Here is a 230,686-nt window from a genome sequence, read left to right as displayed (position 1 = left end):
CCAGCCATCTCCGGCGCCGGAGGTGGTGGCGCCTCGGCGGGCGGCTGCGGACGAGTCGGATCACCGTGGCTATCCGCGTCATCGTGACTATCGGCGTCGCTGTGACTATCAGCATCACTGTGACTATCGGCGTCGTTGTGGATGTCGGCGGAGTCGTCGGTACCGTCGGGCTGTGGTGTGGTGGTCTGCTGCTGGGCCTCCTCGACATCATCGGCGTGCAGTTGCGGGTTCTGTTGCAGAGGCTGTGGTTCGACGGGCTCGGTAGTGGCACTGTTCGATGGCGCCGGGGGGATGACGATGACCGTCTGGACGTGCCTGTTCTGAACGAGTTCCACCAGGTCGTTGCGAGTACGGGTGTATTCCGATATGTCGCCTCTGCCGTTGACGTCGTGAACCAGGACGTTGCCGTCACCTGTGAGCTCGACCCTCGTGGTTTGAGTTTCCTCCTCGACCGTCGTGGCCGGGGTTTCGTCGGTGAACAGTAGCCGGGTTCCGGTGAGAGCTCTGTCGCTGGACAGCCAGTCCGGGAGCTGGCTGGTCTTGAGTCGGGTGAATTCTGGTGTCGGGGAGTAGATCTCGGACGAGTCGTCGCGCTCGGAGCTGGATGAGTTGTGCTCTGGATCATGGTCGGACTGGCCGGATTTCGAGTCGTGCGGGGTATTGGAGTGCGGGATCTGGGGGTTGTTCGAGGCCGGTTCGGGGTTGTGGGCTTGCTGTTGCTCCGAGGGCGTCGGGGTGTTGTTTGTTGGCGTCGGGGCGTTATTCGTCGGCGCCGGGGCGGGTTCTTGATCCGAGTGGTGCTGGCCGTCGGTGTGCTCTGGTGTTGGGTGGAGCGGCTGTTCGATGGTCGTGTTCGCCGGGGGCGGGGTTTGGGCTGGGGGAGGCACGGTCAGGGGTGTGCCGCGGCTGAGTGTGCGAGCGAACTGGGCGCGGGCTGCGGCGGCCTGCTGCAGTCGTGGAGTCAGCTCGCGGATCTTGTCTTTTGCTGACTCGAGCCGTGCTGCGGCGTCGGCTACCTTAGCCGCGGCGGTGTCGGCGGTGATGGGCGCGTCTGTGGCGGGCTCCTGGCCGTGCTTGGCGGTGTCCCCGGTGGTGGGCGTGTCTGTGGCGGGCTCGTGGTCGTGTTCGGTGGTGAGCCGGTCGTGTTCGGCGACGGCCTCGGTGTAGTCCTTGGCGGCCTTGGTGTAGTGGAAGACCGCGATCGGCGTCTCTGGATCATGCGAATCGGTATACAGCTCGTCTGTGGTTGCGGTGTGAAAGCTCGCGCTACCGTTTTTGCTGTTGCGGCCCGCGCGGGCTTGGCGTTGTTCGTCTTCGTCGGGGACGTTGGCCTCGCGGCCCAGTATCGCCGCGTGTAGCCCGCCGATATCGTTGACCTCATCACTGATCGAGATGTCGGCGCCGCGACCGAGCAGCCCGGTAGCGACCGTGATCATGCCCTTCCCGCCGGCTACCTCCTGGACGTGCTGCAAATGTATTTCTGCCAGCGCGTTGGCATCTCCCTGGGTCAGCAGCTCGCCATGTTCGGCGGGTTTGAACCAGTCGGTGTTCTCGGGTCCCTTGACCCAGTCGGAGTTTTCATGCTTGAGGAACCATTTGGCGTTGATACGCTGGTGCGGTATTCCCTGGGCGGTGAGCATGTCACTGAGCTTGGCGACCTGGTCGTTGTAGGGGGCGATCGCCACCACGGGCCTCCCGGCCTCGTGCAATTCGAGGACTTTGTCCAGGGCGTCGGCGAACCGCTCGTCATCGGTGGGCGAGACCCGGTCGGGTTCCACGTGCAGCCGCGATTTCTGGTGGTCCTCGATTTCCATGAGGCCACGCACCGGGAAGTTCGCTTTGATGTCGGCGAGCGCGCCGTTGAGGGTGCCCGACATTCCCGAAACCTGTTTGTAGTTCTCGGCGTTGTAGGTTTTTTCACCGGTGATGCTCTTGGTCTGCTCGGGATCGGTTTCCGCATCTATCTCGGCTATATGGTGTTTGGCCTGCAATGCCTGATGCAAGCCCTCCTGATATTTGCTTTCGGTCGAGAGTTTCGCATCGCGCATCGGCTTGCCATCGATATCGAGCAGGACGATCTTCTTCTTACCCGCCGCGTCGATGTGGACCTCGTAATTCCGCTCGTCGACCTTGGTGTATTCGGCCTCGACCGTGCGGGTGAAGTCCGTGGCCTCCTGGGTGCTGAATTTCTTGCCCCACAGACCTTCAGCCTTGGCGCGCACCGCGTCGGTCACCGTTACCCGGCCGCCGACCTGGCCGGGCCTGCGACCGAAGTCCTGCTCGGTCAACCCGCCGCGTTCCAGCTGCTTTTCCAGGAATGCCCGCATCCCGTGGTACTCGGCCGCTCGCTGCGGGCTCGCCTTCTTGTCGCCGTCCTCGGAGAGGTAGTGCGTGGTCTGTCGGTGGACCAGGACCGCGTCGGCCTCGTCCAGGATGACCGTGTCACCCGGCGGCGGATTGCCTTTGAGGCGGCCGGTCTTGTTCTCGGCATCGGTCAGCAGCAGGATTGTCGGTTTATCCGATTCGGTGAAATTCTTGTCCTCCGGGTTCCACCGGACGGCCCTGAACCCCAGCAGATCCGCCGTGGGCTTGAAGTATCGTTTGAAGTCCTTGTTGGCGAGCGTCTCGGTCGTGGTGACCACCTGGGTGGTCCCGACCCGGGATGACTTCCACAGCGCATGCCCCAGCGACACCAGCGTTTTGCCTTGGGCGGTGCTCATCTTCATCAGCCAGCCGTCGCGGGCGGCCAGCAACCCCCACACCTGATTGAACCGCATCTCCATGCCGGTCCCTCGGTGGATCGCTTCGAGGGTGGCCCGCATGGCCTGCACCTCGTTGCCATCTCGCATCATGCTCGACAGCGTTTCCGGATCGAGCTCCTTCATCTCCCTCTGCGTCGCCAGGTAATACTGCCGGACCAGCCGCGCTGCGTGCTTGTACTGCTCCACGTCCTCAGCGGTGGCGTCATGGGGTGGGGCTTGACGTATCTCGTCGAGCGCCGACAACGCATCCTCGGCCGTTTCCTTGAGCGTGTCCAGGTGTTCGGATACCGCATGGTCGTACGCGGTTTGGGCGGCCGCCACATGGTCGTTGCGGGTGGTTTCGTCGGTGGTGTGGGTGCTCGCCGGGTGGTCGTTGCGGGTGGTTTCGTCGGTGGCGTGAACACTCGCCGCGCGGTCGTTGCGGGTGGTTTCGTCCGTGGCGTGAACACTCGCCGCGCGGTCCTGCCGGGTGGCCTCCTCCAGTGCCTGTTTGGCCTCGGCGACCCGCTGTTTGGATTCGATGATCCGGTTGTTCCGTTTAAAGCGCTCCTGGGCTGCGTGGTGTTCCGCATCGGTGCCCCGCTGTCGCGTCTGTTCGGGGGCTTCCTCGTTTTTAGTGCCGCCGGTCCGAGTTGCGGTGTCCCCGGTGTTTGTGTGTTCGGTTTGGGTGGTCGGGTCTTTGGTGTTTGTGTGCTCGGTTTGGGTGGTCGCGTCCCTGGTGGTGGGGTTCGCCGAGGTGTCCGGGGGGTTGTCGCGTTCGTCGGATCGCGTTGTCTGCGAGGTGGTTTGGTGGGATTCGTCATCCCGTGAATTGGTGGATTCCTCGTTGGAGACCGGTGTGTGTTCGTCGGAGACTGGTGTGCGCTCGTTGGAGACCGGTGTGTGTTCGTCGGAGACTGGCGTGTGTTCGTCGGAGACTGGTGTGTGTTCGTCGGGGACTGGTTTGCCGTTGTAGTCCAGGTGCCGGAAGTCATCGGCGCGTTCGACGCCCGCCAGGCGGGTGTTCAGGACGTCCGTCAGGCGGGTGCGGTCGGGTATGTAGGGGCCGGAGTAGTCGGTGACGGTTTTGAGGACGCCGCGGTGGACCTCGACGGTGCCGGCCGCGTGGAGGCCGAGTTTGTCGAACGCTTGGTGAGTGCGGACCCAGCCGAGGTCGGGGGCGATGTAGTCGTTGCCGTTGCGGTCCGAGAGGAGCAGGTGCGCGCGGGTGCGGGTGGGCCACCGGGTGGCGGGGCTGTCGGGGGTGTGGACGAGTTTGCCGGTGCGCGCGGAGTAGAGCTTGCCGTCGTGGGGCACGACACGGAACTGTTCGGCGAGTTTTGGTGTGAGGTACCAGGGTTCGGGGAATCCGGTGTCGTGTTTCGTGCCGGTGTGGCCCTCGTCGGTGCTGTCGGTTCGGTTGTTGCCGGTGTCGTCGTGGGTGGCATCGGTCCGAGGAGTGTCGGTGTCAGTGTGATCTGTGTTGCTGGCGTCGGTGCGATTGCCGGTGCGGTTGTCGGTGTCGGTGTGGTTGCCGTCGTGCTCGGTGGTGTTGGTGTGGTTGCCGTCGTGCTCGGTGGCCTCGGTGTGGTTGCCGTCGTTGCCGGTGTTTTTGGCCGTGGCGCGGGGGTTGCCACGCAGGGTGAGGGGGGCTTCGTTGTGGACGAGGGTCTCGTTGCGGGCGGGGACGAGGTCCTCGGTGCCGTGGAAGTGGATGTTTCGGTCGGTGGGGTCGCGGGTGAGGAGTTCGGCGATCATGCGGAACAGGTGTCCGATCCCCGGGATTCGGAGCAACAGTTCCTTGGCGACCGAGCCGGGGCCGCGATGGATGGAGCCCCCGCTGTAGGTGGTACGCCCGCCGCCGGTCTTCTTGGTGACCGGTGCGGTGGAATCCGGTGCAGGCGTGCTCTTTTCGGGCGGGTCTTTTCGAGCGGGTGTGTTCGGTTCTGTGGCAGGGTGTTGCGGGTCGCGGGTCTCGGCGGGGTGTTCGGTGCGCGGGGTCGTGGTCGGGACGGTTTTGACATGGCTGATCCCGTGGGCCGCGAGCAGTGCGGTCAGATCGGCGGCCTCGGGCTCGGACCTGCCGAACGATGCCACGGGTTTGTTGTTGTGGTCCAGGACGCGCACGCCGTCGTCGTCGACGTGGGCGATGAGTTTCATGTTGTCGTGGTCGCCGAGCAATGCGGTACCGCGGAACGTGGGCAGATCGTCCGCGAACTCCTGGGAGGTCCGCTCCTGCAGCGGTGTGCCGTCGTCGGCGTGCGGTACCCGCGGGTCCGTCCACTTCAGCCCGGTATTCTCGCCCGCCGGTGAGTGCTCGGACTGCGATGATTCCTCGCCGCCGGTGTGCGGCTGGGCCAAGTCGGTGTGATCCGCCGACTGGCCGATGCGGATCTCGGTGATGCCGCGTTCCTCGATCAGCCTGTCGATACCGCGCTCGCCCAGCTCGACAGGTTTCTCGCTGCCGATACGCCGCACGGTGAGGTTGCCCGAACGGATCTCCGCGGTGAACTCGGCGTGGCTGCGGTCACCGAGCAACGCGACACCGTCGTTGTTTTCGGGGTTTTCGCGCCACAGCTTGAACTCGTAGGGGGGCAGCGACTGCGACCGACGCCCATTGGCCGTGACACGATCCCAGGAAACCTTCTGATCGTCGGACCGCGCGGATCCCGAGAACTTGGACGAGCCCTGATTGTCGGTGCCCGCACGTGGCCCCTTGCCGGTTTCCTCGATGTGGTTGTTTCCCGTCGAGGGCTTGTCCGCGGCTTGCCTCGTCGTCGGCGGCTCGTCCGTGGCTTGCTTGTTCGACCGCAGGGTTTGATCGTTCTGTTCCGGGGCCGCAGTGCGTTTCGTGAGAGAGCTTTGGTCGGGTTGTTCCTCCGACACCGACCGCCGGTTGGCGGGGCCGGGGTCCTGGCTGCGGGCGCTGATCGGCGGCCCGGACTGCCGGTCATCCAGCGCACCGGTGCGGCTCGCGCCCGCGGCGCGCGGCGGTGGGGGACTCGTATCGTTCGGGTCCACACCAGCCCGTTGCGCGGTCTTCGGGAGGTTGGTCTCGGAGGTGATCGGCGGGGAGTCCCCGGTTTTCAGCGAGGACGAGCCACTCCCCACCGAGGGTTCCCGGATCGACGGGTCCTGTGGCACAGGCGAACTCTGCCGTGGTGACACGTTGCTCGAGCCCGCTACCGACGAGGTGGCATTGTCACCCTCACCCGCCTGCGTCCGCGCCTGCCCGCCGGTCTGGACCGTGCTGTTGTCGGCTGGTGGGGTGTTGTTTTCGTTGTGGTTGCCGTTGTTGCTGTTGTTGTCGGCTGGCGGGGTGGTGATTTCGTTGTGGTTGTCCGCGGCGACGTTGCTGCCGTTGTCGCTGGACAGGTTGGCGATCGTGCTGTGGTTGTCCTCGGCGTCGTTGCGGTTGTTGCCCTCACCGGGGATGTTGTTGGTGCGGTTGCCGTTGCCGTTGCCGTTGTTGCTGCTGTTGTCGGCTGCCGGGTTGTTTTCGTTGTGGTTGCCGTTGTCGCTGCCGTTGTCGCTGGCCAGGCTGCTGACCTCGCTGTGGTTGCCCGCGGCGACGTGGTTGCCGTTGTCGCTGGACAGGCTGCTGATCGTGCTGTGGTTGTCCTCGGCGTCGTTGCGGTTGTTGCCCGCACCGGGGATGTTGTTGGCGCCGTTGCCGTTGCGGTTGCCGTTGGTTTCGTTACTGTTCGTGCTGTTGCCAGCGGCGGCTTGGTTACTGTCGTTGCCGGAGATGCGCTTGGTGTCGCCGGGATTGCCTTTGTCGCTGCCGGTTTCGGTGTTGCTTGTGCCCTCGCTGACGGCTCTGCTGCCGTTGCGGTTGTCGTTGTTGTTGCCGGTCGCGTCGTGATCGACACTGCTGGCACGCGTGCTCGGGTTGCCACCGAAACTGTCAAAACCGCTACTGGTATTGCTGCTGCTACCGCTCCGGCTATCACTATCGCTGTGACTGCCCGTCGGCACACCGCCGCGGCCCGGCAACACAGAACTCCCCTCCGGCACCGGCTTGATCGTGACCGGATCGATCTGTGGTACATGCACCCCCGCACCCCCACCACCCGAGGTCATCCGATACCCCCGCACGCCCCCCGACATCGCCCCAGCCACACCACCCAACAACCCCGCGGGATTCAACTCGAACTGCCCGTTATTGAACGGCATCGCGGCCACCGAACCACCCAAAATGCCGCCTATACCACCACCCAAACCCCGCACCACATTCGACGTGATCGCGGCCCCCCGACCCCCCAACGCACCCTCGATCTTGTTCCCCAACGTCTTATCCAACAACTTGCCCAACCCCGAAGCCATCGCATGACCCGCCGCACCCCCACCCGCACCCACCGCCACCGACTGCCCGAACTCACTCCAATCGAACCCATGCCGATGATGCTGCGCGATCTGAATCACCTGAATCAACGCATCGGTCACCCCCTGAATCAACGCACCTACCGCCGCGGCCTTGATCACCTCCATCACTACCTGCCGCACAATCGCGAGCGCCGCCTCGGTCGCCGCGATCTCCGCGGCCTCCACCACCGGGGCTGCGGGACCCGCCATCCACGCGGTGGCCAGGTCATACGCCAACCACGCCAACCCCACCAAAATCTGAATCTTGAACGCCTGGATCTGGTCTCCGACCTTCTCGGCGGAATCCGCCAGCTGGCTCATCGAGGCCGCTACCGCCTGCAACGACTGCTTGCCAGACGGATCAATCAACGACCCCAACGTCGCCACCAACGAATCCCGCCCCGGCCCCGACACATACGCCTTCTCGATCGCCGCCACGATCGACTCGACCTCATCCACGATCTGACCCGACACCGTCGAGGACGCATCCGACCAGAACGTCGACAGCGAGAACATCCCGTTCTCACTACCCTTGGGCCACGGCGCACCCGCCAAATACGACAAGGGCTGCAACGGCCCCGGAAGATCAATATCACCCACGACAGATCACGCCCGGCTCACAACAAAACCCCACACCCGGACCAGACCATGGCGCCGCGGCGGACGGCGAAACCGATGGGCGTCATGGGCACTCCCGGCAGGACTCAATCAGGTGAAGCGATATCGCCAGCACCAGAACAACTTACGATTTGATCCACGGACGCCGATTGTCGCCGCGGAACGTCGATCCCACGGCGCCAGGTTCGCCGGCGAGCCACTCGCCGCCCGCCGACTCCGGGCTCCACTCGCCCATCCGGGTCACGTCGGCGAGCAGTTCGTACACGGTCTCCGGGTCGGCGGCCATCACGTGCCGGACCTCGACTGTCGTCATGAAACCTACCTCGCGCCTCGCCCGGAAGCCCTCGCGCGACCGGAATTCTCTTGCTTCACAGCCATTCTCGCCCGTCCAGCAGCGTTCGACACCGCTCGGTCGGCTGCTGTCCTACGGTACGTAGGTGAGTACGGTGTGCGCTTGAACCACAGCGCCACACGGATAGGACATTCGCGCCGAAGTCGATCGGGCTGTGGCAGTGGGCAACAGTGCCCACACCGCCTGACCCACCGCAGCCTTCGAAGGACGGAGGCCGAGACGGATTCGGTTGGGGTCGTGGATGATTGGTCAAGTCCAGGGCCCTGTCAGTACTTGCCAGGTGAATATCAGCGGGCCCTGCCAGGCTGGTACAGATGACGACAATTTCCCTGGTCACCGGCGGCAGTCGCGGTATCGGACGAGAGGTGTGCCGCCAACTCGCCGCACGCGGTCATACCGTGCTGTTGACCGCCCGCACAGCCGATTCCGCGCGAGCGGCCGCGAAAGCCGTTGGGGCGATTCCGCTGCAGCTCGATGTTACCGACGACGAGAGCGTCGCCGCTGCGGCGCGTACGGTCGAGCGTGACCACGGTCGGCTGGATGTGCTGGTCAACAATGCCGCGATCAGCTACGACACCTGGCAGCGGGCGGCCACCGCCGATCTGGCCGTCGTGCGCGACGCGGCCGAAACCAACCTCTATGGTCCGTGGTCGATGGTGCAGCACTTTCTTCCACTGCTGCGCAAGGGAACTCATGCCCGCATCGTCAACGTATCGAGCGAGGCCGCCTCGCTGACCAGTATGGGCGGCGGTACCCCCGCCTACACCGCCTCGAAGGTGGCGCTCAATGCGCTGACCCGCATGCTCGCCGGCGAGTTGCGCGGTGATCGGATCCTGGTCAATGCGGTGTGCCCGGGATGGGTTGCCACGGACATGGGCGGCCCCGGCGGGCGTCCGGTCACCGAGGGCGCCGCGAGCGTGGTGTGGGCGGCCACTCTCCCCGATTCCGGGCCGACCGGGGGCTTCTTCCGCGACGGCCACCCGCTGCCCTGGTGAACGGGGATCATGCGTTGCGTTGCAGCCGCGCTCCGACGATCATCGCGCCGGTCGCGATGACCACGAGGATGGCGGCGAGCTGGACCGTGGTTGCCATTCCGAACGCGGCTGATGCGGCGCCGAAGGCGAACGGCGCGACCGCCGCACCACCGAACAGGCCGATCTGCACGGTCGCTCCGGCTTGTGCGCCCTGGCCCGGCAGCAGCCGCATGATCGCGGCCAGCAGCAGCCCGGTCCAGCCCCAGCCACCCGCGACGGCGAGCAGGGCACCGATCGTGAACGTGCCGATGGTCGCCATCGAGATCAGAGCCAAGCCGATCGCGCCACTGAACATCATCGCGGCGACGATTGCCGGGTTTCGGCGCGGTGCGCGGTCGGCGAGAACGCCGACCAGCAGGCGGACGACGACCGCGACAACGGCGGCCATCGACTGCATCAAGCCCGCCGTGGCAGTAGACAGACCGGACTGCGTGCCGAGCTGCACGAAGTAGGACGCGGCAATGTTCGAACCGATCGTGGCCAAGCCGGCGGCGATGGTCCACAGCAGCAGAATCGCATTCGTCCGCGCTGACGGAGCGACCGGCTCGGCCTGGGGCGTACCGGGCGAGCTCGTCGTGGTCCGGTCCTGGTTCAGTCCGGCCAGTGAGTCGGGGTCGCCTGGGCTCCTGCCGATGACAACAACCCGGTCGTCGGCGGCTTCGTCCGGGCCTGCCTTCAGCACCGTCCCCCTGGTCAACGTTGCGCGAACACCGGCGCGATCCGATCGATGCGGTTCGTCCATACGCCGCCGGAGTAGTCGGCCGGTAAACGCTGTAGGTCCTGCGGGGAATCGAATCCGCTCGAGAATTCCTCGCTGCCGTCGCCCTTTTCGACCACCACGATCGTGTCGTTGTTCCTCATGCGGTCGAGAAATACCCCGGGCCAGCCCCACCCCCAGCGCGCGAGCCGGTCCGGCAGGAGGAGTTCGATGTGCTTGCAGGAGTCGGGGACGTGCCCGGTCCATCCGACACCCACGTACCACGCCGCGCAGCGCTCGATGATGGACTTCGACATGACGCGTTGGTGTGGAAGTTGTTGGCGCACTGCATCGATAGACCTGTCGCCGCCCTCGACGGTGAGCGCGGATCGACGGGCATCGGGCAACCCTGCCAGGATGTGCGCGAGCAGCGTTCCGTCGGCCGGGTCGTCGCTCTTCATATCGATGAGTAGACGACGTCCGGGGAAGGCGTTCAAGACCTCCTCGAGGCTCGGCATCGGCCCGTATCCCTTGTCCCGGAAGGGAAATGTCCTGCCGCCGTCGGCGGTGTAGCCGTAGCCGATATCGAGAGTGCGGAGCTGATCGAGTGTGTAGTCCTCGGTGTGGCCGGTTCCGTTGGTTCGGCACCGGAGATCGTAGTCGTGGAAGACGACCAGGTGTTTGTCCCTGGTGGGCTGGACATCGAACTCGACTGTCCCGGCGCCGAGCCGGAACGCGGCCGCCATCGATTCGATCGTGTTCTCGAGGTATCGATGCACCGGGGGCAGCATTCGGCTCGCGATGCAGGTCTGATTGGTCAGTCCGACAGGCGAAAAGTCTTGCTGCATCCCACCATTGGCCAGAATGAACGGCTTGTCTGCGGTGTGGTCGGCGAGCGCGTTGGTGTTGTTGGTGTACGCGAAGGCTGCGAGCAGCAGCATGCTCGCAGCACCCAATGCGCCGATCTGCCGGACCCGGAGCCTGTTCTTCCTCTTCGCGATACGCGGCATTGCTACTTCGCGAGATTGGCGCGCAGGGCCTCGCCGAACCAGGTGAACACCGGGCCGAGGTCCTCCAGCGGAGGCCAGCCGCTGATGGTGGCGACCAGCCGCCAGTACCGCGCCACCCGGGAGTCGTTGGCGACCTCGAGCCGCTCGAGGATCCAACTCCTCAGCTCGGTGTTGTCGGCTTTGTCGAAGGTCTCGGCATAATGCGCGGTCAGCGAGTCCACGATGGTGGATCCAGCCTTCGAGTCCGGTGCGGTGCCCTCCGTCAGCGCCTCGCCGACCTCCGCACACACGGCTTCGGTCAGGTCGTGATGCAGGCCCGTGGTGTCGCCGGCGGCGCGCTCCTTCGCCTGATATTCGGCCATCCGTCGCACCGCGGCGCGGAAGTCGTTGTCCTGCACCAGCTCCACGAGTTCCATCCAGGCTTGGACCTGCTCGGGCGTAGGATCATCCGGAAGTTCCGGCATGGTCGTGCGCAGCAGTTCCACGAGGGCGGGGTTGGCGTCGACACCGCCGTACGTGTTGTCGATGAAGTCGTGGATGAAGCGGTCCCGTTCGGACTGCGACAGGTTCACCAGTTTGTGCATCAGATCCATCTCCTGTGGGTTCGATTCCCGCTCGGCCACCGCCCGCAACACCGCCCGCCGCAGGCGCAGCACCCGGATCTGGGCATCGAGCGCCGCCGCGTGCGCCGCGGCAACCTCGGCCAGCGAACTCTCGCGGGCCAGGATGCGGCGGACGGTGGCCAGATCGATGTCCAGCGCACGCAGGGTGCGGACCAGTTCCAGGCGGGCCAGGGCGTCGACGTCGTACAGTCGGTAGCCGCTCGGGCTGTGACAGGTCGGCGGAACGATCCCCTTGTCGGCATAGAAGCGGATCGTCTTGACCGGCAAGCCGGTCCGCTCGGCCAGCGCTCCGATGGTGAGGAGGTTCTCGTCGTCCATACCCATAGCGTGGAGTCTCCCCCTGGTGGAGACTCAAGCCCTAAGCGAGAAGTGACTTTCGCAGGAGCTCCAGGGTGTGGCGGTAGGCGTGCTGGGGCGGGGTGCCGTACCCGGCGACGAGTGCGGGGCGCACGCGGGATTCGTGGGCGAAGATGCCGAGCGGGTAGATGATCAGCCCGTTGTGCTGGGCGGCGTCGAGTGCCGCGCGCTCCCTGGCCAGGGTGCCCAGGTCGATGACGGCGTGCAGACCCGCCGCGATCCCGCTGACGGGAGTGTCGAGGGAGTCGAGCGTCTCCAGGAGTTGGGCGCGGCGCGCTCGATAGTGGTTGCGCGCCTTGCGGCGGTGGCGGTCCAGGGCGCCGGTATCGATGAGGTGGGCCAGGGATAGTTGGTCGATGACGCCGGATTGCCTGTCGGCGAACGACTTCACCTCGGTGAGCCGGTGCCGGAGCCGGCGCGGGACGACCATCCACGCCAGCCGCAGTCCAGGAGCGAGAATCTTGCTGGCCGTGCCGATGTAGACGACATGTTCGGGGGCCAGGCCCTGTAGAGCGCCGATGGGTTCCTGGTCGAACCGCAGATCGCCGTCGTAGTCGTCTTCGACGATGGTCCCGCCGGTGCGTTCGGCCCAGCGAACGGCTGCGAGCCGGCGCTCCGCCGACAGCGCCACTCCGAGGGGGAACTGATGGGCCGGGGTGAGCAAGGCCATCGCGTCGGTATCGCGGAGCCGGGTCGTGTCGGCTCCCTCGGCGTCCACCGGGAGATGGTGGATGTGGTATCCGGCTCGCTCGAACGTCAGTCGATTCGACGGCAGCGTCGGATCTTCGATGGCCACCGAGTCGCCGGTCGAAAGTAGTTGCGCGAGAAGGCTGATCGCCTGCGTGGTGCCGGTGCACACAAGGATGTCGGCGGGGTCGGCGACGACACCGCGGGCGCGGCCGAGATACGACGCGAGCGCGCGCCGCAGTCCGACCGCACCGCGCGGGTCGCCATAGGACAGCGCGGCGTCCGGGACCGTGGACAATGCGGCGGCCGTGGCCCGGCTCCACTCCCGTCGCGGGAACAGCCCGATGTCGGCGCGCCCCGGGGTGAGGTCGTGGTTGGTGGTGGGGGCGTAGTCGAGGTCGCCGGGGTCGGCAGCGCGCGGGGGCAGGGCGCGGACCCAGGTGCGTGCGCCGGCTCGCGCCTCGAGGTAGCCCTCGGCGACCAGCTGCGCGTAGACCTCGGCGACGGTATTGCGCGCGACTCCCAGGTCGGCCGCGAGCACTCGGGAGGAGGGAAGCGCGCTGCCCGGCCGCAACGTTCCACACTGGACAGCATGGCGCAGCGCATGCTCGATACCGCGCCGCACTCCCAGTGCGCGATCCCAGGACAGTAGTAGATCCGATGCAGAACCTGTCCAAGATTCCATGGGCCGATTAGACCATGCTTGTGGTCAGGTTGGCGTGCGACGGTCATGGGTGAGCGCGCTGCGAGCCGCAACCAGCCCAAGATTTATGTCGCCCACTGGCCCATGATTGTGGTCAGGTTCGCCAGTAGATTTCGTTGCGGGGCATTCGTCCGGCGATTGTCGTTGGGCCTGTGCCACAGGGAAATTCGAGACAAGGAGGCCGATAACCGATGGCTGTTCTGTTGATCACCGGGGCATCGGGCACGCTGGGGGCCACCGTTGCGGATCATGCCGTCGCGGCCGGGCACGCGGTGCGGCTGCTGAGCCGCCGGAGCCGTTCGTCGAACGACCCGGCGCGCGAGTGGGCGGTGGGCGATCTGCTCTCCGGTGCGGGGATCGACGCCGCGCTGGACGGAGTGGACGCCGTCGTGCACTGCGCGCACGATCCGGGGAAGCCGCAGGCGACCGTGATCGGCACGCGGAATCTGGTGGACGCCGCGCGCTCCCGCGGCCCGGCGCATCTGGTCTACATTTCGATCGTCGGCATCGATCGCGTGCCGAACGCCTACTACCGGGCGAAGCTGGACTGCGAACGGCTCATCGCCGAGTCGGGCGTGCCGTTCACGATTCTGCGGGCCACCCAATTCCACGAGTTCGTCCTCGAACTGGTGCGCAAGCTCAGCCGGGGACCGCTGGCGATGGTCCCGGCGAAGACGCCGTTCCAGCCGATCGATGTGGCCGAGGTGGCCGGGCGGCTGGTCGACCTCGCCGTTGCCGCTCCCGCGCGACGGGTACCGGATATCGGTGGGCCGCAGGTGCGTTCGGCCGAGGAGTTGATGCGCGCCTACCTGACCGCGGCAGGCAAGCACCGGCCCGTCGTGCCGCTGCCGTTGCCGGGTAAGGCCGCCGCCGCCATGCGCGCGGGCTACCTGACTTTGCCCGAGCGTGCGGTCGGAGGGCGCACCTACGATCAGTTCCTCGCCGAACAGTTCATGTCGGCGAAGGCGTTGCCGCGCAATGGTGTTCGTCGATGATTTCACGTGTGACCGCGTTGCGCGGAGGCCTGGCACTACTCGCGGCGTTCCAGATCGAGCTGGGGGTCTGGTCGGAGTTCTTCCCGCGCAACTTCTTTGACGACTTCCCGCTGCCCGGGCACAGCTGGGTGTCGATGATGCCGCCGTACAACGAGCATCTGATCCGTGACTACGGTGGACTGAATCTCGGTTTCGCGGCGCTGTACGTGGCGTGCGCGCTGTCGATGCATCCCGCGCTGCTGCGGCCGGTCCTCATCGGATTCGAGTTCTTCACAGTGCCGCACTTCATTTTTCACGCGATACACCTCAACGGATTCCCGATGCTCGACGCGGTGGCGCAGACGGTGTCGCTGGCGATCGTGGCACTGCTACCGCTGGCGCTGTTGCCGCTGGTCGGAGGCGAACCGCGGTACGGTGCTATCTGCCCAGCGGGAGCTGTTGCCACTGTTCGAGAATCTGATTGATGGTGTGGTTTTTCCAGGTCATCACGATCACGAACCGGGTGTAGGCGGGATCGGGGAAGAACGTCCACACCGGGGGGTGGGTGGTGTCGCGGTTGTAATCGGTTCCGGCGCAGGTGACTACCTCGGGGTGCTGCGCCTGCCTGGGATGGGCAAGGTTCTGGGGGCGCGGATCGCATTCGTTGAAGAGTTTCGAGACCAGGGCGTCGAGACCGAGGTTGGCGTGTGCCGATCCGGTGCGGTCCATGACGTCGATGTTCAGCGGATCCTCGCCCATCGGGACGTGACAGGAGATGCGGGTGTAGTCGTGATCGGCGGGATCCTCCGTGGAGCCGGGATCATTCGGCGCGCAGGTCGCCCCGTGCCATCCGGTGTTGGCGTTCACACCGCCGATGAGCTCGGGGAAGGCCGCGGCGGCGGGGGAGTGCCGGGCATCCCACGCCGATGCGGTGCCGGGCGAGACCGATACGGACGCATCGGTTTTGCGCGACGAGCCGAACAGGTCGGTCCCCAGGATCAGGTACAGGACTACCGCGAGAATCACCACCGCGGCGCCTGCCACCGGCAGCACCCTGCGCGCCGCAAACCGGCTGCTCGATGAATTGTGCTGGGGTCTTTGGTTTTCCACCGGCGACGACACGGTGGTGAACTCGCTGGCCGGTAGTGCCCGCTTCACCTCGGCGATGAATTCGCCGCAGCTTCCGTAGCGGTCTTCCGGTTCCTTGGCCAGTGCCTTCCGGAAGACCGGATCCAGCGCGGCCAGGCCCGGCATCAGTTCGCCCGGCAACTGTGGCGGGGTATGAACGTGCGCATAGGCCAGGGCGATCGGACCGGTCACCCGGAACGGCGGCTGTCCGGTCAGCAAGACGAACAGGCTGCAGGCCAGGGAGTACTGGTCGGACCGGTGATCGATGGGCCCGCCGGAGACCTGTTCCGGCGAGATATAGGCGACGGTCCCGGTCATCGAGCCGGTTCTGGTCAGACCGGTGGTCACATCGCGCAGGCGGGCTATGCCGAAGTCCGTCAGCAGGGCTCGTTCCGGACGGCCGGACGTGGGGGCGGCGATGAGGAAATTCGAGGGCTTCACATCGCGATGCAGCACCCCGGCCCGATGCGCGTAGTCCAGGGCGTCCGCGATCTGCTCCCCGATCCGCAGCACCCGATCGGGTGTGACGTCGGTGATCGCGCCGGCATCGGTGCCGTGCACGAATTGCATGGCGATCCAATGGATATCGTTGGTCACGCCGCGATCGAAGATGGTCACGATATTCGGATGGTCCAGCTGGGCGGTGAAATCGCCCTCGTGCTCGAACCGCTGCCGAGCCTCGGGATCGGCCTTGGTCGGATCGAGCAGTTTCAGCGCGACGGCCCTGGGCAACCGGGGGTCCTGCGCCAAATAGACGATGCCCCAACCGCCCACGCCCAACTTGCGGTCGATGACGTAGCCGGCGAACGACTCACCGGCGTCGAGCTCGAGCATCGTTACTCTCCCGGGCCCTTCTCCGCATCCCACCTCGACGCATGCGCCGACCATCGAATCGACCATACCGCAGGCCGATCGACAGCGGGTCGCCACCGATCAGTGGCCTCGATGCCACGGTGAACCGACGTGCACACGCGGTCCCACGACTACAGGGCACAGGGCGGATGAACTGGTGTGGTGGCAGTTACAGCACCTATCTGAGCCCCGATCTGTCCGCCCGATCCCTCACGGTTTCCGATTCACCGGGTGCCCGGCCGACCGCGGCGGACGGCATGGTGGGCGTGTTGGTGGGGCCGCCCACCTGCGTCACCTGGTCCTGCGGCGGGGGAGTCGGCGGGAATACCGGCTGCAGGCCCGTCGCCGGGACGCCGGCGGCCGCGCCCGCATCCAGTGCCCGCTCGATCGCCGTGACGAATTCCGTACAGCTGTCGAATCGGTCGTCCGGCTGTTTGGAGAGCGCCCTGGCGAAGACCGGGTCGAGCACACCCAGATCCGCACGGACGTCACTGATCGTCCGGGGTGGTTGCTGCACATGCGCGGCCATCAGGGCAATGGCGTCCTTGATCGCGAATACCCCATGGCCGGTGAACAATTGGAACAGGGTGCAGGCCAACGAGTACTGATCCGAACGATGGCCGATCGGCGCACCGGACACCTGTTCGGGCGAGACGAAGGCCCCGGTGCCGATGACGGCTCCGGTAGCGGTGAGGTGTGCGCTGTCCTGATACAGCCGGGCGACACCGAAATCGGTGAGCGCCACCTGCTCGGGACGGCCGTCCTCGAGCCCGAGCAGAATATTGGATGGCTTGACGTCCCGGTGCAGGATCCCCTCACGGTGCGCGTAGTCGAGGGCGGCGGCGATTCCGGCGCCGATCCACAACGCCCGCTCGGCAACCAGCGGAACGGTGAGCGCGGAGGCGTCGGTACCCGGGACGTACTGCATGGAGATCCACATGATGCCGTCCTCGACACCGCGGTCGTGGATCGTGACGATGTTGGGGTGTTCCAGGCGCGAAGCCAGATCGCCCTCGCGGATGAATCGCTGACGTGCCTCGTCGCCACCGGCGTTGTGGGTCAACAGCTTCAGGGCGACGAATTGAGACGGTCGCGGATCCTTGGCCAGATATACCGTCCCCCAGCCGCCCGCGCCGAGACGGCGTTCGATCGTGTACCCGGCGAATTCCGCATCGGGCTGCAGATCAATCATCCCGCTGTTCCAGACTTTCCGGCCGATCGTGCTTCGACCCTACGGCCGAGGGGTTGCGGCCCCGAGCGCGGCGGGTCGACTCACCTACCCGTAGCTCTACCGTGCCCAGTATTCGGAGGTCGATCTGCGCGTCGCCGCTCAACCGCGCACCTCTTCGCCCACCTGGGTAATCGTACAGCGGGCGTCATAGTGCGGCGCGCGCCGAGCGGAACACCGATCTCGTCGATGGCGGGCACCTCACCGGGGGAGATGTCCGCAGGCCTCGGCGATCCGGCGGGCGGGTATCTCCGCGGCGACCCGGTCCGCGCCCACGATGCCGCCTAGCAGTCCGAGCGAGTGGCTGCGCTCGGCTCAGCGCCAGCACTTCATCCCGCAACCGCACGGCCGCAAGGGAATTCCCCGTAGCGCGGGGGCGCACCGAGACCGACCTCCTGCGGAAGTGAATCTTGTTGAGCAAGTGAACAACCCGGCTGGCCGGGGTCCAGAGTGACTGCGAAGCGGTTGGATCCGGTGTCGGAGGTCAGCTGGTGGCGCAGCGCCGGGACAGCCGAGGGGTGCGCTGCGGCTCGGACAGCGCGGCGAGGTGGCCGAGGCCGAAACCTGACGTCACCGTGAAGTCTGGACTGGTGGCGCCGCTTCGCTAGTTGGCCGGCCGAGCGGCTGATCCCGCTGCCCGCCATCGGGCACCTCTGACTAGGGCGTCTTCTTCAGAAGGATGGTGACACCGACGATGGCGAGCCAGACGGCCGCATAGCCGTTGAACATCGCGACCGCGCCCCAACCGTTGGAGGCGTAGAACTGCGACGAGTTGTAGCCGAAGAACATCGATGGCACACCCGCCAGATGCAGGGCCGCGATGGCGAACGAGGACCAGCCGATCCATCGCGGAAGTGCGCGACTGCGCAGGACCGCGTACCCGAAGGCAAGACCGAAGACCAGCAGCATCAGGTGGCTGATGCTGCCGTAGAGCAGGTAGGTGGGAACGGTCCGGGTCGGGTCGATCCGGGCGGCGGTCCTGATCGCGGTGCCACCCTCGAGGCCCTTGGCGACCATGTCGATGATCGTCCAGGCCACACCGGCGGTGCCGGCGAGCGCACCGAACCACTCGTAGCGAGCGTCCGCCCGCGCGATCAGTGGCCGGACGCCGGTCATGAAGACCAGGAACAGCGTGAGCGCCAGAAAGTTGAACAGCGTGCGGGTGAGGATCAGCCCGGTCGGCATGAGGCTGCCGGTGTCGACGCTGCACCTCGGAGGGTTGCACGACGGTACGACGAAGTAGAGCGGGAGCTCGGCCATCGCGAAGACAGCGCCGAGGACCGCGGCAACCCCGACCCAGCGACGAGCAGAATCCGGAAAACCAATCTGTGTATGCCATGAAGTGTTCATGCCATACACAATAATGGTAACTGTGCATGCCGTCTACTGTTTCGTGCCCGCCTCTGGAAGGATTCCGGCTATGACCCCACCCAAGAGCTCCCGAGGTGTGGCCGCGGACGGCGATGCCGCATCGCAGGTCGAGTCCGCCGACACCGCCCCCGAGGCGCTACCATCAGGCCTGGCCGCAGCGTGGGGTGTCCTCGACACCGGAGGACGGCGCGGCCCCAAGCCGGCGCACACGGTCGAGGAGATCGTGACGGCCGCGATGCAACTGGCCGACGACGAGGGCCTTGCCGCCGCTTCGCTTCCGAGGGTGGCCGGTCGTGTCGGCGTCACCGCCAACGCGCTGTACCGTTACGTCAGTTCGAGAGATGAGCTGATCACGCTCGTGGCCGATCGTGCCTGGGGTGACCCGCCCGCGCTGCCAGACGGCGACTGGCGAGACGGTGCTGCGCTGTGGTCGCGTCAGCTGTTCCAGCGCTTCCTGTCACGCCCATGGCTGCTCGACGCACCGACGACCATCCCGCTGACACCACACAACGCGGCCTGGCTGGATGCCCTCATCACCGTCCTGAAGCCGACCGGCATGGCCGCACAGCAGATGCTGAACTGCGCGTACCTCCTCGACAGCCACGCGCGGTACGGCGCCAACCTGCATCGCAACACCCCGGCCCCGGCTGCGCTGCGGCGCGCGAATCCCGATCAACAGCGGGCGATCCACACGATCAGCGCATTCTTGGACCAGCAGCTGCGCGCCCGCAACCTGAACGCGGTCGCCGAGGTGCTCCGAGACCCGGCATACCTCACCGACGAGCCATCGCTCGACGGTTTCGAATTCGGCCTCGCGAGGATCCTCGACGGCATCGAAGCATACGTGCGGCAGCAGCAACTCACAGCCGGTGGTCGCGGTACCGGCGCAGAGCCGGCACGCTGATCGCCCGATGACAGGCACGAAGGCGGCACTCGAGGCACACCCATGGCGATGCTGAGCCATCCCCTGAGCTGCTCGACATCGTGCGGACGCTACGCCCGCCGCCACCGGCAGGCACCGGTTGGACTCATCGAGAGTTATTCCAGGACAGATTGATTCCGATTATGAGCTGTAAGCCGGCGCCGCCGTCGTGCTCGACTGCCGGAATACTGTCCGCATTCGGAGGTCTCCGGGATGAACAGTCGTGGAAATGTGTTCGCGGGCAGTCTGTCCCGGCATTCTGTACAGTCGCCACCGACGCGCGATCGTGGCCGCTGTCACGATCATCTCGGTCATCGCATAGTGGTCGCCTATGCATTTGCGAATGCCGAGATTAAACGGAATGAACGCACCATCAGCGATGCCGGGGCGGCGTTCGGGCAGCCATCGGTCCGGATCGAATCGCATCGGGTCGTCGAACAGTTTCGGGTCACGATGCATCGTCGTCGGACTGTAGATGATTTCAGCACCAGCCGGTATCACCCAGCCGTCCAGCTGTACCGTGTCGAGAGCACGTCTGCTCAGAAACCAGGTCGGCGTGTGTAACCGCAGCGTCTCCTCGATCACGCGACGACAGTAATCGAGCCGATGGATGGTGTCGGCATCGATGCGATCCGAGGAGAGGTGCTCATCCAGTTCAGCGTGCAAGCGCGCCTCGATGTCGCTGTGGCCCGCAAGTTCGTAGAACAGCCACGACAGTGTGACCGACGCGGTCTCCGTACCGGCCGCGAACAAAGTAGTGACCTCGTCCAGCAACTGTGTGTCGGTCATCGCGGCGCCGGTTTCGGCATCCCGCGCGGCCACCAAGAGCGCCAGCAGTCCGTCCGGTTCGACATCCCCGGCTCGCGCTGCCGTGATGAGCTCGCCGGTCGCGCTCCGTAGCCGGCGGATCGCGCGCTGGTAGTTCAGATTGCCGGGCGTCGGCAGGAATTCCCAGAACTGGTAGGGAACCAATGTCCTGATGATCACCCCGCGCAACACGATAGCCAGAGAACGTTGCAACTCCTCGACGATCGATCGGCTCGACATATCCGGGAACATGGTCGTGGCGATCACGTCGGAACTCAGCCTGTGTAGGTCGTCGGTCAGTGTGATGGTCTCACCGTCGCGCCAACGAGCCGACAGCGATGCTGCGAGGTGGTTCATGGATTCGATGTAGTGCGCGATGTGTTTGCGATTGAACGCGGGCTGCATCAGCCGACGCTGCCGCGCGTGGAAGGAACCTTCGGAGTTGACCAGCCCGTTGCCGAGCAGCGGACGTACCCGCTGAAACAACAGGCCCTTACCGTATTTCGCCGCATCCTCGACCAATGCCTTACGTATCACTGTCGGCGAGTTGAGCAGGTAGAACTGCTTGGGGCCCAGCTGAAGCCGCACGATGTCGCCTTCGTTGCGGACAGATTGCAGGAAGCCCAGCGGATCCCTTCCGAATGCGATGGCATGTCCGGCCAAGGGCAACCGCCGTCCGGCGAAGCGTGGGATCAGGCCCCCAGTCTCAGCGTCGCCTTCGATTGCCACTTCGGTTCCGTCTCTGTCGGCTGATTCGTGTATCGCGGGGTCCGGCGTGACCATTCCTCGAAACCTCCCATCCACAGACGCTGCGCGTCCACATAACGGTTGATGTGGTGCTGTTCCTGCGCTGGAAGGCGGTATCGATCGGCCAGGGTTGGCATGTCCGCCGTCAGTGCGACGAATTGAGCGACCTTTTCCTCGATGAACTTCAGGGCAGCGTCGAGCGCCTCGTCGCGATCGCAGCCATGTTGTCGTTCCAGCACCAGCACCAGGTTGTTGACCTCGCCGGCGTTTTCCTCTTTGGGCAGCGTGACCACATCATTGGTGAGCGCCGGGATCAGCGCGGCCAAGCGACGCAACTGTCGTAGCTGAGGTATATGAAATGCCTTGGGGGTCACGTGAAATCCGCCGAGTCGTTCACACAGGTCGAGATAGTTCTCCAGGCAGACCGTGCCCCGGCGAAGGCACAGGAAGTGGTCGAGCGACGGTATCCGGCCCAGCCCGCGTTCGGTCGCTTCGTGCATGTTGGCGCAGAGATAAAACTCCCAGTTGTGCGCCGCGCGGCGTCGCCAGGATGCCGGCATGTCCGCGCTACACCGCGACCAGATATCGCTGAAGGCGTGCACCAACGGAGGGGCCGATCGTTCGACTGGCCGCTCCGGCCCTGTGAGCACGTCGATCAGCCTGTCGATTACCGCGTTGACGGACTGCAACTCGAGACCGGAGTCGAACCAGTCGTCGAACACCAGGGTCCAGCCGACCACGTCGCATCCGAGCTCCAGATCGGCGCCGCGCGCATAAGGCCACACCAGCGCCGCCAACCGAGGCAGGTCGGTGTTGCGATACTGTGCCAATGCCCTCGTGTCGTCGGTGCAGAGCAGTCGGTGCCGGACCATCCACTCGTTGTGGGATCGCCGAGCACTCTCCAGGTCGGGACTGATATCGACCGGAAAAGGCAGAGAAATGCCGGCCGGCGAATCAACGGCCCCGGGAGTGCTGCCTCCAACTACCGGCTCTGAACTGTCGGGGTGCATCACAGGGACTCCTCTCCGGTGCTGGCAACGAGTGTGTTCGTCCCGGCTGTGCGTGCACACAGACGTCATGCCGTGCAGAACCGCAGCGCTTTCCTATCACCTGTTCCGCGCACGGGAGACTGTGGTTATTGCCACCGCGGGGAACGGAGCGTTGTCGCCTTGCGCCGTGCCGACCCGGCCCCGCCGCTGTCTCGAGCGCGACCCAAGGCCCCGAGCGGAACCAAGCCGCCACGCACCCGATGCGAGCCATGTCCGTACAGGTCAGCCCTTTCACCTGGCACATTGAGCCCCGGTTCGCGACCTGACGTCCCAGCGCTGGCCTGAAATGCATGGCTGTTGTGAAGATGAACACAACTTCTTGTTCTGGCCGCTTGCCGCTTCGGAATGAAAAGCCCTGTTAGACAAGAGGTTATGGTCTGCTCCCGCGGCAGGTTCTGCAGCACTGTGACATTAGACAGACGAGCCGTCGAACTGCGCCATCTGAAAATTGAGCAGCCCTGTGCCCCTTGGACGCTCGGTGCCGCGAACGGCATCATGCTGACACCCGTGACCACCACTCGTTGCCCCATCAGACCTCCACCTATGTGCCACATGAGTTGTCCACCGGCGCATCGGCGAATCGGCCGGCCAGCCAGTCCACTGCGCCGCGCGCGCCGATCCGGTCGGCGGACCCGTGGTTCAGCAGCGGCATCGGCCGCCACGTGACGGGAATGCCGCGGGCACAGTAGTCGTGGTAAAGCTGCTCGGCGCGCGGGACTGGAACGACCTCGTCCAGCGTGCCGATGTAGATCATGATCGGCGCGCGTGGTGTGTTCCGTCCGAGCACATCCTGGTCCAGCCGGGCCCGCCAGAGCGGGGTGTTCAGCAGGTCGCCGACGGTGGTGAAGTCGTCGAGCCGGCGGAACGAGTACTCCAGCTCCAGTTCCAGCAGGCATGAGGAACTCAGTCTGGCGGCCATACTTCTACCCGCGTCGTTGAGGACTCCGTCGAGGTCCAGGTCGGGGTACGCGCTGCCATGCCCGACCAGGACAGCCAGCTCCATGCTGGAGGCCAGCCCGCCGTCCAGTGTCTTGGCCATCTCACCGACATCAGCCATCACCCCACCGCTGCTCGTGCCGCGCACATCCAGCTCGGGGGCGTAGGAGGGCTGGAGCTCGGCCGCCCACGCGCTGGCCTGCCCGCCCTGGGAGTAGCCTGCGATCCCCACCGGCGCGTCCTGCCGCAGCCCGGCGTCGCTGAGCCGCTGCGCGGCCCTGGCGGCGTCCAGCACCGCGTGCGCCTCGGAAGGCCCCACGCCGAGTGTGTGTGGCCCAGGGGTGCCAAGCCGCTCATAGTCGGTCGCCACCACCGCCCACCCCTGGGCTAGCGCCAGCTTGATGAAGTCCAGCTGGTCCTCGGTGCCGGTGCGCATCTTGTATGAGGGCGCGCAGTGCGAGGCGAAGCCGTGCCCACCGAAGGCGAAGGTGACCAGGGGGCGCGGCCCCGCCGTCCACGGGGTGGTGGGAACCAGCACCGTCCCCGACACCGCGACGGGCTGCCCCAGCGCCGAGGTGGAGCGGTACAGCACCTGCCAGGCGTGCGCCGCCAGCGGAGTCAGGAAATCCAGGTCGGTGACCGTCCGCGAACGGATGACCACGCCGGGTGCCGCAGGCAGCTCAGCCGGCGGGGCGTAGAAGGAGTCCTGTTCCGGGGTTGGGATCCCGGCTGGGGCTGCGACGGCCGGCGCGGTGGCCGGTGCCCCAGCGAACACGGCCGCGAGCAGAACGGTTACCACGCGGCGGATTCTGCGTTTGTTGGGCATAGGGGCTTCCTTCAGATCAGCGCACACTCTTGATGGGGACGATCGCCACAGCGCCGAGTACGGCAAGCACGATGGCGGAGGCGTACAGCACTGGGTAGCCGCCGCAGAAGGCAATGGCCAGCGAAGCGGCCAGCGGGGCCAGCACCTGCGCGCCGTTGTTCGCGATGTTGAGCAGACCGAGATCCCGGCCGGAGTCCTCGGCCCTCGGCAGTACCTGGGTCATCAGCGCCTGGTCGACCCCGGCGTAGCCACCGATTCCCACCCCCGCGATGGCCAGCGACACGTACAGCCCGCTGAGGGTCGGCCAAACCAGAGGGATAGCCGCGCTGCCGGCGATAACCAGCGAGGCCACCACGACGAAAACCTTCCGGCGGCCCATCCTGTCGGAGAGGATCCCAACCGGGAGCAGGCCGGCCAGCACCGCGATCGTCACCACCGCCGCCAGCGTGGGCATGGCCGCGTTCGCCTGCGATACGGACAGTCCGATGTAGTCGGTCAGGATATAGCGCAGGTAGGACAGCAGCGCCTGGTAGCCCAGCACGATGAGAAACCGCGCCAGAAACGCCCACGCGAAGTCGGGGTGGTCCGCCACGCGCGGCAGTCTCCATTGCAGCCCCCGGCCTGCCAGCCGCGTGCCAGGCCGCTCACCAGCCAACGCAGCGCACAACGTGCAGCCGACCGCTAGCAATCCACCGAGCGCGAGGTAGCCGGTCGGCAGCCGCTCGCTGAAGGCCGTGGCGACCGCCACGCCAGCAAGCGCGCCGACGAACATCCCGATGGCGCCCAATGCGGAGACCAGGCCCCGCTTCTCGACCGGCGCGCCGTCCGGGACGACCGCGCTCAGCGGCGCGTTCATCGCGCCGACGCAGAGTTGCATCAGGCCCCAGCAGACCGCGATCCACAGCACGGTGGTCGCACTGCCCAGTACGGCCAGGGCTACCAGCCCACCCGCCGCCCCGCCCACCAGCCAAGGCATTCGGCGGCCGAATCGTGTCGCCGTCCGGTCGGACAGTGCGCCGGAGACGGGCTGAGCGATCATGTTGGCCACCGCACCGACGCCGGTCACCAGGCCGAACACAGCGACCTTGTGCTCTCCGGCGAACTCCGCGATCTGGTTGGGCAGCATCACCTGCGTGGCCCCGGTGACGCAGACCGCCAGCACGAGCTGCGCGCCGGAGTACGCGGCCATCAGCCGGCCCAGGCGAGGCATGCTGGACGGCACCGCCGCCGTGTCTTGGGCCACGCGGGTCACCGGACGCCATCCCAGAGCTCACGCTCGGCTCCGGCGAGGTCGTCGACCGGCTCGCTCACTGTGTCGAACCGCATCGTGGCGCGGCGCGATGTGTCGTACTCGGGCCAGCCCGGATTCCCGTGCGTGGCAAAGGAAACCCAGGCCCGGTGCATCGCGGTGGCCAGCTCCCTCGGCGGATCCTCCCCGAGAGTCCGTCGGGCTTCCGGGGCGACCGCGGCGAACACGCCCAGGGCGTCCCGGACGAAGGGAATCTCCAACGCGTGAGTCGCGCCGAAGCCGTCCGGCAGGGCCGGGCTGGCCCAGTCGAACTGGTAGCAGAAACGCCGACCGCGATGTGCTTCGAGTAACCGCAGGGTAGGTATCCGGAAGGCCCAGTCGGTCCAGGCCGCCTGCACCAGTTCGCCGAACCCGGCACCCGGTCGCGACGTGGCGCGGTACACCTCCAGCGCACTGTCGGTGACGCCGAACGCGGTCACCGCCATGGCCGCCCATCGCTCGTCGACGTGGTCGAGCATGCCGAGCGCCCGCAGGAAGTCCGTTGTCTCGTCGCGGTTGGTACCGGTCAGCAGGTCGACTTCGGAGCTACCGCCGGCAGCGACCGAGGGCAGCACCGCCTCCGGCATCGTGTCGCCGTCGATCACCGGCCGGAACGGGCTGACCATGAACGACCGCGCGCCCCAGCAGACCGGGTTGTTGAAGTCCAGCACCAATGGCGTCAACGCGGGGAGAGTCTGGGCCGGGCTCAGGCCGGCGAACCCCTCGCGGGTGGGTGGCACGCCAAGGATCGCCGCCAATCGCTGGGTTACCTCCAGCGCGTCAGCCGGGGCCACTGCCGCCACCGGACAGCCACTCTGGGCGATGGCCCGGCGGAACAGGCCACGGGCGGCGGGCATAGCGAGCAGGGTTTGCACGCTGACCGCCCCAGCGGACTGGCCGAAAACGGTCACGTTGGCAGGATCACCGCCAAAGGCGGCGATGTTGTCCTGCACCCAGCGCAACGCGGCCACTTGGTCCAGCAGACCGAGATTGGCTGGCTCGCCCCGGAAGTAGAGGAAGCCCTCGACATTCAGCCGGTAGTTGACCGACACGTGCACCACACCGCTGCGGGCGAAGGTCGAGCCGTCGTGAGCGAGCGCCGATCCACCACCGGTGAGGTAGCCGCCACCGTGGATCCACACCATGACCGGCAACCCGGAACCACCCACGTCGGGCGTCCAGACCTGCAGGCTGAGGCAGTCCTCGCCTTGGGTATCCGGGTTGAAGTACCGGTGCATCGGGTCGCGCGGGTTCACAGGCTGCGGGCAACCAGGGCCATGCGCAGTGGCGACCCGCACGCCGTGCCATCGCGGCGCCGGCTGCGGCGGGCGGAACCGGAGTTCCCCGAACGGCGCCGCCGCGAACGGGATCCCGCGGAAGACCGCAACCCCGTCCACGACCTCGCCCCGCAGCGCACCAGAGCTGACTCGCGCCTCCATCAGACCTCCCACATTATGGCTAACGAGAATTAACTTCTCGCAGCGGACGGCGTTTGTCAACGTCCAGGCTCCGGTGTTGTCCGACTACAGAGGGGCAGCCAGCAGCCGCTGGCCCAGTTGAATAAGGTCGGCGCCCAGCGATGGACGGGCGCGCAGGTGGCCAACCCGCACCACGCTGTTGACCAGGCCGAACACGCCGTGCACCGCTATCGCCGCTGTTGGGCGGCTGAGTTCTGGCCGCACTGAGACCAGCAGGTGCACCCACTCGGCGACATAGTCGTGCTGCGCCTGGCGGATGACGTGCCGCTGCTCTGCCGGCAGGTGGTCCACTTCGGTAACCAGCACCCCCATCAGGTCGGGGTGCTGGGTGAACAGGTCCACATAGGAGCGCAGCACATTGACCAGCGCCGCCTCTGGCGAACTGGAGTGGGCGACGGCGCGACCCAAGCCGAACTGCAGTACCTCGGCCCCCCGGTTCAGCGCTGCGTAGAGCAGCTCGTGCTTGCTGGCGAAGTGCTTGTACACGCTGGGCCCGGCGATCCCTGCCGCCAGCCCGATATCGTCGACACCGACCTCCAGATACCCGCGCCGGTTGAACAACTCGGTAGCCGCGCTGACCAGGTGCTCCCGGCGCGATGCCCGGGAGACCCGCGCGTCACCGTCGACATCGGCCGACTCCTCGGCAGTGACGGTCGCGGAAAGCACCGCGCGCCCCATCGCGTACAGCAGGTCAGCCATCCGATTGGCCGGCACGGCGACCCGGTGGCTGGCGGGGCTGGCCAGCACCCCCGACACCGACCAGACCAGCAGGTCGGCGGTGGACTGGGCGAGTGTCGGACGCTCGATCCGCAGTATGCCGGTCATCCGGGCATTCAGCCGGCACAGCCGATCGCGGGTCTGAGCCCTAGCCGCCTCGGGCAGATGCCTGGCCTCCCGCTGCCACAACGCGCCGATGTCGCGCCGCTGCGCCACCAACTCCGCCAAGCCTCGCAGCGCGCCGTCGGTGTCCACGTCAGCGGGCACCGCTGCCTCCAACGCCGCGAAGGCGTCCGCGACCACTTGCGCCAGCACATCACGCTTGTCACGGAAATGCCGGTACAGCGCCGGAGCGGAGATTCCCACCGCGCCGGCGACCTGGCTCATGCTGACTTCGTGGAACCCGTTGCGCGCGAACAACTCGGCGGCGGCGGTAACGATCAGCTCCCGCCGGTTGCCTGGCCGTGTCCGCCCGGCTGGCACCGACCACTCCTCTCACCAGGACCGGCGTCCCCGGCCGTCCGGTACCGTTCGCGCAGCTCGCGCTTGAGCACCTTGCCGGCAGCCGACAACGGTAGCTGGTCGACGAACGCGACGCTGCGGGGCACCTTGTAACCAGCGATCCGCCCCCGGCAGAACTCGCTCAGCTCCTGCTCGGCCACCTCTCGCCCGGCGGCGGGCACCACGACCGCATGCACTCGCTCGCCCCAGGTCGGGTCGGGCACCCCGATCACCGCGCAGGCGGCCACAGCAGGGTGCTGGGCGAGCGCATTCTCCACCTCGGCAGAGTACACATTCTCACCGCCACTGATGATCATGTCCTTGATCCGGTCGACGATGAACAGGTAACCGCCCGCGTCCAGGTATCCGCCGTCACCGGTAGTCCACCATGCCTGCAGGACTGGGGTCGTCGTCGCAGCAGACCGCGGTGGCCAACTCGGGACACTGCACGCGCAGCCGCTCGCCCGTCCCACTGAAGGCGGAGTCGACCAGCAGCGCCCGCGTGCCCGACTCGCGTACCGCGCCCGCCAGCTCCGCCTCGCTCCACCGGGTGTTCAGCGGCACGACGACGCCGTCCGCCCAGGGCACCGCGAGCAGGCACTCCAGATACCGGTCGGAATTCGCGGCCAACATCGCCACCCGGCCGCCGGCCGTGATGCCCAGCGAACGCAGCCCGCCGGCCAGCCGCGCGATCCGGGCCGCGGACTCGGCCACCGTCCGAGTCCGCCCGCCGTCGACGGTCAGCACGCGCTGCGGGTTCTGTTGCACCGCCCGGTGCAAGGTCTGCGTAAGGTGCATCGCATAGCTCCCGTCCCCATATTGGCTAACATGGATTCACTTCATGTAAGCGACCCTAGCACGATCCGTTCAGACATGGACCGGCGTCACCACCGCACCGTCCCTGCGCCTGCGATCGTGCCGCCCCGCATAAGGGAGGTCGCCGTTCGGGCTACCCCACGAGCACGTGTTGCGCAGCACCGACAGGGCAAGGTCGGGTCGAGGTTGGTCCTGACCAAGAACACCGCCGTCGCCGGGGTCCACGCGTCCTCGTCGGTCGCGGCAGTGGCGCTACTCGCCTATCGCGCGATCGTCGTGGCGCTCTGCTGCGGTGTCGCCGAGACGCTCGTGCACGTCGTCGTCGGGTGGCATTCGGGAATCGGTGATCCCTGGACGCTGGTTCGCGGGATGGCGGTGCGTGCGGTGATTGGCCTCGCTGCTTGTCGATCCGTTGACGGCGTTGGCCGCCAACGGATTCGGCGAGATCGGCGCCGGAATCACTCCCGCCGCGGCGCTTAAGTTGGCTGTCGGTGGTGGTTTCGGTGGTCGGCGACGCTCGCGGTCGCGACGGTAGGCACCGGATTGCTTGCATGCTGCCCAGGTGAGTGGGGCGAGGCGGCGCGTCGGGGTGCTCATGGGGTGGCCTTCAGGCGGTCACCCGCGAGGATCGCGTCGAGGTAGTCATCGACGGCGTTGCGGTTTCGGGTGAGTACCTCGATGCGGCGGGATATCCGGTTGCTCTCGTGTTTCAGTGTGGCGATCATTTCCGGTGTGGCATCGGAGAAGTGGATGGTGCGAGCCGGTAGCCGTTCTGGCTTCGTCGTGGCACGATCAGGCCTTGCTCCTCGTAATAGCGGAGGAGCCGGGGGGATGTTTGGGTGCGTTGGGACAGTGCTCCGATGCGCATGTGGTCCACCTCACAGTACGTTGCCGCTTGACCTTCACACTGATGTGAGAGTTTCAGGATACGTGCATGGCGAATCGCACATCTCATCCGGATACTTCGAGCATCGTGAAAGATGGTCGGCGACTACCGATTTCGGCGTTGTTGGCATTGACGATCGCCGCATTTCTGACCGTGTTGACCGAGGCTCTGCCGGCGGGTGTGTTGCCGGGAATGAGCGCTGGACTGCACGTGGGCGAGTCGGCGACCGGGCAGTTGGTAACGGTGTACGCGGTGGGCACCGCGGTGTCGGTGATTCCGTTGTCGGTCGTGACGGCGGGCTGGCGGCGTAAGCGTCTGCTGCTTGCCGGAGTCGCTGGTTTCCTGGTGGCGAACACGGTGACCGCAGTGTCGCTGATGTTCGCAGTCACGCTGGTCGCGCGGTTCGTGGCGGGTATCGCCGCGGGCGTCGTGTGGTCGCTGCTGGCCGGATATGCCGTGCGTATGGCGTCGGAGTCGTTGCGGGGCAAGGCGATCGCCATCGTGATGGCAGGAATCCCGCTGGCGTTGTCGTTGGGGATTCCGGCCGGCACCTTCCTGGGGCAGGCGTTGGGTTGGCAGGTGACGTTCGGTGTGATGTCGGCGGTGGCGGTGGTGCTGATCGGCTGGATCGTTGCGGTGGTGCCGGAGTTTCCGGGGCCGGGAAGGGCGGGCCGGATCCCGATCCGGGCCACCGCGAAGGTGCCGGGGGTTGGTGCCGTGCTGTTGGTGACCCTGACGTTCGTGCTGGCGCACAACATTCTCTACACCTATGTGGCGACGTTCCTGCACGAGGTCGGGCTGGGTGGCGAGGTCGGCGCGGTACTGCTGGTTTTCGGTATCGCATCCATGGTGAGCATCTGGTTCACCGGCGCGTACATCGACCGTCGGCTACGCGGATTAACCATCGCCGCAACGATTCTGGTAGCCGTGGCGGCGGCAGGCTTGGCGTTGCTTTCCGGCGACGTTGCGCTGGTGTACCTCGCTGCCGCACTGTGGGGGTTGGGTTGGGGCGGTGTGCCCACGCTGCTGCAAACCGCGGCCGCGGTTGCGGGCGGGGAGGCTGCCGACACCGCGCAGGCCATGCTGGTGACCCTGTGGAACGTGGCGATGGCCGGTGGCGGTGTGGTCGGCGGCGTTCTGCTGGATGCGTTCGGGCCCAGGGTGTTTCCATGGAGTGTGCTGGTGTTGCTCGCACCGACACTGCTGGTGGTCTCGGCGGCCCGCGCCCACGGCTTCGCAACTCGCCCAGCTCCGGATGCGATTGCGACCATTCCCGCTGAATCCATTGCTGCCGAGTAGGGTTCGAGCGTGACGATCACGCTGGGGGTCCTTCTTCCCCGGGTGGATCTTCACTGGACCGACGATCACGATCTTCGCATACCGGAGAGTGCGGGGACAGGCACTGGCCCGGGTCCGCAATCTGCCCGCGGGACTCTTCGATGTCGCCGCGGAGGCGGCCCAGGTCGCGTACGGCGGGGCCCGGACTACCGGTGTAGCGGCCCCGTCGCGTAATACGAGCGACAGACGCCCTGGTCCAGATCGGTGGCGGCTTCCAGGACCGAGGTTCCGTCGGCGGACGGGAGTAGGGGCGAGCTGTAGTTTTTGCAGGGGGCGTCGACGATGTCGGCGATGGGGATCGGCGCGGGGATTTCGTACCAGAGGCCGTTGCCGAGGTTGTTGTTGGCGAGTATGTCGTGGCCCGAGTAGGGGGTTTGCTGTCCGGCGATGTTGGACTGCATTTGGCCCGAGAGGAGGATGGTGCCGTGCGGGGCGGGGGTGGGGCTCCAGACGGGGTAGGGGGTGTGCTGGGTGTAGCCGTTTCCGGCCGCGGTGCGGACCATGGTTCCGAGGAAGCGGGGGTCGCCGTAGTTCCAGCCGTCGGCGGAGCGGCGGAAATAGATGAGGCAGGGGTGGATCATGTCGGTGTTGCAGATCTCGTAGGTCATGAAGTACGAGCCGTCGGGCAGTTGGATGGCGTTGGCCATGCCGGGGCGCACGTCGGGGACGTCGCTGACCACGGTGTCTGCCTTGTCCACCCAGTGTATGGCGTCGGGTGAGCGGACCTGGACGAGTTTCTGGCTGTGCGCGAGGCTGTCGGTTTCATCGGAGTAGTAGGCGACCAGTTCGCCGTCGCCCGCCACCGACAGGCTCGGCTCCCAGGCCGCGGGCAGACGCGGGCCCCAGTCGGCGAGACTGAAGAAGGTGTCGGCGGATTCGATGCTGGAGACGTATTGCCAGTGGAAGCCGTGGTCGGTGCTGGCCCAGAGCCGCTGCTCGACATGCCGGACCACGTTCAGGATGTCGAAATACGTGGTGTCGGCCCACAACAGCGTGCCCTCCGGCAGGGTGCCGACCGCCAGCGGCAGTTCCATCAGGCTGGAGCAGCACAGGCGGCGGGCGGTGACGTCGGTGGTGACCGGGTCGACGATGGTGGCGCGCTGCTGGAAGGTCTTGCCGCCGTCGGTGCTGGCCAGGATGACGCCGGTCTGCTGCAGGGTGTTGACGCTGGCGACGATCGTGCCGTTGGCGTTGCCGCTGTGTCCCAGGCGAATCAGCCGCGGATAGAAGCTGCTTCCCGGATAGAGCAGGCCGCGCGCCGCGTTGCGGCCCGCGACGTGTGGGGCGGCATCGACCGGCGCGGCGAGGGCGCCCATGCCCAGTGCAGTCAGGGCGGTGACCAGCAATACGACCAGACGGCGCACCGAGGAACCTCCAAGCTGATCGGCGGACTATGGCAACCGTTCGACACCCGGAAAATGAACCCTAGCAGCGGATACGGTCTTCCGTCCCTCGAACCGCCCACGCAACAGCCGGCTCTCGGCCGGAACGTGTGCTGGAGAACCAACCGGTCCGGCCGCTGTCAGCCCCGCCCGGTTGATCTTTCGAGCTGGGCCGCGAGCGCGACCGCGGTGGCGGGGTATCGAGCGAGCAGGTCGGTTGCCTCGCGGTTTCCTGTCGGTTCTGGTTCCTGCCAGCCGTCCTGGATGCCGAGCAGTCCGGCGAGGGCGTCGCAGGCGGCGGGGTGGGCGGCCAGGAGCTCGGTGGCCGGGCCGCGCGGTGTCACGACGACCGATGCTGCGGGGGTGGCGGATTCGGCCGACCAGGGTGGGACGAAGGTGTCGATGGCGGGCAGGGCTGCAGGGAAGGTGCGGGCCGCTTCGCGGACCAGGCCGGGGATCAGGTGGACCGTTTGATCTTTGAGGGTGGTGATGAGCTTGGGCAGCCAGGGCAGCAGTACCGCGTCCGGTAGCGTGCCGAAGGCCTTCGACAACAGCTCCACCACAAAGGGTTTCAATGCCGGGGCGGGGTCGATGGCCTGGACGAAACCGCTCACGTAGTGCGGAACCGTCGGCAGCACCAGCGGATTGGCGAGCATGTCGTCGCATCGCTCGCGCAGGTCGGCCATGGTGAGCAGGCCGAGCTGGAATCGTGCCGCCCACAGCAGGGCCACCTTGGCCGGCGCCTCCGGATGTGATTGCAGCACAGCCAATTCCAGCTGGGTGTGATCGCAGCCCAGCGACAGCGCCAGGTTCTCCATCCCGAACAGGAAGCCGAGCATGGCCGCGACCTGCGCCGGTCCGGTCTCCTCGGCGGCGAACGCGGTGGGCAGCAGGGTGCAGTAGTGCGCGTACCCGGCCGTCACGAACCGCTCGCACCACGCCGGCAGGCCGCTTTCGGTGGAGCGGAAGTAGTTGAGCAGCACCCGGATGTGACGCAGCACGACGGGCGCGTCGTCCACCGTTCGTTCGGTGGCGAGGAGTTCGACCGCGCGATGGCCCAGCTCGTCGGCGAGCCGGGCCGATCCCAGATAAACGAGTGCATCCTCGACCGTGGCCAGCGCCACCGCCGCGGTCGCGTCGGGTGCGGCGACCGCGGCCCGCAGGCGCTGCTCCAGCACCTGTTCCACCGACACGCCCTCGTAGCCGAGCTCGACCAGCGAGCGCTGGTATTTCCCGAGCCCGATGTCCCAGCTTTCCTGGATCGAGGTCTCGCCCAGTCCCTGTGAGCCCATGATGGGTCGCAGCGCGTCGTGTGGGAGCAGCCTGCGCAGCAGCCACAGCAGATCCGAGCACGGCCGCAGGTCCGGATTCGTCTTCAGGTCCAGCAGGGCGCGCTGCAGCGTCCGTTTGGACAGATCCAGCCCGAGCGGCGCCAGCCGGTCGAGCACATCGCGCGCCAGCGGCGGCAGCGCCGCGTAGCCGACCTGGCCGATGCGGTCGCCGCCGAGCAGGATTTCGCACAGCCGCCGCACATCGCGCCGGCCCGGCACCGTGTCCTTCTCGATGCAGGTGACGGCCGCGTCCTGGAAATCGTACGGTGTCGGGCGGGCGCGATTGCGCAAGCCAGCCAGCAGGATCGAGGTCTCGAAGATGGCGATGGCGTCGGCCGTACTGGCCAGGTACCCGTTGCGCCGGGCCAGTCGGACGATATCCACCGACCACTCCAGGAGTTCGGCCTCGTCGAGCGGATCCAGCACCGCCGGGCGCGCCAGGAATCCCGAAAGTCGGTCCGTCACTTCGGCTTCCGGCGTGGCGGGAAGCAACGGTTTCTTGACGCGCTTAGTCGGCTTCTGCTGGCCTTCCAACTGGAACGACTGCAATCGGCTGCGCCGCAGGCCCTTCGCCCAGGTGGCCGCCGCGATCGACACCGCACCGCCGGCCAGCCCGAACTGCGCCTCGATTGCGGAATGGCTGGAGGGAATCAGCCCGTAGTGCCACACCGTTGCCGAGCGCGGCGAGATCTCGAACGTTGCGCTGGACGCAAGCCCGAACTGTTCGACCGGGCTGGCCGCGTGGGCCGCGCCGCACACGTACAGTGCCTGGGCGGGGTCGATGTCGTTGGCGGCCAGGTGTTCCCGCATGCGGGTCCACATGTACCGCTCACGGTCCTCGTCCTCGGTGGTACTGCCGCGCCGCAGCCGCCGGAACAGGCTGCCGATCATCACCATGACCTGGCGGTAGGTGTCGTAGTCGGCGTCCACCAGCGGCTGCTCGACGTATTGGTCCCACCATTCCGACCAGTGCCGGACCTTGCCGTGGTGCAGCAGGTGTTCTTCGAGATCTGCGAAATGCGGTCGCAGATCACCGATTTCGACGCCGATCGCGCCGCCGTGCAGGTCCCCGTCCGCTGGCTGCTCGCCCTCGGCGGACGGTTCCACGTGCTCCGGCCGGGGCGCCCACTGGAAGACATGATCGGTGGACCGGTCCACCGGCACCAGCTCGACGCCCGGCGTGTCCAGCGCGTAGGCGATGGCCTGGTATTCGGCCGACGATTCGGTGATCGGGGCGACCACCGACAGCGGCGCCCATTCCGCCGGGAAGCCCTCGGTGTCGGTGGCGAAGGCCTGCAGCGCGATCGGCAGCCGGCAGTTGCGCAGCTCGTCGAGCAGCGGCCGCATGTCCTCACAGAGCTCCAGGTAGATGACGCTCGGCTGCTTGTCGCGCAGCCGCCGCACCATGGCCAGACCGGAGGCGGGGGAGTGGTGGCAGACCGGGAAGATCTCCAGCCGCTGCGACAACGCCCGATCGACATCGTCGACCATGCCCGCCAGGATGTCGCCGGGCGCCCCGGCGAACGCGACGGCCGCGTCCGTGAGCTGATCCCGCAGGGCAGCAAAGGTATTCGGCGCGGGCCGGGCCTGCGAGACGGTCACGAGAGCCTCGCGATCGCGGCCCGGCCGCCCTCCAGGAATTCGCCCCAGGCGGAATCACCCTTCTCGGCCTTGGTGCGCGGCTCGACCACGCCGTGCAGGTACTTGTTCAGAATGGCCAGATCCTCCGGGGTGCGCCGGGCCAGGGACCCGACGAGCGAGCCGGCGAGGGTCTCGGCGCGCAATTCCCGCTCGCCGAAGAACTGGCTGTGCAGGATGGCGTCCTCGAGCACGCCTATCTGCTCGGCGGTGGACAGCGCCGATTCCAGCTTGTCGTCGTCGCTGGTGGCGGCCGACGCGGCGGCGCGCAGGTCGGCGAAGCTCTCCAGCAGGATGTCCAGCAGCGTGGGCGGCAGCTCCAGCTCGATGGAATGGCGGCGCAGCAGTTCCGCGGTGCGGAATCGCACGATCTCCGCCTCGCTCTTCTTGTTGGACACCACCGGGATCCGCACGAAGTTGAAGCGTCGCTTGAGCGCGGAGGACAGGTCGTTCACGCCCCGGTCGCGGCTGTTGGCGGTGGCGATGATGGAGAATCCCGGCTGGGCGAACACCACATTGTCGTCGTCGAGCTCGGGAATGGAAACGTACTTCTCCGAGAGGATGGAGATCAGCGCGTCCTGTACGTCGCTGGTGGAGCGGGTGAGCTCCTCGAAGCGGCCGATCACGCCCTGTTCCATGGCGGTCATGATCGGGGAGGGGATCATCGACTCCCGGGACTGGCCCTTGGCGATGACCATGGAGATGTTCCACGAGTATTTGATGTGATCCTCGGTGGTGCCGGCGGTGCCCTGCACCACCAGCGTGGAATTGCGGCTGATGGCCGCGGACAAGAGCTCGGCCAGCCAGCTCTTGCCGGTGCCCGGATCGCCGATGAGCAGCAGGCCGCGGTCCGAGGCCAGAGTGACGATGCTGCGCTCGACGAAGCTGCGGTCACCGAACCACTTCTGCTCCACCTCGCGGTCCAGGCCGTCCGCGCGTTCGGAGCCGAGTATGAACAGCCGCACCATCTTCGGGCTCAGCCGCCAGGCGAACGGCTTGGGGCCGTCGTCGATGGACTCCAGCCAGTCCAGTTCCTCGGCGTATTTGACCTCGGCGGGGGCGCGCAAGACGTCGTTCATGGTGGCAGGTCTCCTAATCGAGGAAGTTTTTGAGTTCGTGTACGAGCTTCTGGATGCGTCCGGAAATCACCGGGGTGCCAAGGTTTTTGAACCGTTCGCGGAACCACGGGTTGACGCTCTGGTGGCCGGAGCTGTTCACCGAGCCGACCGGGATGAGCTTCACTCCGGAGCGGTGCACCGCCTCCATGGACTCGAAAAGCGGTTGGGAGCGGTCGAACTCGTAGAAGTCCGAGATCCACACCAGCACGGTATTTTTCGGGTCGGTGATCTTGGGCTGGGCCATGGCCATGGCGACCGGGCCGTCGTTGCCGCCGCCGAGATTGGTGCGAAGGAGCACCTCGAACGGGTCGTGCACCCAGGGGGTGAGATCCAGGGCGCGGGTGTCGTAGGCGATGAGATGCACATCCACCTTGGGCAGTCCCGCGAAGATCGATGCCAGGATCGTGCAGTTCACCATGGAGTCGACCATGGAGCCGGACTGGTCCACCACCACGATCATGCGGGCAGGGACGGTGCGCTTGGCGGTCCGGCGGTAGTAGAGCCGGTCGACGTAGAGGCGTCCGTCCTGAGGATTCCAGTTGGGCAGGTTCTTCCAGATCGTCCGGTCCACATCCAGGTTGCGCAGGATGCGCTTGGGTGGGACCGAGCGATCGACGGTGCCGGCGCTGGTCTGCTGCACCTGGGTGCGGAGCACCTCGGCGACCTCGTCGATGTAGCGGCGGATGAGCCGTTTGGCATTGGCCAGGGCCACGCCCGACAGATTGTGCTTGTCCCGCAACAGCTGTTCGATGAGCGACATGCTCGGGGTGAGCTGGGCCGCCAGGTGCGGATCGGCCAGCACCTCGCGCAGCCGCATGCGGGACACCAGTTCGCCTTCCAGGCCGGTGAGCACCCCGTGTACCGCGCCGGCCTGCTCCTCGCCCAGGCAGCGGCGCAGCCAACCGGCATCGGACTGCCAGCCCGCCAGCTGGGTGGCGCTGACCGTGCCGGAGCCGGTGGCGAACACGTTCAGCAGCAGCTTGGAAACCAGTGCGGCAGTGCGGACATCGGCCGCGCCGATGGCCGGCGCCGCAGCGGGTTCGGCCTCGTCGTCGTCGGTGTCCTCGGAGAAGTCGAGGCGCTCGAACTCCGCCTTCATCTCCGGATAGCGTTGCACCACATTGTCGATGGAGATACCGGGATCGAGGACGGCCAGCGGCAGGCCCAGATCGCCGGTAATGCTCGCGCTCGCCTGTTCCAGCGTCGGTTGCTGATCCGGGTTGAAGACACCGGCAAGCAGACGCCAGTACAGGATCTGGCGTCGCGTCTCGTGATTCGTCATTGGCGCAACAGCTTTCCCGCGCGCTCGCGCAACACCGCCACGGCATCGCCCGACTTGGCCTGTGCCTTGGCGACTTTCGGGTCGGTCGGGCCCAATGCCCAATCGCCGTTGTGGAAGGCGGTGAGCGCGCTCTTGACCTTGCGCCGCACCGCCAGCGGTCGTACCGACCAGGCGCCGTCCCAGCGCAGCAGGCCGATCATGGTGCTGGAGGCGCTCACGCCCGCCGGAGTAATCGGACCCGCCGTCGGCAGCGCGGACATGTCCACGCGAATTCGCTGGTCACCCAGCTCCAGTGCACCGTCGCGGAATCGATACTCCTCGAGCAGAACCGGCTCGGCGATGTGCACCGGATCGCGATCCAGCGGTGCGACGGCCGGGGCATGGGCCTGCGGCAGCTGTACCGTGGCGGTGACGAATGGATCGGCGGCCTCCCCGGCCTTGGCCCGATCGTCGTCCCACAGCAGGTCTCCTGCGGCCGTCAGCGGCATGCCGGTCAGCTCCAGCGTGCGGTGCTCGGCCAGGGCGGTGAGCAGTTGCCGATGCGTATTCAGCAGTTGCCAGATCGCCGGTCCCACAATGGTGTCCACCTTCGCCGCCGCCACGGACACCCGCACCCGGCGGGTCGGCACGCCCGCGGTCTCGACCACGCCGTGCAGCTGTGCCTGCACCGCGGTCCCGTGCTCGTGCAGCTCCACGCCCAACGGCAGCAGGCGACCCGAAACCAGCTCGCTCGCAGTGGATTCCGCGCCGCGCCAGGACAGCAGCAGGGCTCGGGCCCACAGATCGGCCCAGCGTCGGGCGGGCACCTGATCCATGGTGGCGATCGGTGCGCAGGCGCCCAGTTCGGCGGTGAAACCGTCCAGCAGCATCGCCAACCGCCGCAACGCGGGCTCGGCGAGCAGCGATTCCACGGTGCGATCCGCGGCCGCTACCAGGTCGTGGTCCACGCCGCGCCATCCGGCGATGGCCAGTTCGCCCAGCCAGCCGCGCGGGCCCGCGGCGAGCGGGTTCGGGGCGGCGGCATCCGGTGTGCTGGTCCACTCGAATCGACTGCGGCCCAACGCCGTATCGGCCTGTTCGGTCAGCGCGTCGTGCACCGCGCCCAGCAGGGCGGCCCGAGCGGCGGCCAGGGCTGCCAGGTCCTCCGTGCCGATCGCGCCCGTGCTCACCTTCGACACCGCCCGCGCCGCCGCCTCGGCCAGCGGCGAGCCCGCGACGGCCCCGGCCAGCGCGGCCAGCGCCGCGCCCTGCGGTTCGGATACCCGGGCGAATCCGTTCACCAGGGCGGTATCGAAGCCGCCCACCACCTCCAGCGCCGCCGCGGTGCCGGTGGGCAGATCCGCCAGCGCGGCCAGTTGTACCGCCTGCATCACCGACCCACCCCCGCCGGAAACCAGTGCAGCTCCGGGATCGGCGTGGCGCCGCCCGGCAGTTCGAGATAGGTCAGATGCCGCAGGAACCGGCTGAACACCGCGGCAGCGGGGGCCGGATCGCGAGTTCCGTTGAGACAGGCGGTAATCGAGCCGCCATCGGGGACCTCGACCCGCAGGAAGCGGGCCACCCGGTCCTGCCCGTATTGCAGCACCGCCTCATCGATGAGGGCATCGATGTGCTTGCAGGCCCACCCCTGATTCAACCCGCCGCACGGGCGATTGTTGTTGGTGCTGCAGCTCAGCCCGTGCGTGCCCGCGGCCACCGACGCGACGTACACGCGCGAGATATCGGAGCCGCTCGAGACCACCCCCTGTAGGCGCCCGTCGGCTAGCTCCACGAACGGCACCTTGTTCAGCTTGCGCGGCGCGACGGCGGGCAACACCCGCACTATGGAGGCGCCTTCCCAGGCCGGTCCATCCGGCGTGGCACTCGGATTCGAGCTCATCGTTCTCCCTCCCGGTCGATCACGATGCGCCCAAGGTATGCGATGCCACCGACAAGTTCCGCCCCGTTTCCGAATCGGCTGGTGCGGAACGTTTTCCCGCAACGCCGAGCCCCGCGTCGCCGATCCGCGTGGCGGCGGATCAGCGCAGTCGATTGTGCTGCTTCCACCAATTCATCAGGCCCGCCGCGTCATTCGGGCCGGCGGCGAAGTAGACCCCGAGAACGTTCTGGGGATTCGAGGTGAATTCGATCGTCGGCACGACCCCGGCGCCGTTGGACAGGATGCATTCGTATCGCCCCGCCGAGTAGGCGTTGTCCGGTGCGCCGTCGGCACAGGCCGTGTGCGCCGAGGACTGCCGGTCGTTGTCGTAGCTCTGCTGTAGTGTCGCGGCGTCGGGGTAGAGAAAGAAGGCCGCCTCCAGGCGGCCCGCGTACGGGTCGCAGTGCAGCGCGGCCACCTCGCTCGGTTCCGGATTCTGGTGGTAGCAGTTCGTTTGGTCGTATCCGGTGGGCAGATGCTGCAGCAGCGCGGCATCCTCCGGTGTGTAGTCCGGGCGCGCGTTGCTCGATGCGGTCGCGGGTCCGTACGGCATGCTTGCCGGTCTGCTCGATCTGGTCCGGCCGGTCGGGAGCGCCACTATCACGATGACGACGACGATGATCGCGATCGCGATCGCGACTGCGAGAACGATCGGTCCCCAGCTTCCGCGCCGCGCCGGGGCTGGGGCCGGTTCCGCTGGCAGCTCCGTGAGTGGATGCGGGACCTGCAGATCACCGAGCAGGGCGTGTAGATCCCCGCGAGTCTTGGCTCGGGTAGCGGCCTCGAGGCGGGAGTGATACTCCGCATTGTCGAGTTCGCCGTCGGCATAGGCATTGTCGAGCGCGGTACCCGCCATCGATCGGTCGAGGTCGCTGGCTCGCAGGGCGGCGCCGTCCTGCGGATGTTCGGAAGACACCGCATCATGGTCGCAGCCGGATCGGCTCGGCGGTAGATGCTTCGGTCGGCAATCGGAGCGGCCCGAAACCGGTTCACGCCGATAGCTGATAGTGCGCCAATCCGCGAATGTCGGAAGGTAGCGGCTCGGATTCTCGCCGATCCCAGCCATGTCGATGGTGTCGCGCGCCGCGGGTGGGAACGCATCGACGCGCGGCGCTGACCGGGCGGCCCACGCCCGCCGCCCGCTTCCGATTCGCGCTACTTTGGCACACGTGCAGCAGATGGAGCGTGGCGGGGTGGAGGGCATATTCGCCCTGTGGTCGGCGCCGCGCGGCACCGAACGGCCCGAGCTGTCCCGGCTGGAACTGCTCGCACTGTGTGCGTCGGTAGCGGAATGGCGCCGGCACAACGGACCGGCGACGTTGTACTGCGACGATCCGTATGTCCAATACCTGGAATGGACCGGGCTGCTCGGCCTGTGGGACAAGGTCGACACCGCGTTGTTCGCCTCGATGCGGTCGCTGGATGTCGACCCGAAGGCATACTTCAGCCTGGCGCGCATTCTCGCCGTCGGCGCCGCCCGGATTCCGTTCGCGTCGATCGACTGCGATTTGATCGTATGGCGCAGCCTGGCAAGGGAATTCGATACCCAGGGCGTGGTGTTCACGCACTGGGAATCGACTTGGCCCACGGTGTGGTATCCGCCGCCGCACGAGTTGCGGGCGCCGGATGGTTACACCCTCGACCCGCGGCGAAACTGGCGGCTCAACGCCGCCAATTCCAGCGTGCTCTATTTCGGGGCCGACGCCGCCCGGGTGCGCGAGGCCTACGTCGAGGAGGCGACGCGGTTCATCGTGGGCAACCCGGGGCGGTCCCATTACGAGGTCGGCCTGGCGCGAGAGCTGTTGTTCGCCGAGCAACGCCTGCTCCCGGTGATCGCCCGTGAGCACGCGCTCACTGCGACGCCGATCATCAACGCCGTCCATTCGCCGCTCGCCGGTGAATTCATCACCAACGACCCACGTTACGGCGTGTGGAACAATCTGCACATCATCAATCAGCCCACCGGGATCACGCACCTGTGGTATCACAAACGCTGGCGCGGCGATCTCCGGCTGCTCGGCGTGGAGCGCATCCTCGCCGCCAGGCTGAAATCCGATCATCCGCACGTCTTCGATATGGCGCAGAAGGCCTGTGCGGTCATGGAGGCCGCCAAAGCGGTCAGGGTCGAGAGGCGGCCGTGGTGGGAAGACGATGCGCCGGAATGACTTTCAGGACAGGTGCTTGCCGGCCTCCTTGCCGACCGATTCCTGATAGATATCGGCATAGGTGCGCTCGTCCTTGACCAGGTCGTCGCAGAAGGCCGCGACGTCGTCGCCGATGAGTTCCATGACGCCCTTGCCGGACGCGACTCCCTCTTCGAAGAAATCGACGAGTCCCGAGAGCAGATCCCCGTCGGTGAGCCCGACCGGGCCGATCTTGAAGAAATACTTCTGAATCTCGTCGTAGACGATCCGGTAATCCGGCGGGAGCGCCTTGACCCGCGCCACGTGCGCGCGCCATTCCCGCTTGCCTTCGATGATCTCGCGAATGCCCACGTTATTCTCCCAGCCTGCTCAGTTTCTTCGCAACGTTCTTGTTCAGCTGATCGCGCCACTTGTCGCGATAGCTCTTGGCGCCCTCCTCGCCGGCGATCGCGGCGCAGAAGCCCTGGATATCGCCGCCCAGTGCGTCCTGGACGCTCTGGCCGTCCGACGCGGTTTCCTCCAGCAGTCCCAGGACGCCGTCGAGGATCGGCATCAGGTTGCGACCGGTGAAATCCGTGTAGGGCGAGAGATGGCCCTTGATTTCCTCCCAGGCGGCTCGATATTCGTCCGGAAGTGCCGCGGCCCGCGCGTCGAAGGCCTTGTATTCCCGGGTGAGGTCGCTGCCTGTGATTGTCTCCCAGAAGTTCATTTCCTACTGTCCTTCAGCTCGTTGATGCGGGACGATACATACAGCCATTTCGCCCAGAACGTCGCGAGCTCTTCACGTCCGGCGTCGTTGAGTGCGTAGAACTTGCGCGGCGGGCCGACCTCGGACGGTCGTTTCTTGACATCGACCAGTCCGTTCTTCTCCAGCCGCAGCAGAATGGTGTAAACGGTCCCCTCGATGACGTCCGCGAAACCGAGTTCGTTCAGCCGTCGCGTGATGGCATAACCGTATGTCTCCTCGGTGTCGATGATCTGGAGAACGCAGCCCTCGAGCGTGCCCTTCAGCATCTCGGTCAAGTTGTCCGTGGCAGACCTCCTTCGATCCTCGGTCCACTATTCGGTGGTACCGACTACCACTAGACTGTATCACATAGTAGGGAAGCGGCGCTCGTGCAAGAAGGGGCCCGTCGGGAGCGGATCAGCGCTGGCGTCCGGCGTCTGCCAGGGCCTGGTACCCCGCGTTGTATCCGGGAATGAAGCTGATGCCGGGGCCGCCGTGGCAGCCCGCGCCGCACAGATAGAGCCCCTCGAGCGGGATGGGAAGGTCGGTGAATCCCCGCGGGCCGGGCCGGTTGATCCCGATCTGGTCGGGATGCAGCAGACCCTGGCAGAAGTCGCCGCCGGGTGCGCCGAACATCCGCTGCATATTCATCGGCGCGAAGGTGGTGTTCCGGATGATCAGTTTCTCGAAATTGGGTGCATAGCGGGTTATTTTCGCGATCACCCGGCGGGCCATCTCGGCTCGGAGCGAGTTGTAGTTCCCGTGCCGGGCCTCCACCGGAAACCAGAGCGCGAAGGCGCTGGCCGCGTGCTTGCCGGGCGGGGCCAGGCTGTCGTCGACGTCGCTGGGTATCTGCAGGGCGATGGACGGTTCCCGGGGCACCTGCCCGTGACGGCACTCCTCCCACTGCTGCTGCAATTGCTCCGTGGTGCTGAACAATGCGATGGATTCCTGCATCCCGGGAGCGTTCAGCAGCTCGTACGGCGCAGCGAATTCCGGGCGGCCGTCGAGGGCGAAATGCATCTGGAGATAGGCGCCGCGATGGTCCACGCGGGAGACCCTTGCGACGAGATCGGCGGGCAGCGCGCTCGGGTCCACCAGCTCGGTCAGGGTGACGTCGGGGGAGAGGTTGGACACGACGATCGGCGCGGAAATCGTTGAGCCGTCCTCGAGTTGGACCCCGGAGATCCGGCCGTTGGCGGTCGTAATCGCGCGCACCCTGGCGTGCAGGCGCAGTTCACCGCCGTGCTCGGTGAACATCCGCCGCAGATGAACGGGAAGGGCCCCCACCCCACCGGCGAACTTCGTCATCATCGGCATGCCGTCGGGTGGCGAGGCCAGACCGTAGGCCAGGCCCGCGGCGCTGCCCGGCGTCGCCGGACCGCGATAGGTCGTGTTCACCGCCAGGTAGGCCAGCATGGCGCGCAGGGACGCGTGCTTGTCCCGATCGGGCAGGTGCCGGTCGACGACGTCGGTGACGGATCCGAACAGCATGTCGGTAATCGCCTGACGCTCTTGCTCATTGGTCGCGCAGGCATACATCTCGTCGTAGGTCTTGGGCGGCTGCCGGACATCGAAGCGGCCCAGCGCCCGGGCCGGGGCCTGCGCCCAGAGGAACATCGCGGCCATGCCCATGACGGCCTCGTTGCCGTGCGCCTCGCCGAGATGAGCCATGAGCCGCACCGGATCTCGGTAGAAGATCAGCGGCGGGCCGCTGTCGGTGATATTGGTCGACATCACTTCGGGTTCGATCGTGGGCAACGTGTCGAGGCCGAGGTCCTCCCGGATGACGCCGGGCGTGGGAAACTGCACCGAACCGGCGATCTCGAAGTGGAAGCCGTCGACGAGCTCGAGCGAGGCGGCCATCCCTCCGGCGTAATGGTTCGCCTCCAGGCATACCGTCCGCAGGCCGCCGCGCTGCAGGATGGCGGCCGCGGTCAATCCGTTGTGTCCGGCTCCGACAACGATCGCGTCGTAGTCACTCATAGCATCACGCCTTGTCGCTGGCGACGTTGATCACGTCATTTGTGACAAGAAGCTACACCCGGTCGGCGCACTCGGGCAGCCCTCGAAATTGGCCACGGCGCATGTGCCTTCAGCGCCGCTGCGACGAGCGGGCGGCGGGCATGTGCTCCCCGCCCGCCGCTTCGGTGTCAGCGCGTGCGCCACGCCGGGGTGCTGGATCCGCGGGGCACCAGCGGTGGGTCCGGCCAGGACGGGGTGAAGTGCGAGAACCGGACGGGTGGGGCGAGCATGTGGACGTCGCCGAGGGGGCTGGGGGCATCGTAGGGTGTGGGTTCCCGGAGGGAGTGCGACTCGTCGGCGCCCGCGGCGGCGGGGTCGACCAGGCCCAGCGTCTGGTACCACATCGCGGTACGCGTCAGGTTGACCGTGACGTGCCAGGACCCGCCCTCGGTGGCGCGCTTGTTCAGTGCGGCGAGTGCGCCGACGGCGCCCATGTAGCCGGTGATGAAGTCGTTGATCATGCCGGTGACGGGGAGCTTCGGGTCCTCGGGTGTGCCCTCGAGGGTCATCAGGCCCGAGGCGGCGGAGCCGTTCATGTCGAAGCCGCCGCGGGTGCGCCAGGGGCCCTCGGAGCCGTAGCAGGTCACCGAGACGACGATGATGCCCGGATGGCGGGCGGCGAGCCGGCCGGGGTCGAGCCCGAGCCGCTCGAGTTTGTCGCCGCGATGGTTGTTGACGACGACGTGGGCATCGGCCAGCAGCCGATCGGCGCGCTCGCGACCGGCGTCGGTGTTCAGATCGAGGTAGGTGCTGCGGGAGCCGACATTGGCCTCGGCGTAGATGAAGTCGTGCTCGTAGTCGTTGGGCCGGGTGGCGCACAGCACGTCGGCGCCGTACTCGGCCAGGGTGCGCCCGACGGTGGGCCCGGCGATGGCGTGCGTGAACGACAGCACCCGGATCTCATCCAAAGGCCTTGTAGCGGAGCCGAAGTCGTGGATGGGCGCATCGCCGATCCGGCGCAGTCCGATTACCGGCTGCCCGGCCAGCAGCGCACCCTGCGGGTGAGCCAGCCACTCCTGCGGGGTGCGGGCGACGCACAGCGGCAGCCCGGCGGCATTCGCGGACTCCTCCAGCTCGAACGCGTCACGGGCGGCGAACGCCGCGGCGACCTTCGCGTAATCCGGTGGGACATCGAGGTATCGACACCACTTCGCGGCCAGATGCGGATAGACGCCCGAGGCCATGACGGTCCGCCCGTCGGCGGTGCGGTAGGGCGCGAGCAGGAAGGGATTGTCGGCGACGAGCGGGAACGGCGGCAGCTCGCCGGCAAGGGTGGGATGCCAGAACGCGTGCGGCGTGATGCCGTGCACGGCCTGGCGCAGGTCCAGGTGCAGATCCTGATCCGGACCACCGCGGCGGCGGTGCAGCGCGACCGCGCCGACGGCGGCGGCCATGATCGGAATGCCGATGCACGCCCCGAGCCGGTGCCGGGCCGCCACGATCGGATCGCGACCGGCGAAACTCACACTGCCCCCGGCGGCTTCGGTCGAGAGCCCGAGATTGGCCACGAGATCGTTCAGTGCCGCACCGTGATCCAGGTCGTCCATGGTGTCGGGGGTGGCGATCTGCTCAGTCATGGTCTGCTCCTTCGTATTCGAGCCATGGGCGTACCGCGAATCCGGCCGCCAGAGCCCGCCGGGTGAGTTGCGGAGTGAGTACGCGCACCCGGGTCGAGGGTGCGGGCGGCGGTGACTCGGAATATCCCCGGTCCGGGGTCCACGCGTAGGCCGTTCCGGCCCAGAGCAATACGGGGCGACCGTCGTAGGCAACAAACGTTCCTGCTGGGAGGCAACCGATTTCGGCATACTCCGGTGCCAGGCGCTCCCGGTGCAGTATCGAGTCGAGCGTGTCCACGGACACGGCCGTATCGAACGTGGCCGCCTTGTACTCGCGCAGCCGCCGATGCTGGCATTCGCCGCACGGACGATGGCCGGCGGCCAGGGCCACAGCCTCGTCGAAGAAGAACAGCTCGGTGTATTTGCGTCCGGGCTCGCGGAATACGCGCGTACGCCCCTTGAAGGCCAGCCTGCAGTAGATCCAGTGCGTGCTCGCCCACTGCCTGTGCCCCGGGGTCCCGGAGATCGGGCCGCCGCGGTTTCCCATCCAGCTCCCGCGATGCGCGTCGGTGACTATCTCCCCGCCGGGAAGCACCCGATTACGGTGCGGCACAACCTATCCCCGCCCACTCGTGCCGCGTCCCGCCCGGCCGGACTCCGGCAACCGCGCACCGAGTGTCGCGGACGGAGAGGCCCTCGTGAGGAATTTCTGGATCCGGCAGCATTTCCTCACCCATGCTGCCAACCGAACCCGCCGAACGCAATGTGTGGTGCTGCCGTGCGCCGGAACTCGATCGGGATATCCGGAACACACGAAAGGTGACGGCGCTGCTCGGGAGAACGGGAATGAATTCAGGCGGATACCGCTCCCTTTCCCATATTCATTATATAGCGCACCCGGGGGCTTGCGGCAAGGGCGGGGTGATGCCGCATACTCGCTGGCCGAGGCCGGAACCAGCGGAAATGGATGTTGAGAAACGACGGTGCGGTCCGTCGATCGCGGGGAACTGTGCAGGGAAAGCGAGGGCGTGTGTCGGATCTGGGGTATGACGACGAATTACGGGACGAGCGCGGCTATGTGGCAGGGCTTTACGCGCGCCTGGACGCCGAGCGGGCGCGGGTGCGGGGGCGGTACCGCGCGGCGCTGGGCGGTACCGGTGGAACGCCCATGGAACGGGATTTCGAGGTGCGTGCGCTAGCCAGGGAGGCGAAACGGCTGGACGTGGCCGACAACGGGCTGTGCTTCGGCCGGTTGGACACCGTGGCCGGTGAGCATGCGTATATCGGCAGGATCGGCCTGCTCGATGAGCAGAACGACTACGAGCCGGTACTGCTGGACTGGCGCGCGCCGGCGTCGCGGCCGTTCTATACCGCGACCGCGGCGACGCCGGAGAACATGCGGCGGCGTCGTCAGTTCCACACCCGCGGCCGCACCGTGGTCGATTTCACCGACGAGGTGTTCGGCCGTCCCGGCGCCGGCGAGCGCGGCGATGCGGCCCTGCTCGCCGCGGTGAACGCGCCGCGCGGCGAGGGCATGCGCGACATCGTGGCGACGATCCAGGCCGAACAGGACGAGATCATCCGGCTCGACCATCCCGGCGTGCTGGTGATCGAGGGCGGCCCCGGCACCGGCAAGACCGTGGTGGCGCTGCACCGCGTCGCCTACCTGCTCTACACCCAGCGCGAGCAGATGGAACGCCACGGCGTGCTGGTGGTCGGCCCCAATCCGGCCTTCCTGCGGCACATCGGGCGCGTGCTGCCGTCGCTGGGCGAGACGAACGTGGTGTTCACCACCACCGGCGGCCTGGTGCCGGGACTGACCGTCACGGCCGAGGACGGCCCGGAGGCCGCGCGCCTGAAGGGCTCGCTGGAGATCCTCGACGTGCTCGCGGCGGCGATCGCCGCCCGGCAGCGGATTCCGGCGACGCCGCTGGTGATCGAGCTCACGGACGTGGCGGTGCGGATCGATGCCGAGACCGCGGAGTGGGCGGTGCAGGAGGCGCGCGAGAGCGGACGGCCGCACAACGAGGCCCGCGTGGTGTTCCGGGAGATCATCGAATGGGTGCTCACCGAGCGCGCGATCGCCCGGATCGGCAAGGGCTGGCTGCACCGCGAAGACAAGCAGGCGTGGGAGGACATGCGGGCCGATCTGGTCGCCGAGCTCGCCGACAACGAACAATTCACCGCGGCCCTCGATGAGCTCTGGCCGATCCTGACGCCCGAACAGCTACTGTCACAGCTGTATTCGTCGCGGGACCGGCTGCGCGCGACGGGCGTCGACGAGGCGCTGTGGCGCGCCGATGGCGAGGCATGGACGGTGTCGGACGTGCCGCTGCTCGACGAACTGGTCGATCTGCTCGGCCGCGACACGGTGGCCGAACGGGCCGCCGAGCAGGCCGTGGAGCGCGAGCGCCGGGCCGAGGCCGAGTATGCCGCGGGTGTGTTCGACACGCTCATCGAGCGCGAGGACCTGAACGACGACATCGGCTTGATCGCCCAGGACATCATCGTCGCCGAGGATCTGGCCGACCGTTTCGCCGAGTACGACACCCGGGAACTCGCCGAACGCGCCGCCGCGGACCGCGAGTGGACCTACCGGCACATCGTGGTCGACGAGGCGCAGGAGCTGTCCGCGATGGACTGGCGGGTGTTGATGCGGCGCTGCCCGGGCAAATCCTTCACGGTCGTGGGCGATCTGGCGCAGCGCCGGTCGGCCGCCGGGGCGATCTCGTGGGGCGCGATGCTCGAGCCGTACGTGCCGGGCCGCTGGGTCTACCGGTCACTGACGGTGAACTATCGCACTCCGGCCGAGATCATGGCCGTTGCCGCCGCGGTGCTCGCGGAGTTCGCACCGGAGGTGCAGGCGCCGGACTCGGTCCGCGCGTGCGGTGTGCGGCCGTGGTCCCGCGGGGTCGACGAGGACGAATTAGCCACCGCGGTAGCGGAATTCGTGCGAGACGAGGACCGCCGCGAGGGCACGAGCGTAGTGATCGGGCCGCCGGATGTGCCGGGAGCGGTGCCCGCGTCGGAGACGAAGGGCCTGGAATACGACGCTGTTCTGATCGTGGACCCCGACCGGATTCTCGCCGACGGCCCGCGCGGCGCGGCGGAGCTCTACGTCGCGCTGACCCGCGCCACGCAGCGCCTGGGCGTGCTGCACCGGGATCCGTTGCCGGGGGCGCTGTCCGGGCTCCTCGAGCTCGAGAGTCCCGCCCGGACCGCGAGCTGACCGTCCGGTGGCCGAGCCGAAACCAGTGCGCCGGTCGGGAACCGGTGGTCCCGGGGCGGGCGGACCGCGGCCGCTGTGACAGGCGGCGGCCGAGCGCTGGCGGCGCGGCTCGAATCTCGCTGGGTGGTGACCGCGCTCATCGCGGTGGTCGCGGCGCCGTGGCTGGCCTGCGGCCGGCTCACGGCGTAATACGAGCGATGACGCACATCGGGACTCCCGCCTGGGTAGTCTCCGCGGCATGACCGAGGTTTCGGGACAGGCGGGCGCCGGCCGGGCCACGGGCCGTGCAGCGGTGCTGGCGTGGGGATTCTGGGATTGGGCCGTCTCCGCGTTCAACGCGGTGATTGTGACCTTCGTATTCTCGGTCTACCTCACCGACAAGGTGGGCAAGGATCTCCCCGGCGGGATTTCGGCGAGCGCGTGGCTGGGGTGGGCGCTAGCGGCGGCCGGACTGGTGATCGCCGTGACCGCGCCGGTGAGCGGGCAGTGGTTCGACGCGAATGCGAAACGCAAACTCTCCCTGGGAATCCTGACCACGATCACGGTTCTGCTGATGGCGGGCATGTACTTCGTGCGCGCGGACTACCACTATCTGTGGCTGGGGCTGCTGTTGCTGGCGGCCGGGGCGACCTTCGCCGAGCTCGCGCACGTGCCGTACAACTCGATGCTGCGGCAGGTCTCGACTCCCGCGACCGTCGGGCGGATCTCCGGATTCGGTTGGTCCATGGGATATTTCGGCGGCATCTTCCTGCTGCTCATCTGCTACTTCGGTTTCATCTCCGGGACGGGGGACACCAGGGGGTTCCTGGGCATCCCGACCGGCGACGGCGAGAACATCCGGTTGGTCGCGGTGCTGGCGGCGGCGTGGTTCGCGGTCTTCGCGGTGCCGCTGTTCCTGTTCGTGCCCGAATTGCCGGGCACCGCGGCGGATTCCGGGGCCGCGGTCGGTTTCCTGCGCTCGTATCGGGTGCTGTGGAGCGACATTCGCGAGCTGTGGCGGGCGGATCGGCGCACCGTGGGCTTCCTGGTGGCCAGCGCCGTCTTCCGCGACGGCCTGGCCGGCGTATTCACCTTCGGGGCGATCCTGGCGGTCCGGGTGTACGGCATCGCCGACGCTGACGTGCTGCTGTTCGGGATCGCCGCGAATGTGGTTGCGGCCCTGGGGGCGGTGGTCGCCGGGCGGTTCGACGATCGCCTCGGCCCGAAGATCGTCATCGTGACCTCCCTGACGGGCATGCTCGCCTGTGGCCTGGTCCTGCTGGTCGTCTCGGGCCCGATCATGTTCTGGATATTCGGCCTGGCTCTGACGGTCTTCGTCGGTCCCGCCCAGGCCTCGGCCCGCTCGTTCCTGGCCCGGGTGGCCCCGCCCGGCCGCGAGGGCCAGCTCTTCGGCCTGTACGCGACCACCGGCCGGGCGGTGTCCTTCCTGGCCCCAGCGCTTTTCGGCTTCTTCGTCTGGGCGCTGCACGCCGAACGCGCCGGAATCCTGGGCCTGCTCCTGGTGCTGGGCGCCGGGCTGCTGCTACTGCTCCCGGTCCGCGGAAACGACCTGCGCGCCGGCTGAATCCAGCCACCGGATGGCCGCGGCTATGGCATGCAGGGCCAGGCCCTGACCCCACGGCTGCGGGCGATCGTCGCGAATCACGCTGTAGCCGAAGGGAACCAGTTGCAGCACGGTGCCCGCACTGACCCGGGTCAGCAGCCCGTCGTCGCCGACATAGGCCAGCGCTCCGCACACCGCGCGCCTGCCCGCCGCGACGATCTCGGGGGGACAGTCGGGGACCACCGCGGCCGCCCGCAGCATCGCCGCGCCGAGCCCGGCCGCGGCGGAGGTCTCGAGGATCCCCGCGTTCTCGGCCTGATCGTCGACCAGCACGCTCCACACTCCGTGCTCGGGCTGCAGTGCGGCCAGCATCGAGAGCTGCCGCAGCAGCGATTCGGTGATGCGCCGCGCCCGGCCGGGATCGACGGGCGGGTCCGCGCACGCGGCGAGCTCGAGATACTCCACCGCGCTCAGCGCGCACCACGCATTGGCGCGTCCCCAGTGGCACGGGATCGTCTCGCCCCGGTGTGAACCGTGCGCGAACAGGCCGGTGGACGGGTCCTGCAGGATCGCCGCATGAGCGATGAGCTGATCGCCGAATTCGTCCAGCGGCGCCGCGTCGTGGCGGTATTCCCCGAGATGCCCGAGAAAGACCCCGGCCATGAATGTGGTGTCCGCCCATACGCCCCCCGGCCAGTGCTCCAGTGCACCGCTGGGATCCCTTGTCGCGTCCGGTGATTCGCGTAGCCATCGGCCCAGCCGCTCGGCGGTCTCCGCGAACTCGGGATATTCGGTGGCGGCCAGCAGCGCCGCGATACCGGGGGCCAGATTGTTGACGTGGGTAATGCTGATCCCTGCCCGGCTCTGCTCCCGCAGCCAGGCCACCACCTCGCCGGGGACCGGCAGACCGCAGGCCTGCGCGAGGCGGATCATGCCGAGCAGGCACACGCCCTCACCCCAGAACCACGACGGCAGACCGGATTTCCAGGTGGCCCGCACCACCCGTTCGCCGAGTTCGACCAGGCGATCCCGGATCAGGTTCGGGAGCGGGGGCAGGGGCGGCGCGGCGTCGCGGGCCGAGGTCAGATCATCGGACGACATCGCGGCCTCCCGCGCACCGGCCGGGCCTGCCCGCGGGTGTTCATCGCCGGGGCCGTCGGACGGGGAGAACCGCGCTGGCGGGTTCGATGCGCCGCCCCTCGGCCAGGTCCAGCACGAGGCGATGGCCGTCCCACACGGCCTCGAGCCGGTCGTCCCCGAACCCGACGTGCACGGCGGGGTTGTCCAGGTGCGGCGGGTCTGCGACGAAATCCGTTGCGGCCGAGCCATTCACCGTGAAGGCCCCCGGCCAGTGCAGCGCCAGCTCCCGGCCGTCCCCGGCCCGCCAGCGGACGAACCCGTCGCCGAACTCCGGATCGCCCAGGGCGGCAACGAAATCGGCGAAGCATCCGGACACGGCCGCCCGCCCCACCGTGGCGACGTAGCCGAGGCCGTCACCGCGCGGCAGCCAGCTCTGGTAGGCCTCGTCGCCGGTGGTGTGCGGCCGGAAACCACCGGCCGCCGCGACCGCCACGTAACCGGCGCCGAGGCGGCCGGCCAGCCAGGGGCCGTGCACGGTCCACTCGTCCAGGTGCGGAGTGGGGAACCACAGGTGGGTCGAGCCGAACGGGTCGTCGCCAGGAATGCGATGCAGCGCCAGCACGGTATCGCGGTGCTGGTGCGCTCGCGGCAGAATGCGTTGTCCCGCCCAGGCATTGGGGCGCGCCGAGGAGGAGGTGCTCGCGGCCGCGGGATGGGTGGCGAACACCTGCACCTCCGGCCCGAGCGTGGCGCCCCAGATATGTTCCTGCAGGCCGGGCAGCCCGGAGCGATAGTCCTGCACGCTGGACAGCATCGCGTCGGGGGTCCGCCAGACCCGCAGGTCCGAGCCGTAGGGCCGGGAGAGCAGGTCGTGGTACTGCCGATAGTCGCCGCGGTACACCTGGCGGCCGTCCCACTCCTGCGGCTGCGCGGTGGCGATGGCCCGGATCAGTTCGGGCATGTGATAGCGCCGGGCGGTGGCCAGCGCCGTGGCGGGCAGGACCGCCGCGTTCAGCGCCCCCGTGCCCCACAGCGTCCACATGATCGGCGCGGTCTCCTCGAATCGCGATGAGCGCAGCGTGGGCACATACGAACGTCCGTGCGCCGCACCGTGAATCCCGTGCCAGGAATTGCACGCCAGGGTGAGCAGCGCCTTGTCCAGCAGGGCCTCCGCCAACCGGCGCAGTCGGTCGTCGGCGGCGAACTCGACCCACGAGACCAGCGCCAGCGAGTCGATCGCGAGGTAGGCGTTGGAGTCGAACTCGCTGAATCCGCCGGACATCTTGCGGCGCATCCACTCCACGGCCAGCTGCCGGCCGTGCTCGGCGTGGTCGCTTCCCATTCGGCCGGTATTGGTGAACATCTCGTCGGGAAACAGCTCGCCCGCCAGGGTTTCGGCGGTGTGCCAGACGAACTGGTGATTCTCGGTGAAGTAGCACATGGCGTCCAGGCCGGGCTGGTCGATCCAGTACTTGAACCCGAGTAGCGAGCGGCGCACCCGGTCGCGCTGGTCCGGGGTCCAGGCCTCTTCGTCGAGGCGCTTCCACAGGTGGATCAGGCCGACGGCCTCGAAATCGGCACAGTCGGACCGGGAATCGATCATCCACAGCGGCGGGGCGAGATCGTCATCGGACAGTTTGGTGTGCGGGTCCAGGACATGCCGGGCCAGTGCCCTGGCCACTCCGGGGACTCCGGCCGCGACATGCCGCATCAGCTCCGCGCGCCACCGCTGGGGATCGCCCTCGGGTCCGGCGCGGTAGCTCTCCGGGACCCGGGCCGCACGCAGCTGCCGCGTCACCGGCGCGGCCGGATCCGGGATGCGTACGGTCAGGGTCGTTTCGCCGGTCGAGAGCATGGAGGCGGTCGCGTCCGCCGCGGTGGTCGCGGACGCCGGATCGTCGAGATCGGCTGCGGTGCTATCGGATACCGCGCTGTTGTCGAATCCCGGCGCCGCTACGCCGATCGTCCTGGCATACGAATCGACTGCCGCGCTGAAGCTTTGATCGGGAGCAGTGCCGTCGAGACCGGGCGTCGCCTGTTCGACGAGCGACGCCGCTCGGTCGTCGAGCGCCACGATCGCGGACCCATCGGTGAGCACTACCTCCCGCACGGCGCCGTCGGCCGTGGCCACCTCGTACCGCGCGCCGACCGGCCCGGTCAGGCGGACGGTGCCGTCGATGCTCGCCCACGGGTCGATGCCGACCGCTTCGAGCAGGGATTCCGCTGCGGCCGAACGATATTCGTCGGCCTCGGGAGAGGGGATGACAACCCGGACCGGCAGGCCCCGCACCCGCAGGCTCGCCACGTGACGGCATTCCCGGAACGCAACCTGCCAGGTGACCAGATGGATCGCTGTCGTGCCCGAGCGCAGCCGGACCCGCACCCGATCGCGATGCGGCTCCATGTAGGTGAAATCCTCACTCTGCCAGAGCAGTTCACCGTCAACGAACAGCGCCGCCGGTCCGGTACAGCCGACCTCGAGGATGCGGTACTCGGCCTGATCGACCTCGAGCACGGTAGCGGCGATCGCCTGACGGTACTGCGGGGTGAAACAGAACTCGCTCCAGTCGAGCAGTCCGTCGGCGCCGACGTGGCGGCGCTCCCACCGCGATGTGCGACGGGCACGCTCCACGTACCACGAAAAGTCCTCGCCCTCCCGGATTTCCGGCAGCTGCTGGCCCAGGTCGAGCGGGCGAATCTGATAGAGGCGGCCCTTGAGCGGGCCGACATCGGGGCCGTTGGTCAGCACCCACCGGCCGTACTCACCCCACGGGCTACCGTCGGCCTCGAGCACCATGTCCAGATCCTCACAGGGCGTCGACCAGGCCGGTGCGGTGAGCCAGTCGCGGATGTAGCCGCGCGCATCGAGGGTGTGCACGGTGCGCTCGCCGATGGGGTTGTGCGGCAGCAAGGGGTTGTTCACTTGGCGGCTCCTTGCACCAGCCCGGAAATGATCTGTCTCTGCAGAATAAGGAAGATCACGATCACCGGCACGATGGACACTACCGATACCGCGAGAATCTGGTTGAACGGTATCGCCTGCTGCCCAGCGAAGCGCGCGATCGCCACCGGCAGCGTCTGTTTCGATTCGTCCTGGGCCACGATCAGCGGCCACAGGAAGTCGTTCCAGCGCCAGATGACCGAGAAGATCGCCAGCACGGCCAGCGCCGGGCGGCACAGCGGCAGCACGATGCGCCAGAAGATCACGAATTCCCCGGCGCCGTCGATCCGGGCGGCCTCGAGCGTCTCGTCCGGCAGCGACAGCATGTACTGCCGCAGCAGGAACACCCCCGTGGGGGTGGCCGCGGGCGGAATGATCAGGCCCAGTAGCGAATTGGCCATCCCGAGCGACGAGACCACCTGGTAGACCGGCAGCAGGATCACCTGCAGCGGAATCATGATGGTGGACAGCGTGATCAGAAACAGCAGGTTCCGGCCCCGGAAGTTGTACTTGGCCAGGGCATACGCCGCCATCGAGTTGATCAGCAGCGTCAGGGCCGTCGCCGCGGCCGTGACGAGCACGCTGTTGAGCAGGTAGCGCGGAAAGTCGAAGGCCGCCAACCCGGTCCGGTAGTTGTCGAAATCCAGGTGGTGCGGGTACAGCGTGGGTGGTTGCGCGGCGAGTTCGGCCGGTGTCTTCAACGAGGACAGCCCGGCCCAGATCAGCGGGGCCACCACGACGATCGCGCCCACGATCAGCACGGTAGCGCGCACGACCGTGGCCGTCGAGGGCGGGCGCCCGCCGGTGGAGGTCCAGGTGTTGTTCACACCGCCTCCCGGCGCCGGCCGACGACGTAGTTCAGGAAGGTGACGGCGAAGACGACCAGGAACAGGATCACCGCCGCCGCGCTGGCCACGCCGTAACTGATCGGCGAGGTGAACCCGTTGGTGTAGATGTACTGCACCAGGAGCGTCGTCGCACCGACCGGCCCGCCGCCGGTAAGCGTGAAGATGAAGTCGAACGCCTGGAATCCCGCTATCGTCGCCAGCGTGATCACCATCGTCGTGGTGGGCCGCAACAGCGGTAAGGTGATGTGCCGCACCGTATTCCATACCCCTGCGCCGTCGATGGTGGCGGCCTCGTAGATCTGCGCGTCGATCGCCTGCAGGCCGGACAGCGTGATCATGGTGTAGAACCCCAGATGAATCCAGACCCCGACCAGGATCACCGAGATCAGCGCCAGGCGCGGAGTCACGAGCCAGGCGGGATGTCCCAGGCCCACCGCGCCGATCACCTCGTTGACCAGCCCGGTCCGGCGGTCCAGCGCGGCGTTCCAGATCAGGCCGACGACCACCGGCGAGACGACGAAGGGCAGGAAGTACGCCGCACTGAGCGCGCCCCGGCCCCGGCGCTGGCGGTTGAGCATGAGCGCCAGCGCGGTCGAGGCCACGGCGCTCACCACCACGAATCCGGCGACGAATTCCGCGGTCTGCCGTGCCACCGCCCAGAATTCGTTGCTGCTGAGGATCCTTCGGTAGTTGCCGGTTCCGACCGGGTGAAAGGTCAGCCCGTTGTTGCTGTCGTAGAGGCTGAGATTGAATCCGTTCAGCGCCGGCCAGATCGTGAACAGGCCGAAGATCGCCATGTTCGGCAGCACAAACAGGTACGGAACGAGCTTGCGCCGGAAGCGAATCCGGCGTCTCGGTCTCCGGGTGAGCGGCCGATCGCTCATTTGCTCGCCTTGATGATCTGCGTGACCTGATCGCGCAGATTGCGCACGCAGTCCGGCACCCCCTCCTGGCCCGCGACGGCCTTGTCGAACTCCTTGACCAGGGCGTTGGCCGCGCCGGTGTAGGCGGGGCTGGCGACCGCGGTGAAATCGGGCGCGGGGGTCGAATTGATTTGGGAGATGAAGATATTCATGTCCGCGGCGTGCGAGGGATAGGGGATGCCCGAGGCGACCAGATCCTTGCGGGTGGGCAGCCAGTACGAATCGATATCGGTCTGGCGCTGGTTCTCCGTGCGGTTCATCCACTGCACGAACGCCGCGCCGAGGGTCGGCTCCTTGCTGTGCGAGAAGGCGACCATCATCTTCATTCCCGGGAAGCCGCCGCATTCGGTCGCGCACGGATCCGGAACCGCCCGCCAGGAGAACGGCGCGGACTTGGTGAACGCGCCGACCTGCCAGGGCCCGGACAGGTATACCGGCGCCTGCTGGGCCAGGAAGGGGTCGTTGCCGCCCTTGTAGTTGGTCCCCGCGCCGAGCCAGAAGTCCTTGGAGATCTTGTCGCTTTGCAGCAGACCGTTGAACATGCCCAGGGCCTGTTCGGTTTTCACCTGGTCCAGGCCCACCTGACCGTCCGGTCCGATGAGATTGGTGCCGTATTCGCTCAGGACCGTGCTGAGCCGGTTGCCCGAGACGTCCATGGTGAGCGCGTTGGGCATGTGGTTGGCCTGCGCCACCTTGGTGGCGTCGTCGACGAACTGCTGCCACGTCCACTTGGCGGACGCATCGGGCAGGGGCACACCGGCCTTGGCGAAGGCGTCGGCGTTGACGAAGGGGCCGTTGATGGTCTGATCGCTGGGCACCGCGTACATGTGACCGGCCGCGTCCTCGGCGGTGCCCACCGCGCCCGCGGTGAACTCACCGGGATACGACTTGCCGAAATAGTCGGTGAAATCCAGTAATTCGCCCGCGTACGGATGCCAGTCCTGGACCCGGGCCACCTCCGGCTCGGTGTGCGAGGCGATGCGCGCCTGCAGCGCGGTGTTCAGCTGGGCGAACGGCACCGTCTGCAGATCCACGGTGGCACCGGTGGCCTGCTCGAAGCGGGTGATGGCGGCCTTGGTGGCGTCGAGGTCGGGCCCGTCGGTGAAGTACAGGTAGGTCATGTGTTTGCCCTTGAAGGAGCTGAAATTTACCGTGACCGGCCCCGTCGGGGTGCTGCTGGACTGCTGGACGCCCGGTGCGCAGGCGGTGGCCACAGCCAGCGCCACCCCCGCGACCATCGAGCCGACTACTGCGCTGATTCGCATTCGAATCACTCCTGCTCGTGCGCTCGGTCACATCTTGCCGCTGTCTTGCCTCGTACGGCATACTCCACCGGCATCCTGTGTGAAGGAAAGCATTTCCCGTCCAGCGGAAAAAGCTGCCGGTCGAGGATGTGAATCGAGGTGACGGTGCCGTCGCGTCGATGCCGGGAACGGATCGGTATGCCCACTCCGATTGATAGGCAACAGATATGACAGACGTTCGATACGCCACGAGTCCGGACGAGATGGCGACGCTGTCGCCGGAGGAGCTGCGCGGGCGCTTCCTCGTCGCCGACCTGTTCGCCGCGGGAGAGCTGCGTTTCGCGTTCTCGCAACAGGATCGCTTGCTGATCGGCGGCGCCGTGCCTGCCGGTGGCACCCTCGAGCTGACCGCCCCGGATGAGGTGCGCGCCGAAAACCTGTGCGATCGCCGCGAACTCGGCATCGTCTGCCTCGAGGGGCAGGGTACGGTGCGGGCGGACGGCACCGAGCATGCGGTGCGGGCCGAGGACATCGTCTACGTCGGGCAGGGCACGAAAGCCGTGGCGGTATCCGGCGATGCGGTGTTCTATATCGTCTCGGCCCCGGCGCACAGGTCCTATCCCACCACGCTGATACCCCGCTCCGAGGCCGAAACGGTGAGCATCGGCGAGGCGGACAAGGCCAGCGCGCGCACCCTGCGGAAATACGTGCACGACAAGGGCGTTCAGTCCTGCGAGCTGGCGCTGGGCATCACGACGCTGGAGCCGGGCAGCGTCTGGAACACGATGCCGTGTCACACCCACGACCGGCGGACCGAGATCTACCTGTACTTCGGCCTCGACGCGGGCGAGCGGGTGGTGCACCTGTGCGGGCAGCCCGCGCGCACCCGCAGCATGATTGTCGCCGACCGCAGACGGTGATCAGCCCGCCATGGTCGATCCACACCGGCGCCGGCACCGCCCCGTATCGCTTTGTATGGTCCACGGCGGGAGAGAATCTCGCCTACACCGATATGGATATGGTTGCCACCGAGGCCCTCTCATGAGTTTCCGGCTGGACGGTCTGCGGGCGCTGGTGACCGGTGCCCGGACCGGCATCGGGCGGGCGGCGGCGTTGGCGCTGGCCGATGCGGGTGCCGACGTTGTGCTCTGGGGGCGTGAAGAGGCAGGGCTCGAACCCGTCGCCGCGGAGGTCCGCGCGTTGGGGCGGGAGGCCGATACCGTGGGAGTGGACCTCGCCGATCTCGCGGCGGTGGAGGCCACCGCGACCGAACTCGCCGCCGGCCACCGCATCGACCTGCTGATCAACAACGCCGGAATCATCGGACGCGGTGCCGCGCAGGGCATTTCGCTGGCCGAGTGGCAGCGGGTGCTCGCGGTGGATCTGGACGCGGCATTCCTGCTGGCGCGGTGCCTCGGGGCGCCGATGCTCGAACGCGGCGCGGGGCGGATCGTGAACATCGCCTCGCTGCTGTCGTTCCAGGGCGGCATCAACGTCGCCTCCTACACCGCGGGCAAGCATGCGATCGCGGGCCTGACCAAGGCGCTGGCCACCGAGTGGGCCGGGCGCGGGGTCGGGGTCAACGCGATTGCGCCGGGCTACATCGCGACCGCGAATACCCTTCCGCTGCGCGAGGATCCGATTCGGAACCGGGCGATCGTGGACCGCATTCCGGCGGGCCGCTGGGGCGAGCCGGACGACCTGGCCGGGGCCGTGGTGTTCCTGTGCTCCCCGGCGGCGGCCTATGTGCACGGACATGTGCTGGTGGTGGACGGGGGGTGGCTGGCGCGGTGAACGAGGCGGCGAAATCCCCGGCGCCGAGCGCGGTGGCCAAGGTGGTCATGGTGCTCGAGGCGCTGCTGAGCTACCACGGGGTGAGCGAGCGCAGCGAGCGACCGATAGACAGCCGAGCCCTCGCTCGCGCCGGAGCGAAGCGGAGGATAGACACAGCCGAGCCCTCGCTCGCGCCGGAGCGAAGCGGAGGCGTGAGCGAGATCAGCCGCAGCACCGGGCTTCCCACCTCGACCGTGCACCGGATCCTGCGGGAGCTGTCCGGATTGGGCTGGGTACGAGTCGATTCCGAGCATCGCTATCTGCCGGGCGTGCGGCTGTTGTCGCTGGCGGGGCAGACCGCGGGCGTCACCCACATCGTGCGCCCGATCCTGCAGGGGCTGTGCTCGTCCACCGGGCATACGGTGCACTTCGCCCTGCTGTCCGGCGAAGAGGCCGTGTACGTCGACAAGCTCGAGGGCGATCGCGCCTACGGCATGCGCTCGCGCGTCGGGTTGTCGATTCCGTTGCACTGCACCGCGATCGGCAAGGCCATCCTGGCCTGTCTACCCCGCGCGGAGCTGCGCGAGCTGCTGACGCGGATGCCGTTGCCCGCCATGACCGCCCGCACGATCACCGACCCCGATCTGCTGATCGCCCACTTGGACAACGTGGCTCGCCGTGGATACTCGGTCGACGACGAGGAGAACGAGGAGCACACCCGCTGCCTGGGCGTCGCGGTCCTGGATCCGCACGGCCGCCCGATCGGAGGCATCAGCGTCTCGGCGCTGACCTTCGACCTCGACCGGGTCAAGGTCCGGGCCTGTGCGCCGCTGCTGATCGCCGCGGCGCGGGAGGCCTCACAGGCCCTGGGACTGCCGGGGGCGGCCCCGCGTCCACCGGACGGGCGCTCCGGCTGACCTCGTTCTCAGCGTGCTCACAGCCGGCGGATCCTATCGTCACGCGCTGTGACGGACACGACGAAATCGCAGGTACGCACGACCCGGCACATGCTGAGCAAGGTGCCCGAGGTCACGATGTGGTTCTGGATCATCAAGATCCTGTGCACCACGGTGGGCGAGAGCTTCGCCGACTGGATCAACAACTCGCTCGGTGTCGGGCTGGTGCCGACGGCGCTGATCTTCACGGTCGTGCTCGCCGCGGTGCTGGGCTGGCAACTGCGGCTGGATCGGTATGTGCCGCTGGCCTATTGGCTCAGCGTCGTGGTCCTCAGCGTCACCGGCACGCTGTACACCGACATCCTCACCGATCAGCTGAATGTTCCGCTCGCACTGAGCACGTCGGTGTTCGCCGTGGTCCTCGCGGTCGTCTTCGGGATCTGGTTCGCCCGGGAGCGGACGCTGTCGATCCACAGCATCGTCACGCTGCCGCGCGAGCTGTTCTACTGGCTGGCGGTGCTGGTCACCTTCGCCCTCGGTACCGCCGTCGGCGACTGGACGCTCGCCGCGACCGGATGGGGTCCGGGCACCTCGGTGCTGCTGCCCGCCGGACTGATCGTCGCCATCGTCCTCGGGTGGCGCCTGGGCGCTAACGCGGTGCTCTCGTTCTGGCTCGCCTACATCCTGACCCGGCCGCTGGGCGCGAACCTCGGCGACTGGCTGGCCTCGCCCACCGCCGACCACGGTCTCGGCCTGGGTACCGCGCTCACCAGCGTGATCTTCCTGGTGGCGATCCTGGCGACGGTCGGGTACCTCACCCGCACGCGTGGGGATGTGATCGCCGATCGGCCCACGCCCGTGCCCGCGAATCCCGGTCAGGAGCGAGCTGGCGAGCGACCCATGGGCACAGTGCGCACTGCGCCCGGCGGAGCGAAGCGGAGGAGGGAGCGAGCTGGCGAGCGACCCATGGGCACAGTGCGCACCGCGCCCGACGGAGCGAAGCGGAGGAGGGAGCGAATCATGCTGGGGTACTACGCGATTGTCGCGATCCTCGTCGCAGTCCTGCTGGGCTGGGCGGCGGGACAACCGCATGCCACCCCGTCCACCGACGAGGAAGCCGCCCCGGCATCCGCCCCACAGACCCCGGGGCAGGCGATCGCGCACTTCCCGCCCGCCGAGGTCGCGAACTTCCGGACCATCACCCGGGACACGCTGGTCCTGGTGCAGACCGGGAAGCAGCCCGAGGCGAAGGCCCGCATCAAGGACCTGGAAACGGCCTGGGACAAGGACCAGGACACCCTCCAGTCGCTCGATCAGTCCGGCTGGACCGTTGTGGACGGCCGGATCGACAGCGTCCTGAAGGCGATTCGCTCCAGCCATCCCGACTCGGCGACCGAGACCGGGGCGCTCGACGCGCTGCTCGGCACGCTGGGGTGAGGTCGCGAATTACCCTGTTGTGCAGGCTATTCCGGCGGACCCGGTAGCGGCCAGGCCAGGGCGTCCAGCGCTATCAGCCGGGCCAGCAGGGTACGGCGGGGGACCGGGAGCCCGCAGAGGTGGTCGAGGGTGGGAACCACGACATAGCAGGCCTGCGAACGGAACAGCTCGCACAGCAGCTCCTCGAAGGCGCCACCGTCGCCGGACTCCCGGAACACCGCCGCGAGCTCGAAGCCGGCCTCCCGGGCGTACCGGCACAGGTGCCGTTCGCACTGCTCGATGCCGCCGCTGACCATGGCGGTACGGATCAATGCGTACATCAGTGGACGCATGGCACACCTTCATTCGGATATGGACAAGATCGTGCGCACATTCAGCGGCGGGATCCTGACCTCTGCGGTGATGCCGGTCGCCGGGCGATCGGCGTCGGTGGGCCGCAGGCGCACGGTGATGCCGTGCCGTTCGGCGAGCCGACCGACCACATAAAGGCCCATGCGCCTGGCCGTTTCGGCCTCGATCTCCGGCGGCGAGGCCAGCCGGTCGTTGAGCAGCTCGAGATCCGCGGCGATGATTCCGCTTCCGTGGTCGACGATTTCGACGATGGCGCCGCCGTCGCGCCCGCGTTCGCAGTGCACGTCGACCTCGGTGAGCGGGGGCGAGGATCGCAGCGCGTTGTCCAGCAGCTCGGCCAGCAGATGCACGACATCGATGGCGGCCGCGCCGGTGATCGCGATCTCCGGCGCGGCCGCCACCTGCACCCGCCGGTAGTCCTCGACCTCGGAGGCCGCCGCACGCACCACGTCCTGGATCGGCATGGCGTCCGATCGAATACGCGCCACCTGCGTCCCGGCCAGGACCAACAGGTTGTCCCCGTTGCGGCGCATCCGGGTGGCGAGATGATCGAGCTCGAACAGGCGCGTGAGCCGGTGCGGGTCCTCCTCGTTGCGCTCGAGGGCCTCGATCAGCCGAAGTTGGCATTCCAATAGCGAATTGGTGCGCCGGGCCAGCGCGTCGAACAGGTCGTTGACCAGCAGGCGCAGCTGGCGCTGGCGGCTGGCCAGATTCAGCGCCTGATCGTGGATGTCGTCGACCGCGCGCGCGACCGCTCCGATCTCTTCGTCCGAATCCACCGGCACGGCGGTGATTTCGAGAATCGCGTCGGGGTCCCCGGTATTGATGAGCTCCACCTCGGCGGGCAGATCCACCTCGGCCAGGCGGCGGGCGCTGTCGTGCAGGCGATGCAGGGGCCGCAGCAGCGCCTGCGCCACCACCGCCGCGATCGTCAGCCCGAGCACCAGGGTGAGCATCAGCAGCACCGAATCGCGGACCGCGGCGTACCGGGCCTGTGACACCAATCCGTCGACGGTGGCGGCGATGTCGTGCGCCTGATCGGCCACCAGCGCCTCGTAGGTGCTCAGATCGTGGACCAGGGCGTCGCCGTAGCCGACCGCGCGCACCGCGGCCGGGCCCGCGGGTATCGCGACGCGGACCTTCGCGATGAGCGGATTCTCGGCCGCGAGCGCCGCCTGCAGGTGCGAAATGCGCGGGTCACCGGGGATCTCGGTGCGCAGGCGATCCAGCAGCACCGACTCCGCGCCGATCGCCGCGGTCAGCTGGGTGCCGGGGTCGGCCGGGTTGACGATGATCTTGACCAGGCCGACGGCGATCTGGAAGATCTGCCGCTGCGCCGCCCAGATGTCCAGAAGCCGCCGCTCCCCATCGCCGACGGCCACCGAATTCATCGGCCGCAGTACGGATTCCACGACGGTGTCGGCGGTGCCGGTGATGGTGTGCTGGATCGCCGTGAGGTCGTCGATGGAGACCTGCGAGCCGAGATTCAGATCGCGCAGGTGGGTGGCGGCATCGGACATCGCGTTCTCCGCCTGTGCTGCCGCCGGCGGCAGGCCGGGCCGGGTGCGCACGGCATCCAGCCGGGTGATCGCGTCGACCAGCGGCACGCGATCCGAGACGACGAGCGTTCCGGCCGCCTGGCGGCCCGCGACGACGGTGGCGGAAGCCTCCACCGCCACCACCACATCGACGTTGTCGACATACGCGGCCGCGGCGGACTCGTCGACGGCATCGCCGATCTCGCCGACCAGGCGCACCGAACCCAGGATGACGGCGACGATCAGTGGAAACACCACGACCACAGCCACTTTCGTACGCACCCTCCAGCGTTGGAGGGAGAGGGGCGCGGGCATGATCAGCTGTGCTCCCGTGTCCCGCCGGGGGCGCCGTTCCGGGCCGCTACCGCGCTGGAATCCGGCGACGCCAGGTACTCGACATGCAGGGTGCCCGCGGCGTACCACTGCCGCAGCGAGGCCTTGTCGTACTTGCCCACCGAGGTCTTCGGGATCTCGGCCAGCAGCGACCAGCGTTCGGGCAGTTTCCATTTCGGCACCCGGGTGGCGAGGAAGGCCGCGATGTCGGCGAGCGAGTGCCGCCCGTCGCCGCGCACCACGACGCAGGCCATCGGCCGCTCGCCCCACCGGTGATCCGGCACGCCGATCACGGCCGCCTCGGGGACCGCGGGGTGGGCCATCAGTTCGTTCTCGAGACCCACCGAGGAGATCCATTCGCCGCCGGACTTGATGACATCCTTGGCGCGATCGGTGATGGTCAGGTAGCCCCGCGGTGTGATCACGCCGATGTCGGCGGTGCGCAGCCAGCCGTCCTGGAACGCGTCCGCGCCGACCTCGCCGTGGTACTCGCCGGTGACCCACGGGCCACGCACCTGCAGCTCGCCCTCGCTGATTCCGTTGTGCGGCAGCACGGTTCCATCGGCGCCCACCAGGCGGGCCTCGACCTGGGCCGGAAATCTGCCCTGCGAGAGCCGATCCGGATCCGTGGCGTCGGTGACGCGGGCGACCGCGCCCAGCGGCGAGGTCTCGGTCATGCCCCAGGCGTGGATCAGTGCGATGTTGTGCCGCTTGCGATATGCCGCGATCAGCGACGGCGGGCAGGCGGACCCGCCGACCAGCGCCTCCCGCATGGTCGAGATGTCGATGCCGGGATGCTCGTCGAGGTGGTCCAGCAGCGACTGCCAGATGGTCGGCACGCCCGCACCCTTGGTCGGCAGGGCCGTGTCGATGAACGCGGCCAGCGGTGCGGCGGCCAGGAATCGGTCCGGCATCGCGAGCGAGGCGCCGGTCAGGAAGGCTGCGTACGGCAGGCCCCAGGCCAGCACGTGGAACTGCGGCACCACGGCCAGGATGCGGTCGCCCTGGCCGAGCCCGAGCGCATTGGGCAGTGCGACGGCCATGGCGTGCAGGTATATCGAGCGGTGGCTGTAGACCACACCCTTCGGGTCGCCGGTGGTACCCGAGGTGTAGCACAGCGCCGCGGCGGTGGACTCGTTGAGATCCGGCCACGGGAATTGATCCGGCTGCGCCGCAAGCAGATTCGCGTAGTCGTACACCAGCAGGCCGGAACCGGACAGCACCGTCGCATCCGCCGGGCCGTTCACGATGACGCACTCGAGGTGGAGCATGCGCGGAGCCAGCTCCGCGAAGCGCGCCAGCAGCGAGCCGTCGACGAGGGCGACCCGATCCTGCGCGTGGTTGGCGGTGAAGACGATCTGCTCCTCGCTCAGCCGGATGTTCAAGGGGTGCAGTACCGCTCCCATCGAGGGGATCGCGAAGTACGCCTCGGTGTGCTCCTGGTTGTTCCACATGAAGGTGGCGACACGGTCGCCCCGGCCGATGCCGAGATCCCGCAGCGCCCAGGCCAGACGCGCTGCGTTGGTGCCGATTTCGTGATAGGTCCCGGTCCGTGCCCCCTCGGGCGTAGCGGTCAGGAGCAGGCGGTCGCCGTGAAAGGTGGTGGCGTACTTTAGCAACCGCCCTATCTGGAGTTGTACGGGCTGCATTGTGCTGCGCATGGCTGTCATTCGCATCCGATCGCGGTGGCTGGGGTGCCGCACCGGACTGGGAGAGGCGACGTCGTTGTCGCGGCGATGCGACAGCGTTGTCGCTGCGGTGCGGCGGATTTCAGTGTGCGGGGCGCGGATACGGTCGAGTAGCTACCGATGGGGGTCTCCGGATGGAGATGGTGGTTGCCATCGTGGCGCGGGAGGATGAAAATCGTATTTCGACGTTTCGGCCTTCGGGGCCGTTTGCGCGCGGTCGGAGGTGAGTTCAGTGCGTGGCGACCGTGTGCCCGAGCCGCTCGTGACATTCGATGAGGTGTATGCCGATGCGCTGACGCCGCTGGATCGCGCCATGGCCGTGCGCCGCATGGTGTGCACGGTTCCCGAGGCGGCCGGTGTCGACATGGCGTGGGCCGGCGAGCCGGAGGGACCGGACCGCATCGTGCTGCACGATCCGGTCAACAGCGTCAGCAACGTCATCGACGGGCTGATCGTGCCCTCGGGCGTCGGCGTGGGTGGGCGGGTGCTGTACACGCGCCGCCCGCACTGGGCGGGCGACTACCTCGGACGGCCCGAGATCAGCGGCATGTTCACCCTCCAGGCACAGGCCGAGCAGGTGCGCGCGATGGTCGCGGTCCCGATCATGTATCAGGACCGGCTGCTCGGAGTTCTGTACGGCGCCAACCGATACGAGACCGAATTCGGCGATCGCACCATCGCCGCGCTCGAACAGATCGCGCAGCGGACCGCGACCGCGCAGGTCGTGGCCGAGCGGGCGCGCCACGCGGCCGAGGTCGCGATGCACGAGGAGCGCCGGCGGGTGGCCCTCGAACTGCACGACAGCGTGGGCGCGATGCTGTTCACCCTCGGCGCGGGCATCCGCAGGCTGGGGGCCGAGCCGGATCTGGGGCCCGATATCCGGCGGCGGCTCGCCGATATGGAACGGCAGGCGGCCGAAGCGACTGCGGCGCTGCGTGGTTCGCTGCGGGCGCTGAACGCGCCCCCGGAACAGGTGGCCCTGGGCGTGGCGCTGCGCGAGCACTGCACCGCGTTCGCCCGGCGCACCGGCATCGACGCGCGGATGCTCACGCTCACAGAGCTGCCGGTGCTCTCGCCCGCGGCGATCGAGGCGCTGGCCGACACCACGCGCGAGGCGCTGCTCAATGTCGAAAAGCACGCGCACGCACGGTCGGTGGTGATCAGTGTGTTCGCGGCCGGCAGCGGGGTCACGGTCGCGATCTCCGACGACGGGCAGGGCCCGCCCGCCGAACTGGGTGAGCACGACGGCATGGGGCTGGAATCGCTCGGCGACCGCCTGGGCCGAATCGGCGGTCATCTCACCATACTTCGCAACGACGACGGTGGATTCACGCTGCAGGCATGGGTTCTCGCGACGAGCAGGTGAATTACGGCATGAACGAAGAGCAAGTGCGGATACTGGTCGCCGACGACCATCCGGTGGTGACGGACGGTGTCACCCTGGCCGTCCAGGCGACCGCCTGGATGCGGGTGGTGGGAAACGCCCGCACGGGACGCGAAACCATCCAAGCCGCAACGGAATTGCTGCCCGACGTGGTGCTGCTGGACCTGCGGCTGCCGGATATGCTTGCCCCGGAGGTGGTTCGCGCGCTCCTGCGGCTGCCCCACCCGGCCAAGATCATCCTGTTCACCGCGTATCCGGACCACGCGGCAGTCTCCGCCACCCTTGCCGCCGGTGCGCACGGCGCCCTGATCAAGGATGTAGACCGCGCCGATCTGGTCGACGCCATCGGGCGGGTGGTCGCGGGCGAGCGCGTCGTGCACGAGGATCTGGGTACCGACACCCGGATGCTGGTGGATCGCAAGTTGCGCGAACACGGCCTGACGCGAAGGGAATACGAGATTCTGCGCCGGGTCGCGATGGGCGAGACCAATCCGGAGATCGCCGCGGTGCTCGGGCTGACCCGCAACACGGTCAAGACGTATCTGCAACGGGCGCTGGAGAAGCTGGGGGCGCACAATCGGGTCGAGGCCCTCTCACGCGCCAACCAGCTCGGCATCCTGTAGTCAGCGGCGGTGGCGGCTGAGCTGCACGAGTCGGCTGCGGGCCCACATCGGGTAGGCGAACCAGCAGATGACGAACCAGGCGAAGGCCACGACCCCGACGGCCACCGCGAGCCGGACGCTGCACACCACGAACAGCGCGAACAGCAGGCTGGCCACGATCGAGCACATCAGCATCGCCATCCCGGCCAGCACGCAACGGCTCGCGGCGATCGTCGGATTGACCGGCTGATGACGGAATGTCAACTGGCGGTACAGGATCGGCGCGACCAGTAGAGCGATGGAGGTGACGCTGAGCACCAGCATGATCACGTACATCGAGCGCTGTGCCGTGCCGAGCGCTCCGAAGCGACTGGTGAAGCCCAGGCCCAGCTGGAATGCCACCACCGCCTGGCCGACGCCCTGCGCGACCCGGATCTCCTGCAGTATCTCGGAATACGAGCGTTCGGAGTAGTCGGATATCGTTGCGGCGGAATCGATATCGATGATGGAAGCCGATCCCGAGTGCGACGGTTCGGCATGGGGATGCCCTCGCCGCGACGACGTTCCGACCCGTCGCGGTGACCATTGCCTGCTGCTGTACTCGGCGACCATTGTTTCAGTGCCCCTTCGTTTTTCTGGTACTGGAAGGTATGCGGTTCATGAACGGTACGTGACGAGGCCGCACCTATTGTTCACTTACGGTCCACTGTTTCGTCGAGTTCATTGGGCGCGTGCACATCTCGGTCATGCGGGCTGCGCCGCCCGGCGTACATCGGGCAGCAATCGGCGCGCGGTGATCGCCAGGTAGAACGAGAGCTGATCGCGGTGGTCGGAGAACGAGCGACCGGTGAGAGTTTCTATGCGCCGCAGGCGATTCAGGATCGTGTTCCGGTGGCAGAACAGGCGCCTCCCCGCCGCGCGCGCGGAACATCCGGCGTCGTACCACGCGGTCAGGGTGTCCAGCAGCAGCTCTCGTTCGGGGCCGGGCAGGCTCAGCACCTCGTGCAGGGTCCGCGTGACCAGCCTGCCGGCAAGCTCGGGCTTGACCACCACCAGCGCCTCGAGCAGTCGATCGTCGATCCAGGCGACGTCGCGCGGCGCGTCCGGGCAGGTGAGCAGTGCGGTCTCGGCGAAGCGGCAGGCCTGCGAAACCGCGCCGAGCGTCTCGATCGTCCCCGACACTCCGACCCGCCCGCTGGTCGCGGTGCGCAGGATCTCGAGGAAGCCGGGCAGCGTCGAATGTCCCAGTGCCACAATGCCTATCTCGCGATCGCCGCGGGTGCGCCAGGCGGCGGCGTAGCCGTAGACGGAGCAGACGTCCCGCATCCCGCCGAGTGCGTGTGCGGCGCTCAGGTCGAGCAGGCACACCGCGACGACGTAGGGTCCGCCGGTGGGCAACCCCAGCAGTCGGGCCACCTCGGACTCCATCGGCAGCTCCGCGCGGTCGTCCAGCAGGGCGTCCATCACCGCCTGCTGCCGACGTGAATCACGTTGCTGCAGTTCTATTTCGGCCTGGCGATAGCCCTCGACGACGGCCTCGGAATAGCGATCGACCACCTCCATTACGGTGGTTGCCACGTCCAGGAACGCACCGAGATCGGCCGGGCGTCCGCGCGCCAGTGCGAGCATGCGGTCCATCAGGGTCTGTCCGCCGAGCCGGTAGGCATGCAGCACCACCTCGAGCGGCACGGCCTGATGCGCGCGCCGCCGGCCGGTCGAATGCGGTATCGACAGGCCGCCGTCCGCGGCGACGTGGGTACCGGCCAGCGCGGCCAGCATGCCGCCGACGTTGGCCGTCACCGTCTCCCGAAGGTCTTGTGCCAGCACGACTCCGTGCTGCGCGTAGGAGTCCTCCTGGCCGGTGATCGATCGGATGATGTGGGCGGCGACGGCGGGTAGATCGGCGTCGAGTTCCAGGGCTAGCGCGGTGAGCACCGTCGTGGAATCGGCCGACATTTGGGGCAGAGGCGACCAGAGCATCAATTCACGGTAGGGCGCGAATCACGGGTTCGGGTCACCCATTCGGTGACGCGGACGATCAGCCCAGGGCCGCGACCGCCGCCGGGATGGGGGTGTTGCCGGAAATGAGCTCGAAGGTCTGCCCGATTGTTGCGGGTGCGTCGAGCACCGCGAGGAGCACGGCCGCGACATCGGCGCGGGGGATCGCGCCGCGACCGGTCGACTCGGCGATGCGGACCGAGCCGTTGCCGGGATCGTCGGTGAGCACGCCCGGGCGCACGATCGTCCAGTCCAGGTCGGGGCGGGCGCGCACCGCAACGTCCGCGGCGGCCTTGGCGCGCAGGTACGCGGCGAAGACCGGGTCCTGACCGGGCTGTTCGGGGGACGGCGGATTGGCCGCACCCATGGCGGAGATCATCACGTAGCGGCGTACCTCCGCGGCCCGGGCCGCATCGGCGAGCAGAATTGCCGCGTCGCGGTCGACGGTCTCCTTGCGAGCCGCGCCGCTGCCCGGTCCGGCGCCCGCCGCGAACACCACCGCGTCGGCGCCCCGCAGCTGCTCCGCGACCGCCTCGGCGGACGCCGACTCCAGGTCGATCACCAGCGCTTGCGCGCCGACGGCCGTCAGATCCTCCGCCTGGGCGGGATTGCGGATGAGCCCGGCCGCGGAATCACCCCGTGCGGCCAGGAGGTGTTCCAGGATGAGCGCGATCTTGCCGTGCCCGCCCGCGATGACAACACGCATGAAATGTCTCCTTCGGTGGTAGCGATCAGGATGCGAAAATCTGGGAATCGTCCGCGAAAGCCTTGAACTCCAGCGCATTTCCCGCCGGATCGAGCAGGAACATGGTCCACTGCTCCCCGGCCTGCCCCTCGAACCGCACATAGGGCTCGATCACGAATCGCACACCCGCGCCGTGCATCCGGGCGGCGAGATCGTGAAACTCCGGGATCGTCAGGATGAGCCCGAAATGGGGCACCGGGACGTCGTGCCCGTCGACCGGATTCTCGATCCGCTCCGGCCGGGCGGGCGCGAGGTGGGTGACGAACTGATGGCCGTGCAGATTCCAGTCCACCCACGTCTGCGCGCTGCGCCCCTGTGTCAATCCGAGCACCTCACCGTAGAAGTGGCGCGCGGCATCCAGGTCGTCGACCGGCATGGCCAGGTGGAAACGGGGGATCGAGGAGTCGAGAACGGTCATTGTCGTGCCTTCCTTGCTGTGCTCCATCCGAGATGTCCTAATGTTAACATTAGGACAAGATGAGGGAAGGAGCGGCATGAGCCCGGGAACAGCGGAGTCGCGGGGCGCGGTTGCTCCGGCGCGTCGCCGAGGCCTGGCCGACGAGGTGGCCGATCGACTCCGGGACGCGATCTTCGACGGCGGGTATGCACCCGGCGCGCAGCTGCGGGAGGTCGATCTGTCGGCCGCTCTGGGCGTGAGCCGCGGTCCGGTCCGAGAGGCGCTGCTGCGCCTGGAGCACGAGGGCCTGGTCCGTAGCGAATGGCATCGCGGCGCCACCGTGACCACCCTGACCCCCGCGGACATCGCCGAACTGCACAGCCTGCGCGGTGCGCTGGAACAGCTTGCGGTACACCAGGTATGCGCGAACGCCACCGACGGCGATCTCGCGGTGGTCGTGCGTGCGGCCGAGCGCATGGCGGGCGTGCACGACGAGCACACCATGGTTCGCCGCGATATCGCCTTCCACGACGCGGTCTACGCCGCCGCCCGGCACGGGCGACTCGCCCAGGCGTGGCAGGCGATTCGATCCCAGGTGCACCTGTTCCTGCTGACCAGGATCGGTGCCGCCGAGGACGCGTACCTCACACATATGCCCGCGGAGCACCGCGAGCTCGCCGCGGCCCTGCGCGAGCGCGACGCCACGGTGGCGGCCGAGCTCTTCGCCGCCCACCGCCGCCATGCTTTCGACGTACTCACCGGCGGCGGAACGTAACTCGTGCCCCGAGTGCTCAGGACCCGGCCAGGACGCCGATGCCCGGAATGGAGTCCAGGAGCTGGCGCGTGTAGGAATCGGCAGGCGTGCTGAGGATTTCCCCGGCCGGTCCCTGTTCGACCACGCGGCCGCCGCGCATCACCACGACGTCGTGGGCCAGGGCGCGCACGACGGACAGGTCGTGGGAGATGAACAGGTAGCTGACGCCGAGGCGGTCCTGCAGATCGGACAGCAGCGTCAGGATCTGCTTCTGGACCAGGACATCCAGGGCGGAGACGGCCTCGTCGCAGACCACGAGGCGGGGATTCACGGCCAGGGCGCGGGCGATGGCCACGCGTTGGCGCTGACCGCCGGACAGTTCGTTCGGGTAGCGCTGCGCGAGTGTGGTCGCGAGGCCGACCTGATCGAGGAGCTCGTTCACCCGTCCGCGGCGCGCTGTCCGGTCGCCCGCGCCGAAGGCGCGCAACGGTTCCGCGATCAGGCGCTCGACGGTCCACATGGGGTCCAGCGACGAGTACGGGTCCTGGAATACCGGCTGCATGGCGCGTCGCGCCGCCCACAACTGTGCCCCGCGCAGCCCGCCCGTCTCGGCGCCATCGAGGCGGACAGTGCCGGACGTCGCGGCTACCAGGCCCAGCACGATTCGCGCCGTCGTGGTCTTCCCCGAACCCGATTCCCCGACGATCGCGGTGGTGCGGCCGCGGGCGATCGTGAACGAGACGTCGTCGACCGCACGCAGCAGCCCGCCGCGGCCCCGGATCCGGTACTCCTTGGTGAGATGCGAGGCCTCCAGGACCGGAAGTTCCGCGGTGGGTTCGGCTTCGGTGGCATCGGTCTCGGAAACCACCGGTGTGGAATGCGATTCGGGAGCCTTGGCCTGCGGCGCGACGAGTGCCGGAGCGGCGGACACCAGACGGCGCGTGTACTCCTGTTGCGGATCGGTCAGCACCTCGCGCGCCGGACCGGACTCGACGATCCTGCCCTCGGACATGACCACCACCCGGTCCGCCCGCTCGGCCGCCAGCCCGAGGTCGTGGGTCACCAGCAGCAGTGCGGTATCCAGTTCCCCGGTGAGCCTTTCCAGATGATCGAGGATCTGCCGCTGCACGGTCACATCCAGTGCGGAGGTGGGCTCGTCGGCGATGAGCAGCCCAGGGCGGCAGGCCAGGCCGATCGCGATCAGGACGCGCTGGCGCATGCCGCCGGACAACTCGTGGGGATACTGGCGCGCCCGCCGCTCGGGTTCGGGGAGACCGGCCTCACCGAGCAGCTCGATCGCCCGCCGGTCCGCGGCCCGGCCCCCGTACATGCGGTGCGCCACCAGGGTTTCAGATACCTGGCGGCCCACCCGTGACACCGGGTTCAGGTTGGTCATCGGGTCCTGCGGCACCAACCCGATCTCCCGGCCGCGCAGGCGGCGCAGCCGCTTCTCGTCGGCCCGCGCGAGATCCTCACCGCGCCACCGGATGCTGCCGCCGGTCACCCGCGCCGCACCGGGGAGCAGTCCGATGATCGCGTGCGCGAGAGTCGATTTCCCGGCCCCGGACGCGCCGACCACCGCGACTCGCTCGCCCGGAGCAACAGTGAGCTCCGCGACATCCACCGTCGTCGCGCCGCCGTAGGACACCCGAAGATCGCGGATCTCCAGCAGCGGCTCGGACTTGTCGCTCATCGTGCCCCTCAGCGGCTCGTCTTCGGGTCGATCGCATCGCGCAGCGCATCGCCGAAGAGGTTGAATCCCAAGCAGATCAGTAGCAGCGCGACGCCCGGAAACACGCCCGGCCACGGCGTGCGCATCAGGTACTGCTGTGCATCGGACAGCATGATGCCCAGGCTGGGCGCGGGCGGTTTGATGCCCAGTCCCAGGAACGACAGCAGCGCCTCGCCCAGCACCGCCGTCGGCATGATCACGGTGGCCTGCACGATGATCGGCCCGAGCGCGTTGGGCAGGATGTGTTCCCCGAGGATGCGCAGCGGACCGACGTGCATGGTGCGGGCGGCGAGGACGAAATCGGTTTCCCGCAGCCGCAATGTTTCCGCGCGCACGACCCGCATCATCAACGGCACCTGCGCGATGCCCAGCGCGATCGCGGCCTGGGTCAGGCCCGCGCCGTAGATCACGGTCAGCCCCACCGCGATCATCACGAACGGAAAGGCCAGCAGCACATCGACCAGCCGCGACAGCACCGCGTCCAGCCACCGCCAGTAGCCGGCCAGCAGGCCCAGCGGAACGCCGATGACCACCGCGCACAGCACCGACAGCGCGCCCACCTCGAGCGAGGCCCGGGTGCCGTAGAGCAGGCGCGAGAGGATGTCGCGCCCCAGATCGTCGGTGCCCAGGGCATATCCGACGGTGCCCGGCTTCTGGAAGGGAATCGGGAAGTGCACCTCGGCGGGCGGGTAGGGCGCGAGCAGCGGCGCGAAAACACCGGTGACGATGACGATCAGCAGCAGTGCCGCACCGACCATACCCAGCGGATTTCCGCGCACATGGCGCAGCGCGCTACCTCGGCCGCCGGATGAAATGGGTACTGCGACGGTGACTTCGGTGACAGTCTCGCCGCCCCCCTGCGCGTCGGAAACCTCCTCGGCCGCCGTGCCGGACGCGGCACCCGCGTCCTCGCGCTGTGCGTTCGGTGCAGTGCTCATTGCGCCCTCCCGGACACGCGCACCCGCGGATCGATCATCGTGTAGAGCACGTCGACCAGCAGATTTATCAGGATGTAGGACGCGGCGATCACCAGCACGACCGCCTGGATTACCGGATAGTCGCGGCTGAACACCGAATCCAGGGTCAGCTTCCCCAGGCCTGGCAGGCTGAAGATGCGCTCGGTGACCACCACGCCCGCGATGAGGAAACCGAGCTGCATGCCGACGACGGTGGTCACCACGATCAGGCTGTTGCGCAGGCCGTACCGGACGATCACCGCGCCGCGACCGAGCCCCTTCGCCCGCGCGGTGCGCACGAAGTCCGTGGTGAGCGTCTCCACCATGGCCGAGCGCGTCTGCCGCTGGATCACCGCCGCATGCGTGACGCCCAGGATCACCGCGGGCAGGGTCAGGAAGTAGACCCCGCGCAGCGGATGCGCGAGCGGGGATACGTACCCCGAGGCGGGGAACAGATGCAGTCTGACCGAGAGGTACAGCACCGCAAGGATTCCCAGCCAGAAGGTCGGCACCGACAATCCGACCAGCGAGAAGCTGCCCGCGATCCACTCCGGCCAGCGGCCCCGGTACACCGCGGCGACCACGCCCCCGGCGATTCCGATCAGCACCGCCACCAGCAGCGCGTACACCGCCAGCTGCAGCGTGACCGGAAGGGTCGTGCCGATCATGTCGCGCACCGGGATTCCCGTGCGGATGGACCGGCCGAGGTCACCGGTGAGCGCGTGTCCGACGAAGTCGAGGTACTGCACCGGCAACGACTTGTCCAGGCCCAGCTGAGCCCGCACCGCGGCGATCGCCGCCGGATCCGCCTGCTCCCCGGCCATGACGGTGGCGGGGTCGCCGGGCAGCGCGCGCACCGCGAGGAAGACCACGATCGAGACCAGCACGAGGGTCAGTGCGGACTGCCAGAGACGATGAAATACATACCGCAGCAATGGTGTTCAGCTCTTCCCGTCGGAGACGAACGCGGCCTTGCCGAGCCGGACGGTGCCGTCGGCGTACACCTCGATGCCGGTGACGCGGACCGAGTGCACGGTCAGATTCCGCAGACGATACGTGTAGATGTAGGGGTTTTCGCGCGCGACGAGGCGAACGGCCTGCTCGTACAGCGCCCCGCGGCGCGCCACGCTCGTGGTGTGCGCGGCCCAGGCGAGCACGTCGTCGAGATCCGGCGAGCTGAATCCGCTGTAGTTGCCGGTCGATCCGGTCATCAGGAACCGGGAGATGTTGCCGTCCGGGTCGAGCCGGCCCGACCAGCCCAGCAGCAGCGTCTCGTAGGTGCCGCGCTTCTGCGCGTCCAGCAGCGCCGAGTACGGGGTGGGCACGATCCGCAGATCGAAGCCGCCCTGGGCGAGGCTGGCCCGTAACGCCTGGGCGTACTGCAACTGATCCTGAACGTTCATCACCTGCATGGTGATCGGATAGGGGATCTGCACACCGGCCTGGGCCAGGAGGCGTTTCGATTGTTCCGGATCGAACAGCGGGCACGCCGTCGCCGCCTGGGTCGCGTAGGAGGTGCGCGGCGCGATCGGCGTGCAGGCCGGCTCGTACCAGCCCTTGAAAACCTTGTCCACCAGCGCCTGCCGATCGACACTCAGCGACAGCGCAAGGCGGACACGGGCATCGCGGGCCAGCGGGGTATTGATCTGCTCGACCGGCGTTCCGGCGCCGTGCACATCGCCGATATTGATGTAGAACCCCTGGAAACCGAACGAACCCGACCGCAGCAGGTGCAGCGACGGGTCGGCCGCCAGCGCGTCGACGTCCTGCGGCGACATGGTGTCGGCGACCTGGATGGTGCCCGATCGCAGTGCGGCCGCGCGCTCGCCGGCCTGGGTCATGATGCGGTAGACGATCCGGTCCAGGTGCACGTTCTTCGCGTCGTAGTACAGCGGATCGCGCGCGACCGTGATCGACGAGCCCGCCGCCCGGTTGACGAACGCGAACGGGCCGACGCACACGGGATGATCGCCGAAGTCCTTGCCCTCCTTGGCGAGTGCGGTCGGCGACATGATCATCCCGGCCCGGTCGGCGAGGGCCGCGGTGATCGGCGCGAACGGCGTGCCGAACCGGATAACCACCTGGGAGTCGCCGTCGGCGGTGATGCCGGTGATCGGGCCCATCTCCCCGGTGCGCTGCGACCCCGGCATCGTGAGGTGCCGCTCCAGGCTGGTCACGACCGCGGCCGCGTCGAACGGCGTGCCGTCCGCGAAGCGGATGCCCGTGCGCACCGGGATGGTGACCGTCAGTCCGTCGGGGGAGAAGCGCGGCAGGTCCGTCGCCAGCTGCGGCACCAGATTGCCCGAAGAGTCGTTGTCGTAGAGCTTTTCGCAGATCGTGCTCATGACATAGCGGGTGTAGAGCGAGCTGGAGGTGGTCGGGTCGAGCCGGTCCGGATCGTTGGATAGGCCCATCACCAACTCGCCGCCCTGGTGCACGGTCTGCGAGCCCACCGGCGTGCCGTAGTCGTCGATGTGCACGACGGGCGCGGCCACGGGCCGCACGGGTGCGCAGGATGCCAGGGCACAGGCGATCAGGCCCAGCACGAACGTCCGGAAGAGTCTGTCACGCATGGGCACTCAGGCCCTCCGGTTCGTGCGGAAGGCGGCCCGGCCCAGCCGCACGACGCCGTCCGGGAACACCTGGATGCCCGTCACCTGCCTGGACTGCACCGTCAGCAGGCGTTCGCGGTAGGTGTAGACGTACGGGTTGTCCTGCTGCAACGCTTGCACGGCCTGCCCGTAGAGGTCGGCGCGGGTGGCGGTGTCGGTGCTCTGCGAGGCCCGCGCCAGCAGATCGTCGACCGCAGGGGAGCTGTAACCCGTGTAGTTGGAACTCGCCCCGGTCCGGTTGAACAGCGTGATGTTCGCGTCCGGGTCGATCCGTCCGGACCAGCCGATCAGCAGAGCCTGGAAGGTGCCGCGCTTCTGCACGTTCAGCAGGGTGGAGTATTCGGTCGGCTCGATGGCCAGCTGGAAGCCGCCCGCGGCGACATTGGCCTGCAACGCCTGCGCGTAGCGGAGCTGGTCCTGAGTGTCCGTCACCTGCAGGGTGATCCGGTACGGGATCTTCACTCCGGCGGCGGCGAGCAATTGCCGCGAGCGCTGGGGATCATAGGTGGGGCAGGTGATTCCGGCGGGCGTGGCGAACGCGGTCTGCGGCACGATCGGTGAGCACGCGGGTTCGAACCAGTTGTCGAATACCGTATTCACCAGGGTGTTTCGATCGATGCTCAGCGACAGTGCCTCGCGTACACGGGGATCCTTCGCGAGCGGGGTGTCGAGCTGTTCGGTGGGCTTGCCGACGCCGTGCACGTTGGCGATATTGACGAACAGTCCCCGGAAGTTCAGCCCGCGCGTCTGCAGCAGGTGCAGCGACGGATCCTTGGCCAGCGCGTCGACGTCCTGTGGCGAGATCGTGTCGGCGACCTGGATGTCGCCCGAACGCAGGTTGGCCGCGCGAATATTGGCGTCGGGCATGATCCGGTAGGTGATGGTGTCCAGGTGCACGTCCTGGGCGTCGTAGTACAGCGGGTCCCGTGCGACGACGATCTCGGTCTGCGGCACCCGCTTGACGAACTTGAACGCCCCCACGCACACCGGATGATCCGCGAAGTGCGTGTCCTCCTTGTCCAGGGCGGCCGGTGACATGATCATCCCGGCCCGGTCGGCCAGGGCGGCGGCGAACGGCGAGAACGGCTCGGTGAAGTGCACGACAACCGTTGCCGCGCCGTCGGTATCGATCGATGCGATGGGCCCCATCTCGCTCTTGCGCTGCGAGGTCTTCAGGGTCAGGTGCCGCAGCAGGCTGGTCCGGACCGCGTCGGCGTCGAACGGCGTGCCGTCGGCGAAGCGGATGCCGGTGCGCACCGGAATGGTGACCGTCAGCCCGTCGGGTGAGAAGCTCGGCAGCGCGGTTGCCAACTGCGGCACCAGATTTCCCGCGGCGTCGTTGTCGTAGAGCTTCTCGCAGATCGAGTTCATGACGTAGCGGGTGTAGAGCGAGCTGGAGGTGGTCGGGTCGAGCCGGTCGGGCTCGTTCGACAGCCCCATCACCAGATCGCCACCGGCGCGCACCGACTGCGCGCCCACCTGGGCCCCGAAATCGTCCGCGTGCGTTGCGGTTCGCGCCGGATACTGCAGCGGCGCGCAGGCGGCCAAAGCCACCGCGACGACGCCGAGGCACAGCATCCGCCGCCACGATCGTCGGGGGCCGGCCGGGCCGCCGGAGGTCTTCGCGTCACAGTGCGCGGACAAGATCCCTGATCCTCTCGATCGCGGAAATGGACAGGTCGGGGGATTTGTGTACGGTGACGAAGCCGGCGGCGGCGAGGTCGCTCACGATCACCTTGGCGACACCGACCGGAACACGCAGCGCGGCACCGATTTCCGCGATGGAACATCGGCGCTGGCACAGCCGCACGACGGCGAGCTGTTCGAGCTGCAGCGGGGCGGACAGCGCCGAGCGGGGCGCGTGCACCAGCGTCTCGATGCGCAGCCCGTCGATGACCGGCGTGGTGCGCCCCCCGGTGACGACGAAGGCGCGCAGGAATTCCTCATCGCCCTCGTCGTCGTGCTCGTCCGGGGAGTCGTGCGGCGGCGTCGAGTGGGGTAGCGGGGGATCGAGGTCTCTCATCTCGGATTCCCCTGAGCGACAGGCTCGCTCGCCGTGCCGGACGCGGATTCCGCGGTGGCGCCGTTGGACACCCAATCGGTGGCCGAATACGGCACCAGCCCGTCGTTGGCGACCTTGGCCTGCACGAGGGCGGGCTGCTGACCGTTTCCGGCGGCGAGCAGATTCTGGGGCAACCTCAGCCGCGCGACGACGCCGCCGTCCGGCGAGGAGGTCAGCTCCACCTCGATGCCGAGCCGCCGGCCGAGCCGGCCGACCACGTAGTGCCCGAGGTAGCGGGTCGGCGCGACGATGAAGTCCTGTTCGCCGCGCAGCTTCGCATTCGCCTGGGCCAGTTGCGCTTCGGGCATGCCGACGCCGTGATCGACCACGGCCAGGACGTATCCGTGCGCCACCAGGCGGCCGTAGACCTCGACGTCCATGTCGGGCGGGGAGAAGGCGATCCCGTTCTCGATCAGCTCAGCGAGTATGTGCGCGAGCTCGCTGGCCACCGCACCGCTGACGAGTACGTCGTCGACCCGGCGCAGCACCACCCGCCGGTAGTCGTCCACCTCCGACATGCCCGCGCGGATGACGGTGGTCAGCGGCAGCGGATTCGACAACCGGCGCGGGCTGCCCTCACCGACGAGGATGAGCAGGCTCTCGGCGTTGCGGCGCATACGGGTCGCCAGATGGTCGAGCTGGAACAGGTTGGAGAGGCCCTTCGGGTCGAGTTCCTGACGCTCGAGCTGGCTGAGCAGCCCGAGCTGGCGGCGCACCAGGTTCTGATTGCGCCGGGCCAGGTTGGACATCGACTCGGTGGTGTTGCGCCGCAGCAGCGCCTGCTGCGAGGCGAGTTCGAAGGCGGTGCTCTGGACGCGGTCCAATGCGCCCGCGACGGCGGCGATCTCGGTGCTGGTCCCGTCCGGGATGCGCACCGGTCCCGGTGCGTCGGGCTGGTGGTCCTCCTCGGCCCGCGACCAGGCGTCGATGGCCTCGGGCAGGCGTCGCGACGCCACGTCGTCGGCCTCGCCGGCCAGCTTCGCCAGCGGCCGGACGATCGCGCGCTGGGACAGCACCACCAGCACGACCATGGCGATGATCGCGAGCAGCGCGGCGACCAGGAACACCGTCAGCTTGGTCAGGGCCGAGGCACGCAGCTCGTCGGCGCGGGCCTGCACCTCGCCGCCCACCGACTGTTGCGCGGCGCGCTGTTCGTCGATGACCTTGCTGATGCGCATCCACCAGGTCGCCGGGTCCACCGGGCGGACCAGGAGCCCGTCGCCCGATGCGAGGGCGACGCTCTCGGCCTGCTCCACCGCAGCCTCGTCTCCGCCCTGCATCACCGCGTCCAGATCGCCCTGCCAGGCGGGTGTCGAGTAGCTCGAGAATGCTTGCAGTGCAGCCTGTTTGGTGGCACGGATCTCCGTGAACTGGCCGTACTCGCCGCCGGAGAAGCGGCCGACGGTGAAGACGCCGTTGAGGAATCCGCGCTCGGCGTCGAACTGCGACTTGGCCGCGCCCAGCGAGTAGAACGCCTGCAGTCCGCGCTGGATCTGCTGGTCCTGGGCCAGGTCCAGGCCGAGGGTCGGGCGATCGAGCGCATCGACCGCGTCGGTGTAGAACTGGGACGCGACCGGCCTGCTCATCCGGTGCGTGTCGATTTGGGTCCGAGTGTCCGCGAGCTGATCCAGACGGCTCAGTGCGGCGCGCACCTGGTCGGCGCCGGGCACATTCGAGTCCGCGGCCGCCCGGACGGCGCCGAGCGTCGCATCGACCGCGTGGCGCTGGGTGAGCAGCTGCTGCTTCAGCTGATCGTCACCGCCGAGCAGGCCGTTGCTGAGGCCGGATTCCCGCTGCACCTGGTCGGTCAGGTCCTGCACGTGCTGGGCGAGCGATACGGCCTGCCTGGTGTTCTCGGACTCGCGGAAGTTCGTGATCTCGTTGAGGGTGGTGATCGTCAGCAGGGCGATCGTGAGGATCAGGGCGACAGCCAGGATCCGGGTGAGCTGACCGCCGATCGTGCGCGGCCGCAGCACCATGCCCATCCTGCTCGGTGCGGCGGGTGCGGCGGGGCCCGATCCGGACTGCGAATCCGTATCGTGCCCGGGCGTATCCCGTCGTAGAGGTAGGCGCAACTGCTACTCCTTGCGAAACCCGTGACCGTTCGATGTGGAGTCCACGAGAGCCCGTGAGGAAAATCTCACATGTGCCGCCGGGTCGCAACTCGAGAGCCGGTTTATGCCAATGGGTTCGGGGGTACAGTCGTTGCCCGCCTCGATGCTCGGCGGTTGCCGGACGAGTTTGTACGCGCGGATTCGGCCGGTGCGCTAGGCGCGCAGGGCGACCCTGGCTCCCGCGGCCTCGAGCCGGATCTTGGCGGCGTCGGCGGCATCGCGGTCCAGACGCTCCAGGATCGGGGTGGGCGCGGACTCGACGAGGTCCTTCGCCTCCTTCAGGCCCAGTCCGGTGACGACCTCCCGGACCGCCTTGATCACCTGAATCTTCTTGTCCCCGAACGATTCCAGGATCACATCGAACTCGGTCGGCTCCTCCGGTGCGTCCAAGGGGACGGCGGTCTGGGGCCCTTGCACGAGGGCGACGGGGGCTGCGGCGGTGACGCCGAATTCCTTCTCGAACGCGCTCACGAACTCCGAAAGTTCCAGCAGCGTCATACCTTTGAAAACATCGAGCAATTCGTCGATGGTCATTTTCGCCATGATGTACCCCTTGAAACGCCCCGGGCGATACATCCATGATAGGTAGCCGGAACGGCTGCGGGGAAGGCGTTTTCGAGATCAGCGCGCGGCGGCGCGCCGGGCGGCGGTGTTCACCCGGCCCAGCACGGTGTGCAGCTGCTCGAGATCCTCGAGGGTGACCCCGAGCCGTTCGACGACCGCCGGAGGAATCTGCTCGGCCCGCGCGCGCAGGGCCCGGCCGGCGGCGGTGAGATCGATGACAAGCGCGCGCTCGTTGCGCGCGTCGCGGCGGCGGGTGATGTAGCCGGCGGATTCGAGCCGCTTGAGCAGTGGCGACAGGGTCGGCGAATCGAGCTGCACCAGTTCGCCGATGTCCTTGACCGAGAGCGGCGCCTCGGCCCACAGCGCCAGCATCACCAGATACTGCGGGTGGGTCAGGCCCATCGGCTCGAGCAGCGGACGATAGACACTCAGCACCGCACGGTTCGCCAGCGCCAGCGCGAAGCAGACCTGCCGGTCCAGGCGCAGCGGATCGTCGATGTCGGACGTCATGGGCCGCCTCTCCGGAGTCACGCAGTGTGCGAACAGTTCGCGCGCTAATCGTAGGAGCGCGGTCAGTGTCGTGCAACCAAGCTCACAGTTCGCCACCGACGTATCCACTGTATCCGATGCCCGAAAGCTGGCATTCTTGTGTTAATAGTTAGTGCACGAACTACGGTGCTCGAAGGAGAGACGATGAGCGCGGAGACACCGAGCCCGATGCAGCGGCTGCGCTATATCTACGGCGCGACGCTGCCGTCGTCGATGAACCAGTGGGTGCTCGAGGACCTGACCGGGCGCGGTGCCGCCCGGCGCTACCTGTTGCGGATCCTGGTGCCGCTGCTGGTGGTGCTGAGCCTGTTCCTGCTGGTGCCGGGTCCGTTGTGGATGGGTGCGGCGATGGCGGCGCTGATCTTCCTGCCGCTGGCGTTCTTCTCGATCGCGCTGACCTACGTCTACCGCCGCTATCGCCTGGCCCGGCAGGGCCTGGACCCGGCGCTGGTCGATGCGACCCGCCGCGATCGCGCCGCATCCGAGCGAGAGGCCTACGAGCGCAGTCACGGCCGTGGCTGAGAACCGCACTGGGTCCGCCCTCCTCGCGGGCACTCAGGTGAGAGGATCGCAGTTATGGGTGAGCGAACGATCGATACGGACGGAGATCTGCGGTTCGTCTCGACTACCGAACAACTCGATGCGCTGCCGCTGATGTCGGTGATCATGGCCGCCAAACCCTCTCGCGCGGTCTACCAGAAATGGCTCGCCCAGCGTGGCGGCCCGCCGACCTGGGTGCGCACGATGAGCAGTGATCGCTACACCTCCGAGGAGCTCAGCGTGGGTCCCTTCCCGCTGTCGGCGCCGCGGCAGTTCCGGTTCGTCGTGCTGTACGACCCGGCGGTCGACGGCCACCCCAACGACTGGGAATGGGTGCGCGAATAACCGAGTGCCGCAGTGGCAGTCGGCGCGAAGACCCTGGAACGGTGGGCTGTACCGGCACAGTGACAGGTGTTAAGTTCCTCGCTGCCGGGTGAGCAGCCGTGCTCGCCCCGGCGGGTGCAGGAGGGGCAGTGCGTAGAGCGTCGATGCTGGTGATCGTGTGTGTGGCGATGGTGGCCGGATGGTCCGGAGGTCCGGCGGCGGCCGCGTCGCCGGTCGATGAATATGTCGCCCTGGGCGATTCGTGGGCCGCCGATGCGACGTTGAGCCAGGTGAGCGGCGAGTACGTCCCGCGCGGCTGCGTGCAGAGCGCCCACGACTATGCCAAACAGGTGGCGGCCGCGCTGCGGGTGGCGACCTTCCGGGACGCCACCTGTGGCGGCGCGGAAACCCGCGACATGACCGGCACTCAGGACGCCCCGCTCGGTGGAGCAAACCCTCCGCAGTTCGATCGGCTGACTCCCGCAACCGATCTGGTGACGCTCGAGATCGGCGGCAACGATGCGGGATTGGCCGCCGCCGTACAGGACTGCCTGACACCGAATCCGGCGGTCTCACCGTGCCAGGCCCAGTGGGTGCCCGGCGGGGTCGACCGGATGTCGGCCCGGATCGCCGCGGCAGCGCCCAGGGTGCGCGCGACGATCGCGGGCATCCGGGCGCGATCGCCGCACGCGCGGATCCTGTTGGTGGACTATCTCGAGGGCATCGACGTCACCGGCGGTTGCTTCCCGATCATTCCGATCTCGCCCGTCGATGCCGCCTGGCTCGGCCGCAAGCTGATCGAGCTGGATGCGATGCTGGCCGGGGTCGCGGCCGACACGGGCGTGCAGTTCGTGAACACCTACCGCGACAGCGTCGGCCACGATGCCTGCCGGCTGCCGGGCGTCCGCTGGGTCGAGGGGCTGATCCCGTTCTCGGTTAGTCCGCTCGGCCCGGCGGTGCCGTTCCATCCCAATCAGCTCGGCGCCGACCAGCAGGCGCGCAGCGTGCTGGCCGCGCTGGGCCGGTAGCGGACCCGGCCGCGCCGAGCCGTGGCGGGCGGCACCGTCACGGACGGAATGCGCGGGCCGTGCCGGGACGTTCCACTCAGGAGCAGACCCGATCCCGAAAGGTAGCCTCGCATGCCCCTGGCCCTGTCCATCCTCGATCTCGCCTCGATCGCACCGGGTCAGACGGCGCGTGACAGCCTCGCCAACAGTGTCGATCTGGCCCGGGCGGCCGAGCGCAGCGGGTATCGGCGGGTCTGGTACGCCGAGCACCACAACATGGGCACGATCGCCTCCAGCGCGACCAGTGTGCTCATCGGGTATGTCGCCGCGCACACCGACAGCATCCGGCTCGGTTCGGGCGGGATCATGCTGCCCAACCATTCACCGCTGGTGATCGCCGAGCAGTTCGGCACCCTCGAGACGCTGTTCCCCGACCGGATCGACCTGGGCCTGGGCCGGGCGCCGGGCAGCGACCAGAAGACCATGCTGGCGCTGCGACGTGACCACGCCTCCGCGGACTCGTTCCCGCAGGATGTGCTCGAGCTGCAGGGATATCTGTCGGGGAACTCACGGATCCCGGGCGTGCGGGCGGTTCCGCGGGCGGAAGGCGTTGTGCCGCTGTACATCCTGGGGTCCTCGCTGTTCGGCGCCCAGCTGGCCGCCCAGCTCGGCCTGCCGTATGCGTTCGCCTCCCATTTCGCGCCGGAGCTGTTGCATCGGGCGATCGAGGCGTACCGCGAGAGCTTCCGGCCCTCGGAGCAGCTGGACGAGCCGTATGTGATGGCCGCGGTCAACGTCTTCGCGGCCGACACCTACGAGGGGGCCGCGCAGCAGCGGGCGGTCGCCTACCGCAACCGGGCCCGGGCCTTCATCCGGCGCGGCGCCGCCGACGTCGAGTTCAGCGACGAGGAGATCGACGCGTTCCTGGTCTCGCCCCAGGGGGCGCACCTGGCCTCCATGACCAAGTACACGGCCGTCGGTCTCGGCGAGGACGTGCGTGAGTACCTGACCGATTTCGCCGGCGCGATCGGCGCGGACGAGCTGATCCTGGCCCACCACGCCGTCGAGATCTCCGAGCGCATCCGATCGGTGGAGCTCACCGGCGCGGCCGTGGCCGCCGCGGCCGCGCGGTAGTCAGCTCACGTACGACAGCACCGTCATCATGCCGGCCTCGCCGTGATATGCGTTGTGGCAGTGCAGCATCCACTGCCCGGGATTGACGGTGTCGAGGTCCGCGACAACGGTCCGCATGGGCCCGACGACGGCGGTGTCCTTGCGCGGTCCGGTGCCGCCCGGTAGCGCCAGCGCAAAGGTGTGGCCGTGCAGGTGCATCGGATGGAACATCATCGAGGAGTTCACGAAGCGCAGCCGGATGCGTTGTCCCGCGGTCACATCCACCGGGACGTGGTGGTCGTAGGTCTTGCCGTTGATCGTCCAGATGTACTTCGTCTTGTCCGAACCCAGTGTCAGGTCGAGGGTTTCGGCGGGCTTGCGCTCGGGGAGCCGGACCGAATCCGCGGCGGTGAGCCGGTCCGCGGTCAGCGGGGCGACGGCGAGCTCGTGCGGTCGCACATCGGCCGGGGGCGGTGTGCCGCCGCCGGTGCGGATGAGCGCGAAGCCCTGCCCGGACTTGCCCTCCGCGGCGGCGACGAGGGGGAAGACGCCGTCGCCGAGTTCCACTATCGCGTCGTAACGTTCGCCCATGCCGATCAGCACGCTGTCGGTGTCGACGGGCACGACCGGGAAGCCGTCGGTGTGGGTGACGCGCATCCGATGGCCGCCGACCGCGACGCGGAAGGCGGTATCGGCGCCCGCGTTGATGATTCGCAGCCGGATGCGCTGGCCCGCACGCGCGGCGATGGTCTGTGGATCGGCGCCGATCCGGCCGTTGATCAGGTAGTACGGGTAGTCCTTGACGTCCCCGGCGTCGGAGCCGAGCGGGGCGTTCGGATCCGCGGGCATCGACATCGCGCCGGTGCCCATCCTCATGCCGCCCATCGATCCGCCGGACATGTCCATTCCTGCCATGCCTTTGGCTCGCAGCGCGCTCAGCTCCCGGTCGGGATCGCGGCCGTTGATGCCGTCGAGCCAATCATCGAGTACCACAACGGCTTCCAGGTCGTAGTCCGAGCCGTCCGCGGGATCCTCGACGATCAGCGGCGCGTAGAGCCCGCGATCGAGCTGGACGCCGACGTGGGAGTGGAACCAGTAGGTGCCCGCGTCCGGCACGGTGAATTCGTAGTCGAAGCGGCCGCCGGGAGCGATCGCGGGCCCGGTGAGGTCGGGGACGCCGTCCATATCGTTGCGCAGCGCGATGCCGTGCCAGTGTGCGGTCGTGGGCGCGGGCAGGGCGTTGGTGACCCGGGCGCGCAGCACCTCGCCGCGGCGCACGCGAATCTCCCGTCCGGGCAGTTGCCCGTCGAAAACCCAGGTGGCGGCCTGGACGCCGCCGAGGTCGACGGTCGCGGGCTCGGCCCGCAACGCGACCTCACGCACGGCCGCGCCGGGCGCTCGGCGGGCCCGCTCGGCCGCGGCGACCGCGGGCGAATCGGGTAGCACGGGACTACGCCCGGACGATCCGGTCGAGCACGCGGCGAGGGTGAGCGCCGCACCGGCGCCGAGGCCGAGGAATCCGCGGCGGGACAGCGGGAAATGATCCACCATGGTGGCCAGCCTAGTCGCGATCCGCCCGGATTCACGTAATTACCCCCGTGGGGTATCACACATTTTCGGTGCCGTGAGCAGCAGTTTGCCGATCGACCGCCAGTTGATAGCGCGCGATGAGGGTGCGAAGCGCCGCCACGAGCTCGGGTGAATCCTCGACCTCGAAATCGGCGTCGAGCAGGCCGAGATAGAGGGCGAGCATCTGGGCGTGGTCCGAACCGGGTTCGAACGCACAGCGGTCCGGGCCGAGGTCCTGCACCTCCATGGGGATCGGCAGGCGGCCGCGGACGTACTCGGCGGGTGCGTGCACGATGATCCGGGCTCGATAGCGCCAGGTGGCCTGGCCGATGGCCTGGCGCAGCCGCGTGGTGATCTCCCGGTCTGGCGGTAACTTCCGAGGTGTGAACCGCGGACCGGTGGGCGTGCGTGGCTGGATCCGGTCGACCCGGAAGGTACGCCAGTCGCCGCGGTCGGTGTCCCAGGCGAACAGATACCAGCGTTGCCGATCGTTGACGAGGCGATACGGCTCGACGATGCGCCGGCTCTCGGATCCGGAGTGGGCCTGGTAGTCGAAGCGCAGTGTCTCGCGGTCGCGGCAGGCCGCGGCGATGGCCGTGAGCGTGTTCGGGTCCGCGAGCGGGCCGCGCACGGGCATCGCCAGCACGTGCGAGCGGAATCCGTTGACGCGGTGGCGAAGTCGCGAGGGCAAAATCTGTTCCAGTTTGGTCAGCGCCCGGACCGAGGCCTCCTCGATGCCCGCGATCGATGTCGTTGCGGCGGTGCGCAATCCGACCGCCACCGCGACCGCCTCCGCATCGTCCAGCAGTAGCGGCGGCAGCGCGCTGCCCACGCCGAGCCGGTAGCCGCCGTCGACGCCGGGACGGGCGTCGACCGGATACCCGAGCTCGCGCAGCCGGTCGATGTCGTTGCGGATGGTGCGGGTAGTGACCTCGAGCCGGTCCGCCAGCTCGCGGCCGGTCCAGTAGGGCCGTGCCTGCAGCAGGGACAGCAGGCGCAGGAGTCGAGCGGAGGTTTCCAGCATTTCTCGAGATTATCTCCGATTGCGGAAAGAACCTTTCCGCAATTGCCTCTAACTTGCTGGAATCAGCGAAAAATCAGCTGGCCGATACCGATCCAGGGCAAAGGACCACCCCATGAACGACCAGATCCGCCCCTTCCGCATCGACATCCCGCAGTCCGAGTTGAACTCCCTGCACGACCGCCTCGACGGTGCGCGCTGGCCCGCGCCCCTGCCGGGCATCGGCGCGGAGCGGGGAATGCCGATCGATGATCTGAAAGACCTGGCGCAGTACTGGCGTTCGGAGTTCGATTGGCGCGCCCGTGAGGCCGAGCTCAACGAGTTTCCGCAGTTCCTCACCGAGATCGACGGCCAGCAGCTCCATTTCCTGCACGTGCGCTCGACGCATCAGGATGCGAAGCCGCTGCTGATCACGCACGGATACCCGAGTTCGGTCGCGGAGTTCCTGCATCTGATCGAGCCGCTGGTGAACCCGGCGCAGGGCCAGGCCTTCCATGTGGTGGCCCCGTCGCTGCCGGGCTACGGATTCTCCACCCCGCTCGCGTCCACCGGGTGGGCGATGGGCCGCACCGCGCGGGCCTGGATGGAGCTGATGCGCCGCCTGGGATACAAGCGCTACGGCGTGCACGGCGGCGATGTCGGGGCGGGCGTGTCCGGCATGGTCGCGAGTTTCGACCCCGACCATGTGATGGGCATCCACACCGTCACCGACCCGCTGACCGCGGCGAATGTCGCGACCTTCCTGCCGGGCATGGTCGATCGGCTCGACCCGGAGGATCCGGTGGACAAGCTGATCCTGACCCGGATGAACGAGTTCACCACCGCCGGTTCGGGGTACCTCGCCATCCAGAACAGCCGTCCGCAGACCATCGGCTACGGCCTGGTGGATTCGCCACTGCTGCAACTGGTCTGGATCGCGGAGAAGTTCGAGGCGTGGACCGATCTGCCCATCGACCGCGACCAGCTGCTGGCCACGGTGAGCCTGTACTGGTTCACCGGCGCGGGAGCCAGTGCCGCGCACACCCTCTACGATCAGGCGCACTCTTCGGAGTGGGGGGCGCCTGGGCCGGTGCCGCAGGGTTTCGCGGTCTTCGGCGCGGATGAGACGGCACGCCGCGTCGTTCCGGCGGCACCGGATGCCCATTGGAGCGAATTCGAACGCGGCCTGCACTTTCCGGCCATGGAGGCGCCCGAGGTGCTGGCCGGGGACCTGCGGGAATTCTTCGGGCCGCTGAAATAATTCACGGCGGGACCTCGCGGCGGCGTGACCCGGAACGGGCCACGCCGCCGCGGTAATCGCACGCCTCGGCATACACCCGAACGGTCCGGATCGCATCCCACCGTTGGGGATTCGTGAACGGTGCATGACCTGGAAAAGTCGATACTGTGCGCTCGCCGATGGATTCGATACCGTCCGGTGCCCGTCACACACTTCGATGCATCGATTGGAAAACTCACATGAACACCGCAAATCTCCCGAGCATCCTCAGCACGGTTCTCAGCGCCGGCAGCAGTGTCCTGAGCCTCGGGAGCAGCCTGCTGGCCCTGTAGCCGCGGCGGCGAGTGGGCGGGCAGTTGCGAGCCCGCCCGCTCGCCGTCCGAGATCGACGCACACGCAGGTGTGAACCCTCGCTGAACGGGTAATTCCGCGAAAGCGCCCCCTCCGGCCGCACGCACGGGTCAAGATCGACGCGGCGCGTACCGGCCGGACCGGGTGAACGATTCGGGGACGACGGTGGCGCGCGCAAGTGGGCGACCGGCCGGTCAGGAGGTTTCGATGCGACGGCGCATGTCGAGAGCCGATGTGTGGCACCACATCATGTGCGGGCTCATCGCCCTGGGCGGATCCCTCGGCGCGGCCGAGGTCTACGGCGAATATATGCGCGAGCGTCGGCAGCCCGAGCAGGAGCCGGTGGCGGAGTTCTGGGACTGGTCGATTCCCGACCGGTGGTACGACCAGGCCACGGGCCGCGGCCGCGCCTGACCCGACGCGATCGGGGTGGCGCCGCGCCGCTCGCCGGCGCGATGTTGCATGCTGGTGCGGTGCGGGTGCTGGTGGTCGAGGACGAGCCGCGGTTGGCGCAGACCCTACGGCGGGGTCTCGAGCTGGAGGGATTCCTGGTGCAGCTCGCCGGGACCGGCACCGACGGCCTGTGGTGGGCGCTCGAGCACGACTTCGATGTGATCGTGCTGGACATCATGCTGCCGGGCCTGTCCGGCTACGAGGTGCTGCGCAGGCTGCGCGAACGCGACGTGCAGACCCCGGTGCTGATGCTCACCGCCAAGGACGGCGACTACGACCAGGTCGACGCCCTGGACATGGGCGCGGACGACTACCTGACCAAACCGTTCTCCTTCGTGGTGCTGATCGCCCGCCTGCGCGCGCTGCTGCGCCGGCGCGCCCCGCAGCAGCCCACGCGCCTGCGGGCGGGGGATCTGGTGCTGGATCCCCCGCGGCGCGCCGTGCACCGCGGCGACGTGGCCCTGACGCTCACCCCCCGGGAGTTCGGCCTGCTGGAATTCCTGTTGCGGCACAAGGGAAATGTCCTGACCAAGTCCGAGATCCTGCGCAACGTCTGGGATGTGCATTACGACGGCCCGGAGAACGTGGTCGAGGTCTACGTCGGCTACCTGCGCAAGAAGATCGATACCCCCTTCGGCCGCAGCAGCATCGAGACCCTACGCGGGGTCGGCTACCGGCTGCTGGACCCCGACGGGACCGGTGACGGGCAGTCGCACGACGAAACGGGCCCCGCCCCAGCGTGATTCGCCGACGGTCACCGAGCCGCCGTGCGCGGCGACGATTTCGGCCACGATCGCCAGCCCGAGACCGGATCCGCCGCTGCTGCGCGCCCGGTCGGCCTCGAGTCGTACGAACCGGTCGAACACCCGCTGCCGCTCGTCGGGCGGAATGCCCGGGCCGTCGTCGTCGACGGTGATGCGGGCGAATCCCGCGGCGGCATCGGGGCGCGGCGCATCGCCGGAAGGCCGGGCGGCAGTGGATGATTCGGCGAACTCCACGCCGATCGAGACCTTGGACCGCGCGTGCGCGGCGGCATTGTCGGCGATGTTGCGCAGTGCCCGGGCCAGTTTCGCGCGGTCGCCGATCACCCGGACCGCCGCGATCGTGGTCTGTACCTCGACGTCGCCGCGCAGGCGCAGCATGGCGGCCTCGGAGCCGGCGAGGTCGTCGAGATCCACCTCGCCGATGCGCAGTTCGAGGCCGTGCTCGTCGGCGGCGGCCAGGGTCAGCAGATCCTCGATGAGATGCCGCATGCGGCCGGTCTCGGGCAGCAGGGTGCCCTCGATCAGGTCGCGGTCCAGGGCCTGCGGGCGGTCGCGGGCCAGCTCCAGCGCGGCGGTGATGGTCGCCAGCGGGCTGCGCAACTCGTGCGAGGCGTCCCCGACGAAGCGCCGCTGGGCCTGATGCCCGGCCTCGACCCGCGCCAGCATCTCGTTCATGGTCTCGGCCAGCCAGGCGATCTCGTCCCGCGCCACGGGCACCGGAACCCGCTGCGCCAGCCCCGTTGCCTCGATCCGGGCGACCCGGGCGCGGATCGCCTCCACCGATCGCAGCGACCTTCCGACCAGGAGATAGGTCGCGGCGGCCGCGGTGAGTACGACCACCGGACCGCCCATCGCCAGCAGCGCCGCGACCTCGGCCAGCGCGTGCTCGCTCGGCTCGGTGTCGGCGGCAACGAGGATCGTATAGGTCCCGGACGTGGTGTCCACGGTGCGCGCGGCCACGCGCAGATCCCCGTCGTAGTCCTGGGCGGCATGCAGTCCGAGCGCGCGGGCGGGCACGGGGAGCGGGGCCAGCGGGGCGCGCAGCTTCGGGGAGGACGTCCACGCCATGCGCCCGTCCGCGGCGATCACCTGCACCGCGCTCACGCCGCCGTCGGTGGCCAGCAGACCGTCGGGCACCTGGTCGCCGTCGCCGCGCTGCAACTCGTCGGCGATCTGCCCGGCCCGCGTATCGGCGGCGACCTCGACCTCCCGCACGAGCGAGTGACGCAGCAGCGCCAGCATCGCCGCGGCCGCGGCCAACAGGACCACGCCTACGACGAGCGCGGCCACCACCGCGGACCGGATCCGCAACCCCCACCGCGAGGGTCGCAACCAGGCCGGAAGTCTGCGCACCCACCCATCATGGCCTGCGTCGTCCGCGCCGGCCGCATCGATCTCAGCGTGTTCTCAGGGATGCGGCCCTGGTGCGCTCGCCGCGCTGAGCGATCAACGCCTGGTCTCGTCGAATTTCCTTGTGGGTCATGGGGGATTCACTCGCGTGCGGTGTCGTGGGGAGATGGGTCTGTACCTGCCACCGGAGCTGCGCTGGCTGGGATGGGTCGCCGGGAGCAGCTGGCCCGACGGCGATGAAGACGGCATGTGGGCCATCGCGGACGACTGGAAGGCCGCCGCCGCCGCGCTGACCAACCAGGAGCCCTTGGTCCTGAAGGCCAAACAGGACACCGAGCGGGCGTACACCGAGGGTGCGGGCGCCGATGCCATGGGTGCGCATTTCGATCAGCTGATCGAGGGCGACCATTCGGTCAAGGCGCTCGCCGAGACGTTGAATGCGGTCTACGAGTCCACCTTCGACATGGGGACTCAGCTGCAGGCGACCAAGATCACCATCATCGCCTCGCTGTGCTGGCTGGCGATGGAGATCGCCTGGGCGTGGTTGTTCCCGCCGACCGCACCGGCCGCGGAGGCGGCCGGCATCGCGACCACCCGGTCGTTCCTGAAGGCCGTCGAGGACTACATCCAGAACGCTATCGAGCGCCTGGCCGGCAATCTCGGCGCGTCGACGATGAAGAACCGCTACTTCTGGAAGGAACTCGTCACCGGCGGCAAGCTGATCGCGCCCAGCGCCAAGGGTTTCGGCGTGTACGCGGTCAAGGCGATGGAGGGCGCCGCCATGTCGGCGGCCATGGACGGTGCGGTACAGGTGGGGCAGATCGCGGCGGGGAAGCGCCACGGATTCGACTGGAAGGAATTCGGGGTGTCGATCGGCGCCTCGGTCGCGGGCTCGATCCCCGGGCGCGAGATGGCCCGGTACGCGGGCAACGGGATCGACAAGCTCTTCGGCAACGAGCTGAAGAAGATGAACATTCCGCTGGGTTCCTGGACCTACCCGGCCGGTGCGGTGATCCGGGGCGGAGCCATCGGCGTGATCTCCGGCGCGACCAGCTCGCTGTTCGGCGACATGGTCGCGGCGGCGGCCTACGGCCCCTCGGCATTCACCTCGCCCGCGGGCTGGGTCGGCGGCATGGCGCGGGGCGGCATCGTCGGCGCCGCGCGAGGCACCTTCGTGAAGAACACGCCGGCCACGGAGGGCGATATCCGGGCTTCGGCGTGGATGAAACAGAACAACTTCTCCACGACCAACAAGGTGAGCCGCACGTCCCGCCCGGCCGCGGCCCCGCCCACCGAGAACGCGGGTGGCGGTACGGAGAACGCGGGTGCCGGGGGCGGTAATAGGGCTGGTGGAACGTTTTTGGATGATGCGTCGTCGGTGAGCGGTGGAAATCGTGGTGGCGGTGTGTCTTTGGATGATGCGTCGTCGATCGGCGGTGGGAACCGCGGCGGCGGAACATTTCTGGATGACGCTTCGTCTATCAACAGCGGTAGTCGAGGCGGCGGGTCGATTTCGGATGGCTCGTCGCTCAACACCGGCGGGCGGGGAGGTGGGGCGTTTCTGGATGATTCCTCGTCTGTCAACGGCGGAAATCGAGGCGGCGGAACCTTCCTGGACGACAACTCCTCGGTCGGCGGCGGTGGCCGGGGCATGCAGGGCGGGCGGTCGTTCTTGAACATGGACGACCACTCCTCGATCTACAGCCACGGAAGCAACGAGACCGACTCGGCGCAATCGTTCGGACACGACGGCAGGTCGGTCGGCCCGTCCGAGCAGGGGTCCGAGGGCGGCTCGCGCGACTCCATCCTGAGCTACTACTTCAACCACGCGGGAGGCGGTTCCGAGGAGGTGCCCCCGGCGGGGATCCGGCCCACCGTGGAGCCGCCCGCCCGCTCGACCGAGCCGCCCAATTCGTTCCAGTCCTCGGTGGACGGCGGATGGACGCCGCCCAACCGCGGCGGGGGCGCGACGGAGGGGCTGCAGGAAAACATTCGCCCCGGCGGAAACGATGCGGCCCAGGGGGATTCGTCGACCACGGGGATCCGCAGTGGCGTGGCGGGGCAGGGCAACGAGAGCGTGGGCGGTGGGGTGCGTGGCAGTTCGGTCGGGGAGGAGGGACAGTTCGGGGGCGGTGGCCGGCCGGGGCGGTCCTTCCTGAACATGGATGATTCCTCGTCCGAAGGGTCGTCGATCCGGGGATCCGTAGGTGGGGAGAGCAACGGCGGGCGCGGCGGCGTCGGCGGGGAGCAGGAGCAGGTCGGGCCGGTGCGAGGCGGTCCGCCGGGCGAGCAGGCCGGGACGGCTCGCGGCGGTGCTCCCGGGGCGGAGGGGCAGCCGGAGAATCAGCGCGCCGGCGGCGCCGCGGAACGGCCGGAACCCTTCTTGGGCAAGGCAACCGACATGAAGGGCAAGACCCGCCCCAAGCGGGAACCGGAGTGGGCGCCCCTACCGGGTCCCTTCGAGGCGCCCAAGGCGCCGAGTGCCGCGGACTGGTTGCCGGGCGCGACGGGCCCGGACGCCACGGGTGCCGGCGGACCGCCTTCCGGTGCCACCGGCTCCGGCGCCACGGGCTCGGGCGAGAATCCCTCGGGGACGAATCCGAGCGGGAACAACCCGAACGGGACCGATCCCAATGGGAGCAACCCCAACGGGACCAATCCGAACGGCACGAATCCGTCGGGTACCAATCCCACCGGAACCGACCCGTCGGGTACCAATCCCGGCGGGACCGATCCCACGGGCACGAATCCGACGGGCACCAACCCCGGCGGCACGAATCCCAATGGCACCGAAAAGGATATCCGAGCGGGCATTTCGACGGTGGACGTGCCCTTCAACCTCGGCGGCAACAACAGGTAGCGACGTGACCGGCCGGGCACAACCGGTACGTGCGTGGCGATGACGGGAAATTGAACGGATGTCGCTTCAGATTTCCTTGTGCGCCACGGCAAATTCACCGCGATGCGATGAGCTGGACTGGCGGAGACGACGGTGGAGGTGTGATGGTCAACGAGCGACTGGCGGCCAATATGGCGACGATGCTCGATGGATTACAGGATCAGCTTCGCGGGATCGCTGAACTGCAGCAGCAGCGCTCGTTGCTGACGGCCACCGCATCGGTCGGTGAGAAGCGGATTCAGGTCACGGTCAACGCCGACGGCATGGTCGTGGAGACCCGCTTCAGCGACGATATCTCAGACCTGAGCTACGACGAGATCGCCGAATACGTTACCGCCGCAGCGCAGGCCGCCACCGAAGGAGTGCTGCGCCGCAGCCGCGAACTCATGCAGCCGCTGATGGAGCGCAAGTCGAGGCTGCCCAAGCTCTCCGAATTCGTTGAGGGCGCACCGGATCTGGAGGACTTCCTGCCGGTCGCACCGCCCGCGCCCAAGGAACCGCCGCCGGCGGATGCCACCCATCACGACGACGAGGACGGATTTCGATCGTGGATCTCCGACCGGGAAGACTGAGTGACGACGATGACCAGCCCCTCCGCGGTTCAGCTCGACCCGAGCCTGCTGCGCGCCGCCGCGCAGGACAGCGGCGCCATCAAGGACAACATCGCCCAGGTATTTGCCAACCTCCAAGCGTCCCTGAACGCCAAGGGAAGTCCCTGGGGCAAGGACTCGTTCGGTGACAAATTCGCCAACGGCGACAAGGGATACGTCGCCGTCAGCAAGAATGTGCTGTCCGCTGTCTCCGATATGGGCACTACCTTCGACTCCATCGCGCAGGGGCAGGTGCAGGCCGCCGACGAGCTGTCCGCCGCGGACGCCGGAAGCGCGTAACCGGTGCGCCGACGGCCCGGGCCGGATGTCCACCGAGTCGTCAAAATAGCGTAAGTAACTGGCGTGCAACGAGATATCGGTCGCCGGTCGGTCGCCGGTCGGTGATCAGCGGCTATCCCGCCGGGCGCGCATCCAGGCCCGGCAAAGTGTGAAATGCCTCTCGACACAGCGCATCAGGGTCCCATCAAACCGGTGCCGGGGAGCTGGCCGCCGGATCGTGCGCATGCGATCGTCACTGGGTAATCCAGGGGAAGAGAGGCGCGTGGTGACCGATCGTATCGAGGTGGATCCGGGTCTGCTGCGCGATGCCGGCAATCGGTTGCTGCAGGTGTACCAGCAGGTGTCGCAGGTGAATGCGACACTTCCGAATGTGCTGTCGGTGGCCGGGACGCCGTGGGGGGACGACAGTTACGGCAGCACCTTCTACACCGGTGACGGCAAGAATCCGGGGTATCAGTCCGGCAGCGCGGGCCTGCTGCAGGGCCTGAACACCCTGACCGCGGCGGTCCAGGACTATGCCGATGGGATGGTGGCGGCCGCGGCCGCGCTCCAGGGACAGGACACGATCTCGGCTGCCGGTCTGTCCGCCTGACGGATCGCGCGATGTCGCTGTACATGCCGCCCGAGCTGCAGTGGCTCGGCTATGTGGCCGGGTCGGCGTGGCCGCAGGGTGACGAGGACCAGATGTGGGCGCTGGGCCGGGACTGGCACAGCGCCCACGACCAGCTGCAGGAACCGATTTCGGAGATGCAGGGCATCATCGCCCAGGCCGGGCAGGCCTATGGTGCCGGTGCCGGGCGCGACGCCGTCATCGCGGCGCTGACCAAGATCGCCCAGGGCGACGGCTCGCTGACGGATCTGGCGAAGCTGCTGGACGAGATGGGCGATGCCGCGGACGGCATGGGCACCGAGATCCAGTACGTGAAGATCATGATCATCACCTCGCTGGCCGACCTGGCCGTGGAGATCATGCTGGCCTGGGTCTTCCCGCCCACGGCGCCCGCGATGGAGGCGGCGGCGATCGCGGGCATCCGTGCGGTGCTGCGCGTCGTGTACGACAGGTCGATCGGCGCGATCGAGCGCCTGCTCGGCCGGGTTCTGGGCGAGGTGTTCGGAAAGTTCGGCGAGACACTGAGCAGGTTCCTGGTCCGGCACGTGGCGATGTCCACGTTTCTGGGTACGGCGCAGGACCTCCTCATCCAGGCCGGGCAGGTCGGCGCCGGGCACCGCAAGGGCATCGATGGGACACAGCTCGCCATCACCGCGATCTCGAGCGCGGCGGCGGGTGCGGCCGGCGGGCTGCCGATCGCGGATCTCGCGGGCAAGGGAATCGTCAAGGGCATAGGCAAATTCACCGATCATTTCCATCTGCCGGATATCACCGACCTGCTCACGAAGAAGGACCTCACCACCCCCGAACTGAGCTTCGCGCGTCCCTCGCTCTCCGGCATGTTTCACGGCGACTTCTCCGCGACCGTCACCCAGACCATCAGGCCCCGCTCGACCAGGGCATTCGTCGAGGGGGCGGTGTCGGGCGGGCTGTCCGGCATGGCGGGCGCGATGGCGGGTTACGTGGCCGGGACCGGTGCCTACTCCGCGATCACCGGAACGAATTTCGGCCAGAACCTGAGCAGCAACTGGGGGTTTCAGCCGCTGTCCTCCGGCGCCATCGCGGGCGCGATCGCGGGTGGCGCCAAGGGGGAGATCAACTTCGGGGGCAAGTTGCGCCTCGACCAGTTCAACGACGGCGCGGCATTTAGGCCCGCCGATGACATTCCCCTGAACGATCTGACGCACCGGCCGGGTCACGACGATCCACAGGCGCCCCCGGCGCAAGCGCAGACCACGACGGATCAGGCCGCGTCGCAGCAGTCTCGGCCTTGGCCGCAGCTCACACCGCAGCCTCGGTCGCGGTTCGCGACGGAACAGTCTGCGCCGCAGGTGATGTCGTCCCATCAGGATGCGCCGCAGCAGTCGCAGCATCAGCCGGACATCTCACAGCAGTCTCAGCTGCGGCCGCTGCCCATTACGGAACAGTCTGCGCCGCAGGCGACATCGTCTCAGCAGAGCGTGCCCCACCAATCCGAGCAGTCGTCTTCGGTGCCGCAGCCGCATCAGCAGGATGTACCGTCGTCAGGCAGGGCTCCGCAGGTGGAGTTGCCGGCGCACGTGCAGGCTCAGGTCGATCACAACACGTCGGATTTTTCGGGGGAGCTCGACCGGGCGTTCGGCCTGGGTCCCGGTGCGACGCAGCACGATGCCACCGTGCACACCGAGCCGCACTCTCCGGGCCAGTTCGAGATCGCACCACAGTCGCCTCCGCGGGGCACGACGGAACAGACTGTGCCACAGCAGATGTCGACTCCGCAGAATACGCCGCGCCCACGCGAGCAGTCCTCGCCGGTGAATCAGCCCCAGCAGCGGGGCAATCCGCAGCGTCAACCGCCGTCCGGCACCGCTCCGCGGGTGGAGTTGCCGGCGCACGTGCAGGCTCAGGTCGATCACCACACGTCGGATTTCTCGGCCCGGCTCGACCAGGCGTTCGGTCTGGGATCCACTGCGCCACAGCATGATGCACCTGTGCGTACCGAGCAGCAGACCCCGGGACAGTCGGCGATCACGTCGCAGCCGCCGCCACAGTCTCCGCCGCGACCGCCGCAGAATCCCGCGCCCCGCACGGGCGTACCGACCCGGCCGACGCCGTCGCCACCACCGCCGCAGGACGAGCCGATCGCGACCCCGAAACCGACGCCTTGGCCCACCGGATGGGAATTGCCCAATACGCCAAGGTTTTTCCCCGCCCCCGCGGATATACCCTTTCAGCCCGAATCGGCGCCGTCTCCCGACTTCTGGCTGGACCCGTCCGATTGGAGCGGGGGCGCAACGGGACCGAGCGATGGCGCGTCGGGTCCCGACGGCGGGTAGCGGTCGGCGCGGTGATCGGGACGGAAAGCGACTACGGAGGTGTGATGGGCAACGAACGACTCGCGGCCGACATGGCGACGATGCTCGACGGGCTGCAGGACCAGCTGCAGGGCATCGCCGAGTTGCAGCGGCAGCGATCGCTGCTGTCCGCCACGGCGTCGGTGGGCGATAAGCGCGTGGAGGTGACGGTCAATGCCGACGGCATGGTGGTGCAGACCCGGTTCAGTGAAGATATCGCGGATCTGAGCTACGACGAGATCGCCGAATACGTCACCGCGGCAGCGCAGGCCGCCGCCGAGGGCGTGCTACGCCGCAGCCGCGAGCTCATGGCGCCGCTGCTCGAGCGCAGATCCCGGCTGCCCAAGCTGTCCGAAATCATCGAGGGCGCACCGGATCTGGCGGACCTGCTGCCGGACGCACCGCCGGCGCCCACCGAACCGCCGCAGGAATGGCCCGAGGAGGACCAGGCGCGGCGGCCGAGGATCGCCGACCCGGGGGAGTAGGCGGCGGTGCGCCGGAAGTCGGCGAGATAGTCACGGCATTCGCGAAATGCATTTGCCGTACGAGGACCGATCAGCCTGTTTGTCATTGATGTGCACCCTCGGTCGGGTGTCGCAGATACGCCACCGGTGTGCAAAATATATGATAGGTCGTCCACTGATTATGGGCTGTGGTGCAAAGCAAGCGCGGCATCGGCGTCCATATCGTGCGCGAGGTAGCGCTACGACCTGCATGACTTGGCAGATCTCCGTCCGATTATGCCCGGGTGAACAGATTGGCGGCGCAAAAGGGTCATCGCCGGATTGATGAATTCAATAGTGTTGTGGCACAGTCAGATTAACGATCAGTCACGATTTTCGGTGAACAGCCGCTATTTCACAAGTAGATCACGATGTGATATCTGTCGTATCACCCACGGAATTGACCGGGGGGATGCACAATCGCTGTGGCAGAAGGTGTCGTAACGGCACATCCATGAACGGATCCTCGGTCAGCGCCGCCCGAGGATCACGCGACGGGCCGGCCCCGGGCCAGCACGACAGCCGGACGACATCCGGGGCCGGTCCGCCGTAATCCGCGCGCAGCGGGCCGATGGTAAGTAGCGCCACCGCCGGCCCGCTCGCCGTTGCCCCGAATCAGGGACCACCTCCCCGGGCTATCGTGGAGGAATGGGCGTCTTCGGCGAAATGTTCGGTAAGAAGCTGACCGATGAGAGCAGCGAGGACAGCGACGGCCAGAACCACCGGCCGCGCCTGGAGCTCGACCTCGACGGTGGGGTGATCCGGCTGTCCGGGCCCGCACCGCGCGCGGCCGAGGATTCCCCGGGCGATCGGTAGTGGCCGCTACGCCGGGTCCGTCAGGCCGCGACCGCCCGGGTGAGCTGGGCGCGGACCGCATCGGGGTCCGCGACGTCCAGGACCAGGCGGGTGAAATCGCTGCCGGACAGGTCGATTTGCAGCCCGCGGCCGTCGAACAGGGTGTCCCAGAATTCCTTGCGGCCCTTGCCGCGGAAGATGCCGGCGGCGATCACGCCTGGGAAGAAGGTGCCGGGCGCGCGCAGCCACGGCGGGCGCATGTCGACCCCGGCGGGCGCCACGGCGACGACGTTCGACAGGTCGAAGGTGACCTGGTCGCGTAGCGAGAGAAAGCGGTGTGCGCCGAGTATGTGCACAGTCACCGTCGTACCCGTGACCTCGATTTCGACCATCGTGTACCTCGCCCTCGCCGTATCTGCGTTCGCGATCCAGGATGCGATGCGACCCTGAAAGAATCCTGTGCCATTGCTTGGATTTGGTTCGCAGCTCGGACCGGGCCGCGGCGACCGGTCCATCGACCCAGCTGAGGGCCCCTCCGGTGCGCGGCGAGTGCGCTTCATCACGGTAGCGGTGAGTAAGCTGCGTCACATGAAACTCAGCACACGGAACCAGCTCGAAGGCTCGGTCGTCTCGATCACGCGGGGCGAGGCTATGGCGGTCGTGCGCGTCCGGCTCACCGGTGGTGACGTGGTGACCTCCTCGGTCACCGCCGATGCGGTGAATGATCTCGGGCTCGCCGAGGGCAAGCCCGTCACGGTCCTGATCAAATCGACCGAGGTCGCGCTCGGCGTCGACTAACGGCGCGGGATCGGACGACGGCGGCTCAGCCGCGGAGTCCCACCGTGACCCACGCCGTGGCGTCCGAGGCGGCATCGCCGGTCCGCGCGCACAGCAGCGCGGCACGCAGATCGACCCGGTCTGCCAGCTTCGCCAGGTCGCGGCCGGTCAGCTTCTCCACCCGTTCGATCCGGTAGTGCACGGTATTGACGTGCACGAACAGTGCCTCGGCGGTGCGCGCCCAGGAACCGTTGTGGTCGAGGAAGGCGCTGAGGGTGTCGCGCAGGCCAGCGTGTCCGGGGTCGTCCTCGAGCAGCACTCCGAGCACCCGCCGCGCGTAAGCGGTGCGGACCGCGGCCGGCACCCCGGCCAGCAACTCGTGCAGCGTCGCCAGCTCTTCGGTCGCGGTTATCGAGCGCTCGAGTCCGGCCGAGGTCCGGCACGCGTGCAGCGCCTGGGCCAGGCTGTCGCGCGGATCCGCGGTCGCCGCACCCACGCCGAGATGTAGTCCGCCCTGCGGATCGCACGACCGCACGAGCTCGTACACCGCGCTCAGGCGCTCGGTGAGGGCGGGCAGATCCGCCAGCACCGCGAACGCGTGTTCCCCGATGGCGCCCACCGCACACGGCCGATCGGTCATGTGCGACAACAACTCTCGTACCGCCGCGATCGAATCGGCGCGCCGGAAGGGCGTGGTGGCCCCGCACACCACCCGGAACGTCCCGCGCCGCGGTAGCTCGCAGGATTCGAGCGCGGCGGTGGTCTCCGCGTCGGTGGCGCCGTCCAGCAGCCCGGTCAGCAACTCGTCGGCCGCGCGCTGCCGGCCGGCCTCGTCCTGGGCCCACAATTCGCGATATCCGCGCAGCACCTCCGCCACGTCCTGCAGCATGCGCGGTGGAGCCTCGCGTCCGGCGTCGAGCGTCACGAACCAGCTGTCGTAGGGCACCTCGGCCGAGCCGACTTGCGCGACCGTGCGATCGGCGCGGCGCAGGCCGCGCACGATCGCGGCGGGCGGACTGTCGGCCGCCGCTCGGGTCGATCGGGCGATCGTGCGGCCCGAGGCGGTGACCAGCGCACACGGCGAGCCGCCCAGCTGGCCGGCGATCTCGTCGAGCAGCAGGCCGGGTTCGGCGCGGTCGCGAATGAGCCTGTCCAGGCGCCGCCGCACGTGCTCGGGCAGCGAGGAGTGCGGCGAGGAGCTCAGATCGCTCCAGCGCCGCAGGTAGATCGCATCGGTGATGGTGCGGAAGGTGGTCTGTTCGGGCACCGCCACCAGCGCCAGACCGTGTGCCCGGCAGGCCCGCACGACCTCGTCGGGGATGCCGCCGTGCCGGACCGTTCCGGCCAGCAGCGCCACCGCGCCGGCGTGCTGCAGTGAGCTCACGAAATGGTCGGCCCGGCCCCGGCCGCCGCGCGCGGTCCACCACACCAGGCCCGAGAGCACCACCTCGCCGGGCTCCAGGAACGAGGAGGGATCCAGCAGATCGGTCGCGGTCACCCCGCTGATCGGCTGGTTAAGCAGGGCGGGCTCACCCCACACCAGTTCCAGCCCGAGGTCCTGCACCTCCAGCAGGTCGTCCACCCGCATGATCGGCTCCCTTCCACATCCGGCGCCGCGGCCGCGCGGGACGACGCCTTGGACACCGCATCGTAGACGGGTGTCGCGTGCGCCGCCCGAACCTGGTGAATCCACCAACACACGCCGGCGCCGGTGGCGGAATTCCGTATTCGGGAGCCGATGCCAGGCCCGCGGCATGCGCAAAGAATCGGTCGGTATGGATCTGAATACGGTCGTCGAGGTGTGCGACGCCCGCGCACACGAGCACTGGCGGCCCGGCGATGCCTGGCTGGGCGGGGGAACCTACCTGTTCTCCGAGCCGCAGCCGCGGGTGCGGCGGCTGGTGGACCTGAGCCGGACGGGCTGGCCGCCGCTGCAGTGGCTTGCGGGCGGGGACCTGGAGATCGCGGCCACCTGCACCGTGGCTCACCTGTTCCGGGCCACCGAGCATCCGCTGTTCGGCCAGTGCTGCAACGCGTTCCTGGCCTCGTTCAAGATCTGGAACATGGCCACCGTCGGGGGGAATCTGTGCAATGCGCTGCCCGCCGGGCCGATGATCTCGCTGACCGCCGCGCTCGACGGAATGTGCACGCTGTGGGCGCGCGACGGCGGGGTGCGGCGGCTGCCGGTGGCCGAATTCGTCACCGGCGCGGGCCGAAAGGACCTGCGGGAGGGCGAATTGCTGCGGTCGGTCACCCTGCCAGCGCGAGCGCTGGCGCGCCGCACCGCATTTCGGCAGGTGTCGCTGTACGGGCTGGGCCGATCCGGGGCACTGGTCATCGGAACCCGGGATCCGCGAGACGGCGAGCTGGCGCTGACCCTGACCGCGTCGACGACTCATCCTGTGCGGCTGCGGTTTTCCGCCGTGCCCACCGCCGCCACGCTGGCGGCAGCGATCGATGCCGCCGTGCCGTCGGCGGTGTGGTTCGACGACATCCACGGGCTGCCGGACTGGCGGTGCCACATGACCCTGCGCCTGGCCGAGGAGATCAGGGTCGAGCTGGCCTGAGCGGCCGAATCGAGAGGAGATAACCATGGGTTTCCGAATTCAGGTAAACGGCAAGGACTTCGACGAGGATCCCCGTCCCGGGCAATGTCTGCGCACGTACCTGCGCGAGCGCGGCTGGTTCGGGGTCAAGAAGGGCTGCGACGCGGGCGACTGCGGGGCGTGCACCGTGCATGTGGACGGTAATCCGGTGCACAGCTGCCTGTTTCCGGCCTTCCGGGCCGACGGCCACCGGGTCACCACCGTCGAGGGGCTGGCCCGCGCGGACGGCCTGCATCCGGTGCAGCAGCGTTTCCTGGACGCGCAGGGCTTTCAATGCGGCTTCTGCACCGCCGGATTCCTGATGACCACCGCCGCCCTGAGCGAGGCGCAACTCTCCGACCTGCCGCGGGCGCTGAAGGGAAATCTGTGCCGCTGCACCGGATACCGCGCGATCGAGGACGCAATCCGCGGCGTGCGGCACACCGAGAACCCCGCGGCAGGGGCCACGGTCGGCAGCAACCTCGGCGCCCCCGCCGGGCCGCAGGTCGTCACCGGAACCGCCCGCTACACCTTCGACATCGATGTGCCGGGACTGCTGCACATGAAGCTGCTGCGCTCGCCCCACCCGCACGCCCGCATCCTCGACATCGACACCACCGCGACGCTGCGGATACCCGGCGTGCGCGCGGTCTTCACCCACCACGACGCCCCCGAACGCCGCTATTCCACCGCGCGCCACGAACATCCACAAGAGGATCCCGACGACACCCGGGTATTCGACGACGTGGTGCGCTACGTCGGCCAGCGCGTCGCCGCGGTGGTCGCCGACAGCGAGGGCGCCGCCGAGGCGGGCTGCCGCGCGATCGAGGTGCGGTACGAGGTGCTGCCCTATGTGCTCGATCCGGAGGAGGCGATGCGCCCGGGCGCGCCCGTCGTGCACGACAAGCCGGCCGAGCTCGCGCGCATCGCCCGGCCGGAACGCAATATCGTCGGCGAGGTACATGGCGAAATCGGCGATGTGACAGCCGGATTCGAGGAGGCCGCGGTCGTCTACGAGCAGACCTTCAATACCCAGCGCGTGCAGCACGCGAGCCTGGAGACGCACGGGGCGGTGGCCTGGTTCGACGAGGACGACCGCCTGACCATCCGAACCAGCTCGCAGACACCGTTTCTGACCCGTCGCGCGCTGTGCGCGCTGTTCGATCTCCCCCTCGAGCGCGTGCGCGTGCTGGCCGGCCGGGTCGGCGGCGGATTCGGCGGTAAGCAGGAGATGATCGTCGAGGATGTCGTGGCCCTGGCCGCGCTGCGGCTGCACCGTCCGGTGAAGCTGGAATACACACGCGCGGAACAGTTCTACGGCGCGACCACCCGGCATCCGTTCACCGTGCACATCAAGGCGGGCGCGCGGGCCGACGGCACGCTCAGCGCGCTCGAGGCGCGCGTCGTCGCCAACACGGGCGCCTACGGCAATCACGGCCCGGCCGTGCTGTTCCACGGCGTCGGCGAATCGCTCGCGGTCTATCGCTGCCCGAACAAGAAGGTCGACGGGTACTCCGTCTACACCAATACCGTTCCGGCCGGTGCGTTCCGGGGATACGGGCTGGGGCAGGTCGTGTTCGGCATGGAATCGGTGATGGACGAGCTGGCCCGTCGCCTGGACATCGACGCCCTGAGTTTCCGCGAGGCCAACATGATCGGCCCCGATGAGCCGATGATCACTCCCGGCGGACACGAGGAGGATCTGCAGATCGCCAGTTACGGCCTGGGCCAATGTTTCGATGTGATCCGCCGCGCCCGCGCCGAGCCGTTTCCGCCCGCCCCCGCCGGCTGGCTGACCGGTACCGGCGTCGCGCTGTCGATGATCGCCACCGGCCCGCCCGGCGGGCACTTCGCCGATGCGCGAATCACACTGTTGGCCAACGGATCCTACGACCTGGCGGTCGGTACGGCGGAATTCGGCAACGGCACCACCACCGTGCACCGCCAGATCGCCGCGCAGGAACTGGCCACCGATGCGGACCGGATCGCGATCCGGCAGTCCGATACCGATGTGGTGCGGCACGATACGGGCGCGTTCGGATCCACCGGAACCGTCGTCGCGGGCAAGGCCACGCTGTATGCGAGCAGCGCCCTGGCCGAAACGCTCTGCGAGGTAGCCGCCGAGCATCTCGGTGTGCCGCGCGAGCGCTGCCACCTGAGCGCGCACGCGGTGGTGTGCGGTGATCGGCAACTGCTGCTCACCGATCTGCACCGGATCGCGGCGGAGCAAGGGAAAACCCTTGCCGGGGAGGGGCATTGGGGTGGAACACCGCGTTCGGTCGCCTTCAACGCCCAGCTGTTCCGGGTGGCGGTCGACCCGGACACCGGTGAGCTGGCGATCCTGCGCAGCGTGCATGCCGCCGACGCGGGCAAGGTGATGAACCCGATGCAGTGCCGCGGCCAGGTGGAGGGCGGGGTGGCGCAGGCGCTGGGCGCCACGCTGTTCGAGCAGGTGCGCCTGGACGAACGGGGCGAGGTGAGCACCGCGGCGTTCCGCCGCTACCGGCTGCCCGCCTTCGCGGACGTCCCGCGCACCGAGGTGGTGTTCATGCAGACCTGCGACGCTATCGGCCCGCTGGGCGCCAAATCCATGAGCGAGAGCCCGTTCAACCCGGTCGCCCCCGCCCTGGCCAACGCCCTGCGTGACGCCACCGGGATCCGGTTCACCGACCTGCCGCTGACCCGCGACCGCATCTGGCAGGCCATCCACCACCGGCATCGCGGGGCCGGGACATCGCGTGAAGATCACCACACTGCACCGGTCACGGAGTCGAGACCGGCTACCGTGTAGTGACGTGGCGGTGGGGCTCGCCACTTCCACTCGGAACAACCGCGGCCGCCGCGCCGCCAACAGTCCCTACTTGACCAGTACTTTCATGTTCGAGTAGGAGTCTGTGATGCCCCGAGTCCGTCTTGCCGAGAGAGCCGATGCTCGCGCGAGGAGTTCGCGCCGCGCCTGGCTGCGCGAACAGGGGCCGGTGCTGGCCGTCATCGCCGTGGGCGGCGCGCTCGGCGCCGAGGCTCGGTTCGGCCTGGCGCGCCTGCTGCCGACCCGGCCCGGGCAGTTCCCCTGGGGCACCTTCCTCACCAATGTCATCGGATGCTTCGCGATCGGTATCCTGATGGTCCTGATCACCGAGGTGTGGACCGGGCACCGGCTGGTGCGGCCCTTTCTCGGCGTCGGCTTCCTTGGCGGGTTCACCACCTTCTCCACGTACGCCGTCGAGACGCGGAACCTGCTGCAGCCCGGCACCGTCTACCTGGCGTTCGGATACCTGGCCGGGACGCTGCTCGCGGCGATGCTCGCCGTGCTCGGGGGCGTGATGTCGACTCGAACGCTGGTGCTGCGCAGGCGAATACCGCGAGACACCGAGAAGGAGGGGGCGCGCGCATGACCCTGGTACTGGTCTTCCTCGGCGCGATCCTCGGCGCACCGGCCCGCTACCTCACCGACCGTGCCGTCGGCACGCGCCACGACAGCCCGTTCCCGTGGGGCACCCTGACCGTCAACCTGGCCGGCTGCCTGATCCTGGGCGCGCTGACCGGCGCGGCCGTCTCGAACCCGGTCATGGCCCTGCTCGGCACCGGCTTCTGTGGCGCGCTGACCACCTACAGCACGTTCAGCTTCGAGACGCTGCGGCTGCTCGAGCAGCGCTGTTACTTCTACGCGGTGATGAATGTGACCGTGAGCGTGATCGCCGGTCTCGGTGCGGCCCTGCTCGGCTACACCGCCGCCCACGCGCTGGCCGGCTGAAAACTCTCCGGTCTTTTCCCGCGCGCCGCGATTGCCCCGAGTGTGCTGGTCGGGGATGATTTCCGCATGCCTCGCGCACCATGTCGTGGGGCGGTTCGAGCACACCCGGATCGGCGACAACGACGTGGCGTATGGGGAAGAGGTGCGAAAAGTGATGAGTAGCAAGCGTTTCCGCAACGGTGCCGCGCGACTGGCGATATTCGCGGGCATCGGATTCGCGGCGATGATCATGGCGGGCCCGGCCCCTGCGGCCCCTGCGGCCCCGGCCGCGCCGGATGTGGCGGATTTTTCCGGATTTTCGATCGCCGCGCCGGTGCTTCCAGGCGGTCTCACGATTCCGGGAGCGTCGGATACCACCCAGTTATGGCCCGGCGGCCCCAGGGTCGGGATGACCCCCGGCGACTCGCTCTGGCCCGGCGGACCGGCCCTGCCCGGCCTGGCGGTGGTCAATCCGCAGCAATCGGTCAGTGCGCCGTGCACGACCCCCGGCACGCGTGCCTGCCTGCAGCTGTCGTCGAATCTGGCATGGCTGATGGACAACGGCAAGGTCACCTTCGGCCCGACCCCGATCTCGCACGGACGGCCCGGGTTCGAGACCCCGCCGGGCGTGTTCCATGTCGCGTCCAAGGATTGGTACCACTGGAGCACCATGCACCACGCCGAGATGCGCTACGCGGTGTTCTTCAACGGTGACATCGCCACCCACATCGGCCCGATCCAGGAGAAGTCGCACGGCTGCATCCGGATGACCCCGGACGGCGCACGAGCGTTCTACGACTACCTGCGCCCGGGCGACCAGTTCGAGGTGGTGCGCTGAATTCTGTGTCGACGTGGTGAGGGCGGGCCGAGCGGGCCCGCCCTCACTGGTCTCCGACTCGCTTCCGAACTGCTTCCGCTCCGCTTCGGATCGGATGGAGCCTGCTCCATCGGCGCGAGGATCCTCAGCCCTTCAGGCCCACCTCGACGGCGAGGGTGAGCTCGATCTTGTCGCCGACGACGACACGGCCGCCCTCGAGGGGCATATCGATGGTGATGCCGAAATCGCGGCGGTTGATGGTCGTCTTGGCCTCGAATCCGGCGACCGGGCCCTGCCCCATGCCCGGGTCGACGCCGAGGAACTCGACGTTCAGCTTGACGGGCTTGGTGTTCCCGCGGATGGTGAAGTCGCCCTCGGCGGTGAAGTCCTCCCCGTCGGGGCGGATTCCGGTGGCGGTGAAGGTCGCGACCGGGAATTCCTCGGCCTTGAAGAAGTCGGCGGTGCGTAGGTGGGCGTCACGCTGATCGTTGTCCGTGGTTACCGAGTCGACCTTGATCTGCACGGAGGCCTGGGCCGTGCCGTCCTCGTTGACGACGAGCTCGCCCGAGAAGTCGCTGAAGCGGCCCTGGACCTTGCTGACCATCAGATGGCGCACGCTGAAGCCGAGGGTGGAGTGTGCGGGGTCGATGACCCAGGTACCCGCGGTCAGGCCGATGGGAGTGGACATGGCGTTCTCCTGTTCGGAAGGGGGCGGGATGCCGCGCTGCGGCATCATCCGACAGCCTATTTGGTTTCCATGTCCACCTAACTGAAAACCGGCCGTCGATATTCCAAATTGTTGTTGCGTTCTGCCGTATCGGCGGTCAGAGGCGCGACTCCAGGTACGTCATTACCTCCGCGGGTGTGTCGGCGAAGTGCGCGAGCTCGGCCAGCGGCACGGGCAGGAACCCCTCGGCCTCCATGCGCTCGAACTGCCCCCGCAGGCCGTCGTAGAATCCGGCGGTATTGAGCAGTACCACCGGCTTGTGGTGCAGCCCATGCTTTTTCAGCTCCAGGATCTCGGTGGCCTCGTCCAGCGTCCCGGTCCCGCCGACCATGACCACCACCGCGTCCGCCCGCTCGAGCAGCAGCGCCTTGCGCTCGGCCAGATCGGCCGCCACGATCATCTCGTCGGCCCCGGCGCGGGCCTTGGCCCGCAGGAATTCGACGGACACCCCCACCAGGCGGCCGCCGCTGCTCTGCACGCCGTCGGCGACGACCTTCATCAGGCCCGCGTCCGACCCGCCCCACAACAGGGTGTGCCCGCCCCCGCCGAGTAGCTCGGCGAACTCGCGCGCGGGCACGGTGTAGCGCTCGGAGAGATCGGCGGCGGAGAGGAAGACGCAGATATGCATTCGCCCACCCTACGAAACGGCCATATGGCACGGGGTGCTTCGGGTACCGTTGAGATCCGGCATTCGAGGGACAGTGGGGCAGTCGTGCAGGGTCTCGTCGTCGATTCTCCCGATCAGCAGTTGCTGCGCGAGGCCGTCGCGCAGATCGCGGCGAAGTACGGGGCGGAATACTTTCTGGAGCGATCCCGCTCCGGCGCGAAAGTCGGTGAGCTGTGGGCCGATCTGGGTGCGGCGGGGATGCTCGGGGTGCACCTTCCCGCCGCGCACGGAGGTGGCGGCGCGGGTCTGACCGAATTGTCGATTGTTATCGAAGAGCTTGCTGCGCATGGTATTCCGTTGCTGCTGACGGTCATATCGCCGGCCATCTGCGGGTCCATCATCGCCGCGCACGGCTCTCCGGAACTCGCGCGGGACTGGCTGCCCGGCCTGGCCGAGGGCAGCCGCAAGATGGCCTTCGCGCTCACCGAACCCGATGCCGGATCCAACTCACATGTGCTGCGCACCTTCGCCCGGGCGGACGGGGACGGCTGGATACTCTCGGGGGCAAAGCAATTCATCTCCGCGGCCGATGAGGCCGACGCGCTGCTCGTGGTCGCGCGCGCGATCGATGTGGTCGACGAGCGCCGGAATCCGCTGTCGCTGTTCGTGGTTCCCTCCGGCGCGAAGGGGGTGACGCTGCATCCGCTGCAGACCGTGGTTGTCTCGCCGGACCATCAGTTCACTGTGTTCCTGGACGAGGTCCGGCTGGGTCCGGATGCGCTGATCGGCCTGCCCGGCAGGGGATTACCACAGGTGTTCGCCGGGTTGAACCCCGAACGCATTCTGGCCTCGGCGATCAGCGGCGGCATCGGCCGCTACGCCATCGCCAAGGCCGTGGACTACGCCAAGCAGCGCCGCGTGTGGTCGGTTCCCATCGCCGCGCACCAGGGCATCTCGCATCCGCTGGCCGAATGTCATATCGCGGTCGAGCTGGCGCGCCTGGCGACCCGCTCGGCGGCGCAGCAGTTCGACGCCGGGGGCGATGCCGCAGGCGCGGCCAACATGGCGAAATTCGCGGCCGCGGAGGCCTCACTGCGGGCGCTGGATCAGGCCATCCAGGTGCACGGCGGCAACGGTCTGACCGCCGAATACGGATTGGCCGAGATGTGGTTCACCGCAAGGCTGATGCGCACCGCCCCGGTGAGCCGGGAGATGGTGCTCAACTATGTCGGCGAGCACACCCTGGGACTGCCCGCGTCGTACTGACGAGCCGGAATTACAGCTCGCTGGGTGCCTGCTTGGCCGCGCTGCGTACCCCGAACGCCTCGATCACCTCCATGATGCCCATGAACAGCAGCCACCAGCCGGTGACGATGGTCAGCGCCGCGATCGAGTGGATCGGCCACACCACCAGGGCCACGCCGCCGATCAGCAGCATGATGCCGAAGAAGATTGTCCAGCCCTTGTTCTTGGTGCCCTCGGGGGCCTCCGCGCCGCCGATAAGCGCCGCCATGCCGCGGAACAGCCAGCTGATGCCGATCCACAGCGCCAGCAGTATCAGCGAGTCACCGATGTGGCGGAAGCAGAACACCGCCAGGATGAACGACAGGATGCCGCTCACGATCGATAACACTCGCCAACCGGTGCCGATGTGCGGGCCCATCGCCGCGATCAGCTGCAGCACGCCCGAGATCACCAGGTAGAAGCCGAACAGGATGCCGGCGACGACGAGCGTCGGCCCCGGCCAGACCAGGATCATGATCCCGATGACCACCGACAGAATGCCGATGACCAGCAGTGACTGCCACGCACCACGGGCCAGCTGCTGCAGCGGCCCCACGTAAACTCCCTCTTTGCTGGTTGTCATGTTGGCAGAATAATCCCAGTTTGATTATTAGCGGGCAATTCGCTGTAGATGAGTTGGTAACGACACACGGCGCGGCGGCTGTGCGCCGGTCGATACCCGGCTGCGGTGCGCGTGGGCGAAGGTGCCCGGCGACTGGCCCTTGCAGCCCCGGAACGCGATGGCGAAGGCCGAGACGCTTAGTCCGACGGTCTCGTTGCTGACCTCGCGAAGGTGGTGCCCTCCCCGGCCGGCCTCCGGCGCAGCGTGCGCACGCTGATGTCCAGGTCCGCGGCGATATGTGCCTGGTCGGAGACGGCGCCGCGGCGGATGAGCAGTTCACGCACCTGACCGCTCGGGCCGGTACGACTGCGCCGGCTCTGCATCAGCTCCGCGCACTGGTGCTCGTAGAATCTTGTGGTCGCCGGATTTGCTTGTGGCAGAGGGAGATTCAGGCTGGCGCTGTGGCTGACCAAGCGATCCCATGACGTCGAAGTTCGGTGGATGGCACATGAGCCCGGCCGTTTCGTGCCGGAATGCTGTGCGGCCGTTCAGTTTACTCGACGGTAAGTTTGCTGGGTACGTCCCATATTCGCCGATTCCTGGCCCAAACTGCGCTGGTTGAATCTTCACGATAGCCATACGGTTTCTCGTATGCCGCATCCTGATCGGCCCCCCTTGTCGACCCGGTCATTTGTTCAATCTGCCGGTGAGCTGTGCGTTCGCCCTGCGGTACTTCCATACTCGACGCGTCCGGAGTGATTCTGAAAATGCTGTCGGTTCCCTCGAATGCCAGGAATGCCTGGATCACCGTGTCCGCGCCGGCCGATGGCCGGGTGCTGGGTACCTTGCCGATGCACTCGCCCGACCGGGTGCAGGCGGTGGTCTCCTGCCTACGCGAAACGCAAGTCCTGTGGCGCTCGATGGGCGTCGTCGGCAGGGCAAAATGGCTCACCAAGTTCCGAGACTGGTTGCTGGGCAACGAGGATATGGTCGTCGGGTCGCTGGCCGCGGAAACCGGCAAACCGGTCGCCGCGGCGTATCGGGAGTTCCGGATCGGCATCGACGCACTGGACTACCACCGCACGCGCGGGGCGGAATTCCTCGAGTCGCGGCGAGTGCGCACCGGTGGCGTGCCGAACGCATCGCTGCAGCTCGCGATCGCCCAGCGGCCCTGCGCGGTCGTCGGTGTCATCTCCTCCTGGGTCTACCCGCTGGCCGCGGCGCTGTTCGAGGTCATCCCGGCGCTGCTATCCGGATCGGCCGTGGTGGTCAAGCCGTCCTCGGTGACGCCGCTGACGATGCGCGCCCTGGTCATCGGCTGGGCCGAGCTCGGTGCGCCGCCCGTGCTGGATTTCGTGACCGGTCACGAGGCCGGGCCCGCCCTGGTCGACGCCGTCGATTTTGTGCATTTCAGCGGTTCGCCCGAGACCGGCAAGGTCATCGCGCTACGCGCGGCCGCGCGGCTGATTCCGTGCCGCCTCGAGCTGGGGGGCAAATCGTCGGCGGTGGTGCTGACCGGGGTGGACATCGGCCGCGCCGCCGCCGGGATCGCCCTGGGCGGCCTGGCCGGGTCGGGGCAGAGCTGTAGCTGCATCGAGCGGGTCTTCGTCGAATCCCCGATCTACGACGCCTTCATCGATCGTCTCGTCGACGAGGTCGACGCCTTCGGCGCCCAGGATCCCGACGACACCACCGTCGAGGTCATGACCTCGGCCGCGCACGTGATCCAGGTGAAGAACCAGGTCGAGGACGCGGTGAAGCGCGGCGCCGTGGTGCGCGCGGGAGGGCACGGTTCCGGGCACATCTTCGCCCCGACCGTGCTCGTCGATGTCGATCCGGCGATGTCCGTGCTCACTCAGCAGACCCTCGGCCCGGTACTGCCGGTGGTGCGAGTCGCCGATGCCGAGCAGGCCATCGCGCTGGCGAACGATCCGTACGGGCCCTGCGCGAGCGTGTGGACCACCGACGGCCCCGCGGGATCCTACGTCTGCGGCCGTCTCACCGCCGCGCGGGTCGCGGTCAACGATGTATCGGTGCACCTGACGCCGATGCTGCATGTGTAACACCTCTCCGATGTTCTGTAACCCCCTCTCCAACAAGGAAATTCACGACTTTAGAAGAGAGCGATGAACACAATTCCCGAGTTCGCGGTCGATCCTTCGGTTCTCGTGTTCGCGGAGGTGAAATGATGGGCAGCTGGCAGATCTTCGCCGCCACCATGATCATGGCCGGCGCGATGGCCGGTGTGCTGATGCGGCTGCGCCCCCAGCGCTTGCCCAGCGGCCGCAGCGTCGCCGAGATCCGCGAGCGCATCGTCGCGGAGAGCTTTCCCCCCATCCCCGTGCTGCTCGCCGGGCACAGTGCGCCCGAGCACGCGCCCGACGTGCCCGAGGCGCACCGCATCATGCAGGAGCATCTGGACTGCATGGTGTCGGACTGCCCGCGCAAGGCGGCGGCGCACCGCGTGCTCGTGGCGGCGGGCCGGATCACCCCGCGCCGGCTCGCCGCCCCGGCTCGCTAGCGCTCGCCCACTTCGCCGCAACCGGCCCGCGATCCCGATAGGGTGAGACGGTCGGGGGATATGTCCGTCCCCTGCCCGCCCGGCGAAGGGATACGCAGCATGGATTTGAGCCTGCATTACTGGAACTATTCGACCCCGGCGGACCCCACCCGCATCGCGACCACCCTCGGCCGCACCGCCCAGCTCGCGGAGCAGGTCGGATTCGCCGAATTCACCGTGATGGACCACTATTTCCAGATGGAGCACCGCGGCGTCGCCGAGGAGCCGATGCTCGAGGCGTACACCACCCTGGGGTATGTCGCGGCGCTGACCGAGCGGATGCGGCTGGCGGTCCTCGTGACCGGCGTGATGTACCGCTATCCGGGTCTGCTGGCCAAGATCGTCGCGACCCTGGACGTGCTGTCCGGCGGGCGCGCGCAGCTGGGCATCGGCGCCTCCTGGTACGAACGCGAGCAGCTCGCGCTGGGTGTTCCGCTCGTGCCGATGGGCGAGCGGTTCGAGCGGCTGGAGGAGACGCTGCAGATCTGCCTGCAGATGTGGAGCGACAACAACGGCCCGTACAAGGGCGAGATCTATCAGCTTGCCGAGACCCTGTGCGTGCCCGCGCCGTTGACGCGGCCGCGGCCTCCGATTCTGATCGGCGGCGGCGGTGAGAAGAAGACCCTGCTGTTCGTCGCACGCTACGCCGATGCCTGCAACCTGTTCGGTTCCGGCATCGACGACGTGACCCACAAGCTCGACGTGCTGCGCAAGCACTGCGATGCTGAGGGTCGCGACTACGACGCCATTCGTAAGACGGTGACCTACCTGGGCCCCGTCCTCGACGACGCCGACGCGTTCGTCGCCGATGCCGAACACTATGCGGGGCTGGGGATTACGCAGCTGGATGTCATGCCGGACCCGGGCGTGGATCCGCTGGAGTACGCCGAGCGGGCGGGTGAACTGATCCCGCGCCTGGTCGGGTTCTGACGCGAGGCTCACGCCGAATCGACGCCGTGGGCGCCGGACCTGGTTCCGGCGCACACGGCGTCGTCGTCTGCCGGGCCGGGGTGAGCCGCGCTTGCCATATACCCATAGGGGGTATAGGTTATCTGAGGTTCGAGCAGGTCGATGGTGAGTGAGGTGGGCAGATGCAGACGGTATGGCACGCGATAGTGCATGCGCTGGCGCTGGCGGGGTCTATGACATGGGAGATCCTGTGGGCGCTCGTCCTCGGCTTCGCGCTCTCGGCGGTGGTGCAGGCGGTGGTGCGCAAGTCCACGATCGTGCGGTTGCTCGGCGATGACCGGCCTCGCACGCTGGCGGTCGCGTCGGTGCTCGGGGCGGCCTCGTCCTCGTGCTCCTATGCCGCGGTTGCCCTGGCGCGTTCGCTGTTCCGCAAGGGGGCGAACTTCACCGCGGCGATGGCCTTCGAGATCGGTTCGACCAATCTGGTCGTCGAACTCGGCATCATCCTGGCGCTGCTGCTGGGCTGGCAGTTCACCGCGGCCGAGTTCATCGGCGGCCCGATCATGATCGTGCTGGTGGCGGTGCTGTTCCGGCTGTTCGTGCGCTCGCGCCTGGTCGAGGCGGCGCGGGAGCAGGCCGAGCGCGGGCTGGCCGGATCGATGGAAGGCCATGCGGCCATGGACATGTCGGTCTCCGGCGATGGATCGTTCCTGCGGCGGCTGCTGTCACCGCGCGGATTCACCTCCGTCGCCCACGTTTTCGTGATGGAGTGGGCGGCGATCCTGCGCGATCTGGTCATCGGGCTGCTGATCGCGGCCGCGATCGGCGCGTGGGTTCCGGATCGGTTCTGGCAGAGCTTCTTTCTGGAGGGTCATCCGCTGCTCTCGGCGGTGTGGGGGCCGCTGGTCGGGCCGCTGGTCGCGATCGCCTCGTTCGTCTGCTCGATCGGCAATGTGCCGCTGGCGGCGGTGCTGTGGAACGGCGGCATCAGTTTCGGCGGCGTGACCGCCTTCATCTTCGCGGACCTGCTGATCCTGCCGATCCTGAACATCTACCGCAAGTATTACGGCACCCGCATGATGCTGACCCTGCTGGGCGTGTTCTACCTGGCCATGGCCGGCGCCGGCTACCTCGTCGAAATCCTCTTCGGCGCAACGGGGCTCACCCCGCACGCACGCAACGCGATGGTGATGGCCGAGGGTATCCGCTGGAACTACACCACCTGGCTCAACATCGTATTCCTGGTGCTCGCGGCGATTCTGGTGATCCGCTTCGTGCGCACCGGCGGAATTCCCATGCTGCGCATGATGGGTGGTTCACCGGATGCCGAGCATGATCATGCGGGACACGATCATGCCGGGCACGGTCATGGCGAGCACGATCACTCCGCGCACGGCAATGCCGGACACGAGGATGCGGGGGACGACCACGCCGAGCATGGGCACACCCAGCACGATCACACCGCGCACGGCAATGCCGGACACGAGGATGCGGAGCACGTCCACGCGGGGCACGATCGCGCCGAGCATGGGGACAGTAAGCACGAGCATCCAGGCCATGATGACGCCGGGCACGAATCCGGCCACGGGTCACGGTAGCGATCCGAACGGATCGGATTGTTCGCCAACGATATTGCCTCGACGCGGCCCCAAGTGGGGCCGCGTCGAGCTGGAATAGAGCGCTCGGATCGAGCGTTGGGGTGAGCCATGACGGTGAGTGGAACTGTGGCGCCCGGATTCGAGCCGGTGCGAGAGGCCTTCGAGCGCAACTTCGCCGAGCACGGGGATGTCGGCGCCGCGGTCGCGATCTACCGGGACGGTCGCCCGGTGGTGGATCTGTGGGGCGGCCTCGCCGATCCGGCGACCGATCGTCCCTGGGAGCGCGATACCGCCGCGTTGGTCTATTCGGCGACCAAGGGGGTGCTGGCGGCCGCCGCCCACCTGTTGGTCGAGCGGGGGCAGCTGGATCTCGACGCGCCCGTCGCGCGGTACTGGCCGGAATTCGCCGCTGCGGACAAGGGGGAGATACCGGTGCGCTGGCTGCTGAGCCATCGGGCCGGCCTGCCCGCCCTGGACAGGGCGGTCCCGCTCGCGGCCGCGCTGAGCTGGGATCCGATGGTCGAGGCGCTGGCCGCGCAGCGCCCGCAGTGGACGCCGGGTACCGCCCACGGGTACCACGGGCGGACGTTCGGCTGGCTGGTCGGGGAGGTCGTGCGCCGGATCACGGGCCTGACGCCCGGCCGTTTCGTGGCACAGGAGATCGCGGGCCCGCTGGGGATCGACTTCTTCATCGGCCTGCCCGAGTCCGAGCGCGCCCGGGTGGCGCGACTGGTCTTCGCGCCCAGGCCCGAGCTCGGCAGCGTGGCCATCGAGGACATCCCCGAGGCGTTTCGCGGGATCTTCGCCGCCATGCAGGATCCTGACCACCTGATCAACCGGGCATTCCAGGTCACCGATCCGGCCGATCCGGACTTCGATTCCTACGAGGTGCAGGCCGCGGAGTTTCCCTCCTCCAACGGCATCGGCACCGCGCGCGGGCTGGCCCGGCTCTATGCCGCGCTGATCGGGGAGGTGGACGGCGTGCGCCTGCTGTCCCCGGCCACGCTCGCCGATGCCGTGCGCGAGCAGGCCGAGGGCATCGACCGGGTGATGATGATGCCGGACCGCTACGCCAGCGGATACATGCTCCCCACCGCGGGCCTGGAGTTCGCCGGTCCCGACTCGTTCGGGCATCCCGGCCGCGGTGGATCGCTGGCCCTGGCCGATCCGAGCCGGGGGCTGGCCTTCGCGTATGTCACCAACTACATCATCGAGGGCGCGGAGGACCTCCGGGCGGCCGGGCTCGTCGCGGCCTTGAACTCGGTCGCGAGCTGAATCCCGCGGCGCCGGTGTCGCGCGCGGTAATCAGACCGGGACGACCAGAGGTGCCGCCGGAGCGCGGAATCGCTCGACGGCCTGGGAAAAGCGGCCGCGGTACTCCCGCGACACGGTGAGCGCGTCCTCGACCGTGTCCACATCGGTGAGAATGGGCAGCCTGCGGACCTGGCATCCGCAGCGGCTCAGGGCCTCCCGGGTCAGCTCGCCGGTGCGGTCGGTCGACATGGGTACCTCGGCGAGCGTGCGGGCCGGGCGCGGGTCGGTCAGTCCGAGCGCCCACCAGCCGCCGTCGGTCGCGGGGCCCAGTACGGCATCGCCGCATTCGAGCAGGAGCGAGGCCGACACCGCGAGCAGTGCCGGACCGGCCTGCGGGGTGTCCATGCCGATCTGCAGGACCGGCAGTCCCAGCCGGGCGGCGTCGGCGTGGGCATTGGCCAGCCGCTGCCCGAAGCTGTCGCCGCGCTGCGGTACCAGCTCGAATTCCTCGAGCGCCGTGGACAATTCGTCGGACCGCTCGGCCTGGGACAGATCGCCGGTCCAGGCCACCATGCGATGCCGGACGCCGCTGTGCCGCACCGCGGCCAGGGTGTCCAGCAGTGCGGCGGCCGCCAGCTGAGCCGACTCGCGCGGCGAAAATGGCGGTGTGAGACGGGTTTTGGCGAATCCGGCGATCGGGGACTTCGCGATCACGAGCAGTGTCGCGGCGATCCCCGGCTGCGTCGCGGCCGTCGGCTCACTCATCGCACGCTCCAGAAATCCTGGACCGCCCGCAGGGTGCCGCGCACCGACCCCGAAACCTTGGATACGCCATGGGTTCTGGGGCGGTAGTTGATGTCACGTTCGACGATCCGCCATCCGGCATCGGCCGCGCGTATCAGCAGCGCCAGCGGATATCCCGAGCGTGGATGCAACGGCCCCAGCGCCAGGAGTCGTTCGCGGCGGGCGACCCGCATGGCGGCGATGTCGTGCACCTGCAGGCCGTGCCGGCGCCGCAGCAGCGCGGCGATCAGGAGGTTGCCCGCACGGGCATGCCAGGGCCAGGCGCCCGCGCCGACCGGCCGCCTGCGGCCGACCACCATGTCGACGTCCGCGTCCAATTCGCCCAGCAGGAAAGACAATTCGGCGGCATCCATGGATCCGTCGCCGTCGAGCACGGCCACCAGTTCGGTATCGGCCGCACGAACACCCGCATGGACCGCCGAGCCGTAGCCGGGAACCGGTTCTCGCACCACGGTGACCCCGGCCGCCCGCGCGACGGCCGCGGTGTCGTCGGTGGACGCGTTGTCCACCACGATCACGCGGAACCCGGACGGAACGGCCGCCAGCACGCCGGGGAGCGCACCGGCCTCGTTGTGGCACGGGATCACCACGGTGACCTCCGGCGCGCCCACGGTGTCCGCCGGCGCTCCGGCCGGTCGGCGCTCCGGCTCCGCGGCATTTGCTGGTTCGCTCGCAAGCTTGCTCACAACTTCCGACCGTAGGCCCGCGACCACCGAATTCGGCCCAGCGAACCGGTGACGAAAGTATGACGGGGCATGGTGGCGACCGGTGGATCCGTCGGTGTGGCCGATGCCGCGGCTTAGGGTGAACCTGTGCAGCAGCAAACGGCCCCCCCGGCGCGGCCCGGTTCCGGCGTCCGCGCCGATCTGTTGTGTGCCACGGCGGCGGCGGTGCTGGTAGCCGCGGCCTTCGCGCTGCCGTTCGTGAAGGGCCGTGCCTGGTCCGAGCATCTGTACGCGGCGGCCGCGCCGATCTTCGGAATCTGGGGGCCGCATATCGGCTGGGGGACCGGTCCCGCGATCGCCGTCGCGGTGCTGGTCGTCCTGTTCGGGCCCGGACTTGCCCACAGGTTGCCATGGCGGCCGATGCTGGTGCTGGCCTGGCTCACCTCGGTCGCGTGGACGTTCTCGCTGGCGATGATCGACGGCTGGAAGACCGGATGGGCCGGCGATCGGCTGGCGCGGCAGGAGGAGTATCTCTACACCGCGCATCGGATCACCGACGTCGGCGCGATGCTGCGCGGATTCTCCGGCCGCATCCTGGATTTCCGGCCCGACTCGTGGCCCACCCACGTCTCCGGGCATCCCGCGGGCGCGCTGCTGACCTTCGTGCTGATGGACCGGATCGGCCTGGGCGGTGGGGCCGCCGCGGCCTGGGTGGTCGTGCTGGCCGGGTGCAGCGCGGCCGCCGCCGTTCCGGTTGCGCTGAATGCGCTGGGCTCGCCCGGGCGGGCGCGCGCCGTGGTGCCTTTCCTGGTTCTCGCGCCCGCCGCGGTGTGGATCGGTGTGTCGGCCGACGCGCTGTTCACGGGCGTGACGGCCTGGGCCGTCGCACTGCTGGCCGTCGCGACCCGCCGTCGCGCCGGATGGCCCGTCCCCGCGCTGGCGTCGGGGCTGCTGTTCGGATACGGGCTGTTTCTGAATTACGGGCTCACGCTCATGGTCGTCCCGGCGGCCGCGGTACTGCTCGCGCGGGGCGTGCGCGGGGCGGTGCCCGCGCTCGTCACGCTGGTGGGTGTGGCGCTGGTAGTGGCGGCGTTCGCCGCCGCGGGATTCTGGTGGCTGGACGGCTATCACCTTGTGGTGCAACGGTATTACCAGGGCATCGCCTCGGAGCGGCCGTACAGCTATTGGGTCTGGGGCAATCTCGCGGCCACGGTGTGCGCGGTGGGACTGGCGGCCGCCGGGGCGCTGCACCGGGTGGTCCGCGGAGTCGTGGAACCGTTGGCGCCGAACCGGTTCGGTGTGAGCTCGGCCGGAAGCCCCGGGGGGAGCGGGCAGGCGCGGCGTCCGGACGAGGGCGCACGAATGCGGCAGGTCGAAAGTGCGGACGTGAGAACAGGTATCGCCCCCGCTGCTCCGGGTGGGGCCGGATCGGTGCCGGCAGCGGACCGCGAGCCGAGGGCCGCAGGCGTCGCGGTCGCCGATCGGGAGAGTGCCGGTGGTAGTGCGGGGATATCGGCGACGCCGAGGAGAATGGCGTGGCTTCGCCGGGAGCCGGTCTGGCTCGAGCGGTGGCGGGTGCGGGTCGATCCGGCGGCATTGCTGGCGGCGGCGGGCCTCGTCGCCATCCTGGCCGCGGACCTGAGCGGCCTCAGTAAGGCCGAGACAGAACGGATTTGGCTGCCGTTCGATATGTGGGTGCTCGCCGGGACGGCCCTGCTGCCGCGCCGCGGCGCGCACTACTGGCTGGCCACACAGGCGGTGGCGGCACTGCTGATCAACCATCTACTGATGACGAACTGGTGATTCGATGCGCATTCTGGTAGCCGACGACGACGTGGTGGTCCGCGAGGTGGTGCGCCGCTATCTCGAGCGCGACGGGCTCACCGTGGTGGAGACGGCCGATGGCCCCTCGACCGCGGAAGTGCTGGCGCGCAACGAGATCGATCTGGCCATCCTGGACGTGATGATGCCGCCCCCGGACGGCATCGACCTGTGCCGCGCCGTGCGGTCCGGCGAGCATCCCGACATGCCGATCATCCTGCTGACCGCGCTGGGCGAGGAGGAGGATCGGGTCCTGGGCCTGCGGTCCGGCGCCGACGACTACATCGTGAAGCCGTTCAGCCCCAGGGAGTTGGCGTTGCGGGTGGCCTCGGTGCTGCGCCGGGCGCAGCGGTCCCCGGTCGCGGCCGAGCAGCCGCTGCGCAGTGGCGCCATCGAATTGCGGTCCGATGCGCAGGCCGTGCTGGTGGACGGCGTCCGGGTGGAGCTGACCGCGCGCGAATTCGACCTGCTGGCCTTCCTGCTCGCCCATCCGCAGCAGGTGTTCGGACGGGCCGAACTGCTCGAGCGGGTGTGGGGCTGGACCTTCGGCGACCAGTCCACCGTCACCGTGCACATCAAGCGGCTGCGCGCGAAACTCGGTGCCGCACATCGTATCGAAACGATCTGGGGCCGCGGGTACGCCTGGGGCCGGCCGGGGGAGGAGTCCGCCGATGCCTCATGACATCTTCGCGCTGATCGGCTACGCGCTGGCGGGTTCGGTCCCGGTGATGGCGCTGGGGGCGCTGGCGATGCGCCTGACCCACAACCGCAGCCTGACATTCAGTCTTGTACTGCTGGTGTTGATTCCGACGCTGGCCACCCTGGTCGGGGTGGTCGCGGTCAGCGGCCTGATGTTCACCGACGAGCTGTGGCGCATCGCGGTGGTGCTGGCGGTGGTGACCGCTGTCACGGTCCCGACGGCGATCGTGCTGGGCCGGGTACAGGCCCGGAAGATGGTGTGGGAGCGGCAGATGCGGGAGCAGGAGCGGGCCGCGGAGCGCTCCCGCCGCGAGCTGGTGGCGTGGGTCAGCCACGATCTGCGCACCCCGCTGGCCGGCATTCGCGCCATGGGCGAGGCGCTGGTCGACGGCGTGATCGACCAGCCCGAGACCATCGAGCGATACGCGAATCAGATTGTGCGCGAGACGAACCGGCTCTCGACGATGGTCGACGACCTGTTCGAGATGTCGAAGATCAACTCGGGCGCGCTGCGGCTGGAGCTCGAGCCGGTGGACCTGCGCGAGCTGATCGACGAGGTGGCCGCGGCCAATCAGCCGACCGCCGAGCGCGCGCGGGTGAGCCTGACCGCGCGCCAGCCGGGCTCGGAGATCATGGTTGCGGCGAGCGACCGCGCCCTGACCCGGGTGCTGACCAACCTCGTGGCCAACGCCATCGAGCACACCCCGCCGGGCGGCCGCATCGATATCTCGTCCGGTGTGCACGACGACCGGGCCTGGGCACACGTCACGGACACCGGCCCCGGCATCGCGCCGGACGATCTACCCCGCATCTTCGAGGTCGCCTACCGCGGCACCGCGGCCCGTTCCCCGGCCGCCACCGCCGCCATCGGCTCCAACAGTGGAATGGGCCTGGCGATCGCGGCGGGCCTGGTGCAGGCCCATCACGGCGAAATCAGCGCCTGCAACCAGGATGTCGGGTGCCGCTTCGAGGTGTTGCTGCCGCTGCTCGACGCTACTTCAGCGTGACGCTGCGTGCGGTGAGATCGCTCGGATCAAAGCCGCCATCCCGATGAAAGCGGATCAGGCGGCCAACCGGAAGAACAAGGGCTCCGCCGGTGGCCGGCCGCCGGCGTTCGACCCCGAACGATCCCGCTCTCACCCACTTGTGAAACGCTGGCTAGTAGCTGGGGTCGTGCTGGCAGGTGCGGTCGGCACCGGGGAGGGTGCCGTCACGGAAGTAGGTGCTGACGATGTCGTTCACGCACTGGCTCAGGTTGTTGGCGAGGATGCTGTGAACGCGGGTGTCTGCCAGAGTGACCATTCGTGACGCTGTGAGGTCCCGGTGCAGTGCAAGGCCTTCCTGGTAGGCGGCGCGGGTGTCGCGGGTTGCCTGCAAGATCAGGGCTGGTGTCGGGTTGTGCACAGCGGTGGGTGGCTCGATCGGGGCCGGCCAGAACGCGCAGGCGGTGATGTTGTTGGCGAACGCGCCGAATACCGGTTGGGTCGCCCGGACGCTTTCGATGTTGCGGTAGTACCAGGCCGGATCTCGGGGTGCGGCCTTGTCGCCGCACAGGACTGCGGCCGTGCCGGAGGCATCCATCGGAACGGGACCGCTGATCTTCGCTTTCAGCTGCTCCATTTTGACGGGCAGCCCGGACACCGCGTCGGCTACGATCCGCACGACCTCGGCGAGGTTGGTGTTCTTCCGCGGAGTCGACAACAGCGCCAGCATCATCATCGGTACGGTGTGTTCGTCGATGAGATAGCCGTTGCCGATGACCGGATTCGCGGCGGCGCGTCGGATCATGTCCTCGACAAAGGCTCGGACCTGCGGTCCGCTGCTACCGAAGTGGTAGTCGGCGTCGTGGCGGGCCGCCCAGATCGCCCAGTCGTCGAGCCCGGCCTCGTTGGCGGCGCCCATGTCCTGGTAACTGCCGATCCAGTAGCGGTCCGGGTCGATCGCGCTGTCCAGCACAATCCGGTCACTGTGCTGAGGGAACATCTGCGTGTATACCGCACCCAGGTAGGTGCCGTAGGAGGCGCCGAAATAGCTGAGCTTGCGTTCACCGAATGCGCTGCGGATGACATCCATGTCTCGGGCGGTATTGCGGGTGGTGATGAACCGGGCCTTCTCGGGATCGGGTGCTACGCAGGAAGCCGCGAGCGCGGCTGCCAGGCCGGCGTCGCGCGCGTAGCCGAAGGCGTCGAAGCCGGCCGAGAACAACATGGTGGGCAGCGGCAGCGCACAACTCAGTCGGTCCGATCGGCCGATCCCACGCGGGTCCATGCCGATCAGGTCGTACCGGGCGCGGGCATCCGGTGTGAGTCGATCCCGGAGGTCGACCATCATGTTCAGGCCCGGACCGCCGGGACCACCCGGGTTGGACAGCATGATCCCGCGTCTGTGGGCTGGGTCGGTGGCCGGGATACGCGAGATCGCCACGGTCAGCGTGCGTGAGTCCGGTCGGTTGTAGTCGAGCGGTACGACGACACCCGCGCACTGGGCCCCCGCACGGTCGAGCGCCGCGTCGTTACACGGCTTCCAGTGCAGTTGCTGGTGGTAGAACGACTGCAGCCCACCCGGGATGTCATCGACCGGATCGGCGCTTGCCGGTGCCAGTGGCACGGTGGCGAATGCGGCTGCTGATATGACCCCCATTACAAGCCATCGAACCCATCGCATCCGCATCCGCATCGGCATCGCATCTTCCTGCTCACGACCCCCGTGTACGCGTCCTTGATTCCGCACAGCCATTTTCGGGGTCTCGAACGCACCCTACTAGCCATTTGCTGAAGCCGGCTTGGTGATGCCGGGATTTCCAGTGGCGCCATTCACGCTTGACCCCCGGTCGCATCGTGGTTATGGCTCCTACATCAGGTTTTGCGGGGCATGTAAATGTGTTACGGATCACAGTGTGGCGCGATTGGGGCGTATGCCGGGCAATTGCCTGCCATATCTGCTCAATCACCCGTGCTGGTATCGGCTCGGTCTCGCGAATTTCCCCCTCCTGGCCGGGCGGTCTCAATGGTTGTCGAAACATTTCCGCTTCGTAGTCATATTGTTATGCTATCGTGACGTCGACCCCGAGTGGTGGGTTGGTGCGGGCCCAGAGTGCCTGCGCGTCGGAAGTTGGACGCGGGAGACTCGATGGAATCCAGGCATATGTTGCCGACATCTCGGAAAAATGCTTGCCGCACAGCGTGTTCGGCTACCGCTGTGCCTGGCCCTCCGGTCGACGGCGCGCCCAGGCAACCAGTGATGTGGTTGCGGATCGGCAGTCTATGGCTTGCGACCCTTGCGCTTGCCGTGATCATGCTGCCGGCGGCATTGTCGATGCCGGTCGCGCGAGCCGCGGTGCTGTTGCCTGGTAACGATCCCTTCTATGCCGCACCCGCCGATCTCGCGTCACATCCGAACGGCGCGGTGCTCGGGGCGCGGACGATCCCACTGCTCGGTCTGCCGATGCCGGTGGCGGCGTGGCAATTGCGGTATCGCACAACCGATTCCGAAGAGCATCCGCAGCTGGACGTGACTACGGTGCTGGTGCCACCTGTGCCCTGGAGCGGGCCGCGGCCGGTGTTGTCGTATCAGGTGCCCGAGAACAGTCTCGACACCCGGTGCGCACCGTCGTTCACGCTGCGCGGCGGACGCATCACCGACATGGCGGCCACCATGCAGGATGCGCCGTTCATCGCGGATGCACTGCGGCGCGGATGGGCCGTCGTGGTCAGCGATTACGAGGGGCCGCAGTCCCGGCTCTTCGACGGCGTGACATCCGGGCGCGGAGTCCTGGACGGAATCCGGGCCGCACGGTCCTTCTCACCGGCCGGCATCAATGCCACGAGCCCGATCGGCGCCTGGGGATACTCGAGCGGTGCCTTCGCCACGCTGTGGGCCACGCAGTTGCGTCGGGAATACGCACCGGACGTGCGATTCGTCGGCACCAGCGCCGGTGGAATCCCCACCGATATTCCGGCCATGGCACAACGCGCCGACGGCTCCGGGGTGATGCTGATCCTGCTCGGGCTGGCCCGCGATGAACCCGGCTCCCGGTTGGCCGACTTGCTGAACAACCGGGGCCGCCGCGCGTTGCTCGCCGCAGGCACCTCCGGCTGCGGTGCGGATCTGGCGCAGAAATACTCCGACGCCCGCGTCGATAACTTCGCCTCGGTCCCGAACCTGTTCGCGCAGCCCGCTTTTCGCAACGCCGCCGCACCCAATGAACTCGGCCGTACCGTCCCCGACACCCCGCTGTACCTGTATCACAGCGTGACCGACGACAAGATCCCCGTCGCCGGCTACAGCGCCCTCGTCGATACCTACTGTGCTAAGGGTGCCACCCTCACCGCGATCCACTCGCTGATCCCGACGCACATCGGAGCCGCCGCTGGCGAAGGTTTCGGAGGCATGGACTTCCTCGCCGATCGCCTCGCCGGCATCCCACAACCCCCGGGGTGTGTGGTGCGGTGAGTCACCGAGGGAGCGCACGCCGCGCAGGCGCGGCAGCGTAGCGGCGTCTGGATGAGTTGGCCCGGACGAGGATGCGGCGTGGGGCCGAGCGGGCCATTCTCGAAAACGCCGGGCGGCGAGTCGCCCACCGCCCGGCGCTCTACGAGCGGATCACACCTCCAGGTCCTCCTCGATGCCCTTGAGGCGGTGCCGGGCCAGGGCGAGGTTCGCCCGCGCCCGATCCAGAGCGAGGTAAAGGAACAGGCCTTGGGACTTGCGGCCGGTCATCGGCCGGATGATGTGGTATTGGCCGGACAGCGTGATGAGGATGTCCTCGATACTATCGTTGAGTCCGAGCTGTTCCATGGTACGCAGCTTGGCGCGCACCACCTCGGTGTTCCCCGCGGCGGCGACCTGAAGGTCCAGGGTCTTGGAACTGCCGAGCGTCCCGAGGGCCATACCGCTGTTGTAATCGACGACGGCGGCTCCGATCGCGCCGTCGATCGCCATCATTTCTTTCAGCGCCAGATCCAGATTGGACATGTGTGTGTGTTCCTTTCAGTAGGTGCTTGTTGCCTAGTCTTTTTCGGGGACCGTCAGATGGTCGGCGATCGTACGAGCCACCGGCCGCGACTCCAGATGGAGCCGGCCGACGTTCACCTCCGGGCTCGCCAGCACGATCAGTGAGGCCCAGCCCGCGGCGTAGACCACCACATGCCCGCCGGTACCGCGCACCACGACCTCCTGAAACCCACCACCGTGCGCAGTGGTGGCGAGCCGATGCGACAGCGCCAGCTGCGAGGCGGCCATCGCGGCCATCGTGGAAGGCTCGATGTGCGAGGGCAGATCGTGGGCGATGAGCAACCCGTCGCTGGAAGCCACCAGCGTGCCGGTCAGCTGCGGGATGCGATCGCGCAGTGCTTTCAGTTCCGCCAGCACCACGGCGTTCGGTTCGGGTTCGGACATCGCCACCTTGGTCGACCTTCCCATCAGTGCGTAACCGAGCAGTTTCCTCCGCGCGGTCATGCCAGCTCCTCCAAAGCTGCCCGCAGGCGGAGGAGCAGGGCCTCGTCGACCGGCTCCCAACTGTCCGAGTCGGGAACCGGTTCAGACCGCCGTGGCGCACGTCGAGGTAGCGGCTCAGACCGCCGCGACGCGCGTCGAGGTAGCGGCCCGGACTCGCCGACTGCGCGGACGGCCGCCACCGGCTCGGCTGTCGCGACTGGGATAGGGGCCGCGACCGGCGGCTCGATCAGCCCCGCCGCGGTCAGCTCCCGCACCGCCTCCAGACAGCCATACGTCGTGCGGCCGAGGTCGCGTGCGATCTCGGTGATGCTGCGCCGAGTGTCAGCGGCAGCCAGCACCTCCGCCTGGCCGCCGGTGAGCACGACGCGCCGTCGCCGCACGCGGCGGACCGGCACAACTGGGGCGCGGTCGACCAGTTCCGCAGGCCACGGCCCGGACTCCGGATCGCCACGTCGCGCACACTCGTGAACGAGCGCGCGCGGCGTGATCTGGCAGATCTGGGCGAGCCAGTGGGGTGGCGCGGGCCGGAATTCGGGGACCGACGGCGAGGCCAGCAGAAAATAGGCGGCATCGAATACCGACAGCAATGCCAGGGTTTCCAATCGTGGCCGTCCCAGCATATGGCCGGGATCGCCGGCCGCGGCCCGCCGCCAGTCCTCCATGGTTGCCACGCCCGCCTCCACGACAAGACGGTCCAGCCCGATCGTGCGGCGGCAGTCGACGGATGCGATTGCGCCTTCGGCCAGATGAAACACGCCGTCGCTCGTGCGCAACATTCCGGTAACTCTGTCCTTCTCGAGCCGCCGCAGTTCGACCGCGAGCTCAACGGCCATGACCGTCCTCGGCCAATTCGCCCAGAATTCCCCGAAGCTGGAATCGCGCCATCGCCAGATTCCCGGTGTCGCCGTCGAACAGAACGTGCACGAAGAGCCGACCGTCGAAGTCGCCGTTCAGCAGATTCAACAGGTGATATCCGTGGGTCCCCGAGACGATGATCTCGGTGACGTCGTCACCGTCACCGTTGCGGCGGGTCGCCAGCGCAGCGCAACCCAGTACCGCACGGACCACGTCGGTGGTCGCTGCGGCGTCCTCGTGCTGGTCCACCGGATCGTGTCGACCGGCCGCGGCGATCGCCAGACCGCTCGCTCCGTCCACCAACGTCACGCTGCGCGCACCGGGAATGTCCATGATGCTGCGCAGACAGCCGTCAATATCGGTCACCGTGCCCTGGCCTGCCTGTCGTGTGAGATTTTCAGCAGACCAGACGGTACACAATGCGCCGAGCGAATGTACAGAAAATAACGGAAATCCATAGTAGAAATCACATCCCACGGTCGCCCGTGGCGGCACGGCGGTGAGTTCGTCTTCGCCGATCCGGCTACCTGGGCGAGCCCGACACCGCTACCGCGACCGAAACCCGCCTTTACGGCCCGGCTACTGCTAGATCATGGAATCGGTTGCATCCCAGGCTTACTCACCGCTCGTCCTGGGTCGCCCAGACCGGAACGTTGCCCGCTATCGAGGGCGCCGTGATCCGGCTCGACGTCGCGCGATTGCCGTCCGGGGCGATCCCGAAACCGGTATGGCTGTGGCACTCGGTCGTCGACCTCGACCCGGACATGGTCGATGTGTTGTGGCGGGCGTTCCTGCGCCGGTTCGATATTGGGCACACCTTCCGCATGCTCGAGCAGACTCTCGGCTGGACCAGCTCCACACTGCGGGACCCGGCCTCGGCGGACCGGTGGACCTGGCTGCTGCCGGCCGCCTACACCCAGCTCCGCCCGGCACGCGACCTCGCCGCCGATCTGAGACGCCCGTGGAAGAAACCCGCTACCCTGCAACGGCTTACACCCGCCCGCGTCCGACGAGGATTTCGGCACCTACGCGCAAACATCGCCTGTCCCGCCAGTGCGCCGAAACCTTCACGCCCCGGACCGGGCAGACCGCCCGGTCACCGCACCCAGCGCCCAGCACCCAGCTACGACATGCACATCAAGACGGCCAGCAACACCCGAGCACCAAAACCGGCCGGACCGCGACCACGCCGCAGAGCATAAAACTCGAGCTAGTTCGATGTGAGTACATGGAGATACCCACACCCTGACGAAATCAATTGTCGCGCTGATGGCATTGCGCTAGCCAGCTGTCGAGAAGTCTGCGTTGGCCGACTGGCGGCTGGTGGTTCACCACTCCGGAGCACCGGCGCCTGCGACGGCACGCAACGGAGCGGTGGCGAACTCCGTAAGGCCCTGCGCCGGAGTGATTGCGGCCGCGAAATCGAGCTGGGTGCGGGCTCTTTCGGGGCTCGCGACGATATGACGGACGTCGCCGGGGCGGTATTCGCCGGTGACGACGGGGGGTTTGCCGTCGTGGGCGCGTGCGAGCAGCTCGGCGACCTCGCGGATGGTGATGGGGGTGCCCGATGCGATGTTCAGCGGCACGAATCCGGGGAGCGGGCGGTGGACGGCCGCCACATTGGCCGCAGCGATATCGCGGACGTGCACGAAATCGCGCATCTGGGCGCCGTCCTCGAACACCCGCGGCGCCTCCCCGGCCTCCAGCGCGGACCGGAAGATGGCGGCCACGCCGGAATACGGTGTGTCCCTGGGCATATCGTCGCCGTAGACGTTGTGATATCGCAGCGCGGTGACCGTGCCGCCGGTGGCCGCCGCCCAGGCGCCCGCGTAATGTTCCTGTGCCACCTTGCTCGCCGCGTACAGGCTGCGCGGGCGCAGCGGACTGTCCTCGTCGATCGCCGCCCAGCGCAGCGGATCGCCCGTGGCGGGATCGAGATGGTCGAAGATGCCCCGGTCCAGTTCCGCCCGGTCGCGCGGGGCGGGCACGACCGGCACGGAATCGGCTGTGCAGTAGCGTCCCTCGCCGTACACGACCATCGACGAGGCCAGGACCAATCGGTGCACCCGGGCCTGTGCCATCGCCGCGAGCAGTACCGCGGTGCCGAGGTCGTTGTGGCTCGCATAGGCCGGCGCGTCGGCCGCGCTGACCCCAGCGCCCACCACTGCGGCCTGGTGGCATACGACGTCGATGCCCTGCAGCAGCGCGGCAACGGCCTCGGGATTGCGCACGTCGACCCGGTGAATGCCGTCGGGTGTCGCCGCACCGGCGCCGTGCGCGGCGGCGAGCATCAGGTCGGCCGCCACCACCTCGTCGCCGGCGTCGGTCAACGCTCGGTGGATGTGGGATCCGATGAAACCGGCCGCGCCGGTGAGAAGTACCCGCATCGGTCAGGCCGCGATCGGTCGCAGGGAGGTCATGCTTCGATCTTCGTTGTCCTCAGAGGGATCGGGGGTATCGAACCGCCATCCGTAAGAGATTCGTCATACGCGGATCGCCTGCGGACTGTCTCGCGGCCGGGCGCCGTAGTGCTGCGATCGACCGGGCGCCGTTGCTGGGCGGGACGAGGCGTCGCTTGGGCATGCCGCCTCGGATCGGTTCGTTGAGGACCGGAGCCGACGCGGCGGCGGGTCGGAGGTGCGGCCCCGTCGATTCAGGCGGCGTAGCGGCCGAGGGCGGGCTCGAGCAGGTCGAAGACCTGTTTGGCCTCGGTGACGATGGTGTCGGTGAGGCGCTTTCGGGAGAAACCGGCCAGGGTCATCTCCTGGACCCGCTCGAACAGCAGGCGGTGGGCGGCGCCGAGTTGGGCTGCGGCCGAGCGGCGGAGGATGTCCGGTCCGGGCAGTGCCCGCGCCAGCGCGCGTTCGCGTAGCTCGTGCAGTTCGCGCAGCCGGGCGGTGAGGGTGGGGCTCTCGGCGATCATGCGACAGAAGTCGCGGTCCGCGAACCCCGCGGAGGCGTGGTGATCGATTGCGGCGGCGTGGAATTCGCGGCGCAGGGCGGTCAGCGCCGACTCTCCGGGCGCCCGGGCGGCGACGGTCGCGGCCAGCGATGCCACGAACTCGTCGTGATAGTCCAGCGCCAGATCCTCCTTGCGCGGAAAGTAGTTCGTCACGGTCTTCTTCGCGACCCGCGCCACCTCGGCGACCTCGGCGATGGTGGTCGCCTCGAAGCCGCGTGCGATGAACAGGCGCGTGGCGTGATCGGAGATCGACTGGCGGGTCTCGCGCTTCTTGGACTCGCGGAGTCCGGGCGGTGCGCTGCTCATGGGGAGAATTTACCACAGTACTAGAAATACTCTTGACGCAATGAAGGGGATTGTCATAATCTTACGTCGGTAGTAAGAATATGGTTCGGTTGCCCGGTGGCGACTGTCACGTGAAAGGTGCTTCCCGTGCGCAAGATTCGGTTTTCACCCCGCCCGGAAGTTGCCGAGGCTCTGCGCCCGATCCCCGGTCCAGGGCAGTTGCTGGTCCGCACCGAGCTGGCCGGAGTTCACGCCGGGCTCGTGCGCATGCTTGCCGCGGGTGGCGGGGCGGATCCGGGTGGCGAGACCATCGGCACCGTCGTGGCCGCGGGGGAGGGCGTGCCCGGCTCCTGGATCGGCAAGATCGTCGGCGGGGTCGTCTTCGAGGGTGTCTATGCCGACTACGTGCTCGCCACCCCGGCACTGGTCACCGAGATTCCGACCGGCATCGACGGTGCGGACGCACTCGCGGTGGTGCGCGGCGGGCTGGTGGCCATGGGGGCGCTGCGTGCGGGGCGGTTCGAGAAGGGGGAGTCGGTGCTCGTCACCGCCGCCGCCAGCGGCAGCGGCCATCTGGCGATTCAGATCGCCCGCGCGCTGGGCGCGGCGCGCGTCGTGGCGGCGGTAGGGTCGCCCGACAAGGCGGAGTTCGCGCGCGAGTGCGGGGCGGACGCCGTGGTGGGTTACGACGGGCCGTGGGGCGATCCGGTCGATGTCGTACTGGACGGTGTCGGCGGCGAACTCGTGCGGCGCGGGGTGGAATCCCTTGCGCCACACGGCCGCCTGGTGGCCTACAGCGCGGGTGGTGGCTCGGTGGACGCGGGCAGCCTGCTCGCGGAACTGAAGACGGTCACGGGATTCTCGGTGGGACTGCTCAGTCGCGCCCACCCCGATCTCGTTACCGCCTACCGTGCGGACCTGTGGCGGTTGCTGGCCGATGGCGAGATTCGCCCGCGGCACAGGGTATTCGAATTCGCCGACATCGCCACGGCCGTCGATCTGGTCCGCACGCGCCGCAATACCGGTCGCGTCGCGGTGCGCACCGGATCACCGGATTCGGCCGGGTAACCCGGGCACCGTGGTGAAGCTCGCCATCATCGCCATGTCCTCATGCTCCAGATTGTGGCAGTGCAGCACGTAGCGGCCCGGATAATCGGTGAACCGCACGGCGATCTCGACGACCTCGGTGGCCCCCAGGTAGACCGTGTCCTTCCATCCGGCATCCGCCCGCCGCGGCGGCCCGCCCTCGCGGGAGAGCACCTGAAACTGGTTGAGATGCATGTGAATCGGATGATCCATATCGGTGACGAGCCGCCAGATCTCCAGGTCGCCGAGGCGCGGCGTCGCGATCGGCTCGGTGGGGTCGTAGCTGCGGCCGTTGATCAGCCAGCCGCTCATGGATCCGGAATCGCCCTGGCGGAAATCGAATTGGCGGGTGCGGACCGCCGCCCGGCGGTCGGGCACCGGAACCTCGGCCAGGCGGTCCGGCACGACGGAGGTATCGGCCACCCGCTCGGTGACGACGAATTGCATGACCCGGGTGGTGGTTCCGGTGCCGAGGTCGTTGTGGATGGTCACTGTGTCACCGATCGCACATCCCGAGAAGTCCAGGATCACCTCGTACCGCTCGCCGGGGGCGATGGTGACATCGTCCAGTTGCTGCGGGCGTGCGAGCAGTCCACCGTCGGATCCGATCTGCACGAAATGCCCATCGCCGTGGGGCATCTCGGCCCGCAGCCGGTACACCCGGGCATTGGAGCCGTTGATCAGCCGCAGCCGGTAGCGGGCGGTACCGACTCGATGCACCGGCCACGGCACGCCGTTCACCAGCACCACATCACCGAGTACGCCGCGCGAGAATTTCCCCCGCACCCCGGGCGTGTGCTGCGCCGTGGGATCCAGCGCCGGGTAGCTGAGTGCCCCGGACGCGTCGAACGCCCGATCGGTGATGAGTAGCGGTAGATCCCGCGCTCCGGACGGCAGCCCCAGCCCCCGTTCGGACTCGTCGGTGACCAGGTGGATGCCCGCGAGCCCGCGCCAGACCGAGGCGCCGGTGAAGTCCATCCGATGGTCGTGGTACCACAGCGTCGCGGCGGGCTGACCGGCCGGATAGATATAGTCCCGCTCGCCGGAGGAGATGTGCGCCAAGGGATCCGAGGCCATGTCCATTCCGGGCATCGCGCCCATGCCACCGGCCGGGAGCAGCAGATCGGTCGGGTAGCCGTCCGATTCGGTGGGCACATGCCCGCCGTGCAGATGCACCACCACCGGAGTGGGCAGCTCGTTGCGGTGCGTCACCACCGTGCGGCGCTCGCGCGAGGACACCAGCATCGGTCCTGGGAAGGTGCCGTTGTATCCCCAGATCGGAGTCGAATATCCCGGCAGGATCGTCGCATTCGCGCGGCGCTGCACGATCCGGTAGTAGTCGGTGTCCGCATCGCGTCGGATCGGCGCCAGCGCCTCGGGCACGGTCAGCGGCAGCGTGAACGGCTCCGGCAACCGGGCGGCGCTGGTGAGGTGCACGCGGTCGGCGGGGGAGTCGGCCGTGAACTCCCATGCTCCCACCGCCGCCACCGCACCGGCCGCAGCGGTGATCCGGAACAGCGCCCGCCGGGTGAATCGCGGATTCATCTGCGCTCCAACTCGATTCGTCCAGCGGGGCGCCCCGGCGGCTCGATGCCGGGTCGTTCCTCGGGGTCGGGGCGCGGCTGCTCGTCGATCCCTCCGGTGGGCTGATCCCCGCCCTGCGTACCCGGCGGCCGCCAGGTCTGCATCGTGACCACGACGAGTCCGGCGATAAGTGCTACGCCGAGTGGAATGTGTACGGCGAGTATCTGCTGATGTCCCAGCGCAATCTCGACGCCCGTCACGACGGTCACGGCCGCACACCGTGCCGCGGCGCGCCCGGGTGCTGCTCCGAATCGCCAGGCGATCGCGAAACACACTGTCATGAACAGCATTCCGGCCGCCATGACCATACCGTTCAGCGCATGGGCGTCCAGGCCGTCGTAGCTGCCGGCCATGAATCGCCCAGCGAAGATCGCCTGGGCGAACCCGTCCAGGGTCATCAGGGCCGTCACGCCGCGCAGGAACGGCTGCCACGCGCGGTGTGCACCGACCCCGCTCACGCGGTCCGCCGCGCGCTCAGCAGCCATGCGGGAATGGCCGTTTCGTCATCCGATCCGGGCAGCTTGCCGAGCATGTCGACCGCGCGCAGTTCCTCGACGACCCACCCCGCCGAAAATGATTCGCGCAGTTCGGATTCGGCAATCCGCCGCGGCCCGGGGCCGGGTGGAACCGCATCGCTGACCGCCAGAATGTGGACGGTCCCGCCGGGCGCGCAGGCGCGGCGCAGTGCGGCGACATACCGCGACCGATCGGTGTCGCCGAAGGTGTGGAACAGGCCCGAGTCGACGACACTGTCGAAATCGCCGTCGTAGCCCGGCAGGTCGCGGGCGTCGCAGACCGCGAACGTGGCCGCGAGCCCGCGCCGGGCCGCTTTGCCCCGGGCATGCTCGATCGCGGTCTCGGCGGCATCGACGCCGGTGACGAGGTGTCCACGCGCGGCCAGATGCAGTGCGTTGTCGCCCGTTCCGCAGCCGGCATCGAGCACGCGGTGGCCGAACGCGCCGGTTCGAGCCAGCTCGACCACCGGCGGCTGCGGTCGCCCGATATCCCATCCGGCCGCGCGGATGGCGGTGCCGTCGGGCGGCTGCGATCGGTATACGGATTCGAAGTAGACGTCGGGATCCGGAGGGGGTGTGGTCACGGAAGCTCACCTCAATAGTTCATATTTCCGAATAGTTCAGAAGTTTGAACTTGTATGCTGTGTGCTGTCAAGTGGATCGCGGGCGTCGGGCAGATGACGCGCGGTGGCCGGCCGTGATCGGAGGAGAGGGAGGCGCGCATGGAGCAGAAGCCGGTGCCCGATGGGGATGCGTCGACGGTGAGCGTCGAGCAGCGGCGGCGACTCGCGACGCTGGTACCGCTGATCTCGGCGTACCTGCGGCGCGCGCGCCATGACATGTCACCGGCGATGCGGCAGACGTTCGAGTCGGCGGGATTGGGACCGCGGCACGGCGCGGTGCTGATGTGCGTGCTGTCCTCGGGGCCATCGAGCGTCAGCGAGGTCGCGCGGCAGCTGGGGCTCGGGCTGACCAATGCCAGTCAGCTCAGCGGGGAGCTCACCCGCGCGGGTCTGCTGGAGCGTCGCAGCGACCCGGCCGATCACCGGCGCACCCTGCTGTCGGCCGCGCCGGAGCACCGGGCCGCGTTCGAGGAATTCCTGGCGCGCCGCGGTGCGGCGCTGTTCCGTGCGATGGGGCGGCTGACGCCGCAGGAGCAGGACGGTTTCATCGCCGGCCTGCAGGCCTGGGTCGACGAGATCGCCGTGGGGGAAGCGCGGGACTGACTTCCCGGACTAGAGCACCGCCTGCGTCTGGGTGATCTTCGCGACGAGTTTGTCCGCGTCGTCCCGGATTTCGGTCTCGACCACGATGAACGTGCGCCCGGCGTGCAGCGGCCGCGCCGTCGCCAGCGCATACCCCGAGCGCACCGCGCGCAGGAAGTTCGTCTTCGACTCCACCGTCGTCGTGCCCTGTTTGCCCTCCGGGAGATTCAGGAAGGCGCAGACCGCCGCGGTGGAATCCGCCAGTGCCATGAGCGCTCCGCCGTGCATCACTCCGCCGAGCGTGCACAGGTCCTCCTGCCAGGCAAGACGGCTGCGCACCACCTCGCGCCCGTGCTCGAGCACCTCGACGCCGAGCTTCTCGGTGAACGGCATCGTCGTGTGGAACAGCTGTGTCCCGGCGGTATCGATCATGAAACGAGCTTGCCGCATTCAGTGCCCCGAGTCGATTACTTCGGGGGTAATCGTCCGTCACACCAGATCGTCGAATTCTCCCGCGCGGCAGCCGAGTATCCACGCGGACATTTCGGCGTGGGTGAACAGGAGCGTGCCTGCCTCGGGGCGATTGCTGTTGCGGACCGCGATCATTCCGCCCGAGAGCGTCGCGCATTCAACGCAGTGTCCGTCGGGTCCGCTGAAACTTGACTTGCGCCAGGCGATCTGGGCTGGACCTGCCGCGTTGACTGCATCGGAGTTGGTCATGATGTCCCTCCATGGGCATGTTGGCGGGCGAACCGCGCAACGCGAACGGTCACGGCGCCGATGGGTGCGAGCGGAAGGGTCGTGGGCGACCTTGCGAAGCGAACCGGGGGCACTTCGCGTTTTCGCGCACGACGAAGCCGAGCGTCAGCCTCGACAGTCGTGGGGTTGTGCAGGTCACGGCGAGGGCTGACCGGTTCGCAGCCTCGCGGCGCGCTGCTGATGTAATTGTTCCCATTCGGCTGCCTGGCTAACCATCCCCCGATGCCGTGTCATCCGCGGACTTCGGGAATCACGCCACCCGGTGTGGGAATCACGCCACCCGATGGGCGCCGGCCGACGGAATCGCCACGAATGTGCGCGGTTCGGCGAAATCCGCCGCCCGGAAGCGATTCTCGATCGCCCTCACAGTGGCAGCCGTGCGATCGGCGTCGACCAGCGCGATGATGCTGCCGCCGAATCCGCCGCCGACCATCCGCGCGCCATGGGCCCCGGCCTCGAGTGCGGCCTCGACGGCCGCATCCAGCTGGGGCGTGGAAATCTCGAAATCGTCGCGCAGCGACGCGTGCCCGGTCGTGAGGATCGGGCCGATCTCGCGCGGATCCCGGCCCCGCCGCAGCATGTCGACGACCTCGAGCACCCGGGCGTTCTCCGAGACGATGTGGCGGGCTCGCTTGCGCGGCGCTGGCGCCGGAATCTGCTCGACCGCAGCGATATCGGTGATCTCGCGCAGCGAGCGCACGCCGAGGGCGGCCGCGGCCTCCTCGCATTCGCGGCGGCGATCGGCGTAGCCGCCGCCCGCGTGGTGATGCGGGGTGTTGGTGTCGGCGACCAGCAGCGCCAGCCCGGCCGCGGCCAGATCGAACGGGACTTGGGCGTGCTCGCCCTTGCCGAAGTCCAGGAACAGCGCGTGCCCGGCCGTGCAGAGCACCGACGCGGACTGGTCCAGCGTGCCGGTGGCCGCGCCGACGTACGAGTTCTCCGCGGCCCGGCCGATATCGATGAGCTCGGCATCGGTGACCGCCCCGGCGAACAGGTCGCGCAGGGCCACGGCCACCGCACATACCACCGCCGCCGAGGAGGACAGTCCGGCGCCGACGGGTACCGCGCCGTCCAGCATGAGCTCCACGCCGCCGATCGACCGGCCGCGCCGGGAGAACTCGTATACGACCCCGAGCGGATACCGGACCCAGCCGGCCACCGTCGAATCCGCAAGTCCGGCAACGGGTTCGCTGATGAGTTCGCCGGGGTGCTGGCGCGAGGAGACCGTCACCGTCCCGTCGGAGGTGGCGCGCGCGGTGCAGCTCACCACGTGCGGCAGCGCGATCGGCAGCGCATACCCGTCGTTGTAGTCGGTGTGCTCACCGATGATGTTGACCCGCCCGGGCGCCACCCACACCCCGCGCTGTATCGCATTCATGATGTTGCGACCTCTCGCAGTTCGGCCGCGACCGTCTCCGGCGTGGTATCGCTGACGAAGACGTTCATGCCGGATTCGGACCCGGCCAGGTACTTCAGCTTCCCGGGCGCGCGGCGAATCGAGAACAGCTGCAGGTGCAGCCACCAATCATCGCGCGCTGCACCGGATTTCGGCGTGGGGGCCTGATTCCACGCGGCGATGTAGGGCATCGGATCGTCGAAGCGGTGCGCGAAGCGGCCCAGCACGTCCAGGTACAGTTCCGCGAACGCGTCGCGCTGGGCGTCGTCGAGCTCGGGAATGTCGGCCACGCGGCGGTGCGGATACAGCTGCACCTCGTACGGCCAGCGCGCGAACGGCGGCACGAAGGCGGTCCACTCCTCGTTGGCCGCGACCACCCGCAGCCCGGCCGCGCGTTCGGCGGCCAGTACATCGCCGAACAGGTTGGTGCCGTGGGTTTTCCGGTACTGCGCCACATTGGCCGAGATCTTGGCGACGCGCGGGGTGACGAACGGGTACGCGTAGATCTGCCCGTGCGGATGGGACAGGGTCACTCCGATCTCCTCGCCATGGTTCTCGAAGCAGAACACCTGCCCGACGCCGTCGAGCTCGGCCAGTTCCGCGCTGCGATGGGCCCACACGTCGACCACCAGCCGCGCCCGTTGCCGATCCAGCTGGGCGAAGGACGAGTCGTGAACGCTGGTGAAGCACACCACCTCACAACGACCGTATCCGTCGCGAAGCGGTGTGAGTGGCGAACCCTGCACCGTGGCAGGCCAATCCATGTGGTCGGTGGACAGCGAGGGGAACCGGTTCTCGAAAACAGCTACCTGGTAATCGGATTCGGGAACCTCGGTGGCTCGTTCCGGCGTGGACGGGCACAGCGGGCACATGTCCGCCGGCGGCAGGAAGGTCCGGGTCTGCCGATGCGAAGCCAGCACCACCCATTCGCCGAGCAGCGGATCGAAGCGCGCCTGTGAATGCGTGGTGGTCTGCGGCAGATCGCGGGTGTCGACCGCGGTGCGGGACACCGGCTCCCGATCGAAATAGCGGATCTCGCGCCCGTCCGCGAGCGTGCGGCGTGTGGTGATCACCGGGCGGCTCGATGGGTAAGCAGGGGGGACGGTGAGCCGACGGAGCTTGCGTAGTCGGCGGGGTGGGTAAGCACACTGGTGTACTTGTGCTCGTGTGCAAACGGCGCCATGACAACCTCCGATCGGGACGCGTGAGACTCGGTCCGGAGAGTACACGGGATGTATGTGAGCGCTCACATCGGGTCGCGGACACAACGCCGCCCGGGGGTCCGGGCGGCGTGCCGGAACGGGGAATTTCGGGCGGATGAGCCCCGGTCAGTACTCGCTGCCGAACAGCCCGCCCGGCCCGTAGGAGCCGGTGTTGGGCGGTGGCGGCACCATGACCCAGGCGCCGCAGTTGACGGCCTTGAAGCCGACGTCCGTCGCCTTGATCATGACCCGCACCGGGTTGCTGTGGGTGATGTCGCTCGCCACGATGTACCCGTTCGGATCGGCGTGGTCGCCGGGACCGGCGATCTTCCACAGGCGCTGCCAGTAACACGCGTGCACCGGGTCGTGAGACCCCGCCGACTGATAGATGCCGGGGGTGATATCGATACCCACCCGGTAGATCCCGTCACCGGGCATCGCCGTCGCCGGTGCGGCGCTGGCGGTTCCGGTGGCGAGCAGCGTCGCGGCGGAGGCCATGGCCCCCGCGACCGCGAGCGTGCCTGAACGCACGACGTTTCCTCCTGAAGCTAGGGTGGCGCCGCCGAGCGCGGGCGGCCCCGGGAGTTTCCGGTGCTCCCGGGGTTGGTCTATCAGAATTGCTCGCGCCGGTTGCTCGAATCGGCGAAATTTGTGATCGGTCCGCACCGTGCGCTGTGTCGGCCGGTTGATACCCACTGTGTCGCGACGGCGATAGACACCACGAAGTCGTTGCAGTTCCGGGGACTGCTCGCGATATAGAGGCATGACTGCTCTGCGAGCCCTCGCCCCGGAGACCGCGTGCGGCGCCGGCTGTGCGCACCTGTGTAACGACGAAGGTCTGGCGGCCGTCCTCGCCGCCGACGGTGCGCTCCTGCAGTGGCGGGCCCGGCGCAGCCTGGGCGATCCGGGACTGGCCGAACACGCCGTGCAGGAGACGCTGCTGCGGGGCTGGCGCGCATGCGGCACCTACAGTGCGGCCCGGGGCAGCGTGCGCACCTGGCTCCTGGCGATCGAGGCCAATGTGCTCACCGACATCGCGCGCATGCGGGCGGTGCGGCCGGTCGAGACCAGTTGGGAGGCCGATGAGCGGCCGGTCGACATCCGATGCGCGCGCCCGGATTTCACCGAGCGTCTGGCCGACGGCATGCTCGTGGACGAGCTGCTGGCGCGGCTGACGGTGCCGCAGCGCGACGCGGTGGTCCAGGTGATCCTGCGAGATCGCGCGTATCAGGACGTGGCCGACGACCTGGGGGTGCCGGTCGGCACCGTCAAGACCCGGGTGCACTACGCGCTGCGCTCGCTGCGGCAATTGCCCCGCCCGGCGTGACAATGCTCGATCATGGTGCGGGCCCCGAACATGATCGTGAACTGGTCCGATGCGGACGACGGCGCGAGTAGGGTTGCCCTGAACCGAATTCGGCCCCGATACGTTTGTCGAGGTAGTCGCTGCGTTTCGGCACGCCGCATCACACGTAGGGAGTTATGCCGATGACCCGTCACGACCTTTCCGCAGGTCCCGTCGATCGCCGCACCGCCCTGGCCGGGGCGGGCGTCACCGCGGCGGCGCTGACCCTGGCCGCCGCCTGCAGCTCGAACGACTCCTCCGCGCCCGCGGCCTCCTCGGCGACCGTTGCCCCGGCGGCATCGGGCGCGCCGGCCGCGCCCCCCGGTGCGCTGGTATCCACGGCCCAAGTCCCGGTCGGGGGCGGGGTCATCGTCGGGGACACCGTCGTCACCCAGCCCACCGCGGGCACCTTCGAGGGGTTCTCCACGACCTGCACCCACGCCGGATGCAAGGTCAACCAGGTCGTCAACGGCCTGATTCAATGCCCCTGCCACGGGAGCGAATTCCATCTGGACGGCAGTGTTGCCCGCGGCCCGGCGAGCCGCCCGCTGGATGCCCACCCCGTCAAGGTCAGCGGCGACAGCGTCATCCGGGCATAACGGATGCCGAAATGTTGCGGAAGACTGAGAATCCGAGGGGCGTGCGAGACAGTGAACTCCAACACCGTTATGCTCACCAGTAACAACCGCAACAGCAGTAACAGCTAGGGCGGTATCGCGCCCCAGCTGTGCTCCTGGAACCGTCAGACGGTGCCAGCACGGATTTGGAGGGCGTTGTGTTCTCTCGCCAGCTGTTATGCCGCACACCGAATATCGCCCGGGCCGGAATGTGCCTGGTCGTCACCGCGGCCGCCGTCACGGCGGGCCTGGCCCCGGCGGCCTACGCCGCCCCGGTCCCGCCGGATGTGGCGACTAAACTCGCAGGTAAGACTGTATTTTTGGACCCCGGGCATCAGGGGCCCAATCACACCCAGAATCTCGCCAGGCCGGTCAACAACGGCCGTGGCGGTACCAAGGAGTGCCAAACCACCGGAATGACCGCGCTCGACGGCACGCCCGAGCACACGATCAACTGGCGGGTTGCCAGCCTGGTCAAGCAGTCGCTCGAGGCGCTGGGCGCCCGGGTGGTGATGAGCCGTCAGGACGACACCGGGTGGGGTGGCTGCGTCGATGAACGCGCCGCGGCGGCCAACCGATCGGGTGCGGACATCGCGATCAGCATTCATGCCGACAGCGCACCCCCGCAGGACCGCGGATTCCACATGATCGTTCCGCAACTGCCGGTTCCGAACGCCAAGGTCAACCAGGTGCAGGCCGGGGCCGGGATGGCCGCGACCAAGGCCGTTCGGGACGCCTACGTGAAGGCGGGGTTCCCCGAGGCCACCTACGCCGGCGCGGTCAACGGCCTGCAGACCCGCTCCGATATCGTCGGGCCCGCGCTGACCGAGGTGCCCGACGTCTTCATCGAGATGGGCAACGGGGCGAACAAGGACGACGCCGCGCAGCTGGTCTCCAATGACGGCCAGATCAAGCACGCGATCGCCATCACCACCGGGCTGGTCACCTATCTGCTGGGCGGACAGCCCTCGAGTGGTTCCGCGGACAGCCGGGCGGCGGCTCCGCTGCCCGGGCAGCCCAATGCGGTCCCGGCGGCGAACCTGGCTCCGGGTGCGGCGCAGGACCGGTCCCAGAGCCCCGCGCCCACCGCGGCACCCACGGCGCCGGCGCAGAGCGCGCCCAGTGCTTATACCCCCGGCACCGCGCCGCAATACCAGGCGCCGGGTACCGCGCCGCAGAACCAGTCCGCGCCTGGGGTAACGCCGCAACCGGGCACGAACATCACCCCGGGTACCCAGACCCAGCCGGGCGCCGCCAATTCCACGGACCCCAACTCCGCGATGGCGACCCTGATTATCAGCGCGATCAAGCTGCTCGCCCCGCTCGGCAAGACCCTGGGCCTCGGTGATCTGGCGAATTCGGAACTGATCAACCTCGCGTACACCCTGGTGTCGACCCTGATCGGTGCGGCCGGTAACGCGGCGACCGCTGCCGCGGGTGCCATGACGAAGTAGCGTTGTCGCTCGACTCAGCGCCCTGCCGCCCGAACACAGCGGCAGGGCGCATTTGTATGCGGGTGATCGGATGGCGCGGCTCGGAACCCGGGGCGTGGCGATGTGGCAGCCGGTGGTGCTGTTCGGGCCCGGAATATGTCGGACCGGTCTGCCATTGTGATCGATGCAGTTTGTCGGCCCGGTGAGCAATCCGGGATGAGCAGTGGAGCGAGGCACGATGACCCGGCGCGGGTGGGTGTTATTTCTGGCGATGGGCGTCATCTGGGGTGTGCCGTACGCGATGATCCGCATTGCGGTGCGGGACTTCGATCCGGTGGTGGTGGCCTTCGGCCGCACCGCGCTCGGCGCCCTGCTGCTCCTGCCTGTTGCGTTGTACACCAAGGCCCTCGGGCCGGTGTTGCGGCGATGGGGCTGGCTGCTGGCCTACACCCTGGTCGAGATCACCGGACCATGGCTGCTCATCGGCTCGGCCGAGACGAAGTTGACCAGTTCGACCGTGGGGCTGCTGATCGCCGCGGTGCCGCTGATCGCGGTGGTGATCGTGGCGGTGCTGGGGCACGATCGCATCGATGCCCGCCGCATCGTCGGTCTGATCGTCGGATTCGGCGGTGTCGCAACGCTTGTCGGCCTGGGGCTGGACTTCTCCGATATGGGCGCGTTCGCGGCCATCGGAGTCACCGCGATCGGCTACGCCGTCGGCCCGGTTATCATCAATCGTAAACTCGCCGACCTGCCGTCCATGGGCGTGGTCGCGGCATCGCTGGCCCTGGCCGCGCTGATCTATGCCCCGTTCGCGGCCTGGCGGTGGCCGGTCCGGTTCACCGCCAGCGCCAGTTGGTCGGTGGTCGGTCTCGCCGTAATCTGCACTGCCGCAGCATTTCTCGTGTTCTTCGCGCTTATCGCCGAGGTGGGCCCGGCCCGCGCCACGGTCATCACCTACATCAACCCGGCAGTGGCGCTGCTCATCGGCGTCGCCCTGCTCGGCGAGCCCCTCACGGTGGGTATGGCAATCGGCTTCCCCCTGGTCATCATCGGCTCGATCCTCGGCACCGCCCGCGCCAAACGGCAACCGGCACCGCACCCCGTCGAAGTGGGTGTGGGGGAGTAGGAGCCGGCACACGCCGTCGGCCATGCTCTGGTCCGTCTCGGGTCGTAGCCGCGCAGCGGTTCGGTCCGCTGTCCGAGGCTGTCGAGCAGAAGGTGCGTGCTGCGGCGATCGAGAGGCTTGACGTGTGGGTCGGTCGGGTGTTGACCGCGACGAGTGTGGACGAGGTGCTGGCTTGACTCGGGCCTCTCGTTCAATCGGGTGACGCGTTAGGGCATTTCATCTGCGCTCGATCGCAGGCCGTTGAGTATTTGGTTCTGCATGGTCAGGTGGGCCTGGGGGCTTAGGTAGACCACGGGTGGGTAGATGAAGCCGGAGGAGTCTTCGAAGTATGAGATCGTTTCGGCTGTTGCGTGATTGAGGATTGCGCGGAGCTCGCCGGTGTTGGTGCGTTCGCGTAGGGCCGCGAGGTCCAGCAGGGCGAGGGGGGCCGTGCAGACCAGGACGGTGCCGGTGGGGAGGGTGGCGATGCGGTCTGCGTGGAGGATGTTGCGGGTTTGATCCGTCAGTGCCAGGTTGACCGAGACGAAATCGGCTTCGGCTAAGAGCGCGTCCAGCTCCTGGTAGTGAAAATCGCTGGTGTCTTTGCGATGTCGCGACCAGTAGTGCACCTCGGCGCCTAGACCTTGGGCCATTTGGGCCACTCGCGTGCCGATGGTACCCAGCCCGACGACCGCAACCCGGCTGCCCCGGAACTGGCGGGCGGGGTAGGCGAGCGGAAACAGGTTGCCCTCGCTGCGCAGTCGCCGGCCCTCGGGCAGGCCCGACGCCTGCTCCAGCATGGTCGCCAGCACGAACTGCGCCACCGGCTCGGTGGTGTAGTCCGGCAGGGTGCGCACCGTGATTCCGCGGGCGCGGGCGTAGTCGGCATCGACGACATCGAATGCGGTCGAGGCGACCTGCAGGTGACGCAGCCGCGGCGCGGCATCGATCTCCTTGCGGCCGAACGGAACCGCGAAGGCCAGCACGACCGCCTCCGCATCGGCCAGCTCGCCGACGGGATCCGAACCGCGCGGCACCGTCACCACCGTCGTGGCGAAGGCATCCAATTCCGCGCGATGCTCGGCATCCAGAACCGCCTCGACCCCGCCGATGATCACAATCTTCCCAAAGCTCACACCCGGCACTGTAGCGGCGGGGGTGACATGTCAGATTAGTGCAGCCGCTGACACCTCGTCGTCGCTGAGCTCGCGCGGCACGTATCGCCACACCCCGAGCAACGTCTGTTCGTCCAGCGGTTCTTCCGCGGTGTGGACGGTATCGCGCAGGCGCGCCTCCGCGGCGGCGGTATCCAATCCGGATCCGATGAGAACCAGGCGGGTTTCGCGAGTTTCGCCACGGGACCAGGCCGTCGGTTCGAACACGACATGGCGACCCACCATGTGCAGCAGGAACTTTCGTCGATCGCCGGGGACGGCGAACGCCACGCAGCCCTTCGCACGGAACAGGCCCGGGGGTGGATCCTCGAGCAGTGCGATGAGCCTGCGCGGATCGAGATCCGTTGTGTTGGTGAAAGATACGCTGTCGTAATCATCGTGCAGGTGATGATGATCGGCATCGCCGTGGTCGTGGTCGTGGAGCAGTTCATCGAAGCTGAGCTGCTCGGCCATGGTCGGCGCGGAGCGTTCGGGCGGGTCGAACAGCAGCTCCGGGTCGATGCGGCCGTGCGTGGTCGCGTGAACCGGCACTCCGCGCACCAGCTCGCCGATCTCGCGACGCAGCAGCTCGAGGCGCTCCGCAGGCACCCGATCGGCCTTGTTCACCACCACCAGATCGGCGAGCCGCAGGTGACTCGCCAGTTCCGGATGCCGGTCGCGGCTCTCCCGGAAGTGCTCGGCGTCGACCACCTCGATCAGTCCGCCGTACCCGATTCGCGGATTGTCGGTACCGATCACCATCCGAATCAGATTGCGCGGCTCCGCCAGACCGCTCGCCTCGACCACGATCACGTCGATGCGGTTGGCGGGGTGGGCCAATCGGGTGAACATCTGGTCGAGCTCGCCGACATCCACTGCGCAACAGACACATCCGTTGCCCATCGATACCATCGCGTCGACCTGACCCGCCACCAGCATCGCGTCGATGTTCACCGCACCGAAGTCGTTGACCACCACGCCGATTCGTGCCTGGCGCTGCCGCAGCAGGAAGTTCAGCAGCGTCGTCTTACCGGCCCCGAGGAATCCGGCGACGATCAGTACGGGAATGCGCCGAGTCATCCGGCTCACCCTACTAGTGCCCCCGCGGCCCTCGATACGCGCTGACCGGTATCCACTTCCACATCTCCACCAGCGTGCCCTGTCCGGGCGCCGACTCGATCGACAGCCCATCCATCAGGCGGCGCGCGCCGGGCAGCCCGAGCCCCAGGCGCCGTCCGGAGGTGATGCCCTCCCCGAGCGCGGCGACGGTGTCCGGGATGCCGGGACCCTCGTCGCGGGCCTGCACGACCAGTGCGTCGCGGCCCTGGACATCGCTCACCCGCAGGCGGATCTCGCCGTGACCGGCGTAGCTGGTGATATTGCGGGCCACCTCGGAGATGGCGGTGGAGATCATGGTGACGTCGGTGGGAGAGAAACCGAGTTCGATGGCGCATTCGCGCCCCGCCTGGCGTGCGGTGGCGATATCGGTGGAGACGGCGATGGGTATCGCTGCGGCCTCCGGGTCGTGCAGCGCGAACCGGGCGGTTGCGGAGCGTGTGGCGATCGGCGCGGATGTCTGCCTCGGTGGTGTGGACTCCCACCTGTGCACGCTGCGCCCCTTTCTGCATCGCCCCGTGGTCGGGCGATTCCTTCTCTCCCGCATCCCGCGATCTGCGGAGGGGACTCATGCGCCGGCGGGCATCGGTCGGTGAGTGGCACCCCGTTCGCCTGACCCGGGAACCTGACACTAGTCGCAATCGTCCCGGGCCGCACGCGCGTCATTGCGACAGTGCAGGCCGTCCGGCACAACAATTCTGCTCTATTGCCGTTCGGAGCTCAATGTGAGATGCCCGGCAGCGCGTGCCGTCGCGATGGCGGTGGCGTTTCGCGGTGGAGTGCTCTAGAGCGCGTGCACCTCCGGCAGCAGTTCGGCCAGCTGCGCCAATCGCTTCTCGTCCCAGGGCCCCTGCACGCCGAGCATCACGTGTTCGATGCCGAGGCCGGCCAGTTCGCCCATGTGCTCGACGAAGTTCTCGGCGGTGGGATCGAGGTGGGTGGCGATGGTCTTCTCGATCTCGTCGAAGTCCCGGCCGACGTCGCCGCAGTGCGCGCGCAGCACCTCGAGCTTGTGCGCGATGTCGTCCGCGTATCCGGCGCCGGGCAGATCGAACAGGCTGCATGCGTCGCCGTACTGCGCGACCAGCCGCAGCGTCTTGCGTTCGCCGCTGCCCGCGATCAGGATCGGCGGGCGTGGGCGCTGCACCGAATTCGGCGAGTTGAGCGGGCGGGCCAGGTCGTAATGCTTTCCGTGGAAGGGCGTTTCATCGCCGTCCCACATCCGGTGGGAGATCTGGAGCAACTCCTCCAGCATCTCGAAGCGTTGCCCGAGCGAGGGGAACGGGATGCCCAGGCCGTCGGTCTCGAAGATGCCCTCCAGCTTCGCCGGATCGATCGCCGCGCCCGCACCGACGCCGAAATACATTCTGCCACCGCTCAATACGTCCAGCGCGGTGAGCGATTTGAGCAGTACGCCCGGATGCCGATAGGCCACCGAGGTCACCAGCGTGCCCAGACGGATGCGCTTGGTTATCCCAGCCAGGAAGCCAAGTGTCGCATAGGCTTCGAACATCGGGGATTCCTGCGGTAGCCCCGACAGGCGGATCTGGAAGAAGTGGTCCATCACCCACAGGCTGTCGACTCCCGACTCGTCGGCCTGCTGGGCGAGATCGGCGATGGTGGGGCCGAGGCGTTCGGGCGGAACGGGATTGGAGAAGTCGGTCAGGCCGATACCAAGTTTCATCGCTTACCTCCGATGTTATCGTTAGCTGCACAACGATCCTATCGTGAGTCGGCTAACGAACTCAAGGCGTACGTCCGCATCCACTCCGGTCGTGCGTCGTTCACGGACGGATCGACAGGGAGCGCCCATTGGCTACTCTGAATCCACCATGACCGCCGATTCGTCCGACGACTTCCTCACCGCGTACTGGACCGCCAAGCACGCGCTGGTGGTGGCGTCCGCATCCGCCTACGCCCGGCACGGGGTGTACGAGGGGCAGCAGTTCATCCTGCGCACCCTGTGGGCGCAGGACGGCCTGACGCCGGGGGAGGTCGCCAAGCGGCTGAGCCTGTCCACCCCGACCGTGACCAGGGCGACCACCCGCATGGAGGCCGCGGGCCTGCTGCGCCGCGAACCCCACCCCACCGATCGCCGGCTGGTCCGGCTGCACCTCACCGATCGCGGCCGCGACCTCGAGGCCACCATCGAGGACGAGATGGCCGGTCTGACCGAGCGCGCGCTGGCCGGATTCGACGATGCCGAGCGCGAGGCGGTCGTGCGGGCCCTGGACCGGATTCGCCACAATCTGACGCCCACGGACTGAGCTCGGGCCGCGGCCCGAACGGCTCACGGTTGTTCTCCGGCAGTGAAACCGCGCGCGGAGTGCTCGCGCGCGGGCGATGATGAACCCGTCTCCGCGGCCCAGCCCGCCGGGACGTCGCTGAGCGGAGTGGCCGCCTGGCGTAACGGCCGCCGCATCGGATGTACCGCCGAGGGGAACAGCATGACCCAGACATCACACGATCCCGCCGCGTCGGCGATCCCGTCCGGCGGTCGCGGGCGGCTGGCGCAGGTGATCGCCACCAGGGGTGGCCTGGCCGCGCCCGAGGCGCCCTTCCGCATCGAACACCGCGAGGCGCTCATCTACATGCTGTGCCAGGCCGCCGAACTCGAGCACGGCATCATGTGCCAGTACCTGTTCGCGGCGTTCTCACTCAAGCAGAACACGCAGGAGGGGCTCACCGCGGAGCAGGCCGAGATGGTCGCGCGCTGGCGCAAGACCATTGGGCACGTCGCGGCGCAGGAGATGCTGCACCTGGCGCTGGTGCAGAATCTGCTCTCCGCGATCGGCGCCGCACCGCATTTCGCGCGGCCGAATCTGCCGCTGCCCGCTGCCCATTACCCGGCCGGGGTGCAGCTCGCGCTGCTGCCGTTCGGTCGAGAGGCCCTGGCGCACTTCATGTTTCTGGAACGCCCCGAGGGCATGGACCTCGAGGATGCCCAGGGCATGGCGACCATCGAGCGGGCGGTGCCCTCGATGCGGGCTGGTGAGATCGTGCCCAGGGTGCAGGATTTCGCGACGGTCGGGCACCTGTACCGCTCCATCGAGCACGGATTCGATCGGCTCGCCGAAAAGTACGGCGAACGCTGGCTTTTCGTCGGCCCGCCGCGGGCGCAGGCGGTCGAGAAGTACTTCCGGTGGCCCGAGCTGATCGCGGTCACCGATATCGCCACCGCGCACCGTGCCATAGACACCATCCTGGAGCAGGGAGAGGGAGCGCGCGGCGACTGGCGCGAGGCACATTTCGGCCAGTTCGTGGCGATACTGGACGAGTACGAACAGGCCGTCGCCGCGGACCCGGATTTCGACCCGGTCCGGCCGGTCATCGCCGCCAACGTCCGCGAACCCGAACGGACACAACAGGTCCCGCTGATCACCGATCCGCAGACCGCGCGAGTGACCGATCTGTTCAATGTCGGCTACGAGATCCTGCTGCAGATGTTCGAGCGGTTCTTCGCACATACCGAGGAGACCGACGCCGAGCTGGGAACCCTGTCCGATGCCGCGGTCGGGCTGATGTTCCGGGTGATCAACCCGCTCGGCGAGCTGATTACCACGCTGCCCGCCGGGCCGGATCATCCCGGCCGCACGGTGGGGCCCAGTTTCGAACTGTTCTACGAGACGGACTATTTGATGCCGCACCGGGAGGCGGCATGGATTCTGCTGGCCGAGCGGCTCGGCGAGGCGGTCGCGCTGTGCGAGGACATCCGAGCCGAGGCCGGCGGCGCGATCGCCGAGCAACTGGGCAGGGTCTCCAGCGGGCTGGCCGACATCCAGAAGACACTGGCCGCGCACGTGCCGGACTGGGACCTGCATGCGCATCCGGCGAGTTCCACCGCGCCCTCCGATCAGCCGGACACCGCGAGCTGAGGCGGCCGGACCGTTCGAATTCGGCTGGGGCGGTGGAGAAGTGGGGCGTGCGCTACCCGCAGGCGTTGACCCATTCGGACAGCCCGCCGGCGAACAGCTGCCGCTTCCAGATCGGTACCTCGTGCTTGATCCGGTCCACCAGATCCGCGCACGTGCCGAAGGCCTCGGCGCGGTGCGGCGCCGCGACGGCCACCACGATCGCGAGATCGCCGATGCTCAGTGCGCCGACGCGGTGCGCCGCGGCGACCGGCAGGCCGGATTCGGCGGCGACCTGCGCGCAGATTCGGTGCAGGAACTTCTCCGCATCCGGATGCGCGGAATATTCCAGGGCCGAAACCTGCAGCCCGCCATCATGATTGCGGACCTTGCCGGTGAACACGACGACCGCGCCGTACTCGGGTCCCTCGACCGCGCGCTCGACCGTCTCGGGGACCAGGGGTTGATCGCTGATCGCCGCCAGGCGTACCTCAGTCATGGCTACCTCCTCCGGCCACCTGGGCCAGCAAATGGTCGAGCAGTGGCTCGAGCACCGTGATGCCGTCGCGCACCCCGCCCGGCGACCCGGGCAGGTTGATCACCACGGACCGCCCGGCCAGGCCCGCGATTCCGCGGCTCAGCGCCGCCAGCGGGAAGGTCGCGGTGCCCTTCAACCGGATCTGCTCGGCCACCCCGGGCAGTTCGCGATCCAGTACCGCCCGCGTCGCCTCCGGTGTGGCGTCGGTGGGGGAGGCGCCGGTCCCGCCGGTCGTGATCACCAGGCCCGGCTTCCCGCTAAGCGCGTCCGCCAGCCCGGCCGCGATGTCGGCGTCCGCGTACACCAGCGGGCCTCGCACCGAAAAGCCCAGTCCGGCAAGCCAATTCCGGAGAACGGGGCCGGTCTTGTCGACGCGCGTCCCGGCCGCGGTGCCGGTGGAGGCGACGAGGACCACCGCCGACCGCGATCCCTCGGGCGCACCGGCGCCGTGGCCGGTGATTGCCGGTGCGGGAGCCGGAGGCATTGCGGCCGTATCGGTTTCGCCGGATATGGACCCACTCGGCGCCCCGGCGTCGGGTCGCTGCCAATGCCCGTGCTTACCACCGTCTTTGGTCAGCAGTCGCACACCGTTGAGCACCGCCGCGGGATCCACGGCCTTCACCATGTCGTGCAGGGTCAGCCCCGCCACGGCGACGGCGGTCAGGGCCTCCATTTCGACCCCGGTGGGGCCCTTGGTCTTCGCGGTCGCCTCGATGGTGATGGTGTCCGTGGTGAATCCGAAGCGGACATCGACCTTGGACAGCGCCAGCTGATGACACAGCGGGATCAGCTCCGAGGTTTTCTTGGCGCCCGAGATGCCCGCCAGGCGCGCGGTGGACAGCACATCGGCCTTGGGCATGTCGTCGGCGCGCACCAGCGCCACTACCTCGGCGGTAGTGCGCAGCTCCCCGGCCGCCACGGCCACCCGGGCGGTTTCGGCCTTCGCACTGACATCCACCATCCGGGCGCGGCCCTCGGAATCCACATGCGAGAGCGCGCCGGGTGTCTGCTCGGTCATAGTTCCCAGGCTCTCACAATCGATCCCGCGGCCAACTCGGTGACCTCCGGCGGAATATCGATCAGGACATCCGCGTGCGCCATCGCGGCCACCAGATGCGATCCGGGCCCCGACGCCAGCCGCACGCCCTCGCCCTCGAGGCGGCCGCGCAGGAACTGCCGCCGTGCCGCCGGTGAGCGCACCGGATCCAGCAGCGCCACATCGTGTCCGGGCACCGGCGGCAGGCCGCCCAGCTCCCGAACGATCGGCCGGGCGAACACCTCGAACGACACCATGGTGCTCACCGGATTGCCGGGAAAGCTCAGCACCGGCACCCCGTCGGCGACCGAGAGTCCCTGCGGGCCACCTGGTTGCACGGCAACCGAACCGAATTCTCCACCCCGCGTGGACAATACCTCCTTGACGACCTCGAAATCGCCCTTGGAGACGCCCCCGGAGGTGAACACCACGTCGGCGGATCCCGTTGCCGCCGAGAGCTTGCGGGTGAACTCGGCCGGGTCGTCGCGGCTGTGCTCGACCGAGACCACCTCGACCCCGTTGGCACTCAGCGCCGCCGCCAGCGCGATCCCGTTGGAGTTGTAGATCTGCCCGGGCCGCAACGGAACTCCCGCGGGCATCAGCTCGTCACCGGTCGTGATGATCGCCGCGCGCACCCGCCGGAACACCGGCAGCCGCGCCAGCCCGACCGCGGCCAGCGCGGCGATGTGCCGGGGGCCCAGCAGCGTGCCCGCCGGAACCAGCGACTCACCGGCCCGCACATCGGTACCCGGCTCGCGCACGAAATCCCCGGCGTTGCGGCCGCGCTCGATGGTGACGGTGTTCCCGTCGCCGTGGGTGTCCTCGACCGGGACGACGCAGTCCGCGCCCGGCGGAATCGGCGCGCCCGTCATCACCTTCATCGCGGCTCCGGGCGGCAGCGGCGTCTGTCCGGCCTGCCCGGCCGCGACGACCCCGGCCAGCGGCAGGCGCACCGGCGTCACCGCCACCGACGCCGCGCGCACGGCGTACCCGTCCATCCCCGAATTGCGGAAGACCGGCAGATCCAGCGGCGCGCGCACCTCGCGGGCCAGCAGCCGGTTCAGTACCTCGGCCATCGCGACATCCTCGATCTCGCGGATCGTCAGCGGGCGCAGCAATTCCTCGACGCGATTGCGATGGTCCTGGACGGACCGAGTCGAGACGGCGGGACTGCTCTTCATATATCGCAGCGTAGTAGGCACGCCGTCACAGATTGTTCGTACGTTCCTCCGAAGCGTGCCCGGCGCGGGGCAGCAATAATGGGTTCCGTGAGTGTGGTCGTCATGGGGATTCCCGCCGTCCGCCGCGGGCAGCCCCCGCAGGCGGGACGGCCCGACACCCCTTATCTCTTGGACAAGTTCGGTCGCGTCGCCCGCGACCTGCGGGTATCGATCACCGAGAAGTGCTCGCTGCGCTGCACCTATTGCATGCCCGAGGAGGGGTTGCCCCCCATCCCCGCCGACGAGCTGCTCTCGGCCGGGGAGATCGTGCGCGTGGTGGAGCTGGCCGTGCGCGAGCTGGGTGTCCGCGAGGTGCGCTTCACCGGCGGCGAACCGCTCATGCGGCGCGATCTGGAGGAGATCATCGCCGGATGCCGGGCCGCTGCGCCGGGCGCGCCCCTGGCCATGACGACCAATGCCGTCGGCCTCGAGCATCGGGCCCGAGGGCTGGCGCGTGCCGGGCTGAGCCGGGTCAACGTCTCGCTCGATACCGTGGACCGGCTCGGTTTCGCCCGCCTGACCCGGCGCGATCGGCTCGACTCGGTGCTGGCCGGGATCCGTGCCGCGCAGCGCGAGGGCCTGGCCCCGGTGAAGGTGAACGCGGTCCTGATGCGCCCGACGCTGGCAGGTGCACCCGATCTATTGCAGTGGTGCCTCGACGAGGGCTGTGAGCTGAGGTTCATCGAGGAGATGCCGCTGGATGCCGATCACGAATGGGCGCGCGCGAACATGGTTACCGCCGCCGAACTGCTGGACGTGCTCGGTTCCAGATTCGTCCTGACCCCGGCCGGGCGTTCGGATCCCTCCGCCCCGGCCGAGTCCTGGCTGGTCGACGGCGGCCCGGCGAGCGTCGGCATCATCGCCTCGGTCACCAGGAAGTTCTGCGGTGACTGCGACCGCACCCGCCTGACCGCCGACGGCAAGATCCGTTCGTGCCTGTTCAGCGACGACGAATACGATCTGCGCGCGCCGCTACGCGAGGGCGCGAGCGACGCCGAACTGGCCACCCTGTGGCGCGGCGCGATGTGGAACAAGTGGGCCGGACACGGCATCGATGCGGCGGATTTCGTGCCGCCGGAACGAACGATGGGAGCCATCGGTGGTTGAGGTCCGCTATTTCGCCGCGATCGCCGACGCGGTAGGCAAGTCGACCGAGCACCTCGACCTCCCCGCCGAGGCCACGGTCTCCGACCTGCGCCACACCCTGTCCGCCACCTACGGCCCGAACCTGGACCCCATGCTGAAGGTCTGTGCCTTCCTCATCGGCGATGAACTCACCCGCGACGCATCCGCCGTTCTGACAGAGCGAGTAGACGTTCTCCCGCCCTTCGCCGGCGGGTGAAGCCTGCGATCCTCATGTGGCGCTGGGAGTTCGGATCGAATAGTGGCCGGCGACCATGTCTGTCCTCGCCGTCCGCTATGTTGAAGTGGGTCGTTCCCGAGGGTTTGGAGTGATCGTCCATGACCGTTCCTGTGGTGCATCCGCGTCCCGGTAATTTGCGTGCCGTCGCCGAGCAGGTTGAGCATGCGACAGGGCTTCGTGTAGAGATTCTGGGAGGGACGCTCGTGATGTCGCCAACGCCCCGGGGCAAGCATGCGGGCACCATCCGTCGGCTGCGGCTGCAGCTGGAGGCCCGGATGCCCGCTGGGCTGGCCGCGTACGAGGTTTCCTCGATTGCGTTGCCCGGCGACGACGACGATTACTGCACGCCCGACCTTATCGTGCTGCCGGATTCGTGGGACGCCGACGATGAGTGGCTGGCGGACCCTGCGGATGTGGAACTGGCCGTCGAGGTGATCTCCAAATCGGAGAAGGCGCGGCAGATTACCGATAAGAACGGTTGGTACAGCGTGGCCGGTGTCCGTACCCTGCTGGTCATTGATCCCCGCTTCGGTGTGTGGGCCCTGTACACACATCCCCGAGACGGGGAGTACCACGGAAGACTCGACGGGGCATTCGGCGATCCAATCCGTCTGCCCGAGCCGTTCGATGTGTCTCTGGATACGGGGAGTCTGCTCCTGTACTCGTAGGCATGTCGCACGTTGTCCGGTTCACTCGGCGCGTGTGGCGCCCAGGTGCTGTCCTCGCGCGGTTTCAGCAGGACCGCGCTGCACAGTCGTCTTCGTTGTCGGTCTCGCGGCCCGTTCGGATGGCTACGCCTATAGCATTCTGCGCGCATCGAATTCGCTGATTCCGTCGAGGAGAAGAACGATCATGTCGCAGTCGAACAAGCCCGTGCACCATCCGGTGATTGCCGACTTCCACGCCAAGCGGGCGGAGAGTCTGCAGTTGCGGGTGGCGGACTGGATCACCAAGTTCGCGGGGTCGATGTGGTTCGTCTACATCCATGCCATCGGGTTCGCGGTGTGGATGGTCTGGATCGAGAAGAATCCGTGGCCGACGCTGACGCTGATCGTGTCGCTGGAGGCGATCTTCCTGTCCACATTCGTGATGATCGGCCAGAACCGGCAGGGCCAATTTCAGCAGATGAAGGCCGACCACGACTTCTCCCAGCAGGAGCTCCAGCTCAAGACCAATCTCGAGCTGACCCGTGCCATTCATGCGATGACCACCGAGCTCCATCGCCGGATCATCGAGGATCCGGACGGCAGCGGCATTGACGCCCTGCGCTGAAATCGGCACAAGCACACCGGTGTTCGGCGCTACCTCCACCACGTATCGATCGGTGTGGCGGGAACGGTCCGCTTGTGGCGGGTGGCCTGGAAGATTCGTTCGATCGTGGCGGCGACATCGGAACTGACCTCACGGCCCTCCAGGTAGTCGTCGATCTCGGCGTATTTCACGCCCAGGGCGACCTCGTCGGGGAGGGCGGGGCGGTTGTCCTCGAGGTCCGCGGTGGGCACCTTCTCCCAGACGCTGGGAGGTGCGCCGAGTTCCTGCAGCAGCGCCGCGCCCTGGCGCTTGGTCAGGCCGGTGAGCGGGGTGAGGTCCACGCCGCCGTCGCCGTGTTTGGTGAAGAATCCGGTGACCGCCTCCGCGGCGTGATCGGTGCCGACGACCAGCATGTTCAACTGCCCGGCAAGGGCGTACTGGATGACCATGCGCTCGCGCGCCTTGATGTTTCCGCGCACGAAATCGCGCAGCTCCGCCTCGTCGAGGCCGCGGGCTACCTCCGCGGCCACCGCGTCGGCGCCGGGCTTGACGTTGACCTCGATCGAGCGGTCCGGCCGGATGAATCGCAGCGCGATCTGCGCGTCGTGTTCGTCGGCCTGCACACCGTACGGCAGCCGCACCGCGACGAACGTCGCCTCGTGCCCCTCGGCGCGCAGTTCCTCCGTTGCCAGCTGGCACAGCCGCCCGGTCAGCGTGGAGTCCTGGCCGCCGCTGATACCCAGCACGAAACCCGTTGCGGGAGTGGAGCGCAGGAAATCCTTGAGAAAATCGATGCGCCGGCGCACCTCGACCTTCGGCTCGATGACCGGCTGCACACCCAATTCGGCGACTATGGCCTGGCGAAGAGTACCCACGCCGGTCACTCTACCGAGCCCGCCGGTCCCGCGGCGCCGGCCGGCACCCGGCGCATCATGCTCGGCCGCTCGCTGAAACTGGGCAGGTCATGCGTGGGCGTTTGCGAGTGCTCGGCGGATCATGCGCGGGCGTCCGCGAGAACCCAGCGCACCAGGCGCTCCCAGTTGTCCCCGACCTGGTCGATGGTGTATCCCAGCACCCGGATCTGGTGCAGCACCAGTGCGGCGTCGAGCGTGGCGATCAGGCTGTCGGCCAGCAGCGAGATCTCCCCGGCCGCCCCGGCCTGCCGGAGCAGCAGCGACACATGGGTTTTCATGACGGCGTAGGGCGCATTGCCGTAACTGCCCCCGAGGTCCGCGGCCCGGCGCGTCTCGCCCTCGACCTCGACCAGGGACAACCGCGCCCGCCCGAAGGCGATCAGCCGCTGCGCCGGCGGCGCACCCGGGCCCAGCGGCGGGTCCCCGAACATGTACGCTGCCTGGAGTTTCCGGTCCGACTGGTCCAGTAGTGCGAGCATCAGCCCGGAACGACTGCCGAAGCGGCGGAATACGGTGCCCTTGCCGACACCGGCGAGCTTGGCCACTGCGTCCATGGTGACGCCGTCGGCGCCGCATTCGCGCACGAGCTGTTCGGCCGCGTCCAGGAGCAGCTGACGGTTGCGGGCCGCATCGCTGCGCTCGGCGGTTTCCCCGGCGACGGGCAGGGCCGCGGCCAGGGGATGCTGCGCGGTCGGATCGGACACCGCCTCGATCGGCAGCGCCGTTCTGGTGATCGGCGACCTCGGTTGGGTCGTGTCGTAGCTCACAGAAGCTACCCCCTGCTGATCGGGATGAAAGCGGACCATGGTCCGGTTATTCTACGTGACTGCGGCAGCGACCGCCTCGACACATTAAGGAGTGACATCATGTCCCAGACCCGAATCCTCGCTCTCGTCGGTAGCCTGCGCTCCGGCTCGATCAATCGGAAGCTGGCCGAGGCTGCGGTGCAGACCGCTCCCGAGGGCGTCGAGATCAGCATCTACGAGGGGCTCGGCGAGATCCCGTTCTACAACGAGGACATCGACGTGGCCGGCAGCGTGCCGGCGGCCGCGACCGCGCTGCGCGAGGCCATCGCCGCCGTCGACGGCCTGCTGCTGTTCGTTCCGGAGTACAACGGCTCGATTCCGGCCGCGCTGAAGAACGCCATCGACTGGGCCTCGCGTCCGTACGGAGAGGGCGTCGTCAAGGGCAAGCCGGCCGCCGTTGTGAGCGCGTCGATCAGCCCGAACGCTGCCAAGTGGTCGCATGGCGACACGGTCAAGGTGCTCGGCGTGGCGGGCGCCTCGGTGGTCGAGGGCGCGCACCTGCACTTCGGCGTCATCGGGCAGCGTTTCGCCGAGTCGCACCCGCGTGACGATGCCGAGGCGCTGACCGAGCTGGCCGCCGCGGTGCACGAGTTGGTCCAGGCCGTGCAGGAGTCGGTGAACGCCTGAGGGCGGGTCCGGACGCGCTGAGCAGAACAACACGAGACAACATCGCCCGGCGAGGCGCCGCCGTGAACATGTGAGTGTTCGCCGGTGGGAACATCGCCGATGCGGGTCGCTGTGGCGGCGATTCGGGTGCGATGAGGGATGACCGGGGCCGCTCCGTCCGATGCGACGGGGCGGCCCGGTCGTGTGTCGGGGGCCTGTCCGTCGTTCCGGGGGCCGGGTTTCGGTGGCGAGCAAACGCGGGGCGTCTGCTTCGAGCGGCGCCGGCGGAGTTCCAGTGCCGGTTGAACGCGGCGTGTCGCGATCGTGACGTCGGGTCGGCGGGCGTGTTGCCAGGAGGTTCGTTGCGGATGGGATTTACGGGACCGGCGAGACGCGCGAGATTCGTGTGGCAAGGGCTAGAACTTAGTTTGCTGAGAATAAGCTACGGTACGAAATCGTGATCCGCACCACAGTCGTGTCGCGTTGCGAATCGACTGTCCAGGTACTTACGCCGACCGAATTCCACCAATGTGACTCGCAACATGTCGTGCTGTATGAATCTGTCGGCCACTAGGTGTAGTGTCTTGAGCACTGGAAGACGACGCGGCCCAGCGGCCGCCGGCGGCCTCGCGACCAGGTGGTCAGGGCCAGCTTCCAAGGGTTTGCGCAGTACATCGTGGATCGTGCTCAGTCCTGCACTGCATACGGATTCAAAGGCTCAGGAGAGAGGGATACTCATGACCGTCACCGTCTACACCAAGCCCGCTTGCGTCCAGTGCAACGCCACCTACCGCGCCCTGGACAAGGCCGGTGTCGATTACGAGGTTGTCGACATCTCGGAAAACCCCGAAGCGCGCGACTACGTCATGGCCCTGGGCTATCTGCAGGCTCCGGTCGTCGTCGCGGGTGAGGATCACTGGTCCGGCTTCCGCCCGGATCGCATCAAGGCTCTAGCCATGCAGGCGGCCTAGCCGCCGCAGCGGTTGCTGTTGCTCCGACAGCGTTCAACTGGGAAGGGGAAGTAGGCCATGGCAACGGACAAGACGCCGAACCTGGTCTACTTCTCGAGCGCCTCGGAGAACACGCACCGGTTCGTCGAACGGCTCGGCCTCGAGGCCGTTCGCATTCCGCTTCACACAGCCGACTCGCTTCGCGTCGACGAGCCCTACGTGCTGATCTGCCCCACCTATGGGGGAGGTCGGCACGTTCTGGGTCGCAACAGATCCGATAAGGACTTCATCCCCCGTCAGGTGGCGAGGTTCCTCAACGATCCGCACAATCGTGCGTTGTTGCGCGGCGTCATCGCGGCCGGCAACACGAACTTCGGCGATACGTATTGCTATGCGGGAGAGCTGATCTCGCGCAAATGCGGGGTGCCCTACCTGTATCGCTTCGAACTCATGGGAACTGCCGAGGACGTCGAACGCGTCCGAGAGGGATTGGGAGTGTTTTGGCAACGACAACAGCACCTGCCGGTAAGTCGGCCCGCCTAGAGCGTCCGGTCAGCACCGTCGACACCGCATCCGCCGAGGGGCTGGACTACCACGCCCTCAACGCGATGCTGAATCTGTACGGCCCCGAGGGGGAGATTCAGTTCGACAAGGACGTGGCCGCGGCGCGGCAGTACTTCCTGCAGCACGTCAACCAGAACACGGTCTTCTTTCACAACCTCGACGAGAAGCTCGACTACCTGGTCGAGGAGAACTATTACGAGCCCGAGGTGCTGGACAAGTACAGCCGGGCGTTCGTGAAGAAGCTGTTCCAGCAGGCCTACGCCAAGAAGTTCCGGTTCCCGACCTTCCTGGGCGCGTTCAAGTACTACACCTCGTACACGCTGAAGACCTTCGACGGCAAGCGGTATCTGGAGCGGTTCGAGGACCGGGTCTGCATGGTCGCGCTGACCCTCGCCGACGGCGACGAGGTGTTCGCGCAGCAGTTGGTCGAGGAGATCATCGGAGGCCGTTTCCAGCCGGCCACCCCGACGTTCCTCAATGCGGGCAAGAAGCAGCGCGGCGAGCCGGTCAGCTGCTTCCTGCTGCGCATCGAGGACAACATGGAGTCCATCGGGCGCTCGATCAACTCCGCGCTGCAGCTGTCCAAGCGCGGCGGCGGTGTCGCGTTGCTGCTGAGCAACATTCGCGAGCACGGCGCGCCGATCAAGAAGATCGAGAACCAGTCCTCGGGCGTCATCCCGATCATGAAGCTGCTCGAGGATTCGTTCTCCTACGCCAACCAGCTCGGCGCGCGGCAGGGCGCGGGCGCGGTGTATCTGCACGCGCACCACCCCGATATCTACCGCTTCCTGGACACCAAGCGGGAGAACGCGGACGAGAAGATCCGCATCAAGACGCTGTCGCTGGGCGTGGTGATCCCGGACATCACCTTCGAGCTGGCGAAGAAGAACGAGGACATGTACCTGTTCTCGCCGTACGACGTCGAGCGCATCTACGGTGTGCCGTTCGCCGACATCAACGTCACCGAGAAGTACCACGAGATGGTCGACGACAAGCGCATCCGCAAGTCGAAGATCAACGCGCGCGAGTTCTTCCAGACCATCGCCGAGCTGCAGTTCGAGTCCGGCTACCCGTACATCATGTTCGAGGACACGGTGAACCGGGCCAACCCGGTCAAGGGCAAGATCACCCACTCGAACCTGTGCTCGGAGATCCTGCAGGTCTCCACGCCCTCGGTGTTCAACGACGATCTGTCCTATGCCACCGTGGGCAAGGACATCTCGTGCAACCTCGGCTCGCTCAACATCGCCAAGGCCATGGACTCACCGGATTTCGGGCAGACCATCGAGGTGTCGATCCGGGCGCTGACCGCAGTGTCCGATCAGACCCACATCTACTCGGTGCCCTCCATCGAGCAGGGCAACAACTCCTCGCACGCGATCGGCCTGGGGCAGATGAACCTGCACGGGTATCTGGCGCGGGAGCGGGTCCACTACGGATCCGAGGAGGGTGTGGATTTCACCAACATCTACTTCTATATCGTTGCGTACCATGCGGTTCGGGCATCGAACAAGCTGGCCATCGAGCGCGGCCGCGCCTTCGGCGGATTCCCTGAGTCCAAGTACGCCACGGGCGAATACTTCGACAAGTACACCGAGCAGGCGTGGAAGCCGGAGACCGAGCGGGTGCGTGAGATCTTCGCCGAGGCCGGGGTGCACATTCCGACCCAGGACGATTGGCGCGAGCTGAAGGCCTCGGTCATGGCCCACGGCATCTACAACCAGAACCTGCAGGCCGTGCCGCCGACCGGATCGATCTCGTACATCAACCACTCCACCAGCTCGATTCACCCGGTGGCCTCGAAGATCGAGATCCGCAAGGAGGGCAAGATCGGGCGCGTCTACTACCCGGCGCCCTACCTGACCAACGACAATCTCGAATACTTCGCCGACGCATACGACATCGGCTACGAGAAGATCATCGACACCTACGCCGCCGCCACCCAGCACGTGGACCAGGGCCTGTCGCTGACGCTGTTCTTCAAGGACAGCGCCACCACCCGCGATGTCAACCGCGCCCAGATCTACGCTTGGCGCAAGGGCATCAAGACGCTGTATTACATCCGCATCCGCCAAATGGCTTTGGAGGGAACCGAAGTCGAGGGCTGCGTGTCCTGCATGCTGTAGCAGTTATTGTGCGAGAGGCGCTTCCGGTTCACCGGGGCGCCTCTTGGCATTTCCGGACGGGCGGTCGCCGTCAGTGGGGCAGGGCGGGGCCTCCGAGATCGCGGATCCGTTGAAGGAGCGCGGCGTCGGCGTCGTCGGCCGCACGGAACTCCGTGACGGCGGCGTCGAGCCGGGCGGAGCCGTAGGCGTCCTGCTGAGCGGTGGTCTGGTCCGGTGGGAGTGCCACCGTCGCGACCGCTGCCGCGCAGTCCCGGCTGCCGTGATCTATTCCGTCGATCACCGCCTCCCACAGCCTTTCCGATTGCGGATCCGAGATCCGGAAGTATCGCCTTGCCTCGGGCACGATATCCGCGAGGTCGAGGCATCGCGAGCCGATCTGCTGCGAGATTGTGCCGTCGAGGGAGCCGTTATTGGCGGTCAGAATGTTTATGAATGTGAAGATGTCGTTGTCTATGCGGTATGTCATGTTGTCGCTGTAATGGAACCAGGCGACAACCTGGTTCCCCAGAACGAATTTCGATGTCGGGGAGGCCACCTCCTGCTGGGCCGCGAGCGTCTCGAACGCGTGCGGGTCGCTGTTATCGCTGCGTACCTGGCCCCACGCCATGGCGGTCGCCGCGCCGATCGCTATGACGCACAGCGTCGCCGCCACGATGCGCCGCGCGGTGAGTGTACGCATCGGCCGGCGGACTCGGGAACGTTTCGGGTACCGCAACAGAGGTGCGGCTGCGGAGACCACCGCCGCGGCCAGTACACCACCGGCCAGGACCAAGGGCATCCATTCGGTCAGGAACAGGATGGCCGAGCCGGGGTTCCAGCGGCAGCCGCGCATCGTTGTCGTCAGCGGGGCGATACACCCGTCGGTCGACATCAGCGTCCCGATACCGATCCAACCGACCAGAAGTCCTAATTGAACGGCGATCAGTGTGCCGAGCAGGGAGTCTCGACGGCCGCGGGCGGCCGTGGCCGCGGCAACGATACTGCCCGCAGCGGCGGGAAGCAGATAGGGCAGAACGAAGATGAGCGGTGCCCACCCGGGTGCCTGCGTCGGCGGCGGCCAGAGCGTGTGCACCACCATCGCGACGAGTACGGCGGTACCCCAGACGGTGATCGCACCCGCCGCCGCTGCGGCGAGAATGTCACGCAGCGAGGGTAGCGGCCGGGTGTGCGGTGGCGTGACGACCTCGGCGGCTCGCACGAACCGCAGCCGCCATGGTGCCAGGCCGCCGGCGGCGACGGCCCACAGGAGCAGGGGAGTCAGCCATACCGCGGTGAGCGCGACCGCGGTGAACGGGGAATTGCTGACCCCGGCATTCAGAATGAGCACAATGATTGCCAGGTGCAGAGGCCAGCCGTCCGCGACGGCTATCTTCTGGCTGATGAGCGTCGCGGTATCGGCCTGAAATGCCCATGTGGAGAAGACCAGGGCATTGTCGCCCCACCACGCGAAAATTCCGGTAAGGACCAGAAAGCCGCCGATAATATTGATCCAGAACGGAATTCGGTCCGATCGTCCCGGCCATGCCGTCACCCAGAGCTCGGTGCACCGCGTTGCCCACCAGCCATAGAACATGCCGATCGGAATCGGCAACAGCAGGGCCACCGGATAGTCCGGCAACCAGTCGCTGACCGTGACCCGATTCAGGACCAGCTCGCCCAGGGCGAATCCGATGCCGAACCAGATGCCCAGCCGCAGGCCGGTGGCGGGGCGTGTGGCGGTGATCACGCCGAAGATCGCCCGTCGCCACACCGTGAATCCGACCGCGCCGGTCATCAGCGCGGCGGCCGCCATCGCGGATAGGTCGGCCTTCAGTGTGAACGGGACCATCAGGTATGTCAGCAGTTCGGATAATCGCCCGCTGATCAGCGAGGCCGCGACTCCCATCGACAGGATCGGCAGGCCGGAGATGTCGAACAGTACGGAGGGGTCGTCGAGGGCACGTCGGCGAAGACCCCATCGAGGATGGGTGAGGAACAGTTCGATCGTGCGTTCGGCGATGCGGCGCAGAGGATTCGGGAGCTGCCGCGGCTCGGGGATCACCCAGCCGCGAGGGTCGGCGCCCCACCGGACGGCCGTGCGATCAGCGTAGATCTCACGGGTGCGCAGCACATCGGCCCGGACCAGATATACCAGGACGGCCAGGACCGCCGTCATCGCCAGATTACGGACGGCATAAGGGATATCGTCGAGCCATTTATCGGTACCGAAGCCGGGGAGAGTCCAGACCGCCCACACCAGATAGGGCACCAGCACCGCACCGGCGAATGCCCGCCACAGCGCGACCGTGGCATAGGTCGGGGTCGCATCGCGATTGTAGATGTGCGCCAGCTCATGCAGTACGACTGCCCGAAAACGCTGAGGCTCCTCGACCATTCGGGTCAGCAACCCGCCGTGGAGCCGGACGGTCGGGCGCCGCGTCCGGCCGGTCACGACCGCGCCCGCAGACAGGGCCGTTGGGTCCACCACGAAGCGGACCGACCGGCCAATCTCGGCGGTGCTCACCAGTTCGGCCAAGACCGGCGTGAGATCCGCATAGCCGTGCAGTCGTTCGATGGGGATATCGCGGCGGCCAGATCGTGGGCGGATAAGTATCGCGAATACCACCACGGCTGCAACCATCAGCACTGCGATGACGCACGGCGGAATCCACCACGGGGTCGGGGGTTCGTACCGGTCCGAACAGTCCTTCAGTGCCTCGGACTGGCGTTGCATCGCCTCGATCATCGCCATCGTGCCTGCATTCGGGTCGGCGCCCGCGGCCAGCGCGCATCCCCAACTTCTCATGCGGGCGGCGACGACGTCCTGCGCCATAGATCCGGCCGCGACGACAATCAGGACGGTCAACAGGATGAACCGCACGGTGGTCCCGGCCGCGATGGATCGATCGTCGACCTGCGGTGCGGGTGATTGTGCCGCGGGGACGTACGGGGCGAGCCGACCTGGCCGCATCGGGTGCCTACGCGGTCGTGGTACGGCCGGATTCCGTGGAATTGTCGGCCGTAGTGGGGCTGGACTTCGGCGAATCATCGGCCGTGGCGGGGACGGACTGCGCCGAATCACCTACCGCCGTCGAGTCAGGCTGCGCTGAATTGCCTGCCGTGCTGGGCTTTTCGGTCGTATCCGGATCCCCCGGCACCGGATCCTTTCGCAGCCGTGCCATCGTGACGGTCGCGATCGTCTGTGCGAGTTCGGAATCCAGCCCGCGCGTGGCTGCCAGCTCGACGAGCAGCCGCTCCACCTCCGCGAGCTCCTCCTCGGACAGTTCGGGGAGCGTCTTCTTCCCGGTCTCCTTGTGAAAGACCTTGCGCAGCACCCCCTTCACCCCCGTGACCGCCCCGTCGGCGGCCCGGCCCGCCAGCCGCTTTGCCATCTCGTCCAGCGCCAGCCACAGCACCGGCGTCGCCAGCGCGGTGACCTCTTCGACTCCGAATCCGAGCGGCTCGTTACGTTTGCCGCCCCGCTTCAGCCGACGAATCACCGTATCGTCGTCGTACAGGCCGAGCCCATCGACGATGAACAGCTCATTGACCGCGACGTCACCGATCACGTCGCGAACGACATCCCGAACCACATACTGGTCCATGCGAGCCCCCAATCGGCGAATATCGATGTGGCCCAGCCTACTCCGGCACACTCGCAACAATCACTATGTGGCGTCAAAAATCGGTGTGCGGCACCTACTTTCGATGCGGTCAGTCGTCCGCCGAGCCCGGGGCGCGTGACTACCCGAGGTCCGGCAAGTGGGAGGTCTAGAGGTGGAGGGCTGCGTGAGCTGCATGCACTCGTACGTACGATGGGCTGAACGTCGTTCTATCGGGGGTGTGTGATCAAGCGAGAACGCATCCGGATGGTGTCCACATTGGCAGGGTGGCTCGGCGCGATGATCTGGGACTACGTCGTGTGGTATCGGGTGTGGCCGTTCTGGCTGTTCGGGGTGGGTCTGCTGTTCCTTGTCCTCGGGTATTCCATCGGGCCGGCGTCGCGGTCTCCGAGATTGCGGCGGTGGCTGCGTCCTCGGCGGACGGCGCTCGAGGATGTGGAGCGTGCGCGCGCCGAGCTGCTCGCGGCGCAGCGGCGCCGACGGCGCAACGCCGGTCGCGGTCGGCGCAAGCGGCGCGGGGGTTCATGAGCATGTCGCAGAAGTCGTTGTGCGGGCGGCAGTTTCGGTGATCGCCGAGGACGCCATTCCTGCGTTACGTCAAGGAACGAGGCTCCCGTGCCGCGGTGGCGAGGGTTAGGATCCTCGACGCAAATGTATGGAGAAAGCAGAGGTTGCGGTATGCGTGGTGTGCGCTTCGACGAGTTCGGTGGGCCGGATGTGTTGCGGCTGGTGGAGCTCGAGGTACCGGAGCCGGGGGTGGGAGAGATATCGATCGACGTCGAGTACGTCGGGGTCAATTTCGCCGATCTGCAGGCGCGGACGATCGGATATCGGGTGCCGGGGCTGCCGTTCGTTCCCGGGGTCGAGCTGTCCGGCCGGGTCCGGGCGATCGGCGCGGGCGTTGAGGGGGTGACCGCCGGTCAGCCCGTCGCGGCGATCACCGACGGCGGCGCCTACGCGGAGGTTGCGGTCGTCCCGGCCGCAAAGGTGTTCGCGGTGCCCGAGGGCATCGATCTGCGGACCGCCGCAACACTTCCCACGGTGCTGCCGACCGCCTACGCGCTGGTGCATACCGTGGGCCGGCTGCAACCGGGCGAGACCGTGCTGGTGCAGGCCGCGGCGGGCGGGGTCGGAACCGTGGCCGGGCAGATCGCCAAGCTGGCCGGCGCCGGCGCGGTGTACGGCGTGGTGTCCAGCGCCGCCAAGGCGGACTATGCGCGCAAGGTCGGCTACGACGACGCCTTTCTTACCGAGGCATTCGACGACGAGGTCCGCCGTGCCACCGACGGTCGCGGTGTCGACCTGGTGCTGGACTCGATCGGCGGGCAGACGTTGCGCCGGGGACTGGAGTCGCTGGCGCGGTTCGGCCGACTCGTCTCCTACGGCAATGCCGGTGGAGAGTCCGCCTGGAAGGTCGGCGCGCCCGAACTTTTTCCGCAGGGCCGCACCGTCTCCGGTTTCTCGATCCTCGAGCTGAGCGCCAGCGCGCCGGAAGTGTTGCACGACATCGCCGCTCGCGCCTTCGAACTGGTCACGACCGGCGACGTGGAGCTCTCGATCACCGCCGAATTCCCGCTCGCCGAGGCGGCCGACGCTCATCGCCTGATGGAGGGCCGTACCTCCACCGGCAAACTGCTTCTCGCGATCAACGGCTGATCCGGCAGGCGGGCGACGACGGCTACGCGATCGGGGAAATGGTCCAATGCCCGGGAAAACCGCTGTCTCCCAACGTCTTGGCGTAGATTTCGGCCGCGTCATTCAGGGCGCGACCCTGGTCGCGGCCGACGACGACCCACGCTGAGCACGGATACGCCCGGCCGCGCAGGGTGAGGTAGGCATCGAGCTGGGCGAAGGTCTAGATCAGGCCGAGCTCCTGTGCCCGGGCGCCCGCCTGGAAGCGGGAGGTTGCGCCGAGGGCGGACATGAGTTCGGCAACGCGGCGGCGGTAGGTGCGGACCGACAGGCCCAGGGCGCGGGCCGCGGCCTCGTCGGTGGCGCCGGTGTTGAGGTGGTCGAGGATGCGGGGGGCGAGGAGGCGCAGGTCGGCGGCGTCGTGGTCGTAGACGGCGAAGTCGGTCGCGGCGCGCCAGGCGGCGTCGAACAGTGACAGCACGCCGTGGACGACCTCCGGGACGGTGATGATGCTGTAGCTGCGTTCTCCGAAGGAGGTGTCGCCAGCGAGGATGACGGTCTTGCGGTCCAGAATGATCGTCTCATTGATCTCCTCGTCGCTGATCCGCACGCCCGCGCCCCGCTCGACCATGGTGTGCAGATGCTGCGACAGCGACGGGTCCAGCAGCGCCGAGGGCCGGTACAGCTTGCGCATCGCCACGTCGGGGCCGATCTGGTCGTGCCGGACGTTGTGCCAGGTGATGAAGTCTTTGGCGGCGCAATCGAGGCTGGTCGTGGCGCGTTCGAACAGGTGCGTGGTGCTCTCGAACAGCTCCCGTGCGCTGCGCACGACCGTGACCTGCTGTGTTTGGACCATGCCTCGAGTGTCCCGGCCGGTAGGTTCGGCGTCAATCCGCGGCAGCTTGTTGCCAATCACTGCGCGTGGCGAACCGAAGGTCAAGGCTGGAGGCATGACAGAGACATTTTCTGCCCGCGCGGCAGGTACGGGGCGATTGGGATCGTTCCAGGTAAACCGGGTCGGCTTCGGTGCCATGAAGCTGACCGGCTGGCCGCAGGGCAAACAGCCCGTCCGCGACACAGCGTTGGCGGTCCTGCGTCGCGCGGTCGAGTTGGGCGTGAACCACATCGACACCTCGCAGTTCTACGACCGTGACGGCATCAACGCCAACGAGCTGATCCGTGAGGCCCTGCACCCGTATCCGGACGACCTGGTCCTGGTTACCAAGTTCGCCGCAATCGACCCCGGCCTGACCCCCGACGGCCTGCGCAAGAACGTCGAGATCAACCTCGAGACCCTCGGCATCGACCAGATCGACGTGGTGAACCTCCGTGTCGGCGACAACCTGGCCCCGGCCGAGGGTTCCCTGGCCGAGCCGCTCACCGCGCTGGCGAAACTTCAGGAAGAGGGCCTGATCAAGCACCTGGGCATCTCCAACATCACCCGCGCCCAGTTCGACCAGGCTCGCGACCTCGCTCCCTTCGTCTGCGTGCAGAACGCCTACAACGTCGCTATGCGCGGCGACGACCCGTTGATCGAGGCGTGCGAGGAGGCGGGAATCGCCTTCGTCCCGTTCTTCCCGGTGGGCGGTTTCGCGCCCCTGCTGACCGAACACCTCGACACCGTGGCCACCCGCCACAACGCTTCCCCCCAGCAGGTCGCCCTGGCCTGGCTCCTGGCCCGTTCCCCGGTGATCCTCCTGATCCCCGGCACCTCGGACCCGAAGCATCTGGAAGAGAACATCGCAGCCGGAAGCCTGAAGCTCACCGACGAGGATCTAGCCCTGATCGGCTGATACGTCTCCCTCCGGCCGCTGCGCCCGATCGAGCAGGGTGAGATAGGTGTCGAGCTGGGCGGCACCGGCGAGCAGGTTGCGGCTGCGGGTGTTCAGGCGAGCCTGCCAGGAGTCGAGGAAGGCGCTCAACGCGTCGGTCCCGCCCGCCTCGTGCAGCGATTCGAGGAAGCGCGCGACTTGCTGCAGGAGGTATCCGCCGCGGCGAAGCTGGCGGGCGATCTCGGCGTCGCGCACGGCGTCCGGACCGTATGTGCGGTAGCCGGTCGCCTTGTCGCGTTCGGGGTGCAGGATGCCCTCGGACTCCCAGGTGCGCAGCGTTGCCGGGTGCACGCCGAGCCGGCGCGCGAGTTCGCCCACGGTCAGCGGCGGACCAGCGATCCGGGGAGTGCCGGTGGACAGCGTGCCCAGTGCGGCGGCGACCTCGGTGCGGGTGCTGCGTTCGGTGCGCAGCGCGACGTGCGCGGCATCGATGAGCCGGTAGGCGGATTCGGCATCGCCCTGGTTCACCGCGCGCATGATTTCGGTCGCCTGCTGGTGCCCGTGACCGCTGCGCAGGGTGAGGAAGGCGCGCAGGGCCTGCGCGTGCAGGGGCGTGTAGCGCCGGTATCCGGTCTCGCTGCGCGCGGTCGTCGGGAGGATTCCGGCATCGTCGTAGTTGCGGATCGCCTGGGCGGACAGGCCGTGTTCCCGGGCGAGATCGATGGGTCGCAGGGTGCACCTCCGATTGAGGCTTCGGGCTATCGAACATCGGTGAACGTTGTGAAAGTCTCACACGATTCTTCAACGATATCGTCGAGGGGAGTTGCTACTCGAAGGGGTCTTTCATGTCTGCTGCCACCTCACTGCGTCCGATGGCGCGCCAACTCGACGACCCGGCGGGCCTGGGCCGTGCCCTCGACGAACTGCTCGCCGAGCCGCCCGCCCTGTTCGCCCTCGGCGAGCCGACCCACGGCATCGTCGCATTTCCCTTGCTGCGCAACGACATCCTCGCCCATCTCGTCGAGCGCGGATGCCGGTCGATCGCACTGGAGACCGATGTCTTCGCCGCCTCGCTCGTCGACGACTACGTCAACGGGGGTGCGGCGGCGATCGAGGAGGTGCTCACGACCGGATTCAGCCACGGCTTCGGCGACATTCCGGGCAATCGCGAACTCGTCGAATGGCTCCGGGCGCACAACGCCGATCGCGAGCCGGGGGATCGGGTGCGCTTCTACGGCTTCGACGCGCCGCTGGAGTTCTACGCCGCGCCGAGCCCGCGACGCGCACTGTCCACCGTCGTCGACCATCTGCCCGCCGCACAGCGACCGGAATCGGCCCGCGATCTCGATGCGCTGCTCGGGCCGGATTCGGACTGGTCGAACGAGGCCGCGATGTTCGACCCGGCGGCGTCGATCGGCAACTCCGAACGCGCCCGCGCGCTGCGCATCGTCGCCGACGACCTCGCCGCCGCGCTGCACCGCGTGGGCCCCGGCCTGCGCCCCGCCGACCCGGCGGGTTACGACCTCGCGGTTGCCCACGCCCGCACCGCCGTCGGCCTGCTCCGCTATCACGCGGCAATGGCCCTTGCCGCGCCCGATCGCATCGAAACCCTGGGCAGCGTGCGCTCGGAGATGATGGCCGAGAACCTGCTCGCGATGCGCGCGCGGGAGCGGCGACGCGGGCCCAGCATGGTGTTCGCGCACAACCATCACCTGCAACGTCATCCGTCCGGCGAGGCGAGCTGGGGGAACGCCGGCGCGCTGGTCGAGCTCGCGCTGGGCGGGCGCTACGTGTTCGTGGCCAGCGACGCCCGGCCGGGCAGCGATCCCGGCACGCTGCAGGCGAGGCTGGCCGAGGCGACCACCCGTCGCGCGATGTTCCCGGTGCCGGAATTGCTTGCCGCGCTTCCTCCGTCGATCCGCGCCGGCGAACCGATCGTGCCCGGTCACCTCGTACTGCAACCGTCGGAGGTCGAGCGCGCCGATGCTGTTGTCTTCATTGCCGATACCGACGGAAAGCAGCACAAATACTGGTAACCACACGCGATGTCGGATGATGTTCGCAATGAGACGCTCTCCCCGCCGCGCCGGCCGTGGCCGACGCGCGATCGTCGCGGTGTGCGCCTGTTCACCCGCCCGCAAGGGGCGGCGGGTGAAATCGGTGGTGACAGTTATCGGTCAGGGATGCGTGCGGGTGATCAACCTGCAGGAGTGTAAGTCCTTGAATCGGTGACGAATTCGGGATTTCCGTAGGTCGCCAACCGGCGCTCGACGAGCCGGGCGACGTACCGGTCGACGAGTGGGCGCAACCTGCGCACGAGGGTCGCGCCCATCACGACCAGCAGCCGTCCGATCAGGAACGGGGCGGTCACCGCGACCCGCGCGAGATCGCAGGGGCCGAACGGCAGGCCCATCTCGCGGGCGACGCGTCGATCGGCGTGGCGGAACGCCATGATGAAACCGGCCTTGCTGTAATTCGCAGTCGAACGCCGTAGTTCCCGGATTCGGCGTCCTGATGGTGTCCTGAGTGTCGCACCACCGTTGGGCGACAGGCCATGCCGCCCAACGGGTTTCGGTCAATGCAGGCCGTCGGCGAGCGGGCCCAGCGCCAGGGCGGGGAAGTACTCCAGTCCCACCACGACCAGTGTCGTGCCGACGACCAGGCCGACGAACATGGGCCGATGGGTGGCGACGTGGCCGACGGTCACCACGCCGCGCTGCTGCGCGGCGAAGCTGCCCGCCAGCGCCAGCACGAAGATCATCGGCAGGTAGCGGCCCAGCAGCATGGCGACGGCCAGCGCGGTATTCCACCAGGTGGTGTTGCCGCTCAGGCCCGCGAAGGCGCTGCCGTTGCCGGCGACGGAACTGGTGAAGGCATACAGCGCCTCCGACAACCCGTGCGCGCCGGTGTTGGCCATCGCCGCCCTTTCGCCGGGCAGCGTCATCGCGATCGCGGTCCCGGTCAGGATCACCGCCGGACCGGTCAGGATGAACAGGCCCACCAGCTTGGTCTCCCGCGCGCCCACCCGCTTCTGCAAATACTCGGGCGTCTTGCCGACCATCAGGCCACCCAGGAACATCGCCAGCAGGGCCATCAGTAGCAGTGCGTACAGGCCGCTGCCCGCACCGCCCGGCGCTACCTCGCCCAGCATCATGTTGCCCATCAGCACCGCGCCGCCGAAGCTGGTGAAGCTGTCGTAGGCGGAATTGGCGGCGCCGTCCGCGGTCGCGGTCGCGACCTGGCCGAACACGGCCGAGCCCGGCACGCCGAAGCGGGTCTCGGTGCCTTCGGCGGCGGCTCCCGCGGCCTGCACGACGGTCTGGCCGACGTGCGCCTCGGCGCCCATCATCAGGCCCAGACCCAGCGCGAACAGGAATCCGACCACCGCGAGCAGGGCCCAGCTCTGTCGCTTGTCGCCGACCATCACGCCGAAGGTGCGGACCAGCGAGGCCGGAATGAGCAGCATCGCCACCATCTCGAGCACATTGGTCCACGGCGTCGGGTTCTCGAACGGGTGCGCGCTGTTGACATTGAACGCACCGCCACCGTCGCCGGACATCAGCTTGATCGGCTCCCAGGAGGCGGCCGGTGCCCGCAGAATCGTCTGGCTACCGCCGGTGATCGTGTGCACCTCGACCGGGCTCGCGCCCTGCACCACGCCCGCGAGGAGGAACACCAGCGACAGAATCGCCGCGATCGGCAACAGGATTCGCACGATGCCCCGGATCAGATCGACCCAGAAGTTGCCGACCTCGTCGGTGCGATGCCGGGACAATCCGCGGATGAGGGCCATTGCCGCACAGATGCCCACCGCTGCGCTCGCGAACGCCTGCACGCCGAGCCCGGCCATCAGGCCGAAATGTCCCATGATCTGCTCGGGGGAGTAGTTCTGCCAGCTGGTGTTGGTGACGAAGCTGACCGCGGTGTCGAATGCGAGCGCCGGGGTCATGCCCGGACGCCCCCACGGTGCTGGCAGATACTGCTGAATCAGCAGCAGCGCATACAAACTCAGCACGCTGATTCCGGAGAAGGCCAGCAGCGAACCCAGATACTTCTTCCAGTTCTGCTCGTCGCGCGGCTCCACGCCGACCAGCCGGTAGATCGCTCGCTCCGCCCGCAGATCACGGCTGCTGGTGAACACCCGGGCCATATAGTCGCCCAGCGGAACGTGCACCGCGGCAATGATGATGATGACCGCGGTGACCTGCAGCCACGCCGCCGTCTCCCACTGTGGTTCCGCCATTGGCGAAGAATAGGAACCTCGCAGGCCCGGATCGGATATCCATGCGGCATTACTACGGGTGTGTCGCGGATGCTGACGAGATCCGGGCGGGGGTGTTTTCAAAACGTCAGGATTTCGGGTCGATCCGTGAACATGGCGTTGCCGCCGGTCAGGATGGTAGAGGCGACGCCGAAGCTGGTGTCGCGGCGCGTCGGCGGAGACCACCGGGGTCGGCCCGTCATTCACTGAGTCGGTGATCATGGAGTTCGGGTGAGAGGGACATTTCGTGTCTACCTGGGCGCCGCCCCGGGAGTCGGCAAGACGTTCGCCATGCTCGAGGAGGCTCGTCGCCGCGCCGCCCGCGGTACCGACGTGGTCATCGGCCTGGTCGAAACGCACGGGCGCGTGCACACGGAAGCGGCGATGAAGGGGCTCGAGGTTGTCCCGCGTCGTGAGGTCCGGTATCGCGGTGGTGTTTTCACCGAGATGGACACCGACGCGGTGATCCACCGGGCCCCGCAGGTGGTGCTGGTGGACGAGCTGGCACACGCCAATACCCCGGGTTGCCCGTACGAGAAGCGCTGGCGCGACATCGAGCAGCTGCTGGACGCCGGCATCGACGTGATCTCCACGGTGAACATCCAGCATCTGGAGTCGGTGCACGACGTGGTCGAGCACATCACCGGGGTCTCCCAGCGCGAGACCGTCCCCGACGAGGTGGTGCGCCGCGCGGATCAGGTCGAGCTGGTCGATATGACGCCCGAGGCGCTGCGCCGCCGGATGGCACACGGCAACATCTATCCGCCCGAGCGCATCGATGCGGCGCTGAGCAACTACTTCCGGGTCGGAAACCTCACCGCGCTGCGGGAATTGGCGCTGCTCTGGGTGGCCGACAAGGTCGAGGAGCAGCTGGCGAACTACCGCGCACAACACAACATCGCCAGCACCTGGGAGTCCCGCGAACGTGTCGTGGTGGCGCTGTCGGGAGGTTCGGAGGGGGACACCCTCATCCGGCGCGCGGCCCGAATCGCGGCCCGCTCGCACGCGGATGTGCTCGCGGTACACATCACCCGCATCGACGGGCTGATCCGTTCGGCCCCGGTGCATCTCGAACGCCAGCGGGGTCTGATCGAGAGCCTGGGCGGCACCTACCATCAGGTGGTCGGCGACGACATTCCGACCGCCCTGCTGGAATTCGCGCAGGCGGTCAACGCGACCCAGCTGGTGCTGGGGACCTCGCGCCGGAACAGGCTGGCGCCCCTGCTTTCTCGCGGAGTCGCCGCGGAGACCGCGGTGCGCTCCGGCACGATCGACATTCATCTGGTCAATCACGAGCACGCCGGGCGGGGCCGCGGCGCCGGGCGCTCCCCGGCGCTGAGCCTCGGCAGACGACTATGGGGATTCGGCGTCGGCTCGGCCCTGCTGGCGCTGGTGACCGCGGTGCTGTGCACTCTGCGCACCGAGCTGTCGCTGACCAGTGACATCCTGATCTACCTGTTCGCGGTGGTCGGGGTATCTCTGGTGGGCGGTATGTACCCGGCGATCATGTCGGCCGTGGTCGGATTCCTGCTGCTCGAATACTATTTCGCGCCGCCGCTGCATTCGTTCGCCGTGGCCGATCCGCAGAACATGCTCGCGTTGGCGGTCTATTTGGTGGTGGGTGCGGCCGTCGCGGTCGTGGTCGAACTCGCGGCGCGACGGACGCGGCAGGCCGCGGCCGCGAGCGCGGATGCGAGCGTGCTGGCCACCCTGGCCGGGAGCGTCTTGCGTGGCGAGGACACCGCCGCGGCAATTCTCGAACGCCTGTGGCACACATACACTTTGGAATCGGTAACGCTGCTCGAACGGGTACCGGGCATGCCGGTGACGCCGGGGCGTCAGAGCGAACCGCGGCGCTGGCAGGCCATCGCGAGCGCCGGGGAGCGGCCGTGCGCGAGCCCCGACGAGGCCGTCACCGCGATCCCGATCGGCGACGATATGGTGCTGGCGCTGCGGGGTCGGGTGCTGGACTCCTCGGATCGAAAGATCTTGGAGGCGTTCGCCGCTCAGGCCGTGGCGGCGCTGCGCCGCGAACGGCTGGCCCGGACCGCACAGGAGGTCCGGCCGCTGCAGGAGGCGGACCGGTTGCGCACGGCCCTGCTCAACTCGGTGGGGCACGACCTGCGCACGCCTCTGGCCGCGGCCATCGCGGCGGTCGACGGGCTGCAGAGCGACGGCCTGCTCACCCAGGAGCAGCATCACGATCTGCTCGACGTGGCCGCCACCTCCCTGCGCCGCCTGGACCGTCTCGTCGGAAACCTGTTGGACCTGAGCCGATTACGGGCCGGGGTGCTCGGAATCGCCGCGCGCCCCGTCGCCATCGCTTCGATGATCGAGGACACCGTGGCCAATCTCGGTCCCGCCGCGGCCGCGGTACAGGTGCGCATCGCCGCGGAACTCCCCGACGCGGTGGTGGATTCGGTGCTGCTGGATCGCGCGCTGGACAACGTGATTCGCAATGCCCTGCGCTACGCGCCCGGTGACAGCGGGGTGCTGGTCACCGCGAGCGCGTTCGGCGATCTGATTCAGCTACGGGTGATCGACCACGGTCCGGGAGTTCCCGTGCCGCAATGGGATCAGATCTTCCAGCCGTTCCAGCGGCTCGACGACCGGGACAATCATTCCGGGGTGGGCCTGGGCCTGGCGCTCGCGCGCGGCCTGGTCGAGGCGATGGGCGGATCGCTGATCCCGGACGAGACTCCCGGCGGCGGGCTCACCATGATCATCGCGCTGCCCGCGGTGGACGGCCGCATCGCCCTCGACCTCGCGGACGGCGAGATGATCGGTGACCCGAAGGGATTGCCGACGATCGGACGGTGAGTTCGTCGGGGAGAAATCGGTTGCGGACACCGGATGTCGGCGGCACTCTGAGCCCATGTCCGGTTCATTCACGGGCCCGCGATCGGGGGAGTTGTCGACATCGGGGAAACATGCTGTCCCCCAACGCCTGGGCGTCGATTTCGGACGCGTCATCCAAGGCGCGACGACCGAACCCGGTGCGGCGGATACGGTTTTCCTGTCCGGCGGCGTCGAGCAGGCCATGCGTACCCCGCCCAGCCCCGGGGCCCTCGAGGTGCTCGCCAGGCTGGTGCCGCGATTCGACGAGACCTGGATCATCTCCAAGTGCGGCCCGCGCATCGAGCAGCGCACCCGCCAATGGCTCGACCATCATGATCTTTACGGCCGCACCGGAATTCCGCGTGAGCATGTGAGATTCTGCCGAGCCCGGGCCGACAAGGCCGTCCACTGCGCCGAGCTCGGCATCACCCATATGATCGACGACCGCCTCGATGTGCACATCGCGCTGCGCGGGCTGGTGCCCCATCTGTTCTGGTTCGGCGCGCAGCGCCAACCCGCTCCGGACTGGGTGACCTCCACCCGTACATGGCCCGATGTGGAGGCCGAGGTCACCGCGACCATGTAGGCGGGGCGTAGGGGAGGAGATCGCCCGGGCCTCGAAGGGGTTACCGGTGGCGGGCTGACCGGTGGGCGGGATCGGGCCGCGAGCCGACATCTGGCAAACTGTGGGCATACCTCGGGTCCTCCGGAGAGCCGTCGTCTGTGTCGCGAACCCGTGTGACGAGGTGCATGTCGCCGGCCCTGCCGTATCGGTGTGGGGCGCCGCACGCCCGCACGCATCTCCGCAGGACCCCGGGAGGACACAAGGGGTTGTGCTGCGTAACGTTGTCGGCCCCCAGTAGTAGTGTTGTGGGTGAGGGAATTCCGCAAGGTCCGGCGAGGTGAGAAGGGTGAGTGAGCGGGCGTGAAGCTGATTGATCGGGTGTCTGCGATCAACTGGAATCGGGTGCCCGACGAGAAGGATGCCGAGGTCTGGGACAGGCTCACAGGCAACTTCTGGTTGCCCGAGAAGGTTCCGGTCTCCAATGACATTCCGTCGTGGAATACGCTGACGCCGCATGAAAAGCAGCTCACCATGCGGGTTTTCACCGGCCTGACGCTGCTGGACACCATTCAGGGCACCGTCGGTGCGGTGAGCCTGATCCCCGATGCGCTGACCCCGCACGAGGAGGCGGTGTACACCAATATCGCGTTCATGGAGTCGGTGCACGCCAAGAGCTACAGTTCCATCTTCTCCACGCTGTGCTCCACCCGCGAGATCGACGATGCCTTCCGCTGGTCCGAGGAGAACCGGAACCTGCAGCGCAAGGCCGAGATCGTGCTCGACTACTACCGCGGCGACGAGCCCCTGAAGCGCAAGGTGGCCTCCACGCTGCTGGAGAGCTTCCTGTTCTACTCCGGCTTCTACCTGCCGATGTACTGGTCCTCGCGGGCCAAGCTCACCAACACCGCCGACCTGATCCGCCTGATCATCCGTGACGAGGCGGTGCACGGCTACTACATCGGCTACAAGTATCAGAAGGGCCTCGAGGCGCTGTCCCAGCCCGAGCGCGAGGAGCTCAAGAACTACACCTTCGAGCTGCTGTTCGAGCTGTACGAGAACGAGGTCGAGTACACCCAGGATCTCTACGACGAGGTCGGCCTCACCGAGGACGTCAAGAAGTTCCTGCGCTACAACGCCAACAAGGCCCTGATGAACCTCGGCTACGAGGGCCTGTTCCCCAAGGACGAAACCGACGTCAACCCCGCCATCCTCTCGGCCCTGTCCCCGAACGCGGACGAGAACCACGACTTCTTCTCGGGCTCCGGCTCGAGCTACGTGATCGGCAAGGCCGTGAATACGGAGGACGAGGACTGGGCGTTCTGAGTCCGGCTGTGGGCGAGAACCACACGGTGACATGCTCGGGCTCCGGCTCGAGCTACGTGATCGGCAAGGCGGTCAACACGGAGGACGAGGACTGGGCGTTCTGAGTCCGGCTGTGGGCGAGAACCACACGGTGACATGCTCCGGCTCCGGCTCGAGCTACGTGATCGGCAAGGCCGTGAATACGGAGGATGAGGACTGGGAGTTCTGAGGGGGGCGAGAACCACACGGTGACATGCTCCGGCTCCGGCTCGGGCTACGTGATCGGCAAGGTCTAGGCGGCCTGTCGATCACCTCCTTCGTGGGTAGGCCGGCCAGGGCCGGGTTCCAGGCGACGCGGCGGGTGACCACGACGGGCAACTGCCGCAGGAGGGCGGCGGCGACCGCGGCGCGTGCTCGGCCTTTGGCCGCCGCCGGATCCACAGCCGCGATCGCGTACTCACACGATGCGGTGCTGCACGGGAGATGAAGGTTGTGGCCCCTCGGGGTCGCCCTGTCGAGGGAGGTCGCGAACCGCCTCATGCCGCGTTGGCTGAAGACCGTCGTGGTGAGCGACGGGGAAGATGGCATCGAAACCGGAATCGGCTCGAGGTACGGAATCGGATGTCGTCGGGGGGTTGGTGCCCTCTGGCAGTGCGGGCGGTGGAGATTCCGAAACCGCATGGTGGTGGGACACGGAGTAGATCCGGCCGCTCACTGAATTAACCACCCGGTGCTGGTCGGTGGGCCCGAGATTATCATTTCGCCGGCATCCGGAAGCCTGCCAACCGGAGGAATTCCGTGACGGCAGGCCAGGGAATTACGTGACCGTCGACACTCGACTTGATCGAAAAATTATTCCGCTAGATTGAAAATTTATTCTGCGGCCGGCCGTTTCAAGTCATGCGGTGATACGCTACCGGCACATCGTGGGTGGCGTCCGATTGATTGTCAGGTGGTGCGCTGGCACCGCAACACAAGGCAGGAGATGGGTATCATGGCGGGCGAGGGCAATTTTGCCGGAGCGGGTGCAGGCGGCCGGTCGGCCCATTCCCGACGCCAAGAATTCAATGGATGCCATTGTTGGTCGATATTCGATCGGTATCTACGCGTACCATGCGCACCGGTAGCAGCCGAATAGCCATTGCGCTGGATGGATTCGATAACGAGCTGATGGGCATGTGAAGATAGGCGCGCGGGATGCTCCTGCGGCCTTCCGGTCCGCGGTACGAGTCCGAGCCGGCTTCCTGCGCTGCGCTGGTTGACCCAGGTTCCAGGTGTCGAGCCGTCGGCCGGCGGCGAGGTTTGCATCTTCGCCGGGTCGTAACAGTAAAAGACGTGCGCGGTCCAGGGCTATGTCGTGGGCGACGCTGCCGAGGCGCTGTGGATGCGGCACAGCCACGCGATTGCGGCGCGCGAAGCGGAGACGATCACGAAATGATCATGTAGCTGTCGCTACTTTCGGCTTTCGCAGTGATGCGCCGCAGTGAAAGTAGGTAGGCGAATGACATTGATGCTTTCGGTGCTGGGACCGGTGCAGCTGGTTGTCGACCCGGACGGGTCCACCGGACAGCCCGTGCCGCAGATACCCCCTAAACAGCAAGCGATGTTGGCCATGCTGGCATTCGCGCGGGGCCGGGAGGTATCGGTGGACGAGCTTATTGCGGGCGTGTGGGGCCTGGAGTCGCCGCGGTCGGCGCTTGGTGCAGTGCGTAACTACGTGTGGTCATCGCGCAAACTACTCGGGGCCGGACCGGTCACGCTGTCGTCGGAGCCGGGTGGCTATCGTCTCGACGGAGCGTTGGAGCTCGACATTGATCGCGTGCAACGGCTACGGGCCACCGTGGCGGCTGCGCGGCGGGAGGGTCGGCTCGCTGCGGCAGAGGACACTGTGCGGCAGACGTTCGGCTATTGGCGCGGTGACCCGCTGGCGGGGGTGCCCGGGCCCTGGGCCGCTGGTCAGCGCGCCCGGCTGCGCCGGCTGCTGCTGAGTTTGCACGAGACCGGCGTCGAGATCGCTATCGATCGTGGCGATTACGGCAACGCTATAGCCGATCTGGAGGCGCTGATCGCGGCCGAGCCGCTGTCCGAGCAGCTGCGGGCGCTGCTGATGACCGCCTTGTACCGCTCGGGGCGCCGGGCCGCGGCACTGGAGGTATACCAGCAGATCCGTCGGCTGTTGGTGCGGCAGCAAGGCATCGAGCCCGGACCTGCGCTCGCCGAGCTGCACCGGCAAATTCTCGCCGACGAACCGGCCAGGTCGCTGCCGCCGCCGGCAGGACCGGCCGTACCACCGGATTCGCCGGCGCCGCAGGATTTGGTGCATGGGCTGTGGGCGGCGCTGCCGCCGGATGATCCGGCGCTGGTCGCGGTAATCGTGTGCGACAACCAGCGCGCGGAACAGGTTGGTCTCGAGCTGATCCGACGCGGGCTGCTGGAGTCGACCGGGCCCGGAGGCTACGGCCCGGACTCCCGCACCCGGGTGTTCGTCCGGGATGCGGCACCGGACGGTTCGATACCGGAACGCAAGATCCTCTCCGACGCCTGCGGACGGCTCCCTGAAACCGTCAACAGGTTTGCTACGCCGCCTGTGCAGTCAGGTAGCTGATCGATCCAATCGCGGTGCCAGCAGCGGTCGTGCGCTGGCAATTGATGCCGAAATGACAGCGGCCGGCTGACCCGTCTGGTTGTCGGGTGTTACGCTGCCGCGCACATTACGGGTGGGCGTCCGGACGGGTCGTGAGGTGTCGGCACCTCGCGTGAGGAAGGAAGGTGCGCATCGTGGCGGACCAGATCATTGTTGTCCCAGCGGATGTGGAGTCGGCAGGCCGGCTGCTGCTCGACGCCCAGCAGAGATTCGACGCCACGGTCGGGCGCCTGTTCTCCGATCTGGCCTCGTTCGGTCAGGAGACCTGGGGACGCGACAGCTACGGAACTCAGTTCGAGCAGACCTCGGGAACGACTCCGGGTTACGGCTCCTCCAAGGAAAATCTGCGGGACGGCAGTACCCAGATGTCCGCCGCGCTGGACGGATACAGCAGCGGGCTGATCGCGGCGGCAGGCAACGCGACGACCAACGAGGCAGATGCCGCTACGGCCTTCTGACAACGCATGAGTCTGCATTGGCCGCCCGCACTGCGCTGGCTGACGTACGTGGTGGGCTCCGAATGGCCCGATGGTGACGAGGATCGCATGTTCGCGATGGCGCAGTATTGGCTCGATGTCGCGACCGACCTCGAGCAGAACGTCATTCCGATCCTGAAGCAGGCCAAGGCCGTTGCGGTGCGGGGCTACGTGGCGGGCGACGGTGCCGATGCCGTGGGCACGGCACTGGAGCAGTTGATCTCCGGTCCGCATTCGGTCGAGCAGCTGGCCCAGGACTACCGGCAGATCGGTACCTCCACCCGCCAGGCGGCGACGACCATGGAACAGACCAAGCTCATGATCATCTGGGCAATCAGCATGCTGGCCACCCAGATCATCGGTGCCTGGCTGTGGCCCCCCACGGCGCTGATCGTGGAGGCCGCCGCGATCGGGGCGGCACGGGAATATCTGTATCAAGTCGCGAATCGGGCGCTGGACGCGCTCGCCGAGCTGCCCGGAGTCGGCGAATATCTGGTCAAGGGGATCAGATTCATTCCGGAACTGGGCGATCAGCCGGGCAAGCTCGCGGCCTGGATCGCCAAGCCGATCACCGAGTTCGTCGGGAAGGCCGCGCCGGCCATCACCGAAGCGATGGAGGGCATGGGGGTCGGCGAGGCGCGGGCGCTGGCGATCGGGAAGATGCCCGAGCAGGTGGTGAAGTTCCTGGTGGAGAAGGGGATCAGCACCTCGCTGTGGTCCGGCGGAGGCGACATTCTGATCCAGGGCATCCAGCTTGCGAAACACCATCGCGACAAGTTCGACGGCGAGGAACTGGCGATATCGATGGTCGCGTCGTCGGGCGGCTGGTATGTGGGCTCCCTATTGGCCACCGGGATCGAGAAGTACGGCGGTCAGTGGCTGATGAGCCTGGGCAAGGACCCGACTCGGGGCCTGTGGGGCGCGGGCCTGGGGATGGCGGCCGGCAGCGTTCCCACCGCGATCGGGGCCCTGGTGGGCAGCGGCATTGCGTATGGCTTCACCGGGGGAACCTTCGATTGGCACGCGGCCGGCCTGGCCATGGGCGGGGCGGGCGCCAGCAACGCGATCATGGGGTCGCAGCGGGGCTATATCGGCAAGCTGGGCGCAGATCCGGGGTCCGCGGCCGAATTCGATTGGCAGGCCGAGGAGGTCAAGCAGCTGTTGCAGCCAGAGCACCAGGAGCAGGCCCTCCCTGCGGGCGGCGAGGAGCGGGCGCGGCTCGCGGGCGGCGCGGAGCCGGAGCCGAACGCGGGCGCAGAGCAGGTCGGCGGTCATGAGGTGCCGGGGCCGCAGCAGGAGGTAGCACAGCCGCAGCCGACGGAGGGCCGCAATGAGCAGATACCGAACGGGGACGGAGGGCAGCGCCCGCAACCGGCCGGCGCGGATCGGCCCCTCGGATCGTACGAGGAGCTGCGGGAGGAGATCCAGCAGCGTCACGTCGAGGAGTTCGCGCAGACCCCGCGGGCACAGCGCGCCGCCGTCGCCGCGCGGCAGCGCACCGAGATACAGACCCTCACGCGCACGCACCTGCGGGAGAAGCAGGCCGAACTCGACCTCGTGAAAGCACAAACGCTGCAAGCCCGGACACCGGAGCAGCCCGGTCGCGCGCTGCCGCGGGCACCGCAGGAGCAGCTGCCGCCGGAGCCGGACCCGGTGCGGCAGGCGCAGGACCGGCTGAACGATGCCCGCGCCGACGCTGCCACGGTGCGTACGAACCTGCAGCGTCGCTGGGCTCAGCAGGACTCGGTCCAGGCATCGCGGCGGCCGGATGCGGTCGACCCGGTCGAGGCACCCGAAAATCTGGAGCACCCCGAGCCGCATGCGCCGGGCGACGGGGAGCCGCCGGCTGTCGAGCCGCCGGAGGGCGGTCATGCGGTCGCGGGCGGTGAGCAACCGGCGCCGGAGGGCGGTCACGCGGTCGCGGGCGACGAGCGGCCGCACGAGCAGCCGCTGCCGGAACTGTCCGCCGACCCGGCGCAGCCCGGGCCCGAACCCGGTGGCGACGAATCCGCCGCAGGCCATTCCGTGACCGAGGCACAGGCCATGGCGAACGTGCGCGACAAGCTGGCTGAACTCGACAAACGGGTTTCGAAGCTGCTCGACGCGGACGACCTGACCGAGCAACGGTACGACGAGCGACGCAACGAACTGGACCGCCTGAACAACGAGCGCCGGACCAAAGATGCCGAGCTGACCCGAGCCGAGGCGGACCGCACCCGCGCCGAAACCGACCACGATGCCGCGCGCAATCACCTCGAACAGCTGCGGCGGCGCAGCGTGCCGCAGCACGAAGACGGCCTGGCCCGGCAACTGCGCGAGGCCCAGGAACAAACGGAGGCTGCGGAAGAGGAGGCTACTCTGCGCGCCCGCGACGTCGAGCGGGCCGCGACCCGGCTGGCGCTGACCGACCGGAAGCTGTCCATCGCCCGGTCTCGGCTGGACAGTGCGGTCCGGGAGCAAAGCCGGGCCCGCGCCGCGGTGCGGCAGGCTCAGCAGGAGCTGGACGAGGGGCTGGAGGGGGCTGAACGGTATCGTGCCCGGCTCGAGGAGCTGGTCGCCGGGCACGAGGCGGCGGCCCGGCAGGAGCCGGGAGTGGCGCGGCACCTGGAGCGGGAACAGGAGATCGCCCGGCTACGGGAGCAGCTCGAAGCGGCGGACCGTACCCACGATGAGCAGGTGCAAGACCTCGAGCGCCGGAATGCCGAGGCGCAGCAGCGGATTCAGCGGCTCCCGAACGATCGGGAGCAGCTCGCCCAGCTGCGCGGGCAGCACGAGGATGCGGTCACCGAACTGCGGCAGCGGCACCAGGCCCTCGCCGACCAGCGCGAAGCGGAAGATCCGGAGCAACTCCGGGTGCTGCAACGGGCACACGAGGAGATGCTCGAGGTCATGACGCAGGCGTCCGAGCCGATGGCGGAGCTGGATCGACTGCTCGGCACCGAACCACAGCGGCAGGCCGGGCTCGTCCAGCAGCGGCAGCAGCAGATCACACAGTTGCGGCAGCAGCACGACGAGACCGTCACCGAGCTGCGGCGGCGGTTGACGGCAGCGGAACAGGAGCTCGGCGAACCGCCCCGCGCAGCGGAACACCGGCCGGCCGGCCGGCCCGGCGACGGCGGACCCGAGGAGTCGACGGGGCGGCACGATGAGCTCGCGGCGGAGCGCGAGGCGCGGCAGCGCGAGATCGACCGTGTGCGGCGCAGACTCGACGAACTGAACGAGTATCACACGCGTGTTCAACAGCACCGCAACCACATCGATGAGATGGACACCGCTCGCGAAGAACTTCTGCTGCAATCCGGTAGCACCGAGGCGCGGCTCCGGGCGGAGCTGGCGAGCCTCGTGGCGGGCACCACCTTCGAGCGCGCGCTCCTGGACGGCGGGTACATGAGCGGCAAGCCCAAGCCCAAGAAGCGGTCGCTGGACCACACCATGCCGGATCCGTTCGTCGCGGTACAGGTTCCGCCCGTGAGCACCTGGGGTCACGTCCGCCGTCACCGGCTCCACCATCACAATCCCGGCCGAGTGAACACCGGCACCGGAGGCAACAGTGAGCGATGACTACCGGGCAGCGGGCACAGTCCCGCCGCGGTCGGTCCGAGAAGGCGCCACCGGGTCGGTCGATCCGGAAGACCGCGTACCCGGCGATCGGCAGGCAGTGATGCTCGACCGAGCCGGCAGCGACGAGCCGGTGCCGGGTCGCGACGGGCTCGACGCCGCCGGCGTGGATGTATTCGTGCCGTTGGACTCCGAATTCGGCTCGGAAGCACCGGCTTTGCCGCCGGATCGACCACACGACGATCCGCGCGCCGGGCTGCTGGACTATGCCGCCGAGGTGGCCCTCGACATCACCGAGCTGCTGTTGCCGGCTGCCCCGCCGGACTGGCAGCGGCTGGAGCTGGCGTGCTCGGTCACCGTCGCCGCGGTGGCGGCCGAGGCGGCATTCAGCACCGGCGCCGCTGACGGAGTGCGGGTGGAGGTTCCCGCGGCGGCCGTCGAACTGGTGCGATTGCTGCGCACCGTGACCGTTCCGCTGGAGGATCGAGCGTGGTGGCGGGTCATGCTGTGGCGCAATGTATCCGGTGATGTCGGTTACGAATTCGACTACGGTCAGCGGCCGTTCCCGGTCGATCAGCTGTTGCCCGCGGCGGCATACCGTGCCGATCTGAAAGACTTTCCGCGGGAGCGGTTGCCGGTGTGGCTGGCCGCGTATCTGGCGGCCGCGGAGCGGCGGGTCGGCACGCGCATCGCCCGGCACGGCGCCGCCCGCGCGGTGCCGATGCGTTTCGTCGATCCGGCCCTGATGTGGGCGCGCTGGGCCACGGTGGCTGCCGCGGCCGTGGCCATCGGCAGCGAGTGGGGACCACGGATCCTCGGCTCGACCGCCGTCTTCGAGGCCACCAGCGGCAGCGGCGCGACCCTGTATCTGCTGCCCCGTGATCGGGTGGTGCTCTCCGGTGGCCTGTGGGACGATCCCCGGCTCGATGCCGTGTACAACGACGGCGCCGCGCCGCCCGACTATTACGCGGGCGCACCGGACTGGATCGATGTTCCGGTGCTGAACCGGCGCGCGACCGGCGGCCTGCTCTCCTTCTGCTACTGGTGGGACGGTACCGGGTGGTACCGCGGCGACTCTCCGGAACCCATGGCGATCGCTGCTGCCTTACCCGGATTGTGGACGGCGGACACAGTGATCGGGGTGGTGTACCGGGCGCTGGGCGCGTCCGCGTCGCAGTCGGCGGTGGCCGAGCTGGTGGCGGCCGCCGAATCCGGCCGGGTCACCGTCACGGCGGTCGCGGCGGCCTTCGACCTGGACGAACAGACCGACCTGGCCGGGGCGTTCACGCAGCTGGCGCTCGCCGGCCTCACTCGCTAGCGCGGCGGCGGGCGTTCCTGCTTCGGGTGCCGCCGTATTCGTTGCTGCCACTTCGCACCTGGCGCTGTCGGGCAAAACCGTTGAGCTGCGCATTGATCGCCGCTTGATCTTCTTATCGACGATCGTTGCCGGGCCGCTGCTACCGTGCGGTTCCGAGGCGAATTGCGTTGGAGGAGTTCGTGATGTCCATCGGCTTCGGCGCGGTGTCGGCAGTGGATGTCGGTGAGTTGTGAGCATCGATCTGCCACCGGCGTTGCAGCCGATTTCCTACCTCGCGGGGTCGGCGTGGCCGAAGGGCGACGAGGACAAGATGTTCGCCCTGGCGCAGGCGTGGCAGGACGCGGCGTCGAAGATCTCGGGGGCAGCCGGGGATCTGGTGTCGGAGGTCGAGTCCGTCGAGTCCGCCATCCAGAGCGCCTACATGTCCGGTCCGGGCCGGGACTCGATGATCTCGACGTTGAAATCGCTGACCGACGACGCCGGCCACCAGTCGTTGCAGGCCGTGGCGAAGTCGATGAACGCGCTGGCGGATTCGTGCAATCAGGTCGGATGCGCGATCCAGTCCAACAAGATCCAGACCATCGTCGGTCTGGTGATGCTGATATGGGAACTGGCCACGGCTTGGATGGCGGGCCCGGCCACAGGGATCGTGGAGGCGTCCGAGATTGCCGCGACGCGGACGTGGCTCACCATGCTGCGGGATTTCGCCAAACAGGTCATCGAGGCCGCGCTGGTGGGTGCGGTGACGCAGGCGGCCGTAGATGCCGTGATTCAGGCGGTCCAGTACGCGCAGGGCCATCGGACGCACTTCGACTGGGCCGAGTTCGGCCAGGCGGCGTTCGGCGGCGCGCTGGGTGGTGTGGCCGGAGTCGCGGGTGGCAAGGCCCTGGGGGCCGGGTTCGACAAGACGCTGGGCAAGACGATCGGCAACAAGTTCGGGGACAAGGCAGCGGCGGTCGGCCACACTCTTGTGGAGGGCATCGGCGGCGGCGTGGGCGGCATGCTGGGCGGCGCCGTCGCGGCAATGCCGTTCAACGGCGGGAAGTTCGAAATCACCGGCGCCGGGCTGGCGGGCGGCATGATGGCGGCGATGATGTCCTCGGGCCTGCGCGGGTATCGGATGCACGCCGGCAGCGAGGGCGAGCGCTACCATGTGCCGCAAATCGATCCGGCGCGGGTGCCGCCGATCGAGGGCGCCAGCTCTGAGCTGAATTCGCCGAAGATCGATGCTCGCCCGTCGGGTTCGACCGTGGCGTCGCCCGCATCGGGCACCGCCGGTGCGAACGGGGAGAACACCGCGGTCGACGTCACGGGCAGTAGCTCCGGGGCCGGCCGCGCCGCCACCGGACGTGCGGGTGCCGACACCGGCAGCACCGGCACGACGGGCGGTGCCGGCGCTGCCGCCGGCCGTGCGGGAACGGCAGATAGCGACGGTACCGGCGGCCACGCCGGTGCCGACAGCGACAGCGCGGCGAACCGGGCGAGTTCCGGTGGCAGCGCGACCGAGACCGGTGGCGAACGGCACCAGGTACCGGACGGCGGTGGCACCGTCGCGCCGCCGACGGTCGCTGGTCCGGCGAGCGGGTCCCACGGTGGGGCTTCGGAGGTGAACGACGGTGGTACTCAGGGACTGCCCCCACAAGCCGAGAACCCCAAGACAGCCCCGCCAGAGACGTCGGCCGCTCCCACGGAGCGCCCGCAGACCATCCCATCGGGGCCGGTATCCCAGGCGTCGAATTCGGTCCCGGAGTCCTCGACCATGCCGCGGCCGGACGGCATCGACCGGAACGCAGCTCCCGCACCGGGCCGGCCGTCACCGAGCCCCGGCCCGAACCGAGCCGGCGACGCCGGCAACGCGCAACAGTCTCGCGGCGTCGACGCTCGCCACACCGACCAGGCACCGCCTTCCGGCCGGAAAGAGAGCGACGGCACACAGCACAAGGATGACAAGCCGCTCGATCAGCAACCCCACCTGCCGCAGCAGGATGTTCCGGTGCTGCTGCACTCCGAGGCGGAGCCGTCGCCGGGCAGCGGCCACGCCCTCGACCAGCCGACCAGGTCACGCGCGGGCGTCGGCGGCAGATCGACCGGTGGCAAGCACGCCGAAGACGAGGGCGTCGCCGAGGAGCACGCCGCGTTGCCGGACGGCGGTGAGCAGGGCCCGCCCAAGCCCGCGGCGGACAGCGACGAGCACGATTCGCCGCCGCCGAGCGATCCGGGCGGCGAGCGGGATCGCGGCATACCGTGGACCGACCCGCAGCTGTCGGAACTCGGGCCGCTCGAGGAGCGTACCCGCCAGCAGTTCCTGGATGAGCTGCCCGAGTTCACCGGCACCGCGTTCCTCGGCGACGCAGAGCACATGTCGTTGACCGCACAGGTCGACCGCGACCGGGTCCGGGTGTTCGACCGCAACAACCGGGAGGTGCAATCGTTCACCAGATCCGATCGCAACCACGTGGAGGAATTTCTCCGCGATCGCGGCATCACCCGGGTGAAGACGAAACCGGGCGAGCCTGGGCGGCTCCTTCCGCAGCATTCGGGTCACGGTGGCGCGCAGCCGCACCGGGCGGCAGACGCGAAGCCCGCGCCTGTCGTGGGTGAGCACGGCAAGTCCGACACCGCAACAGGTAAATCCGGCCGGCCGAGCGGGAGGCAGTCCGCCCATCGGGCGGCCGGGCACAGCACCGGCGGCGCCGACATCCGCCGCGGGCCCGTCCTGCATGCCAAGGAGATGCTGTTGCGGCTGCCGGTGATCGGGCACCTGTTGCGGCTGATCGCCCGGCTGATAGCCGCCGTCCCGGCCATTCGCACGGTGTATTTCGCCGGGACGGAGGTCCGGGTTCCGCCTCCCAGCGAGACCGTGGTTCACGACGAGCCGTCGCTGCCCCTGCGGCGACCGCCCGACGACAGCTGGTGGCATAAGGTCTTCCCCGAAAAGTGGCTCCTCAACAGGGAACTGGCAGAACCGTTCCGCGTCGTGGCGCACGACGGGAAGCTGTACAGCGCCCCCACCGGCAAACTCGTCAGCACCCCGCACAGCGCGGCGCAGATGTGGTCCAGCAAGCGCGGCCAGCACCTGTTCGTCGCCGACCGGTTCGGCAACCTCTACATCGCTCAGGCCATGGGCTGGGTGCGTACCCACCAGGCGTTCGACGAACTCGGGGTGTACGCCGCCGGCACCATCGAGGTGCACAACGGTGTCATCCGCACGGTCACCGACCACTCCGGGCCTTACCTACCCAGCCGCGAGCGGCTCACCGATCTGCTCGCCAACCAGCTGCGCGATGTCGAGCGGGACAAGGACTTCCGGCAGCTCGGCTACGGCGGTAAGCCGGTTACCGAGCCTGCCGGCGACTCCGAGGATGCCGCTTCCGGCCCGCGCGGCGGTGGTGACGGGGATGGTAGTGACGGCAAGGGTAGTGACGGCAAGGGCAGTGACGGCAAGGGTAGTGACGGTAAGGACAGTGCCGACAATGGCGGCGCCGACAGGGGTCGTGCCGACAAGGGGGGTGCCGACGAGGGTGGTGCTGGCGGTGCCGACGGTAAGAGTCGGCGCCAGGTGGCGGATCGTGACCTGCGCGAGGCCGGGAATGGGTCCGGGGGCGGTGTTCTCGATGAGGAGGGCGCCCGCGACGACGGCGGTGTCCGCGACGAGGAGCGCGTTCGCGACGAGGACGGTGGCGGCGGCGCCAGTGACGACGGCGCGAGTTTGCACAGTCTCGGCGACCGTGCCGGCGATGGCTCGCATGAGGCCGGCGGCGGTCGTGGGAGCGGTGTCGTCGATGAGGAGCGCGTTCACGACGGCGGCGTCCGCGACGACGACGGCGCGACCTTCCGCAGCCTCGGCGATCGTGCGGACGATGGCCCGCAGGAGACCAGGGGCGGTCGTGGGAGCGGTGTCATCGATCAGGAGCGCGTTCCCGAGGACGGTGTCCGCGACGACGCCAGCGTCGACGACGGCGCGAGTTTCTACAGTCTCGACGATCATGCGGGCGATGGCCTGCCCGCGCCCGCAGGCGGTCGTGGGAGCGGTGTCGTCGATGAGGAGCGCGTTCCCGAGGACGGTGTCCGCGACGACGACAGCATCAATGGCGCGAGCTTCTACAGCCTCGACGATGCGGGCGAGGGTGTGCCGGCGGCCGGGAATGGTCGCGGAGGCGGCGCCGTCGACCACGACAGCGTGTCGGACGACGAAAGCTTCTACAGCTTGGACGACCACGAGGGTGCCGGACCGTCCGGGGCCGCCGCAGCTCATGGCGGCGGTTCGGATTCGGTCGACAGCAAGAGCGATTCCGGCTCGGATCTGCAGACCGCACAGGCTGATTCGAAGGCCGAGACATCTCCGCGGAGCGCGCCCGCCGACGGTACCAAAGCCGATCAGCCGCGGTCGGTGCATGCCGGGCCGAAACCGAACGTCGCGAATCACGATCTCCCCGAGGACGGGCACGCCACCAATGACGACGACGCCCGGCTGCTGCGCGCGATCCAACAGCATCGAACCGCAGAGATCGTCGAGCGCTACCGCACCGACGCCCACGACCTGCTCCACCTCCACAGCGTCGAGGATTGGCAGAAGCTGTCGGACCCGGACCTCGCCGCCCGGCTGCAGCACGGCGAGGAGCACGAGGCCGTGGTGGCCGCGATCGAGATAGTCCGGCGCGGCACGAACAAGACCCTGCGCTGGACGCAGGTGATGGCGGTGCTGGCGATGCGCGACGGACCGATCAACATGGATGCCGGCGAGGGCAAGACGCTGGTGTTCCTGACCGACGCGATGCTGAAGGCCGCCCGGGGCGGGCCGATGCAGGTCTTCACCACCCGCGACTCGCTGGCCAAGGCCGCATACGACCAGTACGTGCGGGTGCTCGGCGGCTACGGTTTCGACATCGTCCGGATGAACCCGGATCGGCCGTACGACCAGCCGGCCGAGGGCAGGCCGACGATCTACGTCGGCACCCAGCACGACGCCGGCTTCGGGCGTCTGCGCGGCAATGTGGTGCCGGGCCGCACGGCCGCGATCGACGAGATCGATGAGCTCGTGCACGCGGACACGACCCTCATCCTGTCGAATGGTCCGGCCGAACACGCCGGCAAGGATGTGGTCGATGAGGTGCACCGGGCCGCCACATTCCTTGCCCAGCATGTGAAGTCGGGTGAGGTCGGCGAGGCCGATTTCGGCCGGGAGCCGCACCAGGTGGGCGGGCCCGCGCAACCGACCAGCGCCGGTTGGCGCAAGCTCGGCGAGCTGTGGCGGCAGGAATACGGGCGGGAGCTGACAGAGTTCGACCAGCGACGGCTGGCGATGGCCGCGTCGGCGCGCTGGGAGTTCCTCGAAAACGATCACTACATCGTGCACAACGGCAAGATCTTCATCATCGACCAGACCACCCACAAGGTGATGTTCGATCCGGAGACCTCCACCGAGAGCCGGTGGAACGGCGGCTTGGCGCAGGCGATCGAGGCCCGGCACGGTGTGCCGATCCGCGATGATGCGGCCGGCTCGAAGAGCCTCACGGTGCAGAAGATGTTCTCCATGAAGCACTACGACTCGATCACGGGTGCCTCCGGTACCGCCCAGGGCGTGTCGCACGAGCTGCAGCGCGACTACGGGCTATCGCCGGTGGTGACGATCCCGCGCTTCGAACCGTCGCAGCTGAAGGTCGGCGCCGATGCCATCGCGGTGAACCAGCGGGAGAAGTTCGGGACGATCGCGGAGGATATCGCCACGAAGCAGCTGACCGGGCAGCCGCAGCTGGTGATCACCAACCGGAACAGCGAAGTCGCACAACTGTCGAAGCTGTTGCAGGCCAAGGGCGTCGAACATGTGGCCGTCGACGCGAAATGGTTCCTCGACCACGGCGTCCACTCCGAGGCCGACCTGCAGCGGATCTTCGACGAGGCCGGCCGGCAAGGCAAGGTCCTGATCATCAACCGGCAGGGCGGCCGCGGCGTCGACATCCCGGTGACCGACGAGATGAGCGAGCGCGGCGGCCTGCACGTGATCGTCACCAGCCGGTCGTCGGAGTCGCGCGACATCGACATTCAGGCCGAGAACCGTGCCGCGCGCGGCGGACAAAAGGGCAGCGTCCGCTACTACCTCGCGCTCGACGACGAGCTGTATGCGCAGTCGAACCACCGCGATGTCGAGACCGCGATCATCCGTTACACCGGCGCGGTCGAGGCGCACGAAGCCGAGCGCGCCGAAACCACCTTGGCCGAGCTCCACGGGGCCGAAACCGAGCTGCGACAGTTGGTTCCGAAGCTTCAGCATTCGGGTGTCGCCCGTCCATCGGCTCGCGGGAATGCCGTAATCGGCAGCACGAATGACGAAACCGATTCCCCTGCGCCGCAGCAACAGTCGACTCCAACGAGCGGGGTCCTGTCGAAACCGCCCGGCGATACCGTCCGCGATCACGCCGCGGTGCAGTCCGATGGTGCCGTCGGCGCGCCGAACAGTGTGTCCCGTACCGGGATCGACCAGTCGCGCTCGGCCGACGCGGCTCATCCGCAGCTGTCGCAGCCCGCGGTATCGAACCGCGCACCCGAGGAACTCGGCCAGCAATCAATGCAACCGCGGCAGGCTTTCCCGGCCGACGGGTCGACATCGAAACCGCCCGGCGACACCGTCCGCGATCACGCCGCGGTGCAGTCGGATGGTGCCGTCGGCGAGCCGAACAGTGTGTCCCGTACCGGGATCGACCAGCGGCGCTCGGCCGACGCGGCTCATCCGCAGCTGTCGCAGCCCGCGCTCGAGCACTCCCTGCCCTCAGCTCCAAAGACGAACGCGCAGTGGGCAAAAGCCATCGGCCTGTCCGACCGCGGATGGGCAGGCAGGGTCAGCGGACTGTTCGGCGTTCCGGATCCACGGCTGGTCGCGTTGCGGAAGCTGCACACCGAACTGTTCGGTCCGGATGTCCGCCATGAGGTGCGGCAGCTGACCAGCCTCCGTCGCCTGTCGGACATCCGGCACTCACCGGGGATCGTCGACGGTTCGACGCCGATGACCGTGGCGCACGTCGACGATTTGGTGGCCGGGTTCTACCCCGGCCCTCACCGTGTGACCGGAGACCACCACCGCAGGCTGCTTCTCGACGTGCTCGACAAGATCGCGGAGACGGGCACGGCGATCTCCCCGGAAAGTCTGGAGAACGCCTACCAGCAGTTCCGCGACCGGCCGATCGGAAATGTGGATGGCCGCACCGTGACGGTTTCGGAGATAGGGCTGGCGGTCACCAGCCTAGCGACCCGTGGCGATATCTCCGGTGCCCGCGCGCTCCTGGACGCGCTCGAGGGAAATGGATTGCCTCGGCTGCACGCCGCCGCGGAGGCGCTCCTGGAGCGCCTGAATAAGCAGGAGTTGGTGCACGAGGTACCCCGGAAGCTGAACTTCGTCTGGTTCGGCCGCGAGCTGAGCGAGTCGGCGCTGGCGAACCTTACGGACTGGGTCGAGGCGGCCGCAGGCTCCGACTGGACCGTGCGGCTGTGGACCGACAGCCGCTACGAGCGAGTCCTCGATCAGCTGCGGAACGACCCGAAGCTCGGTCCCGTCCTCGGCGACCGGCTGTCGGTCGGGCTGGATCTCACCGATCGGGTTGCGGCGGCGGGCGGCCGCGAGTTGGTGTCCGCGTACGAATTCGCGTTGCAGACCGAAGCGTTCAACCTGGCCTCCGACATCGCGCGTACCGCGGTGTTGCACCAGCAGGGCGGGGTGTATGCCGACGTCGATATCGCGCCGGGCGCGGTCCGGCTCGCCGACATCCCGGCGATGCGCATGCACGAGGACAGTGTGCCGATTCTCGGGCCACTGATTCGCGATCACAAGACGTTGGACAAATTGCGCATCGACGGGGGTCTTCCACTGGCCGAACGAATCCAGCAGGCCGTCGCCAGGCAGTACGGTGCCGGCAAGTTCAGCAACAATTTCATCGTGGCACCGCCGAACTCGCGGTACCTGCGTGACCTGATGACCGCGATCCCGCACGAGCAGGCCGCCATGATCCAGCTGCCGATGGAACTGGTCGACCTGCTGCCCCATGCAGAGCTGGCCTCCGGCTCGATCATGGGCGATGCACAGAAACTGATTCAAGCGAGTAAGAAGGATCTCGAGACCATTGGGCGGGTGCTCCGCAGGAACATCAGGACGAAAACGCCCATCCCGCACGCCGCTGAATTCCTGGCAATCGTGGAAAAGCTGCGGGCCGACAAGATGAAAGCCGCACCGGACGCCTTCGCCCGCCTGCAGGCGCTGGCCGGCACGGACATCGGCACACTGCTGCGGCAGGAGGCTGCGTCCGTCAGCGGTCCGGCCCTGATGATGCGGGAGCCCCGGAGGCACGGCTCGCTGGCGAGCTACGCCCAGGAAGCGCTGGAATTGCCCCACCTGGAGCTGCCGGATTTCACCGTGTTGATGGATTCATCGATCATCAGCCACTTCGAGAAGCTGCAGTGGCTCACGCAGGAGAGCGCAGCGCAGCTCGACCGGCCGCACGACGAGGACAAGCAGCCGCCTCCGACCACGCAGCCTCCGGTGGCGACCGGATCCGTCAGTGCCGGCCAGAAGCCGATGCAGCCGTACAGCGAACGCATCCGGGAACTCCTCGCCCAGCTGCCGGTAAAGCTGAGCGGAACGGCGCGCACGGAATTGGAGGAAGTCGCCGGCGGCGTCCTGCATCGGTTCGACGACATCAATGAAATCGCCGAGAAGCTGGCACAGTTGGGCGATGGCGCCACGGCTCTCGCGATCGACGGCAACGGTACCCGCGGAACCGGCGCGCACGCATATCTACTGGAGGTCGTAGCCGGGGAGGTGGTGGCCGATTCGGTTTCCGGAGGTCGGAACGGATCCGCACCGCAGTTGCCGGAAGGTTCCACACCCATTCACGCAATTCTCTACTCCGCGCCGGGCGAGCGGTACATCGTCCCCGACGCGGCGGACGATCTCGCCCAGCAGAATCGGGCGACGCAGCCGGCATCGGGCGGACTGTTGCCGCCCGCCACCGCCGGGGACACCGTGCCTCAACCGGCCGCCGGACCGGCCGATCTCCCCGCCGGGCCCCAATCCTCGGACGACCCGGCCCAGGCCCTGCAGCAGCTCCATGCCGACCTGTTCGGTTCGATTCCGGCCGACGCGAGTGAGCTGACCGCGGTCCGGCGGCTGTGGGACGTCGTGGGTTCGTCGTCGGCCACCGACCGTTCGGAACCGGTGACCGCCAAGCACGTCGACGCCCTGCTGGCCGAATTCCGGGGCAGCGACGACTCGGTTGCCGTGCACCGAGATCACCGGCTGCTGCTGCTCGATGTGCTCGACCAGCTCGAAGGGAGCGGGACGTCGATCACCCGGACCGCGGTCGAGGACGCCTACCGGCTCGCGGACAGCGCCGTGCGCGTCGGGAGGATGAGATTCACTATCACGATGCTGGCGGCCCGAGGTGATGTTGCCGCCGCTGGTTCGCGCCTCGACGCGCTACGAGACCGGGGGCTGGCGCGGCTGCACGCCGAGCTGGCGGCACACCTGGAGTACCTCGCTCGGCCGGACCTGGTGCACGAAGTGCCCAGGAGACTGAACTTCTTCTGGTTCGGCGATGAGCTGAGCGAACACGCGCTGGCCAACCTGAAGGCTTGGGTGCGGCAGGCCGAAGGCTCGGACTGGACCGTCACGGTGTGGTCCGAGAGCGGCCACGACCGGGTGCACGAACAGCTGCGGCGAGACCCGGATATCAGGCCGCTCATCGACGGGAAATTGGTGCTCGGCCGCGGCCTCACCGATTTCGTGACCGAGGTCGGTGGCGAGGAATTGCGGGCCGTCTACGACCGGGCGCTGCGGATCGGGGGCTACACCCTGGCCTCGGACATCGCCCGCTATGCGGTGCTGATCGAGCAGGGTGGGGTGCATGTCGACATCGATATCGCGCCCGGCACGGTCGATCTCGGCAATCTCCCGCCGATGCGTCTGCACGAGGACGGCCTCCCGGTTCTCGCACCGCTGATCCGCGATCGCCGGTACCTCGATAAGCTGTTGACCAAGCTGAAAGTCGACCCGGGCCTCGATCGAGCCGAGCAGATGCGGCAGGTGGTCGACCAGGCGTACGAGAGGAATTGGTTCGGCAACAGTTTCATCGTCGCCCCGCCGAACTCGCGATACCTGCGCCACCTGATGATGGCGATCCCGGAGCTGCTCGCCGGGATGGACGCCGATCGGGAATTCGCGAAGCTGTACCAGGAAATCCGGCGCAAGAAGACAATTCTCGAGGCACTTTCGCACGCGATCGACGGCATACCGAAGCTGGCGAATCCGGCGGCTGGGGCCGGGGTCCGTCGGTTCATGGCACGGGTGCCCTTCGTCAGTGGCCCGATGCTGGCGATGGCGAATTCCCACATGGACGGTTCGCTGCGGAACTACGCGAAATACGCGTTCGGATTGGATTCGGCCGACAGCTTCAAGATCTTCAAGCTGATGGACCGGCGCATCGTCGACGCGTTCAAACAACTGGAATGGCTCACCGAGGAGAGTGAAGCACAGCTCGACAAGCCGCTGCCGCCGCAGTCTGCTCCACTCGAATCCGCGCCGATGGATCAGCAGCGGGAACTGCCCGATGGTTCCGGCGGTGCTGCGCCGACGAATCCGCACACCGTGCGCACGGCCGCGCTGGACGACTCGGGTGTGTTCGGAGCGACCGCGGATGAGCTGGGGCTGACCGTGCTGGAGGTGCGGAGTCGGCTCGTGCCTCCCGGCGGGCTGTTGAGATGGTACGCGCAGCGCTATCCGGACCGGGCCGACTGGTCGCTGGCGGCGGTGTACCAGGACCTGGTCGAGAACGGTGGCGAGTTCGACCCGGACACGGTCTCGAAGGCACTGCTGGAGGTCACCGCCTCCGGGGCGGGCCAGCGCGCGTTGGGATCCGGGCTCGCAACCCTGTTGCAAGCGGTGCGCGGCGGTCGAAGCGTACGGGTTACGGGCGGCGGACTCCATGGTTTCTTTGTGGAATCCAGCGGCGACGGGCGGGCGCGAGTGTGGCAGGTCCGCCCCGACCGGCCCCTGGCGCCGTCCGACTGGCTACCGCTGGGCGAACTTGCCGACCGTCTGGGTGCCGTGTTCGAGCGCTATCCGGATCACGCTCCGGAGCTGACCCCCACACCCGTTCCTTCCGACGCGGAGCAGCGGCTGTTCGGTGGGTCCGTGTTCCACAGACGGGTCAATCTCGCGCAGATCACCACATACGGCAACGACGAGGTGCGTTCGGCGGACGCGCGAATCGAGAAGCTGCGGGAACTGCTGGCCGAAAACCACGCCTGGGATGAGCTGAAGAACGACAAGGTGACCCTGGCGAACCATCTGGCGTCTGAGCGTATCGATTTCGATCCCGCCTTCGCCCCCATTCACGTGATGCTGGATCCGGCAACGAACGGAAGCGAAGGACTCCGCCGGCGCGCGGTGCGATTCGTCGATCAGGACGGGGAGCACGTCGCGCTGACCGCCGTCAGCACCGTGGGCGACGGGAATTGCTTCATGCATGCTTTTGCTCGTGCCCACGGACCGTTATCCGGCCGGGGTACCCTCCCGGAAATCCCGGCGTCGCAGGTCGACCAGAGCCGTCATGCCACGTTCATCGATCAGCCCCACGCAGATGCGCTGCGCGAGCGGCTCGCCAAGGAGTATTTGCTCGACAGGTTCCGGCTATTGGACCCGGAGCTGGACACAATCAACAAGATTATGGACAGCTTCCGTGCGCGAAACCCGTTGCTCGACACGCCGGAAAAGATCAGGACAGCGGCGCAGCAAAATCTGCTTCACGACGAGCGGGACAGGTCTGTCGGCGAATACCACCGGATGTTGCAGCCGCGCACTTTCGGTAGCGCTGCGGATTCGTACGTGGCCGATGCGGTGGCCAATATGTATCGAGTCCGGGTGGTCATCTACCAGTTCGATCGCGATATCTTCGCGGGCGACGCGGTCGACGCGGTCGAGAGTTCCACGCTTCGAAATGTTCATACTGCCGAACCCCCCAGCCCGCTGTCCGACACTCGTACCGTTTCCCTCATCCACACCCCGGATCACTGGACCGCGGTCGAAGCCGTCGCCGTCGTCGACGATGGGCTCGTATCCACGTCGGATCGGGACACGCAACAAGTTATCGATGCTGCGGTCCCCTCGTCGGACACCCCGCAGACCGGTACCGGCACGTCGAAACTCACCGACGACGCGGCGGACTTCTTCGACGTGAGCGTGTTGCAGCACACGCAGCCGGTCGAAGTGCTCGACAACCAGCAAGCGTTCGGCAGTGCCGTATGGGAGTTGCAGACCGCCGATGTGAAGGAATTCTTCGACGCGCTGACCGGAATTTTCCCGCGCGACTCCGTCGGGTCCAGGCAGCTGCTCGACCTCGCGATCGCGGAGCTCGTGGCCGACCAGGATCGCTACATCGAATTCTTCCGGCCCGCCGCCTCCGTAGGCGACGAGCAGGGCGAGTTCCAAAGTCAGCTGGCGATCCTCGAACTGGCCGGGCACCACGGGCCCGAGCTGGCGGAATGTCTGCTACGTGCCGCGGCGCGGGCGCTGGGACTGAATGTCGACATCCACGGTCCGGCCGGAATGGTCCTCGGACTCCGTTCCGGATCGTCGGGCGATCCCGTCTACACCCTGTCGCGAGAGGCCGGTGGAAGTGGCCCCTACGGGGTCGCGGTGACGACCCAGCCGCCCGCAACGATCGACGGTGCCGGCTCCGCCGGCTTCCTGTCCGGCAGGCGGATCGGCGCGTTCCCGCATACCCTGCCCGCGCACTGGGAGCCGGTGCCCAGCGCCGTGGACACGCTGTTCACCGCGCTCGCCCGCACGTTGAATTTCCCGGATTCGGGCACCTTGCGCACCGAGCTGGCGGAATATCTGCGGACCAATGCCGAAAACTATGAGGCTTGGTTCACTTCCGAGGAAATGTCATCGAGCTGGGCCGAGGAAGCGGACCGCCGACGACGATTCGATTGGCTTACGCGCAATGATCCATCGACCCTTGCTGTGATCGGGCCCGCAGGCCGGGCAGCCCGGGACTACTTCGACGGTTGGTTTCGGCGAGAATTCGACGAGCGGGTGAACCGTGCGGTGATGAGCCTGTCGAATTCTGCGACGGATTTCGGAAATGCAATCGATCCGAACGGTATCCTTACATTGCAGCGACTGCTGATACTGCTCGGCGATCGATTCGATGTGAATCTCAGGATATATGATCCGGTCGAGCAAGCTCCGTATTTCACGGACGATCCGCAACGACCGACCCTGCACCTGCGGAAGCCCGCGCCCGACCACTACGAGATCGGAGTGAACCCCGACGGCTCACTGTTCGCGTTTGTGCAGCCGATCGATCCGACCGTGCACCCGGTTCCCGGTGCCGTGCCGCGCGAACAGATTCCGCCGCCGTTCGACCGGGTGCTCGCATCCCAGCACATTCCGCTGTTGGACGGTGCGGTGCGCGGAGAGCACTACACCGGTGAGAATCGGCCGATACGGAACCTGACGACAATCGAAACCGGATTGAGCGGAACCGAGCTTCAGGAGGCATTCGGTCGCATCCGGACGATCGACACGGAAGAGTTTTATACGCCGACCCACCACATGACGCCGGAAGAACGCGAACAGCATCGGATATTCATCGGCCCCGGCGGCAGGCTGTACCAAGCGCGCGACGGTGCTCCGTTCAATGCCGGGCATTCGAGGTTCGTCATGGACGAGTACGGCAATGTGTACGCGGGCGAAACCTCGGTGGTGACCTTCCACTCCTCGTTCCTCGGGGGACGCACCGTGACCGCCGCGGGCTATCTCGTCGTGCAGAACGGATGGCTCGTGGAGATGACCGATCACAGCGGGCATTACCAACCCACGCCGCAGATGAACGACTATGCCCTCGACCTGTTACGGCGTCGGGGGCTCAGGCTCTCGAGCGGTTTCCGGCGGCTCGAATTCGACGACGGGGGCGGGGGCGCTGCCCCGGTGCGGGAGCGAGCCGGTGAACTGGACCGGCAGCGAGCCGAGGTGGAGCGTCGGCGGCGGCTGCTCGATGCGCAGGACGCGGTCCTGGCGAAACGAGAGGCCGGCCGGCAGGCGGTGGAGTGGAAGCAGGGGTTGGAGGCGGAACGCCTCGATCTCATATTGCGACGGGGGAACCTCCATAATTGGTCGACTCTGCTCGACCGCGACGTGACACGCTCCTCCCTGGAGGTCGACCTCTGGGCTCATCCGGCGCCGACCTCCGAGAACGATCGGATCGTGCCGCCGCATTTCCCGGCGGGACTGCGCGGCCACGGTGCCACGGTGGCCGTGCGGGACCGGGTCCGGCAGCTGCGGAATTGGTGGGACCAGCACGGCCGGGCATGGTGGAACGATCTGCACTTCTCCGATTTGTCGCCGGAATATCAACATCGTCTGGCAATCGACTTCCCGGCGCTCCGCAATACCGATGGCATACCCGCCGAGGTACGGGACGCGCTCAATCGCAACTATGTCGAGGCCGAGTTGCGGAAGCTGGAGGCAAAATCGTCGCCGTCGCCGCTCGAGGTGGAGCGGCGACGCATCCTGGAGGACACGCTGACCGTCCAATACGAGGCGGAGCTGGAGGCCAGGCTGGTCGCGCGGCGCGAAGGGATCGCCGTGCCGGTGTACCTACTGACGGTCGATCCGGACGCGTTCGGAGGCAGCGGCGCGCTGGCCCTGAGCTTCGGCAACATCGACACCGCGCGTTCGGTGTCCTGGCACGTTCCCGGAGCCGACGGGGCGGTGTCGTCACTGAGTGGCCACGTGGCCGCCGGCATGCAGCGCTACGCCGCTGCGAAGCGGGACGGTCTGGAACCGGCGGCGGTGCTGTGGGTCGGCTACCGGGGTCGACGCCAATTCGATGCGCTGTCCCGGTTGGTGGGTCTACCGAATCTGAAGCGCGGCCGCCATCTGAAAAATGCGCTGCTCATGTTCGACGACGCCCGCGGCTACGCGGCGATCGACGGATCCGGCCACCGCATCCAGGTGGTAGGCGACGGCCTGCCCAAGGCGATTACCGGGCGCGCCGCCGGCAAGAACAACCAACACCAGCCCGTGCCGGACGGCAGTCATCGGCATGCGGCAGCCGACCGGACGGAATCACAACAACACGGGACGCCGCAGCCGGCGGCGGTACCCGTACTGCACCCGGCGGGCGCCACCCGACGGGCCAACGACTGCGCGCTCCTTGCCCTGCGGAAATTGATCGACCTCACCGGCAGCATCGCGGTGAGCCTGCCGACCCGGGAGGTCGGCCTCACCGGGATGTCGGACGGGGAGCTGGCGCGGCTGCTCGGGGCGACTCCGCGGCGGTTCGACGACCACGAGGCGATCGCCGACCGGCTGCGGGCCATGGACCCGGGCGCCACGGCGTACGTGGTCGACAGCTACTCCGGTCCCACGGACGCCCACGGGATCGGCGCGCATGCCTATCTGCTGCGGGTCGATGAGAGTGGCAATATCCTCGTCATCGACCCGGGTGCCGGGCGTGAATACCCATTTCCGCCGGATCGGCCCAGCAACTTCGAATCCACCTACGCAATCCTCTACTCCGAGGACGGCGAGCCGGTTTCCGACTCCCGGGACGGCAGGCCGGTGGCCGACGAGATCGGCAGTCGCACACTCGATCTCGGAGTACGACGGATCGGGGCGCCGCAAGCGGAGGAGACCGGCGACGTCGTCGATCACGACGGCACCGCCCACCTCGACCGCGCGGCGGAGGATGATCAGGTACCGGCCGACGACGCTACCGGCCGCGAGCCGGACCGGTCGTCCGAACAGCACGGTCGAATCGGCAGCGCTGAAAGCCCCGGCCCGCTTCCGGCCGCAGGCGCGGCCATGCCGTCCGTCACGGAGATGGCGCTGGACCGGCTGCATCCCGGCGCGAACCCCGCCGACCTGCTGCACCAGCCGGTATCGGCCGAGTTCCGCGCTGACATCGAGCTGCCGGAGCCCGAGGAAAGGACGGCGGCGGCGACCGGCACCCTCGAGCACGTGCGCGAGGTCGCCGCCACCAGGCTGGCGGCCCATGACACCGCGATCCGCAACTCGACGTGGTGGAGCCGGCTATCGACCGAACAGCAGGACGCCGTGCGCGCGGACCATCCCTGGCACCTCGGCAATGCCGACGGCATTCCCGCAGAGGTTCGGGACCAGGCCAACCGCCGGGCCCTCGGGCTGCAGATCGCCGATCTCGACCGCCGGCGCGGGTCGCTCTCGGGGGAGGAACGTCGCCGGTACGACGCGCTGAACGAGCTGCAATTCCAGCTCGGCAAGGTCGAACGCCGAGCCCGCGGACTCCTCGGCCGTCCGCCGGTTCGCATCCTGTCCTACGACATGGACGCCTTCGACGGTAAGGGGCGTCTCGTCCTTACCCTCGGTGACCTCGACCGCGCGAACAGTGTGTCCTGGCATGTCGGCGGATACGGGGTGGCGCCGAAGACGCTGACGACGGCATGGGACGCGGTCGCGAACCACCACGATTTGACTCGAACATATCGCAATCGTGAGCTCGACTTGGTGCGGCCGGTGCGGCACGCCTCCGTGCTGTGGATCGGATACGAACACCCCGCCACTGCAGCGGAACTCGGTAGTCCGGAGTTGGCGAAGCGTGACGCGAAATATCTCACCCGAGATCTCGCGGCCTTCTCCGCCTGGGCCGAGGACGAATTCATGGAACGTCCACGAATCCACCTGTTGGCCTACAACTACGGCACCACGCTGGCCGGCTGGGCCGGCGGCGCCTACATGTTCAAACAGCTGGTGTCCACCGTCACCCTGATGGGATCGCCGGGCATGGGGCCCATGACGAACCACCGGGAGTTCGGCATCGGCCAGAACGTCTACGCCGCATCCTCGTCCTTCGATGCGGCGACCTATCGCGGCACCGGCCGGCGCGGAAATCCTCCGCTGATGCGGCTCTTCGGTCCGCAGGCCGTCGCCACCGGCACCGGAATCGACCCCTCCACCGCGAACTTCGGTGCACTGCGGCTGCACACCGGCTTGTCGTTGAGCGTGCTGGCCGAGCGGTCCGGTCGAAATCCGTATCTGGGATACGGGGTGAACGGCCCGGCCGGACCGCTGGATGCTACGGCTCGCATCGCCGCCGCACATGCTGCGTCGACTATTCCGGTCAAGGCAGCCCGCCCGAGTTCGGAGCCGAACCAACCCTTCGAGGACCCGCCCCCCTTCGAGGACGACGGGCCCCCGCTGAATGATCCCGCACATCGGCTGGGGGACATATACGCGTTCCGTCCCGAAACCACGGGACCGGACACCCGCCCAGCACAACGGAGCTTCCCGGTCCAGGGATTCATCGACCGGATCAGCTCGACGCCGCCGCGATCGGGGACCGAACTCGTCTACCACGACGGCTATCTGTCGCGGGCGGTAGTCCGCGACGATGGGCGTATCCATATCCGGCGTCGTCATCACCCGGACGAGGTCGTGTCACTGGATGAACTGGTGGCACGGCTGACCAGCCGGCGTGTCGCGGAGGTAGCTGTCGCCGAGCCGCTCCCTGCCGCTCGGCAGGCCAACGACTGTGCGCCGCTTGCGTTGCAGAAACTGCTGGAGCTTACCGATAGCCCCACAGTCCGGATGCCGGACCAGCCGGTCGGCATTACCGGTATGTCGCGGCGAGAACTCGAGGATTCCGCCGGCGCTGCTCTGCTGCAGTTCCACAGCCACGACGAGATCGCGGATCGGTTGCGAGAACTGGGCCGGGGTGCGACCGCTCTGGTGGTCAACACCTACCGCCGTGCCACGGATGCCGCCCATGGTGTCGGCGCGCACGCCTACCTGCTGCGCTTCGACGAGGACGATGAGGTCAAAGGGGGCGACGCGGTCTGGGTCATCGACCCCCGGGCCGGAGGCCTGCACCGGTTCCCGCCGATGGCCCCCAGGGACCTCGCGTCCATCCACGCAATCGTGTACTCCGCACAGGGCGAACCGATTCACGCTGGAGCCCAATCTCACGCCGCTGATTTCGATGCTCCGCGGATCGGTGACGGCTCGGAAAGCGATTCCGACGACGACTTCTACAGTTTGGACGACGAATCCGACCTGGATACCGACAGTGCCGACTTCGCGCCCGCGATTCACCCCGCCGGATTGGTAGACGACCAGGGGCCCAGGCACAACCCGACGTCCCAACAGGTCGCAGCACTACCCGGCCACCACCTGGTCCGGATCAACGCCGACGGCAATTGCGTGTTCCGGGCACTCGCATACCTGCTCGGCGACGAATCCCGGCACCGGGACGTACGGATTCGGGTCGGCCGGGAACTGAGCCAGCGCCAGCGACGCGACCACTACCGGGAGTTCTTCGTCTGGGACAGCGAGCACACCCGGGATCTGATCCGCCGGGCCGGCCTGGCCGCGGAGCTCCGGGAGCAATCGGATGTGGTAGCCGAGGACAGCCGGAACGCCGCGACCGAACTCGCGCAGCGCGTAAACGCATGGCGCCGGCTCTTGGACCCCAACGCCGACCTCGCGCGGGAATTCGCCCACCAGATCGAACAACTCCAGCGGCCGGGCATCTACTTGAACGAGGCGGCCGACCTCCTGATCCCCGTGGCCGCGGAGGTGCTGAACATGCACCTGGTCGTTGTGGAGCCGGGTGGAGCCGAATTTCATTACGGCCCGGCGCATCGCCCCGAACGCGTGCTGGTCCGCATCGACGAGGGCGGCGGCCACTACCATGTGGCCGAGCCTCTCGGTAACCGCAACACGGCTCGCCAACCGATCAGCACGATTGCGCGACTCGGCCGCGATGAACTTCGCCAGTGGCGCAACACGCAGCCCGGTCGGCCGGGCATGGTGATCGCCGATAGGCCCGGCCTCACCCTGGAAACGTTCATCTATCCGGACGGTAGGGCGTACGTACTCGAGCGTTTCCGCTCGGCCCCGGGTAGGCCGCACGAGATTTTCGGGAATGGCTATCCGCTGTCGGGGTCCGACGATATGACGGCCCGCATGGCGGAAGAAGATATCGATAGGGGCCTGCTCATTGCCCCGCCGATCGATCTCCATCGCGCAAGGTCGATCGCCGACAGATACTTCGGTCGTCTCGACAGCCAAGATTCGGGGGACGCCCTCACCGGCACCAGCCGCTGGACTCTCGCCGAGGGCGAACTGCCGTCGGGGGAGGCATACGCGGTGGAGGAATTGGTCGAGCGCGGCTGGCAGTTCGATGCGGGGACGATTTTCCATTTGCGCCAGGGGAACGCCGTCATTCCTGGGCGTTTCGAATCGTACGGGTTCGTCGTCCACGATTTCGGTATGGCGTACCCGGATATTCGGCGGCTTGCCGCCGAGCTTCGCCGGCGCGGCATCGATACCATTTATGTCGATGAGCCCGATGTCGATGAGTCCGACACCGACTCGGTCTCCATGAGCTCCGTGACGGCCACTGCCGGGAGTTCGATGATTGTCGATCCCGACAGCTGGGAGCTCGAATTGCCCGGGAGGCGATTGGACCTTAACTCTCTCCAGGACTACATCGGCTTCGATCGACACCCCGAAGGAACATGGATATCCTGGGATCCGCACCCGACCCTACAGACCTGGACGCGTTGGGCATTCGTGCAGCCGCACGGCATGATCTTCTACCCGCGATTGCACCCGGAATACAGCCTCGAACCGCTGACATTCGGCCGAATTCTGCTCAGCCACGGGTTCCGCAGAATTCATCTCGTCCCACCGGAACACACCGGGCAGTACCGGGGCCACGTCGAGATCACTCACGGCGCCCTCCGTGACGCGAGCCTTGGATTCGCTCCCACGACGGGGACGGCGATGCAATTCGGCGATCACGTAATGGCAGTGAGCGATCGCGCGATGCGCAGTCTCCCGGCCGGCACGCGGATCACCCACCTGCACGGAGGCGCCGGTGTGGGGGCCGGCGGCGCCATCTACCCGGACGCACCATCCAGGATCTCCTTCGATCCCGCAAGTCTCCTGGAGTACCTGACCGCGCATCACATCTACACGGTCACCGTCGGTGGCCACCTGGTCGAAGAGCTCGACGACATCGCCGGGGCCCTGACCGCGGCCCGGAACCGCCGGGCGGCCGCCCGAGATCCGCACCTCGATGCGGACGAGCCCGAAATCCCCATCATGTTCCTCCGCGGATGGGCCGTCGTTCACTACAACGGCATGGTGTCTTTCGGAGATCCTGACGCGCCCATCACGCTCGCGAGGCTGGCGACGGTCTTGGCTGAGGATGGGATCAATACGGTCGCGGTGGGCGAGCGAACGATCAACGTGCGCGACCTCGTTGGTGAAACGCTCCCGTCCGGCACCGTTATCGGAGCGTACGGCGGCCGCGCCACTGCCAGGACCCGCGGCATCACTATCGAACACCTGAACATCCCCTTCTGGCCCGAAGGGTTCGTGCGGTTCCTGACCGCGCTGGGCATCGACGCGGTCATCGTCACCCCGCCTTTTGAAGATCTGGCGCCGCCGTATCCGGGAGAGCACACACCACCGCCCTATCCGCCGCCACCCTATTACCCGCCGCCGCCCTATCCGTCGCCGCCGCCCTATCCGTCGCCGCCGCCCTATCCGCCGTCGCCCGATGCCGGAGGTGGGCGGGGTGATGAACCGCCGAGCCCACGGTGAACGCGATTCCCGACGGCCTGAAGTGAATCGGCCGGCTGGTCGGCGTGGATCCGCCGGACGGCAACGAGGATCTGATGTTCGCCCTCGGCGATGCCCGGCACAAGGCGGCGAGAAAGCAGGCCGTGCAGGTGGATTCGTTGCGGGCGGGTGCAGCGCGCCGCGATGCCGGCCTACGGGGCGGGCGTCGGGGCCGACACCATCGCGCAGGGTTTCGGCGGCCTGGTCGGCGGTGAGTCCTCGCTGTCCACCCGGGCCGCGGACTACCGCGAGATCGGCAATGCCGCCCTCGATTTCGGCAATGGCAGCGGCACTCGCGGCGTTCGCCACGGGCATACGGCAGGCCGCCGACGGCTGCTACTGGTCGGCGGACAAGCCCACGGCCCGCTCGACGCCGCCTGAGCGGGACCGGATTTCGCGCCCGGACGACGCGAAACCGGCCCGGCACTCACAACGGCGGCAGGTGGCAGATCTGGATGAGTTCCCGGTCCCGGGTGCGCGACACCAGCATTCCGCGCCCGGGCGGGTAGGTGGCGGGCCGCACATCGCCGAGGAGCACACCCTCGTCCTTGGGGGTGCTCATCAGGATTCCGTCGACGGACATGTCCTTCATCGGGCCCAGCACGTTGTCGAAGAGGGCGCGGCCGGCGCCGCCGGCGCGGCGGGCGATTATGACGTGCAGGCCGATGTCCCGGGCCTGCGGGATCAGGTCCATCAGCGCCACCAGCGGGTTGTTCGCGGCCACCATGTCGTAGTCGTCGACGATCACGTACACCTCCGGCCCGGTCCACCAGGTGCGCTCGCGCAGCTGCGCCGGAGTGATGTCGGAGCCCGGGATGCGCCGCGACAGGAAGCCGGCCACCTCCTTGATGATGTCGATCGAGGTCTGGGACGAGGTGGAGTAGCCGGCCAGATGCTTGCCCTCGATCGCGCCGAGCATGGTGCGGCGATAGTCGATCAGGATGATCCGGGCCTCGTTCGCGTGCGAGTTCTCCACGATGCCCAGCGCGATGTTGCGCAGCAGGGTGGTCTTGCCGCAGCCCACGTCGGCGAACACCAGCAGGTGCGGCTGTTCGTCGAAATCCAGCACCATCGGCTGCAATTCGGATTCGCCGAGGCCGATCAGCACCCGCTTGTGGTTCAGCTGCACGCCCTGCGCACGCGCGGTGGCCAGCACCTGCTCGCGCGGGACCTGAAGCGGCAGCATGCGCACGCCGGGGGCCCGGCGGTCGCCGTACAGCTCGGCCAGGCCCGCCTTGGCCGCGCTGACCCCGTCGGACAGTGTGTTCGGGTCCACCGTGGCGTCCAGCCGCGGCAGCGCGAGCAGCATGTGCAGCTTGTCGCGGGTCATGCCGCGGCCCGGCCGGTTCACCGGCACCCCGGCCGCGGCCCGCCGGTCCATCTCGGAGTCGGACGGGTCGCCCAGCCGCAGTTCGATGCGGGTGCCGATCTGGTCACGGACCGCTGGGCGGATCTCCGCCCAGCGGTTGGCACCCAGCATGACGTGGATACCGTAGGACAGGCCGCGGGCCGCCAACCCCATCACATGCCCCTCGAGCGCCTCGAATTCCTCGCGGAAGGCCGCCCAGCCATCGATCACCAGGAATACGTCGCCGAACAGGTCCTCCGACAACGGATCCGCGGCCGATTGCGGCTCCGGCCGGGCCGCGATCTCGGCCTTCAGTTTGCGGAAGTCGCGCATGTTCTCGATGCCCAGCCGCAGGAACCGGGCCTCGCGCTGATGCAGCAGCGTGACCAGCTCGGCGATGGTGCGGCGCACCCGGTCGACCTCGAGCCGGCTGGCGGCCGAACCGACGTGCGGCAGGCCGCCGAGGGCGGCGAGGGTGCCGCCGCCGAAGTCGATGCAGTAGAACTGCACCTGTTCCGGGGTGTGGGTGGCCGCCGCGGCCATGATGACGGTGCGCAGCGCGGTGGACTTGCCCGACTGGGGGCCGCCGACCACCGCGATGTTGCCCTGTGCGCCCGCGAGATCGACGGTGAGCACGTCACGTTTCTGCTCGTACGGCTTGTCGATGATGCCGATCGGCAGCCACAGCCGCCCGTGCCGGTTGGCGGCGGCGCGCCAGTCCGGGTCGGGCAGCAGCATGTCCACGGTGGGGGAGACGTCCAACGGCGGCAGCCATACCTCATGGGCCGGCCGTCCGTGGCCCACCAGCCGGTCGACCACCACCTGCAGCAGGGTGCGTTCGGTACCCGAGGGCGTCGGCTGCTCGGCCAGCAGTTCGCTCAGATCCGGCAGCGCCACTTCGATCGGTGCGGGCGCCGCGCGCACGGCGACGGAGCCCGCGGTGAACAGGTCCACCCCTTCGGCGGCCGCCGTCGGCTCCGCGCCCACGCGCGGCCCGGTCTGGACCGGTGGCGTGTATGTCCCGGAGACATAACTGGTGTTGAAGCGCAGCGGGTCCGCCGCATCGCTCTTGAGGTAGCCCGCACCGGGCTGGCCCGGCAGGTGGTAGGCGTCGGTGATACCGAGCACCTGGCGGGACTCGGCGGCGGAGAAGGTGCGCAGGCCGATCCGGTAGGACAGGTGCGAATCCAGGCCGCGTAACCGGTTCTCCTCCAGCCGTTGCGAGGCCAGCAGTAGATGCACCCGCAGCGACCGGCCCAACCGGCCGATCATCACGAACAGCTCCGCGAAATCCGGCTTCTGCGTGAGCAACTCGGAGAACTCGTCGACGATGATGAACAGCGCCGGCAACGGATCGAGCTGGGCGCCCCGCGAGCGTGCCTTCTCGTACTCGGTCACATTGGCGAAATTGCCGGCCGCGCGCAGCAGTTCCTGGCGGCGGTTCATCTCGCCGGCCAGAGCGTCGCGCATGCGATCCACCATCGAGAGTTCTTCCTCGAGGTTGGTGATGACCGCGGCCACGTGCGGCAGCGGATCCAGGCCCAGAAACGTGGCGCCACCCTTGAAGTCGACCAGCACCAGGTTCAGCAGCTCCGGCGAGTGCGTGGTCACCATCGAGAGCACCAGGGTGCGCAGGAATTCGGATTTTCCGGAGCCGGTTGCGCCTATGCACAACCCGTGCGGGCCCATGCCGTTCTCGGCCGCCTCCTTGATGTCGATTTCCACCGGCGCGCCGTCGGGGGTGATGCCGATCGGCACCCGCAGCCGTTCCCGGGCCGAGCGCTGCCGCCACACCCCGTCCGGGTCGATGGTTGCCGCGTCCGGAATCTTCAACAGCGCCATCAGGCTCGAGTCGATGACGGTCTCGGCGCCGAGGTCGACGATCTCGGCGGCGGTGGCGATGCGGTAGCGCGACATGCCCCGCGCGAACGTGGCGGCCTCGGCCATACCGACGTGGTCGGGGCCGGCGAACCTCTCCACCGTGCCCGAGGTACGGGCGCCGATCACGCCCTGCTCCGCTACCAGCTGCAGGCCGCGGCGCACCGCCAGGCCGGCCTGCGGCGCGGTCAGATCCAATACGGTCACCGAATCCAGGCCGGCGGCGCTGATGATGCGTTCGGAGCCGTTGACGTAGCCGTCGTCGATCACCACCACCAGGTGCAGCCGTCCGGCGGTGGCCGGCGCGTTACGCAGGAACCGGCCGCGTTCCACCAGCTCGTCCGACAACGCGCTCTCCAGCTCCGACAGCGACTCGTACAGCATCCGGGCCGTGCCGATGCCGTCTCTGTCGCGCGGATGTTGCAGGTGCGGAAGCCATTTCGTCCACGCCCAGGGCTCGGTGTCCGGATCGGCGGTGACAATCGCTATCGCCAGGTTGTCCGGACCGTGGAAGGTGGTGAGCTCCATCAGCATCCCGCGCACCAGGGCCCGACCCAGATCGCGGGCTCCCTCGATGCTGATCGCGGGGAAGGCGCGCAGCGAGATCGCGGTCGGCAGCCCGTGCACGACCGAATGAGTGCGCACGAACCGGCGCAGCGCCACCGTCGCCACCGGCTCCAGGTCCTCTACCGGCCCGGTCTCGGGCCGGGCCAGCTTGGTGGCGATGCGGTGGCTGCCCACCCCGATGCGCACATGTCCGAAATCCGGGTCGTTGGGACGGCGTTCCCACATTCGCCGGGAGCCGATCAAGGCATGCAGGTCGCGGGGGTGCGGGTGACTCCATGCCAGCGCCACGCGCTGCGACCGGCCGGTGTCGCGCACATCGTTTCGCAGCTGCTCCAGGTAGCGGAAGTAGTCCTTGCGTTCCTCGTTGAGCTCGGCGGCCTTCTTGCCGCCACCGCTGCGGCCGGCGAACATGCCGACCATCGACATCAGCATCATCATCGGAAACATCATGGTGAGGGGGTTGCTCAGCATGTTCTTACCGCCCGTGGTGAACATCAGGCCCATCATGCCGACCGTGGCAACCACCATGACCAGCGGCATCAGCCGCTGCCACAGCGGACTCGGGATCGGTGCGGTGATCTCCGGCGGCGTCTCGAGGACCACCTCGCCGCCCGGCGTGCGGGGCGGCGCGATCCGGGCCAGTCGGACGAAACCCTGGGTGGTCATTGTCTTTTCCTCACTCGTCGTCGCCGGGCAGCACGAGCCGGCGGCGGTGCTCGCGACGGAACGGGATGGACACCGCCAGCACGATCCCCAGCAGCGTCAGGCAGGTCAGCGCACCGTCGACGGCGATCCGCCGCGGCCCCGGGTCTATGCGGGCAGGTGGCTGCGGGGCCGGAATCGGCCGGCTCACATCGGTATCGACCGGACCGGCCGGCGGCAGCACCGCAGTCAGTGCGGCCACCGGATCGACCAGCCCGGCGCCGATGCGGTCGTCGCGGCCGCGACCCGGCCCGTGCGCGGTGCGTTCGATACGGCCGATCACCTGGGCGGCGGTCAGGCCGGGGAACCGGGCCCGCACCAGCGCGGCGACGCCGGCGACGAACGCGCTGGCGAAACTGGTGCCGTCCACCGGGGCGATCCGGCCGTCGGCCTGCGGCGTGCCGTTGACCAGGCCGGTGCCGCCCGGCGTGGAGTCCAGCGACATCAGGTTGCTGCCCGGCGCGGCCACCCCGACCCACGGGCCGTAGAGCGTGAACGACGAGGGCGAGCCGTCGGCCTCGACCGACGCGACCGACAGCACGTACGGGCTGAACCAGGCCGGGCTGGCGACGGTCTTGACCGAGTCCCAGCTCGAGGTGCCGTTCTGGTCCTTGCACGCGCCCTGGCTCTCCAGATTGCCGGCCGCGGCGACCACCACGACGTTGTGGTCGGCGGCGTACTTCAGGGCCGCGCCCAGCACGCCGTCGGCCGGAGCATCGGTCGCCGCGATGCACGACACCTCGGAAATGTTGATCACCGACGCGTGCAGCTCGACGGCATGCACCACCGCATAGGCGAGGGTGGTGACGGTGCCGTAGCCGCCCGCCGACATTCGACCCCGTCGGTCGTCGGCGTAGCTGTCCTTCGCTTCGTAGGCGAGGCTGGTCTGGCGGATGGACAGAATGGTGGCGTCGGGGGCGACACCCGAGAAGCGGTCACCGCCGTCCGGGGCGGGGTGACCGGCGATGATGCCGGCGACCAGAGTGCCGTGCCCGTCGCAGTCGACGGTGCCGGGGGAGGTGGACACGTAGTCGCCGCCGGGCACGACGGTCAGTCGCGGGTGATCGTTCACCCCGGTGTCGATCACCGCCACCAATTGGCCTGCGCCGCGGCTGAATTCCCAGGCCCGGGTGAGACCGAGCGCCTGCTGTGCGAGCGGCTCCGTGGTGGGTGGGGGACCGGTCCAGACCGGATGCGAGCAAACCAGGTGCTGCTGAGTGCGTTCCGGAGGCGCCACCGGTGCGCCGATCACCAACGCGCCAGGATTCACCCCGGGTGGTGTGACGGCCCGGGCGGTATGGGCGGGACCGAACGCCAGTATCAGTGCGACAGCGGTGGCCCCGAGCCGGTGTGTGTACCCGGCTGACGTTTTCGGGGCCCGGCGTTCGCCCGGACGCGAGGTTGCTGCGCTAGGCATTGCGAGCGAGGTTGTAGATGTCGAGCACCCAGAACGCCATCGGCCCGATCACGCAGATGAGCAGATATTCCAGCACCTCGCCGAGCCGCTGCACGACCGGCGACACTTCCACCCGCGGCCGGACGATCCCGACCAGCACCGCGGCAATCGAGAACACCACCAGCGCCGCGGCCGCGAGCAGCGCCAGCGCATGCAACTGCAGGCCCAGCAGCACCGGCAGCACCACCAGAATCGTGCAGCCGCCCAGCACGAGGGCCGACGCCTGGGTCAGATCGGCGAAGGCCCGGGCGCGCCGGCACAGCACCAGGCCTGCCGCGGCGGCCAGGACCGCGCCCTGCCAGCGGTGCTCGGCCGAACCGGCCGCCGTCAAGGCCCCGGCCGCCACCAGCACTGCGATCCCGATCAGCATGCCGGACTGGTGCTCGTTGGCGCGCCGGGATCGCTCCCCGAGGCCGGCCGCCGACGGGATCGGCGTCGCCCCGATCGCCCCGATCCCCTCGATGGTGGGGCGTTGTTCGTGATCGCGCGGGTCGATCGCGCCGCCGGCCGTCGGCACCGGCGGCACCGGCAGGCGGGCCGTCGCGACCGCGATCCGCGGTGCGAACGTGATGCCCAGCAGGGCGAACACCACCGCGACCGCGCCTACCTTCGCCGGCGCCGGATGCCACAGTGTCGTCGCGCCGGCGGCCGCGGTGCCGAACACCGCGAGGGTGATCACCGCGGTGAACATCGCGGTGCCCGCGCCGACCAGCCGCAGCGTCGGGACGGCCAGTAACAGGGCCACCGCGCAGCCCAGCAGTAGCTGTGGGGCACCGAACGGGCCGGGCACCAGCACCGCTGCGCCGGTCCCGGTCAACACCAGGCCGCACAGCGACAACGTGGCCGCGGACCGCCCGTCCGCATAGAACCGCGCCGTCAGCGCCGCCGCCAACAGCGTCAGCAGTCCCACTCCGAGCCCCCCGCCGCCGGCCGGCCAGCGCCAGCCGTACCCGGCGGCCACCACCAGGAGCAGGGCGGCGCCGATGCTCCCGGCGACCGCCGCCGCCAGCCCTGCCCGTCCGGCGGCGTCGGGACCCCAACCGCGGAAGGAACTTTCGGTCAGCCGCGCAACTGCGTCGATGACGTCGTCGAACAGGGCAGGCGCCTCGACGGTGTCCACCGCGCGCAGTACCAGCAGCTCGCCGTCGAACACGTCGGCCTCGGTGAGCGAGCGGTGCGGATCGATCGGCTCGTGTCCCAGCCTGGACAGGGTCCAGTGCTGGGCCTGCAGCGGTGCGCCGCCGTCCTCATGCTCGGACAGGTCCGGGTTGCGGGAAGCGATGAGCCCCACCACCTCCGGGATGAAGTGGGCCACCGGGACCGCGGCGGGCAGGGCGATGTCGACCTGGGTGTTGCCGCCGATCACCGAGACCCGGCACAGTTGCGGCTCGGTGGCCGATGACTCGATCAATGGACGAACTCCTACATCTCGGGTCGTGCGGTTGTGGAACGTATCAGACGTTGCGCCGCAACGGTTTCCGACTTGATGCGGAAATGATGCCGGGGCGGGGCGGTGCCACCGGCGGCGTGGCAATATCCATATGCCGGACCCGGCCGTAGCAGTAACGGACAGTGAACTACCGGTCTCGGCGGGAGTTTTCGGTTCACCTTCAGGGAGCGGTTTCGAGCATGTCCGCTATTCGGCAAGCACAACAGATCTTCGACGCGGGTGTGCTGTCGCTGGGGTTGCCGGTCGACGGCCAGCACGCCGTAAGGAATTTGGATTACGCCAAGGTCGCGTTCCGGCGTGCCGCCGAACTCGATCCGGACATGTGCGACGCCTGGCTCGGCCGCGCGGCGGCCGGGGAGGCTACCGCGGAGGTGCTCGCCAACCTGCGCCGGACCTCGGCCTCGCTGCTGCGCGAGCAGCGCCGGATCGGGCTGGCGCCCCGGGCGCTGGCCGGCCGGTTCCAGATCGGCCAGTACATCGACTACCCCATCGCCAACCTCACCGAGGTCTGGCTCGCGCACGCCGTGCAGCTGCTGAACGATCGGCAGTACGACGACGCGGAACGCGTGTTCGACGAGCTGGAGCAACGCCGGCACCGGCCGGACGAGGACCCGGACCGCGCCGTCGACGACCGAGTGTGCGCCTACGCGCGGGCGGTGCTGCACTTCAACACCCAGCGCTGGCCCGACGTGATGTCGGTACTGGCCGGTTCGGCGGACTGGCAGGATCCCTACCTTGCCGCCGGTGCTCATGTCATGGTCGGCACCGCCTGCGCGCATCTCGGACTGTTCGGGGAGGCGATCCGGCGGCTGGAGCTGGCCGAGCACGGGCCGATCCCGGCCGCGCGCACCGCCGCGATGTACTGCCGCGGCCTCTGCCTGCGCGAGCAGGGCAACGAGGATGCGGCGCGGGCGCTGTTCGAGCTGGTCTACACCCAGGTCCCCGACTTCGAGGCCAATGTGCAGGCGCTGCGCGACCCGAAGTTCCGGATCGTGCTGACCGCCCGGGAGAACATCGAATCCCGCACCGACCGTTGGGATCCGGCGTCGGCGCCCTCGTTGGAAGACGTTGCCGAGCAGGAGCATCAGGACCGGGCTGAGGCGATCCTGGCGGCGGCGCGGGCCGAACTCGAGGCGCAGATCGGGCTGGGCGGGGTGAAGGTTCAGGTCGCCAAGCTGCAGTCCTCGGCGACGCTGGCCAAGATCCGCGCGGAGAAGGGGCTCAACAGCATGCCACGCGGCCAGCATCTGGCCTTCACCGGCCCGCCCGGTACCGGCAAGACCACCATCGCGCGGGTCGTAGCGAAGATCTACTGCGGGCTCGGGCTGCTGAAGACCGACAAGGTAGTGGAGACCAAGCGCGCCGATTTCGTCGGCCAGCACCTGGGTTCCACGGCGATCAAGACCAACAAGCTGATCGACAGCGCGATGGACGGGGTGCTGTTCGTCGACGAGGCCTACACCCTGATCCAGTCCGGCCTCTCCGGCGGCGACGCGTTCGGCCGAGAGGCGGTGGACACCCTGCTGGCGCGCATGGAGAACGACCGCGATCGGCTGGTCGTGATCATCGCCGGGTACGACGGCGAGATCGATCGGTTCCTGGCCGCCAACGACGGCCTGGCGTCCCGGTTCGCCAAGCGCGTCAAGTTCGACTCCTACACTCCCGATGAGCTGTGCGAGATCGGCCGGTTCATCGCGTCGCGGCGTGATTCCACCGTGTCCGACGCGGCGATCGGGCTGTTGCGGGCGGCGTGCGTGGAGCTCTACGACGCCGACCGGGTCGATCAGAGCGGCCTGCCGCGCCGGGGTGTCGACATCGCGGGCAACGGCCGGTTCATCCGCAACGCCATCGAAAGTGCCGAGGAGGAGCGGGAATATCGCCTTGCCATGGACGAGGACGTGGATCTGCGGGCGGTGGACTCGGAGGTGCTGATGCGGATCGAGGCGGCCGACATGGCCAAGGCACTGGAGAATGTGCTCGGCGCGCTCTCCTAGGCACAGTGCCTACCAGCGCGGGCCCCAGGCGCCGGCCAGCGGGTCCAGTGCCGCGGCGGTGTGCAAGACCGCGTCGAGGACGGCGGCCGTGGGACGGGCGGAGATGATCCGGTGGCCGGCCGCGGCCAGGGCCGAGCGGGCCGCGTCGTCGCGGACCAGTCCGATACAGGTGTCCACCAGCCGCGGATAGGGCACGCCGGCGATCCCGGCGGCCAGATCGTCGTCATCGTCGTCCCGGTTGAGCTCGGCGACAACGGCTTTGGTGTTGCTCAGCAAGTAGCCGACGCGTACCGATTCCAGTGGATGGTACTGCCGCAGCGAATGGATGTTCAGCACGACCTTGGCCCGGGCGATGATCGGATCCAGTGCCGCGCCGAAGATATCGTGCACCGCGACGGTGCGCAGGCCGCGGCGGCGCAGCTCGTTGAGAATCAGCCGGCGCCGGGCCGTGGGGGCACCGTAGAACAGCACGTCGATGTCCTGCTCGGGTGCCGGGACGACCCGCTGCAGGCAGGGATGGTGGCCGATCGGCACATAATGCGCTTCGACGCCGCATCGCCGCAGCTGCTCGACGTTGTAGCGGGAGTAATCCCATACCACGTTGCGGCGCAATGCATCCACCGGTACCTGACCGCGGCGCAGTGTCCAGTCGCATACCGGCTCCAGCTGATAGACGACCGAGCGCTCAGGGAACCGGTCGATGGTGCGGTAGTACCCGAACGCGATGGTGATCCGGTCCGGGTCGAAGCCGTGGGAGTCCACGGCGGTATGGCCGAGCTGCCGCAGGCCGCCCGCGATGGCGATCATCACGTCGTGGAAACAGGCGGTGAGTGGTTGCCGGTCGGCTAGGGCGACGGTGAAGTGCACGACAGTTGGTCCTTTCCAGCGTGATTCGGCCCGGGGAGTGTGGTCAGATGCGGGGGCCCCAGGCACCGGCCAGCGGGTCGAGGGCCGCGGCGGTGTGCAGCACCGCGTCGAGGACGGCGGTCATGGGGCGGCCGGTGATCACGGCGAAACCCGCCGCCTCGAGCGCGGTGCGGGCCGCGTCGTCGCGGACGAGTTCCACACAGGCATCGACCAATTCGGGATAGCGGACCGCCGCGATGCCGGCGGCCAGGTCGTCGTGGTCGTCGCCGGCGTTGACCTCGGCGACCACGGCCTTGCGGTTGCTGAGCAAGTAGCCGACCCGCACGGATTCCAGCACCCGGTATTCGCGGTAGGAGTGCAGGTTCAGTACCACCTTGGCCCGGGCGATGACAGGATCCAGCTGTTCGCCGTAGCTGCCGCTGACCGGGGCCACTCGCAGCCCCGCCCGGCGCAGCGCGCTGATGATCGCCAGCCGGCGCGCGGTGAGGCTGCCGTAGAAGAGCACGTCGATGTCCTGCTCAGGGGCCGGGGCGACGCGTTGCAGGCGGGGATGGAAGCCGAAGGGTACGTAGTGCGCCTGGATCCCGTGCCGGAGCAACTGCTCGACGTTGCGCCGGGAGTAGTCCCACACCACGTTGGGGCGCAACAGCTCCACCGGCACCTGGCCCTGGCGGATGGTGGCGTCGCAGACCGGCTCCAGCTGATAGGCCACGCAGCGGCCGGGAAAGCGCTGTGCGGCAAGGTGATAACCGAACACCACGTCGACCCGGTCGGGGCTGTGCCCACCGGCGTTCACCGTGGTGTGGCCGAGATCGCGAAGCCCGGCGGTGACGGCGATCAGCACGTCGTCGAAGGCCGGCGTGACCAGCCGCGGATCCGCCAGTGTGACGTTGAACTGCACGCGGGACCTACAGGGTGTAGAAGCCGTCGCCCCACAGGGTTTGCAGCCGCTGGAAGTAGTCGTCGTACTGCTGGGCCACGGCCTCGGTGGAGAACCTGGACCTGGCGTAGTCCCGGATCTCCTGGTAGTCGAGCTTGCCGACCGACTCGGCGGCGTTGCAGAACTCGCGCATCGTGCGGCACCGGTAGCCATGTACGCCCTGTTGCACCGTCTCGCTGAACGCACCCCAGTCGGTGGTGATCACCGGGGTCCCGCACAGCATGGCCTCGGCGTGCACGCCGCCGAACGGCTCCAGATACAGCGAGGGTACGAACACCGCCCGGGCCCGGCTCATCAGCTCGCCGCGTCGTTCGACGTCCACGACACCGGCGTATTCGCCGTACTCCGGCGGCCGGCCGGCGCCGGCGACGATCAGTTTCGCGTCCAGCCGCTTGCAGGTGTCGACGGCGATCTGGTAGCCCTTGGCCTCGATCAGGCGGCCGATGAACAGGAAGTAGTCGTCTTTTTCCGCGGAGTACGGAAAGTCCTCGACTTCGAAGTAGTTGGGGATCACCGCGTCGTAGAACTGACCACGTTCGGACATGATCTTCTGCACGGAGGTGCGCGCGCCGTGCACCGCGTGCATCCAGGTGTAGCTTTCGAAGACCCGGTACTTGGCGAACACGCCGCTGTAGCCGACGCCGTATTCGACGGTCTGCAGCTCGGGGAAGGCATCGGCGAGCTGCTTCTGGCCGGATCCGCCGATGGCACAGATGATGTCGCGCGGTTGCTTGCGCTTGGAGATCTCGGCGATGGTGCGGGCATTGGTGATCAGCCAGTGCCGGTCGGCGGCGTTCCAGGAGAACCAATCGAATCCGTCGGCGAGGGTCTTCTCACCGAACCACTCGCGCTGATCGTCCTTGCTCACGACGGTGATCAGCTCGGTGCATGCGGCCTCGTTGTCCTGCCCCGCGTACAGGAACACCTCGTGCCCGAGACCGGTCATCATGTCGCAGAACTTGCGCACCTTCTGGGTGTAGGCGCACGGCGAGAAGTGTTTGGTGGTCTGCGTGTGTGGCAGGGCGGCTACGTGGAATCTCATCCGTTCACTCACATTCGTCGGTACTGGTCGAAGCCCGGTCTGCGGTGGTCCGGGCGAAAATGCGCGGTCGTTGCCGCCTGTCACTGCCCTCGAGCGCCGTTACCCAGGGTGTCGTGGGCGACCAGCGCGGACTGGCGGTCCAGCATCGGGCCGGCGGGTAGCCGGCTGATGATCTGCCAGGGCGCGAGTTTCGGGTCGGACAGGCCCAGCATGCCGGCCGTGGCGGCGTCGGGGATGCCGAACCGCACGCCGGTGTCGGTGATGTAGAACAGCACCTCGCGCCGGGTGCTGTCCGGCTCGATGCCGGTCACCTGGACGAATTCGCCGGACGACGGCGGGATGTAGACGGCGTCCGCGCTGCGGCCGTGTCCGCCGTCGACCAGCGTGACCGGATGCATGTCCTCGGCCAGCGGCACCTGCTTGCCCACCAGGAGCCCGAGCCGCGCGATCGGATCGTGCCGGCCGCGCGACCAGCTCGCGCATGCCACCGGCTGGTCGTCGGCGGACACGATATGTGGCGCCTGCACCGGAAACTGGTCCACCGCAAGGTCGTCCACCACCGGCACGCCGGCTACGGCGTCGGGCGGTACCAGCCCGATCTCGGCCATCCCCAGGGAACCGGCGGTGCGCACCACCTCCGCGGCGAACGGCGACAGCTTCTGGATGCCGTTGGCCAGCACGACATACAGCGACGTGCTGTTGACGCCGTCGACCCGGACTACCGCGCCCACAACGAGATTTCCCCACCGCAGCGGGCTCGGTCCACCGGCGCCCCGGATGACCGGAGCGGTCAGGTCGGGTGCCGGTACGGTGGCGTTCAGCAGCCCGTCGCCGACCGGTCGCGGCCGCAGCCCGTGCAACCCCAGCGCGGCCACGATGGCGGTATTGCCCATGTCGATGCGCGCGTGCTTGCCGTCATACACGAGATAGGTTGCCGCGCCCTGGGATACCAGCAGCGCCTCGCCGGTGGCCAGCTCGCGGGCCGCCGGTCCCAGCTGTGCCGGGCCGGACAGCACCGTGGTGTGCAGGCCCGCGGTCAGGTCGTCGCACAGGGTCCAGCTGGACCGGTCGCGGTCGGCCGGCCCGGGCAGCGCCGCCGGGACCCCGGGGATGCCGAGCAGCGGCCCGCGCGGCAGCGCCGTCAGCTTGGCGTCCTTGACGGCCGTCGGTGTCTCGCTGCTGCCGGCGATGAGCCGGGCGGAGGCCAGGTTCAGCACCGGGTGCAGAGTCTTGTCCACCATCACATACAGCGCACCGGTGTCGGAGCCCATGATGATCTTGGCCGAGCCGACCTGTCCCTGCGGCCGTAGGAAAGCCAGCACGGCGCAGCCGCCGGTGCACAGCACTGCCAGCACCAGACCCGTAATCATGGAACGAAATTGGATCCGCATGGGATCGTGCAACATCCGCACATCGCGGCGCACCAGGGCATGCTCGAAGCGCTGCAATAGAAATCGATAACCGTTGACCTGGGCCCGCGTCGTCAACTGTGCCGGCACTGAATACTCCTCCACCACTCCCGCAGTCATCGAAACAGGCGGGGCATATGAGAGAGTAGCGTAATGCGGGTATGAATGCCGATGGGAGATATGCCGAATGGACGAAATTGCCACCGCGGTGTTGCAGCGGAATGATGAAAAAATGATTTTCGGCGGGGCGATCGGGAGCCCGGTGGGGGAGTTGCCGCCATTGGAAAGCGGTGCCCGTGGAATATTTCATCGATTGCCGTTGGCCGTGGCGCTGCCCGCCGCCGCGTTCGGTGCGGCGGCGGGGACCATCATGATCGCCCTGCACGAGCCGGTCGCAGTTGCGGTGGCCGCGGGAGCGGGGGTGGCTGCGCTCGGCGCGGTGCGAGTGCGTGGGAGAAATGTGTGGCAAACTCTCGGCATGCGGCTCGCGCTGCACTGTCGGCGCGGGCGAGGCGCCGACGGTGCGGCGGCCACGGAACCGTTCGACGTGCCGGTGCCGGAAGCCGGCAGCTACGGGATGCGCTGGGATGGCCGGTATCTGGTCACCATGCTGGAGGTGGAGCCCAGGCCCGTGGCGCCGACGCTGCTCGTCCCCACCGCGATCCACGGCGCCGACGCGATCCCGCTGGACGAGGTGGCGCGCTGTCTGTCCCAGTTCGATATCCGTCTGAACTGCATCGATGTCGTCGCGTTCGGCGTGCGCACCCGCGGCGGCCACGACGCGGTGCGGCTGTACGAGCGGATGCTGGGACCGCTGCCCGCGACGGCTGAGCGCACGGTGTGGCTGGCGCTGCGCTTCGATCCGCTGGACAACACCGAGGCGATCGACAACCGCGGCGGTGGTACGGAGGGCACCATCCGCACCGCGCTGGTGGCCACCCGCCGGGTCGTCAACCGGCTGGCCCGCCATGGGATCCGGGTGCGGGTGCTCCCGGCCGCGGCGCTGAGCGCGGCGGAATCGGCCCTACAGCACGACATCGAGCCGGGGCGATGGCAGGAGGGTTGGCATGCGCTGAGCTGCAACGATATCCGGCTCAGCGGATATGCCGTCCGGCCGGATCGGCTGAACCCCGACGTGTTGGCCGGGATCTGGGCGGTGCCGGGTCTGTCGACCCTGGTGCGGTTGCGGGTGGCGGATGGCGGCGATGGGCGGGCGGCGGTCACTGCGCTGGTGCGGCACGATACGGTCGGCTCCGTGCCTGGTGAGCTGCGTGATCGGCTGTCCGAGCTGGGGCTGTGGCCGCTCACCGGGATGCAACGCCGGGTGCTGCTGGACGGCGAGCAGCACGCATCCGCCGCCTACGGCCCGCCGGCGGCGCTGGCCCGGCTGACGGTGCCGGCCGGCGGCTGCGGCCAGGTGATCGGAGCCACCGACGACGGATTCGGCGTCGCGGTACCGCTGTTCGGGCCCACGGTGCGGCGCGTGGAGATCGTGGGCAGCCTCTGGCTGGTGCAGCAGCAGACGCTGCGGGCGATGGCGCTGGGTGCCAAGGTGATTGTGCACAGTACCCGCCCGGAGGACTGGGAGCAGCTGGTCCGGCAGGTCGGCGTGCCGCAGGCGCTGTCGGTGTCGCACCCGGGCGGCGGCGCCGAGCACACCGCGGCGGCAACGATGATCGTCTACGACGGCGTGGCCTCCACCGGACAGGTGTCGGAGGCGACCGTGGTGCGCGTGCGGGCACCGGGGGAGGTGTCCGGGGCGGACCTCGATGCAGATGTGGTGCTCGTCGAGGACAACGAGCAGCGGGATCGGGTGCACATCCGCACCGCGGGCGGGGACCTGACGGTGCGCATGGTGTCGATCCCGGACGAACTGCGGTACCTCGAGGGTGCGGAGCGAATCTTGCAGCCGGCGTGAGCGAGCGCAGCGAGCAAACAATGGGCACAGCCAAGCAGGAACGGCGAGAGGCCCGTCGCCGGATGGCGGCGGGCCTCGGATCGTCGCCGAGCTAGCGGGCCGGCGGCCTCATTCGTACTTGGAGAAGGCGTTCTGCACGCCGGTGTCGGCGGCCTTCGCGTTGGCCAGGGCAGTCTGTACCGCCCTGGCCAACGAATTGATCATGCCGATCGCGGTACTCGGACCGGTATCGCCCTCCTGGCCGAACTGGGTGTCCCATTTCTTGACCGATGCCTGGAATGCGGCCAGACCCGAGTTGCCATCCCATGCCTGGCCGAGTTTTCCCGCCGCGGTGTGGAAATTGCCGGACTCCGCTACGAGGTCCTTGCCGAATTGGATGAGCTGGTCGGAGAGTTCGGTCAACACCGACTCTTCGTACTTCATGTATGTGGACATAGTTATCCTCTGACTGAATATCGCTGTGAATATCGTTGGAGTGAAAGCCGCTCAGGCAGGAATGTGCAGTGAGGTAAGCGCGGCGCCGGCGGAGCCCGTATCGCTCTGCAGCTTGCTGAATTCCTGGACGTTATCGCCTTCCAGACCGGTGTAGGCCTGATTGCCTTGCCCGACTTCGCTCGTGATCTCGTCCAGGATCGAGTTCAGCTTGGATGCCTCCTGGTCCCAGTTGGTGGCGGCGGTGGTGCAGGCCCGGAATGCGTCACCCTGCCATCCACTCTTGGCCGCGTCGACGGCCTGGGTCACCGCCTTGATCTTGGCGCGCAGGGCATCCACGGCGCTGGCCATGGCAGCCTGTGCGGCCTTGGTACCGTCCGAATTGTTCTGAACGTTCTGACTCATTGCAGCCTTCCTCCTGGCTATTCGAGGTGTTGCCGGGTGGGTAGTCACCCGGTTCGATCGGGATGTATGGCATGGCCGGCGGTGTCGCGGCCGGTAAGTACACGACTAGGGCATCCATCTGCCTTCCGGTAGCGCTTCGAGCTGCGCGGCGATCACCTGCGCGAGCCGGCGGTCGGTGCCCGGGGCGAGCGTGGTCCAGATCTGTCCGTCGGGGGCCGCGTTGCCACCGCCGATGATGCGCCCGGCGACCGTGTCGTAGACGGCGGCCGCGGCGGGGGAGCGGACGGCGAGGCCCTCGCGGTGGCTGTAGCAGACCAGCTCGGCGACCGAGTACGCCTGGCGCAGGGCGACCCCGAGGGTGACGGCGTCGGTGTCCCGCATGCCCAGGCCGTAGAGGGCGTCGGCATAATCGGTGGCGGCGTCGAGGCGCCGCTGCAGGTCGTTCGCCGGGGCGCGGACCACCGGAATGTCCGCGGGCGGGCGCGATCCGAGCACAGCCAGCAGCTGGCGCGCCAGCACGACCGGATCCTCGTCGCCCCATACCGTGCGCACCTCCAGCTTGCCGCCGGTGCGTACCGCGATGGCGTGCTCTAGCCCGCGGCGGGCCAGGCAGACCCGGATCAGCGTGCCGTCGCGACGGATTCGTGCGATCAGCTCACGCTCGGGCCGGGCGAGCACGAACAGGGCGGCCACCAGATCGTCGTCGCGGACCTCGCCCGCGTGATCGAGCACGCCGCATTCGCGCAGCTCGGCCGTGGCGGCTGCCCCGGCGGCGGCGAGCCGCTCGTGATCGGTGTGCCGCGGGTAGATCGCCAGTGCAGCCGGCAGCGTCTGGATACCGACCGCGGATGCGACGGCCAGCATGCCATCGGTGGTGAGGGTGGCCATTACGACTCCGATTCCGAGGTGAGCTGCACAGCGGCGTTGGTGCTGGCGCCCAATACCGCGGGGGCGGTGGCGAATCCGGCGTTGACCACGATCGTCTCGCTCACGTCGCGGGCGTCGGCCGAGACCCCCCGGGGCAGCGGTGCGGGTTCGGCCGACGGCGGCGCCGCGGGCGCCACCGCCGCCGGCACGGTGGCAGGCGGTACCAGCTGCGCCACCGGTTGCAGGGTCGCGGGCCCCGGCAGCGTGGTGGCGGCATCGGGCAGCGGGAGGCCGGGCATGATGAGCGACTCGGTGCCCACCGGGACCGTCGGGGCCGGTTGCACCGCAGACAGGTCGATGTGCTGCAGGAAGTCGGGCGTGGGCCCTTGCAGCTGCTCCGGGCCGACGGTGCCTCCGGACGGCTGCGGTGTGGTCGGCGTGCGCTTGGCCTGCTCGGCGACGAGCTCGGCGCCGACCGACACCTCCGGCGCGCGATCCTGCGGCCATGGCCGGGCCAGCCGCTCGCTCGCGGACTCGTACACCTGCATCACCCGCGCCGCCTGCCGTCGCACCGCATCCAGTTTCTGCTCGGCGTCGTCGAGCAGGCCGGCCAGCGGTGCACCGAGCAGGCTGCCGCGTACCAAGTCCTCGGCCGCCTGCACGGCCTGGGTAACCGCGACGAGCTGCGGGAGGGCGGTGCGGGCGATCTCATAGGCGGCCGCCTGCCGAGCGGCGATCGCGGCGTTGGACTGCGTCGATGCCGTCATGCGATCCAGCCATTCCGACAGTGCCGCAAGCTGATTCAGTCCATCCGCGCTGCCCGAGGAGGACCACGCATCGCCGAGCACCGAGAGAATGGCGCGATACTCGGTGGCGGCCGCGGCCAGCCCGGTGGCCAGCCCGGCGTAGGCCAGTCCGGCCTCGGCAGTCGGCGCCGCGCCCGGTCCCGTGGTCAGCTGCTGCACCAGCTGCTCGGGCGGGACGGCCTCCCAGACCGTGCCGGTGAACCCCGGCTGCGGCGGTTCCACCATCGTCTCGCTTCCCGTCTCGATCGCTCAGCCGTGAACGATCACCGTTGCCCGCGGAACGCATCCGCGGACTGATCCTCGCTGTCGGCGAACGAGTCCGAGTGCGCGCGCATGTTGGCGGCGATCTTGCGCAGCTCGTGTACCCCGCTGCGGTACGCCTGCCGGAACGAGTCGCCGACTTGATCGAGGGTCAGCGCGACCTGCAGCGACACCGGGTCGTGGGCGGGTGCGGCCGGGCCGAGTGCGGCCTGCGAATGGTGTAGGTCGCCCTCCAGCAGGTCGGCCAGGGTGTCCAGGCGGCCCGCGGCGTGCCGCGCCAGATCATGATCGAAAGCGAACTTGCTCATGGGAATCTCCCTGCGGAAGTGCGGATGTGGCGAATCGCCTACAGGCTGAAGGGGATGTCGGGTTGGGTGGGGTCGGCGGCGATCGCGCCGATCACCGGCGCGGCGAGGGCGCCGGGATCGGCGTCGACCGGCTCGCCGGCGCGGCGGGCGTGCACCGGTGTGGCGGAGGTGCCGCCGCCGGAGCCCGCCCGGCCGGCCGACAACGCACCGGCGGCCGTAACCAGCGGTGGCAGTGGCTTTTCGGTCACCGTTGCGTCGCCGGTCGCGCTCTCGATCGGCAGTTCGGCCGCGGTCGCGGCGACGGTGGCCGCCCGCCAGGTGCCCAGTGGCGCGGCCGGACCAGCGCCGTCGGCTCTGCCGAGGCCGCCGAGTCCGGCGGCGAGCGCGGTGACGCCCGGCTCGGCGAGCTGATCGGCACTGTTGAGCATCGGTGCGGCATCGGTCGCCGGGCGGCTGGTCGGGCCGGTCGGCTGCGCTCCGGTCGGTAGCGGCTGCGCGATCTGTTGCACCTGCTGTGCGATCTGCTGGACCTGTAGCACCTGCGATATCAGCTGTTGCAGGGTCGCGGTCGCTCCGGCGGTGTCGGCTCCGCCCTGGATCGGCAGCGCGGTGCCGGCCTCGGTCATCGTGGCGGAATGCGCGGCGAGTTGGCACTTCGTGCGGGCGGTGATCGCGGTGGCCTCGGTGCCCGCCTCGAGCGCGGTGGCCAACAGCGCCGCCTGGCCGGGCGGGGTGACCAGCGCCGGTCCCAATAGCATTGCGGTGGTGAGGAATCGGGCCGCGACCGCCGCCATCTCGGCGGCGCCGGTCGCCACCGTCACCGAGGCGACGCCCAGAGTGGTGTGGATCTGTCCGGCCTGGGTGGCCACCGCAGCCGAACTGCCTTGCGCGGCAATGCCGGACGCGGTGGCCGCCGACACGCCGTTGCCTTGCATCGAGCCCAGCAGCTGCACACCCTGCTGAGCCCACTGCACGGCGGTTTCGGCTGCCTGCATGACGTTCTGCAGCAACGATTGCGGGTTGAGCGAGCCGCTTCCGGCCAGCGTGCCGGCGCCGAAACCGCCGAACAGGTCGGTGATCGGCTTCAGCAGCGCGGTGGTATCGAGCGGCGGCAGCGCGGGCAGCCCGGGCAGCGGCGGCAGTGCGGGGGCCTGCGGCAGGGCGGGCAGGCCCATGCCGGCCAGCACCTGCGCCACCGGCTGGTCGGCCAACGGCGCGGCCGGTGTGTGCCGCAGGGCGTCCAGCACCGTGGGATGCAGTGGTGCCGCGAGGGTTTCGGCGACCGGTGTCACTGTTGCCCGGTCCCGGTGGTGGCGGCGAAGCCGGCCATGCTGCACCGTTCGGCCTGCTCGTACGCGCCGGCGGCGGTGTGCGCCGCCGTGGCCGTAGTGGCGAACACCGTGGCCAGCTGATTCACCGCGGTGAAATGGTTGGCCTGCGCGTAGGCGAAGCTGGTCAGGAATTCCTGGCCGATCAGGCCGAACACGGGAACTGCCGCGGCAATGCTGGCGGCCTGATCGACCGCGCCCACCGCGGCCACCGCGGTGGCCGTGCCCGCCGCGATGTCGCCGTACTGCCGGAACGTGTTGGGTTCCACCTGAAGCAGATCCATCACGTCACCTCCTATTGCTGGTCCGCTACGTGCAACCTGTGTGACGCACGGCAGTAATTCTCAACGCGCACATAAGGTTCGGCAATCGAGAGCCATCACGAACGCATCATTTGCGCCGAATACGCGGCCGGCTCATCGGTCGATAATCGAACGCACGCTCAGCGGGTCTTCTCCGAGTGCCTCGTCCAGGTGCTCTTTGGCGTCCAGATAGGCGGCGCGCTTGCGCTCCTTCTGCTGGCTCTGTGCGCCGCCGGCCCCCATCCCGCCCATGCCGCCCATCGGCATCATGGGCATCGCCGACGACTCCTGAGCCCCGGCTGCGATGCCGGCCCGGCCCGCCGCCAGCTCGTCTATTTGCGCTTGGAGGGACTTCGCGGAGTCGTCCGGCGCCGAGGCGCGCGGGAACAGTTTGGTGTCGCCGAGGCCGGCGTCGCTGGGGCCGAGCGCTCCGCCGGCGCCCCCGCCGCCACCGAGTCCGGCCAGGTCGGACAGCAGACCGGGGCCGGATGCGTTCAGCCCGGCACCCGATGTGCCGTCGAGACCGAACGGGCCGGAAACACCCGATGCGCCGAACGGGCCGCTGGCGCCGTAGGGACCGGATGCTCCGCTGGCGCCCAACAGGTTGCCCAGGCCGAGCGCACCGCTGCTACCGAGCGCGTTCTGCAGCAGTGAGCCCAGGGCGCTCAGCGGGCCGGAGACGCCCGTGAGGGGAGAGGTGGGGGCGGATTCCGGCTGGCGGTTGGGGGAATACGAGCTGCCGGACGGGGATCCGAGGCCGCCCACGCCACCGGTGTCGCCCCCGAGCCGGCCACCGGTATCGAGCCCGCCGCTCCCGAGCCCGCCGAGCCCGCCACCGGTGTCGAGGCCTCCGAGTCCGCCGCCCCCGAGTCCGCCGCTGCTACCTGGGCCACCACCGAGGCCATCGGTGTTGAGCTTGGGGTAGCTGTAGCTATGTTCGCTGGGTCCGCTGATTGTGCCTGCGCTCGTTCCTGTTTCGTGTCCGTTGTTGTTGCCGGGTCCGCTGCTGTTGCCGTTGGGTCCGCTGCTGCTGGTGGGTCCGGTGGCGTTGGGTCCGCTGCTGCTGCCGCTGCTGCCGTTGGCGTTGGGTCCGGTGGCGGTGCCGGGGTCGGTGAAGGTGGGGGTGAGTTTGGCGATTTGTGGGAGGCCGACGACGTAGTTGTCGTGCCAGTGGTCTTGGAAGTAGCTGACGCTGCGGTGGCAGTGGCCGTAGTCGTAGCCGTCGGGGTCGTTGGGCATGTAGTAGGGGATTTTGGCGAGTAGGTCGATCAGTTTGGTGAGGGTGTTGGTCATTGCCTCGATGTTGAGGCTGAGTTGGTTGACGGCGCCGTTGTAGTAGTTGTCGATGGCGGTGAGGGCGGCGGTGGCGCCGGGGCCGGTCCAGTTTTCGGATTTGAGGGCGTTTCTTATTTTTGTGGAGAAGGTGTCGGTCGCGTCGACCCAGGTGGTTTTGAGTGAGCTCCATTGTTTGGTGGCGTCGGAGAGTGCGTGCCGGTTTTCGCTGATGGAGTGGCCGATGTAGTAGAAGTCGGCTCGGTGCCAGGAGGTGCCGTCTTCGGCTCCGGCGGCGATGGCGGCGGCTTGGGTGTCGGGGGTGATGCCGGTGGTGGGGGTGGGGGCGGACCAGTCCGATTCGGATGGGGTGATGTCGCTGGTGGTGGGGGTGTTGGGTCCGGTGGCGGTGGAGTGGGGGTTGGTGAAGGTGACGGTGCTGGCGTGTTCGGCGGCGGCGTAGTTGTTGCCGGCGGTGACGAAGGTGTCGGCCATGTCGTTGAGGATCAGGGTGTGTTCGTAGAGCGTGTTGTAGAGGTCGGTCCATTTGGTGATGAGGTGGTTGCGGAACCTGTGGGCGGAGCCGACTTCGCTGCTGGGGTCGTCGGTGGCGGCGGTGGTGGTGATCAGGGGGAGGTTGGGGCTGGGGTTGGGGCGGCCGGCGATGGTGTTCATGGTGGATTCGATGGTGGCGAGGAGGGTTTGGCAGGCGTTGACGCAGTCTTGTGCCACGGTGGAGTTGAATGTCAGGTCGCCTTTTTTGGCGGTCTGGCCCAGTGTCGGCCATGCCGATGTATCGGTACCTATGCCCACAGGCCCCGTCACCACACACTCCTGTCCTTCGTTTGCGTCATCGATTGCCGCGGGCGGAACTCAGTCATCGAAGACGCTGGACCGCACGGTGCCTTCGCGGGACTCGTCCTGCACGACGCGCAGGATTTCGGCGATCTCCGCATCGATCCGCGCCCGCAGGCCGGCGGCGTCGATGGCGATCGCGGCCAGCGGAGGATTCAGGTCGATGAGGTAGCGGCCGTCGTCGGGATGGTCCTCCCAGAACAACCGATTCAACGCCATGCCCCGTGGCCCGAATGCGGACTTGCCCTGGCGTACATCGATGATGCCGACAGTCCCACGCGCCGCCCGCTGCCATTGCCGACTGCGGTGCTCGACGGTGTCAGCGCCGTCGTCGTACAGGTTCGAGCGGCCGCTCCAATGATCCACGGTCTCCGCTTGGTGATACGTCATGAGCTCGACTCGTGAGTGCGAACCGGCCGGCATGGGGGGCAGGCTGTCGACCAGGACGGCGGACAACTCCTGCGCAGCACACTCGACGATGCGGTAGCGGTCGAAGCTCTCGAAGTCGTCGCCGCAGGTACCGTGCACGACAACCGCCCGGGAACCGCATCGGTTGCCCACCAGAAACTGCCGGCTCACCGGGTCGAGCGTGTCGCGCGCGTCCCAGCACCGGATCTGCACCCGGGCGTCCGGGTCGCCGGCGCGCACGATCGCGTCGGCCAGATCGGGATCCAGGTTCGGCTGCAACCGGGACCAGAGCCGGGCCTTCTCGTTCAGGAAGTCGATGTGACTGCGGACCGGCCCGACATAGCTGAACGGCCAGGGCAATTCGCGGCCGAGCAGCCGCTCGCGTAGCACGATGAACTCGAGGTCGCGCAGGTGCCAGGTTCGGTTCATGTCAGTCGCCTACCTCCAGCTTGCCGAGCTCGACCGGCCGGTCGAGCGGGTCCGGCGCCGGTGTTGGCGACGCCGGGGTGCCGGCCACCACGTTGGCCGGTGCTGTGGGTCGGATCGCCGCGAACGGCGCGGCGGCCCTCGGGAATTCGAGCCCCGGCGACAACGGCCCGGTCGGGCCGACGGGTCCGGCCCGTCCACCCGGGCCATCGGTACCGTCCGCCGGGAGGATGCCCAGATCCCGCTCGACGCGCCGGATGTCGTGGTACACGCCCTTTTCCAGCGCCTGCAGATCGTTGCCGACTTGCGTTGCGGCGGAGCTCATGGCCTGCTGGAAGGTGAGCATTCCGCTCTGGAATTGCTGGCCGAGCTGCTGCAAACCCTGCGGCAGCCCCTGCAGCAGTTGGCTGCCGAGCTGTTCCAGCCCGGGGATGGCGGACCCGAGCAGCTGCAACACCTCGCCGAACAGGCTGAGCAGGTCGCCCGCGGCACTGCCCGACGCACCGCTGGCGAAGCCCGGGCCACCGGAACTGCCGGCGTTGCCACCGCTACCACTGGAGCCGTAGCCCCCGCCGGCGCCGCCACCTGGGTTTTCACCGCTGGAGCCGCCCGGCCCGCCGCCGGAGCCGCTACCGCTGCCACCTCCGAACCCGCCGCCGGAGCCGTTGCCGGCACCGATGCCCGATCCGGATCCGCTGTCGGGTCCCGATCCGCAGCTCACGTCGCCGGGTCCGCTTCCTGCTCCGGGTCCGCCGGTGGGTCCGGGTCCGTCGTTGTTGCTGGGTCCGTTGCTGCCGGTGGGTCCGTTGCTGCCGGTGTTGGGTCCGTTGCTGTTGCCGTTGGGTCCGCTGCTGCTGGTGGGTCCGGTGGCGTTGGGTCCGCTGCTGCTGCCGCTGCTGCCGTTGGCGTTGGGTCCGGTGGCGGTGCCGGGGTCGGTGAAGGTGGGGGTGAGTTTGGCGATTTGTGGGAGGCCGACGACGTAGTTGTCGTGCCAGTGGTCTTGGAAGTAGCTGACGCTGCGGTGGCAGTGGCCGTAGTCGTAGCCGTCGGGGTCGTTGGGCATGTAGTAGGGGATTTTGGCGAGTAGGTCGATCAGTTTGGTGAGGGTGTTGGTCATTGCCTCGATGTTGAGGCTGAGTTGGTTGACGGCGCCGTTGTAGTAGTTGTCGATGGCGGTGAGGGCGGCGGTGGCGCCGGGGCCGGTCCAGTTTTCGGATTTGAGGGCGTTTCTTATTTTTGTGGAGAAGGTGTCGGTCGCGTCGACCCAGGTGGTTTTGAGTGAGCTCCATTGTTTGGTGGCGTCGGAGAGTGCGTGCCGGTTTTCGCTGATGGAGTGGCCGATGTAGTAGAAGTCGGCTCGGTGCCAGGAGGTGCCGTCTTCGGCTCCGGCGGCGATGGCGGCGGCTTGGGTGTCGGGGGTGATGCCGGTGGTGGGGGTGGGGGCGGACCAGTCCGATTCGGATGGGGTGATGTCGCTGGTGGTGGGGGTGTTGGGTCCGGTGGCGGTGGAGTGGGGGTTGGTGAAGGTGACGGTGCTGGCGTGTTCGGCGGCGGCGTAGTTGTTGCCGGCGGTGACGAAGGTGTCGGCCATGTCGTTGAGGATCAGGGTGTGTTCGTAGAGCGTGTTGTAGAGGTCGGTCCATTTGGTGATGAGGTGGTTGCGGAACCTGTGGGCGGAGCCGACTTCGCTGCTGGGGTCGTCGGTGGCGGCGGTGGTGGTGATCAGGGGGAGGTTGGGGCTGGGGTTGGGGCGGCCGGCGATGGTGTTCATGGTGGATTCGATGGTGGCGAGGAGGGTTTGGCAGGCGTTGACGCAGTCTTGTGCCACGGTGGAGTTGAATGTCAGGTCGCCTTTTTTGGCGGTCTGGCCCAGTGTCGGCCATGCCGATGTATCGGTACCTATGCC

General features: G+C 68.1%; 184 protein-coding genes and 6 pseudogenes (1 of these 190 cut by a window edge). 78 read left to right on the top strand and 112 right to left on the bottom strand.

Features of this window, described 5'->3' with window-relative positions:
- Together KO481_RS28070 and KO481_RS28065 are read right to left on the bottom strand one after the other, a co-directional pair.
- A protein-coding gene (locus KO481_RS28070) for an IQM protein middle domain-containing protein (protein WP_215921473.1) crosses the window boundary here: on the bottom strand, positions 1-7,706 show its beginning. Its footprint begins 45,853 nt before the window's first position; only the first 7,706 of its 53,559 coding nucleotides appear in the window; it begins with the start codon at positions 7,704-7,706; its stop codon lies off the left edge, out of view.
- A 142-nt stretch (positions 7,707-7,848) separates the two neighbouring features.
- The gene (locus KO481_RS28065; protein ID WP_215921462.1) at positions 7,849-8,037 is read right to left on the bottom strand and encodes an SRPBCC family protein; all 189 of its coding nucleotides are present in this window, start codon (positions 8,035-8,037) and stop codon (positions 7,849-7,851) included.
- A gap of 353 nt (positions 8,038-8,390) precedes the next feature.
- Between KO481_RS28065 and KO481_RS28060 the strand changes: the two genes are divergently transcribed.
- On the top strand, positions 8,391-9,071 hold the full coding sequence (locus KO481_RS28060) for an SDR family oxidoreductase (protein WP_215921460.1): 681 nt from the start codon (positions 8,391-8,393) through the stop codon (positions 9,069-9,071).
- 7 nt (positions 9,072-9,078) lie between these two features.
- On the opposite strand, the gene KO481_RS28055 is transcribed toward KO481_RS28060, so the two are convergent.
- The 4 genes from KO481_RS28055 to pdxR all read right to left on the bottom strand — a co-directional run bounded on the left by KO481_RS28055 (position 9,079) and on the right by pdxR (position 13,169).
- Positions 9,079-9,807, bottom strand: coding sequence for a hypothetical protein (locus KO481_RS28055; RefSeq protein ID WP_215921458.1), 729 nt, complete (start codon positions 9,805-9,807; stop codon positions 9,079-9,081).
- Positions 9,804-10,748 carry a glycerophosphodiester phosphodiesterase family protein gene (locus tag KO481_RS28050; protein ID WP_215921456.1) on the bottom strand — a complete coding sequence of 315 codons (945 nt, stop codon included), beginning with the start codon at positions 10,746-10,748 and terminating at the stop codon, positions 9,804-9,806. The genes KO481_RS28055 and KO481_RS28050 overlap by 4 nt, the downstream gene beginning before the upstream one ends.
- A gap of 71 nt (positions 10,749-10,819) precedes the next feature.
- The gene (locus KO481_RS28045) at positions 10,820-11,758 is read right to left on the bottom strand and encodes a MerR family transcriptional regulator (RefSeq protein ID WP_215921454.1); all 939 of its coding nucleotides are present in this window, start codon (positions 11,756-11,758) and stop codon (positions 10,820-10,822) included.
- Between the two features lie 40 nt (positions 11,759-11,798).
- Positions 11,799-13,169 (bottom strand): MocR-like pyridoxine biosynthesis transcription factor PdxR, encoded by a 1,371-nt coding sequence (gene pdxR, locus KO481_RS28040; RefSeq protein ID WP_215921452.1) that lies wholly within the window; start codon positions 13,167-13,169, stop codon positions 11,799-11,801.
- 209 nt (positions 13,170-13,378) lie between these two features.
- Between pdxR and KO481_RS28035 the strand changes: the two genes are divergently transcribed.
- Positions 13,379-14,182: an SDR family oxidoreductase gene (locus KO481_RS28035; RefSeq protein ID WP_215921449.1), complete on the top strand. Its 804-nt coding sequence runs from the start codon at positions 13,379-13,381 to the stop codon at positions 14,180-14,182.
- On the top strand, positions 14,179-14,646 hold the full coding sequence (locus tag KO481_RS28030) for a hypothetical protein (protein WP_215921447.1): 468 nt from the start codon (positions 14,179-14,181) through the stop codon (positions 14,644-14,646). The genes KO481_RS28035 and KO481_RS28030 overlap by 4 nt, the downstream gene beginning before the upstream one ends.
- Here KO481_RS28030 and KO481_RS28025 read toward each other — a convergent pair.
- From KO481_RS28025 to KO481_RS28015, 3 genes are all read right to left on the bottom strand, one after another.
- Entirely contained in the window at positions 14,600-16,123 is a 1,524-nt protein-coding gene (locus KO481_RS28025) for a serine/threonine-protein kinase (RefSeq protein ID WP_215921445.1), read from the bottom strand. The genes KO481_RS28030 and KO481_RS28025 overlap by 47 nt on opposite strands.
- 196 nt (positions 16,124-16,319) lie before the next feature.
- Entirely contained in the window at positions 16,320-17,333 is a 1,014-nt protein-coding gene (locus KO481_RS28020) for a serine/threonine-protein kinase (RefSeq protein ID WP_215921443.1), read from the bottom strand.
- 693 nt (positions 17,334-18,026) lie between these two features.
- Complete coding sequence (locus tag KO481_RS28015) at positions 18,027-18,719, bottom strand: hypothetical protein (protein WP_215921441.1); 693 nt, start codon at positions 18,717-18,719, stop codon at positions 18,027-18,029.
- Positions 18,720-18,789: 70 nt separating this feature from the next.
- Here KO481_RS28015 and KO481_RS28010 point away from each other — a divergent pair, with 70 nt between their 5' ends.
- Positions 18,790-19,644 carry a TetR/AcrR family transcriptional regulator gene (locus tag KO481_RS28010; protein ID WP_215921438.1) on the top strand — a complete coding sequence of 285 codons (855 nt, stop codon included), beginning with the start codon at positions 18,790-18,792 and terminating at the stop codon, positions 19,642-19,644.
- Positions 19,645-19,803: 159 nt separating this feature from the next.
- On the opposite strand, the gene KO481_RS28005 is transcribed toward KO481_RS28010, so the two are convergent.
- The 10 genes and pseudogenes from KO481_RS28005 to KO481_RS27965 all read right to left on the bottom strand — a co-directional run bounded on the left by KO481_RS28005 (position 19,804) and on the right by KO481_RS27965 (position 29,695).
- On the bottom strand, positions 19,804-21,198 hold the full coding sequence (locus KO481_RS28005) for a cytochrome P450 (RefSeq protein WP_215921436.1): 1,395 nt from the start codon (positions 21,196-21,198) through the stop codon (positions 19,804-19,806).
- Positions 21,162-22,226, bottom strand: coding sequence for a terpene synthase family protein (locus KO481_RS28000; RefSeq protein ID WP_245401663.1), 1,065 nt, complete (start codon positions 22,224-22,226; stop codon positions 21,162-21,164). The genes KO481_RS28005 and KO481_RS28000 overlap by 37 nt, the downstream gene beginning before the upstream one ends.
- Before the next feature lie 580 nt (positions 22,227-22,806).
- Positions 22,807-24,027, bottom strand: coding sequence for a lipase family protein (locus KO481_RS27995; protein WP_215921432.1), 1,221 nt, complete (start codon positions 24,025-24,027; stop codon positions 22,807-22,809).
- A 16-nt stretch (positions 24,028-24,043) separates the two neighbouring features.
- Positions 24,044-25,270 (bottom strand): MFS transporter, encoded by a 1,227-nt coding sequence (locus tag KO481_RS27990; RefSeq protein WP_215921430.1) that lies wholly within the window; start codon positions 25,268-25,270, stop codon positions 24,044-24,046.
- A 5-nt stretch (positions 25,271-25,275) separates the two neighbouring features.
- Positions 25,276-26,754, bottom strand: a complete 1,479-nt coding sequence (locus tag KO481_RS27985; protein WP_215921420.1) for a carboxylesterase/lipase family protein — start codon at positions 26,752-26,754, stop codon at positions 25,276-25,278.
- 84 nt (positions 26,755-26,838) lie between these two features.
- Positions 26,839-27,993, bottom strand: coding sequence for a TetR/AcrR family transcriptional regulator (locus tag KO481_RS27980; protein WP_215921418.1), 1,155 nt, complete (start codon positions 27,991-27,993; stop codon positions 26,839-26,841).
- A pseudogene (locus tag KO481_RS27975) lies at positions 27,951-28,809 on the bottom strand (AMP-binding enzyme). Before KO481_RS27975 ends, KO481_RS27980 begins: the two are co-directional and overlap by 43 nt.
- Positions 28,810-29,079: 270 nt before the next feature.
- A complete protein-coding gene (locus KO481_RS27970; RefSeq protein WP_215921416.1) occupies positions 29,080-29,424 on the bottom strand; it encodes a hypothetical protein in 345 nt (114 codons plus the stop codon).
- Complete coding sequence (locus tag KO481_RS44060) at positions 29,421-29,552, bottom strand: hypothetical protein (RefSeq protein ID WP_281066204.1); 132 nt, start codon at positions 29,550-29,552, stop codon at positions 29,421-29,423. Before KO481_RS44060 ends, KO481_RS27970 begins: the two co-directional genes overlap by 4 nt.
- On the bottom strand, positions 29,549-29,695 hold the full coding sequence (locus KO481_RS27965) for a MerR family DNA-binding transcriptional regulator (protein WP_215921414.1): 147 nt from the start codon (positions 29,693-29,695) through the stop codon (positions 29,549-29,551). The genes KO481_RS44060 and KO481_RS27965 overlap by 4 nt, the downstream gene beginning before the upstream one ends.
- Positions 29,696-29,761: 66 nt before the next feature.
- Here KO481_RS27965 and KO481_RS27960 point away from each other — a divergent pair, with 66 nt between their 5' ends.
- Entirely contained in the window at positions 29,762-31,012 is a 1,251-nt protein-coding gene (locus KO481_RS27960; RefSeq protein ID WP_215921413.1) for an MFS transporter, read from the top strand.
- A gap of 185 nt (positions 31,013-31,197) precedes the next feature.
- Here the strand turns inward: KO481_RS27960 and KO481_RS27955 are convergent, their stop codons facing one another.
- The 7 genes from KO481_RS27955 to KO481_RS27925 form a co-directional block, all read right to left on the bottom strand.
- Complete coding sequence (locus tag KO481_RS27955) at positions 31,198-32,415, bottom strand: hypothetical protein (protein WP_215921412.1); 1,218 nt, start codon at positions 32,413-32,415, stop codon at positions 31,198-31,200.
- Between the two features lie 158 nt (positions 32,416-32,573).
- Complete coding sequence (locus KO481_RS27950; RefSeq protein ID WP_215921411.1) at positions 32,574-35,366, bottom strand: DUF5682 family protein; 2,793 nt, start codon at positions 35,364-35,366, stop codon at positions 32,574-32,576.
- Positions 35,363-36,481 carry an ATP-binding protein gene (locus KO481_RS27945; RefSeq protein WP_215921410.1) on the bottom strand — a complete coding sequence of 373 codons (1,119 nt, stop codon included), beginning with the start codon at positions 36,479-36,481 and terminating at the stop codon, positions 35,363-35,365. Before KO481_RS27945 ends, KO481_RS27950 begins: the two co-directional genes overlap by 4 nt.
- A gap of 13 nt (positions 36,482-36,494) precedes the next feature.
- Complete coding sequence (locus KO481_RS27940; protein WP_215921409.1) at positions 36,495-37,802, bottom strand: vWA domain-containing protein; 1,308 nt, start codon at positions 37,800-37,802, stop codon at positions 36,495-36,497.
- A complete protein-coding gene (locus KO481_RS27935) occupies positions 37,799-39,172 on the bottom strand; it encodes a hypothetical protein (RefSeq protein ID WP_215921408.1) in 1,374 nt (457 codons plus the stop codon). Before KO481_RS27935 ends, KO481_RS27940 begins: the two co-directional genes overlap by 4 nt.
- Positions 39,172-39,681 (bottom strand): hypothetical protein, encoded by a 510-nt coding sequence (locus KO481_RS27930; RefSeq protein ID WP_215921407.1) that lies wholly within the window; start codon positions 39,679-39,681, stop codon positions 39,172-39,174. The genes KO481_RS27935 and KO481_RS27930 overlap by 1 nt, the downstream gene beginning before the upstream one ends.
- A gap of 139 nt (positions 39,682-39,820) precedes the next feature.
- A complete protein-coding gene (locus KO481_RS27925) occupies positions 39,821-40,636 on the bottom strand; it encodes a DUF1707 SHOCT-like domain-containing protein (RefSeq protein WP_215921406.1) in 816 nt (271 codons plus the stop codon).
- 253 nt (positions 40,637-40,889) lie between these two features.
- Here KO481_RS27925 and KO481_RS27920 point away from each other — a divergent pair, with 253 nt between their 5' ends.
- Positions 40,890-41,885, top strand: coding sequence for a hypothetical protein (locus KO481_RS27920; protein ID WP_215921404.1), 996 nt, complete (start codon positions 40,890-40,892; stop codon positions 41,883-41,885).
- A 3-nt stretch (positions 41,886-41,888) separates the two neighbouring features.
- On the opposite strand, the gene KO481_RS27915 is transcribed toward KO481_RS27920, so the two are convergent.
- The 6 genes from KO481_RS27915 to KO481_RS27890 all read right to left on the bottom strand — a co-directional run bounded on the left by KO481_RS27915 (position 41,889) and on the right by KO481_RS27890 (position 46,785).
- Complete coding sequence (locus tag KO481_RS27915) at positions 41,889-42,215, bottom strand: DUF1048 domain-containing protein (RefSeq protein ID WP_215921402.1); 327 nt, start codon at positions 42,213-42,215, stop codon at positions 41,889-41,891.
- Between the two features lies 1 nt (position 42,216).
- Positions 42,217-42,573 (bottom strand): DUF1048 domain-containing protein, encoded by a 357-nt coding sequence (locus tag KO481_RS27910; protein WP_215921400.1) that lies wholly within the window; start codon positions 42,571-42,573, stop codon positions 42,217-42,219.
- A complete protein-coding gene (locus KO481_RS27905; RefSeq protein WP_215921648.1) occupies positions 42,570-42,878 on the bottom strand; it encodes a PadR family transcriptional regulator in 309 nt (102 codons plus the stop codon). Before KO481_RS27905 ends, KO481_RS27910 begins: the two co-directional genes overlap by 4 nt.
- Positions 42,879-43,008: 130 nt before the next feature.
- The gene (locus KO481_RS27900) at positions 43,009-44,577 is read right to left on the bottom strand and encodes a phytoene desaturase family protein (RefSeq protein WP_215921398.1); all 1,569 of its coding nucleotides are present in this window, start codon (positions 44,575-44,577) and stop codon (positions 43,009-43,011) included.
- 167 nt (positions 44,578-44,744) lie between these two features.
- Positions 44,745-46,193, bottom strand: coding sequence for a CoA transferase (locus KO481_RS27895; RefSeq protein WP_215921396.1), 1,449 nt, complete (start codon positions 46,191-46,193; stop codon positions 44,745-44,747).
- Positions 46,186-46,785 carry a hypothetical protein gene (locus KO481_RS27890; RefSeq protein WP_215921394.1) on the bottom strand — a complete coding sequence of 200 codons (600 nt, stop codon included), beginning with the start codon at positions 46,783-46,785 and terminating at the stop codon, positions 46,186-46,188. The genes KO481_RS27895 and KO481_RS27890 overlap by 8 nt, the downstream gene beginning before the upstream one ends.
- Before the next feature lie 417 nt (positions 46,786-47,202).
- Here KO481_RS27890 and helR point away from each other — a divergent pair, with 417 nt between their 5' ends.
- Both helR and KO481_RS27880 read left to right on the top strand, forming a co-directional pair.
- On the top strand, positions 47,203-49,401 hold the full coding sequence (gene helR / locus KO481_RS27885) for an RNA polymerase recycling motor ATPase HelR (protein WP_215921392.1): 2,199 nt from the start codon (positions 47,203-47,205) through the stop codon (positions 49,399-49,401).
- 238 nt (positions 49,402-49,639) lie between these two features.
- A complete protein-coding gene (locus KO481_RS27880) occupies positions 49,640-50,965 on the top strand; it encodes an MFS transporter (RefSeq protein ID WP_215921390.1) in 1,326 nt (441 codons plus the stop codon).
- On the opposite strand, the gene KO481_RS27875 is transcribed toward KO481_RS27880, so the two are convergent.
- Genes KO481_RS27875 through KO481_RS27855 form a run of 5 tightly spaced genes read right to left on the bottom strand, consistent with a single transcriptional unit; the run spans position 50,924 to position 58,001 of the window.
- Positions 50,924-52,045, bottom strand: coding sequence for a glycoside hydrolase family 88 protein (locus KO481_RS27875; protein ID WP_215921388.1), 1,122 nt, complete (start codon positions 52,043-52,045; stop codon positions 50,924-50,926). The genes KO481_RS27880 and KO481_RS27875 overlap by 42 nt on opposite strands.
- A 40-nt stretch (positions 52,046-52,085) precedes the next feature.
- Positions 52,086-54,947 carry a hypothetical protein gene (locus tag KO481_RS27870; protein ID WP_215921386.1) on the bottom strand — a complete coding sequence of 954 codons (2,862 nt, stop codon included), beginning with the start codon at positions 54,945-54,947 and terminating at the stop codon, positions 52,086-52,088.
- The gene (locus KO481_RS27865) at positions 54,944-55,792 is read right to left on the bottom strand and encodes a carbohydrate ABC transporter permease (RefSeq protein WP_215921384.1); all 849 of its coding nucleotides are present in this window, start codon (positions 55,790-55,792) and stop codon (positions 54,944-54,946) included. Before KO481_RS27865 ends, KO481_RS27870 begins: the two co-directional genes overlap by 4 nt.
- A complete protein-coding gene (locus tag KO481_RS27860; RefSeq protein ID WP_215921382.1) occupies positions 55,789-56,697 on the bottom strand; it encodes a carbohydrate ABC transporter permease in 909 nt (302 codons plus the stop codon). Before KO481_RS27860 ends, KO481_RS27865 begins: the two co-directional genes overlap by 4 nt.
- Complete coding sequence (locus KO481_RS27855; protein ID WP_215921380.1) at positions 56,694-58,001, bottom strand: ABC transporter substrate-binding protein; 1,308 nt, start codon at positions 57,999-58,001, stop codon at positions 56,694-56,696. Before KO481_RS27855 ends, KO481_RS27860 begins: the two co-directional genes overlap by 4 nt.
- A gap of 206 nt (positions 58,002-58,207) precedes the next feature.
- Between KO481_RS27855 and kduI the strand changes: the two genes are divergently transcribed.
- The 4 genes from kduI to KO481_RS27835 all read left to right on the top strand — a co-directional run bounded on the left by kduI (position 58,208) and on the right by KO481_RS27835 (position 62,086).
- Entirely contained in the window at positions 58,208-58,900 is a 693-nt protein-coding gene (kduI, locus tag KO481_RS27850; RefSeq protein ID WP_215921378.1) for a 5-dehydro-4-deoxy-D-glucuronate isomerase, read from the top strand.
- A 121-nt stretch (positions 58,901-59,021) separates the two neighbouring features.
- Positions 59,022-59,774 (top strand): SDR family oxidoreductase, encoded by a 753-nt coding sequence (locus KO481_RS27845; protein ID WP_215921376.1) that lies wholly within the window; start codon positions 59,022-59,024, stop codon positions 59,772-59,774.
- Positions 59,759-60,670 (top strand): IclR family transcriptional regulator, encoded by a 912-nt coding sequence (locus KO481_RS27840; protein WP_215921374.1) that lies wholly within the window; start codon positions 59,759-59,761, stop codon positions 60,668-60,670. The genes KO481_RS27845 and KO481_RS27840 overlap by 16 nt, the downstream gene beginning before the upstream one ends.
- 90 nt (positions 60,671-60,760) lie before the next feature.
- The gene (locus tag KO481_RS27835; protein WP_245401654.1) at positions 60,761-62,086 is read left to right on the top strand and encodes a COG4705 family protein; all 1,326 of its coding nucleotides are present in this window, start codon (positions 60,761-60,763) and stop codon (positions 62,084-62,086) included.
- 26 nt (positions 62,087-62,112) lie between these two features.
- Here KO481_RS27835 and KO481_RS27830 read toward each other — a convergent pair whose 3' ends face one another.
- From KO481_RS27830 to KO481_RS27820, 3 genes are read right to left on the bottom strand one after another with little or no spacing between them, the layout of a single operon-like run.
- Positions 62,113-62,418, bottom strand: coding sequence for a hypothetical protein (locus KO481_RS27830; protein WP_215921372.1), 306 nt, complete (start codon positions 62,416-62,418; stop codon positions 62,113-62,115).
- Between the two features lie 9 nt (positions 62,419-62,427).
- A complete protein-coding gene (locus tag KO481_RS44445) occupies positions 62,428-64,245 on the bottom strand; it encodes a sensor histidine kinase (protein ID WP_215921370.1) in 1,818 nt (605 codons plus the stop codon).
- Between the two features lie 47 nt (positions 64,246-64,292).
- Positions 64,293-65,969, bottom strand: a complete 1,677-nt coding sequence (locus KO481_RS27820; protein WP_215921368.1) for a long-chain fatty acid--CoA ligase — start codon at positions 65,967-65,969, stop codon at positions 64,293-64,295.
- 259 nt (positions 65,970-66,228) lie between these two features.
- Between KO481_RS27820 and KO481_RS27815 the strand changes: the two genes are divergently transcribed.
- Together KO481_RS27815 and KO481_RS27810 are read left to right on the top strand one after the other, a co-directional pair.
- Positions 66,229-67,362: a GAF domain-containing sensor histidine kinase gene (locus tag KO481_RS27815; protein ID WP_215921366.1), complete on the top strand. Its 1,134-nt coding sequence runs from the start codon at positions 66,229-66,231 to the stop codon at positions 67,360-67,362.
- On the top strand, positions 67,338-68,003 hold the full coding sequence (locus tag KO481_RS27810) for a response regulator (protein ID WP_245401621.1): 666 nt from the start codon (positions 67,338-67,340) through the stop codon (positions 68,001-68,003). Before KO481_RS27815 ends, KO481_RS27810 begins: the two co-directional genes overlap by 25 nt.
- On the opposite strand, the gene KO481_RS27805 is transcribed toward KO481_RS27810, so the two are convergent.
- From KO481_RS27805 to KO481_RS27790, 4 genes are all read right to left on the bottom strand, one after another.
- Complete coding sequence (locus KO481_RS27805; protein ID WP_215921364.1) at positions 68,004-68,594, bottom strand: DUF6328 family protein; 591 nt, start codon at positions 68,592-68,594, stop codon at positions 68,004-68,006.
- A 132-nt stretch (positions 68,595-68,726) separates the two neighbouring features.
- Positions 68,727-69,962 (bottom strand): PucR family transcriptional regulator, encoded by a 1,236-nt coding sequence (locus KO481_RS27800; protein WP_215921362.1) that lies wholly within the window; start codon positions 69,960-69,962, stop codon positions 68,727-68,729.
- Positions 69,963-70,020: 58 nt separating this feature from the next.
- Positions 70,021-70,686, bottom strand: a complete 666-nt coding sequence (locus KO481_RS27795) for an NAD(P)H-binding protein (RefSeq protein WP_215921360.1) — start codon at positions 70,684-70,686, stop codon at positions 70,021-70,023.
- Between the two features lie 25 nt (positions 70,687-70,711).
- Positions 70,712-71,143: a VOC family protein gene (locus tag KO481_RS27790; protein WP_215921358.1), complete on the bottom strand. Its 432-nt coding sequence runs from the start codon at positions 71,141-71,143 to the stop codon at positions 70,712-70,714.
- Positions 71,144-71,219: 76 nt separating this feature from the next.
- Between KO481_RS27790 and KO481_RS27785 the strand changes: the two genes are divergently transcribed.
- Positions 71,220-71,897: a GntR family transcriptional regulator gene (locus KO481_RS27785; RefSeq protein ID WP_215921356.1), complete on the top strand. Its 678-nt coding sequence runs from the start codon at positions 71,220-71,222 to the stop codon at positions 71,895-71,897.
- Between the two features lie 16 nt (positions 71,898-71,913).
- On the opposite strand, the pseudogene KO481_RS45030 reads toward KO481_RS27785, so the two are convergent.
- The 10 genes and pseudogenes from KO481_RS45030 to KO481_RS27740 form a co-directional block, all read right to left on the bottom strand.
- Positions 71,914-72,819, bottom strand: a pseudogene (locus tag KO481_RS45030) (ATP-binding cassette domain-containing protein); the annotation flags it as partial.
- Positions 72,820-72,831: 12 nt separating this feature from the next.
- A pseudogene (locus tag KO481_RS45025) lies at positions 72,832-73,470 on the bottom strand (ABC transporter ATP-binding protein); the annotation flags it as partial.
- Between the two features lie 107 nt (positions 73,471-73,577).
- Complete coding sequence (locus tag KO481_RS27775; RefSeq protein WP_215921352.1) at positions 73,578-74,546, bottom strand: ABC transporter permease; 969 nt, start codon at positions 74,544-74,546, stop codon at positions 73,578-73,580.
- Positions 74,543-75,499: an ABC transporter permease gene (locus KO481_RS27770; protein WP_215921350.1), complete on the bottom strand. Its 957-nt coding sequence runs from the start codon at positions 75,497-75,499 to the stop codon at positions 74,543-74,545. Before KO481_RS27770 ends, KO481_RS27775 begins: the two co-directional genes overlap by 4 nt.
- A 6-nt stretch (positions 75,500-75,505) precedes the next feature.
- Positions 75,506-77,137 (bottom strand): ABC transporter substrate-binding protein, encoded by a 1,632-nt coding sequence (locus KO481_RS27765; protein ID WP_215921348.1) that lies wholly within the window; start codon positions 77,135-77,137, stop codon positions 75,506-75,508.
- Between the two features lie 6 nt (positions 77,138-77,143).
- A complete protein-coding gene (locus KO481_RS27760; protein WP_245401620.1) occupies positions 77,144-78,820 on the bottom strand; it encodes an ABC transporter substrate-binding protein in 1,677 nt (558 codons plus the stop codon).
- Positions 78,804-79,199, bottom strand: a complete 396-nt coding sequence (locus tag KO481_RS27755) for a DUF742 domain-containing protein (RefSeq protein WP_215921347.1) — start codon at positions 79,197-79,199, stop codon at positions 78,804-78,806. Before KO481_RS27755 ends, KO481_RS27760 begins: the two co-directional genes overlap by 17 nt.
- Complete coding sequence (locus KO481_RS27750; protein ID WP_215921345.1) at positions 79,196-81,313, bottom strand: sensor histidine kinase; 2,118 nt, start codon at positions 81,311-81,313, stop codon at positions 79,196-79,198. The genes KO481_RS27755 and KO481_RS27750 overlap by 4 nt, the downstream gene beginning before the upstream one ends.
- Before the next feature lie 192 nt (positions 81,314-81,505).
- The gene (gene rplL, locus KO481_RS27745; protein WP_215921343.1) at positions 81,506-81,895 is read right to left on the bottom strand and encodes a 50S ribosomal protein L7/L12; all 390 of its coding nucleotides are present in this window, start codon (positions 81,893-81,895) and stop codon (positions 81,506-81,508) included.
- 78 nt (positions 81,896-81,973) lie between these two features.
- Complete coding sequence (locus tag KO481_RS27740) at positions 81,974-82,426, bottom strand: MarR family winged helix-turn-helix transcriptional regulator (protein ID WP_215921341.1); 453 nt, start codon at positions 82,424-82,426, stop codon at positions 81,974-81,976.
- 183 nt (positions 82,427-82,609) lie between these two features.
- Here KO481_RS27740 and KO481_RS27735 point away from each other — a divergent pair, with 183 nt between their 5' ends.
- The 4 genes from KO481_RS27735 to KO481_RS27720 all read left to right on the top strand — a co-directional run bounded on the left by KO481_RS27735 (position 82,610) and on the right by KO481_RS27720 (position 85,470).
- Positions 82,610-82,987: a DUF5313 family protein gene (locus KO481_RS27735; RefSeq protein WP_215921339.1), complete on the top strand. Its 378-nt coding sequence runs from the start codon at positions 82,610-82,612 to the stop codon at positions 82,985-82,987.
- 54 nt (positions 82,988-83,041) lie between these two features.
- Positions 83,042-83,350, top strand: coding sequence for a hypothetical protein (locus KO481_RS27730; protein ID WP_215921338.1), 309 nt, complete (start codon positions 83,042-83,044; stop codon positions 83,348-83,350).
- Positions 83,351-83,478: 128 nt separating this feature from the next.
- Complete coding sequence (locus tag KO481_RS27725; RefSeq protein ID WP_215921336.1) at positions 83,479-84,357, top strand: SGNH/GDSL hydrolase family protein; 879 nt, start codon at positions 83,479-83,481, stop codon at positions 84,355-84,357.
- A 111-nt stretch (positions 84,358-84,468) separates the two neighbouring features.
- A complete protein-coding gene (locus tag KO481_RS27720; protein ID WP_215921334.1) occupies positions 84,469-85,470 on the top strand; it encodes an LLM class flavin-dependent oxidoreductase in 1,002 nt (333 codons plus the stop codon).
- On the opposite strand, the gene KO481_RS27715 is transcribed toward KO481_RS27720, so the two are convergent.
- Positions 85,471-87,000, bottom strand: a complete 1,530-nt coding sequence (locus KO481_RS27715; RefSeq protein ID WP_215921332.1) for a multicopper oxidase family protein — start codon at positions 86,998-87,000, stop codon at positions 85,471-85,473.
- Positions 87,001-87,055: 55 nt separating this feature from the next.
- A complete protein-coding gene (locus tag KO481_RS27710; protein ID WP_215921330.1) occupies positions 87,056-88,042 on the bottom strand; it encodes a helix-turn-helix transcriptional regulator in 987 nt (328 codons plus the stop codon).
- Between the two features lie 112 nt (positions 88,043-88,154).
- Between KO481_RS27710 and KO481_RS27705 the strand changes: the two genes are divergently transcribed.
- The 3 genes from KO481_RS27705 to KO481_RS27695 all read left to right on the top strand — a co-directional run bounded on the left by KO481_RS27705 (position 88,155) and on the right by KO481_RS27695 (position 90,805).
- On the top strand, positions 88,155-89,279 hold the full coding sequence (locus tag KO481_RS27705) for an epoxide hydrolase family protein (protein ID WP_215921328.1): 1,125 nt from the start codon (positions 88,155-88,157) through the stop codon (positions 89,277-89,279).
- 549 nt (positions 89,280-89,828) lie between these two features.
- A complete protein-coding gene (locus KO481_RS27700; RefSeq protein WP_215921326.1) occupies positions 89,829-90,023 on the top strand; it encodes a hypothetical protein in 195 nt (64 codons plus the stop codon).
- A 59-nt stretch (positions 90,024-90,082) separates the two neighbouring features.
- On the top strand, positions 90,083-90,805 hold the full coding sequence (locus KO481_RS27695; protein WP_215921324.1) for a response regulator transcription factor: 723 nt from the start codon (positions 90,083-90,085) through the stop codon (positions 90,803-90,805).
- Here KO481_RS27695 and KO481_RS27690 read toward each other — a convergent pair.
- Entirely contained in the window at positions 90,719-92,179 is a 1,461-nt protein-coding gene (locus KO481_RS27690; protein WP_308166805.1) for a sensor histidine kinase, read from the bottom strand. The genes KO481_RS27695 and KO481_RS27690 overlap by 87 nt on opposite strands.
- 163 nt (positions 92,180-92,342) lie before the next feature.
- Between KO481_RS27690 and KO481_RS27685 the strand changes: the two genes are divergently transcribed.
- From KO481_RS27685 to KO481_RS27655, 7 genes are all read left to right on the top strand, one after another.
- Positions 92,343-95,036 (top strand): WXG100-like domain-containing protein, encoded by a 2,694-nt coding sequence (locus KO481_RS27685; protein WP_215921323.1) that lies wholly within the window; start codon positions 92,343-92,345, stop codon positions 95,034-95,036.
- Positions 95,037-95,179: 143 nt separating this feature from the next.
- The gene (locus KO481_RS27680; RefSeq protein WP_215921322.1) at positions 95,180-95,647 is read left to right on the top strand and encodes a YbaB/EbfC family nucleoid-associated protein; all 468 of its coding nucleotides are present in this window, start codon (positions 95,180-95,182) and stop codon (positions 95,645-95,647) included.
- 9 nt (positions 95,648-95,656) lie between these two features.
- Positions 95,657-95,965 (top strand): hypothetical protein, encoded by a 309-nt coding sequence (locus KO481_RS27675; protein ID WP_215921321.1) that lies wholly within the window; start codon positions 95,657-95,659, stop codon positions 95,963-95,965.
- Positions 95,966-96,227: 262 nt separating this feature from the next.
- Entirely contained in the window at positions 96,228-96,557 is a 330-nt protein-coding gene (locus KO481_RS27670; protein WP_215921320.1) for a hypothetical protein, read from the top strand.
- A gap of 11 nt (positions 96,558-96,568) precedes the next feature.
- Positions 96,569-98,890 (top strand): WXG100-like domain-containing protein, encoded by a 2,322-nt coding sequence (locus KO481_RS27665; protein WP_215921318.1) that lies wholly within the window; start codon positions 96,569-96,571, stop codon positions 98,888-98,890.
- 44 nt (positions 98,891-98,934) lie between these two features.
- Positions 98,935-99,393, top strand: a complete 459-nt coding sequence (locus KO481_RS27660; RefSeq protein WP_215921316.1) for a YbaB/EbfC family nucleoid-associated protein — start codon at positions 98,935-98,937, stop codon at positions 99,391-99,393.
- A 666-nt stretch (positions 99,394-100,059) separates the two neighbouring features.
- Positions 100,060-100,227 (top strand): hypothetical protein, encoded by a 168-nt coding sequence (locus KO481_RS27655; protein ID WP_215921307.1) that lies wholly within the window; start codon positions 100,060-100,062, stop codon positions 100,225-100,227.
- 20 nt (positions 100,228-100,247) lie between these two features.
- Here the strand turns inward: KO481_RS27655 and KO481_RS27650 are convergent, their stop codons facing one another.
- Positions 100,248-100,598, bottom strand: coding sequence for a hypothetical protein (locus tag KO481_RS27650; RefSeq protein ID WP_215921305.1), 351 nt, complete (start codon positions 100,596-100,598; stop codon positions 100,248-100,250).
- 196 nt (positions 100,599-100,794) lie between these two features.
- Here KO481_RS27650 and KO481_RS27645 point away from each other — a divergent pair, with 196 nt between their 5' ends.
- Entirely contained in the window at positions 100,795-101,004 is a 210-nt protein-coding gene (locus tag KO481_RS27645) for a TOBE domain-containing protein (protein WP_215921303.1), read from the top strand.
- A 25-nt stretch (positions 101,005-101,029) separates the two neighbouring features.
- On the opposite strand, the gene KO481_RS27640 is transcribed toward KO481_RS27645, so the two are convergent.
- Positions 101,030-102,571 carry a PucR family transcriptional regulator gene (locus KO481_RS27640; protein ID WP_215921301.1) on the bottom strand — a complete coding sequence of 514 codons (1,542 nt, stop codon included), beginning with the start codon at positions 102,569-102,571 and terminating at the stop codon, positions 101,030-101,032.
- A 187-nt stretch (positions 102,572-102,758) separates the two neighbouring features.
- Here KO481_RS27640 and KO481_RS27635 point away from each other — a divergent pair, with 187 nt between their 5' ends.
- From KO481_RS27635 to KO481_RS43380, 5 genes are all read left to right on the top strand, one after another.
- Positions 102,759-103,550, top strand: coding sequence for an FAD binding domain-containing protein (locus KO481_RS27635; RefSeq protein ID WP_215921299.1), 792 nt, complete (start codon positions 102,759-102,761; stop codon positions 103,548-103,550).
- 25 nt (positions 103,551-103,575) lie between these two features.
- Positions 103,576-106,359 carry a molybdopterin-dependent oxidoreductase gene (locus KO481_RS27630; RefSeq protein WP_215921297.1) on the top strand — a complete coding sequence of 928 codons (2,784 nt, stop codon included), beginning with the start codon at positions 103,576-103,578 and terminating at the stop codon, positions 106,357-106,359.
- Positions 106,360-106,465: 106 nt separating this feature from the next.
- Positions 106,466-106,963, top strand: a complete 498-nt coding sequence (gene crcB, locus KO481_RS27625; protein WP_215921295.1) for a fluoride efflux transporter CrcB — start codon at positions 106,466-106,468, stop codon at positions 106,961-106,963.
- Positions 106,960-107,322: a fluoride efflux transporter CrcB gene (gene crcB / locus KO481_RS27620; RefSeq protein WP_215921293.1), complete on the top strand. Its 363-nt coding sequence runs from the start codon at positions 106,960-106,962 to the stop codon at positions 107,320-107,322. The genes crcB (KO481_RS27625) and crcB (KO481_RS27620) overlap by 4 nt, the downstream gene beginning before the upstream one ends.
- 154 nt (positions 107,323-107,476) lie before the next feature.
- Entirely contained in the window at positions 107,477-108,139 is a 663-nt protein-coding gene (locus tag KO481_RS43380) for a L,D-transpeptidase (protein WP_245401619.1), read from the top strand.
- Positions 108,140-108,263: 124 nt separating this feature from the next.
- Here KO481_RS43380 and KO481_RS27610 read toward each other — a convergent pair whose 3' ends face one another.
- Positions 108,264-108,806, bottom strand: coding sequence for a YceI family protein (locus tag KO481_RS27610; RefSeq protein ID WP_215921291.1), 543 nt, complete (start codon positions 108,804-108,806; stop codon positions 108,264-108,266).
- Between the two features lie 136 nt (positions 108,807-108,942).
- Entirely contained in the window at positions 108,943-109,473 is a 531-nt protein-coding gene (locus KO481_RS27605) for an LOG family protein (protein WP_215921289.1), read from the bottom strand.
- A gap of 84 nt (positions 109,474-109,557) precedes the next feature.
- Here KO481_RS27605 and KO481_RS27600 point away from each other — a divergent pair, with 84 nt between their 5' ends.
- Positions 109,558-110,718 carry an acyl-CoA dehydrogenase family protein gene (locus tag KO481_RS27600; protein ID WP_308166804.1) on the top strand — a complete coding sequence of 387 codons (1,161 nt, stop codon included), beginning with the start codon at positions 109,558-109,560 and terminating at the stop codon, positions 110,716-110,718.
- A 10-nt stretch (positions 110,719-110,728) separates the two neighbouring features.
- Here the strand turns inward: KO481_RS27600 and KO481_RS27595 are convergent, their stop codons facing one another.
- Both KO481_RS27595 and KO481_RS27590 read right to left on the bottom strand, forming a co-directional pair.
- Positions 110,729-111,319, bottom strand: coding sequence for an HdeD family acid-resistance protein (locus KO481_RS27595; RefSeq protein WP_215921285.1), 591 nt, complete (start codon positions 111,317-111,319; stop codon positions 110,729-110,731).
- Positions 111,320-111,495: 176 nt separating this feature from the next.
- Complete coding sequence (locus tag KO481_RS27590) at positions 111,496-111,681, bottom strand: hypothetical protein (protein WP_215921283.1); 186 nt, start codon at positions 111,679-111,681, stop codon at positions 111,496-111,498.
- A gap of 372 nt (positions 111,682-112,053) precedes the next feature.
- Between KO481_RS27590 and KO481_RS27585 the strand changes: the two genes are divergently transcribed.
- The 5 genes and pseudogenes from KO481_RS27585 (at position 112,054) to KO481_RS27565 (ending at position 117,640) form a co-directional block, all read left to right on the top strand.
- Positions 112,054-113,361 carry an aldehyde dehydrogenase family protein gene (locus KO481_RS27585; RefSeq protein WP_215921281.1) on the top strand — a complete coding sequence of 436 codons (1,308 nt, stop codon included), beginning with the start codon at positions 112,054-112,056 and terminating at the stop codon, positions 113,359-113,361.
- Between the two features lie 122 nt (positions 113,362-113,483).
- On the top strand, positions 113,484-113,819 hold the full coding sequence (locus tag KO481_RS27580) for a hypothetical protein (RefSeq protein WP_215921279.1): 336 nt from the start codon (positions 113,484-113,486) through the stop codon (positions 113,817-113,819).
- Between the two features lie 99 nt (positions 113,820-113,918).
- The gene (locus KO481_RS27575) at positions 113,919-114,788 is read left to right on the top strand and encodes an LLM class F420-dependent oxidoreductase (protein ID WP_215921277.1); all 870 of its coding nucleotides are present in this window, start codon (positions 113,919-113,921) and stop codon (positions 114,786-114,788) included.
- Positions 114,789-114,949: 161 nt separating this feature from the next.
- Positions 114,950-116,131, top strand: a pseudogene (locus KO481_RS27570) (permease); the annotation flags it as partial.
- Between the two features lie 342 nt (positions 116,132-116,473).
- Positions 116,474-117,640: a serine hydrolase domain-containing protein gene (locus tag KO481_RS27565; protein ID WP_215921275.1), complete on the top strand. Its 1,167-nt coding sequence runs from the start codon at positions 116,474-116,476 to the stop codon at positions 117,638-117,640.
- A gap of 30 nt (positions 117,641-117,670) precedes the next feature.
- Here the strand turns inward: KO481_RS27565 and KO481_RS27560 are convergent, their stop codons facing one another.
- Both KO481_RS27560 and KO481_RS27555 read right to left on the bottom strand, forming a co-directional pair.
- On the bottom strand, positions 117,671-118,384 hold the full coding sequence (locus tag KO481_RS27560) for a TIGR04282 family arsenosugar biosynthesis glycosyltransferase (RefSeq protein WP_215921273.1): 714 nt from the start codon (positions 118,382-118,384) through the stop codon (positions 117,671-117,673).
- The gene (locus KO481_RS27555; RefSeq protein ID WP_215921637.1) at positions 118,381-119,034 is read right to left on the bottom strand and encodes a glycosyltransferase family 2 protein; all 654 of its coding nucleotides are present in this window, start codon (positions 119,032-119,034) and stop codon (positions 118,381-118,383) included. The genes KO481_RS27560 and KO481_RS27555 overlap by 4 nt, the downstream gene beginning before the upstream one ends.
- A 201-nt stretch (positions 119,035-119,235) precedes the next feature.
- On the opposite strand from KO481_RS27555, the gene KO481_RS43375 reads away from it, so the two are divergent.
- The 3 genes from KO481_RS43375 to KO481_RS27540 are packed head-to-tail and all read left to right on the top strand — an operon-like array spanning position 119,236 to position 122,615.
- A complete protein-coding gene (locus KO481_RS43375; RefSeq protein WP_308166803.1) occupies positions 119,236-120,891 on the top strand; it encodes a hypothetical protein in 1,656 nt (551 codons plus the stop codon).
- Positions 120,892-120,895: 4 nt separating this feature from the next.
- The gene (locus tag KO481_RS27545; protein WP_215921271.1) at positions 120,896-121,591 is read left to right on the top strand and encodes a response regulator transcription factor; all 696 of its coding nucleotides are present in this window, start codon (positions 120,896-120,898) and stop codon (positions 121,589-121,591) included.
- Positions 121,581-122,615 carry a sensor histidine kinase gene (locus tag KO481_RS27540; RefSeq protein ID WP_215921269.1) on the top strand — a complete coding sequence of 345 codons (1,035 nt, stop codon included), beginning with the start codon at positions 121,581-121,583 and terminating at the stop codon, positions 122,613-122,615. The genes KO481_RS27545 and KO481_RS27540 overlap by 11 nt, the downstream gene beginning before the upstream one ends.
- A 151-nt stretch (positions 122,616-122,766) precedes the next feature.
- On the opposite strand, the gene KO481_RS27535 is transcribed toward KO481_RS27540, so the two are convergent.
- Positions 122,767-124,248 (bottom strand): alpha/beta fold hydrolase, encoded by a 1,482-nt coding sequence (locus tag KO481_RS27535; RefSeq protein WP_245401618.1) that lies wholly within the window; start codon positions 124,246-124,248, stop codon positions 122,767-122,769.
- 654 nt (positions 124,249-124,902) lie between these two features.
- Here KO481_RS27535 and KO481_RS27530 point away from each other — a divergent pair.
- Positions 124,903-126,060 (top strand): lipase family protein, encoded by a 1,158-nt coding sequence (locus KO481_RS27530; protein WP_245401645.1) that lies wholly within the window; start codon positions 124,903-124,905, stop codon positions 126,058-126,060.
- 150 nt (positions 126,061-126,210) lie between these two features.
- On the opposite strand, the gene KO481_RS27525 is transcribed toward KO481_RS27530, so the two are convergent.
- Genes KO481_RS27525 through KO481_RS27510 form a run of 4 tightly spaced genes read right to left on the bottom strand, consistent with a single transcriptional unit; the run spans position 126,211 to position 128,286 of the window.
- Positions 126,211-126,582: a hypothetical protein gene (locus KO481_RS27525; RefSeq protein ID WP_215921265.1), complete on the bottom strand. Its 372-nt coding sequence runs from the start codon at positions 126,580-126,582 to the stop codon at positions 126,211-126,213.
- Between the two features lie 33 nt (positions 126,583-126,615).
- On the bottom strand, positions 126,616-127,065 hold the full coding sequence (locus KO481_RS27520) for a roadblock/LC7 domain-containing protein (protein ID WP_245401617.1): 450 nt from the start codon (positions 127,063-127,065) through the stop codon (positions 126,616-126,618).
- Positions 127,062-127,898, bottom strand: a complete 837-nt coding sequence (locus KO481_RS27515) for a hypothetical protein (RefSeq protein ID WP_215921263.1) — start codon at positions 127,896-127,898, stop codon at positions 127,062-127,064. The genes KO481_RS27520 and KO481_RS27515 overlap by 4 nt, the downstream gene beginning before the upstream one ends.
- Positions 127,888-128,286 carry a roadblock/LC7 domain-containing protein gene (locus tag KO481_RS27510; RefSeq protein ID WP_215921261.1) on the bottom strand — a complete coding sequence of 133 codons (399 nt, stop codon included), beginning with the start codon at positions 128,284-128,286 and terminating at the stop codon, positions 127,888-127,890. The genes KO481_RS27515 and KO481_RS27510 overlap by 11 nt, the downstream gene beginning before the upstream one ends.
- A 236-nt stretch (positions 128,287-128,522) precedes the next feature.
- Between KO481_RS27510 and KO481_RS27505 the strand changes: the two genes are divergently transcribed.
- Positions 128,523-129,122 (top strand): hypothetical protein, encoded by a 600-nt coding sequence (locus KO481_RS27505; RefSeq protein ID WP_215921259.1) that lies wholly within the window; start codon positions 128,523-128,525, stop codon positions 129,120-129,122.
- Positions 129,123-129,248: 126 nt separating this feature from the next.
- Here the strand turns inward: KO481_RS27505 and KO481_RS27500 are convergent, their stop codons facing one another.
- Positions 129,249-130,307: an NAD-dependent epimerase/dehydratase family protein gene (locus KO481_RS27500; protein ID WP_215921257.1), complete on the bottom strand. Its 1,059-nt coding sequence runs from the start codon at positions 130,305-130,307 to the stop codon at positions 129,249-129,251.
- A gap of 266 nt (positions 130,308-130,573) precedes the next feature.
- The gene (locus KO481_RS27495; protein WP_215921247.1) at positions 130,574-131,188 is read right to left on the bottom strand and encodes a TetR/AcrR family transcriptional regulator; all 615 of its coding nucleotides are present in this window, start codon (positions 131,186-131,188) and stop codon (positions 130,574-130,576) included.
- A gap of 126 nt (positions 131,189-131,314) precedes the next feature.
- Here KO481_RS27495 and KO481_RS44440 point away from each other — a divergent pair, with 126 nt between their 5' ends.
- Positions 131,315-132,235, top strand: coding sequence for a quinone oxidoreductase family protein (locus KO481_RS44440; protein ID WP_215921246.1), 921 nt, complete (start codon positions 131,315-131,317; stop codon positions 132,233-132,235).
- Here KO481_RS44440 and KO481_RS27485 read toward each other — a convergent pair.
- The 3 genes from KO481_RS27485 to KO481_RS27475 are packed head-to-tail and all read right to left on the bottom strand — an operon-like array spanning position 132,215 to position 134,936.
- The gene (locus tag KO481_RS27485; RefSeq protein ID WP_215921245.1) at positions 132,215-133,798 is read right to left on the bottom strand and encodes a multicopper oxidase family protein; all 1,584 of its coding nucleotides are present in this window, start codon (positions 133,796-133,798) and stop codon (positions 132,215-132,217) included. The genes KO481_RS44440 and KO481_RS27485 overlap by 21 nt on opposite strands.
- Positions 133,795-134,322: a hypothetical protein gene (locus KO481_RS27480; RefSeq protein ID WP_215921244.1), complete on the bottom strand. Its 528-nt coding sequence runs from the start codon at positions 134,320-134,322 to the stop codon at positions 133,795-133,797. Before KO481_RS27480 ends, KO481_RS27485 begins: the two co-directional genes overlap by 4 nt.
- Positions 134,292-134,936: a class I SAM-dependent methyltransferase gene (locus KO481_RS27475; RefSeq protein WP_215921242.1), complete on the bottom strand. Its 645-nt coding sequence runs from the start codon at positions 134,934-134,936 to the stop codon at positions 134,292-134,294. Before KO481_RS27475 ends, KO481_RS27480 begins: the two co-directional genes overlap by 31 nt.
- 138 nt (positions 134,937-135,074) lie before the next feature.
- Between KO481_RS27475 and KO481_RS27470 the strand changes: the two genes are divergently transcribed.
- Positions 135,075-135,578 carry a MarR family winged helix-turn-helix transcriptional regulator gene (locus KO481_RS27470; protein ID WP_215921240.1) on the top strand — a complete coding sequence of 168 codons (504 nt, stop codon included), beginning with the start codon at positions 135,075-135,077 and terminating at the stop codon, positions 135,576-135,578.
- Between the two features lie 9 nt (positions 135,579-135,587).
- Here KO481_RS27470 and KO481_RS27465 read toward each other — a convergent pair whose 3' ends face one another.
- The 5 genes from KO481_RS27465 to KO481_RS27445 all read right to left on the bottom strand — a co-directional run bounded on the left by KO481_RS27465 (position 135,588) and on the right by KO481_RS27445 (position 139,445).
- Positions 135,588-135,989, bottom strand: a complete 402-nt coding sequence (locus tag KO481_RS27465; protein ID WP_215921238.1) for a PaaI family thioesterase — start codon at positions 135,987-135,989, stop codon at positions 135,588-135,590.
- Positions 135,990-136,046: 57 nt separating this feature from the next.
- On the bottom strand, positions 136,047-136,277 hold the full coding sequence (locus tag KO481_RS27460) for a DUF397 domain-containing protein (RefSeq protein ID WP_215921236.1): 231 nt from the start codon (positions 136,275-136,277) through the stop codon (positions 136,047-136,049).
- A 310-nt stretch (positions 136,278-136,587) separates the two neighbouring features.
- On the bottom strand, positions 136,588-137,694 hold the full coding sequence (galK, locus tag KO481_RS27455; RefSeq protein WP_215921235.1) for a galactokinase: 1,107 nt from the start codon (positions 137,692-137,694) through the stop codon (positions 136,588-136,590).
- On the bottom strand, positions 137,691-138,785 hold the full coding sequence (galT, locus tag KO481_RS27450) for a galactose-1-phosphate uridylyltransferase (RefSeq protein ID WP_215921234.1): 1,095 nt from the start codon (positions 138,783-138,785) through the stop codon (positions 137,691-137,693). Before galT ends, galK begins: the two co-directional genes overlap by 4 nt.
- A 255-nt stretch (positions 138,786-139,040) precedes the next feature.
- The gene (locus tag KO481_RS27445; RefSeq protein ID WP_215921233.1) at positions 139,041-139,445 is read right to left on the bottom strand and encodes an Rv1352/Rv1906c domain-containing protein; all 405 of its coding nucleotides are present in this window, start codon (positions 139,443-139,445) and stop codon (positions 139,041-139,043) included.
- A gap of 232 nt (positions 139,446-139,677) precedes the next feature.
- On the opposite strand from KO481_RS27445, the gene KO481_RS27440 reads away from it, so the two are divergent.
- The 4 genes from KO481_RS27440 to KO481_RS27425 all read left to right on the top strand — a co-directional run bounded on the left by KO481_RS27440 (position 139,678) and on the right by KO481_RS27425 (position 143,438).
- Positions 139,678-140,241, top strand: a complete 564-nt coding sequence (locus KO481_RS27440; protein WP_215921232.1) for a sigma-70 family RNA polymerase sigma factor — start codon at positions 139,678-139,680, stop codon at positions 140,239-140,241.
- Positions 140,242-140,402: 161 nt separating this feature from the next.
- Positions 140,403-140,858, top strand: coding sequence for a QcrA and Rieske domain-containing protein (locus KO481_RS27435; RefSeq protein WP_215921230.1), 456 nt, complete (start codon positions 140,403-140,405; stop codon positions 140,856-140,858).
- Between the two features lie 176 nt (positions 140,859-141,034).
- Positions 141,035-142,330 (top strand): N-acetylmuramoyl-L-alanine amidase, encoded by a 1,296-nt coding sequence (locus KO481_RS27430; protein ID WP_308166802.1) that lies wholly within the window; start codon positions 141,035-141,037, stop codon positions 142,328-142,330.
- Between the two features lie 217 nt (positions 142,331-142,547).
- Positions 142,548-143,438 carry a DMT family transporter gene (locus KO481_RS27425; protein ID WP_215921228.1) on the top strand — a complete coding sequence of 297 codons (891 nt, stop codon included), beginning with the start codon at positions 142,548-142,550 and terminating at the stop codon, positions 143,436-143,438.
- A 206-nt stretch (positions 143,439-143,644) separates the two neighbouring features.
- Here KO481_RS27425 and KO481_RS27420 read toward each other — a convergent pair whose 3' ends face one another.
- From KO481_RS27420 to KO481_RS27405, 4 genes are all read right to left on the bottom strand, one after another.
- A complete protein-coding gene (locus tag KO481_RS27420) occupies positions 143,645-144,553 on the bottom strand; it encodes a 2-hydroxyacid dehydrogenase (RefSeq protein ID WP_215921226.1) in 909 nt (302 codons plus the stop codon).
- A 30-nt stretch (positions 144,554-144,583) separates the two neighbouring features.
- Positions 144,584-145,651 carry a CobW family GTP-binding protein gene (locus KO481_RS27415; RefSeq protein WP_215921225.1) on the bottom strand — a complete coding sequence of 356 codons (1,068 nt, stop codon included), beginning with the start codon at positions 145,649-145,651 and terminating at the stop codon, positions 144,584-144,586.
- Between the two features lie 13 nt (positions 145,652-145,664).
- Positions 145,665-146,102: an anti-sigma regulatory factor gene (locus KO481_RS27410; RefSeq protein ID WP_245401638.1), complete on the bottom strand. Its 438-nt coding sequence runs from the start codon at positions 146,100-146,102 to the stop codon at positions 145,665-145,667.
- 369 nt (positions 146,103-146,471) lie between these two features.
- Positions 146,472-147,371, bottom strand: coding sequence for an LLM class F420-dependent oxidoreductase (locus KO481_RS27405; protein WP_215921223.1), 900 nt, complete (start codon positions 147,369-147,371; stop codon positions 146,472-146,474).
- 148 nt (positions 147,372-147,519) lie between these two features.
- Between KO481_RS27405 and KO481_RS27400 the strand changes: the two genes are divergently transcribed.
- Both KO481_RS27400 and KO481_RS27395 read left to right on the top strand, forming a co-directional pair.
- Positions 147,520-147,954, top strand: coding sequence for a MarR family winged helix-turn-helix transcriptional regulator (locus KO481_RS27400; protein WP_215921222.1), 435 nt, complete (start codon positions 147,520-147,522; stop codon positions 147,952-147,954).
- Positions 147,955-148,134: 180 nt separating this feature from the next.
- Positions 148,135-149,562: a ferritin-like domain-containing protein gene (locus KO481_RS27395; protein WP_215921221.1), complete on the top strand. Its 1,428-nt coding sequence runs from the start codon at positions 148,135-148,137 to the stop codon at positions 149,560-149,562.
- Between the two features lie 52 nt (positions 149,563-149,614).
- Here KO481_RS27395 and KO481_RS27390 read toward each other — a convergent pair whose 3' ends face one another.
- The 3 genes from KO481_RS27390 to KO481_RS27380 are packed head-to-tail and all read right to left on the bottom strand — an operon-like array spanning position 149,615 to position 152,293.
- Positions 149,615-150,037, bottom strand: a complete 423-nt coding sequence (locus KO481_RS27390; RefSeq protein ID WP_215921220.1) for a molybdenum cofactor biosynthesis protein MoaE — start codon at positions 150,035-150,037, stop codon at positions 149,615-149,617.
- The gene (moaCB, locus tag KO481_RS27385; protein WP_215921219.1) at positions 150,030-151,094 is read right to left on the bottom strand and encodes a bifunctional molybdenum cofactor biosynthesis protein MoaC/MoaB; all 1,065 of its coding nucleotides are present in this window, start codon (positions 151,092-151,094) and stop codon (positions 150,030-150,032) included. The genes KO481_RS27390 and moaCB overlap by 8 nt, the downstream gene beginning before the upstream one ends.
- Positions 151,091-152,293, bottom strand: a complete 1,203-nt coding sequence (locus tag KO481_RS27380; protein ID WP_215921218.1) for a molybdopterin molybdotransferase MoeA — start codon at positions 152,291-152,293, stop codon at positions 151,091-151,093. The genes moaCB and KO481_RS27380 overlap by 4 nt, the downstream gene beginning before the upstream one ends.
- An 87-nt stretch (positions 152,294-152,380) precedes the next feature.
- On the opposite strand from KO481_RS27380, the gene moaA reads away from it, so the two are divergent.
- The 4 genes from moaA to KO481_RS27360 all read left to right on the top strand — a co-directional run bounded on the left by moaA (position 152,381) and on the right by KO481_RS27360 (position 154,967).
- A complete protein-coding gene (gene moaA / locus KO481_RS27375) occupies positions 152,381-153,439 on the top strand; it encodes a GTP 3',8-cyclase MoaA (RefSeq protein WP_215921217.1) in 1,059 nt (352 codons plus the stop codon).
- Positions 153,432-153,674, top strand: a complete 243-nt coding sequence (locus KO481_RS27370) for a MoaD/ThiS family protein (RefSeq protein WP_215921215.1) — start codon at positions 153,432-153,434, stop codon at positions 153,672-153,674. Before moaA ends, KO481_RS27370 begins: the two co-directional genes overlap by 8 nt.
- Before the next feature lie 119 nt (positions 153,675-153,793).
- Positions 153,794-154,363, top strand: coding sequence for a Uma2 family endonuclease (locus KO481_RS27365; RefSeq protein ID WP_215921213.1), 570 nt, complete (start codon positions 153,794-153,796; stop codon positions 154,361-154,363).
- 184 nt (positions 154,364-154,547) lie between these two features.
- Positions 154,548-154,967 carry a DUF1003 domain-containing protein gene (locus KO481_RS27360; protein WP_215921211.1) on the top strand — a complete coding sequence of 140 codons (420 nt, stop codon included), beginning with the start codon at positions 154,548-154,550 and terminating at the stop codon, positions 154,965-154,967.
- Between the two features lie 29 nt (positions 154,968-154,996).
- Here KO481_RS27360 and nadE read toward each other — a convergent pair whose 3' ends face one another.
- Positions 154,997-155,821 (bottom strand): NAD(+) synthase, encoded by an 825-nt coding sequence (gene nadE / locus KO481_RS27355; RefSeq protein ID WP_215921209.1) that lies wholly within the window; start codon positions 155,819-155,821, stop codon positions 154,997-154,999.
- A 119-nt stretch (positions 155,822-155,940) separates the two neighbouring features.
- The gene (locus KO481_RS27350; RefSeq protein WP_372452145.1) at positions 155,941-156,573 is read right to left on the bottom strand and encodes a TetR/AcrR family transcriptional regulator; all 633 of its coding nucleotides are present in this window, start codon (positions 156,571-156,573) and stop codon (positions 155,941-155,943) included.
- Between the two features lie 153 nt (positions 156,574-156,726).
- Here KO481_RS27350 and KO481_RS27345 point away from each other — a divergent pair, with 153 nt between their 5' ends.
- The 4 genes from KO481_RS27345 to nrdE all read left to right on the top strand — a co-directional run bounded on the left by KO481_RS27345 (position 156,727) and on the right by nrdE (position 160,912).
- Positions 156,727-157,293, top strand: coding sequence for an NAD(P)H-dependent oxidoreductase (locus tag KO481_RS27345; RefSeq protein ID WP_215921197.1), 567 nt, complete (start codon positions 156,727-156,729; stop codon positions 157,291-157,293).
- Between the two features lie 716 nt (positions 157,294-158,009).
- A complete protein-coding gene (locus tag KO481_RS27340) occupies positions 158,010-158,243 on the top strand; it encodes a redoxin NrdH (RefSeq protein ID WP_215921196.1) in 234 nt (77 codons plus the stop codon).
- Positions 158,244-158,300: 57 nt separating this feature from the next.
- The gene (nrdI, locus tag KO481_RS27335) at positions 158,301-158,765 is read left to right on the top strand and encodes a class Ib ribonucleoside-diphosphate reductase assembly flavoprotein NrdI (RefSeq protein WP_215921195.1); all 465 of its coding nucleotides are present in this window, start codon (positions 158,301-158,303) and stop codon (positions 158,763-158,765) included.
- 65 nt (positions 158,766-158,830) lie between these two features.
- Entirely contained in the window at positions 158,831-160,912 is a 2,082-nt protein-coding gene (gene nrdE, locus KO481_RS27330; protein WP_245401634.1) for a class 1b ribonucleoside-diphosphate reductase subunit alpha, read from the top strand.
- A 70-nt stretch (positions 160,913-160,982) separates the two neighbouring features.
- On the opposite strand, the gene KO481_RS27325 is transcribed toward nrdE, so the two are convergent.
- Together KO481_RS27325 and KO481_RS27320 are read right to left on the bottom strand one after the other, a co-directional pair.
- Entirely contained in the window at positions 160,983-163,862 is a 2,880-nt protein-coding gene (locus tag KO481_RS27325; protein ID WP_215921194.1) for a M48 family metalloprotease, read from the bottom strand.
- Between the two features lie 7 nt (positions 163,863-163,869).
- Positions 163,870-164,496: a hypothetical protein gene (locus tag KO481_RS27320; protein ID WP_215921193.1), complete on the bottom strand. Its 627-nt coding sequence runs from the start codon at positions 164,494-164,496 to the stop codon at positions 163,870-163,872.
- A gap of 240 nt (positions 164,497-164,736) precedes the next feature.
- Between KO481_RS27320 and KO481_RS27315 the strand changes: the two genes are divergently transcribed.
- Positions 164,737-165,042, top strand: coding sequence for a hypothetical protein (locus KO481_RS27315; RefSeq protein ID WP_215921192.1), 306 nt, complete (start codon positions 164,737-164,739; stop codon positions 165,040-165,042).
- A gap of 150 nt (positions 165,043-165,192) precedes the next feature.
- Positions 165,193-166,170 carry a quinone oxidoreductase family protein gene (locus KO481_RS27310; RefSeq protein WP_215921191.1) on the top strand — a complete coding sequence of 326 codons (978 nt, stop codon included), beginning with the start codon at positions 165,193-165,195 and terminating at the stop codon, positions 166,168-166,170.
- A 199-nt stretch (positions 166,171-166,369) separates the two neighbouring features.
- On the opposite strand, the gene KO481_RS27305 is transcribed toward KO481_RS27310, so the two are convergent.
- On the bottom strand, positions 166,370-167,002 hold the full coding sequence (locus KO481_RS27305) for a helix-turn-helix transcriptional regulator (protein ID WP_215921189.1): 633 nt from the start codon (positions 167,000-167,002) through the stop codon (positions 166,370-166,372).
- Between the two features lie 94 nt (positions 167,003-167,096).
- Between KO481_RS27305 and KO481_RS27300 the strand changes: the two genes are divergently transcribed.
- Complete coding sequence (locus KO481_RS27300; RefSeq protein WP_215921187.1) at positions 167,097-167,939, top strand: oxidoreductase; 843 nt, start codon at positions 167,097-167,099, stop codon at positions 167,937-167,939.
- On the opposite strand, the gene KO481_RS27295 is transcribed toward KO481_RS27300, so the two are convergent.
- On the bottom strand, positions 167,922-168,650 hold the full coding sequence (locus tag KO481_RS27295; protein ID WP_215921627.1) for a MerR family transcriptional regulator: 729 nt from the start codon (positions 168,648-168,650) through the stop codon (positions 167,922-167,924). The genes KO481_RS27300 and KO481_RS27295 overlap by 18 nt on opposite strands.
- A 113-nt stretch (positions 168,651-168,763) precedes the next feature.
- Here KO481_RS27295 and KO481_RS27290 point away from each other — a divergent pair, with 113 nt between their 5' ends.
- Complete coding sequence (locus tag KO481_RS27290; RefSeq protein ID WP_215921185.1) at positions 168,764-169,954, top strand: erythromycin esterase family protein; 1,191 nt, start codon at positions 168,764-168,766, stop codon at positions 169,952-169,954.
- Positions 169,955-170,115: 161 nt separating this feature from the next.
- Here KO481_RS27290 and KO481_RS27285 read toward each other — a convergent pair whose 3' ends face one another.
- Positions 170,116-170,370, bottom strand: coding sequence for a hypothetical protein (locus tag KO481_RS27285; RefSeq protein WP_215921183.1), 255 nt, complete (start codon positions 170,368-170,370; stop codon positions 170,116-170,118).
- A gap of 123 nt (positions 170,371-170,493) precedes the next feature.
- Positions 170,494-172,161, bottom strand: a complete 1,668-nt coding sequence (gene kdpA / locus KO481_RS27280; protein WP_215921181.1) for a potassium-transporting ATPase subunit KdpA — start codon at positions 172,159-172,161, stop codon at positions 170,494-170,496.
- Between the two features lie 249 nt (positions 172,162-172,410).
- On the opposite strand from kdpA, the gene KO481_RS27275 reads away from it, so the two are divergent.
- The 10 genes and pseudogenes from KO481_RS27275 to KO481_RS27235 all read left to right on the top strand — a co-directional run bounded on the left by KO481_RS27275 (position 172,411) and on the right by KO481_RS27235 (position 205,920).
- On the top strand, positions 172,411-174,999 hold the full coding sequence (locus KO481_RS27275) for a sensor histidine kinase (RefSeq protein WP_215921179.1): 2,589 nt from the start codon (positions 172,411-172,413) through the stop codon (positions 174,997-174,999).
- Positions 175,000-175,054: 55 nt separating this feature from the next.
- Positions 175,055-175,603 (top strand): hypothetical protein, encoded by a 549-nt coding sequence (locus KO481_RS27270; RefSeq protein WP_245401615.1) that lies wholly within the window; start codon positions 175,055-175,057, stop codon positions 175,601-175,603.
- A gap of 339 nt (positions 175,604-175,942) precedes the next feature.
- Positions 175,943-176,905, top strand: a complete 963-nt coding sequence (gene nrdF, locus KO481_RS27265) for a class 1b ribonucleoside-diphosphate reductase subunit beta (RefSeq protein WP_215921177.1) — start codon at positions 175,943-175,945, stop codon at positions 176,903-176,905.
- 91 nt (positions 176,906-176,996) lie between these two features.
- A pseudogene (locus KO481_RS45020) lies at positions 176,997-177,113 on the top strand (class 1b ribonucleoside-diphosphate reductase subunit beta); the annotation flags it as partial.
- 1,272 nt (positions 177,114-178,385) lie between these two features.
- Positions 178,386-179,489, top strand: coding sequence for an AfsR/SARP family transcriptional regulator (locus tag KO481_RS27260; protein ID WP_215921175.1), 1,104 nt, complete (start codon positions 178,386-178,388; stop codon positions 179,487-179,489).
- Positions 179,490-179,662: 173 nt separating this feature from the next.
- Positions 179,663-179,986 carry a hypothetical protein gene (locus KO481_RS27255; RefSeq protein ID WP_215921173.1) on the top strand — a complete coding sequence of 108 codons (324 nt, stop codon included), beginning with the start codon at positions 179,663-179,665 and terminating at the stop codon, positions 179,984-179,986.
- Positions 179,987-179,992: 6 nt separating this feature from the next.
- Positions 179,993-183,565, top strand: coding sequence for a WXG100-like domain-containing protein (locus tag KO481_RS27250; protein ID WP_215921172.1), 3,573 nt, complete (start codon positions 179,993-179,995; stop codon positions 183,563-183,565).
- Positions 183,555-184,880 (top strand): hypothetical protein, encoded by a 1,326-nt coding sequence (locus tag KO481_RS27245; RefSeq protein ID WP_215921170.1) that lies wholly within the window; start codon positions 183,555-183,557, stop codon positions 184,878-184,880. The genes KO481_RS27250 and KO481_RS27245 overlap by 11 nt, the downstream gene beginning before the upstream one ends.
- A 229-nt stretch (positions 184,881-185,109) precedes the next feature.
- The gene (locus KO481_RS27240; RefSeq protein WP_215921168.1) at positions 185,110-205,521 is read left to right on the top strand and encodes an IQM protein middle domain-containing protein; all 20,412 of its coding nucleotides are present in this window, start codon (positions 185,110-185,112) and stop codon (positions 205,519-205,521) included.
- A 162-nt stretch (positions 205,522-205,683) separates the two neighbouring features.
- Positions 205,684-205,920: a hypothetical protein gene (locus KO481_RS27235; RefSeq protein ID WP_215921166.1), complete on the top strand. Its 237-nt coding sequence runs from the start codon at positions 205,684-205,686 to the stop codon at positions 205,918-205,920.
- 46 nt (positions 205,921-205,966) lie between these two features.
- Here KO481_RS27235 and eccCa read toward each other — a convergent pair whose 3' ends face one another.
- Genes eccCa through eccD form a run of 3 tightly spaced genes read right to left on the bottom strand, consistent with a single transcriptional unit; the run spans position 205,967 to position 212,901 of the window.
- A complete protein-coding gene (gene eccCa / locus KO481_RS27230; RefSeq protein WP_215921164.1) occupies positions 205,967-209,998 on the bottom strand; it encodes a type VII secretion protein EccCa in 4,032 nt (1,343 codons plus the stop codon).
- A gap of 10 nt (positions 209,999-210,008) precedes the next feature.
- Entirely contained in the window at positions 210,009-211,451 is a 1,443-nt protein-coding gene (mycP, locus tag KO481_RS27225) for a type VII secretion-associated serine protease mycosin (protein WP_215921162.1), read from the bottom strand.
- Positions 211,444-212,901 (bottom strand): type VII secretion integral membrane protein EccD, encoded by a 1,458-nt coding sequence (gene eccD, locus KO481_RS27220; protein WP_215921160.1) that lies wholly within the window; start codon positions 212,899-212,901, stop codon positions 211,444-211,446. Before eccD ends, mycP begins: the two co-directional genes overlap by 8 nt.
- 218 nt (positions 212,902-213,119) lie before the next feature.
- Between eccD and eccA the strand changes: the two genes are divergently transcribed.
- Complete coding sequence (gene eccA / locus KO481_RS27215; RefSeq protein WP_215921152.1) at positions 213,120-214,934, top strand: type VII secretion AAA-ATPase EccA; 1,815 nt, start codon at positions 213,120-213,122, stop codon at positions 214,932-214,934.
- Between the two features lie 9 nt (positions 214,935-214,943).
- Here eccA and KO481_RS27210 read toward each other — a convergent pair whose 3' ends face one another.
- The 4 genes from KO481_RS27210 to eccB form a co-directional block, all read right to left on the bottom strand.
- Positions 214,944-215,801 (bottom strand): CgeB family protein, encoded by an 858-nt coding sequence (locus tag KO481_RS27210; RefSeq protein ID WP_215921150.1) that lies wholly within the window; start codon positions 215,799-215,801, stop codon positions 214,944-214,946.
- Between the two features lie 43 nt (positions 215,802-215,844).
- On the bottom strand, positions 215,845-216,702 hold the full coding sequence (locus KO481_RS27205; protein ID WP_215921148.1) for a CgeB family protein: 858 nt from the start codon (positions 216,700-216,702) through the stop codon (positions 215,845-215,847).
- 7 nt (positions 216,703-216,709) lie between these two features.
- Entirely contained in the window at positions 216,710-217,783 is a 1,074-nt protein-coding gene (locus tag KO481_RS27200) for a glycosyltransferase (protein WP_215921146.1), read from the bottom strand.
- 80 nt (positions 217,784-217,863) lie between these two features.
- A complete protein-coding gene (gene eccB / locus KO481_RS27195) occupies positions 217,864-219,282 on the bottom strand; it encodes a type VII secretion protein EccB (protein WP_215921144.1) in 1,419 nt (472 codons plus the stop codon).
- 223 nt (positions 219,283-219,505) lie between these two features.
- On the opposite strand from eccB, the gene eccE reads away from it, so the two are divergent.
- Positions 219,506-221,110: a type VII secretion protein EccE gene (eccE, locus tag KO481_RS27190; protein ID WP_215921142.1), complete on the top strand. Its 1,605-nt coding sequence runs from the start codon at positions 219,506-219,508 to the stop codon at positions 221,108-221,110.
- Positions 221,111-221,218: 108 nt separating this feature from the next.
- Here the strand turns inward: eccE and KO481_RS27185 are convergent, their stop codons facing one another.
- The 10 genes and pseudogenes from KO481_RS27185 to KO481_RS44050 all read right to left on the bottom strand — a co-directional run.
- Entirely contained in the window at positions 221,219-221,545 is a 327-nt protein-coding gene (locus KO481_RS27185; protein ID WP_215921140.1) for a hypothetical protein, read from the bottom strand.
- A 51-nt stretch (positions 221,546-221,596) separates the two neighbouring features.
- Positions 221,597-221,947 carry a WXG100 family type VII secretion target gene (locus KO481_RS27180; RefSeq protein ID WP_215921138.1) on the bottom strand — a complete coding sequence of 117 codons (351 nt, stop codon included), beginning with the start codon at positions 221,945-221,947 and terminating at the stop codon, positions 221,597-221,599.
- 105 nt (positions 221,948-222,052) lie between these two features.
- The gene (locus KO481_RS27175; RefSeq protein ID WP_215921136.1) at positions 222,053-222,835 is read right to left on the bottom strand and encodes an ESX secretion-associated protein EspG; all 783 of its coding nucleotides are present in this window, start codon (positions 222,833-222,835) and stop codon (positions 222,053-222,055) included.
- Positions 222,835-223,845, bottom strand: coding sequence for a PPE domain-containing protein (locus KO481_RS27170; protein ID WP_215921134.1), 1,011 nt, complete (start codon positions 223,843-223,845; stop codon positions 222,835-222,837). Before KO481_RS27170 ends, KO481_RS27175 begins: the two co-directional genes overlap by 1 nt.
- Positions 223,846-223,883: 38 nt before the next feature.
- Positions 223,884-224,189: a PE domain-containing protein gene (locus KO481_RS27165; RefSeq protein WP_215921132.1), complete on the bottom strand. Its 306-nt coding sequence runs from the start codon at positions 224,187-224,189 to the stop codon at positions 223,884-223,886.
- Between the two features lie 38 nt (positions 224,190-224,227).
- Complete coding sequence (locus KO481_RS27160) at positions 224,228-225,481, bottom strand: hypothetical protein (protein ID WP_215921130.1); 1,254 nt, start codon at positions 225,479-225,481, stop codon at positions 224,228-224,230.
- A complete protein-coding gene (locus KO481_RS27155; protein ID WP_215921128.1) occupies positions 225,478-225,801 on the bottom strand; it encodes a type VII secretion target in 324 nt (107 codons plus the stop codon). The genes KO481_RS27160 and KO481_RS27155 overlap by 4 nt, the downstream gene beginning before the upstream one ends.
- Before the next feature lie 132 nt (positions 225,802-225,933).
- Positions 225,934-227,916 carry a hypothetical protein gene (locus KO481_RS44055; RefSeq protein ID WP_281066202.1) on the bottom strand — a complete coding sequence of 661 codons (1,983 nt, stop codon included), beginning with the start codon at positions 227,914-227,916 and terminating at the stop codon, positions 225,934-225,936.
- A 48-nt stretch (positions 227,917-227,964) separates the two neighbouring features.
- Positions 227,965-228,783, bottom strand: a complete 819-nt coding sequence (locus KO481_RS27145) for an ESX secretion-associated protein EspG (RefSeq protein ID WP_215921126.1) — start codon at positions 228,781-228,783, stop codon at positions 227,965-227,967.
- A gap of 1 nt (position 228,784) precedes the next feature.
- Positions 228,785-230,686, bottom strand: a pseudogene (locus KO481_RS44050) (hypothetical protein); the annotation flags it as partial.

Origin of the sequence: Nocardia albiluteola (assembly GCF_018860155.1) — a bacterium.
Lineage (GTDB): Bacteria > Actinomycetota > Actinomycetes > Mycobacteriales > Mycobacteriaceae > Nocardia > Nocardia albiluteola.
This window is presented reverse-complemented; position numbering and strand designations above follow the sequence as displayed.

Excerpts from the sequence above, each read along its gene's own strand:
- KO481_RS28065 (WP_215921462.1), bottom strand. The coding sequence starts at position 8,037 with ATGACGACAGTCGAGGTCCGGCACGTGATGGCCGCCGACCCGGAGACC.
- KO481_RS28060 (WP_215921460.1), top strand. The coding sequence starts at position 8,391 with ATGACGACAATTTCCCTGGTCACCGGCGGCAGTCGCGGTATCGGACGA.
- KO481_RS28050 (WP_215921456.1), bottom strand. The coding sequence starts at position 10,748 with ATGCTGCTGCTCGCAGCCTTCGCGTACACCAACAACACCAACGCGCTC.
- KO481_RS28045 (WP_215921454.1), bottom strand. The coding sequence starts at position 11,758 with ATGGACGACGAGAACCTCCTCACCATCGGAGCGCTGGCCGAGCGGACC.
- pdxR (WP_215921452.1), bottom strand. The coding sequence starts at position 13,169 with ATGGAATCTTGGACAGGTTCTGCATCGGATCTACTACTGTCCTGGGAT.
- KO481_RS28035 (WP_215921449.1), top strand. The coding sequence starts at position 13,379 with ATGGCTGTTCTGTTGATCACCGGGGCATCGGGCACGCTGGGGGCCACC.
- KO481_RS28030 (WP_215921447.1), top strand. The coding sequence starts at position 14,179 with ATGATTTCACGTGTGACCGCGTTGCGCGGAGGCCTGGCACTACTCGCG.
- KO481_RS28025 (WP_215921445.1), bottom strand. The coding sequence starts at position 16,123 with ATGCTCGAGCTCGACGCCGGTGAGTCGTTCGCCGGCTACGTCATCGAC.
- KO481_RS28020 (WP_215921443.1), bottom strand. The coding sequence starts at position 17,333 with ATGATTGATCTGCAGCCCGATGCGGAATTCGCCGGGTACACGATCGAA.
- KO481_RS28015 (WP_215921441.1), bottom strand. The coding sequence starts at position 18,719 with ATGAACACTTCATGGCATACACAGATTGGTTTTCCGGATTCTGCTCGT.
- KO481_RS28010 (WP_215921438.1), top strand. The coding sequence starts at position 18,790 with ATGACCCCACCCAAGAGCTCCCGAGGTGTGGCCGCGGACGGCGATGCC.
- KO481_RS28000 (WP_245401663.1), bottom strand. The coding sequence starts at position 22,226 with ATGCACCCCGACAGTTCAGAGCCGGTAGTTGGAGGCAGCACTCCCGGG.
- KO481_RS27995 (WP_215921432.1), bottom strand. The coding sequence starts at position 24,027 with ATGCCCAACAAACGCAGAATCCGCCGCGTGGTAACCGTTCTGCTCGCG.
- KO481_RS27985 (WP_215921420.1), bottom strand. The coding sequence starts at position 26,754 with ATGGAGGCGCGAGTCAGCTCTGGTGCGCTGCGGGGCGAGGTCGTGGAC.
- KO481_RS27970 (WP_215921416.1), bottom strand. The coding sequence starts at position 29,424 with ATGAGCACCCCGACGCGCCGCCTCGCCCCACTCACCTGGGCAGCATGC.
- KO481_RS44060 (WP_281066204.1), bottom strand. The coding sequence starts at position 29,552 with ATGATCGCCACACTGAAACACGAGAGCAACCGGATATCCCGCCGCATC.
- KO481_RS27965 (WP_215921414.1), bottom strand. The coding sequence starts at position 29,695 with ATGCGCATCGGAGCACTGTCCCAACGCACCCAAACATCCCCCCGGCTC.
- KO481_RS27960 (WP_215921413.1), top strand. The coding sequence starts at position 29,762 with ATGGCGAATCGCACATCTCATCCGGATACTTCGAGCATCGTGAAAGAT.
- KO481_RS27945 (WP_215921410.1), bottom strand. The coding sequence starts at position 36,481 with ATGAACGACGTCTTGCGCGCCCCCGCCGAGGTCAAATACGCCGAGGAA.
- KO481_RS27940 (WP_215921409.1), bottom strand. The coding sequence starts at position 37,802 with ATGACGAATCACGAGACGCGACGCCAGATCCTGTACTGGCGTCTGCTT.
- KO481_RS27935 (WP_215921408.1), bottom strand. The coding sequence starts at position 39,172 with ATGCAGGCGGTACAACTGGCCGCGCTGGCGGATCTGCCCACCGGCACC.
- KO481_RS27930 (WP_215921407.1), bottom strand. The coding sequence starts at position 39,681 with ATGAGCTCGAATCCGAGTGCCACGCCGGATGGACCGGCCTGGGAAGGC.
- KO481_RS27910 (WP_215921400.1), bottom strand. The coding sequence starts at position 42,573 with ATGAACTTCTGGGAGACAATCACAGGCAGCGACCTCACCCGGGAATAC.
- KO481_RS27905 (WP_215921648.1), bottom strand. The coding sequence starts at position 42,878 with ATGCTGAAGGGCACGCTCGAGGGCTGCGTTCTCCAGATCATCGACACC.
- KO481_RS27900 (WP_215921398.1), bottom strand. The coding sequence starts at position 44,577 with ATGAGTGACTACGACGCGATCGTTGTCGGAGCCGGACACAACGGATTG.
- KO481_RS27895 (WP_215921396.1), bottom strand. The coding sequence starts at position 46,193 with ATGACTGAGCAGATCGCCACCCCCGACACCATGGACGACCTGGATCAC.
- KO481_RS27880 (WP_215921390.1), top strand. The coding sequence starts at position 49,640 with ATGACCGAGGTTTCGGGACAGGCGGGCGCCGGCCGGGCCACGGGCCGT.
- KO481_RS27875 (WP_215921388.1), bottom strand. The coding sequence starts at position 52,045 with ATGTCGTCCGATGATCTGACCTCGGCCCGCGACGCCGCGCCGCCCCTG.
- KO481_RS27860 (WP_215921382.1), bottom strand. The coding sequence starts at position 56,697 with ATGAGCGATCGGCCGCTCACCCGGAGACCGAGACGCCGGATTCGCTTC.
- KO481_RS27855 (WP_215921380.1), bottom strand. The coding sequence starts at position 58,001 with ATGCGAATCAGCGCAGTAGTCGGCTCGATGGTCGCGGGGGTGGCGCTG.
- kduI (WP_215921378.1), top strand. The coding sequence starts at position 58,208 with ATGACAGACGTTCGATACGCCACGAGTCCGGACGAGATGGCGACGCTG.
- KO481_RS27845 (WP_215921376.1), top strand. The coding sequence starts at position 59,022 with ATGAGTTTCCGGCTGGACGGTCTGCGGGCGCTGGTGACCGGTGCCCGG.
- KO481_RS27835 (WP_245401654.1), top strand. The coding sequence starts at position 60,761 with ATGCTGAGCAAGGTGCCCGAGGTCACGATGTGGTTCTGGATCATCAAG.
- KO481_RS27830 (WP_215921372.1), bottom strand. The coding sequence starts at position 62,418 with ATGCGTCCACTGATGTACGCATTGATCCGTACCGCCATGGTCAGCGGC.
- KO481_RS27820 (WP_215921368.1), bottom strand. The coding sequence starts at position 65,969 with ATGCGCAGCACAATGCAGCCCGTACAACTCCAGATAGGGCGGTTGCTA.
- KO481_RS27810 (WP_245401621.1), top strand. The coding sequence starts at position 67,338 with ATGGGTTCTCGCGACGAGCAGGTGAATTACGGCATGAACGAAGAGCAA.
- KO481_RS27805 (WP_215921364.1), bottom strand. The coding sequence starts at position 68,594 with ATGGTCGCCGAGTACAGCAGCAGGCAATGGTCACCGCGACGGGTCGGA.
- KO481_RS27800 (WP_215921362.1), bottom strand. The coding sequence starts at position 69,962 with ATGCTCTGGTCGCCTCTGCCCCAAATGTCGGCCGATTCCACGACGGTG.
- KO481_RS27795 (WP_215921360.1), bottom strand. The coding sequence starts at position 70,686 with ATGCGTGTTGTCATCGCGGGCGGGCACGGCAAGATCGCGCTCATCCTG.
- KO481_RS27790 (WP_215921358.1), bottom strand. The coding sequence starts at position 71,143 with ATGACCGTTCTCGACTCCTCGATCCCCCGTTTCCACCTGGCCATGCCG.
- KO481_RS27785 (WP_215921356.1), top strand. The coding sequence starts at position 71,220 with ATGAGCCCGGGAACAGCGGAGTCGCGGGGCGCGGTTGCTCCGGCGCGT.
- KO481_RS27775 (WP_215921352.1), bottom strand. The coding sequence starts at position 74,546 with ATGAGCACTGCACCGAACGCACAGCGCGAGGACGCGGGTGCCGCGTCC.
- KO481_RS27765 (WP_215921348.1), bottom strand. The coding sequence starts at position 77,137 with ATGCGTGACAGACTCTTCCGGACGTTCGTGCTGGGCCTGATCGCCTGT.
- KO481_RS27755 (WP_215921347.1), bottom strand. The coding sequence starts at position 79,199 with ATGAGAGACCTCGATCCCCCGCTACCCCACTCGACGCCGCCGCACGAC.
- rplL (WP_215921343.1), bottom strand. The coding sequence starts at position 81,895 with ATGGCGAAAATGACCATCGACGAATTGCTCGATGTTTTCAAAGGTATG.
- KO481_RS27740 (WP_215921341.1), bottom strand. The coding sequence starts at position 82,426 with ATGACGTCCGACATCGACGATCCGCTGCGCCTGGACCGGCAGGTCTGC.
- KO481_RS27735 (WP_215921339.1), top strand. The coding sequence starts at position 82,610 with ATGAGCGCGGAGACACCGAGCCCGATGCAGCGGCTGCGCTATATCTAC.
- KO481_RS27730 (WP_215921338.1), top strand. The coding sequence starts at position 83,042 with ATGGGTGAGCGAACGATCGATACGGACGGAGATCTGCGGTTCGTCTCG.
- KO481_RS27720 (WP_215921334.1), top strand. The coding sequence starts at position 84,469 with ATGCCCCTGGCCCTGTCCATCCTCGATCTCGCCTCGATCGCACCGGGT.
- KO481_RS27715 (WP_215921332.1), bottom strand. The coding sequence starts at position 87,000 with ATGGTGGATCATTTCCCGCTGTCCCGCCGCGGATTCCTCGGCCTCGGC.
- KO481_RS27710 (WP_215921330.1), bottom strand. The coding sequence starts at position 88,042 with ATGCTGGAAACCTCCGCTCGACTCCTGCGCCTGCTGTCCCTGCTGCAG.
- KO481_RS27705 (WP_215921328.1), top strand. The coding sequence starts at position 88,155 with ATGAACGACCAGATCCGCCCCTTCCGCATCGACATCCCGCAGTCCGAG.
- KO481_RS27700 (WP_215921326.1), top strand. The coding sequence starts at position 89,829 with ATGTCGAGAGCCGATGTGTGGCACCACATCATGTGCGGGCTCATCGCC.
- KO481_RS27685 (WP_215921323.1), top strand. The coding sequence starts at position 92,343 with ATGGGTCTGTACCTGCCACCGGAGCTGCGCTGGCTGGGATGGGTCGCC.
- KO481_RS27680 (WP_215921322.1), top strand. The coding sequence starts at position 95,180 with ATGGTCAACGAGCGACTGGCGGCCAATATGGCGACGATGCTCGATGGA.
- KO481_RS27675 (WP_215921321.1), top strand. The coding sequence starts at position 95,657 with ATGACCAGCCCCTCCGCGGTTCAGCTCGACCCGAGCCTGCTGCGCGCC.
- KO481_RS27665 (WP_215921318.1), top strand. The coding sequence starts at position 96,569 with ATGTCGCTGTACATGCCGCCCGAGCTGCAGTGGCTCGGCTATGTGGCC.
- KO481_RS27660 (WP_215921316.1), top strand. The coding sequence starts at position 98,935 with ATGGGCAACGAACGACTCGCGGCCGACATGGCGACGATGCTCGACGGG.
- KO481_RS27655 (WP_215921307.1), top strand. The coding sequence starts at position 100,060 with ATGGGCGTCTTCGGCGAAATGTTCGGTAAGAAGCTGACCGATGAGAGC.
- KO481_RS27650 (WP_215921305.1), bottom strand. The coding sequence starts at position 100,598 with ATGGTCGAAATCGAGGTCACGGGTACGACGGTGACTGTGCACATACTC.
- KO481_RS27645 (WP_215921303.1), top strand. The coding sequence starts at position 100,795 with ATGAAACTCAGCACACGGAACCAGCTCGAAGGCTCGGTCGTCTCGATC.
- KO481_RS27640 (WP_215921301.1), bottom strand. The coding sequence starts at position 102,571 with ATGCGGGTGGACGACCTGCTGGAGGTGCAGGACCTCGGGCTGGAACTG.
- KO481_RS27635 (WP_215921299.1), top strand. The coding sequence starts at position 102,759 with ATGGATCTGAATACGGTCGTCGAGGTGTGCGACGCCCGCGCACACGAG.
- KO481_RS27630 (WP_215921297.1), top strand. The coding sequence starts at position 103,576 with ATGGGTTTCCGAATTCAGGTAAACGGCAAGGACTTCGACGAGGATCCC.
- crcB (WP_215921295.1), top strand. The coding sequence starts at position 106,466 with ATGCCCCGAGTCCGTCTTGCCGAGAGAGCCGATGCTCGCGCGAGGAGT.
- crcB (WP_215921293.1), top strand. The coding sequence starts at position 106,960 with ATGACCCTGGTACTGGTCTTCCTCGGCGCGATCCTCGGCGCACCGGCC.
- KO481_RS43380 (WP_245401619.1), top strand. The coding sequence starts at position 107,477 with ATGAGTAGCAAGCGTTTCCGCAACGGTGCCGCGCGACTGGCGATATTC.
- KO481_RS27610 (WP_215921291.1), bottom strand. The coding sequence starts at position 108,806 with ATGTCCACTCCCATCGGCCTGACCGCGGGTACCTGGGTCATCGACCCC.
- KO481_RS27605 (WP_215921289.1), bottom strand. The coding sequence starts at position 109,473 with ATGCATATCTGCGTCTTCCTCTCCGCCGCCGATCTCTCCGAGCGCTAC.
- KO481_RS27595 (WP_215921285.1), bottom strand. The coding sequence starts at position 111,319 with ATGACAACCAGCAAAGAGGGAGTTTACGTGGGGCCGCTGCAGCAGCTG.
- KO481_RS27590 (WP_215921283.1), bottom strand. The coding sequence starts at position 111,681 with ATGCAGAGCCGGCGCAGTCGTACCGGCCCGAGCGGTCAGGTGCGTGAA.
- KO481_RS27580 (WP_215921279.1), top strand. The coding sequence starts at position 113,484 with ATGATGGGCAGCTGGCAGATCTTCGCCGCCACCATGATCATGGCCGGC.
- KO481_RS27575 (WP_215921277.1), top strand. The coding sequence starts at position 113,919 with ATGGATTTGAGCCTGCATTACTGGAACTATTCGACCCCGGCGGACCCC.
- KO481_RS27565 (WP_215921275.1), top strand. The coding sequence starts at position 116,474 with ATGACGGTGAGTGGAACTGTGGCGCCCGGATTCGAGCCGGTGCGAGAG.
- KO481_RS27560 (WP_215921273.1), bottom strand. The coding sequence starts at position 118,384 with ATGAGTGAGCCGACGGCCGCGACGCAGCCGGGGATCGCCGCGACACTG.
- KO481_RS27545 (WP_215921271.1), top strand. The coding sequence starts at position 120,896 with ATGCGCATTCTGGTAGCCGACGACGACGTGGTGGTCCGCGAGGTGGTG.
- KO481_RS27540 (WP_215921269.1), top strand. The coding sequence starts at position 121,581 with ATGCCTCATGACATCTTCGCGCTGATCGGCTACGCGCTGGCGGGTTCG.
- KO481_RS27535 (WP_245401618.1), bottom strand. The coding sequence starts at position 124,248 with ATGGGGGTCATATCAGCAGCCGCATTCGCCACCGTGCCACTGGCACCG.
- KO481_RS27530 (WP_245401645.1), top strand. The coding sequence starts at position 124,903 with ATGCTGCCGGCGGCATTGTCGATGCCGGTCGCGCGAGCCGCGGTGCTG.
- KO481_RS27525 (WP_215921265.1), bottom strand. The coding sequence starts at position 126,582 with ATGTCCAATCTGGATCTGGCGCTGAAAGAAATGATGGCGATCGACGGC.
- KO481_RS27520 (WP_245401617.1), bottom strand. The coding sequence starts at position 127,065 with ATGACCGCGCGGAGGAAACTGCTCGGTTACGCACTGATGGGAAGGTCG.
- KO481_RS27515 (WP_215921263.1), bottom strand. The coding sequence starts at position 127,898 with ATGGCCGTTGAGCTCGCGGTCGAACTGCGGCGGCTCGAGAAGGACAGA.
- KO481_RS27500 (WP_215921257.1), bottom strand. The coding sequence starts at position 130,307 with ATGCGGGTACTTCTCACCGGCGCGGCCGGTTTCATCGGATCCCACATC.
- KO481_RS27495 (WP_215921247.1), bottom strand. The coding sequence starts at position 131,188 with ATGAGCAGCGCACCGCCCGGACTCCGCGAGTCCAAGAAGCGCGAGACC.
- KO481_RS27485 (WP_215921245.1), bottom strand. The coding sequence starts at position 133,798 with ATGAATCCGCGATTCACCCGGCGGGCGCTGTTCCGGATCACCGCTGCG.
- KO481_RS27480 (WP_215921244.1), bottom strand. The coding sequence starts at position 134,322 with ATGGCTGCTGAGCGCGCGGCGGACCGCGTGAGCGGGGTCGGTGCACAC.
- KO481_RS27470 (WP_215921240.1), top strand. The coding sequence starts at position 135,075 with ATGGAGCAGAAGCCGGTGCCCGATGGGGATGCGTCGACGGTGAGCGTC.
- KO481_RS27465 (WP_215921238.1), bottom strand. The coding sequence starts at position 135,989 with ATGATCGATACCGCCGGGACACAGCTGTTCCACACGACGATGCCGTTC.
- KO481_RS27460 (WP_215921236.1), bottom strand. The coding sequence starts at position 136,277 with ATGACCAACTCCGATGCAGTCAACGCGGCAGGTCCAGCCCAGATCGCC.
- galK (WP_215921235.1), bottom strand. The coding sequence starts at position 137,694 with ATGAATGCGATACAGCGCGGGGTGTGGGTGGCGCCCGGGCGGGTCAAC.
- KO481_RS27440 (WP_215921232.1), top strand. The coding sequence starts at position 139,678 with ATGACTGCTCTGCGAGCCCTCGCCCCGGAGACCGCGTGCGGCGCCGGC.
- KO481_RS27435 (WP_215921230.1), top strand. The coding sequence starts at position 140,403 with ATGACCCGTCACGACCTTTCCGCAGGTCCCGTCGATCGCCGCACCGCC.
- KO481_RS27425 (WP_215921228.1), top strand. The coding sequence starts at position 142,548 with ATGACCCGGCGCGGGTGGGTGTTATTTCTGGCGATGGGCGTCATCTGG.
- KO481_RS27415 (WP_215921225.1), bottom strand. The coding sequence starts at position 145,651 with ATGACTCGGCGCATTCCCGTACTGATCGTCGCCGGATTCCTCGGGGCC.
- KO481_RS27405 (WP_215921223.1), bottom strand. The coding sequence starts at position 147,371 with ATGAAACTTGGTATCGGCCTGACCGACTTCTCCAATCCCGTTCCGCCC.
- KO481_RS27400 (WP_215921222.1), top strand. The coding sequence starts at position 147,520 with ATGACCGCCGATTCGTCCGACGACTTCCTCACCGCGTACTGGACCGCC.
- KO481_RS27395 (WP_215921221.1), top strand. The coding sequence starts at position 148,135 with ATGACCCAGACATCACACGATCCCGCCGCGTCGGCGATCCCGTCCGGC.
- KO481_RS27390 (WP_215921220.1), bottom strand. The coding sequence starts at position 150,037 with ATGACTGAGGTACGCCTGGCGGCGATCAGCGATCAACCCCTGGTCCCC.
- moaCB (WP_215921219.1), bottom strand. The coding sequence starts at position 151,094 with ATGACCGAGCAGACACCCGGCGCGCTCTCGCATGTGGATTCCGAGGGC.
- KO481_RS27380 (WP_215921218.1), bottom strand. The coding sequence starts at position 152,293 with ATGAAGAGCAGTCCCGCCGTCTCGACTCGGTCCGTCCAGGACCATCGC.
- KO481_RS27365 (WP_215921213.1), top strand. The coding sequence starts at position 153,794 with ATGACCGTTCCTGTGGTGCATCCGCGTCCCGGTAATTTGCGTGCCGTC.
- KO481_RS27360 (WP_215921211.1), top strand. The coding sequence starts at position 154,548 with ATGTCGCAGTCGAACAAGCCCGTGCACCATCCGGTGATTGCCGACTTC.
- KO481_RS27345 (WP_215921197.1), top strand. The coding sequence starts at position 156,727 with ATGTCCCAGACCCGAATCCTCGCTCTCGTCGGTAGCCTGCGCTCCGGC.
- KO481_RS27340 (WP_215921196.1), top strand. The coding sequence starts at position 158,010 with ATGACCGTCACCGTCTACACCAAGCCCGCTTGCGTCCAGTGCAACGCC.
- nrdI (WP_215921195.1), top strand. The coding sequence starts at position 158,301 with ATGGCAACGGACAAGACGCCGAACCTGGTCTACTTCTCGAGCGCCTCG.
- nrdE (WP_245401634.1), top strand. The coding sequence starts at position 158,831 with ATGCTGAATCTGTACGGCCCCGAGGGGGAGATTCAGTTCGACAAGGAC.
- KO481_RS27325 (WP_215921194.1), bottom strand. The coding sequence starts at position 163,862 with ATGCGGCCAGGTCGGCTCGCCCCGTACGTCCCCGCGGCACAATCACCC.
- KO481_RS27320 (WP_215921193.1), bottom strand. The coding sequence starts at position 164,496 with ATGGACCAGTATGTGGTTCGGGATGTCGTTCGCGACGTGATCGGTGAC.
- KO481_RS27310 (WP_215921191.1), top strand. The coding sequence starts at position 165,193 with ATGCGTGGTGTGCGCTTCGACGAGTTCGGTGGGCCGGATGTGTTGCGG.
- KO481_RS27305 (WP_215921189.1), bottom strand. The coding sequence starts at position 167,002 with ATGGTCCAAACACAGCAGGTCACGGTCGTGCGCAGCGCACGGGAGCTG.
- KO481_RS27300 (WP_215921187.1), top strand. The coding sequence starts at position 167,097 with ATGACAGAGACATTTTCTGCCCGCGCGGCAGGTACGGGGCGATTGGGA.
- KO481_RS27290 (WP_215921185.1), top strand. The coding sequence starts at position 168,764 with ATGTCTGCTGCCACCTCACTGCGTCCGATGGCGCGCCAACTCGACGAC.
- KO481_RS27285 (WP_215921183.1), bottom strand. The coding sequence starts at position 170,370 with ATGGCGTTCCGCCACGCCGATCGACGCGTCGCCCGCGAGATGGGCCTG.
- kdpA (WP_215921181.1), bottom strand. The coding sequence starts at position 172,161 with ATGGCGGAACCACAGTGGGAGACGGCGGCGTGGCTGCAGGTCACCGCG.
- KO481_RS27270 (WP_245401615.1), top strand. The coding sequence starts at position 175,055 with ATGTCCGGTTCATTCACGGGCCCGCGATCGGGGGAGTTGTCGACATCG.
- KO481_RS27260 (WP_215921175.1), top strand. The coding sequence starts at position 178,386 with ATGACATTGATGCTTTCGGTGCTGGGACCGGTGCAGCTGGTTGTCGAC.
- KO481_RS27250 (WP_215921172.1), top strand. The coding sequence starts at position 179,993 with ATGAGTCTGCATTGGCCGCCCGCACTGCGCTGGCTGACGTACGTGGTG.
- KO481_RS27235 (WP_215921166.1), top strand. The coding sequence starts at position 205,684 with ATGCCGGCCTACGGGGCGGGCGTCGGGGCCGACACCATCGCGCAGGGT.
- eccCa (WP_215921164.1), bottom strand. The coding sequence starts at position 209,998 with ATGACCACCCAGGGTTTCGTCCGACTGGCCCGGATCGCGCCGCCCCGC.
- mycP (WP_215921162.1), bottom strand. The coding sequence starts at position 211,451 with ATGCCTAGCGCAGCAACCTCGCGTCCGGGCGAACGCCGGGCCCCGAAA.
- eccA (WP_215921152.1), top strand. The coding sequence starts at position 213,120 with ATGTCCGCTATTCGGCAAGCACAACAGATCTTCGACGCGGGTGTGCTG.
- KO481_RS27200 (WP_215921146.1), bottom strand. The coding sequence starts at position 217,783 with ATGAGATTCCACGTAGCCGCCCTGCCACACACGCAGACCACCAAACAC.
- KO481_RS27185 (WP_215921140.1), bottom strand. The coding sequence starts at position 221,545 with ATGTCCACATACATGAAGTACGAAGAGTCGGTGTTGACCGAACTCTCC.
- KO481_RS27180 (WP_215921138.1), bottom strand. The coding sequence starts at position 221,947 with ATGAGTCAGAACGTTCAGAACAATTCGGACGGTACCAAGGCCGCACAG.
- KO481_RS27175 (WP_215921136.1), bottom strand. The coding sequence starts at position 222,835 with ATGGCCACCCTCACCACCGATGGCATGCTGGCCGTCGCATCCGCGGTC.
- KO481_RS27170 (WP_215921134.1), bottom strand. The coding sequence starts at position 223,845 with ATGGTGGAACCGCCGCAGCCGGGGTTCACCGGCACGGTCTGGGAGGCC.
- KO481_RS27165 (WP_215921132.1), bottom strand. The coding sequence starts at position 224,189 with ATGAGCAAGTTCGCTTTCGATCATGATCTGGCGCGGCACGCCGCGGGC.
- KO481_RS27155 (WP_215921128.1), bottom strand. The coding sequence starts at position 225,801 with ATGGATCTGCTTCAGGTGGAACCCAACACGTTCCGGCAGTACGGCGAC.
- KO481_RS27145 (WP_215921126.1), bottom strand. The coding sequence starts at position 228,783 with ATGAACCGAACCTGGCACCTGCGCGACCTCGAGTTCATCGTGCTACGC.